Genomic DNA, 230,686 nt, shown 5'->3' with positions numbered 1-230,686 from the left:
GTTCTGCGTGCGCATCAGTTCCGCGAAGATAACGGCCCGCTTGCCCACCCAGTGCGGCCAGAAAGCTTTGTCGAGATCAACAACTTCTACACCGTGACTGTCTATGAAAAAGGCGCCGAGATTATCGGCATGCTCAAACGGCTAGTTGGTGATGAAGGGTACAAGAACGCCCTCGATCTTTACTTTGACCGTCACGATGGCGATGCCGCCACGATCGAAGATTGGCTACAGGTGTTTGAAGACGCAACAGGCCGCGACCTGAGTCAGTTTGCGAAGTGGTATTCGCAAGCCGGGACACCGCGTGTTTCTGTCACTGACAGCTATGCAGATGGCACGTATTCGTTGACGCTATCACAGCAAACGCCAGCCACACCGGACCAAGATAAAAAGACGCCGATGGTCATCCCTGTCGCCGTGGGCCTTTTGAACGATAACGGTGACGAAATCGTTCCGACACGCATCTTGGAACTGACCGAAGCAACGCAAACCTTCACTTTCGATGGATTGGCCAGCAAACCAGTTCCGTCGATCTTGCGCGGGTTTTCCGCCCCTGTCATCCTAGAACACGACCAAACCAACGCCGAACGCGCGTTCTTGTTGGCACATGATACAGACCCATTTAACCGATGGGACGCAGGCCGGACACTGGCCCAAGACGTTCTGCTTCAAATGGTTCGCGAAGACGCGACACCCGATACGGCCTACTTAGACGGGTTACTGGCGCTGCTGCGTGACGACAACCTTGATCCGGCCTTCCGTGCATTGGCACTGTCACTGCCAAGCCAAGACGACACAGCACAGGCGCTTGTCGATGCAGGAGAAACACCGGACCCAACGGCGATCTATCGCGCCCATGAGGCGCTGACGTTGCACATCGCACAACACCTGCAAGACACCCTGCCCCGCATCTATGCGGATATGACGGTCACTGGCCCTTACGCGCCCGACGCTGTTTCCGCCGGCAAACGGTCACTTGGAAACCGTATGCTTTCGCTCATGTCGAAACTGGACGGTGGCAAACAAGCCTCGCAACAATATGCAACTGCCGACAACATGACACAGCAACTCGCGGCGCTGGCATCATTGTTGAAAATCGGGAAAGGCGCGGATGAACTGGCGGCGTTTGAACAACGGTGGCATCATGATCGTCTGGTTATGGACAAGTGGTTTGGCCTGCAGGTCAGCTGCGCCGCGCCCGAAGATGCAGCGAAAGTCGCAGCCAAACTGACCGAGCACTCAGCATTCACCATGAAGAACCCCAACCGGTTCCGTGCTGTGTTTGGTGCGCTCAAAGGCAACACAGCGGGTTTCCATGATCCATCAGGCGCCTCTTATGATCTGCTGGCAGACTGGCTTATCAAGCTTGATGCGCTGAACCCACAAACAACAGCACGGATGAGCACATCATTTGACACATGGAAACGCTATGACGCGGATCGTCAGACCAAGATGAAGGCAGCCCTACAGCGGATCGACAAAACACCGAACCTGTCGCGTGACACCACCGAAATGGTGACGCGTATCTTGGGCTAGTAAATCAAGCTGTTAGCTGGCGTGGCAGTATTTTGCCACGCCCGAAAAAATATGTCGTGGAACCGTTACGCGGCGATTATAGTTTTTCCAAATGGAACATCGTATTGAACCGTTGATAGCAGAGCGCGCACCTTGGCTGTATCGCAGCCGACCGGGCACCCGGACCATCCGGAGCGGGCTACATACGATGCTGGGCTATAAAACCACCGTCGCGATCGCGAAATCATTCGAACATGCGCCTCCATCAGAAATCATGCGCACGATGGGTGAACGACTGGCGAAATCCGTAACGGTGAAGGGGCTTGGGCACATCCCGGCCCATGGCGCTGCCCTTGTCGTGGCGAACCACCCAACCGGCATCGCTGATGGAATCATATTGAACCACCTGCTGTCGCAAGCCCGCCCAGATGCCTATTTCTTTGCAAATAGCGACATCCTGCGGATCCTGCCGCAGATGTCATCCATGATCGCGCCCGTCGAATGGCGCATCGAAAAACGGTGCCATGCAAAGACACGCGAAACGATGGCCTATGTCCGACAAGCCACGAACGAGGGCCGGATGGGCGTTATCTTTCCATCGGGACGCCTTGCAAAGCGGCGCGGCTTGCGTTTGTTTGAACGGCCGTGGATGGCGTCCGCCGCAATGCTTGCGCGGAAATTCGATCTACCGGTGATCCCAATCAACATACAGGCCCGCAATTCCGCGCTTTTCTATCTGTTTGACGCGCTTCACCCGACATTACGGGACATCACACTGTTCCACGAAACCATGAATAAATCCAAACAGCCGTTCAGGGTAACCGTCGGCGAACCCATCTCTGCTGCGGCGCTGCCGAAGAACGCTGATGATGGAATTGCGATGTTGCGCAAGGCGACGCTTGCCCTTGGTGGCAAGGATGCACCCGCTGTAAATCTGGTCGAAGCATCGCGACCTTGGTTAAAGTGGCCTCAGGCGGACTGATCGCGCAGCTTGTTGTCTTGAAGCTGGCAGCGGGTTCTTTTAGACACCAGTCAAACTTGACCAAAGGATGCGCAGATGCTCGACCTGACTTATGATGCCCCGACCCCAAAGGTAATCGCGGGCGCCAAGCACGACTGGGAACTTGTAATCGGCCTAGAGGTGCACGCACAGGTCGCCACCAAGGCGAAACTGTTCTCGGGTGCATCCACCCAATTCGGTGCAGAGCCAAACAGCAATGTGGCTTTCGTTGATGCAGGCATGCCCGGCATGTTGCCAGTCATCAACGAAGCATGTGTTGCACAAGCCGTACGCACCGGCCTGGGGCTAAAGGCAGAAATCAACCTGATGTCTGCGTTTGATCGCAAAAACTATTTCTACCCTGACTTGCCGCAGGGCTATCAGATTTCACAGCTTTACCACCCGATTGTGGGCGAAGGCGAAGTGCTGGTCGAAATGGGCGACGGTACAGCACGCACCGTGCGCATCGAACGCATCCACCTTGAACAAGACGCCGGTAAATCCATCCACGACATGGATCCAAACATGTCCTTCGTGGACCTGAACCGTACAGGCGTTGCGCTGATGGAAATCGTCAGCCGCCCCGACATCCGCGGCCCAGAAGAAGCCGCTGCTTACGTACTTAAGCTTCGCCAAATCCTGCGCTATTTGGGCACCTGCGACGGCAACATGCAAAACGGCAACATGCGTGCCGACGTAAACGTGTCGATCTGCCGCCCCGGCGATTACGAAAAATATCAAGCGACTCAAGATTTCAGCCATCTTGGCACACGTTGCGAAATCAAAAACATGAACTCGACTCGGTTTATCCAAGCCGCGATTGATGTTGAGGCACGTCGCCAGATTGCGCTGCTGGAAGACGGCAAAGAAGTCGTGCAAGAAACGCGCCTTTATGATCCGGACAAGAACGAAACCCGTTCAATGCGGTCCAAGGAAGAAGCACATGATTATCGCTACTTCCCAGATCCAGATTTGCTTCCGCTTGAGATCGAACAGTCATGGGTCGATGATATCGCGGCATCCCTGCCGGAATTGCCCGACGCCAAGAAAGCGCGCTTTATCAGTGCGTTCGGCCTGTCCGATTACGACGCATCTGTTCTGACGGCCGAAGTTGCGAATGCTCAGTACTTTGAAAAAGTAGCCGAAGGTCGCGACGGCAAGTTGGCCGCGAACTGGGTCATCAACGAATTGTTTGGTCGGCTAAAGAAAGAAGACCATGGCATCGAAGACAGCCCTGTCTCTGCGACGCAGCTGGGCGAACTGATTGGCCTCATCAAATCCGGCGATATCTCTGGCAAAATCGCCAAAGAGGTCTTTGAGATTTGCTATACGACAGGTCGCGACCCAGCCGAGATTGTCGAAACTGAAGGCATGAAGCAGGTCACTGACACCGGCGCGATTGAGGCTGCAGTGGATGAAATCATCGCCGCCAACCCAGCACAGGTTGAAAAGGCGCAAGCCAACCCCAAATTGGCGGGCTGGTTCGTTGGTCAGGTGATGAAAGCGACTGGTGGCAAGGCAAACCCTGCTGTCGTCAACCAGTTGGTATCGGCTAAGCTCGGGCTATAAGGCAACTTATGGGTAACGGTGCGTCCTTGGAATCGCGCACCGTTATTGCTACATACGGTTGATGGAAATTAGGGGTGACGGAATGTCATACGAATATATGGTCGTGCCGGCACCTACGCGCGGTGTAAAAGCCAAAGGCGCAAAAACAGCCGAAGATCGTTTTGCGATCGCGCTGGAAACAGTGATGAACAAAATGGCTGGTGATGGTTGGGACTATCTGCGTGCGGATACCCTGCCTTCCGAGCAGCGCGAAGGTTTGATGGGCAAAACAACAGTTTATCAAAACATGTTGGTGTTCCGCCGCGAAAAACAGGCTCAGCGTCCTGCGGCACCTGCGCCAGCACCGGTTGTTGCGGCCCCGGCGCCCAAACCTGCACCAAAGGTTGAAGCGCCGAAAGTTGACGAGCCCGTAACCGCAAGCGAGCCAAAGGTAGAACCCAAAAAGGTCACACCTCCGGCAAAGCCTTCTCCGGATGTCGCTGCTGAGTAATCACTGGATATCAATCGCCAACGCATGAATGCGTCCGATGATATCTTTCCCCAAGGCGCTGTGAATGGCCCGATGCCGCGCTATGCGTGACATGTCATCCAATTGCGACGCCTTAATCACAATCCGCCAATGGCTTTCGCCTGACCCATCGTCACCAGCATGCCCACTATGCATGGCACTTTCGTTAATCACTTCGAGCATTGTTGGTGAAAGTGTAGCCAATGCTGTGCGAATTTCTGCCTCTATGGCCATTATTTTTCCTCTACCCTCTTCAATCTCACGCTGTGGGGTTTAAAGTCTGTTGTCCGAGTCGGAAAGGTGAGACGCACCATGAAAAAAGATGATCCCTTTGGTTTCGACATGTCAGTGTCGAGCTCTAAGAAAAAGAACCCCCGCGGACGACGCGGTTTGTCTGGCGCGTCCGAGACATCCCAGCGTGTTTGCCAACATGAAGGATGCGAAGAACCAGCCAAGTTCCGTGCGCCGAAATCGCCCGATATTCTGGACGATTATCTGTGGTTCTGCCAACAGCACGTCCGTGAATATAACCTCAAGTGGAACTTTTTTGAAACAACCACAGAGGCTGAACTAGCGGCACAAATGACCCAAGACCGCGTCTGGGAACGCCCCACAAAGCCGATGAAGCGGAGCGTCGAAGAACGCGCCTGGGCTCGTCTAGGGATCGAGGACCCGCATCAGGTGCTTGGCGCAAACGCGACACGCAATCCTGGCAAAGGTGCGAAGAAGGGCCGCAAACTGCCGCCAACCGAACGCCGCGCTGTCGATATTTTGGAAGCGGATGACAACTGGTCAAAACCGCAGATCCGTAAAGTATACAAATCGCTGATCAAGGTACTTCACCCCGATATGAACGGCGGGGACCGCAGCCAAGAAGAACAACTGTCCGAAGTTGTCTGGGCTTGGGAACAGATCAAAGTCAGTAAGCACTTTCGCGACAAGGACTAATCAAATAGAAAAGGGGCCAAATGGCCCCTTTTTTACGCGTCTCAATTCGCTCATCATTTTTATAAGTGTTTATGCTTTGGATATAGGTTGGCCTGTGACATCGGACTAAGCTGCCCGATCGCTGAATCATCAGCTGCAAGAGCCGCTTCGCGTAGCTCTGAGATACGGCGCATCAGCAACCCATGCGCTGCTAAAATCACCGCGAACCATGCGACTGCCAGCCAAGGCTTTAACCCAAAGGCTGCGACCACCATGATTGGTGCGAAAAATGTGCCATATACGGGAACGATCAAAGTGCCACCAATCAATGACGCGATCAACGCAGTCGCACAGCCGCCAAATAACGCCCGCGCAATCCCCAGACCACCCGACAGCCCCATCCAGCCTCGCGTAAGGTAAAGCGCAATCGCGCCACTTATCCCGCCAGCCATAATAATCCAAATTTCGTATCCAACTGGGTAAACGGACTGAAGCTGCCCACCTTTTACGCCAGCCATAACAAACATCATAATTCCAGCAGAGGTGGCGCTTACTCCGGCATAAGCAGTAGCAAGTGCTCTTTCCCCCTTTGTCAAATGCAGCATATGTAAAAACCGACTTAACATCTTAACTATCCCCAAACTCACATCGTCAATCACTAACTATGGGAACCATTGTCATTGGACTGTGCCTCTCGACACACTCACAACACCCCCAATTGACATTTTTGTGCCACATTCCGCCGTTTCAAACAAGAAAAATGGCAACTTACTGCTGATGTGTTATCGTCCCACATTAGCATTTTTTATCAATTAATTAGCGAAATTTAGAGACGTTAGATCCATGAAATGAAAACACGACAGTGTGACAATATGTCCAACACTGTCGCCAAAACACGAACCGATGGCCGCACAAATAGGCAAAACGCCCATATTTTGCCATGTTATTTACGCAGCACGGAATACCAGGCTGACACCATTTAGACAGTGCCGCTTTCCTGTCGGTTGCGGACCATCATCAAAGATATGGCCTAGATGGCTACCGCATCGACGGCAATGGCATTCAGTTCTAACTGAAAACAGCTTTCGATCTTCTTTTGTACCGATCGCGTTGGGCAGGCTTTCATAAAAGCTTGGCCAGCCTGTACCGCTGTCATACTTCGTTTCAGACGGATACAATGGCAAATCGCATCCGCGACAGACGTAAGTTCCGTCTGCGTAGTTTTTATCCAAGGGTGAAGAGCCAGAACGTTCCGTCGCTTCTTCTCGCATCACTTGATATTGAATATCTGTCAGCATGGCACGCCATTCACTATCAGAACGCGTTACCTCGAAGCTTTCCTGCGCAAACACACCACGCCCAGACGCAATAGCGGCAAGGGACAGAGCTATAAAATTTCGGCGTTGCATGATATTCTCCTATCAACTGTGGGTTATTGTAGCGCATCGCCATATTTCAGGCGATGCACCTTGTTGTGAGTAGCGGCATTACAAAGCACGGGGAAACCAACCACCTGCCGCCCTGCACAACCTCGTTAGCCCTGAACGGCGGGCAGCATCACAGTATCGATCACGTGGATAACACCGTTTGATTGCTTCACATCAGCCACAGTCACTGTAGCGACCTGCCCCTGTTCGTCTTCGAGCATGATTGTTCCGTTGTCGTATGTCGCTTGCAATGTGCAGCCACCCAATGTCGGCACGGGATGACGACCGCTGTCATCTTCGATCATACCAAGAATTGCATTGGACATCGCCTCTGCTCCGACCACGTGGCAGGTAAGAATTTGCGTCAAACGATCCGCGTTTTCTGGCTTTAGCAATTCTTCGACTGAACCCGCAGGCAATTTTGCAAATGCGTCATCTGTCGGTGCGAATACTGTGAATGGGCCTTCGCCAGACAGCGTTTCTGCAAGCTCTGCTTGAACAACAGCCGCGACCAAAGTTTTGTGGATCGGACTATTCACCGCATTTTCGACGATGTTTTTAGTTTCTAGCATCTCAGCGCCACCAACAGTGGGGTTCATCGCATGGCTTGCAGCAAATGCTGTACCCGCAGCGAATGTCAGAGCGATCGTTGTTGTGAAGCGCTTTCCAAATTTCATCATAGTTCTCTCCAAAGTTTCCGGGGCGTGTTTGCCGCGGTCGAGAGAAGCCACGCAGTGACGTTTCAAAGAGTTTCAGTATTTGTCAAAATAATTCAAATATCTGTTTTTATTTACACAAATGGCCGCCCTGAATTCACAGAGCGACCATTTTAGCCATAAGGCTAGAAAGGATCAGACGCTATTTAATGGTGCAACTGCCACAACATCGCCTGTTGGCGCACCCGTTGGCGAACCACCGGGTGGCTCGTCACTCAGCGCAAGAACACCGCCCGCGAATAATGCTGCTAGCTCAGTCGCAATTTTCACCTGACCACTTGGCGCATCGGGTAGTAAGCCCAGCGATACGGGCGCATCATCGCCTGCGATCAACCAAATCTCAAACACGCGACCTTCTGCAGGGCCACCCGCCAGACGGTCAACGGTAAGTGTATTCGTATCTGGATCAAAGACAGCATCCACTTGCAGGCCGATCTCATCTCCAACCAACCCAGCGATAAGATCGTTATGGCTAGGGTTCGGCGCAGGAAGAATAACGAATGCAACCGCTGCAGCCAAAGCAATCGCGCTCGCAGCGCCAGCAAGAAGCGATGTCAGACTCCAACGTTTCTGCTGAACACCAAACAGTCTATCCGCAATCTCTTGAAACGTATGTTCAGGTGGAGCCACCGGAGCGATATCATCAGTCAGCGTGACAAGATGTTCCTGCCACAACACAAGCTCTGCCCGCAAATTTATGTCGCGATTCATCTGCTCTTCAAAGGCACGCGCCTCTGAAGGGGTTAACAGGCCCAACGCATATTCGGCTGCAGCCGAAAGGGGGGCATCATCTGTGACGTCATCAGTCATTGTGACAGACAGTCCTTTAATTTGATCAGGCTACGGCGCAGCCAAGTACGGATCGTATTCAACGGCACCTGCATCAGGTCCGCCAAATCTTGATAAGTGTCGCCATCAAGATAGGCGCGTCGCACGGCTTTGGCCCGATCAGCGGGCAGTTCATCAAGACAGTCGTTGATCTGCGCCCGTTGCGAAGACGCAATCGCTTGCGCCTCAGGTCCAGCCGCTGGATCAGCAAGTTCAGCCACTTCGTCCAACCCCGTCTGCCCCTTTTTACGGGTTCGCAACCGATCAATAGCATGATTCCGTGCTATCGTGATCAGCCACGTCATCGGGCTTAGACCGTTTGACTGATAGCGGCCTGCGGCACGCCAAACCTTGATGTAAACCTCCTGCAATGCGTCGTCCGCTTCAGCGCGGTTATTCAACACACGCAAGGTGACGCCAAAAAGTTTCGCCGAGGTCGAATTATATAGCGACGCGAATGCATCACGATCCCCTAAAGCGATACGATTAATGTAATGTTCAATGTCTTCAAGCGTTGTCATGGTCACTCCTTGCTGCCCAAAACCTAAGCACAGAAAACGGCAAAGGCCAAATTGGTTTTGCAAACTTTGCTGCGCCCTCTGGTACTTGCCGTGGCACGCGATATGGTGCATCCGATAACGCAACATTAGACGACTAACGCAAAGGCGGCGCACATGGCTGACGGTACACTGGATATGAACGCAAAACCGACCGAAGATATTTCGGTCCGCGAAGTGTTTGGCATCGACAGTGATATGAAAATCAAGGGCTTTGCCGATCGCACAGATCGCGTTCCTGACATCGACAGCACATATAAGTTCGACCCAGATACGACTTTAGCGATCCTTGCGGGATTCGGTTACAATCGCCGCGTTATGATCCAAGGGTACCACGGGACAGGTAAATCTTCGCACATCGAACAAGTCGCGGCGCGACTGAACTGGCCAGCGGTGCGTGTAAACCTTGATAGTCACATTTCTCGTATCGACCTTATCGGGAAAGACGCGATTAAACTACGTGATGGCGTACAGGTTACCGAATTTCACGAAGGCATTCTGCCTTGGGCGCTTCGTAACCCTGTTGCAATCGTATTTGATGAATATGACGCTGGCCGCGCTGACGTTATGTTTGTCATTCAACGTGTTCTCGAAGCAGATGGTAAACTGACCCTGATGGATCAGAACGAGATCATCACCCCCAACAAATACTTCCGCCTGTTTGCAACGGCGAACACTGTTGGCCTGGGCGATACAACTGGACTGTACCACGGGACACAGCAAATTAACCAAGCCCAAATGGACCGTTGGTCACTTGTGGCGACGCTGAACTACCTGTCACACGATGCAGAAGCAGCTATCGTGGTGTCGAAATCACCGCATTTCAACACCGAAAAAGGCCGCAAAATGATCAGCCAGATGGTTACCGTCGCTGATCTGACCCGCACCGCGTTTATGAACGGTGACCTATCCACAGTGATGTCACCACGTACCGTATTGGCATGGGCAGAAAACACACGCATCTTCCAAGACGTCGGATACGCGTTCCGCCTGTCGTTCTTGAACAAATGCGATGAACTCGAACGTCAGACAGTTGCTGAATTCTATCAACGCTGCTTTGACGAAGAGCTGCCTGAAAGCGCGGCTAGCCTGAGCCTCGGGTAAGCAACACGACAGTATAAAAGGCGGGGAATTCCCCGCCTTTCTTGTATTTAACGCGCGGCTTTGGTGGCGTTCCCCCACCAAACCATATCATCGAACATATCGTTCGCGGCTGGCAAGATGTGGTCTTCGATTGTCTCAATCGGATCATCAGAACCCATTGGATGCACAGCCATAAAGTCCCCACCGCCGATGTGAACGGCACCGTGGACCGGCACCATGGCAAGCTCGACACCGATCTGACGTAAATGTTCGACAGCGCGCGCAGCACCTACACCGCCATAACCCAGATAACCCATCGGTTTACGGTTCCATTCGTTATACGCCTGATCCAGTGCATTTTTAAGCGCGCCAGTGATCGAGTGGTTATATTCGGCCACAACGAAAATATAGCCGTCAAACTCGGCCAGCTTTTCCTGCCAAGCGATAGCTTTGGGATCGCTGCTTGGCATCCATTTATTTGATGCCGCCTCGTTAAACAGGGGCAGATCATAATCACGCAGATCGACAAGCTCTGCGGTAAAATCATCACGTGCCTCGGCCTGCTTCATAAGCCAAGCAGCTGGTTTATCAGCAAAGCGAGTTTCACGGGTCGAACCGATGATTACAGCAATTTTAGGGAGGGTGGACATCGTCATCTCCTAGGTTTGATTTTGTTTCTACCCTCAACTTAAGGCTAAGCACGTCATCGACAATCCACACACGAGCGCAGCGTCTGTGCGCAAATGAAGACAATACCAACACTTCTTCCGCACAAACACCTATGCGAATAGACCATCGACAATACTCTTGGCCCGTTGATCGCTTACAGCGCCCAGATAGCATGAAATTATGGAAAATTTCGCGCAGCACCTTATCCGTATGGCTTTCTGTGTCATGATGACTATGCAGGCAGCCCACGCCGATTTACGTCTCAAAGACGAACAACTTCGCGTGTTCGCGACCTGCGCTGGAAGACTTTCTGCAACGATGGAATTTCAGTGGATGTTTGATGGAGAAGGCTCCGAAGCTACGAAAACCCAGCGCGACAACATGGTACAGTTAATCAATGCGATTATGCCAGCAGACCATGCACGTGAAGTTTTGAATTGGCGTATCGCGTCAAAGTCAGCCCATGCCGCCCTTCTGACCCGTGCGACATTCAACGATGACCCTGGCGATGCCGACTGGGCGCAACATCATGCAGCACGCCTAATCCGAGAGTGTACTGGACTTTTATTAAGCTAAACTTAAAGCTGTACTTGAAACGCCCCGAGAATGTCACAATCCCGTCGGTTTTCACCGTATTATTACGAAAAGTTTAAGAGTAGGAAATTAATATGAAGATGAAAATTGGGACCGAACTTCCAGATGGCTATGTTATTGGTCACGAAGATTTGGTCGAAGCCGCGACAACGCTTGTTGCACACACGCTACTTCCTTTATTTGCAGAAAACATGAGTGAAGACATCGCAAAGGCCAACGTCGAAGGAATCGTGACCGAGTTAGCCTATCTATTTGACGAAGGTTCGATCGAAGTCGGCGGTAAAACCTATCAACCACGCCTTGCTTTTGTTGACGAAGACGGCACCGTCATTCGCGGTGTTGCGCGCCTAAATAACATGCATGAAATGGTTGAAAATGTATTTGAAATCGCGCCAGAGGCTATGATTACATTTGAAGACGATCACCTCGAGGAAGAATAGCCTAGGTTTCCGCGTCTGCCCTCTGGTCATTGCGTGCATCGGGTTCTAGTTTGCAAAGCAACAAAGGACGTAGCCGATGAACAAACCTACCGATAACCCCGCCGACCCGTTCAAAAAGGCACTTGCCGAGGCGACCAAAGTTTTGGCCGACGATTCTGAATTGTCGGTCACTTATTCGGTGGATCCTGCAGGCCAGACAGCCGACAGCATACGCCTGCCCCAAGTGACGCGGCGCATGACCCGTGACGAGGTGCTTTTGGCGCGCGGCACGGCAGACGCTTTTGCACTCCGCCACAAGTTCCACGATCCAAAAGTATCCGCACGCTACATGCCCCAAGGGCAAATGGCGCGCGATCTGTATGACGCGATGGAAACCGCCCGGATCGAAGCCGTTGGCGCGCAACACATGCCCGGCACCGCTGGCAACATCGACGCCAAAATCGAAAACGAAGCAATGCGTAAGGGCTATGACCAGATCACGCAGGCTGCTGACGCACCTTTGTCGGTTGCCGCTGGCTACTTAATTCGCCACATGGCAACAGGCCGCGATCTACCTAAAGGTGCAGACAACGTCATGGAACTGTGGCGTGGCTTTATCGAGGACCACTGCGATGGCACGCTCGATAACCTTGAAAACACACTGAACGACCAACAAGCCTTTGCAAAGCTGGCCCGCCAGTTGATCAGTGACATGGGCTATGGCGATCAGCTTGGCGATGATCCTGACAGTCTTGATGACGATCAAGAAGACCAAGCCGAAGAAGGTAGCGACGAAGATCAGCAAGAACCGGATAGCACCGGCGACGATGATGACGAAGGCGAAGAAGCCGACGCAGCCCCCGAACAATCGCAAGACGAACAACAAGACGCCAGTCAGGCGCAGGTCAGCATGGATGATCAAGCTGATCAAGAGATGGGCGAAGAAGCCGAAATGCCCGAGGGCGAGGCCCCGCTTGACCCGCCTGCCCCGCAACCTGTTTCGGATGCTGATCCAGACTACACGGTATTCACGACCGAGTTCGACGAAGAAATCGGTGCCGAAGATTTGGCAGAAGCAGCCGAGCTTGAACGCCTTCGCGCATATCTGGACCAGCAGCTTGAACCGCTAAAAGGCGCGGTAAGCCGGTTGGCGAATAAACTGCAACGTCGTCTTCAGGCCCAGCAGAACCGGTCATGGGAATTTGACCGAGAAGAGGGCATTTTGGACGCAGGCCGTTTGGCACGTGTCGTTGCATCGCCGACAACCCCGCTCTCTTTCAAAGTCGAAAAAGACACCGAATTCCGCGATACCGTTGTGACGCTATTGCTCGACAACTCTGGTTCAATGCGCGGACGCCCCATCTCGATCGCTGCAATCTGTGCGGATGTTATGGCACGGACGCTCGAACGCTGCGACGTAAAGGTCGAGATTTTGGGCTTTACCACGAAAGCATGGAAAGGCGGCCAGTCCCGCGAGAAATGGTTAGGCGAAGGCCGTAGCGCAAAACCCGGTCGCCTGAACGATCTGCGCCACATCATCTATAAATCTGCTGACGCGCCTTGGCGCCGGACTCGCCCTAACCTTGGGCTGATGATGAAAGAAGGCTTGCTGAAGGAAAACATCGACGGAGAGGCGCTCGAATGGGCGCACCGCCGTGTGGTGAACCGCCCAGAGCAACGCAAAGTGTTGATGGTAATCTCAGACGGTGCGCCGGTTGACGATTCCACATTGTCAGTGAACCCTGCCAACTATCTGGAAAAACACCTGCGTGACGTGATCGCCATGGTCGAAAAGCGCAAAGCCGTAGAGTTGGTTGCTATTGGCATCGGACACGACGTGACGCGCTATTACGAACGCGCAGTGACGATCACTGATGTTGAACAATTGGCCGGTGCGATGACCGAACAGCTCGCCAGTTTATTTGACACAGATCCGCGCAAACGTGCACGTGTGTTGGGTATGCGTAAAGCGGGCTAGGCGCGATCAAATTTAGCTAAATTTGATCTACCGGCGTCGTGTATTTAGAAACCTTACTTTTAGGGCATCGATATGTTTCAAAATTTTGCGGCGCAAACGCACCCGGAACAAGGCCCACCCCGGCTTACTGATCTACGTGCGCAAATGAAAGCACAAGGTCTCGATGCCTTTATTGTCCCACGTGCCGATGCGCACCAAGGTGAATACGTGGCACCTCGCGATGCGCGGTTGGCTTGGCTGACAGGGTTCTCGGGGTCCGCAGGATTTTGCGCGGTACTGCCTGATATCGCCGGTGTGTTCGTTGATGGCCGATACCGCGTGCAAGTTCGCACCGAAGTTGACAGCGTGTTTACACCTGTGGATTGGCCTGAAACCTTGCTCGCTGACTGGATAGCGAAACACTTGCCACCTAGTGCGACGATCGGATTTGACCCGTGGCTTCATACGGCACAGGAAATCAACAATCTGACTAAAGACTTGCAAGACTATGTGCTTCGCCCCGTCGACAATTTGATTGATACAATATGGGAAGATCAACCAACGGCACCATCCGCGCCGTTCACCGCCCATGCGATTGAGCACGCAGGTGAGACACACACCGACAAACGCGTGCGCATTGCCAAAGGCCTGTCCGCGCAGTCTGCCATTATCACACTGCCTGATAGTATCGCATGGCTTTTGAACATACGTGGGACAGATATCGAACGAAATCCTGTTCCTCAGGCCTTTGCTATTCTTCATGCCACTGGACAGGTTGACCTGTTCGCAGGCCCCGGCAAGGCGGACAGCGTCGCCGAACACTTGGGCCATGATGTAATCATGCGCAATATCACGCATTTCTTGGAAGCGGTCGCACAGCTATCTGGACCTGTACAAATTGACGTTGGATCCTGCCCAAACATCGTTGCAGCCACGTTGGAAAACGCAAAGATCGCGACCGTAAAACGGCCAGATCCTTGTTTGTTACCAAAAGCCGTTAAGAATCCTACAGAAATTTCGGGCGCAAAAGCTGCGCATGCCCGCGACGCTGTTGCGATGGTCAAATTCTTGGCATGGTTAGACGACGAAGCACCAAAAGGTCAGCTAACCGAAATCGATGTGGTCAAAGCTCTCGAGGTATTTCGCGTTCAGACAAATGCCCTGCGTGACATCAGCTTTGAAACCATCAGCGGCGCGGGACCGCATGGCGCGATTGTGCATTATCGCGTCAACGAAAAGACCAACCGTGCAGTCAACAAGGGCGAATTGCTTTTGGTTGATAGCGGTGGCCAATATGTGGATGGTACAACCGACATCACACGCACCATCATTGTTGGCGATCCAACAGCCGAGCACCGAAATTTCTACACACGCGTACTGCAGGGCATGATCGCGGTCAGCCGCATTCGGTTTCCTAAAGGGGTCGCGGGTCAGCATTTGGACGCCTTGGCACGTGCACCACTGTGGCTGGCTGGTCAGGATTATGATCATGGTACAGGCCATGGTGTTGGTAGCTACCTTAGCGTCCACGAAGGACCGCAAGGCATCTCACGCCGGTCGGACATTGCACTCGAACCCGGTATGATCCTGTCAAACGAACCCGGTTACTACCGCGAAGGGGAATTTGGCATTCGGATTGAGAACCTGATCACGGTGGTCCCTGCCCCAAAATTGCCCGGCGCTGACAGGCGAGATATGTTGTCATTTGACACCTTGACCTTCGTCCCCCTAGATCGACGCTTGATTGATACTGACTTGCTGACAAAGGCAGAACGGGACTGGATTGATCGCTATCATGCGGATACAGTCACGCTTCTTGCGCCGCGTCTTGACGATGCGACCCGCGCTTGGCTGACTAATGCCTGCGCACCGCTTTGACATGAAACTGTCATACTGCGCCCATAACACGCTACGGCGGTAACATTTGTTGCGGCCTTCACCAAAAGGAATTCGCTCATGGCTGATCACATCAAAATTCGTCCGGCAACTGGCACTTGGGTTGTACGTGCAGGTGGTGCTGTCCTTGGCGAAAGTCAGAACGCGCTTGAACTGACAGAAGGTGACTATCCTGCAGTAATCTATTTCCCGCGTAGCGATATTGCGATGGCCTTTCTTGAACCGTCCGAGACAAAATCGTCGTGCCCATTCAAAGGCGAAGCAAGCTATTTTTCAATCGTTGCCAAAAGCGGCCCGATCGCAGATGCAGTATGGTCCTATACTGATCCAAACGCAGACGTCGCCGAAATCAAAGACCACCTCGCATTTTATACAAACAAGGTAGCCGTCGAACAGATTTAAGAATGTTCCTCGGCGGCTGTCTCTGACAACGCCCGGTTCATCGCCTTCAACGCATCCACCTGAAACAGCGCGCCCCATAATTGCGGTGGGCTGTCTTCGCCACCCAACGTCACCACCGGAATAAACGTGTGACTGGCCTGCTCGAACAGGGGCATGGCCTGTTCGAGTGTAGCATTCCCATCGACATACACACCATCGCGGATCAAATCCCAACAGATGTCTTCTGGCGCCGCGCGCGGTGTGTCCGCAGGCCGCATCACGCTCGAGACCTTGAAAGTCGCCAAGAGATAGGCCTGTGGGCCGGCCGCCAAATGCACATTGCGCCGTTCAAGTTGCGTAAGAAAAAACGACCGATCAACCAGACGCGATGACAGTGCCGTCGAAAGTGACACAGCGACCATGACCGCTAATCCGGTCTGCCAATCACCTGTTAGTTCGAACACGATCAAAGTTGTCGAAATCGGAGCCCCCAATACAGCTGCCGCGACCGCGCCCATACCGGCCAGCGCATACAATGTTCCTTCACCCGATACGGTGGGGAAAATCGCGGTTGCAATCAGACCAAATGCCAAACCTGTCAGCGCACCGACCATCAATGACGGAGAAAAAACGCCGCCGCCCATACGTCCCCCCATGGTGATCGCAACGGCGACCACCTTTAAGATACCAAACGTGATGGCTTCGTGTAAAACAAGGTTCCCCTGAAGCGCGGCAGACGTTGTTTCATAGCCGACGCCAATGATATGCGGCCACCAGATCGCGATAGCCCCAAGCAATCCGCCCGCAATGGCAGGACGCAAAAACCGCGGCAAACCGGTCTCGTTTTGAATATAGGTACCAAAGTCGTCCGCCCAAAAGATGGCTTTCATCAAGATGACAGCCACGAGGCCGCACACAAGACCAAGGATCAGAAATGCTGGTAGCTCGACGTAAAATGCCAATGCATTCTGCACCGGCAGGACAAATTCAGTGACATCGCCAAATGCCAGACGGTTAATGACAGTGCCGGCCACTGACGCGATAACAATCGGCGCAAATGCATGAACTGCAAAGTGGCGCAACACGACCTCAAGAGCAAATAACGCGCCAGCAATCGGCGCGTTAAAGCTGGCTGAAACTGCAGCAGCAACAGCACAACCAAGCAAGTCCCGGCCTGTGATCCCGTTCGCATTCAACCATCGACAGACGATAGTCGACAACACAGCAGCAAGGTGAACGACCGGCCCCTCACGGCCCGTTGATCCGCCGGATGAAAGGGTTAGCAACGATGCTACAGCCGAGGCGAGCCCGCGCCGCACTTCGACGCGACCTTCAGACAATGCCGCCCCTTCAATAACGTCACCAACAGACCGGACACGCCCGTCATCGGTAAACCTATCGAGAATGACACCAACGACCAGCCCGCCTGCCACTGGAATTGCAACGATCTGGTACCACTTTAGGCCCGCGATAAAACTATGAAGTCGGGTAATATCGTCTGTGCCATAAAGCGTCGACTGAATATATTCGATACCAAGCCTGAAAAACAACGCGGCCAACCCGGCGCCAATGCCAATGACAAGCGCGATAAACCAGAACTGTATCTGTGTTGGACCCCGTGTTTTTACAACACGAGCTGCATCATAGCAGGCCGACTTTGCATCATTGACACCTTGCCGCAGTAATATTTTAATCGGCTCGCCCATGCCGGTCAGTGCCCTACATCAATACTTCGCGCCACATGCGCTTGGAATTTGTGTATGCGATCCACAGCGGCAGTCCAAGGGGCGAACATAAGGCGGCGTGATCAAGTGTGATTTGCACAACTCGGAAACGATTCGCTATAGTTGAGCGAATCGCACGCACTTCGCGCATAGATTCGCATGTGTTTTCCCGTCATTCGTGCGGATCCATCGTGGTTTACGCTACGTCTTTTTTGGGTAACAGCAACCATATCAAAAAAATATTAGTTTCCACAAATCCCCTAAAAGTTGAACACCGGCCGGCCGTCAATTTTCGAAAATCATCAAAAGTTAAGAATTCCGGCAGAAACGACCATATTATGCGGGATTTGGTTATAATACCGCTTTAAAAGTCATCTTTGCCGACGTGAGCGCGCTTAATTTTTAGGCCACACAGCTCACCACATGATTGCAAGCGCACAACAAAGCAAATAGGTCAGCATGAGTGACATACTTTGGGACAGGTTGATCAACAACTTCCCGCTCTGGTAGATTTAGTTAAGGGGTTTTTTGCCCTTGTGTTTTAACGAGTAATTTTGAGATCGACGCGGTGTTTAGCTAAGTCATTTCAACGTTAAAGAAAGGGTCGTTTGCGGACCTTTCTCAGGACAAATTGTACAAGGCGTGTCGCGGAGGTGAGTGGCCGAGATACGCGCGTTATGAGTGGGTCGGGTACTACAGTTCTAGGGGTGGAGTATACGTGTTGTCGCGCTGCGATGGTGTACCCCACCCCTAATTCATTTTACGGTGTGATTAGCGCCTTGGCAGCCTCACGTGCCGCATCGGTGATCCGATCACCCGAAATCATTCGCGCAATTTCATCAATCCGTGCTTCGTTATCCAGCGGCACGACAGTCGATGTTGTCGCATCGTCGTTCTGCCGCTTTTCAACGCGCCAATGATGACCACCCAACGCCGCAACTTGCGGTGAATGGGTGACGACCAGAACCTGTCCACCAGCGGCAAGATCGGCCAGACGCCGCCCGACAGCATCAGCGGTTGCACCACCGACCCCACGATCAATTTCATCAAAGATCATCGTCAGGCCTGCGTCCGTCTCTGTCAGGCATACCTTTAGCGCCAATAAAAACCGGCTAAGTTCGCCGCCAGATGCGATCTTGTTCAGTGGTCCTGCTGGCGCTCCCGGATTTGTTGCCACGGTAAATGCAACGGTGTCAGCGCCTTCAGGGCCAGCATCTGATGGCGTGATATGTGTCACAAAGACCGCGCGCTCCATCTTAAGTGGCGCAAGTTCTGCAGCCATTGCTTTATCCAGTGACTTCGCAGCTTTGGTCCGCTTTTCTGTCAGCTGCGCCGCGGCAGCATCAAAGATCGCCTGCGCAGTTTGCAAATTACCGCTCAACGTTTTGAGATCACGCGCACCGTCGTCTAGAACGGCCAAACGGCCACGTAATCCGTCAGCAAAATCACGTAGATCATCGGCAAGAACACCGTGTTTACGTGCCAATCCGCGGATCGCAAATAGACGCTCCTCGATGTCTTCTAGCTCTGATGTATTAAACGACAGTGCATCAAGGCAACTTGCGATACCACTTTGCGCCTCATCCAAGGCAAGCATCACCCTTTCAATCGCGCCTAACGGATCATCAAGCTGCCCCTCGGCTTTATCGGCAACACCAACAAGCCAGCGTGACGCATCACTGACCAGCCCCTCTGCACCGTTCATTCCCAACGCCTCGCCCGCCTTGCCGATATCAGTGCGAATCTTTTCGGCCGCTTGCATTAGCCTGCGCTGCGTATCCAGCGTCGCCTCTTCGCCAGCCTCTGGTGATAAAGCGTCCAACTCAGCGACAGAATGGCGTAAATACTCTTCTTCGGCTTGGGCCTCGGCAATCCGTGCCTCCGCAGCGGTTAGCGCCTTACGCGATTCAGCCAACTGACGCCACGCGGAACGCACCTTATCAAGATTACCTTGCAACCCGGCATAGGTGTCCAGCATCTGCCGGTGCCCGCGCGGGTTCAACAAACCGCGGTCGTCATGCTGACCATGCAGCTCGACCAACGTTTCAGATAGATTACGCAGCACTTCGCCACTCACGCGGCGATCGTTGATCCATGCCGTCTTGCGGCCATCACGGGTATTCACGCGACGCAAGATTAATTCATCCTCGATCGCAATCCCAGCATCTTCAAGCACAGCAAAGCCAGGGTGCCCGGCGGGTAGATCAAACCAAGCCGTTACCTCGCCCTGATCCGCACCTTGGCGCACCAATTCCGCACGGCCACGCCAACCAAGCACAAAGCCCAATGAATCTAGTAAAATTGACTTACCAGCACCAGTTTCACCCGTAAGAACATTTAGACCCGGCTGAAAAGCAAGCTCAAGCCGATCAATGATCAGCATGTCGCGAATATCTAGACCGCGTAGCATCCTAGCCCCCGATCCATATTATGATTACAGCCATTCACCGCGCAGCACCTGCCGATAGATTGAAGCCAGCCAGTTATCCCCTGATACCTCGGCCGGAAGCCCCTGCCCGTTCAGCAACGCGTAACTCGATTCATACCATTCAGTCGAACGATAGTTGTGCCCCAAAATTGCGCCCGCGCTTTGTGCTTCGTCAACCAAGCCAATCGACAGGTAAGATTCGACAAGGCGGTGCAAGGCTTCAGGCGTGTGAACAGTGGTCTGAAAATCTTCGACAACGGTACGGAACCGGTTTGCAGCCGCCGCGTAATGTCCCCGCTTAAGATAGTAACGACCAATTTCCATTTCTTTCGCGGCAAGATGATCAAACGCCAGATCGAATTTAAGAATAGAACTGCGTGCGTAATCACTGTCAGGATAACGTTCGATCACGGCCCGCAAGGCCTGCAATGCTTGAAACGTTAAGCCTTGGTCACGGCCTACATCATCAATCTGATCATAATACGACAATGCCAACAGATAGGCGGCATAGGGTGCATCATCTTCGGCAGGGTAGAAATCTAGAAACCGCTGCGCAGATGCGCGACTGTTTTCATAGTCGCCGTCACGATGATATGAATATGCCTGCATGATCAGCGCACGCTGGGCAAATTCAGAATACGGGTAAAGACGCTCGATCTCGCCGAAAGTGAAAGCGGCGTCATCTGGATTGCCCCGTTCAACCTGCGCTTCACCGCGCTCAAAGATCTGCTGCGCGGTCATGCTATCCAGTGGTTCTTCGGCCAAACCGCCGCCGCAACCTGAAAGAACCACAAGCGCCATAACAGCACCGTACTTTCTTGTACGGCTTCGGATAATACCCAAGCTGGCTGACATGACTGCGACCTCATCAATGACTGTGAACGCTTTACGCGTACCATTTATTACGGATGGGTCTAGCATAGAAAAATGAAGGGCAAAATGCCTTTTGAACACGCTGTGATCAACTGTTCGCGGTTGGGTCAAGCAACAGCATGAAGATCAGCAACGCTGACCCCCACGCCCGGCAACCGTGCCGCGATTTTCGCATCGCAATTCACCCAACGCCAAGCCGAGGAATCATCAAACAAGGCGCGTAGCAAACGGTTTGTCATCGCATGACCAGACCGCGTACCCGTGTAGCGACCTAGAATAGGCGCGCCTGCAGTATACAAATCACCCAATGCATCAAGCATTTTGTGACGCACAGCCTCATCAGCATGGCGCAAACCACCGGGCGTCAACACTGTCGCGCCATCAACGACGACAGCGTTTTCCATCGTACCGCCAAGCGCCAGACCATTTGCACGCATTGCGTCAACATCAGCAGAACGGCAGAATGTGCGGCTATCACAAAGTTCGCGTACGAATGTACCATTGGCCATGTTCAGGGTCTTATGTTGCTTACCAATCGCAGCATCCGCGAAATCAATTGCAAAGTCGATCTGCAGTGATGTCGCTGGTGACAACTGTGCAAAGGCTTCGCCTTCGGACACCGATACATCTTTCAAAATCTCAATGGCACGCAGGGGCGCGGACAAGCGCGTCACTCCAACATTCACAATACCGCGCACGAATGTGGCTGCACTACCGTCTAAGATTGGCACTTCGGGACCGTCGATATCGACCAAAACGTTGTGCACACCACAACCAGACAAGGCCGCCATCAAATGTTCGATAGTGGAAACCGTCACACCGCCCGCGTTGGTCAGACGTGTATTCAACGGCGAAACAATGACGCTATCCCATTTCGCAGCCAATTGCGGTGTTCCGGTCAAATCGACACGACGAAACACAACCCCGGTATTCGCGGCAGCCGGATGCAATACAATCGTGACCGGCGCACCAGAGTGAAGGCCGATACCGTCAAAAGAGACGCGAGATTTAAGCGTAGTTTGCACGGCGTAACGCGCCTTTCAGGGTTAATTACTGGTATTACAGATAAAACGCAGTGGCCGTCGGCTCAACTCACTCTTTACAACGGTATGAAACATGCATGGGCGTTTTCATGTCCGCAATGCGGCAACTATCACAACCCACTGTAAGTTAAAGAAAAAAGGCCGCCCTTAGGCGACCTTTTGTGTCATTCTTACCTGACGTCACAATTCTGTGACGCGGATATTAGTTCGCCTGACGGCGCAAGAACGCAGGAATTTCGATGCGATCTTGGTCTTCATTCGCTTCTGGCTCTTGGTGCAATGGTGTCACCTGAGGCTGAGCCCGCGCAGGTTGCTGAGCAGCCGCCTCTGCCTGAGCACCCGTCATGCGGTTGATCAGCGAGTTGATCCCAAAACGCGGCTTTTCGGCATCTTCAACTGCTGGCGCAGCGGCTTGTGGCTGCTGTTCGTTTTGCTTCGGCGCGCGGCTCACAGCAGCTTGCAAACGCGCCAGAGCTTCAGGAGACGGCGTTCCCGGCGCGCGTGGCGCAACAAAACTATCAGCTTCGCTCAGTGTTGGTTCAGGACGCGGCGTGTAGGCGGGCGGCGGCAAATCGTGTGACGCGACTGGCTGTTGCTGCACAGGTTGCTGTGTTTGGACAGGCTGTGTGGCGACGGGTTGCGGCGCCGATTGCTGCACTGGCGCTGGCTGCGGAGCAGCCGCAGTTGGCATGTCCAAATCTTGGAACAATGTGCGTTCTTCTTGCTGTGGTGCAGCCGCCGCGACCTGAGCAGGCGCTTCTTGAACTGGCGCAGGCGCAGGTGCTTCAACCGCAAGAGGCTGCGCCAAAGGAGCGGCCATGCTGCGACGTGGTAGCGGCGTGTCTGCGTTGCTCATTGCAGCGTCGATACCTGTGGCAACCACGGAAACGCGCATCTTGCCTTCCATGCTTGTGTCCAGTGTCGAACCAACGATGATGTTTGCTTCTGGGTCGACTTTTTCGCGGATCTTGTTCGCAGCTTCGTCCAGTTCGAACAATGTCAGATCGTGCGAACCAGTGATGTTGATAAGAACACCCTTCGCGCCTTCGAGGCTGATTTCGTCCAGCAGTGGGTTCGCGATTGCTTTTTCCGCAGCTTGTACCGCGCGGTTTTCGCCTTCGGCTTCGCCAGTACCCATCATCGCCTTGCCCATTTCGTCCATTACGGCGCGAACGTCGGCAAAGTCGAGGTTAATAAGACCCGGACGAACCATAAGGTCAGTCACACCCTTCACACCTTGATACAGAACGTCGTCTGCAAGTGCGAAAGCTTCGGTAAATGTTGTGTTTTCATTCGCCAACCGGAACAGGTTCTGGTTTGGAATGATGATCAGCGTATCAACAACCTTTTGCAGGGCTTCGATGCCTGCATCCGCTTGCTTCATGCGTTTGCCGCCTTCGAACTGGAAAGGTTTGGTGACAACACCAACAGTCAGGACGCCCAGTTCACGGGCTGCTTGTGCGATGATCGGGGCTGCACCAGTACCGGTGCCGCCACCCATACCCGCCGTGATAAAGCACATGTGCGCCCCAGCAAGGTGATCAACGATTTGTTCAATGCTTTCTTCAGCAGCTGCAGCGCCAACAGTTGCCCGCGCACCAGCACCCAGACCTTCGGTCACTTTTAGACCCATCTGGATTTTTTGCTCTGAACGCGATTGCTGCAGTGCCTGCGCATCTGTGTTCGCTACGACGAACTCAACGCCTTCCAGCGCCTGTTCAATCATGTTGTTCACAGCGTTACCGCCAGCACCACCCACACCAAATACAGTGATGCGTGGCTTCAGTTCGTCATGCCCCGGGAGGGAGAGATTCAATGTCATTGCTCGATCCGCCTGTTTTTATGAGCCCGTCCCACCGGGCGCCTGACTGCTTATTAGGCTCATCTTAACCGGGTGATGCCGAAAGGTCACGGGAAAAACACAAAATAGCCACCAAATCTGGACATATTTTATCAAAGGCCCGCTTGATTTCGACCAATCGGCAAAATGTTGCGCATCACCAGTTGTCTTTAAACCATTTTACAGCACGTTTAAGCGATCTCGCCGGGTAGCGATCCGCCGGAATTTCAAAGTCCCACCATTCATCTTGGGGGTTCGCCGCGAACAACGACAGACCGACCGAGCTAGAAAACGCCGGACCAATCGCCGCCTGAGGAAGCCCCTGCACACGCAGCGGGCGACCAAGACGTACTTGCTGGCCAAGAATTTTACTGGCCAAACCATCAAGACCCGGAATTTGGCTGCCGCCACCGGTCAGAACAATCTGTTGGCTCGGCAGGTGTTCAAAACCAGCCGCATCCAAACGTGCGCGGACCTCTTCCAAGATTTCTTCGACACGTGGACGCATGATGCCGATCAATTCGGCACGGCTCACGGTGCGGCGATCATGTTCCCAATCGCCCGTATCGCCACCAGTTTCGATCATTTCACGATCATCCATGCCGGTCGCAACAACGCCACCGTAGAATGTCTTGATCCGTTCAGCCGTTGCTGTCGGAATTTGAAGACCCATTGAGATGTCAGAGGTCACATGGTCCCCGCCCATACGAACAGAGTCCGCATAGATCATGTGTTTTTTCATAAACACGGAAATACCAGTCGATCCGCCACCCAGATCAATACAAGCCGCGCCAAGCTCCTGTTCGTCCTCAACAAGAGACGACATACCGGACACGTAAGCAGACGATGCCAGCCCAGCCAGCTCAAGATCACAGCGCTTGATACAGTAGAACAAGTTTTGTAGCGCCGTTGAATCAACCGTCAGCATATGCATGTCAGTCGTCAACTTATGACCTATTTGACCACGCGGATCGGCAAGACCAGATCGGTGATCCAAAGCAAAGTTAACAGGCTGGGCGTGTAGAACTTCGCGATCCGCCCCGTAGTCAGGCACATCACAGTTGGCCATGACTTGGCTGATATCTTGTTCAGTCACCATGCCGCCCGACACATCCAATGCGCCATCCAACCCGTAAGAACGCGGGCGCGCACCTGAAAGCGACGCAATCACGTGATCGACACGGACCTTCGCCATCTTTTGCGCAGCTTGAACCACCGTACGGATCGCACGTTCGGTTTCTTGCATCGCTTCGATTTCGCCAAAGCGAACACCGCGTGAGCGCGTCGTTGCAGCACCAATGACACGGAATTGCGACTGGCCAGCCATTGAGCCGACACCATCAACATTGCGGAACTGCTCTGGTCCGTCGAAACGCAAAACAAGGCAGGCGATCTTGGATGTGCCTACATCCAGAATAGCCACAACACCGCGCTGCATCGCTGCTTTGCGCATTTGGCGCATTGCCCGCTGGTTGTCGTATACATCGCCCATCAGTTGTTCGCCCCGTTTGTAGAAACTGTTTCAGTTACGCGGCGCAACGCGGCGACCGCTTCTTCGTTCATTCGCAAAGTCGGACGGTTTGCATTGCGCATATCCACAACGGCCACGTCACGCTCCAACATGTCTTGGGCTGCATTCAACGCAATCACACGGTCCAGCGCAGCAACGGCGCCTTCACCTGGCAACAAAATGCGTTGATCGCGGTCCAGCACGATATCCCAGCGGCGCTCGCCCATACGAACAAGACCACGCACACGGGTGCTTAACGGCCCCGCCCCAGCATAAAGCGCCAGCGCCTCTTCGATGTGCTGTTCTGCGCCGTCTCCAGCGATCAAAGGCAGGTCAAGCCGCTCAGACCGGGACGTCACCACCCCTGACACAACCCCTGTTTCATCGATCAACCGCAACGTCGCACCATCACGCCAAAGCGCCGAAGGCACGCGCGGTGTTAACCGCACCTCAAGCGTGCCAGCTGCGCCGACACGTACGCTTGCGCTTTTCACCGGATCAAGCGCTTCGATGGTGCGGCGCGTGTGTTCAAGATCCAGATCGAAAGAAGAAACAGGATAGTCAGTCGGCAAGAGCGCAATCACAGCGGTCATCGTCGACTGATCAGCACCTGTAATAGTCATAGCCTTAACCATGAACTGCGGGCGCTCTTGAAAACGTTGCTTGGTATTTTCGATCTGCGCGACCAAAGCGGCACGGTTTTCCGCTTTCGAAAAATGTGATCCCGCGATCGCCGCGATTAAAAGAATAGGAACGCCAATACGCGTCGCCGCCCGAAAACCTGGTGTTAACAGCAACCGTTGATATCGATAGCCTAAACGCGAAGGTGCCGGATCATGCGGACCAGTCGCAGCGGGACGCCGAATCAGACTTCGCATAGCGCAGCCTCCAGCACCCAAACACCCGATGACGATTCCGCCGATGCATTCGCCTGACCAATATCGGTCACAATCACTTCACATGTTTTGCCCCGTAAAGCTGCTCTAGAATCCATAACAAACGATGATGCGCCTGCCCGCGCTGCCATCGGCCGATCCAAAACTTTAACAACTTCCGGGTTTGCCCTGCTCGACATACCCAACCGCCTCTTTTGCGGATCTTTGCGACCCGTCAATTATGTGATCCATTTGCGGATCAAGCCATTATTTGGCCTATTATTCTGCGTCGCTGTCGACCAACCGTTCGCCAACCCGCATAATTTCCCATTCTAGCGTAATACCTTGCGAATCGTAAACCTTTTTCCGCACCAGTTCTCCCAAATCTTCTAGATCGGCCGCAGTGGCCCCGCCCGCATTGGTCAAAAAGTTCGAGTGTTTCTCATTCATCACAGCCCCACCAAGGGTAGCGCCACGCATTCCAGCATTATCAATAACCTTCCACGCCTTTAAATCATGCACATCATCGGCACGTCCCGTAGACGAGAAACCAGCAGGATTACGAAATGTTGACCCCGCTGTGCGGTCTTTGGTCGGTTGCGTTTCATCTCGTTTTGCCAGTTGATCCGTCATGCGCTGGACCAGTGCGGCAGGATCAGCCTGCGGCGCATCAAAACAAGCGCTGACAACAATCGCACCTTTAGGAAGCCTACTTTGGCGATAGGCGAATTGCAGCTCATTCGCCGCAATTTCAACCAATTCTCCGGCTCGTGTAACCACCGTAACCGACACGAGAACATCGGCAACGTAATCCCCATAACACCCAGCGTTCATGCAAACAGCGCCGCCAATCGTTCCCGGAATAGTCCGCAGAAACGTAAGGTCACGCCCGGCATCCGCAGATTTACGCGCTACATGCGCGTCCAAGGCAGCGGCCCCAGCGACAACATATTCACCCAAAGGATCAATGGCGTTAAACCCGCGTCCTAGCCGGACAACCACGCCGCCAATACCGCCATCCCGCACAATAAGATTACTTCCCACTCCCATCGGGAAAACCGGCACATCGGCAGGCAATGCTGCTAAAAAGTCCCGCAGATCATCTACATCGGCGGGCTGAAACAACATATCAGCCGGGCCACCAACGCGCATCCAGGTCAATTCCGCCATCGAACGTTGTTTCGTTAATGTGCCGCGCACGTCAGGGAAATCGACCATCCAGTTCCTTTCATAGCCAGTCAAACTAGCAATCGTCAAATTTAGAGATCAACTGCCCTAGCCAAACTGACGACGCAACCATTTGTAGCAGTAATATATGGGCCAACGCACGACCGACGCGCCAGAGATCAAAACTAGGGCAGCGGCCAACCAATTGTAAGAAATCCATACCCAAACCACTAGCGGAACGCCCACAGCAATCAGGATGTACGCACGTGTCCAGTGGTTGTCCCGCGATGGCAGCAACTGCATAACAATCGCCAATAACCACCATAGACCAACCCCTGCCATCGCCATTACTTAGCCAGCCTTTCAGGCAAACGGTTCGCCCACGCACTAATGGTACCTGCGCCAAGGCAAACAACCATGTCGCCCGGCTTACTTTGCTCACGGACCAGACATTCAAGGTCATCCTCTGATACGACGCTGCGAGCATCACGATGCCCGTGCCGCACAAGACCAGCCACTAAATCATCCCGGCCTGCGCCGGGAATTGGATCTTCGCCAGCCGCAAACACATCAGAAATACCAACAACATCAGCGTCGTTAAAACACGCGCAAAATTCATCAAAGTGATGCGACAAACGGCTAAAGCGATGCGGCTGGTGAACCGCAATCACCCGCCCTTGCGTTGCTTGGCGCGCAGCCTTGAGCACGGCGGTGATCTCAACTGGGTGGTGCCCGTAGTCGTCAATGATGGTGACACCGTTCACTTCGCCAACGCGGGTAAAGCGGCGATTGACACCTTTGAACCCTTTCAGCGCAGCGCGAATTTCATCTTTCTTCATGCCCAAATGGCGGGCAACAGCCACAGCTGACAGCGCGTTTGACACGTTGTGATCACCGGGCATCGGTAGTTCGCATCCCTCAATGACGGAATCCTCGTCCTGCAACGCGATATCGAAATGCGCGACACCAGCTTTATAGGTCAGGTTAATCGCACGCACATCAGCTTGGGCGTTAAACCCAAACGTTGTGACCCGGCGATCAGAAATTTTACCAACAAGCGCCTGCACGTCAGGATCGTCCGTGCAGCAAACAGCCAGCCCGTAAAACGGGATATTCGACACGAAATCATAGAACCCTTTGTGCAAGGCTTCTTCGGTCCCCCAGTGCTCCATGTGCTCTGGGTCAATGTTTGTCACGATCGCGATGGTCGCGGGCAAACGGTTGAATGTGCCGTCGCTTTCATCAGCTTCGACCACCATCCATTCGCCCTGCCCCATGCGGGCATTCGAACCATAGGCGTGGATGATCCCACCGTTGATAACAGTCGGATCAATACCGCCTTCGTCCAACAGGGCAGCAACCATAGTGGTTGTAGTCGTTTTGCCGTGTGTCCCAGCCACAGCGATATTGGACTTCAACCGCATCAGTTCGGCCAACATCTCCGCACGGCGCACAACGGGCAAACCTTTGGCGCGGGCGGCGTCCAGTTCAGGGTTACCCGGCTTGATGGCGGAGGAGATCACGATGACCTCAGCGCCCTCAAGGTTCTCGGCACGCTGACCTTCAAAAACCGTAGCACCAAGCGATTTGAGCCGGTCGGTGATTTTAGATTCCTTAAGGTCTGATCCTTGTACGGTGTATCCGTGGTTAATCAACACCTCGGCAATGCCTGACATCCCAATGCCGCCAATCCCGACAAAGTGAATCGGGCCAACGTCCAAAGGCAGTTTTGTTGCAGCAGCGTTCATCGCTTGATTTCCATCTTATTTTTGGGCCGGTGTGGCCAGTTCTTCGACAAGTCCGACAAGACGCTCGGTCGCGTCTGGCACGCTGCAACGTACGGCAGCTTGGGACATTTTCATCATGCCTGTTTCATCTGACAGCAGCTTTTCAAGCATCGCAGTCAGCGGGGCGACTTCGAATTCGGTTTCAGTCATGATCACCGCAGCATCATTTTCCACCAATTGGCGTGCATTCGCAGTCTGCTCATCACGGATCGCGCTTGCTAGCGGAACCCAGATCGCTGGGCGGCCAATGATGCTTACGTCTGCAACAGTGGACGCACCAGAGCGTGAGATCACCAGCTGTGCTTCGGCCATGCGATCAGGAACATCCGCAAAGAATGTTTGCACCTCTGCATTAATCAGCTCTGCGTCGTAATAATTTGTCACGCGTTCAAGATCTTCTGCACGCGCCTGATGGCTAACGCGGACATTTCGGCGAATATGTTCTGGCAAAGCAGAAATCGCAGGCGGTGCAATATCCGACATAATGCGCGCACCCTGACTGCCCCCCAAAACGACAATCGACATCGGATAATCGCCCGGCGGAATATATGGCGCGGCCGCACGCTCAAGAACCGCCGACCGCACTGGGTTGCCTGTATGGACACCCTCAACCGCGCTCGGCAAAGCCGTCGGCCAAGTCCCACAAGCGACCTTGTCGACACGTTTAGCAAACAATTGGTTTACGCGCCCGAGAACCCCGTTTTGTTCATGAATCATGCGCGGAATACGCAAGGCCCATGCGGCAGTCATCGCAGGAATGGCCGGATAGCCACCGAAACCAACAACAACAGCAGGACGATCAAACAGCATCTTCCATTTGGCGGCAGCAATACCACCGATAATACGAAATGGAACCGCTAACTTCTGCAGGATACCACCACGCGCAAAAGTCGCGCTACCCACAACGCTTATTTCGACCGCGTCAGGGAACCCACTGGTATATCGCGCACCACGCGCATCTGTCGAAAGACGCACACGCCAGCCTTTGGCCAACATTGCCTCGGCCAAAGCCTGCGCAGGGAACATGTGTCCCCCTGTTCCGCCAGCGGCAATAATCAAAAGTGGTGTGGTCATCTATTGGCCCTACGTAGCAAAATATCTTCCATCTTGCCCTGCGGGCGCGAGCGCGTAAATGCAAGTAGCATTCCAACGGTAATGCCCCCCGCAATCAGCGACGATCCGCCGTATGATACGAACGGTAATGTCATCCCCTTAGCTGGCAGCAAACGCACAGCAACACCCATGTTGATCATCGCCTGCACACCAAACACGCAAGCAAGCCCTGTCCCGGCAAGGCGAATGAACGGGTCACGCTCCTTCATCAAACGCAGTAATGACCGCACGACGATTACGCTATAAAGTGCGATAATAACCAATACGCAGATCAGCCCATATTCTTCGGCGGCAACGGCGATAATAAAGTCGGTATGCGCATCAGGCAGCGACCACTTCACTTGGCCCTCACCCACACCAACGCCAAAAAACCCGCCCTCGCGGATGGCATTCGTCGCATAGCCAAGCTGTGTTGTCGGGTCCAAATCAGGCGACAAAAACCCATCAATGCGGCGCGCGAAGTGTTCGGAATTACTATAAGCAACGGTCCCACCCAAAACGACAAGACCGGCAAGCACCATGAGCAACATCATCGGCGCGCCAGCGACGAAATACATCACACCCCATGAAAACAGGATCAAACACGCCTGACCAAAATCAGGCTGCATCGCAAGGATCAGCACGATCGTCACGGTCATAATGAATGAATACGCCTTGCCCGGCGGGCCACCCAACTGCTGCGATGCGGACAGCATCCATGCGGCCATCACGATAAATCCTGGCTTCAAGAACTCTGACGGCTGAACAGATGCAAAGCCCAGCGAATACCAGCGGGTCGCACCTTTGCCGAAATCCGTACCGAATACAGGAAGCATAACGAGCGCAGCAAATGCCCCAAGAAATCCAAGAACCGCCAAACGGCGCACAAGAGTTGGAGACATCATCGATACGGTAAACATAACCAAAATGGCCATGCCGCCAAAAATGGCCTGCCGGGTCACATAGTGAAACGGCTCAAGCCCGTTTTTCGCCGCCAATGGCGGAGAAGAAGCCAAGCCCAACAACAGACCAATCCCGAATAGGATCAGAATGCTGGACAAAGTCCATTTGTCGATTGTCCGCCACCACCGGGGAAGAACCGGGTCACCGGATTGCACCGGGACCGCGCCATAGACCATCTCTGTCATGGATCACCACCTTACTGCCTCAACCGCCCGTTTTCCGGGTCTGACTGCAGCATAGCCAGCATTTGCAACTGATTCTACTGAAAATTCACACTGCCAAATACGCGACAGATATAAGATCAAATTTAGCTAAATTTGATCGCGCTTGCATGCGGCGTCGTTCCACGGCACATCAACCCAATGAATATTGATACTTTGATCATTGGCGCCGGCGCTGCTGGCATGATGTGTGCGGCGCATGCCGGGCCAAATACGCTTGTCGTGGATCACGCCAAAGCAGCAGGCGAGAAGATCCGGATCTCGGGTGGCGGACGCTGCAATTTCACCAACATGCACGCAAGCCCGGCCAATTTCATTAGCCAGAACAAACACTTTTGCAAATCTGCACTCAAACGCTATACGCAATGGGACTTCATCGCGCTGGTCGATCAGTATCGGATCGCATGGCACGAAAAGACGCTCGGGCAACTGTTCTGCGATGAAACTGCTAAAGACATTGTCGCAATGCTGCGTGCAGAGATGGATAAATCAGGTGCACAGCTTTGGCTGCAAACATCTGTCGACAACATTGGCCACGATGGCACCCATTTTCATGCACAGCTAACGCGCGACGGTCGCATCACGCAGATTCTCGCGAAGAATCTTGTCGTTGCCTCTGGCGGTAAATCCATTCCCAAAATGGGCGCAACGGGCCTTGCTTATCAAATCGCTGGACAGTTTGATGTGCCAGTTATTGAGACACGACCCGGGCTGGTTCCCTTCACCTTTGGCGAAGATCGCTTCAAACCGCTCGCAGGGGTCGCCCTGCCCGCTCGTGTCAGCGCAAATAACACGAGCTTTGACGAAGCAATCCTGTTCACGCACCGCGGCCTGTCGGGCCCCGCCGTACTACAAGCCTCGTCATATTGGCACGAGGGCGAGCAAATCACCGTCAACGTCGATCCCGCAGCGGGCCTCTTCAACACATTAAAATCCGCGCGCCAAACCCAAGGCCGCAAAGCCCTGACCACCGTCATGTCCCAATACCTGCCAGCGCGTTTGGTCGAAGTCCTTTCGGGCGACCTACAGCTAGCAGGAAACATCGCCGACCAAAGCGACGCACGACTACAAGAAATCGCAGATCAACTGTCACACTGGGAACTGACGCCATCCGGCACCGAAGGCTACCGCACCGCCGAAGTCACACTCGGCGGGATCGACACCGACGCGCTGTCGTCAAAAACGATGGGCGCAAAATCCGTCCCCGGCCTGTATTTCATCGGCGAAGCAGTCGACGTCACAGGCTGGCTTGGCGGGTACAATTTTCAATGGGCGTGGTCATCCGGCTGGGCGGCAGGGCAAGAGATCAAGTCAACCGCGAATGGGTAAATCAGTCTAGAAAAAAGAAGACGGAGTTTAGAAATGGTATATCATATTTCCGGAGGTGCGCCTGATCCTAAACTGGCGGGCATCCTGACCCAGGTGCTTATTCCAGTTGATGGTGACTTTGATAAAGTCGAATTGATCGACCCAAGCCAAGATGGCCGATGGGGCGTTAGTTTTCGCACGGGTGGGAGCGGTCGGCCTATCGACACGACGCATATGCCTACGCGCTTGCGACGCAAAGGTAATGAAGAGTTTCCATTTTATGAGGTGGCAAGGACCCAGGGCAAGGGATTACTTGTCACAGAGAAGTTTAAACAAATCGTAGAACGCTTCGAACCTGATGTGCATCAATTTCTTCCTGTTGACATAGAGCAGCGGGGCAAAGTGATCGCAAAGCGATATTTTTTCTATATTTGCAATCGCCTTGACACGTTGGCGAAGGATGCCTGTATTCCGCCTGTCGGCGAAGATGAACACTATATGCCAATCCGCGACGGCAATGATAAAAAGATATTCGACACACACAAAATTGGCAGTTGCCATGCGTGGCACGACAAATACACGCTCGGGAGCTTTATTTCAGATGAATTAGCTGCTGCGTTGGCCGAACAGAATTTTCTGGGTATGGGGTACCAGAAATTCGACCAAGTCTAGCTCTGCACCTGTATGATAGGAAAAGCCATTCATCCTACAATCGCGCGCATCATTAACCCCGCGACGAACCAACCAGATGCCCGACGCAAAGCCGACGTCGGGCCGACGCATCGCCGACTGCCAAAAGATGAATAAACACGAGCATTAACACATGATTCGTGATCAATGGCCAACCAGAGAGCCACGCACTCCAAGCAACATCACCAAACGTTGCGAGAGGTCGCGTTTCAGGTGAGCCTTAGGATGTCGCCTCTTGTACGCAGGCGATGAAATCCTCACCCCGTTTCTCAAAGCTATCATACTGATCAAACGATGCAGCGGCTGGGGCCAGCAACACGACATCACCCGACTGCGCTTCAGCAGCTGCACGGGATACTGCGACTGCCATAGTACCACATACCTCGGCCTCCGCTCCGCTTAACTGGCGTGCAAATTCTTCAGCTTCCCGACCAATCACATAGGCTTTGGCCACGTTTTGCAGATGCGGCAGCAGCGTATCCAAACCACCTTCTTTTTGCAGCCCGCCACAAATCCAACGGATCTTTGTGAACGCTTGCAATGCCTTAGCGGCGCTATCGACGTTGGTCGCCTTACTGTCATTCACATAGCGCACGCCGTTATGTTCGGTAACCAGTTGCGACCGATGCGGCAGGCCGGGGTAGCTATGCATCGCGGCCTCAATCCCCTTGGGGCCAAGCCCAAGGCTACGGCAAACCGCATAGGCGGCACAGGCGTTTTGGTGGTTATGCGCACCGGGCAATCCCGGAACATTGCGCAGATCTATCGACGCAACCTGACGTCCCTTGCGCATCTCAGACAAGAACCCCTTGCGGGCAGACACAGCCCAGCCGTCGGTCAGCTTGCGACCCGTTGATATCTGGATCACGCGATCATCCCCTGCCCCCTCAATTAGCTGATTGGCAAGATAGCGGCCTTCGACCTCATCAACACCAATGATCGCCCGATCAGGTCCACCCTCAGCGAACAGCCGGCGCTTAGCTGCGAAATATCCGCCAAGCCCTGCGTGGCGGTCCAAGTGGTCAGGAGAAAGATTAGTAAAGACAGCAATATCCGGCGTCAGCGCACGTGCCAGATCAGTTTGGTAGGAGGACAGTTCAAGAACGATAACCTCACCATCATGTGCCGGTTCAATATCCAAGACACCACGCCCAATATTCCCAGCCAATTGCGACGGGCGGCCATTCTCGATCAGAATATGATGGATAAGAGCCGAGGTTGTGGATTTCCCGTTTGATCCAGTGACCGCAACGACACGTGGCGCCACGTCAAAACTGTTCCAAGCATCAGTTGCGAAAGATTGGAAAAACAGCCCTATATCGTTGTCCACGGGCACCGTGGCATCCCAAGCCGCGGAAATGACTGGGTTGGGGTTCGGGTAAAGATGCGGAATCCCGGGGCTGACGATCAGTTTTGATATACCTTCAAATGCACCCTGCTTGGTCAGATCACGGATAATCAAACCATCCGCCTCTGCCGCCTCGCGCGCGGGTACACTATCGTCCCAAACAACAACCTCAGCACCACCTTCAATAAGCGCTGCAGCCGTAGCACGGCCCGAACGGCCAAGCCCCAAAACGGCGACTGTCTGACCTACATAGCCCTGAACTGGAATCATCTTTGCCTCACTGCGTATTTGCGCAGACATTGCCCCGATCAGCACCACAGGCGCAAGAGACCGTCTCGCAAGACTACCATCAACACTTCAAAGTTTAGAAAAGCCAAGACACATTCAAATGGTGCGGTCGGGGTGCCTTACCAGCTCCACGAAGCACCAATCAAGTAATTGTTTTCAAACAATTTTACAGAAAGAGATTACCCCTCAGTGTCCCATAACGGGTATGTTTTGTGTCCCATATTGATGATGTGAAGGCAAGCCTAATAAGGCGAGAGAACATTTAAGGAAAGCAACCGCTCAATCTTAAAAAAACCTTTATCAAACTTTCGGACGAACAGCATTTCTTCAACACGGCATCCGACATTATGTTGTTGGTTGTGGGGGCAAACCTAACCTCTTTGCGAACGACCGCACACCGTCATATCATTCAAAAAATACAAATGGTAAGGCCATACAATGCTAATCAGAGTTGGTGAGGCACGTACTGCGAATATCGATCTGGTATTGGCAGGACTATTGTCGTCGATTGCGGGGGCCCTGAATGCCGTTGGCTTCCTAATTGCTGGGTCGTTTACTGCGAACATGACGGGAAACATCTCTGCATTTGCTGATAACTTAGCGAATGGCGCAATCCTTGCCTCGTTTTCTTTTTTTGGTCTGGTGGTCGCCTTCGTCTGTGGCGCTAGTCTAGCCGCCGTCGCTGTACAAACAGGCGAACGAAAGCAGGTCCGCTCGATTTACGCTATGGTCATTATCGCGGAGGCGTTAATCCTTTTGCTGCTTGGTGTCGCGCTTGCGATGTATTCCTCTGATGCACATGAAACATATCTAGTCGTCGCCCTTAGCTTTGTTATGGGGTCACAAAACGCGGCCACTACGATGATATCAAAGGCTAAAGTGCGAACGACGCATGTATCAGGTATGGCAACAGACATCGGCATAGAACTTGCTGCGATGATTGGAGGCAAGACATTGCAGAAGGAGGCACTTCCAAAACTCAGCCTTCATAGCCTTACCCTCACCTGTTTCACATTGGGAGGAGTGTGTGGAGCTCTATTGCTTGGCGCTGTCGGTTATTGGGTATTTGTGATTACTGCCGCCCTACTCCTTCTGATTGGCTTACCGGAAGCATTTCGCGCACACCGCCCGGGGTGAAAAGCTGAAAATGGGCTCGCAGCTACTGTTTCCGGCCCTATCCATGCATTCGCCGCGTGCGTCGAAACTACCCTGCATATCTCACGGCCCTCTCGTCCTCTTCATCATCAATATGGGCCAGAGAAGATTTTCATTGTGCAATCCTTTCGGGTCAGCTTCAGTATGTAAATACAATCTAAGGTATTTACATGTTAAAGCACATTCCGCTCATTGCACTTACGCTAGCAGGTTGCTCGCCAGCCTTGATGCAGCCAAGCCAAGCCTCATCCACCTTCAGGGCATCATCCCAATCTGGATTGTGCAGCGCATATATATCGCCAAGCACACCGCCAGTTCAAAAACAAATGATTGAGGCAGAGCTGGTTATTAGGGGTGTCAGACAGTGCTACGGCACAAATTACGGGCGCTCGACCGCTGCTGGCTTAGGTCAATCCCTGTACACAAGACCATCATCCCCGCTACAAACAACAAACACTTCTCAGGACCTTGACTGCTCAAACTTTAGTAGTGGCGCAGAAGCCCAAAGATATTTTTTGTCTATCGGCGGTCCAATCTCCGACCCAAACGATCTTGACCGCGACGGTGATGGCCTCGCATGTGAGTATGGTCGTCAAATCAGACAAGCTGCCAACTACAGCGCCCCACGTGTTAGCACGTACAGGCCCCGATCAAGCTCTAGATGCTACACTGGGCCAAGAGGCGGCACATACACAATCACAAGTAGTGGGAACAAAAACTACGGGGGGTGCTAGGGTTAGGCGGCGCTTGCGACTTGTTCGAAAACAACTGATCACTGTAGCGAACATGCGCACCTAAGACATAGGTCAGCAATACTGCCCTATGTGAAAACACAGGTCACTGACGCCCCTCCCATGCACTCAACACCCCCTCAGCATGCACCGGGTCGGCCTTGATACGGAGAACCGCTTGCCGGGATAGTCCTGCTGCCTTGGCAATGGCAGACGTCCCTGCCCCTTGGGGTTGTTTTTACGCCAATGGTCGGGATTGTTCAGTTGCCATTTACGGGTTGCTTTCCGACGTTGCTCAAGCCGCACTTCAGCGCGACACCCCTCGCAATACTTGGCTACACCGTTTGTCGGCATGAACTCGGCATCACACCTCACGCAGGCCTTCGGTTTGAATGTTCTGGGGGTTTTCTTCTTTGTCGTCTGTTTTGTCATATGGTCATGATCTCTTTGTTGAAGGTTGAATAGGAGAAGACAGCACTCAAGCCTGCCCAAGAGGGCCTGACCAAAAGCGCAAAGGCGGGCGAATGCTGCCTACTGCTGTTCAATGTTGGAGGGAGATTGTGAGGTGGAAGCGGTCCATCCATTCACGTTCTTGCTGATAGAGGAGGTCTGCATCTTGGCGATACCGCGCGGACTCCTCAGCGGCCCTCTCAGCCTCTTCAGCATCAATCTGGGCTTGCACCTCAGCATCAGCCTCTCGGACCTGTAGCACCCCCTCCAGAGTCTCTAAGGTGATGCTGCGCAAGCCTCGGTCATACTCACGGCCTTTCGCTCGGAGGTGTTCGACACGGCGCTGGCAGCGCTTTGAACAGGCTGTGCTGTTGATCTGTTTAGGAATGAATTGGGTGCTGCACATCGGGCACCGTCGCGGGTCATGCATCGGTGAGCCTTATTTGCAGTTGAGTTGAACGTCTTCGACCCTCAACCCAACTATCTCCGCCCCACGACATCCGGTGCCTTCCAGCAAACGCCAAATAATACCCAGCATGGGCTCCCTGAGTTTGCTTTTCATACGCTGACGCATTGCCAAAATTACATCACGTGGTAGCGGGTCTCGCTTATCAAACTCATTCTCCGGCGCAGCATCCGGCTTTGCCAACTCAAGCCCATCAAAAGGGTTGTGTGCTTTCCCTTGAAGGTCATGCTCGCGTATTGCGATTGAGACCATAGCGCGAACCATGTCCAGTTCTCGCCTGACCGTTGCGGTTGATAGAGGGGAACCGTCCTTCTTCTTCGCAGCAAGCATATCATCCCTGAGTTTCCTTGCTTGCTCCCGCTTTAGGTCGACCAGAGCGATCTTATTAAGCGGCCCCAACGAACCTTCTATCCGCCGACAAACGCGCTCCAAACGGTTTAGTTGGTTGCGTCCTGTTGCCCCGCCCATACGCTCCTTACGGTACATTTCCTTGGCATCCAGCATTGTAACCGCTGGCTCATCCGCTTCCGGTTCGACCACAGCACGATAAAGAACAGGGTCAGCACCACGATGCCTAAGATCATCTGCGAGCACCTGACGCGCTTCATCCTCACTCCTCACCCCTGTTATACCTCGAACTAAAGCCTCAGCCTCGGCAACAGCTTCCCGCCAATGCTCTATTGGGGTGAGCTGACCTCCTTGGGACGCCTTCCGTTTGGCCTTGGCCACGATCGTTTCATATTCAGAAAGAAGTTTGGCATGCTCAGTAAACAGGTCGGCACCGTCACGGGCCTTCATCGCGACCTGCAAAACCGACTCCCCCAGCACCTCAGCAACGGCTTTAGGGTATCGTCTGCGGAACCGTTTGCGGCCCCCTGAAAGCGTGTCAACGTATTTGAGCTTCATCACAAAAACCATGCGAAGTGTCCCCAATGTGTCCCAATTTGTGTCTCAGGAGGGGCTCTAATGTCATGATATGCTTGAAAAACAACACCTTCAAGAGGTGGTTCTGGTGCGGTCGGGGGGACTCGAACCCCCACGAGTGTTACCTCACAGCGACCTCAACGCTGCGCGTCTACCAATTCCGCCACGACCGCAAGTCATTAGCTGCCGCGCTTCTAGTGCAGCGGTCTCGGCTTGCCAAGAGGCAAAACGCACTCAAAGCGCAACCAGTGCATCTTGGCGCGAACAGGGGTGACATTTCAAGCGCGCGCCGCCATATCAAAACCAACAGGAGACACCACACCATGGTTGAATGGATTATATCAGACGGGCTGACCGACTATGCTGAGGCGCTGAGCTTCATGGAAACCCGCGTTGATGCAATCTCGCGTGGTGAAGCCGAAGAATGCATTTGGCTGCTTGAACATCCCCCGCTTTATACGGCGGGTACATCTGCTAAATCTGTAGACCTTATCGACCCAGATCGTTTCCCTGTGTTCGAGGCCCGGCGCGGCGGCGAATACACCTATCATGGTCCGGGTCAGCGCGTTGCTTATGTGATGCTTGATGTTGCAAAACGTGGACGCGATGTCCGCCAATTTGTCAAAGACCTGGAGACCTGGGTGATTGCGACGCTTGATACGTTCAACATCAAAGGCGAAATTCGCGAAGGTCGGGTGGGTGTCTGGGTGCAGCGCCCAGAAAAGCCCCTGCAAGCAGATGGGAATCCCGCCGAAGACAAAATCGCGGCCCTTGGTATTCGCTTGCGCAAATGGGTATCGTTTCACGGGATGTCGATCAATGTCGATCCAGACCTAAGCCACTTTGAAGGGATCGTGCCCTGCGGGATCACGGATCATGGCGTGACCAGCCTTGTCGACCTTGGACTGCCGGTCACAATGAATGATCTGGACGTCGCACTACGCCAGACATTTGATCAAACAATGTAGGGTGGGTTTTAACCCACCGCCCCGCGAAACGCAGGGCGGTGCAGTTAATATTTAGACGCGAGCGCCTGATGCCTCGTCAAAACGATGTGTCATCGCTGGGTCTGCTTTGAATGACAGCGTTGTGCCGCTCTTGATCGCAGTCCGTTCCATCTTCGCGACAAAAGAGTTTCCTTCGCGCGTGGTCAAGTGAACCAGAACGTATTCGCCAAGGTTTTCAACTAGATCGACGGTACCTGAAAGCCATCCCTCGCCTTCCGTGGCGGGCAGCAGATGCTCTGGCCGGATGCCTAGAACTTGGCCTGCACCAACTTGTACGCCTACGCCAGCGTCCAGTTCGGCGGGCACAAAAAAGTTCATCTTTGGGCTACCAATGAACTGCGCAACGAACATGTTATCAGGATGATCGTACAGATCGGTTGGCGACCCAACTTGTTCAACACGGCCATCGCGTAGAACCACGATCTTATCGGCCAGCGTCATCGCTTCGACCTGATCGTGAGTCACATAGATCATGGTTGACCCAAGACGTTCATGCAGTTTTGAGATTTCAAACCGGGTCTGAACACGCAGGGCGGCATCAAGGTTCGACAATGGTTCGTCGAACAAGAATACCTTTGGATCGCGTACAATCGCACGGCCGATGGCCACACGCTGACGCTGACCACCCGAAAGGTTACGGGGGCTGCGGTCCAGATAATCAGTGATCTGCAAAACCTCAGCGGCAGCTTTCACGCGGCGATCAATTTCGTCTTCGGGTGTTTTGATCTGCTGAAGACCGAACGCCATGTTTTTATAAACGGTCATATGCGGATAAAGCGCATATGTCTGGAACACCATCGCGACTTCACGCTTAGATGGTGCAACCTCGTTCACGACGTTATCGTCGATTGCAACCGTACCGCTTGTTATATCTTCAAGGCCCGCAATCATCCGCAGCAGCGTAGATTTACCGCAACCTGACGGTCCAACGAATACGACGAATTCGCCGTCTTCGATATCAAGGTCGATCCCGTGCATTACCTGCACTGGACCATATGATTTGCGTACGTCGCGAATTGTCAAACTGGCCATGATTGCTCCATGTCTTTGATGGCCGCACGCAATGTGTCGGCGAATGCGGGGAAGGCTGTGGGAAGATCACCCCAAAGCTGCTGAGAAGTGATAAAATCATCCGTGCCAAGCATGGACTTCAAGGCGTCCCAGCTTGGTTCGAGATAATCAAAAGGAATGCGACCTGCTACAACGTGTTGCGAAAACACGTACCAGCTTGCGATGCTGCGAATGCCATGATGCGGCATGATACCTTGCTTTAGGCACCCTTCCAGCGTCGGACGAATGAAGATCGGGAACTTTGCCACACCGTCGGCACAGATACGAGCGACTGTGTCGGCAATGGCTTCGTTCTTAAACCGTGCCGCGATGTCATCAAGATACGCCTCTTTCGAAAAAGGTAGCTCAATCGTTAGCGCCGGAAGCACTTCTTGGGTCTCGTAATTCCAGAAATGGTCGAACAGTTCTGGAACACGCATCGCCTGATCAAAGGTTTCGATCCCATGCAACGCCCCAAGATAGGTCAGGCAGGTATGGCCACCATTCAGGACGCGGATCTTAGTTTCTTCATAAGGATCCACATTCGCCGTGACCGTAACATCGACCTTATCCAACGCAGGCATTGGCCCCGCAAAATTGTCCTGCAATACCCACTGAACGAATGCTTCAGCCGCAATGGGTTGTACAACGATTTCGCCGGTTGTCTCAGATAGTTCGGTCGTCAACGCAGGTGTCGAACGCGGCGTAATCCGGTCAACCATTGAGCAAGGGAACGTGACGTTTTCCGCGACCCAAGCGGCCAAATCACCCTGCCCGGTCAGCGCCAGATAAGCAGCAAAGTTTGCTTTCAGCATTTTGCCGTTTTGGCGGATGTTATCGCAGCAACAAACTGTAATCGGCTGACCACTCGCGGCCATCCGACGCAAAAGTGCGGCCTGCAGATAAGCATAGACTGTTGTCTGCGCCCCGCCTGAAACCTCGGCCTTGATGGTTGCATCGTTTGCGTCCAACGCGCCTTTCGGGTCAGTATAATAGCCGCTTTCGGTGACCGTGATGGTCACCATGTGCACGCTAGGCTGCTCGAGCAGCGCTTCAGCGCCTGACGCATCTTTTGACCAATCGGCAAAGCCGACGTGGCTACGTACCCGGCGCAGCGAAACCACACCTTCTGGCGTTGTTGATTTCAGCAGATAACCATTGTCCCATGTCGCGCATTGCGCAAATGTTTCAGCTTCTGGCGCACGCAGGTTTACGGCGGCAATGCCCCAAGCAAGATCGCCCGTTTCTTGCATATAGTCATCAATGTACTGGGCTTGGTGTGCGCGGTGGAATGCGCCAAACCCAAGATGCACAACACCAACCGCGCAATTCGCACGGTCGTAAGTCGTCTCAAAGATGTTGGCGATAGCGGATTGAGTCATCACGCGGTTTCCTTTGTAGGGATCAAATCTTTTCGGGCTTTGTCCCGATAGGCAGACGGCGTCATGCCCTTCATTTTTAGAAAGTGCCGGTTAAAGTTCGCAAGGTTTTGGAACCCAACTTGGTAGCAGATCGCAGCCACTTGTTCGTCGGTCGCATAAAGCATCCCGCAGGCCTGTCCGATCCGCACACCATTCACGAATTCAACAAACCGATGACCTGTGGTGGCTTGAAAATTCCGGCGGAACGTAGCCTCAGTCATGCCGGCCATTTTTGCAGCGCTTTCGACCGACATCTCATCCGAGAAATTCTGGACGATGTGGTCAACAACATCGCAAATCTTGATCTGTTGTTTGCTGCGTTTGGCATGGTCGATTTTCTGGATCGACATGGTTTCTGTGTCTGGGTGTTCTGCCAGAACCGTTAGAAAATCGAAAAACTCCAGAATGCGGTGCGGCCCTGTGCCATCGCGCAGCGACGCCATACGTGCCATTGCATCATCCAGCGGATAGCCACTGAATTTGATACCGCATTGGGATCGTTTAATCAGGTTTTGCGATGGTTCGAACTCTGGGAACGACTTCACTAGGCCTTCGATCTTTTCATGATCAAATTGGATGACCATATCGCGTTGCGCGACCGGATCGGTCCAGACTTCGTCTGTGATCCAGTTATGCGGCAGATGTGGCCCGATCAGGAACAAATCGCCCGGTGCAAAGTCACCGATGTAATCGCCAACATAGCTACGACCATTGGTTGCCACGATCAGATGCAATTCGCATTCTTTATGCGAATGCCAGCGGCATAACGGATCCGGCCAGCCGTGTTCTAGATAGCGCAGACTGTCTGGGCTACTTTCTAGAACCTCAAGCTCTGGTTGGATAATCGACATCGCGCTACCTCAGCACGTTGCCGCCATCGACGCCGATGGTCTGTGCGGTCATATAGGATGATTGGTCACACGCGAGGAAAACAGCAACGCGCGCAACATCGTCGGGTGACCCCATATAGCCTAGCGGAACGGCCTCTCCGACTTCGCGCTTTTTCTGTCCGGGCTCTTTGCCTTCGAATTTAGCGAATAAGCTATCAACGTGCTTCCACATCGGTGTGTCGATCACACCCGGGGATATCGCATTTACGCGGATCTTATGTGGCGCCAAAGCCAGCGCCGCAGATTGTGTATAGCTGATAACGGCTGCTTTGGTCGCACAATAATGCGCGACCAAGGCTTCGCCACGATGTCCTGCTTGGCTGGCTAGATTGATGATCGAACCGGGTTTACCCGCAGCCACCATCGCCTGCGCTGTTGCCTGCATAACGGCATAAAATGCACGCACGTTGACCCCGAACAGGCGATCGTATTGCGCAAGATCAGCGGTCAACACGTCGCCCATGTCAAAGATCGCCGCGTTGTTGAACAACACGTCCGGGGCAATGGATTTGATCCATTCTTGGGCAGCGGCCAACCCGTCATCAGACAGAAGATCAAACGGTTTGTATGTCGCGGGGCCGTCAAAGCTGTCGGCCACATCAGTTGCGTAGACCGTCGCGCCAAGCGCTGCAAAGTGGGCGACTGCGGCGGCACCAATGCCTCCGCAAGCGCCAGTCACCAAACAGACCTTACCAGTCAGATCGACAGGGGCAGCATTCAGTGCCATTACTTCACCGCCCCGAATGTCAGACCTTGCACCAGTTGCTTTTGCGCAAGCCAGCCAAAGACCACGATAGGTGCACAGGCAAGCGTCGAAACAGCTGACACTTTGGCCCAGAACAGACCTTCAGGTGCTTGGAATGATGCAACAAATGATGTCAGCGTCGTTGCGTCAGTTGTTGTCAAAACGATAGACCAGAATGCCTCATTCCAGCAAAGGATGATTGACAGCAACGCAGTTGACGCAATCCCACCCCATGCCAATGGCATCACAATCTGGCGGATTTCGTTATAGGTTGATGTGCCGTCCATGCGCGATGCCTCAAGGATTTCCTTGGGGATTTCGCGGAAGTAGTTGAACAGGATCAACATCACGATTGGCAGGTTCATCAGCGCATAGATAATGACCAGCAGACCTTTGGTGTCATACAGCCCGGTCTTTTGCGCCAAAAAGTAGATCGGCATCAGCACACCAACAGCAGGAAGCATCTTAGTCGACAGCATCCACATCAGAATATCTTTGGTCCAACGGCCAGTGTTGAACGCCATTGCATAAGCCGAAGGAATTGCGATTAGCAGGGCCAATAGCGTGCCGCCAAATGCGGTGATAACCGAGTTGATCGCAAACTTGCTGTAGTTCGTGCGCTCTTGGATTTCTGTATAGTTTTCCAATGTTGGCTCAAAGAACAGCTGTGGCGGGATCGCAATTGCCTGTGCCTCGGTCTTAAAGCTGGTGAGAACCATCCAAAAGATCGGGAAGAAAAAGATACAGGCGACGATCCATGCGAAAACGACAGCAATACGGTTCTTAAGGTGCTCGCGTTGTTTATCAGTCATGTTTACACCGTCAGCGTTTTGCCAACCGCACGGATCAAGAAGATCGCGACGATATTGGCGAGGATAATTGCAAAGACACCACCGGCAGAGGCCACGCCCACATCAAACGCTTGTTGGGATTGGATGTAGATCAGGTAGGTCAGGTTCGTAGATTGCACACCGGGTCCGCCACTTGTTGTGACAAAAATCTCGGCGAAAATCGCAAGGTGAAAGATCAGCTGGATCAGGATCACGATCGAGATCGGACGCGCCAGATGCGGCAGTGTCAGGTGACGGAACTGCGACCAAAAACCAGCGCCATCCAATGTGGCGGCTTCTTTTTGTTCTTGGTCTTGGGACTGCAGCGACGTCATGAAGATCAAAATCGCAAACGGGGTCCACTGCCAGCTGACCATCACAATGATCGACGCCAGCGGCATATCTTGCAGCCATTCAACTGGGGTCGCACCGATGACATTGGCAAAGAATGCAAACAGCCCGTTGTTGGGGTCCATCAACATGTTCTTCCAGATCAGCGCAGATACGGTGGGCATGATAAAGAATGGGGAAATCAGCATGACCCGCACGATGCCACGGCCCTTAAAAGGGCGGTCGATCAGGATAGAGATTGCTAGCCCCAAAATAACAGTAATCGCTAGAACGGACCCAACAAGGATCAACGTATTCAGCAGTGCCGGAAAGAAAGACGGGTCGGTCCAAAAGAACTCATAGTTCTGTAAGCCAATGAAACCCGTGCGCTCTGGGTAGAGCAGGTTATAGCGAATTGTCGAAAAATAGACTGTCATCGAAAGCGGTACGATCATCCATAGAAACAGGACAATGATACTTGGCGCTTGGAGCCATCTAACAAGGGTGGGGTTCATGACCGGATTTCCTGCTGATCGAAAAAAATTTGGGGCGGCAAAACAGCGCCGCCCCAAATCGGGAGGAATTTAGTAGTAGCCAGCCTTGCGCATTTCGCGGTCAGCAGCTTCTTGAGCAGCTTCAAGAGCTTCCTCTACGGTGATGTCACCAGCCAGTGCAGCAGTCATTTGCTGACCAACAGCCGTACCAATTGCTTGGAACTCTGGGATCGCAGCGAACTGTACGCCTGTGTAAGGTGATGGGTTCTGTGTAGAGTTCTCAGGGTCAGCTGACAGGATCGCCTTCAGCTCAGCTTCTGCGAATACAGCAGCGTCTGTGAAGTTCGAGTTGTCGTATGTTGACTGACGTGTACCTGTTGGAACAGCACCCCAACCGTTGGTTTCAGCAACCAGCTCGATGTACTCTTTTGAAGTCGCCCATTCGATGAACTTCTGTGCGTCTTCAGCTTGGTTTGTACCTGCTGGTACAGCCAATGCCCATGCCCACAGCCAGTTCGCACCGCGTGTTGTCACCGCTTGTGGCGACTGTGCGAATGCGATCACGTCAGCAACCTGAGACTGCTCAGGGTTGGACACGAAGGACGCTGCGATAGTCGCATCGATCCACATGCCGCATTTGCCTTCGTTGATCAGGGCAAGGATTTCGTTGAACGAGTTACCAGAAGAACCTGGAGGGCCGTAGTTGTTGAGCAGGTCAACGTAGAAGTTTACAGCGTGGTTCCATGCTGGGCTATCCAGTGCAGGTGTCCAATCTTCGTTGAACCACTGTGCGCCGAAAGAGTTCGCCATTGTGGACAAGAACGCCATGTTGTCGCCCCAGCCCGGCTTGCCGCGCAGACAGATGCCGTAAACGCCATTGTCTTTGTCAGTCATTGCCGCAGCAGCGTCTTGGATGTGACCCCAGCTTGGGTTGTCAGGCATTTCCATGCCAGCAGCGTCCAGCAGGTCTTTGCGGTACATGATCATCGAAGATTCGCCGTAGAACGGTGCCGCATAAAGCGTGCCGTCATGGCTTAGGCCGTTGCGCATCGCTGGCAGCAGATCGTCAACGTCATATGCGTCAGAGAATTCCAGCGCTTGCAGCCAGCCACGTTCGCCCCAGATCGGCGCTTCGTACATGCCGATTGTCATAACGTCGAACTGACCACCTTTTGTGGTGATGTCTGTTGTGACGCGGCTACGCAGTGTGCCTTCGTCCAAAGTAACCCAGTTAACGGTAACGCCGGGGTTAGCAGCTTCGAATGCAGGTGTGAGTTTCTGCATTTCAATCATGTGACCGTTGTTCACTGTCGCAATAGTAAGTTCGCCAGCAAAAGCCACAGAGGCACCGGCTACGCCCAGGGTTAGCCCCAGCGCAGTGTTACGAAGAGTATTCATATTTTCCTCCCAAAAAGTCGACGGGTTGCTTTGGCAACGCGTTCTCTAAGACTGACGGATGATTGCGATCTCATCCTATACGTTTTTAACAAGTTGATATACAAAACGTCGCCAAATACCGCAAAAATCGAAATTTTATGAACGTAAAGTATGACCTTCGCAGCTGCAGCATAATATTCGTACATTTCATCGCAGCCGCAGAATAGCACATTGCGACCGTTCAGGCGAATCTTAGGTGATAGAATTCATACATTTTAGTTGATTCAAAATACGCCAATTCAACCAAAGGTATAAACCCAACTACTGGCATTTAGTTGCGTGATGAGAGGACAACAGTATAGGACTTGTTGAGTGCCGAAACTGCGAGTGGATCATCAATGATGCCGAATCAAAACTTCAATATCGTCATCATCGGCCAGTCTGGCCGACTCGCATATGAAGCGATCCTATTCGCGGCATCTCTGCGACATTTCTCTCCTGATTTTCGGGGCAAGCTTTTCGTCGCCGAACCACAACCCGGCCCACGCTGGGATGATGACCCGCGTATGCCGAGCGATCTAAAAGATGCGCTCACGGCGCTTGGCGCTGAGATTTTGCCATTTTCCTCAGAACATTTTGGCACATCCTACCCTTACGGCAACAAAATCGAAGCGCTCAAAGCGATGCCAGACGGCGAACCATTCATCTTCTTCGACACCGACACGATCATCACAGGCGACATTAGCGCCCTACCCTTTGACTTTGATCGGCCTGCCGCCTCAATGAAGCGAGAAGGCACATGGCCCGTGGAAGAATTGTACTGGCCTGGATACACGGCCATTTGGAAATCACTGTATGACCGCTTTGGTTTGGATTTCGAAAGCAGCCTCGATACATCACAGCCAGATGAATATTGGGAACGGTATTTGTACTTCAACGCAGGCTGGTTCTATGGGCCCGACCCAGTCGCCTTTGGCGAACGCTTTACCGAATACGCAACATCAGTCCGGGACAATCCACCCACAGAGTTAGTCATCCAGCCCTTGGACCCATGGCTAGACCAAATTGTACTACCACTGGTGATCCACTCTTTCGGCGGTTCTCGTCCCGGCCCAGAACTTAATGGTCTCGACGGCGACATTACCTGTCACTACCGGGTACTTCCACTATTCTATGCCCGCGAAAACGATGCCGCGATCACAGCATTAGAAACTATCGCGGCCCCCAACAAGGTCAAAAAGCTGCTAAAACAATACGACCCGTTCAAACGCATGATCTACCAAGGACGCGGACACAAAGTGCGCGCGATGTTCGACCAAAACAACTTGCCTCGGTTTGAAAAATCACTACGCAACAAGATCAAATCCGCTGGATTTTGGATGCGCTAATAATTCTGCTTACAAAATCGAATTTACAATCAGGACATTGCGGAAGACATGACTATGTCACCATATCCCCCAACCATAGAAACACCATATTTCACACGGTATGATGATGTCCCGTTCGGCACAGCGCGCCACAACGGAGATACCGTCACGCTGCATTGTTCAATTTTCTCACCCAAAGCACCAAAAACTCCGCCGCCCCTTTTTGTTTGGTTTCACCAAGGTTCGTTCAAGTTTGGCGATCACAACCACAAACTGTTTCGCAAACTTGGTCGACGGCTAACAATGGCAGGCATCGCTATTGCGTCCGTCCAATACCGACTTTCGGGGGCAGCAGGCGATCTATCACAAACCGTGTTAGATAACATTGGTCGTATTAAATCTACGCAGGCGACACTCTTGCGTCCGGGGCTTTGTCAGGAAAGATCGCTCGCTGCGTTAGAAGACGGCGTTCGTTTTCTGCAATGGGCCGGCGATAATCAGACAACCTTTGGCTGGGGTGACAAACGTGTCGTCGGTGGCGCATCAGCCGGAGGCATCACCGCTTTCAACATCGCCTATCTCGCACGACACCTTGGTTTGCCAGAGCATGACATCCAAGGCGTGTTTTCAGCGACAGGTAGCTTTAATTACCCCGACTTTGTCGACCCCGGCCGTAACCTTCTTTCCCTTGCGGTTCACAACCCCACAGAAACGCGTGTACCTATTGATGGCGTTCAAATGATGGCTGGCAAGCTTGGAAATCGCTTCGAACTCTTGCGCTCTGACCGGCATATTCATGGGCACTGCGAACTTGCGCCCGGCGAAAGACCGGCCAAAACCTTTGGGCGCATTTCATCCTTCATTAAACGCGCAACCGAATGACCGGCCGAATTTAGGTTTCGAAAATGCCCCCTACGTCAGCAAAACCTTTAATTTCCATTGGATTACCAGAAGGGTCGCGAAAGAACATTGTCCATTGCTCCCCGGGTTCGCCTTTGAACCGCACGGATGGCGCGATGATGAAATCGGTTTGCCGTTCTTCAAGCCGTCCGGCCAAAGTATTCCATGCATCCAGAGGCAAAACGACACCGAAATGCGGCATTGGCACCATGTGATCACCGACCTTGCCTGTGGCGGCGTTTGGAAAAGGCTCACCCAAATGCAGGCTCAGCTGATGCCCGAAGAAATCAAAATCCACCCAAGTCTCAGTTGATCGCCCTTCAGTCGCACCTAGCGCGTTCCCATAGAAATCGCGCGCTATATCCAAATCGGTCACGTGAAAAGCAAAGTGAAAGGGAACAAGCATTGGTACGATCCTTCATCTGATATCTATTGAGCGAACCGATCAGTCCACCTACAGTTTTTCAATATGAATTTTCATAGGGAGAGAGACAATGACTGATGGTCCCAATTTAGGGTTCGACACGCTTCAAGTTCACGCGGGCGCCCGCCCCGACACCGCGACCGGAGCACGACAAGTTCCGATTTATCAGACCACTGCATATGTGTTCCGCGACGCAGAGCATGCAGCGGCTTTGTTTAACCTGCAGGAAGTGGGATATATTTATTCCCGCCTGACCAATCCGACAGTGGCCGCACTTCAGGAACGCATTGCCACATTAGAAGGCGGTGCTGGTGCCGTTTGTTGTTCATCGGGCCATGCAGCGCAAATTATGGCGCTGTTTCCGCTCATGCAGCCGGGGCGTAACATCGTGGCATCCAGCCGCCTTTATGGCGGCACGGTTACGCAGTTCAGCCAGACAATCAAACGTTTCGGATGGTCGGCGAAATTCGTTGACTTTGATGACCATGCCGCAGTGAAGGCTGCTATTGACGATGATACGCGTGCGGTGTTCTGCGAAACGATTGCGAACCCCGGCGGGCATATTTCTGATCTTGATGCAATTTCTGCGATTACCGATGACGCGGGTGTTCCGCTGATCGTCGACAACACATCAGCGACCCCATACCTGTGCCGCCCCATCGAACATGGCGCGACGTTGGTCGTGCATTCGACAACCAAATACCTAACTGGCAACGGGACCGTCACAGGTGGCTGTGTCGTGGACAGCGGGAAATTTGACTGGTCTGCCAATGACAAGTTCCCGTCCCTATCCGCACCCGAGCCAGCCTATCATGGCACAATATTCGCCGAGACGTTTGGCCCGCTCGCGTTTACCTTTCATGGGATCGCGGTTGGATTGCGCGACCTTGGCATGACTATGAACCCCCAAGCAGCCCATTATACGCTGATGGGGATTGAAACGCTTTCGCTTCGGATGGACCGCCATGTGCAAAACGCCCAAACCATCGCAAAATGGCTCGAGGCCGATCCGCGTGTCGATTACGTGACTTATGCAGGGCTTGCATCATCACCCTATGCTGGATTGGTCCCAAAGATTTGCCCCAAAGGTGCCGGCGCACTGTTCACTGTGGCCGTCAAAGGTGGGTATGACGCATGCGTCAAACTTGTTGATAGTCTGGAAATCTTTAGTCATGTGGCAAACCTTGGCGACACGCGCAGCCTGATTATTCACTCTGCCAGTACCACGCACCGACAACTGTCCCCTGAACAACAAGAAGCCGCAGGCGCTGGCCCTAACATCGTGCGCCTGTCCATCGGAATCGAGGACGCGAACGACCTGATCGCGGACCTAGATCAGGCGCTTTCGGCGGCGACAAGCTGACACATCACAAACCCGTCCGCGCCCTTGGCGTGGGCGGTTTTCTGCTATAGGCTTCTAATGCGGGGGCAAAACGCGTTTTGCCAGTAACACCAATATGCTAGATACGGCACATGACGACAAATTTTGCGCTATCTCTTTCTTTCGAAGGCATTGAACTTTTACATCGTGTTGCACGTGGCTGGAAACGTGTCGGCACAGCGGATGTCGAAGACGACAACCTTGATGCTATTCTTGCCGATTTACGTGCAAAAGCGACCAAACTGGACCCCAGTGAGATACGTACAAAACTTGTGATTCCGATGGATCAGATCAAATATCTGGCAATCGATAGCACTCAGACCAACCTTGATGACATCCATGCTGCACTTGATGGTGCCACCCCTTATGATCTGGACGATCTGGTTGTAGACTATGAACGCTCTGGCGGTCGAACGCATATCGCCGCCGTCGCCCGCGAAACTCTGCAAGAGGCAGAAAGTTTTGCCAGCGCCCATCAGTTCAACCCCGTTGCATTCGTCGCCGTTCCAGAGCCATTCACCTTTCAAAAAGAAGTCTTCTTTGGCGCGACATCTGTAGCGGCTGACATCCTAGGCCCAGAGTTTACGGTTGAACGTGACCAACTGCCGGTCATGAAAGTCGGCACCCGCGTTAAGTCCCGCTTGCTGATCATGGACCCGCTGCCCGACGCGATCGTGGAAGATAACCAAGGGTTTGATCTGGCCGCAGCGCTCGCCCCAATCATCGCCGAAGAAACACCGCCCATAGAAACAGCACCAGAGGAATCCGTTGAGGCCCCTGCGCTACCAACTGTCGAAACAACCATATGGATCGACAGGATCGTTCGCGAAGTCCATACCTCCAAGCCTACTGTCCACGCACCTGCTGAAATCATAGCTCCGCGTGCGCCAGTTGTTGCTGATAATCCAATACTTGCTGACATCAGCGGCCTAAATCTGATCATTGCGGAACATCATGCAAATGCAGTGAAAAAGCCAGTTTTAAGCGCCGCTGCGCCTAAATTGGCTACACCTCGCAAAGGTGCCGGACTGACTGCGACGAAAACACGGCCAACGCCTATCGCAGCAAATAGCACTAAAAAACCGATGTTCATCGCGGGCGGGCTTGCCGCAAGCGTTGCAGCCATCGCGCTATTCGCGTGGATGCAAATGGATGGTTCCGCCGAATTGACGCAAACGGTTGAAACCGGCGCCATCGAAATACCAGATATCGCCCCTGTGGTCGTCACGCCGTCAATTGAAAATACGACCACCGAAGAACCCGTCGAAACGGTCGTCGCGCAAATTCCACTGTCGGACATAGCCCCCACAGTGTCAGAGCTAAGCATTACTGAGATGCCGTCTTTTGCTACGGACGACAACGATGCGAGTATTCCCGTCCAGTTAAACGCGTTTACCGTGCCATCGGTGCCTGATCCTCTACTTGCCGGCACCGTTGACCTTCCCCCGACACTATTCACCACAACACCGCCGGTCCCGACCGAAACACCGCTTACTGCGTTGCCTGCGACATCTGGCCGGGTCCTAAGCCCTGCCGAAGCCCAAACTGCCTATGATGCGACTGGTGTTTGGCAACGTGCACCACGGCTTTTCGATACACCACGCGTCGAAGCGACGGCTGCTGTTGATCTGCCTGTCAGCCTGTCCGCGCCCGATCATCCTGCGCAACCATCCCTGCCCGCACGCGATGGCATGGAGCCCGACCTAAGCTTTATCGCCCCGGTGAACCCACCCGCCCCGGATGTTGTTTTTGCGATAGACGCCGACGGGCATATTATTCCGACCGCCGAAGGCACACTGACCCCCGAAGGCGCAATGGTCTACGCTGGCTTGCCGGATTTGACGCTACGTGAACGGCCTGAGTTATCAGAAGACGAACTGGAGCGTATGGCGCTTGTCTCTGGTATACCAGATGGCGTTGTTGTCATTCTTGGCCGGCCAGACATCGTGCCACCATTACGCCCCGCGAATGCAGTGCTCCCTGATGAACAAGAACCCGAAGTTGCACAAGCACCCACACCAGGTGGTGTTGGGTTAGATACGCTAACCTCCGAAACAGACAACTTGATCGTGTCGTCTTTGCCAAACGTAGTTCGGCCACAGCCTCGTCCAGATGGTTTGGTGACGCTGTCACCAACGCCGGACCCGAGCACACCTGATATTACGGCAATTCTGCAAGATGTTATCGCCGAAAGCGCGACGGACCCCTTTATCGGAATGACTGACCAAGCAGTCGCAACATCACGCCGCCCAGAAACACGCCCAAACAACTTTGATCGCGTTGTCGCGGCTGCACGTCAAAGACAGGCATCACAACCAACAGTCGCTGCTGCGGCACCGCCTCCGGCTGCGGCATCCGTCGCGCCGCAAAACTATGCCCCCGTCCCCGGCGGCGTCGCGCGCGCTGCAACACAAGACGGTGCCATTCGACTACGCGACCTGAACCTCATTGGTATTTATGGCAGGCCAAACTCGCCGCGCGCGCTCGTGAGGCTTGGTAATGGGCGTTATACACACGTCGAAATTGGTAGCAGCCTTGATGGTGGACAAGTTACCGCAATTGGCGACGGCATCCTGAATTACGTGAAACGTGGACGCACGGTCGTTCTTGAACTTCCGGGTAGTTAAGAAATCTACCAACCGACACAGTTAGCAATTTATCGCAGCACCAGCGCTTCGCGCGTTGCGCATTTCGCAGCGGGCCGCCATATCTGAATACATGGAAAACTTTCTTCTTCAGGCCACGATATATCTTGGGGCCGCGGTTATCGCGGTACCTTTTGCGGCGCGTCTCGGCCTTGGGTCAGTGTTGGGCTACTTGCTGGCTGGAATCGTCATTGGTCCGGTCACAGGGTTAGTCGGCACCGAAGCCCAAGATATTCAACATTTCGCGGAATTCGGCGTTGTTATGATGCTGTTTTTAATCGGGCTAGAGCTTGAACCGCGCGCCTTGTGGGATATGCGCAAACGGCTCATCGGGCTAGGCGGCATGCAAGTATTACTGACAATGCTTGCAATCATGGGGATCAGCATCGCCATGGGATATGACTGGACGATATCACTGGCTATCGGCATGATTTTCGCCCTGTCATCGACAGCAATCGTCCTGCAAACGCTAACTGAAAAAAAGCTTATGCAAACCGGCGGAGGACGATCCACGTTTTCGGTTTTATTGACCCAAGATATTTCAGTCATTCCAATGCTGGCACTTTTGCCGCTTCTTGCAACGCCCGTGTTACTGCGGCTTGCGCCCGATGGATCAGTACAACGTGTGGCCGATGATACGCATGGCACGCACGGCAGCATGAGTTTGGTAGATGGGTTGCCTGGCTGGGGCGTGACATTAGTTACGTTGGGCGCGGTCATCGCAATTATTCTCGTTGGCATATTCCTCATTCGCCCACTGTTTCGTTACATCCATCACGCACGTTTACGCGAAATGTACACGGCCTTTGCGTTGCTATTGGTCGTCTCAATCGCCGTACTCATGGGGATGGTTGGGCTGTCCCCTGCTTTGGGAACCTTCTTGGCTGGCGTGGTTCTTGCGAACTCTGAGTTTCGGCATGAACTTGAAAGCGACCTTGAACCCTTCAAAGGGCTTTTGCTTGGTTTGTTCTTTATTACTGTTGGCGCGGGGATCAACTTTGATCTGCTTTTTGCAGAACCGCTGTACATTCTCGCACTGACGCTTGGCGTGATGCTCACCAAAGGTGTGATCCTTTACGGGCTTGGGCGCGCATTCCAACTTAAGGGCAAGGATCAGTGGCTTTTCACGCTTGGGCTGGCGCAGGCAGGTGAATTTGGATTTGTATTGGTGTCATTTTCATCGCAACAAGGCGTGCTATCAGATGGGTTGGCGGGGCGGTTATTGTTGGTGATTGCTTTGTCTATGCTCATCACTCCGCTCCTGTTCATCCTTTATGAATTACTAAGCCGCCGGATGAGCGAACCCGACGACCCAGAACATGACGAAGTCGACGAAAAAGGCACTGTGATTATTGCTGGCATCGGGCGCTTTGGGCAAATCGTAAACCGCCTTGTTCAAAGCGCCGGGTTTTCAACTGTCGTGATTGATAGCAATCTGCAAACCGTACAAATGATGCGAAAGTTCGGGTTTCGCGGCTTCTTCGGAGATCCAACGCGGCCAGATCTACTTAGTGCCGCAGGCTTCGAAGAGGCCAAAGTGTTGGTTGTCGCAATCGACGACAAAGCTTCAGCAAATAAGCTGGTCGCCTATGCACGCAAAACCCGACCTGACCTACATATCGTTGCCCGTGCACGTGACCGGGTGCACGTCTATGAACTATACGCAGCTGGTGCCAATGACATTGTGCGCGAAATGTTCGACAGTTCTTTGCGTGCTGGTCGCTATGCTTTGGAAAACCTTGGCCTGTCAGAGTTCGAAGCCGCAGAGGCCGAGCAGACGTTCTATCAGCATGACCGCAAAGCAATGCGCGAACTAGCGAGCCTGTGGAAACCCGGCATCCCCGTTGCTGATCTTCCCGATTATGTTGAGCGCTCTCGCGCACTCAACAATGATCTAGAAACGGCGCTCGCGACGCGCCAGCAAGCGAACGAGAATAAGAAATCTTAGCCCGCGCTCACGCCTGCCTCGGCGAATGTAAGCATACCAGAATGGCAGGCGACTGCGCCTTTCAAGATGCCAATCGCGAGTGCCGCACCTGATCCTTCGCCAAGGCGCAAGCCAAGGCTTAGCAACGGTTCTTTTCCAAGGGCAGTCAGCAAACGCGCATGCGCAGCTTCCGCGCTTTGATGACCTGCAACAGCATGGTCCAAAGCACCATCAACGGCCTTGGCCAGGGTCGCAGCAGCAGCACAACAAATGAACCCGTCAAGGATCACTGGGATACGGCAGTGACGTGCGGCTGCAATCGCACCTGCCATCGCGGCAAGCTCGCGACCGCCCAAACAACGCAATGCCTCTAACGGATCGCTGGACGCATGAAGCGCGACCCCTTTCGCGACGACCTCGGCCTTGCGCGCAAGGCCCGCGTCATCGACGCCCGTTCCGCGCCCCGTCCAATCTGCAGCATCGCCACCCAGCACAGCCGCCGCAACCGCAGCAGCCGAAGTGGTATTACCAATCCCCATTTCGCCTGTGACCAACAGATCACTGGCAGGATCAACGGCTGCCCAGCCGATTTGCAAGGCGCTGACAACTTCGGCTTCGGTCATTGCTGGCGCTTGGGTGAAATCAGCCGTCGGCGTATCAAGTGACAAAGCGTGCACGTTCATCGTAGCGCCGAATGCTTTCGACAGTTGATTGATCGCCGCCCCACCATGTTCGAAATTTGCGACCATCTGCTCGGTCACTTCTGGCGGAAACGCAGACACACCTTGGGCACAAACACCGTGGTTACCCGCAAAAATCACCACCTGTGGCGCATTGATTTGTGGCTTTGGGTTTCCCCGCCAACCCGCATACCAAATAGCAAGATCCTCGAGCCGGCCCAAGGCACCGGGTGGTTTGGTTAGCTGGCTGTTGCGGTCCTGAGCCCCCTGAAAAGCGGTAGCATGAGACTCTGGCGCTTTCGCCAAGGTTTCGCGAAATTCGGAAAGTGTGGTGAAGGGCGCTTGCATCGTGACCTCGTTGCGTGAATCGTTGGTTATGTCTAACGATCAGACAGGTAATGAAAAGGCTACATGGGGCATCCTTTTGGACAATCGCGACGTCAAACTGATTGAAGCTATCGATCTTCCTGCAGCGATCGGGTTGTTGACCAGACTACCAATTCCCGTTCCACAAGAACGCGCAATGGAACGCGGTGCAGCAGCAGCTTGGGCTTATCCACTGGCTGGGCTTGTAATTGGGGTAATCTTGGCAGCGTCAGTCAGTGTCTTGTCATGGGTTGGCCTGCCTGTTGGCATTGTTGCTGCGCTTGTGCTGGCCATCGGTGCAATTGTCACAGGCGCTATGCACGAAGATGGGCTTGCCGATAGCGCAGACGGGCTTTGGGGCGGCTGGGACCGCGCGCGGCGGCTTGAGATCATGAAAGACAGCAGCATCGGAGTCTATGGTGTACTGGCCTTAGCGCTCTCGTTGTTGATCCGCTGGATGGGCATCAGTGCACTGATCGTGTTGGAAATCCACTGGACAGGCCTGATTGCTATTGCGGTACTCAGCCGTGGTGGAATGGTCGTTTTGATGGCCGCCATGACAAACGCGCGCGAAAGCGGGTTAAGCCAAAGTGTGGGCCGTCCATCGGCATCAACCGCATGGGTTGCCGTCGGGATATCGGCCGTCATTGCGATGCTATGTGGACAGATCAGCCTGATATTCCCCGCAGCAATCGCCGTTCTGATTTGCGGTTTGATTGCCCAGCGAAAAATTGGGGGGCAGACCGGCGACATTCTAGGGGCTACCCAGCAAATCACCGAGATTTTGTTGCTATTGGTTTTACTCAGCTAGGATCGCAGGCCATAGCGGCAGCAAAGGACGTGCGGCCTTCGTGTGTACCGATGTCGCGTGTCTGTGCACGGCCATCAACAAATGTCGTTGCAATCAGTCGTGTCCAATCGGCATTGGCGGTGATCATCTCGGGCCCCTGCCCACAGTCACGTATCCCGCCAGCAATGTTATCCTCACCTATCCGGTGATTTGTCAGCCCTGGCACATCAACAACATGGGACAGCGCGCCATCAGAGAAACGCCAAATACGTAGCGTTTTCGCTAAATGAGGACGGTCAATATAAGCGATCTCAATGGCACCATCGCCATCCAAGTCAGCTGCGCCGATCGGAGCAAGCCACCGATGCGTACGACCAATATAAGGCGTTTGGGCGATTTTGCCTTCCGGCCCATAGACAGCCAGCGCGGCACCCCGCGCCATGCCAGTTTCGATCACCACCATCTCTGGGGCGCCATCACTGTTTAAATCCCAAAGCCGTGGCTCAAAGTCTTCGAATACATGCGTTTCTGGCAACGTGATTTGGTAGGTCGTACCATCCGCGGTAAACCTCAACCCGCCCCATTCAACAGCATCGCCTAAGATACCGTGATCGTAGCGTGTCGTGGGTTCGACAAATTCCGCCGAAGCAATCGTCTGCGCCCCTGCCACCGCAGGCCACATAGCCAAAGCAAGTGCGCAAAGCCGCATCAGATTTGCTTTTCTGGCATCTGAACGCGCAGACCTTCGAGCGCGTCAGTGACTTTGATCTGGCAGGTCAGGCGGGATTTCACTGGATCTGGTTCGTAAGCGAAATCAAGCATGTCTTCTTCCATACCGTCTTTGGCAGGAAGCTTATCAACCCACGCATCGTCGATATAAACATGGCAGGTCGAACAGGCACATGCGCCGCCACAGTCAGCCTCGATCCCTGGGATACCGTTGTCGCGGGCGCCTTCCATGACGGTCAGCCCATTGGCAACATCCACGACGTGTTCTTTGCCACTGTGTTCGACATAGGTAATCTTGGCCATCTTGCTATGATCCTTCGTGCTTTCTCGTGTGTTTCAAGCATTAGTAAATCACCTGCAAACGCGGGGCCAGCGCTAATCACAAAGGTATTATCCAAAACGTTGCGCCACAGGTTGTGCGATTTTCCACACATCACGCCCATCGAAGCATCGCTACCGCAAAATTATTCTTAAAAAAACATTTAGTTATCCAAATTCAGAACAAACGCCTTGCCCCTTGGTCGGCGAAATAGTTTGTTTACTGGGTACGCTGACCCTGTCGGCGGTAACGATATCTTTGGGAGGAGACACCATGACATTTTTTAAGGCCGCTGTTACGGCAGGTTTTGTGCTGGCAGCCCCAGCTGCCCAAGCTGAAGAAGCCAGCTATATTCTGGCGACAGCCTCGACTGGCGGTACCTACTACCCTGTGGGCGTAGCACTTTCGACCCTTGTAAAGGTTAAGCTAGAGCCAAAAGAAAAGATCGGCATGTCCGCAATTAGCTCTGCGGGTTCGGGCGAAAACGTGCGTTTGATCCGCGAAGGCGAAGCACAGTTTGCGATCCTTCAGGGCCTATACGGTTACTACGCAGCATCCGGCACCGGCCCACTAGAGGAATCCGGCCCTCAAGAGCACCTGCGTTCGGTCACAATGCTTTGGCAAAACGTCGAACAATTCGTGATCTCATCTGACGCGGCAACGACCGGCACGATGGCCGATTTGGTTGCGCTCAAGGGTGAAGCAATGGCCTTTGGCAACCAGAACTCGGGCACAATCGGTTCAAACGCGGCGCTGCTTTCTGGTCTTGGTGTTGATATCAACACTGACTACGAACTGGTTTACGGCGGCTACGGCCCATCAGCCGAGGCCCTGCAAAACGGGCAGGTTAAGGGCATCGGCACACCTGCTGGCGTACCAACAGGTGCGATCAGCCAGTTGATGGCCGCAGCAGGTGACAACGTCACAATGCTATCCTTTACGGCTGAAGAACTGGCCGCTGCTGACGGTGGTCGTGAACTGTGGACACCATATGTGATCCCAGCGGGTACTTACCCGGGTCAAGAGGCAGACGTGAACACAATCGCGCAGCCAAACTTCCTTGCGACGCACGCTGATCTGCCAGAAGAAAACGTCTATCAGATCACCAAAGCGATCTACGAGAACCTGCCATTCCTGCAGGCGATCCACCCGGCAACCAAAGTGATGGCGATTGAATCTGCGATTGCAGGTCTGCCTGTGCCGCTGCACCCCGGTGCTGTGCGCTATTACCAAGAAGTTGGGGTTGATATCCCTGACCGCCTGATCGCGAACTAAGCCCATTTTGGCCCGCAGATTACTGCGGGCCTTTTTGCATCTAAGGAATTCTCATGTCCGATGAACGCCCCGCCGAAGGCTTGGCGCAGCGTGCCTTTGATGGCCTGCCCAACATTGCCCTATCTGTCTTATGTTTCTTGATCGCTGCCGGGCACATCTATGTCGCCTTCGATCCGATCATTTCCGAGACACAGCGCAATGCCTATCACTTTGCCGGCTTTGCCTTTTTGGCCGCAGTTTTGCATCCGGCGATATCTGGAGCAACGCGCAGTCGGGGCATGTTGGCGTTTGACCTGTGCTTTGGTGCTTTGATCGCGGCTTCAGCAATCTATCTGCCTTATGCAGAAGACGGCATCTACGACAGAGGCGTAAAGTTCATCGCACTTGATTGGGTCGCGGCTGGCCTATGTATTGTTGGCGCAATTGAACTGACCCGGCGGCTCACAGGTTGGGTCATCCCGATTTTGATCGTCCTTTCGCTCAGCTACATTGGTTTTTGGGGTAAATACATCGGCGGCGTCTTTTCATTCCCGGGCCTTTCATGGGAATCCATCGCGTTTCGGTCCATCTATGGCGATGATGCGATGTTCGGCACCATTGCCCGAATTTCCTCTACCTATGTATTTCTTTTCATCATCTTCGGCGCATTCTTACTGCGGTCTGGCGCTGGCGATTTCGTGATCAACCTCGCCCGTGCGGTCGCCGGTCGCATGGTCGGCGGTCCCGGCATTGTTGCGGTGATCGCGTCCGGATTGACCGGAACAATTTCTGGATCGGCGGTCGCTAACACCGCGTCCACCGGCGTGATCACGATCCCATTGATGAAGAAAGCAGGCTTTCCACCCAAATTCGCGGGTGGTGTAGAAGCAGCTGCATCCACCGGTGGCCAGCTTATGCCGCCGATCATGGGTGCTGGCGCATTTGTCATGGCGAGCTTCACCCAAATTCCATACGAAACAATCGTCGCAGTCGCTGCCCTGCCCGCCTTGCTCTACTTCCTGTCGGTCACCTTTTTTGTCCGGATCGAAGCGCGCCGTCTCGGCCTCAAGCCAATGGAAAGCGATGGAGAGACGCTTGGTTCTGCATTTGCCAAAGGTGGTGCGAGCTTCGTTATCCCCATCGGTGGATTGATCGGAATGCTGGTTGCCGGGTTTACCCCAGCCTATGCCGCGGTCTTTGGTATCCTTGCGGTGATCGGATCTAGCTGGCTGACCCAGAACCCAATGACCCCACGCGCTGTGATCGAGGCGATGATCATGGGCACCAAGGGCATGATCATGACGGCTGTACTGCTTTGTGCTGTGGGGCTTGTTGTGAACGTCATTGCTACAGCGGGCATCGGCAACACCTTTAGCTTGATGATCGCGAAATGGGCTGGCGGCAATCTATTGATCGCAATCGTCCTGATCGCAATCGCGAGTCTTGTTTTGGGCATGGGGCTGCCCGTGACAGCAGCCTACATCGTTCTCGCGACCCTATCGGCCCCTGCCCTAGCCGGCATGATTAGCGACCGCTTTGTGATCGAGGCTTTGGCCGCAGGTACCTTGGGCGACGCGGGCAACGCGATCTTGATGTTCGGCATCCCCGATCCGTCCGTTCTTGCCGGGCCGCTGACCAGCGCAGAGGCCGCAGAGATTATCAAATCCCTTCCACTTGAGGTGGCAGCCCCGTTGCGTGATCTCGTTGTGCCGCAAGAGGTCGCGATGGCGGCCCTGTTGTCCGCACATATGATCATCTTTTGGCTGTCACAAGACAGCAACGTGACACCGCCTGTTGCGCTTGCAGCGTTTACGGCTGCGGCTATCGCCAAGGCACCAGCCATGGCCACCGGATTCGCCAGCTGGAAGCTTGCCAAGGGGCTTTACATCGTACCACTGATGATCGCCTACACACCGTTCCTGTCTGGCGACTGGGCCGCGATGATCGTGATCTTTGCGTTTGGCGTTGTCGGCATCTATGCGATCGCTGCCGCGCTGCAAGGTTGCATGGAACAGCCCATTAACATGCCCCTTCGCGCAGTGCTGTTGATTGCTGGCGCGGCCTGCATTTGGCCTGCACCTGTCTGGGCCCACCTCATCGCTGCGGTGCTTGTCATTGGGATGCTCGTCTGGAACCGTCAGGGGATTACGCAAGAGGTCTAAGATATGGCACATCAAGGAAGCTGCATGTGCGGCGCGATTTCTTTCACGATCAACGCGGATGTATCAACGGGCAATGCCTGCCACTGCACAAGTTGTCGCAAACAATCTGGGCACTACTGGGCGTCTATCGACGTACCCCGCGATGCCCTGACCATTGAGGGCAATGACCACATCGTTTGGTACCAGTCATCTGAAAAAGTACGCCGCGGGTTTTGTGACACCTGCGGATCAACTCTTTTCTGGGACCCAGTGTTTCGCGATTGGACCTCAGTGGCGATGGGCGCCCTAGATCAGCCCACACAAATGAAGCTCTCGATGCATATCTATGTCAGCGAAAAAGGCGACTATTACGATATCGGTGATGGGTTGCCGCAGAACCAGACATAAATAAGGGCGGGCCGCACGAAGCAGCCCGCCCTTTTTGTAAGTATTGATCGAATTAGTCTTCGAGTGGAAGCGCCACAAAGCGTGGGTCACCGCCACGACGCACGAGCATCAATAGCGACTTGCGGCCACCATCTTTGGCTTCTTGGATACGACCTTCAAGGTCGGCAATTGTAGTCACCGCTTGCTGGCCTGCTTCGGTGATTACATCGCCTTCGATCAAACCCTTTGAGGCGGCTTCTGAGCTTGGGTTGATACCCGTAATCACAAGACCACTTTCAATATTCAAACCGTATTGTTCGACCAATTCTTCAGTGATTTCCGAAAGGGTCAGTCCCAAGATCTCAGCCGCTTCTGGTGCTTCTTCGACTTCTTCCGAGACAGGGAACGCGACAGCCTCTGACGTTTCACGACGGCCCAGAACGACTGTCAACTCTGCCATGTCGCCATTGCGAAGCACCTCGACGGGGACTTCTTTACCGACGGGCGAATTACCCACAATCCGAACAAGTTCGCGGGTGTCTTCGATTGCGATACCATCAAAGTTCACGATAACATCACCCGAAAGCATACCTGCATCTTCGGCCGGGCCCGCAGGAACATCAGTAACCAACGCACCACGCGCAAGATCAAGACCGTCAATCGCGTCGATCATATCAGGGGTCACGTCTTGGATGCGAACACCCAACCAACCACGGCGGGTTTCACCGAATTCTTTCAGTTGGTCCACAACGTTTTTCACAACAGCCGAAGACATCGCAAAACCGATCCCAATTGATCCACCATTCGGTGACAAGATCGCTGTGTTCACACCAACAACCTGACCGTCCATGTTAAACAATGGCCCACCAGAGTTACCACGGTTAATCGCAGCGTCTGTCTGAATGTAATCGTCATATGTTCCCTGAAGCGACCGGTTGCGCGCAGAAACAATACCAGCCGAGATCGAAAAACCTTGACCAAGAGGGTTACCCATGGCCAAGACCCAGTCGCCTACACGGGCACCAACATCGTTGCTATCGCCAAATTCTACATAGGGCAGGTTTTCAAGATCGACCTTCAATACTGCAATGTCAGTGTTCGGATCAGTACCGATCAATTCTGCTGGAACACCTGGTTCACCACCGGGGTAGAATTCGATTAGAATTTCATCCGCGCCTTCAATGACGTGGTTGTTGGTGACGATATAGCCATCTGCGGAAATGACAAAACCAGATCCCAATGCCGACGAGCGCTGTGCGCCTTGCCCTTGACCCGGGCCGCGTTCAAGGTCGTTGAAGAAATCCTCGAATGGTGATCCTTCGGGCAAAAGCCCTTGTGGACCAGTCCGCCCCGCGATCACCGTTGACGTCGTGATATTGACCACAGACGGGCTTACTTGATCGGCAAGGTCAGCAAAGGTCGCTGGACGCTCTTGCGCATACGCTATTGTAACCTGTGCAAAGACAAAGGCCACGGCCAGTGTCAGTGCCGCAAAACCCGCGATAAGCAAGCGGCGCGCCTGCCCCTGATCTTGCTGAATTGCGATTGCCTTAGATTCCACGGGCATTACTCCTTGTTTTGGTAAGTGGCGCTGAAATACCGCGCCCAGTGTTCGCATTGTTCTATGTAGGACAGGAAACATTCAACACAAACTATGTCACCAGCCTGTGATCTTTTAACATAAATCTGAAAGAAAAGGGCCAGCGTTTCCACCAGCCCTTTTGAATTTGATATATCCTACCACTTTACTCAGACGTGGCGTTGCCAGTATCCGACTTGAGATAGTTAAAGAACGCATTGTCTGGGGACAGGACCATTGTCGTATTCCCACCCTGCAATGCTGTTTGATACGCAGTCATTGACCGATAGAATTCAAAGAACTCTGGATCGGCACCAAATGCATCCGCAAAGATACGGTTGCGTTCAGCGTCAGCTTCACCGCGTGTAATCAGCGCTTCACGACGTGCATCAGAACGAAGCTCTACCGCAGTACGGTCTGCAGATGCTTGAATACGCTGCTGTGCTTCGCGGCCACGGGCACGCAAGTCAGCAGCTTCTTCGTCACGTTCTGCAATCATACGCGCAAACGTCGCTGTTTGGTTTTCCGCCGGCAAATCAGTCCGTTTCAGCCGCACATCAATGATCGTCAAACCAAGGTTATCCGCACGTGTGTTCGTCCGATCACGAATACGATTCATCAATGTGGCACGGTCAACGGATAGGATGTCATTCGATGTCACAGAACCCAGCACTTCGCGGATACTGTCATCAAGAATTTTATCAAGCGAGCTAGCCGCGCTTACCTGACCACCTGAACCAACCGCTTGACGGAATTTAGTCACATCTTCGATCCGGTAACGCGCAAATGCATCAACGATTAAGATACGTTGGTCTTGTGGTGTGACCCGGATCGGGTCTGGATCCCGTGACAAGATCAAATCGCTGTAAGGGACGACTTCATCAATCAGCGGCACCTTAAACGCCAAACCCGGATCTTCGTGGACAGCAACAACACGTCCGAACCGAAGCACTAGCTTCTTTTCACGCTCATCAACAATAAACATTGAAGACAACGCAACCAGTAGAATTACGACAAGTACCGGCAGAATAAATACGGAACGTTTCATTAGTTTGATCCTCCGGAGCGACGTAGCTCATTCAGCGGAAGATAAGGGACAACGCCCTGCCCGCCTTCGCTATTGTCATCAAGCAAGATCACATCGACGCCGCCGATGACTTGCTCCATGGTTTCCAGATAAATCCGCTTGCGGGTCACCTCGGGGGCAAGTTCGTACTGCGCAAGAACAGCGCTAAACCGTGAAGCCTCACCCAAGGCGTTGTTCACCACTTCGGCACGGTAACCTTCGGCTTGCTCAAGGATTTGTGCAGCTTCACCGCGTGCTTCCGCAACAACACGGTTTGCATAAGCATCCGCAACATTTTGCAAACGAGAACCTTCTTGTTCTGCATTTTGAACTTCGCGGAAGGCATCGAATGGCGAGGTTAGTGAAATTGTGCCTTCGGCATCGGTTACTTCGACACGAATATCGGGGGCTTCTGCTTTGTTCAAGTTAACCCGGACAATGTTCACGCCACTTTGGTATTCATCAAGCGTTTGCTGGATCAAAACCTCAAGCTGTTCACCAATTTGACCACGGTTCGTGTTCAAAATCGGCGTCAATTCAGACTGTGCAATAATCTCGCGCATAGCAGATTCAGCAACAGCACGAATAGTTGCCTCAGGATCTTCGAGCGTAAACTTATACTCAGCAGGGTTATCGATATTCCAAACAACTTGGAAATCAACATCAACAATGTTTTCATCACCCGTCAACATGAGACCGGCTTCTTGGCCGCTGGTAGATGTGCCAATTGCGATACGTTGTTCTTGAGTCACTTGGACCTTTTCATATTTCACCAATGGCCAAGGCGCAAAGTTCAATCCTGGCTCGCCAATTTGGGTGAATTTACCAAGGAACAGTTCGATCGAACGTTCTTCTGGCTTGACGGTATAGGTCGACGCCAGAAGCCAAAGCGCAACCGCCGCAAACGCACCAAGTCCTACCATGCCGCGTGTGATCTCGGGGCCCTCGCCACCGCCTTGCGTTGGTCGGTTGCCGCCATTGTCCGTGCGGCCGCCCATCAGAACGCGCAGTTGTTCGCGGCCTTTGTTCACCAGCTCGTCAATTTCGGGGATACCAGCACTGTCGTTACTTGGCTTGCGTCCGCCACCACGGTTGCGATCATCGTCTCCGCCCCCGCCATTGTTACCGCCGCCGCCCCAAGGGCCACCTGAATTTCCTGCCATGTTCTGTCTCAGCTTCCTTTATTCGTCACCCATCGCGTTGGGCTTTCATAATGCCATGTGTGCCCAAAGCCCGCAAAATCAAGCGGCCCGGACGGGTTCTTTCATCGTAACAAGCTCTTCTGCCATCGTTGGATGGACCGCTACTGTACGATCAAAATCTTCTTTCGTCGCCCCCATCTTTACGGCGATACCCGCAAGCTGGATCAATTCGCCTGCGTGATCTGACACAATGTGACAGCCAAGCACCTTACGGGTGTCCGCACAGACAATCAATTTCATCAACACGCGATCATCGCGACCAGCAAAGGAATGGTTCATCGGCTTGAATGATGAACAATATACCTCGATCGGGCCATTTTCGGCGGCCAGTTCTTCGGTCAATCCGATTGTGCCAAGTTCCGGCTGCGTAAACACCGCTGATGGAATCAACTCGTGATCAACTGCTGTCGGGTTGCCTTTAAACACAGTCTCAACAAACGCCATGCCTTCGCGGATTGCGACAGGCGTCAGTTGAATACGATCAGTGACATCGCCAATTGCGTAAATCGACGGCACTTTAGTCTGACTGTATTCATCGACGATAATTTCACCTTTACGGCCAAGCGTTACACCAACGTTTTCCAGCCCCATACCATCGGTATTTGGCGCACGCCCCGTAGCAAACATCACCTGATCATAGACCTGTTCATTGCCATTGGTGGCTTTCACCCAAATTCCATGACCAGCGGCCTTGCCCGGCATAGGCGCAGGTTTACCCCCATCCATGAGAGTACCACCGTCGATACCTTTCAGATCGTCTTCGGTCGCCGCGCGCATTTCGACAACATTTGTGCCCAGATGCAAGTCAACGCCTTTGGCGCGCATACCTTCCGCGACAAGCCCGCGCGCCTCGTCATCGAAACCACGCAGGATTTGTGCACCGCGGTAGAATTGGGTGACCTGAACGCCCAAGCCGTTCAAAATGCCTGCAAATTCAGAAGCGATATAACCGCCGCCAACGATTAAGATCGATTTGGGCATCGTTTCGAGATTAAAAATCTCGTTTGAGGTGATACCAAGCTCGGCGCCCGGCATGTCCGGCACGACAGGGCGACCACCTGTTGCAACCAAGATGTGCTTGGCGGTGATGTCCTGCCCCGTCGATAACGTCACGGTATGCGCGTCTTTGATCGTGGCACGGGCATCAAAGATTTCGACATCCGATCCGTTCAGCAACTTGCGATAAATACCTTCAAGACGCTCAAGTTCTGCGTCAAGCTTGCCGCGAAAGCGCGGCCAATTGAATGCACCGCTTTCGACATCCCAACCATAAGCCCGCGCATCGTCAAACATTTCAGAATAACCTGACGCAAAAACCATCAGTTTTTTAGGCACACAGCCGCGAATGACACAGGTTCCGCCCATGCGAAATTCTTCGGCCAATGCAACCTTGGCACCGTTCGCTGCGGCAACGCGACCAGCACGCACCCCACCAGAGCCACCACCAATGACAAAAAGGTCATAGTCAAACGTCATCTGTACGCTCCATCCATGTTAAGCAAATCAAAGACTTAATCGTCCAGATCCGCAAAAATATTGTCATCATCGCGCAGATCGAAACGCACGACTTCCTCTGTGTCATTGTCGACATCACGTACGTCAACACGCCCGTCACCATGGCCGACGATCACCACATCACAGATATCTATGAACAGTCCATTTTCAACCAAGCCCGGAATTTGATTGAGCGCGAGGCTAAGTTGATGTGGGTTTCCGATCCGCTTGAGATGCAAGTCAAAGATAAAGTTGCCCTCATCTGAGATGAACGGCTTATCCCCATTCATACGTTGCGTGACTTCACGCCCAAGCACATCCATCCCGATCAACATTTCTTCAATCAGTCGTTTTGTGATCTTCGCGCCAAAAGGGATAACTTCGACAGGCAACGGAAACGCCCCGAGCGTATCAACCTTTTTACTGGCGTCTGCGATCACAATCATGCGGTCGCTTGCTGTTGCAACAACCTTTTCTTGAAGATGTGCGCCACCGCCACCTTTGATCAGGGTCAATTTCGCGTCGTATTCGTCAGTGCCGTCGATCGTCACGTCAAGCCATTTGGCCTCATCTAACGTGATCACTTCGATACCAACTTTGCGGGCTAAGTTCGCAGTACGCGTCGATGTTGGCACGCCTTTGATTTTCAAACCGTCTTCACGGACCATTTCACCCAAACACTGTACCAACCAGGCAGCGGTCGAACCAGTCCCAAGGCCCACCTTCATTCCGGTTTCGACATATTCCGTTGCTTGTTTCGCAGCGAGAAACTTCGCCTTATCGATCGGTGACAATTCACTAGCCATGCACTTAATCCCCCAAAAGTCCTGTGAACTTATAGGCAAGATTTAAACAGGGCGCGAGACCCCAATTGCTGTTAATATTCTTGGACTTGCTACGTTTTTCGAAAGAAGGCGTCGTATTTGGGCAGCCCTCGACCGAAGCATCGGCTAAGCTTTGGACATGGAACAGATTTTACGCCTTCACTACGCACCAGATAATGCGTCACTTTGTATCCGCATCGCCCTTGAGGAATTCGGACTGCCCTTCGAACCCGTCCTCGTGGATCGAAGCACGTCAGCACAAAAGTCGAAACAGTATTTATCCATGAATCCCAATGGCTTAATTCCGGTTCTTGAAACGCCTCATGGACCGATGTTCGAAACCGCCGCAATTTTGCTTTGGCTCGCTGATAAAGAGCAAAAACTGATACCTACAACCGACAGCCCTGAGCGCGCGCATGCTATGCAGTGGTTATTCTGGCTATCAAACACCTTTCATGCGTCTTTACGTATGTTGTTTTACCCCAACCAATATTCCCCAAATGATGCAGAACCCCTGCGTACAGCGACCCGTGCCCGGCTGATTAAACAGCTTGATCTTCTCGAAGCGGCGCAAACCGCTGGTTGGCGCGATCAGGATGGACCAACGATTCACGCGTGCTATCTTGCGCCGATGCTGCGTTGGAGCGGTCTTTATGGCGGATCAACCGATTGGTTCGAACTGTCCCGATGGCCAAAGTTGCATGCATTTGCACAACGCGTTGAAAGTAGACCTGCCGTCATGCGCGCTGCCTTAGCCGAGGGGCTAGGATCAACACCTATCTCTTCTCCGTCGCCTTGCAATCCACCAGAAGGAACCGCGCTTTAATGTTTCTATCCGTGTTTGATATGTTCAAGGTCGGCGTTGGCCCGTCTTCTTCGCACACCATAGGACCGATGGTTGCGGCGGCACGGTTTCTAGACCATCTGCGTGCGCAGCCCTTTAAAGTGGTTGGTGTACGGGCTTCACTACACGGCAGTTTGGCATTTACCGGCATTGGCCACGCAACTGATAGGGCCGTGATCCTTGGGCTCGCCGGGTTTCGTTCTGATGACTATGACGCGGACAAAGCAGAGGCAGAACTGCTACGGATAAAAGCAGAAAAAAACGTGCAGCCAGAAGCGCTTGGCACACTGCGCTTCACTCCAAATGAAGACCTAATTTTCGACTACGGCCCAGCACTTCCCGGACACGCGAATGGGATGATTTTAGCCGGCACCGACGCTCAGGGCGATATACTTACCCAAGTGACTTACTATTCAATTGGCGGTGGTTTCGTGTTGACCGATGCGGAACTAAGCGCAGGCAAAGATACCGACAGTGGCCCGCCTGTCCCCTACCCATTTCATAGCGCTGACGAAATGATGCGTATGGCATCCACGTCGGGTAAATCCATTGCAGCGATGAAACGCGCGAACGAACAATCTCGGATGCAAAATGGAGATCTTGATCGTGGTCTTGCGCGCATTTGGGAGGTCATGAACAGCTGCATCGATCGCGGCCTGCAGACAGACGGCATATTGCCGGGAGGCCTAAACGTGCGCAGACGCGCCAAAGGTATTTATGACGCGCTGACGGCGGAACGCGGGATGAACCTGACCGCGCCGCACACGATCAATGACTATATGTCGACCTATGCAATGGCGGTAAACGAAGAAAACGCCGCTGGTGGTCAGGTTGTCACGGCGCCCACAAATGGTGCAGCCGGTGTTGTGCCCGCAACGATCCGTTATTGGTTAGATCACGTGCCCGGTGCGACCAGCAGCCGCGTTCCCGAATTCCTACTGACCGCCGCGGCGATTGGCGGGTTGATCAAATTCAACGCCTCCATTTCTGGTGCTGAATGTGGGTGTCAGGCCGAGGTCGGCAGCGCCGCTGCGATGGCAGCCGCAGGATTGGCCGCAGTGATGGGCGGGACCCCCGAACAGGTTGAAAACGCAGCCGAGATCGCGTTGGAACATCACCTTGGTATGACCTGTGATCCGGTCAAAGGTCTGGTGCAAGTCCCGTGTATTGAACGTAACGGATTAGGCGCGATAAAAGCAGTGTCCGCCGCGTCACTTGCTTTGCGTGGCGACGGTCAGCACCTTGTATCTCTTGATGTCGCGGTGGAAACCATGCGCCAAACTGGCGTTGATATGTCTGAAAAATACAAGGAAACCGCGCTTGGCGGTTTAGCGGTGAATGTCCCAAACTGCTGACCGCCCCGTACTTGGCATTATGCTGATGCTTGCATTTTGTGTGTTGGCCCCTTTGGGGGACAGCATCGGTAAACTACTGGGCGGTACGGTCTATTTGGGCACGTTGGTTTTCGTCCGTTTTGCGGTACAGGCCGCGATTTTGCTGCCACTGGCCTGGTATAGCGGTGAAGGGCTAAGATTGCCCAAGGGTGCGTTTGGCATCACCCTATTGCGCACAGTATTGCACATCACCGGGATCGGCCTGATGTTTACGGCCTTGCGTTACCTGCCCCTTGCCGACGCGATTGCGATTGCGTTTGTGATGCCTTTCATCATGTTGCTGCTTGGGTATTTCGTAATGGGCGAAGAGGTTGGCATCCATCGTTTAGCCGCTTGTGCGGTCGGGCTTGCAGGCACCTTGCTGGTTATTCAACCCAACTTTATCGCGGTCGGCCTACCTGCATTATTCCCGCTAGGAGTCGCAGTCATATTTGCGTTGTTCATGATGGTGACACGGCGGCTCGCAAAGGGGATCGACCCGATTAAGCTTCAGGCGGTTAGCGGACTGCAGGCCTGTGTTATGATTGTGCCGCTATTGGCGCTTTCATCGCAAGACACCACCGCGCTGACTGCGACCACCTGGGGCATGCTATTCTTTTTGGGCGTACTCGGAACGCTTGCACATTTATTCATGACGTGGAGCCTGCGGTTTGCTCCGGCATCAACACTCGCCCCTATGCAATATCTGGAAATTCCATTTGGAACTCTTATCGGCTGGATGATTTTTGCGGATTTACCTAACGGATTGGCAGCGTTGGGGATTTGCATCACTGTGGCGGCGGGGCTTTACATTATTATGCGCGAACGACGGCTTGCAAGGCTGACGACAAATGCGCCACCGGCAGTGTGACCAAAAGCGGACCCTCTGCCTGAACAACGACCTCACCTACAACTTCGTTTGATGAACTAATAAAACCAATCGGGTGCATATCTTGGTCCTCAAACGACCAGCGCAATCCTTTAACAGAAACCCGACAATCAGCAAGCGGCATCAATGACATACGCGTACCGACAGGCGCATCCACACGCGTTTCACCTTGGGGTATCACGAAACACAGATCTGTCTCATCGAGTAAAATAACTGCCCTGTCACGATAACGCGCAAGCACATTTAAAACAGCAAGCGTATGGTCCATACGCCCCCCCGTAAAACCCAATGCCAAAACCACTGGCGCATCGACACGGCTCAGCGTTTTTTCAAAGTCCGTCGTATCCTGTTCAGGAATGTGATGAACAAGATCACTAAATGTGGCACGGGCGGACTTGGAAATACTGTCCATGTCACCGACCACTGCAGCCGGAGTAATACCCGATGCAAGCAAATGATCGGCACCGCTGTCGGCGGCAATAAATCGCTCAACTAGCGGTAAAACATACGAAATTGTGTCAGCATGCACCCTTGCACCACCAACAATGCAGACCGTATGATTACTCGAAACAATCGCGTCATTAAGCAACACTTCAATTCCCATTCACAAACATTCCCCAAAACGGTCACAAAATGATCCCGAATGTAATCTCATCCTGTACGCGATTAAGAGCAATCGCCAATTCGAGCGGACTGCCACGAAAACCGAAGAAAGCGCATCATCTATGACCAAAAGCAACCAGATTTTAGATGTCTCCTATGGAACCTTCTCTTGCCGACTAGAAGGGTTCGAGGATTCGGTTGAAACGATGAAAACTGTCGTCTCTTATTTTCACGATCTCGCGGGCCACGATCGTTTTATGGATGTCGAACCCCAAGCGCCTGATATGGAAACTCTTGCCCTGCTCACAGCCGAACAAGCAGATACAGATGTTGAAATCGCAGGGGAAGGTCAAAACGTCAGCTTGCGTGTCGCATCTGACGACGAAGACGCGTTTGACGATGAAGACGAAGTCGTTGCTGAAAACATCGCGACTGAGGACGAAGACACAATAGATGACTTCGAAGACAATATTGAAGACGAAGAACCTATTCGGCTTACCGATGAAGATGACGCCAAAGACGCGTTTGATGATGAAGACTTCACCAATATAACCTACGAAGAAGACGAATTTGTAGAGGACTTGGAAGAAGAAACAGCGCAGCTTCAGTCCCGAGACGAAGACGTTACTGCTGATGAAGACGACGCCGAGGAAGAAGAGAGCATCGCAGCCAAGCTACAACGCATTCGTGCGGTCGTCGGACGCGGCCATGTTCAAGCACCGGTTGCCGAGACACCCGAGGATACCTCTGAGCTTGATGAAGAAGATGAAGACGAGGAGGAGGCTCCAGTAAACCCACTCGCACAGCGTCTTGCTGATCTTGCCAAACGCAATGCAGATCTTGCTGCCGCAGACGCCGCCGAGGAAGAAGCGCAAGCAGACGAAGTTGAAGATGATTTTGAGACCGCTGAATTCGAAGACGACGAAGAGGCATTTGAAGATGCTATCGATGAAGAAGATAGCACAGGACCATTGGTCCTGACAGCCGCGACAGATGATGAAGATGAGGCAGAAGACGAATTCGCTGACGAAGATCATTTCGACCTAAAGGCAGAAGTCGAAGACGTCGCCCGTGAAATCGAAGAACGTGACGCCCAGACGACCAAGCGAGAAGAACTTCCTGAGCCGCCAGAATCGTCAATGAGCCGGATCCTGTCACAAACTGACGAACGCCTAAACGAGCCGGAAGGCCGCCGGCATCGTGACGCTTTTGCGCAGCTTAAAGCAGCCGTAGCTGCGACCGAAGCCGCCCGCCAGCTGGGCGACGCTGGCCCGGCTGATGAAAAAAGTGACGCGTTTCGCGAAGACCTTGGTGCGCATGAAGCGGAAATAAAAAGCGAGGCGCGCGAACCTGCCCCGCTGCGACTGGTGCCATCCCAGCGTTCGACAGATGCGGATAAACCCGTGGATGCCGCGGCAGAGCGGTTGCGTAAAATCGCATCGAAGAAAGAAACATCCACCGCGACCAACTCAGGCGGTTTCGCAGCATTTGCTAAGAAACAAGGCGTTACAGAGCTGGGCGATCTTCTTGAGGCAGCGGCAGCGTATATCGCATTCGTGGAAGGCGATGATGATTTCTCACGCCCTCAGGTCATGAAAAAAGTCCAAAGCGCCACATCACAGGAAATCAGCCGCGAGGATGGGCTGCGTTCATTTGGCCGCCTACTGCGCCAAAGTAAAATCCACAAGCTGAACAATGGACGCTTCCAAGTATCTGAAAACACACGTTTTCGCCCTGATGGCACATCAGCATAAAACAAAAACATACTGATCGAAAGGCGAGGAGCAATCTTCGCCTTTTTTCGTTTCATACCTGCATTAATGCAAGCGCGCCGTCAGTATTTTGAAGCTGGCGGCACCAAAGCCAATCGCAAATATCACCTCAAACCATCTTCTTAGGCGAATATAGTAACGCACCGCGGTTTGTGAGGAAAATAAAAACGCATAACCGTGAAAGACGACAAAACTCTGCAGGCCAACAGCTATAATTCTGCAGGCCAACAGCTATAATCACGACCCCAAGGTCCGTCACAGATGCGTTCACAGGAATGCCCAGCGAATACAAAGAGCCGAAAAATAAAATTGCTTTGGGATTTGTCAGGTGAAGCAGTAGCCCCTTACGAAATAGCTTCAATGATGCGCCGCCAACGAGTTTTAGCTTTATGTCACTTTTTGAAAGCGCTGACCTTGCGGATTTATATGCGAGGAACAAGAGATAGGCTGCGCCAAAATATCGAACGATTTCGAACAGCCAAACATGTGCCGACATGATGGCACCCAGCCCCAACGCTGCCGATACTGACCACACCAACGACCCTGTCATAATCCCGGATGCGATCGACAAACCCGACTTTCGCCCGCCAGACATAGATGTACCCGCAATCGCTAAAGTCGCGGGGCCGGGGCTCGCGCTTGCGACCAGCGCCGCAATCAATATCAAAGTAAGGTTGATTTCGTTGACCATCGGAGTTCCCCTCAAACAAGGCTGCCTTCACAGCCTTGTTTGATCATCGCATGCGGTCAACTTAATTGTGTTCGTCTTCTTGATCCGGGTTGGCTTGGCCAATTCCCATGAACACCCATTTCAGCGGGAAAATCCAACCAACACCAAGCAAGACGTAGATCAGCAGTTCAATAGGCTTTGCAAAACCCGGCGCGATATTCATCATGGTGACGGCCAGCACGATATAGGCGGGCAGGCCGATCACCAGAATAAAGATCGCAAGGCGTTTACGGCCTTTGTACCCCATTGCCATCAGTCCGAGAATGGATCGGTGACAAGGATCGTATCTTCACGCTCGGGCGAGGTTGATACCAGTGCCACTGGGCATTCGATCAGCTCTTCGATGCGCCGAACATATTTGATCGCCTGCGCTGGCAGATCAGCCCAAGACCGTGCGCCTTCGGTAGATTCGGACCAGCCTTCGATTTCTTCATAGACCGGTGTGCAACGCGCCTGTTCGTCAGCTGCTGTCGGAAGGTAATCAAGCGATTTGCCGTCCAATTCATAGCCTACGCAGATTTTCAGCGTCTCAAAACCGTCCAAAACGTCCAGCTTTGTCAATGAAATGCCTGATACGCCAGAGGTCGCACAGGTTTGACGTACGAGACAAGCATCAAACCAACCACAACGGCGCTTCCGGCCTGTTGTCGTGCCAAATTCATGGCCACGTTCGCCAAGGCGCTGACCATCAGCGTCGTCTAGTTCTGTTGGGAACGGGCCTTCGCCAACGCGAGTTGTATATGCCTTTACGATGCCCAGTACGAAATCAATCGCACCCGGTCCAACACCGACACCTGTCGCAGCTTGGCCCGCAATGACGTTAGAAGACGTCACAAACGGGTATGTGCCAAAATCGATATCTAGCAGCGCGCCCTGCGCACCTTCAAACAAAATCCGCTTACCTGCTTTGCGCTTTTCGTTCAGGACTTTCCAAACGGGGGCAGCGTATTGCAGAATTTCAGCAGAAATTTCACGCAGTTGCGCAAGAACTTCATCACGCTTAATCGGCTCTAGACCCAATCCACGACGCAGCGCGTCATGGTGTACCAGCGCACGATCAAGCCGCAGTTCAAGCGTCGCGGCATCCGCCAGATCAGCAACGCGGATCACGCGGCGACCAACCTTATCTTCATAGCATGGGCCAATGCCACGGCCAGTTGTACCGATCTTAGCGACCGAGTTTTGGCTTTCGCGTGCGCGATCCAATTCACCGTGGAACGGCAGGATCAGCGGCGTGTTTTCCGCAATCATCAGTGTCTCAGGTGTGATCGACACACCCTGCGCACGGATGGTTTCGATTTCTTTGATCAGGTGCCATGGGTCTAAAACGACACCATTACCGATAACCGACAGTTTGCCACCACGGACAACACCTGATGGCAGCGCGTGTAGTTTATAAACTTCGCCATCGACAACCAGTGTATGGCCCGCATTATGCCCACCTTGGAACCGTGCAATAACGTCTGCACGTTCTGAAAGCCAATCAACGATTTTGCCTTTGCCTTCGTCGCCCCACTGAGCACCAACGACCACCACATTTGCCATAAGAGTATTGTCCTTTTTGAACTTCGTGCCTCCTATATCGTTGCATGACTGCTTGGGGAACCGCAAATTTACGCCCATTGGCTGGACAGGCACCGATCCGGACTGCATTGTCAGCCTCGAAATACAAAAAGAGGCACCTATGGGTTTCATAATACGCTGGATATTCGCATTCGGGCTACTTGCAGGCACCTATAATCCCACGCAGTGGAACTTTGTGCGTTGGAGCATGGCAAACTATGAAACCAGCCTATCCGTGACCGTTTTGTTCGGACTGATCCTATTTGTCGGCTATATTATATATCTGCGCGCAACACTGCGATCCATTGGCATATTTGGCATGATTCTTATCCTTGCCGTTGTCGCCACGCTGTTATGGGTCATGTACGATCAGGGGCTGATCAGTCTGGACAACCCAACCATCAATACGTGGATCGCAATTGTCGCACTTTCGATTGTTTTGGCCATCGGACTTAGTTGGTCAATTGTCCGCAGACGCCTTACTGGGCAGACAGATGTCGACGATCTAGACGAATAACTCGATTTTCAGGGGTTGCGGCATTGGCCCGCAGCTTTTAGATACCGCGTGTTCACGCACGCCCCGAAAGGCACCTCGATGGAAAATGTTGTCCTTGTCATCCACCTGATCCTGGCCCTAAGCCTGATTGGTTCCGTTCTTTTGCAACGGTCTGAGGGTGGCGGTCTTGGCATGGGCGGCGGCGGCGGCGGTGCAACTGGCGGGCGTCCAGCCCCCACAGCAATGAGCAAGTTTACTTGGATTCTTGCCGTTGCGTTCATTTGCACCTCGATCGCGCTGACATTGATTGCGGCAAGCAACTCTTCGAACTCTTCTGTTGTTGATCGTATCGTCATCCCAACCGAATCCTCTGACGGTGCTCCGCTTCCTGACCTTGGCGAAAGCTTGCTTCCGCCGTCTAGCGATGATGCACCTTTGGTGCCATCTGCCGACTAACCACTACTGATTGCCGAACGGTAACGTTCGGCAACACCATATTGCGTCAGCGGTTGCGCAACTCATCCGAATCCGGTATGAGTTAAATCCCGTGATGGTGCGAATTTCGGCGTTCGTTTTCCAACAATATCTGTAAGTTTTCACGGGGGATCCCTGCTCATGGCGCGTTTCATTTTCATTACAGGTGGCGTGGTTTCGTCACTTGGCAAGGGGCTCGCATCGGCAGCGCTGGGATCGCTGCTGCAGGCACGCGGATTTTCCGTGCGTTTGCGCAAACTTGACCCCTATCTCAACGTTGATCCGGGCACGATGTCCCCGTTTGAACACGGTGAGGTATTTGTCACCGACGACGGTGCCGAAACCGATCTGGACCTTGGCCACTACGAACGTTTCACGGGTGTCCCCGCCCGCAAAACAGATTCGGTTAGCTCTGGGCGCATCTATTCCAACGTTCTCGAAAAAGAACGTCGTGGCGATTACCTAGGCAAAACCATTCAGGTGGTCCCTCACGTCACCAACGAGATCAAAGATTTCATCAGCATTGGCGAAGACGAAGTCGACTTTATGCTTTGCGAAATCGGCGGCACAGTCGGTGACATCGAAGGACTACCCTTCTTTGAAGCGATCCGTCAGTTCAGCCACGACAAACCGCGCGGCCAGTGCATCTTTATGCACCTGACCCTTCTGCCCTACTTAGCGGCAAGTGGTGAGCTGAAAACAAAGCCGACACAGCACAGTGTAAAAGAACTTCAGTCCATCGGTATCGCGCCTGATGTTCTGGTTTGCCGTTCTGAACAGCCAATCCCAGAAAAAGAGCGCGAAAAGATCGCCCTTTTCTGTAACGTCCGCAAAGAATGCGTAGTTGCGGCGTATGACCTGAAATCGATCTATGAGGCACCGCTTGCCTATCATAAGCAGGGTCTTGATCAGGCTGTATTGGATGCGTTCGACATTTCACCGGCTCCATCTCCGAAACTGGACGTATGGCATGATGTGTATGACCGCATTCACAACCCCGAGGGCGAAGTCAAAGTTGCCATCGTTGGTAAGTACACCCAGCTAGAAGACGCGTATAAATCCATCGCCGAGGCCCTGACCCACGGTGGTATGGCGAACCGCGTGAAGGTCAAAATCGAATGGGTCGACGCAGAACTGTTCGACGACAAAGATGCGACCCCATATCTGGAAGGTTTCCACGCGATCCTTGTTCCTGGTGGATTTGGCGAACGCGGTACCGAAGGCAAAATCAAAGCGGCCCAATTCGCTCGTGAAAAGAAAATTCCATACCTCGGGATTTGCCTAGGCATGCAGATGGCCGTCATCGAGGCCGCGCGCAATGTCGCAGGCATGGAAAAAGCTGGTTCCGAAGAATTCGACCACGAAGCAGGCAAGAAACGTTTCGAACCTGTTGTCTATCACCTGAAAGAATGGGTCCAAGGCAACCATAAGGTCGCCCGCAAGGCCGATGACGACAAAGGCGGCACGATGCGTCTGGGTGCCTACAGCGCGACATTGACTGAAGGGTCTAAAGTTGCGGAAATCTACGGTAGTACCTCTATCGAAGAACGCCACCGCCACCGTTACGAAGTCGACACGAAATACCGTGACGCGTTGGAAAAAGTCGGTCTGAATTTCTCGGGCATGTCACCAGATGGCAAACTGCCTGAAATCGTCGAATGGAAGGACCACCCTTGGTTCATCGGCGTGCAGTTCCACCCAGAACTGAAATCCAAGCCATTTGCGCCGCATCCGCTGTTCGCTGACTTTGTCCGCGCCGCAGTCGAAACATCGCGTCTTGTTTGACCCCAATGAGCGGGCATTGCCCGCACATTATTCTGATCGAAAGAGCGCCTGATGCTATCGTATCAACATGGTTACCACGCCGGAAACATGGCAGACGTGCACAAGCACGCGCTGCTGGCGTGGTCGCTGGCGTATATGACCCGCAAAGATAAACCGCTTAGTTATCTGGAAACCCATGCCGGTCGCGGTCTGTATGACATGACGGACGAAGCAGCGGTCAAGACGGGCGAAGCTGCCAAAGGCATCGCAATTGCTGCAGACTGGTTCGCCTCTGATCACCCTTATGCGCAGGTCTTGGATCGCATTCGTGCAAAACACGGGGCTACCGCTTATCCCGGTTCGCCACTTGTTGCTGCGGAAAGCCTGCGCCCGATGGACAACATCCACCTATCCGAGCTTCACCCACAAGAATTTGCCGCACTTCAGGGCAATATGGCCCCATATGGCGGCATCTATCGTCAACGTGACGGTTGGGAAATGGCGATGTCGCTGTGCCCGCCAGAGCCGCGCCGCGGGCTGTTGCTGATTGACCCTTCGTTTGAAGTCAAATCAGATTACGACACTATCCCCGACACGATAGCCAAGCTTCACCGCAAATGGGGCGTTGGCGTTATCATGCTGTGGTATCCGATCCTAACCGATGCACCGCACAAGCCAATGATTGACGCTCTGCGCACAGCCATTCCTGATGGCGTTGTGTCAGAGGTATCATTCCCGCCCGCCCGTCCGGGCCACCGGATGGTGGGATCTGGGCTTTTCGTCGTGAACGCACCCTACGGTTTTGAACAAGAGTCCGCGCGCCTTGCAAAGCTGTTTCACAATAACCTGAAGCCTGTTTGACTTTGCAGGCCCCATTCACGGAACTATGTAACCAATATGTTTAGTGATTTCCTTCGGCGTTTGATCGCCCCCGCTCCTACTCCTCTTTCTGATCCTGATGCCCGTCTCGCGCTTGGTGCGTTGCTCGTGCGTCTTGCGCGCGCTGATGGTGATTATGCCGCAGAGGAGATCGCGCACATCGACCAAGCGCTTGTCGCGCGTTATGGGCTGTCAGATGAGGACGCGGTCGCGTTGCGCAAAGACTGCGAGGCACTTGAGGCCGAAGCCCCAGATACAGTGCGCTTTACGCGCGCTATCAAAGACGCTGTTGCGCATGATCACCGTATCGCGGTTGTCGAAGCAATGTGGTCCGTGGTCATGGCAGACGGGGTACGTGATGAAGAAGAAGACAGCAACATGCGCATGATATCATCCTTGTTGGGCGTTTCAGACCAAGACAGTAACGCCGCCCGTCTTCGGGTTACGCGGCGTTAAATGATCCCAAACCAGACAATGCATGCCCGCTCCCGGTTTCGTCGCATTCTCAACTTGCGAGGCATTGCCGCAAAGCGCCTATGATTTGCCGCTTCCGCCCAAGCCTTAGGCCTTTGCACCTGTAATCAGCGATTGACGCGATGCTCTCGTTGCAAAAGCTAAAAAAATAGGCCCTAATTACCAGCACAATCAATAAAAGCGATCAAACGTGTCAGACCAAGCCCCTGTAATCGAAATCCGAAATCTTCACAAAGCCTATGGTGATTTGGAGGTTCTGAAAGGCGTCGATATCACCGCACCCGCCGGACATGTTGTATCTTTGATCGGGTCGTCAGGCTCTGGAAAATCCACGCTTTTACGCTGTGCGAACCTATTAGAAGACAGCCAGCAAGGCGAAGTTTTGTTTTGTGGCGAACCTGTCGTTTGGAAAGGTGCGGGCGCAGGCCGTCGCCCCGGCGACCACGATCAACTGATCCGCATTCGGACGAATCTGTCGATGGTGTTTCAGCAGTTTAACCTGTGGGCCCATATGACGATTCTACAAAATGTCATGGAGGCACCGGTAACCGTGCTTAAACGTGACAAGGTCGAGGTCGAGGAAGCCGCACGCAAGTATCTTGCTAAGGTCGGCATCGGCGATAAATGTGACGCTTATCCTGCCCAACTGTCTGGCGGACAACAACAGCGTGCTGCAATCGCGCGTGCCCTATGCATGGAGCCAAAGGCCCTGTTGTTTGACGAACCGACAAGTGCGCTTGATCCTGAACTGGAACAAGAAGTGGTCAAAGTGATCAAAGATCTGGCAAACGAAGGCCGGACAATGCTGATTGTGACGCACGACATGCGGATGGCCGCTGACGTCAGCGACCATGTGGTGTTCTTGCACCAAGGTAAGATCGAAGAAGAGGGCGCACCAGACGTTCTATTCGGGCAACCAAAAACCGACCGACTTCGCGGGTTTCTATCCGCGACGGTTTCATAATCATCAATTGGGAGAAAACTGATGAAAAACCTGATCCTAAGCACTGCAGTGCTAGCCCTTACCGGCAGCATGGCGATGGCCGAAAGCCACTCTGTTGTCCGTCTGGGCACCGAGGGCGCCTACCCTCCATACAACTTCATCAACGACGCTGGCGAAGTTGACGGTTTTGAGCGTGAACTGGGCGACGAACTGTGCGCACGTGCCGAGCTGACTTGTGAGTGGGTCACCAACGAATGGGACAGCATCATTCCGAACCTCGTGTCCGGCAACTACGATGCGATCATCGCTGGCATGTCCATCACGGACGAGCGTAAAGAAGTCATCGACTTCTCAGAAAACTACACACAGCCTGATCCATCTGCATTCCTTGCAATGGGCGACGTTGACGTGACGACTGCCGTTGTTGCTGCACAAGCAAGCACAATTCAGGCTGCATATGTTGCTGGCATGGAAGGCGCGACCCTTCTTGAGTTCGCGACACCTGACGAAACTGTTGCTGCTGTCAAAAACGGCGAAGCAGACGCGGTTCTTGCTGACAAAGCATTCTTGCTGCCAATCGCAGAATCCGACGCTGAAGTGTCTATCATCGGTGAAGACGTTCTGATCGGTGGCGGTATCGGCCTTGGCGTGCGCCAAAGCGACACCGAACTGCGTGACAAATTCACTGCTGCTATTCAGTCTATGAAAGCTGACGGCACATTGAACGAACTGATCGTTAAGTGGCTGCCAGACTCCGCTACTTTCTAAGACACTTGAGGGGGCGTTATGCCCCCTCATCCCACCCGACTGGTGAACTTCATTTTTAGTTACTGTACAGACCCCGCCAGCCTTGAAGGTCTTCAATGGCTTAGCTGCTACCTGACCACAGGCAAGCACATGTCGATGTATTATGCATTCGGCACTGTCCTGCTTTTGTTGGCGATCACCGCGCCTGTTGCCTTGGCCTTTGGCTTTGGTGGCGCTTCTGCCGCCCGTAGCCACTTTGCCCCGCTTCGCTGGTTCGGCAAAGCCTATATCGCAATCGTCCGCGGCATCCCCGACATCGCGTTCTTCTTGTTCTTTGTGATTGCACTGGATCAAGGTTTCGAATTCATCCGACACAAAATCAAATGCCCCGATTGGCAAGAACCAGTCCGGCAAGGCAATGATTTTGTTATCTGTACCGCTGCCAAACTGCCTTTGGGCAACGCCCCGCAATGGGTGCATGAAAGCTATGGATTTGCTTTGGCTGTTCTAACATTTGCAATCGTCTTTGGTGCATTCGCTGCCAACGTTCTGTTTGGTGCGATGCGTGCAGTGCCCCATGGCCAGCTTGAAACAGCCGAAGCCTACGGCATGTCGCGCCGCCAGACGTTCTGGCGTATCCTTGTTCCGCAAATGTGGGTCTATGCCCTGCCCGGCCTGTCCAACCTGTGGATGGTCCTTATCAAAGCAACGCCACTACTGTTCCTGCTGGGTGTCGAAGACATCGTCTATTGGGCGCGTGAACTTGGTGGTTCAAAGCAACCCCAGTTCACGGACTACCCGCACCCCGACTGGCGGATGTGGTATTTCCTTGCGCTGTTGGTGTTCTACCTCGCGTTCACTAAAGTATCTGAAGTCGTTCTTGACCGCATCATGGCGCGTCTCACGCACGGCCAAGCGACCGCCGCAGGCGAAGCACAGCGAAAGGCGGCGGCATGAGCTGTTGGGAAACGATTATTGATTACGGTCTGCGCAGCCAAGGTATTGGCGAACGGCTATTGCCGCGCAACGATTTCACGCTGTGCCAGCAGTTCACGCTGATCGGCTCAGGGATGATCTGGAATGTGTATTTCGGGCTGATCGCACTCTGCACGGGATTCTTTATGGCGACGGCTGTCGCATTGGGAAAAGCCGCGCAATCAGCTTGGATACGTAAACCAGCCGAATGGTTCATCTTTGTCTTCCGTGGGTCACCGCTGTTCATTCAGTTCTTCTTTGCCTACTTCCTGTTCCTTAGCCTCAAGGCTCAGTATCCGGTGTTCAGCCCGCTGACCTCTGCATGGGCCGGGGCGTTGGTTGTATTGTTCTTGAACACTGCTGCCTATTCCGCAGAAATCTTTTACGGGGCGCTTCAATCCATCCCGAAGGGAGAGATCGAAGCCGCAGACGCATATGGCCTTTCAGGTTGGTCGCGTTTTCGTCGTGTTATCTGGCCAACAATGCTGCGTCTTGCATGGCCAGCATATACGAACGAAGCTATCTTTCTGTTCCATGCAACAACGCTTGTGTTCTTCTCTGGATTTCCAGCGCTTCAGCAACGCGGTGACGCGCTTTATTACGCAAACTACTTTGCCGATAAGACGTTCAACCCATTCATTCCCTACCCAATACTCGCTGGGTATTTTATTCTGCTGACTTTGGTTGTGATTGGTGTTTTTGGGCTGGTGAATACCCGACTTAATCGCCATCTTCCCCAAGAGCGGCGCAAGCGGCTGAAAATCAAACCGCAGGTCATTAGATGAGTTGGTTGGACGACAACCCCGACGTAAAAAACGTAAGATGTGGTGCGGCCGACCTAAACGGTCAGGCGCGTGGTAAACGCGTCCCGCGCCGTTTCGCGGCAAAGTTAGAACAAGAAGGCACGCGATTTCCGCTCTCAGTGCTGAACCTCGATATCTGGGGCGAAGACATTGACGACAGCCCACTGGTGTTCGAAAGTGGCGACGCAGACGGTGTTTTATTACCAACCGAGCGCGGCTATGTACCGATGCCTTGGCTCTCTTCGCCTTCCGCGATCCTACCACTTTGGGCGTTTCACGAAGACGGCACGGCATTTGCTGGCGACCCCCGTCATGCACTGGCACAGGTTGTTGCACGCTATAAGGCACTTGGCTTAACCCCCGTTGCCGCCACTGAAATGGAATTTTATCTGGTTGATGATTCTGGGCGTGGCATCCGCCAACCCAAATCGCCAAAATCAGGCAAACGTCGCGCTGGTGCTGAGGTTCTATCGCTTCGCGCGCTGGATGCTTTTGACCAGTTTTTCAACGACCTTTACGACGCTTGCGATGCAATGAATATCCCGGCCGAAGCTGCTATTTCAGAAGGTGGGCTTGGCCAGTTTGAAGTGAATCTTGAACACGTGCCTGACGCGCTAAAGGCAGCGGATGACGCATGGCTATTTAAGATGCTCGTACGCGGCTTAGCGCGCAATCATGGAATGGCCGCCAGTTTTATGGCCAAGCCCTATGAAGACTACGCAGGCAACGGATTGCACACCCATTTTTCGGTAATCAATGCTGACGGCAATAATGTGTTTGCCAATGACACACATGAAGGCACGCCCCTTTTACAACACGCCATTGCGGGCTGTCTAAAAGGCATCCCTGATCTAGCTCTTATCTTTGCGCCACATGGCAACAGCTATGAAAGACTGGTCCCCGGCAACCATGCGCCCACCGGAATATGTTGGGCATATGACAACCGCACTGCTTCGGTTCGTGTTCCCGGCGGTAGCTATAAGGCGCGTCGGATTGAACACCGCCTCGCAGGCGGTGATGTGAACCCATATCTGTTCTTAGCTGCAGTTCTTGGGTCCGCGCTTGTCGGGATAGAAGACAAACTGACGCCGCCGGCCCCAATCACGGGCAACGCATATGATCAAAAACTGCCCCAAGTTCCCGGAAGTTGGAGCGAAGCAATTGACTCGTTCGAACAAAGCACACTTGCTAGACGTATCTTCAATGGGCAGTTGGTCGACAACCTGATCCGCACGAAGCGCCAAGAAATGTACCACTTCAAAGAACTCAGCGCCGAAGAACAACTGGACCTTTATCTTGATACCGTTTGACCAAGATAAATTTCGCGAAATTTATCAACTAGAAGGATTTTAGCTAAAATCCTTCGCGCTTGCGGCAGCGCCCGCGCCGATGTAGTTTGGGACGAAACCCAAACTACGGTGACCTCATGAAAATCGGCATTTTGCAAACGGGCCACGCGCCGGATGAATTGCGACCTCAGGTTGGCGATTTTGCCGATCTATTTAAACGTCTGCTCGACGGCAATGACTTCGAGTTTCATACCTACAGCGTTGTGGACATGGAGTTCCCGGAAGCCATCACTGACTGTGACGGCTGGCTGATCACAGGGTCCAAACATGGCGCCTATGAGGATCACCCATTCATTCCACCGCTCGAACGTCTTATTCGCGAAATCTATGAAGCTGAAATTCCAATGGTTGGCATTTGTTTTGGGCATCAGATCATTGCGCAGGCATTGGGTGGCAAAGTGGCGAAATTCGATGGTGGCTGGGCTGTGGGCCGCCAAACTTACGATCTGAACGGTGAACAGATCGCGCTTAATGCGTGGCACCAAGATCAGGTTGTTAGCGCCCCCGCCGACGCCACCGTGATTGGCAGTAACGACTTTTGCACAAATGCCGCGTTACTATATGGCAAACGCGCCTTTACGGTTCAGCCACATCCGGAATTCGACACCGCAGTCATTGATGGCCTTGCGACTTATCGTGGTCCGGGCAACGTACCGGATCAGCAGCTTGCAGAGGTCCGAGATAATTTGAACAAACCGGTCGATAGCGACCGTCTTGCTGCGCAGATCGCGCAGTTTTTTAAAGAAAGACAACTGGCATGAGCTGGACCGACAAAATCCCAGAGGCCGCCCGTACATATCTAGAAAACAACCGTTTGGACGAGGTCGAATGCGTTATCGCTGACCTACCCGGTATCGCCCGCGGCAAGGCCGTTCCGGCAGGAAAATGGGAAAAGCAGGCGCATTTCCACCTTCCCAACTCAATCTTCTTTCAAACGATTACCGGCGATTGGGGCGAAGCATCAGGTCCGGACGGCTTCTTAGAACCCGACATGATTCTAAAGCCCGACATGTCCACTGCTACCGCCGCCCCTTGGGCTGAAGATGGCACGCTTCAAGTCATTCATGACGCGTTTGACCAAAAGGGAAAACCAGTTCCGTTTTCACCGCGCAACGTCTTGCGCCGTGTCGTCGATCTTTACAAAGCTGAAGGTTGGACACCAGTCGTCGCACCGGAAATGGAATTCTATCTAGTTGCCCGCAACATCGACCCAGCAAAACCGATTGAACCAATGATGGGCCGTACAGGTCGCCCTGCTGCCGGGCGACAGGCCTATTCAATGACTGCGGTAGATGACTATGGCCCGGTCATTGATGACATCTATGAATACGCTGAAATCCAAGGTTTTGAAATCGACGGTATCGCCCAAGAAGGCGGCGCTGGTCAGCTTGAGATCAACCTACGCCACGGGAACCCAATCAAACTGGCTGACGAGGTATTCTATTTCAAACGCCTGATCCGCGAAGCAGCGCTTAAGCATGATTGCTTTGCCACCTTCATGGCTAAACCGATCGAAGGCGAACCGGGCAGCGCGATGCATATCCACCACTCGGTCATCGATGCAGACGGCCGGAATATCTTTACCGGCCCACAGGGCGGCGAAACCGATGCGTTCTTCCACTTTATCGGTGGTCTGCAGGAATATATGCCCAGCGCAATCGCGTTGATCGCGCCCTATGTTAACAGCTACCGTCGCTATGTTCCGGACAGCGCCGCGCCTGTTAACCTTGAATGGGGGCGCGACAACCGGACGACAGGAATTCGTATCCCGATCAGCGATCCATCCGCGCGCCGGATCGAAAACCGCCTGCCCGGTATGGATTGCAACCCCTACCTTTGCATCGCAGCATCACTTGCTTGCGGGTATCTGGGCTTGAAGAACGAAATCCGTCCTGACAAGCGCTGGCGCGGTGAAGCATATGAATCAGAGGCTGAAATCTCTGGCTCGCTCAGTGAAGCGCTGGATCTTTTTGAGGAATGCAAAGACCTTCACAACGTCCTTGGCCCCGATTTTGCGCGGGTCTACTCCATCGTGAAACGGCTAGAGTACAAAGAGTTCCTTCAGGTCATCAGCCCATGGGAACGCGAACACCTGCTGCTGAACGTCTAAGCCTTAATAAACCGCAGCACCCCGGCGACAGTTGGCGCGTTAGGGTCATCGTTGGGATGCTGCACACCGTTGTTCACGATCACCTCGGCGAAATCAAACGGGCTGACCCCTTCGAGGCATGCGGCGTTCACGCCAAATTCATTCGGGTTTGAGCGCCGTTTGTGGTGTGTGTAAATCCCGCAGGTCGGGCAGAAATAATGTTCAGCAGATTTCGTGTTGAATTGATACAGCGTCAGCAGGTCCTTGCCTTTCGTAAAGCTCAGGCCATCCAACGCAGATGTCACCGCCACTGCCCCGCGCATTGAGCAATATGAACAGGTACAACGTCGCGCGCTTTCTAACCCGCCCTTTAGTGTGACTTTGAACTGGACCGCGCCGCAATGGCAGGCGCCGTTATAGGTATCGCTTGATGGCATTTCGTATCCCTTTCAGTTTCGATTGCGGGTTTTCATCAGCATGCATATCAATAACCCAATAACGCAAGCTTTGGACCCGCCCTATGAACCCGCTTTATCGCAACGACAAACCCGGAAAATTCCCAAACAGCTGGTATGTGGCCAGTACGGATTTACCAAGGGAACGCCCTTCACTGGATGGTGATCTATCGGTTGATGTCTGCATAATCGGTGCGGGGTTCACGGGGCTGTCCGCCGCACGCCATCTGGCTGCCAAGGGGCTTGATGTGGTTGTGCTTGATGCCCATCGTGCGGGCTTTGGCGCGTCGGGACGCAACGGCGGTCAGGTTGGTAGTGGCTACAACAGTGATCAAGGCACCTTGACTAAGAGGCTGGGCGCTGACGCTGCCACCGCGCTTTGGGCTTTAGCCGAAGAAGCCAAACAAGACGTCCGCGACCTGTGCAAAAGCGACATCCCAGAGGCCCGTTATCGTCCCGGTGTGGCACATGGGTTCTATAATGCGAAAGAGGCAGACAGCTATACAGCTGACGCCGCCTATCTCGCCGATAACTATGGCTATGATCAGATTGAGGTGCTTGGGCCTGACGCCATGCGCGACGTCGTCAAATCACCGTTATATCAAGGCGGCCTGTTAGATATGGGCGCAGGTCACATCCACCCGCTGCGCTATGTGCTTGGGCTTGCCCGACTGGCCGAGACCGCAGGCGCGCGTATCTTTGAACGAACCGAAGTCACTCAGATCGAGCATGGCGACCCCGCAACCCTGCACACTCCAAAAGGAACCCTCAAAGCCCGCCACGTGATTATCGCTGGCAACGGCTACCTGCCCAATATCGACCGCAAGACGTCAGCAAAGGTTATGCCGATCAACAGCTTCATCTGCGCGACAGAGCCTTTGGGAGACCGCGCCGCATCCGTATTGGCCCGCGATATCGCAGTAGCAGATAGCAAATTCGTCGTGAACTATTATCGCATGTCCGAAGATAATCGGTTCTTGTTTGGTGGGCGCGAAAGCTACTCCATTGGTTTTCCCAAGGACATCAACACCGCCCTCATCCAACGTATGACCAATCTCTTTCCCCAACTAACAGACGTGAAGGTCGATTACGTCTGGGGCGGCACATTGGGCATCACAATGACTCGCCTGCCCGCCGTTCAGCGCGTTGCGCCAAATATCCTTTCTGGTGCTGGTTTCTCTGGGCATGGCGTTGCGCTGTCGGGGCTTGCAGGCAAGGTCATGGCCGAAGCAATCGCCGGACAGGCAGGCCGCTTTGACACGCTGTCAGGGATGAAAGTCCCCAGCTTTCCGGGCGGACCCACGTTCCGCGCGCCGCTGCTGACATTGGCTATGACTTGGTACGCATTACGTGATCGATTGGGCGTCTGACTGTCATAGATTTGTAACGCGGGATATGTTAGGATTTACCGAAATATGATTTCGGAAAAGCTGAACACATGACCCAAGTTCCCAATGTTTACGACGCAGAGCCCATTCCAGAATCAGCCATGGCTGAGGTCACGCGTATTTTGCAGTCAGGCGATCTATTCCGCTATACATCGGATGACTCGCCCGTCGCGTTGCTTGAGGCCGAGTTTGCCGCAGCGCTAGGAAGTAAATACGCTCTGGCTGTTTCATCATGTTCTGCAGCACTTTTCCTGTCTCTCAAGACACTTGGACTACCCCGTGACGCAAGAGTGATGATCCCCGCGTTTACCTTTGGCGCCGTTCCGTCGGCTGTCGTGCATGCCGATTGTATTCCGGTCCTTTGTGAATGTGGTGACAACTACCGCATCGACATAGATGATTTTGCCGCCAAGCTGCCAACCGTGGACGCTATTATTATCAGCCACATGCGCGGTCATACCTCTGACATGGATGCAATTATGCAGCTTTGCGATGACGCAGGCATCCCTGTGATCGAAGATGCGGCACACTCGATTGGAACCACGTGGGGTGGACGCAAGATCGGGACGATTGGCAAGATCGGCTGCTTTAGCTTTCAATCGTATAAGCTGCTAAACGCGGGCGAAGGCGGCATTATGGTCACCGACGATGCAGACCTGATAGCACGCGCCGTCATCATGTCCGGTGCCTATGAACACAACTGGAAAAAACACCCTGTCTTGCTGAACAGCTTTGCGAAGTGGCAAAACAAGCTACCACTTTACAATCAACGCCTGAACAACTTGTCAGCTACTCTTATCCGCCCGCAATTAGATGAATTGCCACGTCGAGTCGCCGACGGACGCCGTAACCACGATCACGTCGCCGCGTTACTGAATGAATCAGCGTGGCTCACAGTACCGAACTGTTTGCCTTCCGAAGAACGGGCACCCGATTCAATTCAGTTTAATTTGGTTGATATGACTGACACTGACACAGCCCGCTTTGTAAAGACCGCAGCGGCAGCAGGTGTTAAAATCCAAGTCTTTGGCCAAAGCACGGACAATGCGCGGGCGTTTTGGAATTGGCAGTTTATCGGACCAATCCCTGACTTGCCCCAAACACGAGCGATGTTGATGAAAGCATGTGATGTGCGCCTACCAGCCCGGCTGACCTTGGACGAATGTGATGTGATTGCACAAGTCATCACCGATGTGGCAGACGAAACAATGTCCCCTGCCCGCGCCTACGGCTAAAGCAGGCGTAGCTGATCTTGTAGCCAAGGGTAGTTCTTTACTGCAGGCTGCACGATCATATCCGATAACAACGGCTTTAGCCGCGTGGCGATAGTTGTTGGCATATCGCCAAGTATATCCTGCCGTGCGGTCAACGATATTGTTCGTGACAATGGCGCAAATGGTAGCGGTAGAAGATCAACATCTTCACTAAATCTTTGCGCACGCAGGCACCCCAAAGGCGTCATAATCGTCCAGCCCGACCCGGCGGCCACCATTGCCATAATCGCGTGGTAGCTATCCAACTCGAACTTATGCGTTATTCGTAGGTTCTGCCGAGCAAGATGCGCAGCGATCACCCGGCCCATATGATGCCGCGTCGTGTATTGAATCAACTGCATTCGGCGAATCTGCTTGGCGACATCCCCGTCTTCGATTGCACCTTTGGGCACCGCAACAACAAAGGGCTCTTCCAACAGCGGGTGCACCTCCATTCCGGCGCTCGCCTGCCCCATATCACCAGCAACAATCACATCTAATGCACGGCTATCAAGAAGGTCGAATAGTCGGTGCGACGCCCCTGTTTCCAGCAAGAACTGGCAGTTCTTCAAATCGTCGCTCATCGCCGTCAACAGACCCGGGGTGACGTCTGCATCGAAATCTTCGATCATGCCCAAACGAAACCGGGTCAGACGACTGAAATCGGCCATAGCGAGTTCCGCCTTGGCCTGATCTGCCTCGTTCAGGATCGTATTGGCGCGACGCAGAAACATCTCTCCGGCAGGTGTAAGGGTTACAGGACGTTCACTGCGGTTTAGTAACGTCGCGCCGATCGCGCCTTCAAGGTTGGTCAATTGCTGGCTAACGGTCGCTGCAGAGCTACCCAATCGTCTTGCCGCCCCCGAAATCGACGCTTCCTCTGCCGTCGCGACAAAGACCTCTACGCCCCAAAGCGTAATTTTACCTGTTGTCGCCATCTGACCCTCTTGCGCGTTGCTACTAAGCTATGGGGAAATACGCGGCGCATCAATCAGGTCATTGTAAGGTCTTTCAGACAGGCATATCGTCCTTTCAGTACATCCATGAGGTTCAAAATGTCTGACGACACCCCCAACAGCTGGGAAGCCCGCGCGAGCGAGAATTCGTTTTACGGGTTCACTGATTTGCCCACAGTCAAAGAACGCGGCACCGTCGTGCTTACGCACGGCAAAGGGCCTTATGTTTACGACGTGCACAGGCGCGAATATCTTGATGCGAATTCTGGTCTTTGGAACATGGTCGCTGGTTTCGACCATCCCGGCCTCATTGCCGCTGCCAAGGAACAGTATGACCGTTTCCCAGGCTATCACTCGCTGTTTGGACGTATGTCCGACCAGACAGTGATGCTGTCTGAAAAACTAGTCGAAGTTTCACCATTTCCGCGCGGCAAAGTATTTTACACGAACTCAGGTTCCGAAGCGAACGACACAATGGTCAAAATGCTATGGTTTCTTGCGGGGGCCGAAGGCAAACCACAGCGCCGGAAAATCCTGACCCGCGTTAACGGCTATCATGGCGTGACGGCGGTATCCGCGTCGATGACAGGCAAGCCTTATAACAGCGTCTTTGGGTTGCCATTGGAAGGGTTCATCCACCTGTCCTGCCCACACTACTGGCGCTTTGGCCAAGAAGGTGAAACCGAGGCCCAATTTACGGCCCGTATGGCTGCGGAACTGGAAGAAACCATTCTGCGCGAAGGTCCAGATACGATCGCGGGCTTTTTCGCAGAACCCGTCATGGGTGCCGGTGGGGTAATCCCACCGTCCTCCGGGTATTTCCAAGCCGTCCAGCCAATCCTTAAAAAATACAATATTCCGCTGATCGCTGATGAAGTCATCACCGGGTTTGGCCGTACGGGGAACACTTGGGGCTGCCAGACATATGATTTTATTCCTGACGCGATCATCTCGTCCAAGAACCTAACAGCTGGGTTATTTCCGATGGGTGCTGTGATCCTCGGACCTGATCTGACGGATCGCTTGCAGGCGGCATCGGAAGCGATTGAAGAATTCCCGCATGGGTTTACTGCGTCCGGCCACCCCGTTGGCTGTGCTATCGCCCTGAAAGCGATCGACGTCGTGATGAACGAAGGTCTGGAAGAAAACGTTCGGACCCTGACCCCGCTGTTCGAAGAAGGCATGGCGCGGCTAGCCGAAAAGAAAAATATCGGTGAGTGGCGCGGCAAGGGGCTGATGGGCGCGCTTGAGGCAGTAGCCGATAAGGACACTAAGCGCCCGTTTGATGGGTCTCTATCCGTCAGCGAACGAATTGCTAACGCTTGTACCGACCAAGGTCTAATTTGCCGGCCTCTGGGGCAAGCTGTTGTGCTGTGCCCACCGTTCATTTTCACCTCTACACATATGGACGAGATGTTTAGCAAACTTGAAAAGGCGCTTGATGGCGTTTTTGCTGACGTCGCTTAAGTTATAGTTAACCATCGCCACACCATACTGTGGCGATGGAACTCATGCGATATCACAAGCGAGATAGACGTGACTGGCTTGCACAAATTTTTCAGTGTCGTGCAGCCACAATCGGCGGGGTGATCCGCCGTCAGGTTATTGATGTTGAGCGTGAAATCGGCACAGACGCGTTAATAGCGGAAGTAAAACGGCGCGGATTTCGAATGATCCGCACCCACCAATACTATGTCATCATCTGTAACGATGGACCGATTGAATTGATCTGCTAGCTGCGATCAAATTTCGAAAAATTTGATCTACCGGAAGGAATTTCTAGAAATTCCTTCGCCCTACTTCCCCATCTTTGCAAGTTTTTCCTGCAGCGCCGCAAGCTGATCCTTTATTTCACCCAAGTCATCGCTAGATTTTTCTGACGTGCTTGGTGTTGGCATTATGCCACCGGTCATCGCTTTAAAGAACGCAGCTTGCTGCGCCTGCATCGCCTCGAACCCAGGCATCGCAGTCATTGGGTTCGCCTTCCCCATATTGTCTAGTGCTTTAGATTGACCTTCGCGTAGCATTTCAAAGCTCGCTTGCAGGAACTCAGGTACAACTGACGCCGCTTGGCTCGTGTAGCTACGCACGAGGTCAGTTAATACATCAACGGGTAATACGCTTTCTCCGCGGCTTTCATGCTCGGCGATAATTTGAAGAAGGTATTGCCGCGTCAGATCATCCCCGGACTTCAAGTCAACGATTTGAACTTCGCGCCCTTCACGAATGAACAAAGCGATATCCTCAAGCGTCACGTAGTCGCTTGTTTCAGTATTGTACAAACGTCGGCTCGCGTAGCGCTTAATGAGAAGCGGTTTATTTGTGTCAGCCACAGCGATCCCTCCCAAGATATATTGCAGTGCAGAGAAGCCTATGCCGCGCCTGCGCAAAAAGAAAGCGTTTTAGATACCCTGACTTAACGGGAATGCGTTAGGCGCATAGCAAACCGCATATCAGCACAAAAAAACGGCCCGCAAATCGCGAGCCGTTTCGGGAAATCATACCATGAGGGAGGCATGGGTAGATTTCACCGTTATTACTTTGCAGATGCTGTCGCTTTTTTCGCAGCGGCAGTCACTTCTGTTGTCGCTTTCTTAGCAGCAGCAGTCATGTCTTCCGAAATGTCTTTGCCCGCAGCAAGAACCAATTCCATTGTCTGTGTCTGAACCTTTTTAGCGATTTCAGCAAAAGCAGACATATGCTCGGCAGCAGATTCAGCTGTTGCAGATGCGAAATCAGTCATCGCTTTCGCGTAATCAGCAGGCTCTGCTTTTGCTTTTGACATTTCTTCAAGCTTTGCGATCGTGTCTTGTGTCCATTTTGCGGACTGCTCTGCCGATTTGCCGGCGGCGTCCAACGCAACAGTAGACATTTTTTCTGCAAGCGCAGTTTGGGTTTTGAACTGCTCTTCCATCGCTTTTGTATCGACAGGGAAAGCGTCTGCCATATCTTTAAAGATCGCAGTGAAATCTTGTGTCTTAGTAGCCATTGGTATCAGCCTTTCGGGTGAAGCGTGATAATCACCACGCTGTGAAACTCTGACACCAATATGAATGCTGCAGCGCGGCATTGCAAGTTTTTTCTGCAGTGCGGCATGATTTATTTCGCACCCGCAAAATTAACAAACCTATTCCGCTACTTAGGAGACACATATATGCCCGGTGCAGGGGCTAAAATTGGATTTGAATCACTCCCAGGTTGTCTCGAATCGACATTTTTAACTGATTTACTAGATAACCACGAATCCCACCTTCCCCACCAAGACCCGTCATGCTTGTCTGCCGACGCCAACCAATCCGCCGCATCCAACCCCAATTCTGGGTTTGTATAGTGGCCATATTTCCGTTTTGACGGTGGATTAATGATACCTGCAATATGTCCGGACTGGGAAAGAATGAACGTCTTATCCTTTGACCCCATCCTTTGAACACCAGCGTAACTGCTTTTCCACGCGGCAATGTGATCAGTCTCGCAGGCGATTGCAAACAGTGGGACCGACACATCTTGTATCTTTACTTTCGTACCGCAAACCTCGAACCCTTCAGTTGCGAATTTGTCGTGCTGACATAACCCCCGCAAATACTCGACGGCCATTTTCGCGGGTAGATTTGTTCCATCCCCATTCCAATACAACAAATCAAATGCAGGTGGTGCTTGACCCATCATGTAGCTTTTGATGGCCGGACCGTAGATCAAATCATTCGATCGCAAGAATGAAAACGTACGCGACATATAGAATGAGTCCAATATCCCGCTTTCGGCCACCTCTTCCGCAATCCCATTTACAAAATCATCATCAAGGAACACGCCAACTTCGCCACGTTCCGAGAAATCGGTCAACGTCGTGAATAAGGTAGCGCTATTCACAGATGTATCCTTGCGCTGCTTCATAAGCGCGAGCGTCAGCGACAACGTGGTGCCAGCAATGCAATACCCTACCGCGTTTACTTTTTTCACATCGCAGATTTTTTTGACTTCGTTGATAGCAGTCAGAAAACCGTCTTCGATATAGTCTGTCATCGACGTGTCTTTGTAACTTGCGTCCGGATTAACCCATGACACCACAAAAACTGTGTGCCCTTGATCAACCGCCCATTTGATCAGGCTATTCTGCGGCTTAAGGTCGAGAATGTAGAATTTGTTGATCCACGGCGGAAAAATGATCAGCGGTATTTCATGAACTGTTTCGGTCGTGGGCGCATATTGGATAAGCTCAAACAGATGGTTCCGAAACACCACGGACCCCGGAGTGGTCGCAATGTTTTGCCCCAATTGGAACGCCGATTTATCCGCCAAAGTCACGACCAGATCACCATTGTTCGCTTCAAGATCAGCGATCATGTTTTCAAGCCCGGCAATCAAGCTTTCGCCCTCTGTCTCGGCGGCAAGCGCCAATGCTTCGGGGTTGGTCGCAAGAAAATTTGTTGGGCATGCCATGTCTAAAATCTGCTGACTAAAGTAGCGCAACCGCTTCTTTTCATCCGAATCAAGCGTGTCGATATCCTCGACCGCCTGCTGCACCGCAGCGGAATTCATTATATATTGCTGCTTGATATAGTTGAAATACGGGTTGGTTTCCCACAGCTCATGCGAAAATCGGCGGTCTGTTGGCGTTTCATCCGTTGCAGGCGAAAGTTTGCCTTGTACCAATAGGTGCTGCGCCTCGACGAAATGCTTTACGGACTTCCCCCAAAATTCGATCTGATGTTCGATCAGTTTCGCGGGATTCTGCATCATTTCGCCCATGTAAGCGCTTGCCGCCTTTAAATAGAGCTCTTGGCTTGGTCCTTGCAGAGCAGAGGGGATCTTACGTCCATGGCTCATTGCCTTAAGTAGACGTTGCGTCAGTTCCTCAATATGGACAAGATTGGCCTCTAAAGTTGTAACATTGTGATCAGACGCCGCGTTTGTTTCTAAATCGTTAGTTGTCATATTCACGTTCCCATGCCTATGCTGCAAGTGCAGCATGATCTGCGCGCCCCTAACCGGAGATGTTCTGATGAAGTATATGATGACCTACGACCTGATGGAAAGCGCGCGAAACACAAACCAATGGCTTGGGGCGACGGCACGTGCCTTTGCGTCATATCCAATGATGTCGGTTGGGGCGAACCCTGCGATGGATTGGCTTATGGCGTGGGGTGAAGTAACGGAACGTACTTTTGCGCGTATGATCGTAAAGCCCGATTGGAACATCCCCCCCGTCACCTGCGAAAAAGGCAAGGATCACCCCGTCGTCATTGAAACCGTCGTAGAACGCCCCTTTGGCGACTTGATCCACTTTACGATACCTGGCCGTAAGCCAAGCAAACGTCGGGTACTGATTACCGCGCCGATGTCGGGCCACTATGCTACCTTACTTCGCAAAACTGTGATCAGCCTACTGCCTGATTGTGACGTTTACATTACCGACTGGCACAACGCCCGCGACATCCCCGTCAGCGAAGGGAAGTTCGATGTCGAAGATTACACCTTATATCTGGTCGACTTCATGCGCGAACTCGGCTCTGATATCCACGTGATTGCCGTCTGTCAGCCTGTGCCTTTGGCGTTGGCTGCGACCGCCTATCTTGCCGAAGAAGACCCCAAAGCGCAGCCGCGTTCGCTGACCTTAATCGGCGGCCCCGTCGACCCAGAGGCGAACCACACCGAAGTCACCGACTTTGGGCGTTCTGTGACAATGGGCCAGTTGGAACAGACAATGATCCAGCGCGTCGGCTTTAAATACGCAGGCGTTGGTCGGATGGTATACCCCGGACTGCTTCAGCTTGCTTCATTTATCTCGATGAATGGTGAAACGCATGCCAACGCGTTTCGCGATCAGATCATCAAGACCGCCAAGGGCGAAGCACGCGAACATGATAAGCATAACGCCTTTTATGACGAATATCTTGCCGTCATGGATATGACCGCTGAATTCTATCTATCAACCGTTGAACGGGTGTTCAAAAACCGCGACATCGCCCGCAATGATTTCAGCGTTGCAGGCCGCAAGGTTGATATTGGCAAAATCACGACAGTCGCCGTGAAAATTGTAGAAGGCGAAAACGACGATATCTCAGCGCCCGGTCAGTGCCTTGCTGCGCTGGACCTGTTGACCAACCTGCCTGACAGCAAAAAAGCGTCGCATGTTGAACCCGGTGCAGGTCACTACGGTATCTTTGCGGGCGGAAGCTGGCGCAATAACATCCGCCCACTTGTGCTTGATTTCATCGACGCGAATTCTGACGAGCCGAAAAAGCAGAAAGCCGCGAACAAAAACGCCGCCGCTTAGCTTAGTTGCGCAACATCAGCGGCGCTTTCATCCATGTCCGAAGCGCTGCTGTCACCGCATCCGGCGTCTCAACCGTCGGGAGATACCCTGCATCTTCGATCACCTCGAGCGTCGCATAGGGAATAAGCTCTGCCATAAACTCATGGCGTTTTACTGGATAGTGGCCGTCATGACGCCCGCAAATCACAAGCGCAGGCTGTGTGATCTTGCGCAAAACAGGTTGCTGGTCTTTACGGCGCTGCATCGCCCGCGCCTGTTTGACATAGGATTCGGGTCCCAGCTGATTACCCATCATTGTAAGCAACCGCACGAGAGCAACTTTATCGATATTCGGAGACATCCATGTCGAATGAATTTCATGCTGTAGCACATCGGCCCAGCGCCCCGCCCGCGCCGCAATAATTTGTGGTTCCCGCGCAGAGGCCGCTTCGGGTGTGTCAGGCTGTGGGTTCGTGCTAATCAGCGCGATCCGCGTGACACGTTCCGGCGCCCGGCGCAGAACCTCCATCGCGACCATGCCGCCCATCCCCATGCCTGCCAGCGCAAACTTTGAAGGCGCCCATGACAGGATTTGTGAAGCGACTTCTTCCATCCGCTCGCCCTTGGTGGTCGGGGCAAACATCACAGCATGATCCGACCCTAGATCACTGATCTGTGGTTCGAAAATGCGTGCATCGCACAGCATTGGTGGGATCATCACCAGCGTTTCACATGGCATTTATGCTTAGACCTGTCTGCATACCTAACCTTTTAGGTTTTTCGTTCGCACAACTCTGACGTGGTATGCAGCCCCACGCAACCATTCGGCAGCGTTAAAGCGTCTTAAGCCAAGCCGAAATCCGCCGAGCAAGTGGTTCCGTCTGATTAGGACTAAAGACATCACCCGCCATAACGTGCCCATTCACATCGTCGCCCGGACCGGGAATTACGATATCTTCTGTTGTGGGACCACCCCAACGCGCGATGACTTCGCGCGTCAGTTTGGGATGTACGACAGTGTCAGCTTCGTTCATGACAAACATAGCAGGTGTTGTGATTTGTGACAGATCGGCATGGCGCACGGCACGCACAGCGTCAGCCATCGGGTATAGCGCCTCGGTTGGGTAAGATGTCGTCCAATACGCGCTGTGCCCATCGTTAATAGGCGCAAAGCTACGTGTTTTTCCAACCACGTAGCGCCCCCATTTTCGCACACCCGGCATATCCAGCAGGGTCTGTGCGATCCAGCTACGCAAACCATAGTTCGGAGAAATCAAAATAGCGGCTTTGGCCTCTACACCTTGGGCCAAGGCAAGCGTTGCCAAGGTACAGCCTGTAGAACACCCCATCAAAATGACCTCATCTCCGATGGTCTGGGCGATTTCAACAGCCTCGGCCACGTCTTGAGTCCATTCAGCAAATGTGGCGGTCGCCATCGCCGGCCCATCTTGGCCATGCCCAGATAGTCGTGTAAAAAAGATATTCGCGCCAATATTTTGGGCAACACGTTCTGGAAGCGGGCGCAATTCCGCAGGTGATGCGGAAAACCCGTGGATATTCAGAATAACGACCGTAGTTTTAGTGCTTGGTTCACCGGCCCACACGATGTGCTTTTCACAACCAGGTCGAAGATTTGGAACCTTCGCCTCTGCGGCAGCCAAATCCTGTTCAAGCGTTGTGATATCCATCAAAGCCACCATTTTACCCACGTTTCATAATACCATAGCCAAGGCTTCAGCCTCGGGCCAGCGATTACCCTGCGGCGTGCAGCACCTCGGTAACCGACTGTTCAATCAGCGTCAGACAGGTATCATCAGAGAACCGATGATCGGCGCCATCCAACAATGTCAGACGCATATCTGGCCCGGTCGCATGATCTAACAGTCGCAGCGCCACCGACATATCCACGTCAGCATCTGCAGTACCTTGCAAGAACCGCACTGGGAACGGCAGCGAAAGCGGATCACGCAGTACCAACCGGTTGCGCCCTTCTTCGATCAGGCGCTTTGTGATGATGTAAGGTTCGCCGTAATCGGACGGTAATGCCACCTGCCCTTGCGCCAATTCTGCCTTTTGCGCATCGGTAAAACTGCCCCACATGCTGTCTTCGGTAAAATCAGGGGCCGCTGCGATAGTAACCATCCCAGCAATGCGTTCTGGCATCGCGCGGGCGATCTGCAGTGATATCCAACCGCCCATCGACGATCCGACAAGAACGACCTTTCCGGCAATCAGGCCCAGCGCCGCACAGGCATCCTCAAACCAGTCACCAATCGCGCCATCAGTAAACGCGCCGTCGCTTTCGCCATGACCAGAATAGTCAAACCGTAGAAATGCTCGACCCTCTTTACGCGCCCAGTCTTCTAAATACACGGCCTTCGTGCCGCCCATGTCAGATTTGAAACCGCCAAGGAACACGACTGCGGGGCCAGTGCCATCCGTCAGATGGTATGCAATTTTACGCCCTTGTGGCGTGGTGAATGTCGGGGTGTCAGAGGTCTTTTTCATAAGGTGAAACCATCACAAGCGACGCTATCCTGCAAGCCCAATTAGGTTACCCCATTGTCACGTTACTATAAAGTAACATATAAGCGATTCTATGGACAAAATATTCAAAGCCCTGAACGACCCTGCCCGCCGTGCGCTGCTAGACAGCTTGCGCAAGCAAGACGGCCAAAGCCTAAGTGATCTTGAACAGGTGCTAAGTCTGAGCCGTTTTGGCGTAATGAAACACCTAAAGTCACTTGAAGATGCAGGGCTGATCGTCACGCGCAAACAAGGGCGGTTCAAATATCATTACCTGAATGCACTCCCCTTACAGGAACTGATGGATCGCTGGGTTGCACCATTTTTGCAGCCACAGGCCCGTGCTTTGACTGAATTAAAACAGAAACTTGAAAGAGATACGAAAATGGGAAAACCCGATTTCATGATGCAGACATTTATCCGCTGCACCCAAGATGCGCTTTGGTCTGCCCTGACCGAGGCTGACCAAATGGCGGCCTATCACTTTGCCTGTAACGTGGTGCAAGGAAATGCTGCTGTCGATCAACCGACCGCGTTTATCCTGCCGAATGGCGAGGCAATGTTGCGACAAGTGACGACAGCATTAGATCCCAAAACCCGCATTGCGATGACATTTGAACCGCTTTTCATGGGTCCCAATGCCCCGTCTAGCCACATGGTCTATCTGATCGAAGATCAGTGCGGGCAATGCAAACTGACCATTGAACATTACGATATCGCACCGGGCCAAGAAGGCTTTGCCGAAGGCTGGGCGCGATTAGCAGCCTCTCTCAAATCATACCTCGAAACTGGTGCGGCGCTTAAGGCAGCGATGTAACAAAGGAAACGATAATGACTGATAAACCGAAATTTATGATGCAAACCTATATTAACTGCACCCAAGACGCATTGTGGAACGCGTTGATAAATGCCGATGCTTTCCAGCACTATGACTTTCTTCAGCAAACCGCGACACGCGATAACGACAAAGTCACTTATATGATGCCCGACGGTACCGTCACGCTTTATGCCCGCGACCTAGAGGTGACGCCCAAGACCAAGCTTGTCACGACCTTTGAACCAACGTGGGAACCCGATGCCCCACCATCCAAGATTACCTATGAAATCGCGGTCGAAGGCGATTTTTGCTGCCTGACCGTATTGCATGAAAACCTGAACAATGATCCATCAGACGGCACCGCAGATGGCTGGGTACGCAGCATCGCAGGGCTGAAGACTTGGCTGGAAACCGGCAAACCTGCGCACTTTGGCGGCGCATATTTGATGGAAGGTATGTAGATGCAAACCCTTCCTACGGAAATAGGTATCCTTGCATGCCTTTCCATATTGGCCGCATTGCTATGGATACCCTACATTGTCGGCATCTCAAAAACGACAGCGCCAGAAGGCGCACCCGACCCATTTGACCGGCCATACGATTTATACTCGCTACCTGCATGGGTGCACCGCGCGCACCGGGCGCATCTGAATTTGCTAGAACAGCTTCTTCCTTTTGCGGTCTTGGTGTTGATCGTTGACCGTCTCGATGGGTTCAGCGCACTGACCTATTGGGCCGCTATCGCGTTTTTCTGGATCAGGATTATCCATGCCGTTGGGATGATCTCGGGGCGATTGAAAATGCCGCTACGCCCGTTGATCTTTAATATTGGCGTGCTTTGCGTTCTGATCATGGGATTTGCTGTCATTACAGCACCCTGAACCATTTCGGCTGTCAGGCATTGCTTGACAGCCGTTTTTATTGGCTCCATTTAGCAGCTCACACATAACCCGCAACCGGGCGTTCCGTGGGCGCCAAACTGACGAGGAGCCGAACATATGGCCCAAATCTCTCTTACTTTTCCTGATGGCAACAGCCGTTCTTATGACGCAGGTGTAACTGCCGCCGAAGTCGCTGCTGACATTTCGTCGTCACTGCGCAAAAAAGCGATCTCTGCGACTGTAAACGACCAACACTGGGATCTTCAGTGGCCGATAGATGCGGACAGCAGCATCGCGATCAACACAATGAAAGACGAAGAGCCCGCGCTAGAGCTGGTCCGCCACGATCTGGCGCACATCATGGCACGCGCGGTTCAAGAACTTTGGCCTGACGTACAGGTCACCATTGGGCCGGTAATCAAGGACGGTTGGTACTACGACTTTGACCGCAAAGAACCGTTTACCCCCGAAGACCTAGCCGTCATCGAAAAGAAGATGAAGGAAATCATCAACAAGCGTGATGAGGTCCGGACCGAGATTTGGGAACGTGAAAAGGCGATCGCCTATTACCAAGATCGCGGCGAACCTTATAAGGTTGAGCTGATCGAAAGCATCCCGGGTGATGAGCCCCTGCGCATGTATTGGCATGGCGACTGGCAAGATCTGTGCCGCGGACCACACCTACAGCACACCGGCCAAGTTCCGGCTGATGGCTTCAAACTGATGTCTATCGCAGGTGCATATTGGCGCGGTGACAGCGACCGCCCGATGCTGCAACGTATCTACGGCGCGGCATTCACAAACAAAGAGGGCCTAAAAGCCCACCTGCATATGCTGGAAGAAGCAGCCAAACGCGACCACCGCAAGCTGGGCCGCGAGATGAACCTGTTCCACATGCAAGAAGAAGCCCCGGGTCAGGTGTTCTGGCACCCCAACGGCTGGACTGTTTACACTGAACTGCAAGACTACATGCGCCGCCAGCAACGTAAGGGCGACTATGTAGAGGTAAACACCCCGCAAGTCGTTGATCGCAAGCTTTGGGAAGCCTCAGGCCACTGGGAAAAGTACCAAGAGAACATGTTCATCGTCGAAGTCGACGAAGAGCACGCACGTGAAAAAGCCGTGAACGCGCTGAAGCCAATGAACTGCCCGTGCCACGTGCAGATTTTCAATCAGGGTCTGAAATCCTATCGTGACCTGCCATTACGCATGGCGGAATTCGGGTCTTGTGCGCGCTATGAACCGTCAGGTGCGCTACATGGGATCATGCGTGTGCGTGGCTTTACCCAAGATGATGGGCATATTTTCTGTACCGATGATCAGATCGAAGCAGAAACTGCGCGCTTCATCGAATTCCTGTCGAAGATTTATGCTGACCTTGGGTTCCACGATTGGACCATCAAGCTATCCACCCGTCCTGAAAAGCGGATCGGTTCGGATGAAACATGGGATCACATGGAAAAGGCGCTTGGCGATGCCTGCCGTGCGGCTGGGTATGAGTACGAAGTGCTTGAAGGTGAAGGCGCGTTCTACGGTCCAAAGCTTGAGTTCACCCTAACTGACGCGATTGGCCGAAACTGGCAATGTGGTACGCTGCAAGTCGATGCCAACTTGCCCGAACGTCTGGACGCTAACTTTGTTGGTGAAGACGGTGCAAAGCATCGCCCCGTCATGCTGCACCGCGCGACACTTGGGTCGTTCGAACGCTTTATCGGTATCTTGATCGAAGAACATGCAGGCAAGCTGCCGTTCTGGCTGGCCCCGCGTCAGGTGGTTGTTGCGACCATCGTTTCTGACGCAGATGATTATGCCAACGAAGTCGTCGAAGCGCTGCGCGCCGTTGGCGTCCGCGCCGAGGCCGACACCCGAAATGAGAAGATCAACTACAAGGTTCGTGAACACTCTGTCGGTAAAGTTCCGGTCATTCTGGCGCTGGGGGCGCGCGAAGTGACAGAGAAAACTGTGACTGTCCGCCGCCTTGGCGAAAACAAAACATCTGTAACATCTCTTGCTGAGATCGTTGCAGAGTTGAGAAAAAGCGCCACACCACCCGATCTTTTGTAACATTCCAGCGCTGGAAGCTGTAACAAACCCGCCGCGCATTACGCCCGGCGGGTTCTTTTTTTGTCAAAATCTGCGGTGCGACAGGGCGTCGCGGCAGAATAACGGTGTTCACACGACCTCACGGAAACGCGATGCACGCGGCTGTGAATAGAAAACCAGCAATTGGACCGATTAACATTTAGGCATCGCCGCTGATAGGCGACGCAAAAATTTGATCCAATTGAAGGAAGCCTTCCATGTCCAACACAAAAAAATCACTTGTTCTTGCTACTGCTGTTGCGTCTGCTGTTGCTGGTCTAGCAACGACTGCACACGCTGCTGACGAAAAATGCTATGGCGTTTCACTTGCCGGCGAAAACGACTGTGCGGCTGGCCCAGGTACAAGCTGTGCGGGCACATCTTCTGTTGATTATCAGGGCAACGCTTGGTCACTGGTTCCAGAAGGCACATGCACAACTATGGAACTGCCAGCGATGGCTGACGGCACAGAGCGCATGGGTTCACTAGAAGCGCTAGAGCGCGACATCCCTGCATAAGCCCAAAATATGGTAAGGTGGGTTTGCGCCCACCTTACACCCGTCCTGACAGGAGCCTGCCATGTTTGATGTGTCCCGCGATGCCCCGTTACCCCCACTTCCCGGTGTTGGCTACAAGCCACAGCATTACGCTGACATAATCAAAAACCCTGACCCTATTGGCTGGCTCGAAATTCACGCTGAAAACTATATGGGTGGCGGCGGACGCCCCATCGCCCAGTTGCGCCACCTTGCCGAACGCTTTCCGATTTCGGTTCATGGTGTCGGCCTATCTATCGGCTCTGAGGGTGATCTTGATCCCGAACACCTTGCCCGGCTCAAGCATCTTGTTGATTGGCTGAACCCTGCCAGCTTTTCTGAGCACCTCGCGTGGTCTACCCACGACAGTCATTTCCTGAACGACCTGTTACCCCTGCCTTATACCGAAACAACGCTTGCGCAGGTGGCAAGCCACATTACCCAAGTCCAAGAAACACTTGGCCGTCAGATGCTATTAGAAAACCCATCCAGCTATCTGGCCTTTGCGGAATCCACGTTGTCCGAAACCGAATTCCTACGCGAGATCGTCGCGCGCACCGGCTGTGGCCTGCTGCTTGACGTGAACAACGTCTTCGTCAGCGCGACAAACCTGAAAACATCCCCCCAAGCCTATATCGACGCCTTCCCATTAGAGGCCGTCGGCGAATTGCACCTTGGCGGCCATGACGAGGACGAAGATGAAACTGGCGCGCCACTACTGATCGACAGTCACGGCAAGCCAATCGTCGATCCGGTTTGGGCGCTGCTGGATTACACGCTTGAACGGTCTGGCCCAAAGCCGCTGTTGATCGAATGGGATAACGACGTGCCCGATTGGGCCACCTTGGCAGAAGAAGCCACCCGCGCTGTAACTGCGCTGACAAAGGTCGCGGCATGAAAGTGAACCAAGCCGCGTTTCAGGCCGGGCTGTTTGATCCTGCAGCGCCTGCCCCGACTGGGCTGCAAAACCCCGACGGCGCACCCGCAACAAAACGTTTCGATGTCTATCGCAACAATGTCGCCGTCAGCCTGTCTGACGCGTTAGAGACCGCATTCCCCGTTATTCACAAATTAGTCGGCGATCAGTTCTTTCGTGCGATGGCTGGCGTCTATCTGCGCAAACACCCACCGAGCTCTCCGTTGATGATGTTCTACGGGGAAAAGATGCCGCAGTTCCTGCGCCGTTTTCCACCTGCACAAAGCCTGCCGTATCTACCTGACATCGCGAAGCTGGAACTGGCTATGCGCCGGGCATATCACGCCGCAGATACGAAAGCGGTCGACCCTCAGGCGCTCGCCGCGCTCGCACCCGATACGTTGCTTGCATCGCGCTTACGCCTTGCGCCTTCGATACAAGTGCTAACCTCTGACTATCCAATCCACGGTATATACCGTGCGAATACAACCAATGACGCGCCCAAACCCGTGATGCAGCCCGAGGCTGTTCTGATTACCCGGCCCGGCTTTGACCCGCAGATCAATCTTATCGACGGGAGCAGTGCGAACTGTATCAAAGCGTTGATGGATAACACACCACTGGGCGAAACACTGACCGACGACCGATTGGATCTGGGTGCGACGCTATCAATCTTACTAGGCCAATCCGCCATTACCGAAATTCACTGAAAGGCGCAGACATGCAACTCCCCCCATTCATTACCCGGAGCGTCGATCAGTTGAACCGTTTAGGTGATCAGGCCCTTCCCCTGCTTGCGCGATTTGTCTTTGCGGCTGTTCTGCTGATGTATTTCTGGAATTCAGGCCTGACCAAATTAGGTGACGGGATATTTGGCTTCTTATCGCCTTCGTCAGGCGCATACGTCCAAATTTTCCCCCGCGCGATGGAGGCGGCAGGCTATGATACGTCGCAGCTATCGTTTTTTCACTGGGCGGTTGTCACGGCAGGCACATTGGCCGAGTTCATCTTGCCCCTTCTCATCGTCATCGGTTTTTTGACGCGGCTTGCAGCACTGGGGATGATCGGGTTTGTCGTTGTGCAATCGCTGACGGACCTATTCGGTCACGGGGGGATCGCACATGAAGGAACTTTGGGTGCCTGGTTTGATCGCGTGCCAGATGGGCTTATCTTGGATCAACGCGCGTTTTGGGTGCTCTGTCTGGCAACACTTGTGTTCAAAGGGGCCGGCGCATTATCCGCCGACCGCTTGCTATTCAAAAATGCGCCTTAGGCTCATCCGGTTTGCCAGCTGCGATAGCCAACACGCCACCTAGCCCTGCAAATCCAATTGGGAACATGGTCGCCACGTTAAAACCAAAGGCCGCATAGATACATATCGCGGATAGGATCATTAGCCCACCACCCCAAAGGGCGCGCGCCTTGGCCATCGCGCCACCGGCGATAGCCAGCAACGGTGCCATGAAGCTCGCGAAGCGGATAAAGCTAGGGTTATCGAAAAAGCCTAACAGCTCGCCCACTTGCGAATGGCGTTCGGTCAATTCGGCATAGCCATAGCCAAACAGGCCAACGAAAATACCCATGATGCCTGCAATCAGACCAAGGGTGAGTGCGGCATTGCGCATCTGTGTCTCCTTACTGCTCGGACGTCACATAAACACCCGTTGGCTATTCGCCAAGGTGTACGGCCTGTGCGTCAGCCTTCCAACCGATCGTCCATTGACCATCGGCCTCGATCACGGGGCGCTTCATCAATGTTGGATGCGCCGCCAATAACGCAGCAGGATCACCGGCCTTTTCCTCATCAGACAAACCACGCCATGTTGTCGAAGCGCGGTTGATCGCTTTGTCACCAAACTGGGCAATAATCTGGGCGCGATCCGCGTCTGATACGCCATCAGCGCGGACATCGATCACCTCTGGGCTATGCCCTGCTGCCTGTAGTGCTTTTAATGCTTTGCGACACGTATCGCATGATTTTAGACCGAAAAAACGCATAACGCCTCCTGATTGAGCAATTCGCAACCTTTCGCCAATCAGACGAAGTGTCACTTGCATTTTGCATAGAACACCTAACTCTAGAGAGACAAGGCTTGGGTGCGCTCACTCAAGTAAAGACGACGAAACGGAGGAATACTCATGCCAAGCGGCACTGTAAAATGGTTCAACACGACCAAAGGGTTTGGATTTATTGCACCAGATGAAGGCGGATCGGACGTGTTCGTCCATATTTCAGCCGTCGAACAAGCAGGCCTGACAGGGCTCGCCGACAACGAAAAGGTTACCTTCGATTTGATCGAAGGACGGGACGGCCGCAAGATGGCCGGGAACTTAGCGCAGGGTTAACCGCGTTAAGCTGCAATCTTTAGCTTGGCCCGCTCGATGTGGGCCTGGCCGTTTGCCAGACGGTCGCACGTGCGGGTCAAGCGGTCCACCAAATCCATGCGGATTGGCGAAAATGTGTCGCGTGGTGCAGTGTCGGTATTTGGTTGGGTATTCATATGTTCACTCATCACTAGACCTGGCTCTCTGTTGGTTGGCTGGGACGTATTTACAAAACCATACATATCGCAAAACAGCCCATATCTTATGGGGAAAAGCGGATAGGTTGCATCAAGTGACGCTAGGTCATGCGGCCTTGAGGTATGTAAAAGAGACCCATTCACAACCAGAAGAATCGCTCAACCTATACTTTGGGTAAGGGTGGTGAAAATACCGTCGTTGACCAACAGAATCAGTCAGAAACTTTATTTTCATGGTGAATCCGACCTAAATTCAGCACAACAACAGACAGAGATCGGCATATCTTTGCCGATCTGCAACCTTAGAGCCACGCCGCCTGGGCGTCGTTCCCCCAACCTAACGTCCACTGCGTTCCATCTGTGATGATGGGGCGGGCCATAAGCGCAGGTTGGGCCTCTAGCTGCGCATCTGCTTCGCTCTCGCGGAGCCACGCATTCAGGTTGCGGTAAGCCTGCGATTTACGGTCGATGATATTGTCGCCGAATTCCGTAATGAGCGGTGCCCACTCTGCTTCGGACAATGGATTGGCCCGGACATCACGAAAATCCACATCCCGCCCCGCAGCTTCAAGCGCCTTGATCGCGGCTTTGCAGTCGGAACAGGTGGGAAGGCCATAAAGGATCATGTGCTTGGGTCCGGTTTAGTTACAGGGCGACCTTAGCCGCGCAAGTAGTCATGCACAACATTAGCGGCGAAGCCTGCAGTCAATTTGGCGCGCTATCATTAGGGGAGCGTTCGGACCTCGGGGTGGGTGCGAAGCGCCCTCCCCATGGGGGAGGTCCGGGCGCTGCCCGGCGATGCCGGGCGGTACGATCACTCGTACTTCTGTACAGTTAGCTTTAACTGATCACCAAAATCTAGAATATCATCAAGATCTGCGATCGCGTTTTTTTTCTTCGCTCTCACCATGGAATAACCCAACATACTTTTGGGATCTGTTAAAATGCAGTCTAGCAATTGGTTTTCTGTTGTTATCGTCGAGCAAAACAGCGCAGTAAGATTTCGCATCGCGAATTACGATCCTAGTGGTGTCGACAGTTCCCCGCAAAATTGACTTAACTAGAAGATAGCCTTCGATTTCTTCTTCGGTCGTAACTATCTCTGAATCACCTGAAACTGATACATCTTCATTTTCAACGTCACTTTCGGGTTCCTCTAGCGCAGTGTTCAATCGAGCGCGAAGACGTTCGCGTATAATTTCTCTGAAAGCTGCTTTCGTTGCAGTAGTCAGCATTTCCTTCACTGAGGGGCTGAGTCTGCCTTCATATACCTCACTCCCAATCAGCTTTATCAATTCGTCACTTGGTTCGCTCATTTGCTGCGACAAAACTGGCTTAATCGCAGCAACGTACTTTAGACGCTCAGCTTGTGCTAAAATGTTATCAACATCGAACGCTGCTTTAGAAAACTTTGAAAGTTCATCCAGTGAGCTTTCATTGTAGTCCAGAATATCAAAGACAAAAAATGGTCGAGTGTCCAACCGGTTTGGTTGCTTTAGATCAGTATAAAATTGATATTTGTGACCGTTGGTTAAGACTGCAAAGCGAGCGTTAGTAACCGTAAAGTAGCGATAAAGCTGTGCGAGATGCTTATCTGTCAAAACCGTACTAAGACTTTTGCACTCTATTAGTATCGAGACTTCACCTTCACGAAGAATAGAATAGTCGACCTTTTCGCCCTTCTTACCAATTGTGTCGGCAGTGAATTCGGGAACGACTTCAGCAGGATTAAATACATCATAGCCAAGGGCTTGCAGAAAAGGCAGTACAACAGACGTTTTTACCGCCTCTTCCGTTTCGATAGTCGCTCCGTGATTATGAATTCGATTGGCTAATTGAGAAATAGCTTCGATTGAAACGCTCATGTCGGCTTCCTATTACTTTAGGTCGACCAACTAACGTGAAATCAACCATTCAAAATACTTTCAAACTCCCGCCATTCACCTTTGCTCATACCAGAGGTTTCCTGCGTGACTTTTTCACCCTTAAGCACACGGCGCACGCAGTCAATCGCCTTACCGGATAGGTTGGCTCCGCCCATGCGGTAGTCTTCGAATGCGGAATAGGCGGCGGGCACCCAGTCGGCGACGACGTTGCAGATCGCGTCGGCATAGACTCGGATTTCGTATTGTGCGTGTGCATCGGCACGGAGGCGCAGGAAGTGGAACAGGTTGTGCAGGTCGACCTTCCAGTACCACTGCGTATAGATGTTCGCTGGCAGGTTCATCCGCGCCAATTCACGGGCCAGCCCCTGCTGCCCTTCTTGGTCGATCATTTCTGCATAGTGGTCATAGCAACGCGCCGCGTCACCCTTGAGGTATTCCAGCACGCGTGCGGCTTCTTCGCCGGTGAGCGCTTCGCCCCTGCCCTGATTGTTGATCACAGATTGCGCGGCCAGCTTATCGGGTTCTGGGATATAGAATTCGCGATCTAGGATCGAATAACGCGCGGAGTATTCGTTAACGTTTGCCGTCCGGTGACGGATCCACTGACGCGCAACAAAGACGGGCAGTTTGACGTGCAGTTTGATTTCGCACATTTCAAACGGCGTCGAATGCCAGTGGCGCATCAGATAGCGGATCAGCCCTTCGTCGTTTTGCACGGATTTCGTGCCCTTACCGTAAGACACCCGTGCCGCCTGACAGATCGCCGCATCGTCGCCCATATAGTCGATTACCCGGATAAACCCGTGATCCAGCACGTCATGCGCTTTGTACAGGTGGTTCTCCATGCCTTCGGCCACGGCCCGCAAGGTCGGTTTCGCGTTTGCACGTAGTTCGTCGATTTCGGCCTGTTGTTCGGCGGTGATGGGCATATTTTTCTCCGGCTGCTAGATTCGCTTTGCGGTCACTATAGAGTGTCTGCCAGCCGCAGGCACCCAAGATGTTGCTGGTTGTGCCGATCTACCTATGGCAGTGTGCCCCAAAATCGACTTTTCGGAGACATCGCCGATGCAAGCGCGCGTTATAGCCTTCATTACATGCCTGATGGCGCAATCCGCTTTGGCGCAATCCACGGTCGACATTCCGATAGACCAAGCCCGTGCTATCGCTGCTCGCGCGGTGCGCTCTGGTGATGTTCAGCTTGCGCAAGAAATTGCCCGTCAATTGTTGTCCCAAGATCCGAATGATCGCACGGCGTTGCTTATTATTGCAGCCACCGCTTCGCAGTCCGAAAATCCTACCGAGGGTCGTACCGCTGGCGCCCGTGCCTGGCGATTGTCCCAGACAGACACCCAGAAATACGAAGCCGCACGGCTGACCGCGCTGGCCGCTGCCAAAGAAGAACGGTTTACACTTTCAACGTTTTGGCTGCGCCGGGCGTTAACCGTTGCCCCAAACGACGCAGAATATGCCCAGACCATCGCAGATGCCCGCATAATTAAACGGCGCAACCCGTGGTCGACGCATTTTGGGTTTTCTGTGGTTCCGTCAGACAACGTCAATGGTGGCGCTGAAGGCACGACCCTCACCGCGCCAGGAAACCCAACCGGTACGCTGTCAGACGACGCCCGCGCGCTTTCAGGAATACGCGCATCTTTCAGCCTTCGCACCCAATACCGCCTTCATGAAAATAAGAACAGTCGATCAACCGTTGGCCTTCAGTATAGCGGCGCACGCGTTCGGCTGACCGAGGACATCGACATCCCCGACGACGCGTTCGACACCAATTCAACGGAATTTAGCCTGCGCTATGATCGCGCCCTACCGCATGGAAACCTCGGTATAAATACGTCGGCGGGTGTCTCAGATTACCGCGAAGCCACAGCCGGCGACCAAGACGTCGAATTTCAAAAATACGACATCGGCCGCTTTGGGCTTAGCTATCAAACACCACTTGCAGATCGATCAAAGGTCGCGTTTGTCGCGCGAACAGAGCAGCTTAGTTATCTTGAGGAAACAATCGGTGACGTCCAGCGCAACACGCTAAGTATGTCTTATGTCCACGCGCTAAGCAGCGGTGATAGTTGGCACGTGTCAATTAGTGCGACTGATAGCGTGGGCGACAGTGTGAATTATACTTCGAACGCGATGACTGTTCAGGGGGGATACAACTGGAAAGACCCAATTGGCCCCGTAACCCTATCTGTTGGCGCTGGATATACGCGCACCGATTATCCGGATTACCGCCTTCTATATCCGGTAACTGGTGGGCGCAGCGATGATACGCTGTTTTATAACATCAAGGTTGGCTTTCCTGACGCAACTTACGCTGGCTTCACCCCCGGCCTCAGCCTGAACCGCAGCCTGTCGGACAGTAACGTCAGCCGATACACCCGCGACACCATCTCAGTTGGGATCACGCTGAACTCAGCATTTTAGAGTCAAAATAATATTTGAAGGGATGGTGCTGCGAGGGAGAATTGAACTCCCGACCTCGTCATTACCAATGACGCGCTCTACCACTGAGCTACCACAGCATCCGTGAGCCGGGGAATTAGACGCAAATGCGCGATGGTGCAAGCCCTGACTGGACGCTTTTTGCACATATTGCTAACAGGGCTGTCATGAGCGACAAACAAACCAAGAGTAGTAAGGGCAAGACTGCCACAAGCCGCGAAGATCGGCTAAAGGCGGCGCTCAAGGCAAATATGGCCAAGCGTAAGGCGCAGGCACGTGCTCGCGCTGCGGGTAGCGATAAAAAAGAGAAAGAGTAGGCAGGCATGGATTCGATTGTTGTCAAAGGCGGCAAACCCCTCAACGGAAAAATCCAGATTGCGGGTGCAAAGAACGCGGCGCTGACACTGATGCCTGCAACCTTGCTGTCAGAGGAACCGCTGACGCTGACAAACGCGCCACGCCTGTCGGACATTAAGACAATGACAGCACTATTGCAGTCTTTGGGTGTCGAAGTCACATCCATGCAAGGTGGCAAAGTGCAGGTTCTGTCATCGCATGACATGACATCGACGACTGCCGATTATGAAATCGTGCGCAAGATGCGCGCCTCGAACCTTGTTCTTGGTCCCCTGCTGGCCCGTCATCATCAGGCTGTTGTGTCCCTGCCCGGCGGCTGTGCGATTGGTGCACGCCCAATGGACATTCACGTCACCGCCCTTGAAGCGATGGGCGCAGAGATTGAATTGAAAGACGGCTATCTGCATGCAGTGGCCAAAGGTGGCCTGAAAGGTGCGCGCGTTCCGCTTCGCTTTGCATCCGTTGGCGCGACTGAAAACGTATTGATGGCCGCGACATTGGCCAAAGGCACCACGGTCATTGAAAACGCAGCCCGTGAACCTGAAATCGTTGACCTTGCGCATTGTTTGCGTCGCATGGGCGCCCAGATCGAAGGCGAAGGCACGAGCACGATCACCATCCAAGGTGTCGACAGCCTTGGCGCAGCGACCCACCCTGTGGTCACTGACCGGATCGAGCTTGGCACATATATGCTGGCCCCTGTCTTTGCAGGTGGTGAGGTGGAATGCCTTGGTGGCCGGATGGATTTGGTCACATCCTTCGTTGAAAAACTGGACGCCGCTGGTGTTGAGGTGACGGAAACCCCCGATGGCCTAAAGGTAAAACGCCGTGGCGACCGTGCGAATGCCGTTGATGTCACGACCGAAGTATTCCCCGGCTTCCCAACTGACCTTCAGGCGCAGATGATGGCGATGCTGTGTACAGCCGAAGGGACTTCTGTTCTTGAAGAGAAAATCTTTGAAAACCGCTTTATGCACGCCCCAGAACTGATCCGCATGGGCGCAAACATCGAAGTACACGGCGGCACCGCAACCGTGCATGGTGTTGAGCGCCTCAAAGGTGCACGCGTTATGGCGACCGATTTGCGCGCCTCTGTTTCACTGATTCTGGCGGGCCTTGCCTCCGAAGGCGAAACTGTCGTCAGTCGCGTCTATCACCTTGATCGCGGCTATGAGCACGTCGAAGAAAAGCTGGGCGCGATTGGCGCACAAATTGAACGGGTATCTGAATAATGACCGAAGACGCACGTTTCGAAGATGGCAAAGAGGCCCCGCTGCGCCTCAAAGCACTGGATGCCGACGACCTGACAGTGATCGCAGCACTGGTCCAAGACGCCGTATTCCCAGCGTCTGAAATGCGCTGGGATCGCAAGGCGCGTCGCTTTGCCTTGCTGCTGAACCGTTACCGCTGGGAGGACGCTGAAAATTCAGTGCGTCACGGCCACGAACGGGTCCAAGCTGTTCTCGCTTTCGAAGACGTGATGCGCGTCCAAAGCCAAGGGGTAGACAAATCCGATCCTGAGATGGTGTTTTCACTGCTGTCCATCAGCTTTACCCCCGGTGAAGATGGTGCAGGTCGCGTTGAGCTAACACTGGCGGGCGATGGCGCCATCGCGTTCGAGGTCGAAGCGCTTGAGGTTATCTTGCGCGATGTGACCCGCCCCTACGTCGCCCCATCAGGCAAGGCTCCAACCCATCCAGAGTGATAGAATGGCGCATTGATGCGCGTCGCGAGGGCGGCTATGTCCTGCGCTGAAGGAGTGCCCTATGCCACAGTTTCTAAACACATCTGATGCCGATTTCGAAAGCCGCTTTATCGCCCTATTGGGTGCAAAGCGCGAAGACAGCCCAGATGTCGATCATATCGTGGCAGATATCATCGCTGACGTGCGTGCGCGTGGCGATGCGGCGGTGTTGGAACTGACGGCCAAATTTGACCGCCTAGAACTTTCGCCTGAAACTATGCGGTTTTCAGCGGCCGAGATCGAAGCAGAATGCGCAAAGGTCAGTGACGCAGATCGCGAAGCGTTGGAATTGGCCGCAGAACGGATTCGCGCGTACCACGCCCGGCAAATGCCCGCAGACGATATGTGGACAGACGGCACGGGCGCGACCTTGGGTTGGCGCTGGACCCCCGTGTCAGCTGCAGGGCTATATGTGCCGGGCGGTTTGGCATCTTACCCGTCATCTGTCTTGATGAACGCGATCCCGGCAAAAGTTGCAGGCGTCGGCCGTTTGGCTATCGTCGTGCCAACACCGGACGGTGTAACCAACCCCCTAGTTCTGATGGCTGCAAAGATCGCTGGCGTTGACGAAATCTATCGCATTGGCGGAGCGCAGGCCGTGGCTGCATTGGCCTATGGCACCGATACAATCGCGCCTGTTGATAAAATCACGGGGCCCGGCAACGCATTTGTTGCAGCCGCCAAGCGCCGGGTCTTTGGTAAGGTCGGCATCGACATGATCGCTGGCCCTTCGGAAATCTTGGTGATCGCTGATAAAGACAACGATCCCGACTGGATCGCGCTCGACCTACTAAGCCAAGCAGAGCACGACGAAAGCGCACAATCGCTGTTGATTGCAGACGACGCTGATTTCGGTCAGGCCGTGGTAGCTGCAGTTGAAAAGCGGCTAGAAACGCTGGAACGTCGCGAAATTGCGGGTGCCAGCTGGCGTGATTTTGGTGCGGTCATTACTGTGGCGAACATGGACGAAGCCGTCGCCCTGTCTGATCGCATCGCGCCCGAACACCTAGAGCTATGTACAGCAGATGCTGAAAAATTGGCCGATCAGGTGACGCACGCTGGCGCGATCTTTATCGGGGGTTGGACACCCGAAGCGATTGGTGACTACATTGGGGGACCGAACCACGTTCTGCCCACGGCACGTTCTGCTCGTTTCTCAAGTGGATTATCCGTCATGGATTTCATCAAACGCACGACCCTATCACGCATGACCCCAGAAGCGTTGGCCGCAATTGGCCCAGCCGCCGAACGGCTCGCCAAATCCGAAAGCCTAGAGGCGCACGGGCTATCTGTTCGCGCGCGTTTGGATCGTCTGAATGCAGGTGAACCATGAGCAAAATCAGCCACATCACAATAGACGACAGCGGCCTGCCCGCGCCCACGCCCGAGATCGAACAAGAGCGCAAAGTCGCGATGTTTGATCTGCTTGAAGATAACAGCTTTGACCTGCCCGCCCGCGAAGGCCGCGAAGTGCCGCCGGGGCCGTATCGGCTTGGCCTGTCTATTCGCGAACGCCGCCTCGTGTTTGACATCCAAACTGACGACGAAAGCCCAGCAGGTGAATTCCACCTTTCGCTTGGTCCGTTTCGCCAAGTCGTCAAAGATTATTTTCAAATCTGCGAAAGCTATTTCGACGCCGTCAAAACACTGCCCCCCAGCCAGATCGAAACCATCGATATGGCGCGGCGCGGCATTCACAACGAAGGTGCCCGCGTCCTGCAAGAGCGCCTAGAAGGCAAAGCCGACGTCGACACCGACACCGCGCGCCGCCTATTCACCCTTATTTGCGTTCTTCATTTTGGTGGCTGAATTGGTGGACGGCGACAAATTCGAGCCTCTACCGCAGTCTGTACTGTTTTGCTGCGACTATAATTCCGTGCGGTCCCCCATGGCCGAAGGAATCATGAAAAGCCTTTATGGCAAAGACTGTTACATCCAATCAGTCGGCGTAAAGAATGACCTTGAAATCGACGGTTTCGCCGTCGCCGTCTGCGCCGAAATCGGGGTCGAACTATCGCGCCACCGGTCCCGCACATTCGACGAAATGGAAGAATGGGGCGACGATCTGTCTTCGTTTGACCTTGTCCTCGCGCTTTCCCCCGCAAGCCAACGCCGGGCGCTTGATTTGACCCAGTTTTATCACATCGAAGTCGAATACTGGCCGATCCTTGACCCAACGGGCATTGGCGATGACCGTGAGGCACGACTTGAAATGTACCGTCAGGCACGCGACCAAATCAAAGGCCGACTGATCAAACGCTGGGGTCCGGGCAAGGTCAAAGCCGCTTCTAGCGCTTAAATTGATCTAAATTTAACATCAAAACCGTCACATTCGTGGCGTCGCGCTGATTAGGCCTTGAAAATTGATGGTTTCGGGCGCATTTAGGCGCCGTCCGCCAAGTTCGGCGGAGGTGAAACACAGGAGATCACATGGCCAAGGAAGAACTGCTCGAATTCCCAGGTGTCGTGAAAGAACTTCTGCCAAACGCGACGTTTCGGGTCGAGCTGGAAAACGGCCATGAGATCATCGCGCATACGGCAGGTAAGATGCGCAAAAACCGCATCCGGGTTCTGGCTGGCGACAAAGTCCAAGTCGAGATGACACCCTACGATCTGACTAAAGGTCGGATCAACTATCGCTTTAAATAAGGCGAAACGCATGTTTCGCCCACTGCGGGTCGGCGTTTTGCCTTTGGGCAAAACGCGGCCGCCGCTTAGCAACAGCGAAACGGCAACCCAATGACGACGCTCCCCCCTCTTCAAGACCTTCAGCTTGTGCTTGGATCCGGTTCGCCACGGCGGCTCGAACTGTTAGCGCAGCTAGGCGTAACGCCCATCGCGATTCGCCCACCCGATATTGACGAAGACCCTCACAAAGCTGAACTGCCGCGCGATTACGTAAACCGGATCGCTGCTGAAAAGGTTGCTGCGGTTGTTGCGGGCGAAGGCGAGGTCGTGCTTTGCGCAGATACCACCGTCGCATTGGGCCGGCGTATCATGGGGAAACCCGGCGATACGGGCGAAGCCGCGGCATTTCTTTACGCGCTCTCTGGCCGTCGGCACAAGGTCATCACATCGGTCGCCGTCAAACGCGGCGATCAGATTTGGCAAAAAGACGTCCAAAGCACCGTCGCGATGAAGCAGCTATCAGATGCCGAAGTGAACGCCTATCTAGCAAGCGGCGACTGGCAAGGCAAAGCAGGCGGATACGCCATCCAAGGCCCAGCAGGCGCATTCATCCCCTGGATCAACGGATCCTACACAGGGATCGTCGGCCTACCGTTAACAGAGACCGCCGGACTTTTGACCGCTGCAGGTTTCCCACTTTATAAAGGTGACACATGAAGGGGCGCTCAATCATTCTTGACCACATTGGCGATATCGAAGTCGCCGCATATCTGGTCGATGGCAAGCTCGACGATCTGCTGATCGACGACGTTGACGCCCCACGCCCCGGCGCAATTTACCGTGGCATCTGCGACCGCCCTATCAAGGGCCAAGGCGGGATGATGTTGCGCCTACCTGACGGCGAAACCGCATTTTTACGCGCGGGCAAAGGCCTGCGTCCCGGCCAACCACTGCTGATCCAAGTGACCGGATACAGTGAAGGCGGCAAAGCAATTCCAGTGACTGACCGCGTACTTTTCAAAAGCCGCTACGCGATTGTCACTCCGGGCAAGCCCGGCCTGAACATCTCGCGTCAAATCACAGACGAAGACACACGCGACAACCTATTGGCCATCGCGCATGAAGTCTTTGACAGCGAACATGGCTTAATCCTGCGGTCATCATGCGAAGCCGCGGATGAGGCTGAAATTGCCGAAGACATCGTTGCGATGCTATCGCTTGCAGACGCTGTCCTAGGTGACGCGGAAGGCACCACCCCCGAGGCACTGACCGAAGGCGATGGACCGCACACAATCGCATGGCGCGAATGGTCCAGCGTAGCAAACGTCGTGACCGACGCAGGTAGCTTCGAAACACACGGCGTACTCGATCAGCTCGCAGCACTAGAAGGCCCGATGGTGCCATTGGGCGAAGGCACGATGTACGTCGAGCCAACGCGCGCCCTTGTCGCAGTTGACGTCAACACCGGCAATGACACATCGCCAGCCGCTGCGCTTAAGGCAAACCTTGCCGCCGCCCGCGCCCTGCCCCGTGCACTACGACTGCGCGGACTTGCCGGACAAGTCAGCGTAGATTTCGTTTCGATGTCCAAGGCGCACCGCAAACAGCTTGAGCAATCGCTACGCGCCGCTTTCAAGAACGACCCAATCGAAACCTCGCTCGTCGGCTGGACCCCGATGGGGCTGTTTGAACTACAGCGAAAACGCGAACGCGCGCCGTTCCCCAAACAACTCTTTGCGAACCTCTAATGGCCTGTCCGATCTGCAAAAAACCAACAGAGACAGCGTTTAGACCCTTTTGTTCTAAGCGCTGTGCAGACATCGATCTGGCCAAATGGTTTAGCGGCAGTTACGCGATTCCAGCCGCCGATCCCGAGGATACAGAAGAGTTGGAAAACGAACTTCGCGCCGCCGAGGAAAAGAAACCGCACTAACTGTGCATTTAACCCAACTTCCCTCTGGACACCCCCCGCCACCGCGTCTAAAACGCCGCTACCCAAGGGGATGCAGCAAGCATAACCAACCCGTGCCCGGGTAGCTCAGGGGTAGAGCAGTGGATTGAAAATCCTCGTGTCGGTGGTTCGATTCCGCCCCTGGGCACCACTTAACTTACTGAAAAAGTTTAATAAATACCGTCTTGAGTATGCTGGTTGTGCTTGTCGCATTTGACTTGGGTGTCATATGGGTGCCACCAGCCTGAGCCATAGTGGATTCTGGTTAGGCTTGGGGCAGAAATACAAGTTGAAATCCCATCGCGAATACTCGCGAAAAAACCTGTTTAGCCCTACAGTGATATTGTTGCCATGGACGACATGATTGCGCCATTTCTCACCGTCAGGGTCCGTAGTCGCGAGAAAGAAGCAGCTATCACAAGGCGATCCTTTCCAGAGACTTTCCAGAAAACCCACCATGCTTTGGTGGATGATGCAGTCGTCGTCATAATCCTTGAATGCGTAGGGATGCCCTTTACGAGGGCGAGCGGTATGGTTCACGCGATTTCGCATGTTGTTTCCTTTCGAAATGTACGGGGAGGACGGGGCGCTAAGGGCCGATTTTGATACGCCTACGCGCACCGTTCGGTCGGACCAACGTGTAGAACACCTTGGCACCTGTGGTCGACACACGCACATGCAAGCCGTTTACTTTCTGGTCGCTCACCTCGTACCTTTTGGTGGTCGCCCGTGGCATCGCGTCGAGCGATTTGGTTGTCAGCATCTGTTTCATACAGACATCGTAAGACACCCAGAATCCGCGTGTCAGGGTACAACTTGAAGGGGAGCGAAAGGTAGTGCTATCAGATGGGTACTTTTGGCGAAGACGCCGGGCATAGAAATCTTGAGTCGCCGATGAAGATTTCGAAGAAGGTTGGGTTAGGCCGTGAAATACGACGCAATTACGATTGATACTCAAGTAGTTTATTCCAACGATCTTGAATTTGATACCGGATTGGTGGGTCAACTCGACCAATTCAAAGATGGCCTAGTGCAGTTTCTGTTGTCAAAAATCACGGTGCGAGAAATCCACAAGCCGCTAACAGAAAAAGCAAAAGCAACACAGGATGCGCTGATCAAGGCAATCAGAGCGGGTCGGTCGAATAGCCAACTCTCTGATCAGCAGTGCGCCGAGTTGGAAGCTATTCGAGATGGTATGCTGAAGCCCTCCGAACACGCGAAAAACCAGCTGGCTGAATTTACCACGAATGCCGGAGCCGAGGTTGTTTCTGCGGACACAGTCGCTGTTAGGTCACTGTTGGACCGATACTTCAAGAATGATGCTCCATTTGCCAGTAAAGGCAAAAAGAATGAGTTCCCGGATGCCATCGCACTTCTGACTTTGGAACGCTGGGCGATTGAAAAACAAAAACGGATTCTTGCGGTCAGCAATGACGGAGACTGGAAATCATTCGCGGAACAGAGCGAGTACATCGATGTCGTAGATGATCTTGGGAAAGCTCTTGAGATATTGAATGATTTGGCTGAGGAAACAGTTCCTCTTGCCAAGGATGTTTTGGGTTTGGTTCGCGCAGGTGATCCTGATTTTACGCAATACCTCACGTCACGTTTAGAATATGCGGTGGAGTCGGAATGTCCCTACCTAGAATTTGATGGGCCAATGCCAGGCGAGGATGAGGGCGCGAGTCTATCCCTTGTCGATTTTGAGATTCCTGGGTTGGAAGACGAAAGCACTAATATCGACATTGTCCGCGTTGGCACGCAGGGATTTGCTTTCAGGGTGCCAGTCAGCATCACTGCCAACGTTTATGGTGAAATTAGCTTCTCTATCAGAGATTCTATCGACAAAGACTATATTTCGATGGGTTCGACCTCCGTTGAGCAAGAAACTGAGTTTGACGCTTTCCTTTTGCTTGAGATCAGTCATTTTCAAGACGACGAAGACGAAAAATCTGTGGTATATGAACTCGAAAATGTAGAGCTCTTAGATGCCCCGAGTTCTGTTGACGTCGGTTACATTGATCATTCTCTTGCTGAGCCCGACTATGACTTCGAAATGGAATACATGCTTGAAGAGCAAGAACCGCACTGAACCTTTGGGAGGTCGGTTTGTTTTCTACTTCGCACTGAGCGGTTAAATGCGGAATGCACCGTGCATGATCTCAACCCCCAATAATTGAAGGGCGCCATAGTGAGGAGGTGCGAAATGATCCCATCCATTTGCTGGAATAGATGGAGTTAATCTAGACTGCTCAATTCGCTGTAGAGCCACAGAATGGGTCAATTTTTCTTTTTTGCAATCTTCGCCTTACCTTTGCAGCGAGGGAAACTGACACATCCAAGAAACGAGCCATATCTCCCTTTTCTTTCGACCAGCCACCCGTCTTCACAACTTGGACAGCTCGGGTATTCAGCGCCGCAAGAACACTTGCTCATACCTGTGGTTTTGTTCCGATCTGGCAGGCCAATGCCGCAGGAAGCACATGCATTCAATGAATGTCCGCAGAGTGTGGCATGTTCGCACCTGTACCATGTCCGACCATCTTTGGTAGGAACAGGAATCAGATGCCCACCACATTCGCCGCATGTGTGGTTGAATTCTACTTGCTCGTCTGCGCCGGTTGTCCCGTATTCAGGATCATCCAACAACTCGGAAACGAAGGCTGATTGTTTTGAAGCTGAACCCATTAGAGTCACGGATTTTCGGGCGCGTGTCAGCGCGACGTACATAACCCGGCGTTCTTCGGCATTCTCAAATGGCTCGGCCTCCGGCGAAACAAGGCTTAGGAGTGGGTCGTCAACAATTTCTGACGGAAAGCCTGTACGGCCACGAAACATGTTCAGGATCACCACGTGATCTGCCTCTAGCCCTTTCGATGCATGGATCGTGCGAAACGAGATGTCCAAATCCGAGAACTTGCGACGCAGTTGCGCGAGATTGGATGGGGCTAAGTGTCGATAACGGCCAAGCAACAAAACCGAGACTGGCTGCATTCGTTGGGCCGTCCCTTGCAACGAGTGAAGCACTTGCTCCAGCTTGTTTTTCTCATCGGCTTTGATTGTCGAGACAACTTTCAACGCAGGCATATCTGACGTGCCAGCTGGTATCACTGTCTTGTTCAACTGGGCCGGGTTTTGCAGCACAAATCTCTTTGCAGCATGTGCAATCTGATCGACTGAACGGAAAGTCCTTCCCAAATCTACAGTGCGGTGAACACCAGATTGCCCATCAAATACTCCCCCAAACTCGTCGCCGAAATTTCGCATGAGATTGATGTCGGACCCGGCAAATCGGTAGATCGATTGCCAATCATCGCCAACTGCGAAAATGCGTGCATCACTGTGTTGTGCCTTTAGTGCTTTGACCAAGCGCCCTCGACTGCGGGAGATGTCCTGAAATTCATCTACCAAGATGTGTCTGAAAGGGCTGCGATATTCTTTCGTCTCGGCATACTTGGTTGCCCGCAGGATCATGTCTTCAAAATCAATCCGTCCGTTTAGCTGTGTTTGATATTCTGAATAAACAGGCTCAAAAATCGACAAAAAGGTTGAAGCCCGTTTGCCAAGTTTCAAGGTACGCCCTTTCTCGGCGCATTCGTTGAGTTGGTATCCACCTCCTTTGTAATGTTTCAAGAAGGTTCCAAGCAGCTGCACAAAGCTGTCGGCTTGGTTTAACTCGACCACCCTGTCAAAGAGTGTTTCAGGGGATCTTGGATTGACGGTCTCAAAGGGCGCAATTTTTTCGGCAAGGGCATCCAGCAGCGAACCGTCTTCTCGTTCATAACTGAACGTCTCGATCAAAGTCGTTTCGTGTTCGGCGTGGACACCACGCTTCCAGTCCATGCCAGCGAGATATTCTTCGCGATCTACGAATGGCGCAGTTGACAGCCGATAGGTTCCGTCTGCCGATTTCGTACGTCGAACACCAAAGTGCTCAATGTAGATGCCGCTTTTTGTTAAGCGGAAATCTGGACAGTAGTCACGGAAGCCACCTTCGGAAACCTTATGCTCGTAGTCGGGTTCGTACTCGTATTCGATGCCGTTCTCATACAGCCAGTTGGCAATCATCAACTCTTCAAAGCTCTTAACCTGCTCCCCTTGAAGGGTGCGAAGATCAAGCTTTTCAATGTAAGTGTAGTAGCTGTGCTTTTTCTTGAAATCCCACTCGCTTTTCTCATCAAGACGGGTGTGGGAAAACCAACCAACAATGGACTTGGACACCTCAGAAGCCGTCTTGACCAAGGCCCTGAGAATATCTCGGATCAAGGCAAGATACGCTTTGTCGTCGGTGGCATGTGCGGCCAGCGCTGGCTTGCTTCCCTCAACTGTCCCTATGATGTCATAGGCCAACGAATGAAACGTTCTGGCCTCCAACGGCTCACCGCACTTTGCCTCTATCCGTTCACTCATCTCTTTGGCGGCAGCACTTGCAAACGCCAACAGCAGAAGTTCCTCTGGTCTGCGTGCACCAGACTTTAACAAGTAACCAGCTTTGGCCGTTATGACGCTGGTTTTCCCTGAGCCCGCGCCAGCCAAAACCAGTGTTGCATCTTCATCCGAAACGATTGATTTCCGTTGTTCTAGTGTTAGCGGGTTGCTTTCAAATGTCTCGAAAAACTCGGCCCACTGAACCAATTGTCGTTCCTCGAAAGCTGAAATTGCCTGCTGCCGTAAGTGCCGAGCGTTTCGTACAAATCCCTGTATTTTATCGATTTGACCCCGATGTGCATCCTCTAGGGCCTCTTGTGGTAGCTTGGAAAGAAGACGCTGATCGAGACCGCGAGCACGCTCTAGTATTGGAGACACCACGCACGCTGCCGGGTAGGTCGCTGGGTTAGAAAGCTCTCCAATTTGCAGCACCAATGCATCAATGAGTGCACGACTTTGTTCAAGATCGGCCTGAATGGCCGCTTCCCAGTCCTCACGAATAGCGTTCGAAAAATTGACCGCGTCTTTGGGCCGGGCGCCTTTGAGAAAGTGTGCAGGTTGGTCATCCAATCGAAGCGTCAGAGACGCACCCCAAAAACCATTCTCAACTGTTGGAGCGGATGCTAGTTCTCTCAGCGTGCCGTAGACCAAAGGCTTGGCTTGTACGACAATCTCGTTCCCATCGTACTGCATGTACTTGGCATGTTTGCCAAAGGGATTGAGGAAGAGCCCTGCCAGTGGTTTTTGTTGTAAGCGGCTCAATATGCTGGAACTTTCAAATCGGTAGGATGGGCGAACTAGGGTCTAGGATATCAACCAACCTACTTGCCGGAAACCCGAAATGGGGAACTCAAAAACAAGCTTGATGGAGCGTTGTGGACGGCAGGTGTGGCCACTGGGTGCCTGATGGGTGCCGAGAGTGGTGAGCTTGACTGAAACGGACTGGTTTGCCCTACAATTGATTGGAGACCACAGGGTATTGAAGCGAAACACTTTTTGCGTCGGTTCGAAGCTAAATGCGAGAGTTTGATTGGACGCCTAGGAAAATTGAAAATCCTCGTGTCGGTGGTTCGATTCCGCCCCTGGGCACCATTCTTTCTTTTTGGTATTTAATATCAAATAGTTAGGTTACGTTTTTGTCCCACCAGATATTACCCCCGCTGAAAGTGGGACACTTTTGTCCAGCGTTTGTTCTGGTGAAAGACGGCGAAGCGCGCTTTCCGCCCTCCGAAACACGGGGTAGGACTTTGGCTATCGCAGCCTAAACCCTTCCTCTTCGAGGATGCGGTCGATAAGCCCCCCTCTTGAACCAATCGTCCCGACAGTAGTTCGCACAAAAAAACTGCACCGAGAAAGCCCTCGATGCAGTCTAGATTTACAGCCCGGCATACGATGTGCCGCTGTGATAATTGCTTAAAGTGAGAGTGTTTGCTCTACCTTTTTAACCTGAACACGTGCCATGCCAAGGTTTGCAGATTTTTTGTCCAAAGCAACGTACAAGAAGACTGTCGGGGACTGCTCAAGAGGGCGGATCAGGTGGAACTGTTTGCCCAATGTGATCAGAATGTCATCGATTCTGTCGTCAAGGCCCAGCATTTCGATAGCTGAAAGTTTAGCTTTAACGACTTCTGTGTTCGCAGCGCCAGCAGCTTCAAGGTCAAGCTTGCCGCCACCTTCTGATGCCATCATCAGACCAGTTTCACTATCAACCAGACATGCGCCGATAAAACCACCGATTCCTGAAAGACCTGAGATATCTGTAGACATAATTTTTTCCTTACTAGTTACAGTTTGTTGGGGGATATTCCCGCCTATTTTGGGAGGTTCCGAGCTCTCCTCGGTTCCCAATTCGTTGCCTGAGACGACCGGCGTCTCAGCTTTAACTGACCCTGTCCAACCGACACCAAGATCCTTCAGAAAAGTCTTTAATTTCATGTCGGACCTGAGTGATTGCGGTGGATAGGTTTGTGTCGTTTAAAATGCTCACTGATAACAAGTTGTTAATCGTACCAGCGTGCGACTCGGATGAGTGTTCATCGCGCCCAAAGGTGTCTTTTAAATGATCGATTAGGGCGAAAAATTGGTCATTTGTGGTTACATTTGCAGCCCTAGACAAAACTTCTGCCAATTCTTGGACTTGGACCTTAACATCGGCCTGTTTGGGCGCGTCAACGGGCGCTTCAGTTTCAATTCGATCGTTTTCAACCGCAACTTCTTGCACCAAATCGCCTTCGCGCTCTGCACGCTCAGCACGAAATTGAATAGCATCCGCGACGCGGCTCGAAATTGCAGCGGTAAGATCAGCAGCACCGCTTGTCGTCCAGCTATCGTCCGCGTCACTACGGGCCAATTTTGCAGAGATCGGCAAAATACTGTGAAACGATTTACCGGCCTCGCGCTTGCAACGCGACATCACACGTTGCACATCCTTGTCGTTGCCCACTTGATCAACACGAGTCACCGCCAACAGACTTTGACGTTGCACATAGGATGGAATGTTCTTCCAAGCCGCTTTTTCAGTTTGGCGCCATGCTTGGTTTGCAGCGGTACACCAAACAACAAAATCAACATGCGGACCGATAAGCTGCACAATATCGACCGCAAGGTTCGGATCAGAAATACCAGGGGTATCGACAATATCTGCATCGCGTAGAATCTCAGCTGGCAGGGTAAATCGAATAGCCAAATGCGCGTGCAAGGTTCCAAAATCAAGACCATCTTCGGACAGTTCTGTCAGCTTACCGTTGTTTTCTAAGACTTCTAACTTGCGGGTTTCGCCGTAAGTGATCCAAACGGTTGGCAGGTGTGTTGCTGTCACTTTTGTCGGCAAAAGTGGTTGCCCCAAAAGCATGTTCAGTAAAGACGACTTGCCCGCACTGTATTCGCCCATCAGCGAAAATCCCGGCTTTTGGGATGACCACACGGACAAAACTGCTTTGGCCTTATCTGAGATCTTACCGGTCATGTTTAGATAGCCGTCACTGAAAGATGGCTGATATCGCAATCATGCCGTGTTACATGGTGCAGAGCGTCCCGGATCTCATCCAAAGCTGCGATGCGTTGCGTAACTTCTCTCTCAAGTCCAAATGACTGGCGCATTTGTGCAACTTCTGGCGCATCAGCTGGCAACACTAGGTTCCGCAGCGTTTTGATGTGTTCGTCCATAAATCCTTGCAACTGAACGCGGGTTTGCGTTGCGAATTCTTGGATGTAGTCCTGCTGAAGATCATGGATGGTTGCAGCCATTTCTTCTGTCGCAAGCTTTTCAAAGTTTGCAACGTATGTGGCTTTTTTCCGCTGCTTTGAAAACATACGCCCCAGCCAACCCGTGCTTAGGTCGATCGTCATTGTTTTCATCAAGAAAACAGGTGTTTTCGGACGGCTAAATGTCGGTCCGACGACCGGGAATAACCCAGATTCGGTTCCTAAAACATCTGCATAAAGCCCGGCAATACTATCAGCGGTTTCCTGCATGATTTCACGTAGCTGCGCTGTACATTTGTTTGAAAAATTGTTGTAGGCGCTTATCAAATCGCGACGCAGCGTTTCGGTTTCTGGCGACCACTGCTTCAACCCTTCGCCCTTATCAACCAACTTTTCAAGGTCCCGTTTACCATTCAGAATAAACGAGCGGTAAACATCAGACATCGCATAAGTTGTCATCTTCAACGAGCTTTTCGTAAGCGCATCGTAGTCATCATTTAGCTTGCTAATGATCTGCGCGATACGTGCGGACAGATCTGATGCAGACATTGTTGCACCGGCCGTATTTTGACTGCCAACCGCATCGCGCAACAACAAAGTCGATTGGTTCACCAGATCAAGGCATTCATCACGCAATTTCTCGATGAAGGGCCAGCTCACGTCATGGGCGGACTTTGCGTCGATGACTTTCATCAGCTGTGAAATACCCGACAGATCGGATTCTACCGCGCTTTTACCATTCGGAAGTCGGGTCACATTCCCACTACTTGCACGCGAATCTTTCAAACTCTGATAAGCGGCACGGCTTTGCTCTGACAATGCATCGTAGTCACCAGAAATATCGGCTTGTCCCCATTTCGCGCTGCCAAAAACAATTGGAATGTCTTGCGGCAGTTTTTGCGTTTTCAAAGTTCTGCGGATGTAACTATCAATTTCATTGATCTGACGATGCGGATCTTCAAGCTCATCAATCCGATTGACGAACAGAATAATCTGTTCGTGCTGCAAGCCCATGATGATGTTGATCAAGCCAATATCCACAGTGCTCAGCGCTTGATGGGCGCTTAGACATATGACGCAGATGTCAGTCTCAGCAAGGTTATTAAGGGTAACCGCCTCACGGACAAGGAACGGGTCATTTACGCCGGGGGTATCCCGTATCACAACCGGGAGCGGAAACTGCGGGTTGTCAAAATACAGATCAGCAGATTTCGTCAGATCAGCAAAACGACCATTGCTGCCGTTCCCGGTTTCATCGTCATCGCCCAGACAAACATAACGCTTAACAAGCCCGTGATCGAATTCTCCAAAGCTATGGGTGTTTCCCAATAGCAATTTGAAATTCACGCCCAACCGCTGCTTTGCACGCCCCTGCAGTTCGCGTACCTGATCACGCATTTCTTCAGCTTCGTCTTCGAAATTGGTACGTGCTGCAAGCTCGCCCAAGCGACCACCCATGGTGGTCATCTCACTCCACTCCTCCTTATCAAAAAATTGGAACACCGCGCTTTTGCCAGCCGGCTGCGCGGTATTCATATGAAGCGAGGTAATAACAGACGTCCAAGGATTGACATCGGACGGTAATAGACCCGGCTGTCCGATCATCGCATTTGCCAAGGCTGTCTTACCAGCCTTCACCTGCCCGACCAAAGAAATCCGGGTTTCAAATTTCGAAAGCCGTTTCTGAATTTCCAAAGTACGGTCAAGCGCACCCGGCACGACCATCTTTTCCATTTTATCACTAACACGCACCAACTGTTCGATAGCACGCTTAGCGTCTTTTGATTTTGTTAGTTCGAACTTATCTAAAGCTCGGCGGTGGCTTTGCACCGTAGCAGGAGTAACCATGAATATATCCAACACAGATAACAATCTTTAACAACAACAGGCCACTTGACCTTAACGTCACAAGACCATCCGATTGCGTCTGTTTTATGACTTAAAACTGTTATAGCTAGGGGGAAAATAAAGATCTGCTTCACCTTTAAGTGATGTTGACGCCTCTATTTCCTTCCCAAATTCGACCGAAGAATGACTTTACTGGACGAATCTCTCACCTCAATTGCAAGATTTATTTCGCCCTTTTTGATGTTTTGTGCGGCATGGCGCAAACTTAGTACCCCATATGCATCACTCATCGCACCAACCTCCACCCGATCGCTCTCCTCACCCTGATCCCCAAGGCCAAGAAGATCCTGCAGCGCATACTGCAAATTAGATGCTTCGCTATCCGTCTCTCCCACAGAATAGGCGACCTGCTCGCCTGCAGAGACAGCGCCTTTAACAAGTTCAGAAATCTCCACAGGGGTCTTTGCACCCGCCAAAATATCGAATTTTCCGCGGTGGGCCTGAATTGATATTTCCTTATCCCCGATGCGTAGGCGAATAACGCGGGCAATTTCACATCGCTCAATCCGCTCGCATATGTTCAAAAGCGTTTGCAGCCCCAGATCGTCAAATTGTGGACGTTCGGATGACTGTTCTAGCTCGACCACGTCAAGGCCGCGTGTCTTTGGCAGAAACAGCCCGATGTTCAAAGACTGATCGCCCTCGCAAACTAACCCGCCCTGCAGGGTCGCAACCGACGTGCGGTCTGAAGTCCGTACGATCACAGTACACGCATCCGGTAGATAACACGCGGCGCGCAACAGCTCCACGCTTTGCTCTGCACGTTGACCGATCAAGGCCACGTCAGCAGCGCCAGATACGCTTTCTGGGAAAACCCCTTTTTGGGTAAAGCTGTAAAGCGCCAAGAAGCCGCGACTTTTTAAAATTGGCCAGTCTTCGATATTCATCAGCGCGGTTACCTTACCATTCGATACTAAACTACTATGGCGCGAGCCACAGAATCAGAAGAAAAACAATCCTGACCCAACTGCGCGCCTAATTACGCCGCTTGCTTCATATCTTGCAAGCAATGATGTCAAATCGGTAATCTTTGCGACAGCGACCGCCGATGACATCGTTATTAGCCCCAACCTAAGCAACATTCGACGCCCATGTCACTCTTGTTTTAGCTATATATAGGGCAAACTATGGCGCATGTGATCGCAGTCGCGCGCCATGCTCCAGTTACTTAATCCAGCGCCTGCAACCGCTTTAGCAATGATGACGTATCCCAACGTCCACCACCCAGCTTTTGCACGTCTTTATAAAACTGATCGACAAGTGCAGTCACTGGTAGGCTCGCACCGTTTTCATCAGCCGTGTCTAGGCAGATACCCAAATCCTTGCGCATCCAATCCACAGCAAAACCATGTTCAAAGTGATCATCCAACATCATTTCATAGCGGTTCGACATCTGCCAGCTACCTGCCGCACCTTGGCTGATCACCTCAACAACGGCTCGGCCATCCAAGCCAGCCTTTTGGGCGAAATGCAGCGCCTCTGACAGACCTTGTACCAAGCCTGCGATAGCGATTTGATTGCACATCTTGGTCATCTGCCCTGCCCCGCTATCGCCAATGCGGCGACAAATACGGGCGTAGGCGCTGATGACCGCCTCGGCCGTGTCATAGCTATCTTGGGCACCACCACACATCACGGACAGCACCCCGTTCTCGGCACCCGCCTGACCGCCCGAAACAGGCGCGTCAATAAACGCAATACCTTGTTCGGCCGCAGCGTCATGAAGTTCGCGCGTCACAGCAGCAGAGACCGTCGTGTGATCCACAAAAATGGCTCCGGGAGCCATGCCCGCAAACGCACCATCGTCACCCAAGCAGACGGACCGCAGATCATCGTCATTACCAACGCAAGACATGACCATACTTGCACCTTGAGCGGCCTCGCGCGGGGTGGTTGCCAGATGCCCGCTATGCGCGGACACCCATTTTTCAGCTTTCGCAGTCGTACGATTGTACACCGTCACATCATGACCTGCAGATTGCAGATGACCTGCAATGGGAAACCCCATAACGCCAAGACCTAAAAATGCGAGTTTCGCCATGATGATCACGTCCTTTACATGTGGGCGCGTTTGGCGTTACTCGACGATCTCCCATTTGACCGTAAAGTCACCCAACGCTTTTTCGATATCTTGATCCTTCACATCGCCCGTTTTTGCAATACGTGCGACAAGCCCGCGTTTTTTATCTTCAGCCACTTCGCGCACTTCGGCGCCAACCTTTTCCAAGACCTCATTATAAACCCGGGTGATCGCACGTTTGCGCAGATCAGGCTTAAAGATCTTGCCAACCGCAGTTTTGGGCAGCTCGTCTAGTATCTCCAGATACTTAGGGAAAGCAGCGCGTTCATGAATGTGCTCGTTGGCGAACGCGATCAGTTCTTCTGATGAAATCGCCGCACCATCAACCAATTCGACATAAGCGCAAGGAATTTCACCTGCGTGGGCATCGGGTTGGCCGATCGCACCAGCAAAGGCAACGGCCTCATGACCAGCAAGCGCTTCTTCGATTTCTGCGGGGTCGATGTTGTGACCGCCACGGATAATCAAATCCTTTGCGCGACCTGTAATCCAAAGGTACCCATCAGGATCGATCCGACCCAAGTCGCCAGTGCGCAGATACTGTGTTTCTGACTTATCGCCCCCATAATAAAGGTCCGCATTTTTATCTGCTTCGGTATAAGTCTTACCGTCAGACACGCCGGGGTTGGAAACACAGATTTCGCCGATCTCATCAGTGCCCACTTCGGAGCCCGTTGCGACAGACATGATTTTGATGTCAGTATACGGAAATGGTATCCCGATAGAGCCAACACGTTTCTCACCTTCAGGTGGGTTAATCGCGACAAGGCAGGTCGCCTCGGTCAAACCGTAGCCTTCGCAAATCGTAACACCCGCAGCGGCCTCAAACCGTTTGTAAAGTTCAAGCGGCAGCGGCGCAGAGCCACAAAACGCCAAACGTAGTGATGAAATATCGGCATCCACCTTACGCTGCATCAGCGCAGACATGGCCGTAGGTACCGTAATCATAAAGGTGACTTTGTGCTTTTCGATCAGCTTCCAGAAGTTATCGAAAACACCCTCGCCGCGATAGCCTTGCGGCGTGGGGAACACGACCTCTGCACCTGATCCAAGCGACGCACCGAGCGAAACAATCGTTGCAAAAACATGGAACAGCGGAAGCGGGCAAATCTGCACGTCTTGTTCGGTGAACAACAAACGATCACCCAGCCACGCATTATACACGATACCAGAATAACTGTGCTGTACGACCTTTGGCATCCCAGTGGTACCACCGGTATGGAAATACGCGGCAACACGGTCTGTAGTGCTATCGGCGAACGCTAATTGCTTAGGCTGCTTCGCTACCTCAGAATTGAAATCCAAAACACGCGCGTCGTGGTTGGTTGGGTTCTTAGGACGGATCAGCGGAACGATGAATTTTTTCAGGCCCGTCAGATACCGAAGCAGATCAACCTCAAGAACGGTTTTCACGTTTGGGGCAAATCGTACGGCCTCAGCCGCCTTTTGCGCGACATCGGTCTTGGGAAATGCCTTGAGCGTCACCAAAACCTTTGCGTTGGTTTCACGCAAGATGGCCGAGATTTGCTCGGCCTCAAGCAGCGGGTTAATCGGGTTCACAATCCCGGCCACCTGCCCGCCAAGATAAGTCAGAATCGTTTCGGTCGCATTCGGCAGCAAAAACGCAACAACGTCATTTTCGCCAACACCCAATGAACGAAACAAGTTCGCCGTTTGCGCGGTCTTCTCGCGCAATGTGTCCCAAGACAGGGTCTCACACTTTGCGTCTGGGTCCGACATCAGGCTAAAGCTAACCGCATTGCGCGCGCCGTGCTTTGCAGCCGTCTGACTTAGCATTTCATAGGTTGTTGTGGGCAGCTTACGCTGATCCCATGGCTTTTCGTTCTCGATCGCATTCCGATCAGCGACAGTCGCATACGCCATGCCGTTTCTCCTCCCCTGGTATTTCGCCGCCTGTTAACGGGCGGTCATTGTCTTGCGGGACAGCGTGGGCATATACGCAAATTTTCGCAAGTCTGACGCTGCGAAATTTTCGCACTATTCTGCGGCAACACCGTCGGTAAATTGCAATTTTGCCAAACGCGCGTACAGACCACCCTGCGCCACAAGACTATCGTGGGTCCCTTGAGCGACGATCCTACCCTCTTCGAACACAACAATACGGTCCGCTTTTTTGACCGTTGCCAAACGGTGGGCGACAATCAGCGTCGTGCGCGTTTTCGCCAGCTCATCAACGGCACTTTGAACGGCATGTTCGCTTTCTGCATCAAGCGCGCTTGTGGCCTCGTCGAGCAATAAAATCGGCGCATCACGTAAAATCGCCCGCGCAATGGCGATACGCTGCTTTTGCCCACCTGACAGCATCACGCCCCGTTCACCAACATAGCTTTCATAGCCGTCAGGCAACGCCATCAAGAAATCATGTGCGGCCGCGGCTTTGGCGGCTTCTTCAACCTCAGCATCTGTCGCAGCTGGACGGCCAAAGCGGATGTTTTCACGCGCCGTGTCGGCAAAAATCACCGGGTCTTGTGGCACCAACGCGATATGCTTGCGAAATTCGGAACGCTCCAGTTCGCGTAGATCCTGTCCGTCCATTCGAACGGAACCAACCTGCGGATCATAAAATCGCTGCACCATGTGGATCATCGTGCTTTTACCAGCCCCAGAAGGCCCAACAAGCGCAACGGTTTCACCCGGTTTAATGTCTAAGTTAATACCGTGAAGCGCTGGAATATCCGACCGCGAAGGGTAGCTAAAGTGAAGATTGTCAAACGTCAGGCCACCCTTCACCGGCGCAACGACAGCTTCGGGTTCATCTGGGTCCTGGACAGTATCTTGAATTGTTAGCAATTCAACTAACCGTTCGGTTGCACCAGCTGCACGTTGCAGCTCGCCCCAGACTTCGGACAGGGCAGCGACCGCGCCGCCTACCATGATTGTGTAAATCATAAACTGAACCAAACCGCCTTCGGTCGTTTCGCCTGTGCGGACATCTTGCGACCCCATATTCAGGAACATCACGATGGCAGAAAACACCATAAAGATAACCAGCGCAGTTAAAAATGCGCGGGTTAAAATACGGCGACGCGCAGACCTATAACTTTGTTCAGTCACCTCATCGAACTTCGCGCGACTACGATCTTCGTGGGTAAAGGCCTGCACCGTTTGGGCCGATAGCAATTGTTCAGATGCGCCACCGCTTGATTCGGCGATGAGGTCTTGATTTTCCTTCGAAAGGCTCCGGACACGGCGACCCAAGATCATCATAGGAAACAGCACGACAGGGATCGGCCAAAGAACCATTACGCTCATCTTGACCGAAGTCAAAAGCATCAACACGACGCCACCAAGGAAAATCAAAACATTGCGCAACGCGATAGATGCCGAACTGCCAACGACAGAAAGGATCAAAGTGGTGTCCGTGGTAATGCGGCTTAACACCTCGCCGGTCATCACGCGTTCATAAAATGCAGGGCTCATCCCGATCATGCGGCCAAAGACCGCTTTGCGAATGTCCGCAACAATGCGTTCACCCAGCCGGGTCACAAGAAAATAACGCACCGCCGTGCCCAAAGCGAGCAACCCCGCGAAAATAAGCATCGTCGTAAAGTGCTGCGACAACATCTCTCCGTTATCTGCACTAAAGTTATCGACGATCAACCGTGCAGCAATTGGTAAAATTAGCGAAATGGTAGCCGTAAAGATCAACGCAAGCCCAGCGCCAATAATGTTAAGCTTATAAGGCTGTAGAAACGGCCAGAGCGCCTTGAGCGCGCTAATTCGTTTTCCTGGTGCGCGTTCTTCAACGACTTTGGGGGATCGGGCCATTACAGTCTCATCTATATTGCTTGCCAAAAGACATAAAACCGCCTGCCCTGTTTAACAAGGCGGCCATTCGTATAACCGTAGTACAATTCTAAATGGAAATTTTGGAGCGGGCGACGGGAATCGAACCCGTGTCATCAGCTTGGAAGGCTGAGGTCTTACCATTACACAACGCCCGCGCGCTGTAGGGATGAATTATTGCACTGCGACCAAAGGGTCAAGCGACCACTTCCCTTTACCTACACAAATATCCGCTGGTGAGGCATCAAATTTCTAGAAATTTGATTTACGCCCACAAAAAAGCGCGCCGCGGATAACCGCAGCGCGCCTTGTTCGACTTTTTCTTGACTTACTTCAGCGCGATACGACCATCTGTATATGGTGCATATGGCGCATTCGCCGCCAGATACTCTGCAGTCACATCTGCAAGGTCTGGGCCAAAGTCATAGGCATCGGATGCATCTTTAAACATCGCGTAACCATCGCCACCGTTACGAACGTAGTTGTTGGAGACCAGACCATATGTCGCAGCCAAATCAATAGCTTCACCTGCAACCATCACGTCTGACACACGGCTTCCGGCCTCTGCGGCAGCATCAACAGTGAAAGTGATACCAGCAACCTGCGGGAAACGACCTGCGCCCTCTTCGATTTGGCTCACACCATTTTCGAGTGCGGCAACAACAGTCTCCCCGCTCACATAGAATGTAGACAGTGTGTTCTGGAATGGCAGCACAGTCAGGACTTCACCCATAGTGACGTCGCCTTCGTCGATGCTGGCACGGATACCACCAGAGTTCGCAATCGCGATTTGGATGCCCTGATCTGCAACACGATCAAGCATCGCGTCTGCAATCAGGTTACCACCTGAACATTCCATCGCACGGCAAACGTCGCGGTTGCCTTCGATCGCAGAAGCCGCAACAGCCACAACCTTGTTACGGATTTCCTCGAGCGGCTGTGCCAGTTCAGAGATGCGCGCAACAGTTTCTGCATCTTCGGCAACTTGGCCGTCGATTAGCAATGGCGCACCCGATGCTTCGGTCAGAACACCAGCGTCATCAAAGGTAACGTTCAACTCACCCAAGAATTTACCGTAGGCATAGGCCTGCACGATTGCCGTGTCGCCAACCATTGTTGGATAAGAACCAGCAGCGCCGTCCATATCACCCAGCAATGTGTTCGAGTGACCACCAACGATCACGTCAACGCCAGTCGTGTTTGCAGCAACCTGCTGGTCAACAACATAGCCAGAGTGCGACAGAACGATGATCTTATTCACGCCTGCTTCGGTCAGTTTATCCACTTCGCCCTGAACCGCTTCAGAAGGGTCAGTAAAGATGATGTTGTCGCCGGGGCTTGCGAGTTCATGTGTGTCATGTGGCGTAAGACCGATAAGACCGATTTTTTCGCCGCCCTGCTCAATCACTGTGGATTTCATCAGGACGTCAGCCAGCAAAGGCTCGCCTGATACATCAGCGTTGGACATCAGCACAGGGAATTCAACCGAATCCATGAACCCACGCAGAACTTCTGGGCCATCGTCGAATTCGTGGTTACCCACTGTCATCGCATCATAGCCAAGCTTGTTCATGAATTCCGCAGCCATCGCACCTTTATAGTAGGTGTAGAACAATGTGCCTTGGAATTGGTCACCGCCATCCACAAGGATGCTGTTGTTGCTGCGCGCGCGCGCATCAGCAATTGCAGTTACCAAACGCGCAGTACCGCCAAAGCATTCGCCAGCAGCGTTGTCTTCGGAAGAACAACCGCTGTCATATTTGCTGATTGGTTCAAACCGCGCGTGAAAGTCGTTTGTGTGCAGGATCGTCAGCGAATAGTCGGCCGCAGCGGCCCCCGCAGACAGTGCCAGTGCACAGGTGGATGTCAAAATACGTGAAATCATTGTTTCAGTCCCCAAGTTGGAATGGCCGTAGCTTGGCAACGGCCTAGTTCAGAGTCAAATGGCTTCGCCAATACAGCCCGACTGCCCCTACGTTAAGTTCCAGCATATCCGGGCTGCGATCCGGTGCTTGACCAATTTGTGTGCAACCTCCATGACAACGCCATGCTGATATACAAAATTTTCCGCGCCCACGAATGGGCAGACCTGCAAGCCAAAGGCGAAACCCAAGGTGCGCCGATTGATGTGGCTGATGGATATGTTCACTTTTCGACCGCCGAAACTGTCGCCGAGACTGCCGCAAAATACTTTGCTGGTGCCGAGGGGCTTGTTTTGCTGGCGCTTGAGGCTGACACACTTGACCCGCTCAAATGGGAACCTGCCCGCGAAGGCGTGCTGTTCCCCCATCTCTACCGCAATCTACGCATGTCAGATGTGTTGTGGGACGCGCCACTACCGCTGATCGATGGAATCCACCAATTCCCGGAACTATCATGAAGCTGTTAGAACAAATCGGCCTTGCTGCCCTACGCCGTATTGATTCTGAAACCGCCCATGGTCTTGCACTCGAGGCTTTGAACACAGGGCTTGGCCCGCGCGGCGGCCCGTTCACATCTGACCGGCTGCGCACGCAATTGGCAGGCCTTGATCTGCCTAACCCTGTTGGCCTTGCTGCCGGCTTTGACAAAAACGCGACTGCGTTGAATGCGCTGGCCCGCACCGGCTTTGGTTTTTTAGAGGTAGGCGCCGCAACCCCCCGCCCACAGCCAGGCAATCCAAAGCCAAGGCTGTTCCGCCTGACCGAGGACCAAGCCGCCATCAACCGCTTTGGGTTTAACAACGACGGGATGGAGGCCATCGGCACCCGCCTTGCCCAACGCCCCAAGGACCGCGTTCTTGGCCTGAACCTTGGCGCGAACAAAGACAGCACCGACCGCGCAGCCGATTTTGCGACAGTGCTGACGCATTGCGGCCCGCACGTCGATTTCGCAACGGTCAACGTATCGTCGCCAAACACCGAAAAGCTGCGTGATCTGCAAGGCAAAGCAGCACTTGCTGCGCTTCTTGCTGGGGTTATGGACGCGCGCAATGCGCTTGAGACAAAAATCCCCGTGTTTCTAAAGATCGCACCAGACCTGACTGCCGACGAATTGGCCGAAGTGGCCGAGGTCGCAAATGCGTCAGGCATCTCGGCAATCGTGGCGACAAACACCACGCTTGATCGCATTGGTCTACGCGGACCACATGCCGCCGAAAAAGGTGGATTGTCAGGGCAACCCCTGTTCGAAAAATCCACACGGACATTGGCGCAGCTATCCGGTATGACCGACCTGCCTATCATCGGGGTTGGCGGTGTCGGCAGCGCCGAACAGGCCTACCAAAAAATCCGTGCAGGCGCTTCGGTCGTTCAACTATACACCGCCTTGGTTTACGGCGGCGTCTCACTAGTCGATGAAATCACGCGCGGGCTCGATGCTTTACTAGAACGCGACGGTTTCGCGAATGTCAGTGATGCGGTTGGATCAGGCAGAGGCGACTGGCTCTGAAGCCGCCTCTAACCCCGGATATTTCCATCCCAGTGTGATGCCACGCACGACAAAGCTAAGCAGTAACCCCAACCACAAACCGTGGTTTCCATAGGCCTGCATCAAAGGAATCACCGCCGCGAAATAGATGATCGTCGAGATGATCATCATGTTGCGCATGTCCTTGGTTCGGGTTGCACCGATGAATATCCCATCCATCATCCATGGCAGCACCCCAACGATTGGCGCGGCAACCATATAGGGCAAATAGATAGCTGCCGCCTCTTGGACCGGTACGTTCTTTGCCATGATCGCGATGATCGTTGTTCCGAAAACTGCAAAACAGATGGCCAGCACGATACAAATTACACCGCCCCAGAAGGTGGTCATCACTGCACTTCGGCGCAGCGCAGCGCGTGAACGGGCACCCATCGCATTCCCGACCAATGCCTCGGCCGCGACAGCGAAACCATCCATCGCATAGCCGGTGACGCTTAGGAATTGCAGCAGGATATGGTTTGCCGCCAATTGGACCTCTCCAAACTTCGCGCCAAAGAACAAGAAACTGACAAAGATCGCCTGCAGCAAAACAGAACGGATCATAATGTCCGAATTCACCGCAGCCATGTTGATCAGCCGCGCCCGGTCCAACACCCGCGCCCAGTCGCGCCAATCACGGACAGCAAACGCTGCACGGCACAGCCATAGACCCAGTACCACACCGGCCCATTCAGCAATGAACGTCGCCCATGCGACCCCTTGAACGCCCCATTCGAACCCAAGGACAAACAGCAAATCCAACGCAATGTTGGTCCCATTCATCAACAACTGGATCGCGAAGACGGCGCCAGTACGCTCCTGCCCGATTAGCCACCCTGTGATTCCATAAAGCGCGATCATCGCTGGAGCGGACCAAACGCGAATTGCCATATACTGACGCGCGAGGTTTTCGACCTCTGGCGTGGCTGGCGATACGCGGAACGCACCTGCAAACAACAGCCCTTGCAATAAGATAATCGCGACGCCCGCACTAAGGCCGATGATCAGTGAGCGGGTCAAAAGCGCCGCGACCTCGGCCTCGTTCTTTGCGCCAGTCGCTTGCGCCGTCAGGCCCGAAGTCCCCATACGCAGGAAACCAAAAATCCAATAAATCGCAGTCAGGATGATCGCGCCGATACCGACGGCACCAATTGGTGCCGCCTCGCCCATCTGGCCCACAACGCCTGTATCAACTACGCCAAGGATCGGAACCGTGGCATTAGATAACACAACCGGCAGCGCGATGGTCAGGACCCGACGATGCGTCAGCCGCGCGATATCAGCCATTCCGTTGTGGCATCAGGAAATGCCCAGTGGCCTGCGCAAATAAACGGGTCCGGTTGTCTTGCCATGCCTCAACGTGAACAGACGCATAGCGACGCCCCGACCGGTTCACACGCGCACGTGCATAGGCATCACGTGGAAGCCCGGGCCGCAAATAATCGACGGTGAAATCAATCGTCTTTGGCAATACAATACGTGGGGTTACATCGGTCAGCTTACCGGCTTCCATATCTGCCCACGTCGTTGACCATGTCAGTTCCATGATCGCAGTGACTTCTAGAAACGCAGCAGTTACCCCGCCATGCAATGCAGGCAGCATCGGGTTCCCGATCAGTTTATCATCATAAGGTAACACACCGGTAAGTTCGTCACCACGACGGTCAATTTGAATGCCCAAAAACTGAATATACGGCACACCTTCGACCAAACGTTGCAGCGCGGAATCACGGCGTTGCTTAACAACCTGAACGGGTTCAGGACGTTTCATTCTGGGGCCCTCTCGATCGTAAAGGCACCCGTGGCTGTCGCAACGGGGCGATCAAAGTCACCATCAAATGCAGTCGCCCGAATAAATGCCACAGATCGGGTCACGTGATAACACTCGGCGCGGGTTGTAAGCCTATCACCTGGCTTTGCAGACCGCATATAATCAATACGCAGATCTAGTGTCGCGGTCGCGATTGGCGCTGTAGGATGCACCATGACGGCTGCGCCACTGCATGTATCCATCAAAGCCGACACTGCTCCGCCATGAATAACGCCCGTCTCCGGATCACCCACAAGGCGATCATCATAAGGCATGGTAATCTCGGCTGTGCCGTCACCGATTTCGGTCAACAACATCCCCAATGTCTGTGCATGTGGGATCGCCTCGATGAACTGGCGGGCAATCTTATTGCGGTTCACTGACGTCTGATCTGTCATTATCTATCCTTGCAGCAAATTGGCTGGGTCAGGGGATTGTGACGTGCCACGCCATATCTGCAAGTCCCGATCACAAACTTACCTTACAGACCTAGTTGCCCGAGCGCCAAACAGCGGTTACGTTAAAGCAAGGGAGAACGCGATGACTGATAAACGCCTTTCATTCAAAGAGATGTGTGCAGAATTCGATGTGACGCCACGGACGTTACGTTACTACGAATACATCGAACTGCTAACGCCAGAAAAAGAAGGGCGCTCGCGGTTTTATGGCGCAAAAGAACTTGCGCGCATGACATTGATCTTGCGTGGACGGCGATTTGGATTCTCTTTGGAAGACATCAGACAATGGCTGATGATCTATGAACATGAAGGCACCGAAGCGCAAATGCGCGAATGGATTTCATTGGCAGATCGACAAATGATCGAACTCGCAGAGCAGAAAAAACAGCTCGAAGAAACGATGACAGAACTCAGCGCACTGCGTGAAGAAACCGCAAAGACTTTGGGCTGATTCAACCTTAAGTGGGAATTTCGCACATTCCCTCCCTCTTATAAAATTTCTCATACCCTAGCGTCATCTTTCTTTACCTTTCGTCAGCTTTGAAATGACGCGACGTTCCGTTTACGTTAACGTCACCTTTGCTTGTAAGCTACGTCTTATATCCGCAAGTGCCGGTCAGATTGATTTGCACCAAGGAACGAGTAATGACGACTGAAATGATGAACATCCGCGAAATGTGCGACGCTTTTGACGTGACACCACGTACGCTTCGCTTTTACGAATCAAAAGAGCTGCTGTTTCCTGTCCGCGAAGGACAAAAACGGCTTTTCTCAAAACGTGATCGTGCGCGGCTCAAGCTGATCTTGCGCGGCAAACGTTTTGGTTTCAGCCTCGAAGAAATCCGGCAGCTGCTGGACCTATATCACATGGACGACGGCCAAGAGGCGCAATTGTCCAAGACTTACGAAACAGCAGAACGTCACTTGGCTGACATGGAAGCTCAGAAAGCTGAGCTCGAGGAAGCTATTGGCGAACTGAAACAACAAATGGCGTGGGGCGCGGCGAAGCTTGCCGAACTCGGCCAACGGAAAAACGACGCGGCTTAAACCACCGCGTCAAATACAGGACTTTAGGGAGAGACACGACAATGCCAATTTACAACGCACCGACAAAAGACCTGCAGTTCGTTCTGCATGATCTACTGAAAGTCAGTGAACAAGACATCGAAGGCTATGATGATCTTGACCGGGAATTCACCGGTGCCGTCCTCGAAGAAGCCGGCAAAGTCGCAACCGAAGTCCTGCACCCGCTCAACGTTGTTGGTGACAAAGAAGGCTGCGTTCTTGAGAACGGAGTTGTGCGCACACCAAAAGGCTTCAAAGCTGCGTTTGAGCAAATGAAAGAAGGCGGCTGGACTGCAATGGATTGCGATCCAGAGTATGGCGGTCAGGGCCTGCCCTACGTGATGAACAGCGCGGCACAAGAACCATTTGTGTCTGCAAACATGGCGTTCAATATGTATCAGGGCCTGACACACGGTGCCTACTCCGCGATCCACGCGCACGGTACTGACGAACAAAAACAGAAATACCTGCCAAAGATGGTCACATGCGAATGGACCGGCACCATGAACCTGACCGAACCACATTGTGGTACGGATCTGGGCCTGATGCGCACCAAGGCAGCCCCACAAGCTGATGGCAGCTATAAAATCTCTGGCCAAAAGATCTTTATCTCGGCTGGCGATCACGACATGGCGGATAACATCATCCACCTTGTACTGGCCAAAATCGAAGGCGGCCCAGAAGGCATCAAAGGTGTTTCCCTATTCATCGTGCCAAAATTCATGGTGAACGAGGATGGTTCGCTTGGTGATCGCAATGGCGTGTCTGTCGGCTCTATCGAAGAAAAGATGGGCATCCACGGGAACTCGACCTGCGTCATGAACTATGACGAAGCAACTGGTTACCTGTTAGGCACAGAACACAAAGGCATGCGTGCAATGTTCACAATGATGAACGAAGCCCGCATCGGCGTTGGCCTGCAAGGCTATGCCCAAGCTGAAAGCGCGTACCAGAACGCCGTTGCCTATGCGAACGACCGCCTGCAAGGACGCGCCGTAACTGGCGCAGAAAACCCAGATGGCCCAGCCGATCCACTGATCGTGCACCCAGATATTCGCCGCAACCTGATGGATCAGAAATCATTCGTCGAAGGTGCGCGTGCATTCACACTTTGGGGTGCAAACCTGATCGACCGTGCACACCGCAATGGCGACAAAGAAGCCGACGGTCTGATTTCACTGATGACACCCGTCATCAAGGGTTTCCAAACTGACAAAGGCTTTGAATACGCAGTTGCCGCACAGCAGGTTTACGGCGGTCACGGCTACATCGAAGAATGGGGCATGTCCCAGTATGCGCGCGACGCACGTATCGCGATGATCTATGAGGGCGCAAACGGCGTTCAGGCGCTTGACCTTGTTGGTCGCAAACTGGCCCAAGACGGCGGCAAGCACGTCATGGCGTTCTTTGAGATGATCAAAACCTTCATCAAAGAAAACGAAGGTAACGAAGCGCTGAAAGCTGACTTCCTTGAGCCTCTCAAAGCGGCGTCAAAAGACCTGCAAGCTGCTGGCATGTACTTTATGCAAAACGGCATGAAGAACCCGAACCACGCGCTGGCTGGATCCTATGACTTTATGCACATGATGGGTCACGTTTGCTTTGGTCTGATGTGGGCGAAAATGGCTAAGGCCGCGATGGAAGCACTCGAAGGTGGCGCATCCGACAAAGCTTTCTACGAGACCAAAATCGCAACGGGCAAATACTACATGGCGCGTCAACTTCCGGCGACAGGCGTGCACCTCGCACGTATTAACACAGGTGCCGATACTGTGATGGCGCTGGACGCTGCTAACTTCTAAGCTCTGACTGACCGCTCTTGCCGGGTTTCCCGGCAAGAGCATTCGCTATCCATGCTCATGCGGCTAGCGAAAACAGGCCCTTAGGGGCGTACAGGGGGAAGATATGACAATGAAATTGCACTGTTTCGGTGAAAGCGGTCATTCGTACAAAGTCGCCATGGCGCTTTCGATGATGGATATCGAATGGGAACCCGTGTTCATCGACTTTTTCAAAGGTGAATCGCGCAGCCCCGAATACCGTGAACTGAACATCATGGGCGAAGCCCCAGTGTTGCAGGACGGTGATCTTACGTTAACGCAATCTGGTGTGATCCTTGATTACCTCAGCTCCAAAACTGGTAAGATGGGTGGCAGATCGGCCGATGCACGCCGCGAAGTGCTGCGTTGGATGTTCTTTGATAACCATAAACTATCCAGCATCGCTGGCATGCTCCGGTTCCAAATGAATTTCCTACCAGAAGACAAACGCAACGCAGACGTAATTGCATTTCTATCGGCCCGGCTCGCTTCAGCGCTGAAAACACTGGACGATCAATTGACCAACCATGCGTGGCTGGCAGGCGATGACATCACCGTCGCTGACCTGTGCTGCGCCGGGTACCTGTATTACCCCGAACCATTCTCATTCGACCGCAAAGATTACCCGAATATCGACCGTTGGCTTGATGCAATCGCATCCCAGCCTGGTTGGAAACCACCTTATGAACTAATGCCCGGCAGCCCCGCTGACCGTGCCTGAACGGAGGAAACTATGACCGAAGCCTATATCTATGACACCGTGCGCACTCCGCGCGGCAAGGGCCGCAAAGACGGCAGCCTGCACGAGGTGAACTCTGCACGCTTGTCCGCTGGCGTTCTGAATGCGCTCAAAGAGCGCAACAACCTTGAAGGTCACGCCGTGGAGGACGTGATCTGGGGGAACGTCACCCAAGTTGGCGAACAGGGCGGTTGCCTTGCGCGTACTGCGGTTTTGGCTTCAGACCTTGACCAGTCGATCCCCGGTCTTGCGATCAACCGTTTCTGTGCATCTGGCATGGAAGCCGTGAACCTTGCCGCAAACCAAGTCAAAGGCGGCGCAGGTTCCGCATATATCGCTGGTGGTGTGGAAATGATGGGCCGCGTGCCAATGGGTTCTGACGGCGCTGCAATCGCTGTCGATCCATCAATCGCGATGGACACTTATTTCGTCCCCCAAGGTATCTCTGCTGATATCATCGCGACCGAATACGGGTTCACCCGTGAAATGGCAGACCAGCTTGCCATGGAAAGCCAAAAGCGTGCAGCGGCCGCTTGGGCAGACAACCGTTTTGCCAAATCCATCGTGCCAGTAACTGACGTAAACGGCCTGACCATTCTGGACCGCGACGAATACATGCGCCCCGGGACAGACATGCAGTCGCTTGGTGGCCTGAACCCAGCCTTCCAAGCCATGGGTGAAACCATGCCCGGCTTTGATAAAGTCGCGCTGATGAAATACCCGCACCTCGAGCGGATCAACCACATCCACCACGCTGGTAACTCCTCTGGTATCGTGGACGGCGCTGCTGGCGTTCTGATCGGTTCCAAGGAATACGGCGAAGCAATGGGGATCAAACCTCGCGCTGTGATCCGTGCCACTGCGAAAATCGGTACCGATCCAACCATCATGCTGACTGGCCCTGTGCCCGTGACGGAAAAAATCATGAAAGACAGCGGCATGTCGATTTCCGACATCGACCTGTTCGAAGTGAACGAAGCATTCGCATCCGTTGTTCTGCGCTTCATGCAGGCGTTCAACGTGGACGACAGCAAGGTCAACGTGAACGGTGGTTCAATCGCTATGGGGCACCCACTGGGTGCCACAGGCGCGATCATCATCGGCACCCTGCTGGACGAACTTGAACGCACGGGCAAAGGCACTGGTCTTGCCACGCTTTGCATCGCATCCGGCATGGGTGCAGCCACAATTATTGAACGCGTGTAAGGGGCCACTGTTATGACTGACTTTACAATGAACAAAGGCGCTGACGGCGTCGCAATCATCACTTGGGACGTTCAAGGCAAATCCATGAACGTCATGTCCATGGAGGCTTGGCCCGTTCTTGACGGCCTTATTGACGACGCGCTGGCCGACGACGCGGTCAAAGGCATCGTGATTACATCCGGCAAAGACACATTTGCTGGCGGCATGGACCTGAACATCATCGCAAAGATGAAAGAAAGCGCTGGCGACAACCCTGCCAAGGGTCTGTTTGACGGCCTAATGGGCATGCACGCCGTCCTGCGCAAAATCGAGCGCGCCGGTATGGACCCAAAAACCAACAAAGGCGGCAAACCTATCGCAGCCGCCCTGCCCGGCACTGCGCTTGGCATTGGTCTAGAAATCCCTCTGGCCTGTCACCGCATCTTTGCGGCTGATAACGCCAAAGCCAAAATCGGCCTACCAGAAATCATGGTTGGCATCTTCCCCGGCGCTGGCGGCACAACACGTCTGTCACGAAAGCTGGGCGCAATGGGTGCATCGCCCCTTCTTCTCGAAGGCAAGCTAAACGACCCTAAGAAAGCCAAAGCAGCTGGCGTGATCGACGAAGTTGTTCCTGCTGACGAACTGCTGGACGCAGCCAAAGCATGGGTTCTATCAGAGCCTAAGATCGTGAAACCATGGGATGAAAAGGGCTATAAAATGCCCGGCGGCGCGCCGTACCACCCTGCTGGCTTCATGACCTTTGTTGGCGCATCCGCAATGGTCAACGGCAAGACCCAGGGCGCATTCCCTGCGGCCAAGGCTCTGCTGTCAGCCGTCTACGAAGGCGCATTGGTCCCATTCGACACAGCGCTTAAGATCGAGGCACGTTGGTTCACCAACATCCTGATGAACCCATCTTCATCTGCCATGATCCGCAGTTTGTTCATCAACAAAGAAGCGCTTGAAAAAGGTGCGAACCGCCCTGACGTCGCAGACCAAAAGGTCAAAAAGGTCGGCATCATCGGCGCTGGCATGATGGGCGCAGGCATTGCGCTTGTTTCTGCATTGGCTGGCATTCAGGTTGTCCTGATCGACAGCACACAAGAGGCTGCTGACAAAGGCAAATCCTACACCACGTCCTACATGGACAAAGGGATTTCCCGCAAAAAGGCGACCGAAGAGAAAAAAGAAGCCGTGCTTGGCCTGATCAACGCGACAACGGACTACGCCGCACTGAGTGGCTGTGATCTGATCGTTGAAGCGGTGTTCGAAGACGTGGGCGTCAAAGCCGAGGTCACGAAAAAGGTACAAGCTGTCGTCGGACCTGACTGCATCTTTGCGACCAACACATCGACCCTGCCAATCACTGAACTTGCTAAGGCATCGAACGACGCTGAAAAGTTCATCGGCATCCACTTCTTTAGCCCTGTAGACAAGATGCTTCTGGTCGAGATCATCAAAGGCAAAGAAACCGGCTCCGTGGCTGTGGCCAAGGCGCTCGATTTCGTGCGCCAGATCCGCAAGACACCAATCGTCGTCAACGACGAACGGTTCTTCTATGCGAACCGCTGCATCATTCCTTACATCAACGAAGGTATTCGGATGGTGAAGGAAGGCGTCGAACCTGCGCTGATCGAAAACGCAGCGAAACTGCTGGGCATGCCGCTTGGTCCGCTTCAGCTGGTTGACGAAACTTCGGTTGATCTGGGCGTGAAGATCGCCAAGGCGACAAAGGCCGCTATGGGCGACGAATACCCAGATGGCGAAGTCGACGAAGTCCTGTTCTGGATGTTTGACCAAAAACGTCTGGGCCGCAAGTCCAACAGCGGGTTCTACAGCTACGACGACAAAGGCAAACGTACCGGTCTTTGGGAAGGTCTAGCCGCGCAGTACCCTGTTGCAGATGACCAGCCTGAACTGACCACAGTGCAGCACCGTTTGATGTTCGCACAGGTGCTTGAGGCTGTTCGCGCGCTTGAAGAAGGTGTGCTGGAAGACATCCGCGAAGGTGACGTTGGCGCGATCCTTGGCTGGGGCTTTGCGCCTTGGTCAGGTGGCCCGTTCAGCTGGCTGGACATCATCGGCACACCATATGCCGCAGAACGCTGTGACCAGCTGACCGAAGAGTTCGGTCCGCGGTTCACAACCCCTGCCCTGCTGCGTGAAATGGCGGACAAGAACCAAGAGTTCTACAAGCGCTTCGCTGCTGCTGAAAAAGCTGCTTAAGACAAACGGCGCATCCTGTTTTTTCAGGGTGCGCCAACCCAGTTGGGTTTTGCCCGCCTACTGGTGATTACCGACATGACAATACGTCCGCCCCGCGATATTGTTTCTAAAAAAGGCAGTTCGGGCAATGACAGCACTTGATAAATATGAGCGGCTGGAATGCGACGGCTTGTGGCGCGCTGACAGCGATGCGCAGCGGCGCGACGTCGTCATTTCCTTTGGCAACGCGACACTGGTGATCGCGGATGGCGCAGGGCGTCCGCTAACCCACTGGTCGCTACCTGCAATCCTACGCACAAACCCCGGCGAAACGCCCGCAATCTATGCCCCCGGCGATGACGCCGACGAAACCATCGAAATCTCAGACGACCTGATGATCGACGCCATTGGTGAAATCCAAAAAGCGCTCGACAAGGCGCGACCAAAACCCGGCAAACTACGTCACCTGACGACAGCTGGCATCACCGCCACAGCACTGGCGTTGGCCGTTTTCTGGCTACCCGGTGCATTGACGCGCCAGACGCTTTCAGTCGTGCCAATTTCAAAACGCATAGAAATCGGCGCAACGATGCTGGGCCACATGCAAGCAACGACTGGCGCACCATGCCGCGAACCGCGCGCCAACGAAGCGGCCGTAAAACTCGCCCAGCGTCTGTTCGGGGTAGAAACACGCACCAAAATCGTGGTTGTTCCGCATCTGAACCAAGGTGCAGTCTCTATTCCGGGGCGGCTAATATTGCTGGATTACGGGTTGTTGCAACAGGCGGACGATCCGGCAGCACCTGCTGGATTTATCGTGGCTAGCCGCGCAGGAACCGGCGAAAATGACCCACTGGAAACTGTACTGCACAGCGCGGGGCTTGGCGTGACGTTCAAGCTGCTAACAACGGGCGAAATCCCGTCCGAAGTACTGCAAGAAAACGCGCAAGAAATCACAGCAGGAACAGGCTCAACACCGAACCGAGCCAAACTGCGCGCTGCGTTCAGCGCGGCACAAATCCCGCATGCGCCTTATCTTGCGTTGCTAGATGAAATGACTGGGAATATGCCCGACTTAGGCGTGGACCCGGTTGAGGGTGAAACACTGCCCGCCATTTTGACGGACAGTGAATGGGTAAGTTTGCAGAACATCTGCAACATCTAAACGTTTATTTGGTGCCGAACATCCGGTCGCCAGCGTCGCCAAGCCCGGGCACGATATAGCCTTTTTCGTTCAGCTTTTCGTCAATCGCCGCAGTTACAATCGGCACATCGGGGTGTGCTTCTTTCATGCGGGCGATGCCTTCGGGTGATGCAAGCAGACACAAGAAACGGATGTTCTTGGCACCCGCCTTTTTCAGCAGGTCAATTGCAGCGACTGACGAATTACCGGTGGCCAGCATTGGGTCGACCGCAATAACCAAACGGTCTTCTAGCTCGGTTGGGACTTTGAAATAATACTGAACCGGCTCAAGCGTTTCTTCATCGCGGTAAAGCCCGACAAAACCAACGCGTGCAGATGGGATCAATTCCAGAACACCATCCAGTAAACCGTTGCCCGCGCGCAAGATCGACACAAGCGCCAGCTTCTTGCCGTCAATAACGGGCGCATCCATTGTCTGCAGCGGCGTTTCAATCTGCCTGGTCGTCATCGGCAGACCGCGCGTGACCTCGTACGCCAATAGCTGGCTAATCTCGCGCAATAGCTGCCGGAAAACGGCGGTCGATGTATCCTTCTGGCGCATCAGCGTCAGTTTGTGTTGCACCAATGGGTGGGTGACGTGGGTGACATGATCAGTCATTTTTAGGCTCCAATCGTTTTGCCACACGGGCGCGGGTTTCTTCGTCGCAAAAGGCGGCGTTCAAGGCGGTCTCATTCAGAGCCCTGAAATCGTCTTCGCCCCAGCCAAATGTCTTGGCTAGCATTTCGTATTCAGCAGTCATTGTCGTGTGAAAGAACGGCGGATCATCCGTAGATACCGTCACTGGCACACCAGCGTCGCGCAGTTTCGCAATTGGGTGCGCGCCCCAGCTGGTGACCGCTTTCAGCACAACGTTTGAACCTGGGCAAACCTCTAGCACGACCCCCTTATCAGCGATTTCTTCCATCAGGTTCGCATCATCAATCGCGCCAATACCGTGGCCGATGCGTTCGACCTTCAGGTCGCGAATAGTCTCGGCAACCATAGAAGGTCCGCCCCACTCGCCAGCGTGTGCCGTCAACTGCAAACCCGCCTCGCGCGCCATATCAAAACTATAGGCATAGTCACCCGGACGCCCGGCCATTTCGCCGCCAGCCATGCCAAACCCAGTGATGAAATCACCCTTGGTTTCGGCGGCACAACGGGCTGCGACCTTACACTGATCAGGGCCAAAGTGCCGGATCCCCGTTACGATACCACGCAAGGTAATACCCATCGTACGTTCGGCCTCATCCGCGGCGTCCTGCATCGCAGCCAGATAATCGCGCCATGCGGAAACATCGCCGCCACCGCAGAAATCAGGTGACACGAATGTCTCCATATAGACGACGCCATGCGCGGCAGTTTCTTCCAGCACAGCCATGGTCAGGCGGCGGAAATCCTCGGGCGATTGCAGCGGCTCACACGCGGCCTCGTACACCTTTAGGAAATGATCGAAGTCGCGAAATGCGTAGCTGCCGTCAGCGTTAAAGATACCACTGATGTCGATATTCTTTTCGCGGGCCAGCCCAGCGATAAACGCAGGCGGCGCCGATCCTTCAAGGTGCGTATGCAGTTCGACCTTTGGGATGTCTTTGAAATTCATAGGAAACTGCGCCCCTCTCCGTTATATTTTACGCCCAAGTGCGCTGCGATGCTCGCTGCAACGTCAGTGAACGCCAATTGGCCAAGTTCCCGCGCACCGATCCCATGGACCAGCACTGGAACCCGCTCGCGGGTGTGGTCAGTCCCGGACCAAGTCGGGTCATTGCCATGATCCGCCGTGACGATCAACAGATCATCGGAGCGCAACCGGGGTAAGATGCGCCCAAGTTCAGCGTCAAACCATTCAAGATGCCCGGCATAACCTTTGGGATCACGGCGATGGCCAAATTCACTGTCAAATTCGACAAGGTTCGCAAAGACCAAAGCACCATCGTCGGCCTCGTCCACCAAATCGCTGATATGCCCCATCAACGCGTCGTCGCGCCCTTTACGCAGGTCATCGATGCCGCGCATCGAAAAAATGTCGCCAATCTTGCCGACCGCATACACCTTGCGACCTGCATCATGGACGTAGTCGCAGATCGTCGGAGATGGCGGCGCAATCGCGAAATCTTTGCGGTTGCCAGTGCGTTTGAAATCGCCCGGCTCACCCACGAACGGGCGTGCAATCACACGACCTACTTTCATTTCGTGCAGCACTGGCGCGATATCAGCGCACAGTTTTAGCAGGCGATCCAATCCAAAATGTTCTTCATGTGCCGCAATCTGCAGAACCGAATCCGCCGAAGTATAACAAATCGGCCATCCGGTTTTCAGATGCGCTTCGCCCTCTTCCTCGATAATAGTGGTGCCAGACGAATGGCGGTTCCCCAAAATGCCGTCGGTACCTGCCGCCGCGCAAATTTGCGCAACAACCTCATCTGGAAACGCTGGCTGCGCATCAGGGAACACGTGCCAATCCCACGGGACAGGCACACCTGCCAGTTCCCAATGACCTGAGGGCGTATCCTTGCCCTGTGAAACTTCGGTCGCAGCCCCCCAGCCACCGGTTGGGGCGGTGCCCATGCCCGGAGCGTCCTCTCCTGACGCCAGCTTAACGGCGGCACCCAGCCCCAGCGCATCCATCACCGGAACCTGTAGGCCTGCGGTTTGGGCAATATGCGCCACTGTGTTCGCACCCGTATCGGGCAAGTCACCATTAAAGAACTGATCCGCATCTGGCGCACCGCCGATACCGACGCTGTCGATGACAATCAAAAATGCGCGCGCCATCATGTGATCCTTCCAATAATCAATGGGCCGGGTTTTGCTGCGTCACCGATGCGCACGGCGGCCTGCACGGCAGCCACAGCCTCTGCTGCGTCGCCATCAGTCGCAGCATGCACCATGCAAAGCGGTTCACCCGCAGCAACGGCATCCCCTAGCGCAATCATATCGGTAAAGCCAACAGACGGGTTGATTTTGTCCGTCTCAACGTGACGTCCGCCACCCAAGGCAACCACGGCAAACCCCAACGCCTCACCATCAATGGCAGCAATATGCCCCGCTGTGGGGGCCGGAACCGGTTTCACCACCGGCGCTTTGGGCAGGTGGGTGTGCCAGTCATCAGCCATGTCAGGCGGGCCACCCAAAGCGGCAACCATCTGACCAAATTTCTCCATCGCGGCACCCGAACTGATCGCGCGGGTTACCTGCTCCTCGGCATCGTCAACACCGCGCATCGCCAATAGCCGCACACATAGCGCAACAGTCAATTCATGAAGCCGGGGCGCCGCAGCGGCGTTGCCTGATAGAACCTCCATACAGACAGCCACCTCAACCGCATTGCCTAATGCGGGTGCCAGAGGCGCATTCATATCGGTGATCATCGCCTCAGTTTTGCAGCCTGCGCCATTACTGGCATCAACCAATGCACGCGCCAATGCCTCCGCATCTTGCGGCGTTTTCATAAACGCGCCAGAGCCGCATTTCACATCAAGGATCAGCCCCTCGAGCCCCGCCGCCAGCTTTTTCGCTAGAATTGAGGCCGTGATCAAATCCACGCTTTCAACCGTCGCTGTCACATCGCGGATCGCATAAAGGCGCTTGTCGGCAGGGGCAATTTGGCCAGTAGCACTGACGATGGCACAGCCGATATCGCGGGTAATCTGATGCAACCGGCGTTCAGTCACATCAACAGACAGACCGGGGATCGCCTCAAGCTTATCCAACGTGCCACCCGTATGCCCCAACCCACGACCAGAGATCATCGGCACATATACACCACAGGCGGCCAAAGTCGGCGCAAGGATCAAAGATACGCAGTCCCCCACGCCACCAGTCGAATGCTTATCCAACACAGGCCCAGGCAAATCCCAATGCAAAACGTCACCACTGTCACGCATACCTTTGGTCAGCGAAACGCGGCCTTCGTCAGACAGGCCATTCAAGCAAACAGCCATCGCAAAGGCACCGGCTTGCGCGTCGCTGACTTCGCCAGTCGCCAGACCTTTGGCAAACCATGCCAATTCTTCTGCACTAGGTGTGTGATGGCGGCGCACCGCAGCTATGATCGCACGGGCATCCATCTTAGACGCGGCTCATGTAATCTGCGTCAAAACTGCCCGGCAGCAAATCAGCAACGGTTGTATGCGCCGTCACGCCATCCACGGTCGTCAGGGTCACAACTACATCACCATCCGCGAACTCCGCGATTTTTTGACGGCAACCGCCACAGCAACTGATGGGTTTCGGGCTGTCAGCAATCACCGCGATCTCAGCGATACGTGTATCGCCTGCGGCAATCATCGCGGCAATCGCACCGGCCTCGGCGCATGTGCCTTCGGGATAGGCGACATTTTCTACGTTGCAGCCAGCATAGATGGCACCTGACGTCGCCTTAATAGCAGCACCTACTTTGAACTTTGAATAAGGGGCATAGGCGTTTTCACGCACAGCACGCGCTGTTTCGATAAGGGTCATCATTCTCTCCGTATTGGTTCACACAGAGTGATCTTTGACGCTTGCGGATGCAAGACCAGACAATGCGTAAACGAAACCAACAGGCGGCAATTTGACTGTCATTGCGTCGAATGATTTGCCAAATGCCCCTAAACTGTGATTAACGACAGCCAACAACTTCCGTTGCGGCATGAGAATGGTTTAACGTTAAACCATATTTGGAGGAACCGATGACAGACGACGCAAAAGACAGCACGCGGCAGGCAGCGCTGGACTATCACCAGTTCCCAAAACCCGGGAAACTTGAAATTCGCGCGACCAAGCCTTTGGCGAACGGTCGCGATCTGTCACGTGCTTACTCGCCCGGCGTCGCCGAAGCTTGTCTTGAGATCAAAGCAAACCCAGACACCGCCCGCGACTACACAACACGTGGTAACCTTGTTGGCGTTGTGACCAATGGCACTGCGGTTCTAGGCCTTGGAAACATTGGCGGATTGGCCTCAAAACCTGTCATGGAAGGCAAAGCGGTCCTATTCAAAAAGTTCGCCAATATCGATTGCTTTGATATTGAACTAAATGAACCCGATCCTGAAAAATTGGCCGATATCGTCTGCGCGCTCGAACCCACCTTCGGTGCGATTAACTTAGAAGACATCAAAGCGCCCGACTGCTTCATTGTCGAGAAAATCTGCCGTGAACGGATGAACATCCCCGTGTTCCACGACGATCAGCACGGTACCGCCATCGTTGTTGGTGCTGCCGCAACCAACGCGCTGCGCGTCGCGGGCAAGAAATTCGAAGACATCAAAATCGTCAGCACAGGCGGCGGCGCGGCTGGCATCGCATGTCTGAACATGCTGCTGAAACTTGGCGTAAAGCGTGAAAACGTGTGGCTGTGTGATATCGAAGGTCTTGTTTACAACGGCCGAGAAAAGGACATGACGCCGCAAAAAGCCGAATACGCCCAAGGCACAACAAAAGCCACATTGAACGATGTAATCGCTGGTGCTGACATGTTCCTTGGCCTGTCTGGCCCCGGTGTTTTGAAACCCGAAATGGTCGTGCAGATGACGGATGCGCCAATCATCTTTGCGCTGGCAAACCCCACGCCAGAAATCAGCCCCGATGACGCCCGCGCAGTGAAACCTGACGCGATCATCGCGACCGGCCGCAGCGATTTCCCGAACCAAGTCAACAACGTGCTGTGCTTCCCGTTCATCTTCCGCGGTGCGCTGGACGTTGGCGCGACCGACATCAACGACGAGATGAAGATCGCCTGCATCGAAGGTATCGCCGCCCTCGCCCGCGCAACGACAAGTGCCGAGGCAGCAGCAGCTTACACAGGTGAAAAGCTGACATTCGGTGCCGACTACCTGATCCCGAAACCCTTTGATCCACGCCTTATGGGTGTCGTCGCCAGCTCTGTCGCTAAGGCGGCAATGGAAACAGGCATCGCAACCCGCCCCATCGCGGATATGACCGCATATAAGGCAAACTTGGACGGATCCGTCTTTAAATCCGCGATGATCATGCGCCCCGTCTTTGACGCGGCACGCACTGTGACACGCAGCATTGTCTTTGCCGAAGGCGAAGACGAACGCGTGCTGCGCGCATCCCAAGCAATCATGGAAGAAACGACAGACACGCCAATCCTAATCGGTCGCCCCGACGTGATCGCCCAGCGTTGCGAACGTGCGGGCCTGAAAATCCGCCCCGGCGTTGATTTCAGCATCGTTAACCCAGAAAACGATCCGCGTTACCGCGATTACTGGGAAACCTACCACAACCTAATGGCCCGCAAAGGCGTGACGCCTGATCTGGCCAAGGCGATCATGCGGACAAACACCACAGCGATTGGCGCCGTCATGGTCCACCGCGGAGAGGCCGACAGCCTGATCTGTGGCACCTTTGGTCAATTCCGCTGGCACTTGAAATACGTGACCGAGATCCTCGGAAACCAGACCCTTCATCCGGTTGGTGCCCTGTCCCTGATGATCCTTGAAGATGGGCCATTGTTCGTGGCCGACACCCAAGTGCACTCGGAACCGACACCAGAACAAATCGCCGAAACCGTCATCGGGGCAGCCCGCCACGTGCGCCGCTTTGGGGTCGAACCCAAGATCGCGCTCTGTTCACACAGCCAATTCGGCAACCTCGATTGCGACACAGGCGTACGGATGCGTGCCGCAATGGCGATTCTCGACAGCCAACCGCGCGACTTTGCCTACGAGGGCGAAATGCACATCGATGCCGCGCTAGACGTCGAACTGCGCAACCGTGTCTTCCCAGACGCCCACCTTCCGGGCGCTGCAAACGTATTGATCTTTGCTAACACCGACGCCGCATCAGGCGTGCGCAACATCCTGAAAATGAAAGGCGGCGGGCTAGAGGTCGGACCGATCCTCATGGGCATGGGCAACCGCTGTCATATTGTTACACCATCCATCACGCCACGTGGATTGCTGAACATGTCGGCGCTCGCAGGAACACCGGTGGCACACTATGGCTGATGATCTGACACCTGTCATACTTTGCTTTAAATGGGGTAGCGGATACCCCTGCAAGTACACAAACATCCTGTATCGGGCTTTGACCGACATGATGAAAACGCCGTTTCGGTTCGTGTGTATGACCGATGACGCAGAGGGGCTGGCCGAAGGGATCGAAGTGGTGGAGTTTCCACCATTCGCCATGGAAAAATCAAAATGGCACCGGGGAATGTGGCCCAAGCTCTGCGCGTTTGCACCGGGTCTATTCACGCCGGGTACGCCAGTCATCATGATGGACGTGGACGTCGTGATCTTGCGTGACCTTACACCTCTATTTGACCACCTCACGACGGTCGGTGGGCTACATATTATCAAAGAAATCCCCGACACCTTGCCACGTACCTTTCCCAAACTATTCGGAAAGGAACTCAAATCGAATTCGTCGGTCGTAGGGTTCGTTGCGGAGACGCAGGACCACCTTTACCTAGAAAGCCACGACAAAAGTTTTGACGAACTGCGTCAGTTTAGAAATGATCAGGACTACATCCACGATCATGCCGCTGACAGGCACAGCTGGCCAATCGGTTGGATGCTGAGCTTCAAAAAAAGCCTCGCCTATCATTTCCCGGTCAATCTGGTGCGACCAATTAGCCGCCCCCAAGGCTACGTTGTCATTTTCCACGGCAAACCCGATCCTGACGAAATGACCAAAGGTCCGTTTAAACGCTGGGGAAGCCCCGAAAAATTCGGTTACTTTCCCGTGCGTTGGATCAAAGAATACTGGTTCAAGTACCTTCGAGATACTGATCATTAATAGCTATTCAGATGGTCTGAAAACTTTTTGACAACTTCCGCCGTAGCCCCTGCCGCCATGCTTGCAGGGGCGTCGCGTGCTGCGTAACACTTTCTCTCAGGTTGTTTTGGGAGGAACACATGGGATACGCGGACGTTTATGCAGCTTGGAAAGCTGACCCAGAGGCTTTCTGGATGGAACAAGCCCAAGCGATTGACTGGGTAACACCCCCTACTCGCGCCCTGAATGCCGATAACGCACCGCTGTATGAATGGTTCACCGACGCAAAGGTAAATACCTGCTACAACGCCGTCGACCGTCATGTGGAAAATGGCCGAGGCGAGCAGACCGCGATCATCTACGACAGCCCAATCACGCATACAAAGCGCGAGATTTCCTACGTCGAACTGCGTAACCGCGTTGCCAGTCTAGCCGGCGCCTTGCGCGCGAAGGGCGTCGAAAAAGGTGATCGCGTCATCATCTACATGCCGATGATCCCCGAAGCGCTCGAGGCGATGCTCGCTTGCGCCCGGCTGGGGGCAATTCATTCAGTCGTCTTCGGAGGGTTCGCGGCAAACGAACTGGCCGTACGGATCGACGATGCAAAACCCAAAGCCATCATCGCCGCCTCTTGCGGGATGGAGCCGGGACGTGTCGTGCATTACAAACCGCTACTGGACGGTGCCATTGAACTGGCCGACCATAAACCCGACTTCACAGTGATTTTTCAGCGCGAACAAGAGGTCGCCGAACTGATCCCCGGCCGCGACTATAACTGGCACGGCTTCCAATACGGTGTCGCCCCTGCTGAATGCGTTCCAGTGGCGGGCAATCACCCTGCCTACATCCTCTATACCTCTGGCACCACAGGCGCACCTAAAGGCGTTGTACGGCCGACAGCGGGCCATCTGGTCGCGCTCAACTGGACGATGAAGAACATCTACAACGTCGACCCTGGCGATGTCTTCTGGGCAGCGTCAGACGTGGGCTGGGTCGTGGGGCACAGCTATATCTGCTACGGGCCACTGATCCACGGCAACACAACGATTGTCTTCGAAGGCAAGCCCATCGGTACGCCCGATGCAGGTACATTCTGGCGGGTCATCGAGGAACATAACGTCAAATCATTCTTTACTGCACCCACAGCATTACGTGCCGTGAAACGCGAAGACCCAACCGGCGAATTCTTAAAGGATTACGACCTATCAGGCCTCAATGCGATCTATCTGGCAGGGGAACGTGCCGACCCAGACACGATCAAATGGACACAAGAAAAGACGGGCAAACCAGTCTATGACCACTGGTGGCAAACCGAAACCGGCTACACAATTGCAGGCAACCCAGCCGGGATCGAAGCAATGCCCGTCAAAATCGGATCACCCACCGTCGCGATGCCCGGCTATGATGTGCAAATCCTGGACGAGTCTGGCCACCCGGTCGCATCCGGTGAACTTGGCGCGATTGCGGTCAAACTGCCCCTGCCACCCGGCACGCTCCCCACGCTTTGGAATGCCGAAGACCGGTTCAAAAAATCCTACCTCGACGCCTTCCCCGGCTATTATGAAACCGGCGATGCCGGGATGATCGACGACGATGGATATCTCTACATCATGGCACGCACAGATGACGTGATTAACGTCGCCGGTCACCGGCTATCCACCGGGGCCATGGAAGAAGTCCTTGCCGCGCACCCAGACGTTGGGGAATGCGCTGTGGTCGGGGTGACGGATGAACTCAAAGGCCAACTGCCGCTTGGTTTCATCTGCCTCAACAAAGGCTGCGATCGACCGCACGACGAAATCATCAAAGAGGTCGTAAAATCCGTCCGCGACACCATCGGCCCCGTCGCGGCGTTTAAACTGGCCACGGTCGTAGACCGGCTCCCCAAGACGCGCTCGGGGAAAATCCTGCGCGGCACAATGGTCAAAATCGCCGACAACGCAGACTTCAAAATGCCAGCCACCATCGACGACCCGGCAATCTTGGAGGAAATCAGAGAAGCGTTAAAGCCGTTGGGCTATGCCAACGCATAAAACGCATCAGGTTAACTGCGTCGTTCTTTAAAATATGCCTGCACAGGCTTTACCAGCTCCTTCGCCTAAAGTGATGCAATCCGCACGCTTCGGGCGACGGCGCAATGCATGATGTGAGTTTATGGTTGTCAACTATGCGCGCGTTTGCCAAAAGTCATAAAAATTCACTGGATCGCAGCACAGCGCTGTACGATGTCGGTAGTAATCTATGTTTTATAAGTGCGATTTTATGCGCGTCTAAAGGCGATGCGGGATGAATAACGATCAAAAACAAAAAGATGTGTTCGCCGAACGTCTAAGTCGGATCGAAGAACGTAACAATGCAAGGCTTTCAGACCCGCCCCCCAAAACGCCACCCAAGCCACGTTATGGCGAAGATCAGCCACAAAGTTACGCGCTGCGAAACTTCTTTATTTGGTCAACGATTATCGCAGTGTGCGGCGGTGGTCTGTTCTATGGGTATAAGCAAATCCAACCAGGCGAAACTGTTTCGCTTGCGCACTTAGTGGAAGCAACAAAAACATATTTTAGCGGCTCAACGGGGATGGTCGACATGACAACGGGACGTGCCTCTCGTCGTACAGACGCCCCGCCACCTATGCGAGAGTTAACAGATTCGGGATGGACACTGCGTTCTCCAGCAGTAGCTACGCCCGATCAGTCTGAGGTAACGGTCGACCAAATCGCAATCGGATTTATAGAAACAACACGAGACACCATTCCTGGCGATCTAATTCCTTTTGATACCAACACCGAATGCACATTTCGCCGGCCTCAATCCTCCGAAGTCATCCAAAACGTTCGGATAGGTAGCAGCACAGCTGAGACTTCTGTTCATATGTTCAGCAAAGAGCAAATTGCCAGCGCACTTTCGGATCATATCGAGGGTTTGTTGACCCAAGTGTCCGGCCACTACAAGGTTGGCAAAATGGCCAGTGGACGCATGAAACCGGTTGATGTCTTTGTGACAGACGACACCGCCCCTGTTTACCTGATACTACAATCCAGCTCTAGCGATATCATTTGGAATGTACATCTTTCCGAAGGTGCTGAAATCGCTCATATCGCGATGATAGGGAACAATTCGGCGTTGGTGTCACCGCCTGGAAACCCAAGCTTCGAAGCGATAAGGGTAAGCGACTTTGTGCAAAACAACGAATTTGGATCCAATGATGAAGTTCGTCCTTGTATGGTTGCTCCGTGGCGCCAACCTCAAGAACATTGGCTTGGATATCAGAAGGCCCAAAAAGACAACGACCTTTATGAAAACCAAATGTATTCCTACAATACCGGTTACCGCGCTTACAACGCTTGGTTCACATCTACATTCGGGGCCGATGCAAGCACAAACTTGACGACCGCGTCCAAAGCAGCTCATGTGATCGCCGGACCGGTGGCTAGTTCTCCCATTCAGTTCACCCCGTTCACGGGCCAAGCCATCTATCACACGCCAAGCGACTTTGTCGTAGTCAGTGACGAAGCGCGTCAAGAGTCACATGATACCCTGCTTATGCAAGCTATAGGTGGCGACATCGCATTACTTAACCCCGATCCAATGGAGGTATCTGGTCAATGAGGGGCTTCAGCATTCTAGCAAGTGTAATTGGTCTTGCTATCGCCGCAGTCTGGTACATCCCAGCGATGTATTGGGGTTATCAAATCACCAATGAATCCCAAAAAATGGTCGCGGGCGAAGAATCAAACTTTGCAAACTTGTTGCGCGGCCCGGCCCCTCTTCGTTGGCTAAGGGATCGGGCTGAACTAAAAAACACCTATTCCGAAGATGAACTAAATGGTGAACGTACCGTCTCCTATTCGGTGTCTCTTCCATTCTCAGAGATCATGAAACCCGGCGAAGAAATGCCTGACGAAGCCTACTATGATCTTTATGCCATAGCCCGTGCTCCACAGTTTTTGTCCGAATATTGTGTCGAAATCTTGGGGAATTTCGCCAAATCCTGCGATGTGGGAAGGGTCAGAGGCGAAGTGAACCGTGAAGGTGTCGCTACTATGCAGGGCGAACTCAATTACATTCCGGCCTACGACTACGGTGATCCCTCAACGGTAGAAAATGGTGACCTTGTTCGTGCACGGGTTACGATTTTGGATCGATATGAAAGCGAACGTCCAAACTCTCCTGAAACCCGTGCCGAAGTCTTGGCTGCGGCAATCACGCTGTGTGAAGCGGTCAAACAAACTTTCGGCAACTGCATGATAACAGACATCAACCTAAGGCCCCACACGAACTACCGAGATGAAGCCGAAATGCTGTCTGCCACCGCATCGATCACCATTCTCGCGGACAAGACGCAGTATCGCTCAGACTCTGTACAGGCAGAGGTAAACCGCGTCGCAGAACGCGTTTTGTAAGTCGATTTGCATTCTTTCCAAAGGATGAAAATAAAGACGAAGCTCTCGCCCGACAAGTTTATCGCATACCAAACCATTAGCGAGCTTATCGGGTGGGACTTCGAGAAAACCCGCCACGCACCTGACTACAAAGTCCATATGGTACTACGCCAAATTGACTAGGGGCTATTATCGCCAATAAACCGTCCCCGATCTGCACTGCGACGCTATCCGTAAATGCAAGTTTAGTAGTGCTTTCACCTGATGATCTACTTCCAATTCTTGGCAAACCATCCATTCGTGCGACTGCCACCTCATGGGCTCAGGATCACCCCAAGCCAATACTAAAACAGCAGTCTAGCGGGTAATACTCACACTCATCGCTCTAATTGTACTGCTCCCATGACGACGCACAGGAAACATATCTCGAAGACTGACAACGCGTCTTTATGACGCTATCAACACACCATGAAATCAACCGACCTAGCTTTAACCCAAACCCATATTCGTTTTATGAATCGCCGATTTCCGTGCACCATTGGGCGCGGTGGTTTGACGGCTGACAAGGTCGAGGGCGATGGCGCGACCCCGCGTGGTTCCCATCGGATCGTCGAGATGTTGTATCGGGCGGATCGCATGGTGCAGCCAGTGTCTTGGGCACGCCCTATCGGGCCTGCTGATTTGTGGTCGGATGATGTGAATGACCACGCCTACAACAGTCAGGTGCGCGCGCCACATGCGTTTAGCCACGAACGCCTGCGCAGGTCAGATCCGATGTATGATCTTATCTTGATTACCGATTGGAACTATCAAAAGGCTACACCGGGCAAGGGATCGGCGATCTTTATCCATCAATGGCGCGGGCCCGGGCGGCCAACCGCAGGCTGCATCGCATTCAGGCGCGATCATTTGCGTTGGATCGCACAGCGCATCACGCCACAATCACGGCTTGTTATCGCATAACGTCTGGACCTTGTGTCATGATCAGTGCCAAACGGATCTCAAATAACACGAAAGACCAAAGCGCAATGACACCCGAAGATATCGAAAAACTCCCCTATCGCCCCTGTGTAGGGATCATGCTTGCGAACACACGTGGGCATATTTTTGTGGGACAACGGATCGACCGCGATACGGATGCTTGGCAGATGCCGCAGGGGGGCGTCGACAAGGGTGAAAAAACCTATGACGCGGCATTGCGCGAACTAGAAGAAGAAACAGGCGTAACCACCAACCTTGTAAGCTTAGATGCAGAAAGCGAAGGCCTCATTCCTTATGATTTACCGCATGATCTGGTGCCAAATATCTGGAAAGGGCGCTACCGTGGGCAAGAACAAAAATGGTATCTCTTCCGCTTCCACGGCACTGATGACCAGATCAACATTGTGACCGAGCATCCAGAATTTTCGTCTTGGAAATGGATTCCTTCGAATGAATTAGTCGACGCGATTGTACCGTTCAAACGTGCCGTCTACGCGCAGGTACTCGAAGAATTCAAAGATAAACTATGAAAATCTGATTTTTAAGCAGCGCACGCCAAGGAACCCAGGACCGCAAACGTCATTATTTGAGCAGGCACCGTTTTTGCCTTTGATAGATGGAGATACCTATGAAACCGATCTTTCTAGCCGCCGCTTGCGCGATGATCGCAGGGCAAGCACAAGCCCTAAGCTGTATGCGCCCTGATCCGATTTCGACATTTAACCAAGTGGCCGCCTCATCGGATAATTACTATGTGCTGTACGGTACGTTGACCTTTGATGAATCCGCCTTGCCGCCTGTGCTAAGCAATAAAAGAAACGAAGCCCCTGCCCCGATCTCAGCCCGTTTCAATGGCAAAGGGCTGACCTACGACGGTTTTACATCCGACTATATCAGCCCCGCATTTTTGCAGGTGGACTGTGTCGCAAATTACTGCGGCTCAGCACAAAGCGGCATCGAAGCATTGTATTTCGCCCGTGCAGAAAACAGCCCCGTGGTCATGACCGCAGGCGCATGTGGCGGGATGATTTTCCCGGAACCATCACAGGCCGTGCTTGATCAGCTCACGACCTGTATGCAAGGCGGTACATGCTCAGCGCAATCGCTCCAATAGACTAAATGACGGGTGCCCGTCTTGGGGCAGGCCACGTGACGCTTGATAGGCCTTGATCGCAGCGCGTGTATTCGGGCCAATCTGCCCGTCTACACCGCCCGTCGAAAACCCTGCATTGGTCAGACGCTGCTGCAATTCAGTCCGCTCTGCACGGCGCAAACGGCGCTCACCTACCGGCCACTGCGCGCGTAGGGGGTCCATACCGCGAATGCGGTCACCCAGATGCCCAACACCGATAATATACGCCTCGGCGTTGTTATAGCGCGAGATCACATCGAAATTTCGGAAAACAAGGAACGCAGGTCCACCAGCCCCGGTCGGCGTGATGAGTGACGCATCGCCATAGTTGGGAACCGCCCGCCCGTTCACATCGCCAACACCAGCCTGCGCCCATGCCGCAGGACTACGGGTCACACTGCGACCTGTTTGGCTAAAGTCAAACCCGCTTGGCAGTAACACTTCAACACCCCAAGGCTGCCCTTTTTGCCAACCGAACCGTCGGAAATACGCAGCCGTAGATGCCAACGCATCGCTTGGGTCATCCGCCCAAATATCGCGGCGTCCGTCGCCAGTGAAATCAACGGCATAGGCCTCATAGGATGTCGGAATGAATTGGGTGTGCCCCATCGCACCAGCCCATGATCCGGTCATATTCTGCGGAGCAACATCGCCGTTTTGCAAGATCTTCAACGCAGCAATCAATTGGCTTTCAAAGAACCGTCCGCGACGCCCGTCATAGGCAAGGGTCGCAAGGGTGGAAATCAACGGCGTGCTGCCACGCCTTTGGCCATAGTTGCTTTCCATTCCCCACACGGCCAGCACCACATGTGGTTCAACGTTATAGGTCGCTTCGATCAGCGATAATAGCCGACCGTGCTGCTGCAACATTGCCCGACCATTGCGGACGCGATCATCCGACGCCGCGGTGGACATGTAATCCGCTAATGGCTTTACAAATTCTGACTGGTTTCGGTCGCGATCAATACTGTCTTGCAGATATTGCGCACCCTGAAATGCCGCATTGAACGTCCGATCCGAAACCCCAGCCGCATTAGCCCTAGACCGGAAATTCGCGATCCAATTTCCAAATCCACGTGCATCAGCCAATACTGGATTTGTCGTTCCTAGCGCGGCCAAACTCGCCGCGATGAAGTGCCTGCGTTTCATCTTACTCAACCTCACTATTTTAGGCACAACTTAATGCAGTCACACCATGTTCGACAATCAACTTAATGCTATCTGTCAGCTATAGTCAGTTACATGCTTGTTGCGGCTGTGCATCGCTGCTCCTGAAGGCTACGCTAACGCTATGAAACCCATCACCGATCCTAAAGTTCAAGCCGCCTATGATGCGTTCCCGGCTGATGCCCGCGCATCAGCAATAATCCTGCGGGATCTTATTTTTCAGGTCGCCAAGGATATTCCAAAGGTTGGAACGCTGACAGAAACGTTGAAATGGGGTCAACCATCATATCTAACCGCCACCAGTAAATCAGGCACAACCCTGCGGATCGGGGCAACCAAAACCGGCGGATGCGCGATTTATGCCCACTGCGCAACCAACGTGATCAGCACCTACGCAGATACATTTCCGGACCTCGACCAAATCGAAGGCAACCGCGCAGTACATTTCAAACACAGCCAAGACATCGTGCCAGATCGGATCAAGCTCTTGATCCGGCACGCGCTAACCTATCATCTTTAATGCCGCGTGCGCTTGACCTTGCGGGCCGTTTTAGCAGCTTTTTTACGTGCAGACCCAACTTTGCGGCGTGCAGGTTTCCCGCGACCACGAACAGGACCGCGCGGCATTGTCCGGTCGTCGATTGATAGCAATTCAACAATCAATCCACCGGTAACTGGCGCAGCTTCCGTGAGTTTTACCGTAACCCGTTGCCCAAGCGAGATCATAAGCCCAGTATCGGACCCCATCAGCGTTTGGCTTTCTGCATCAAAATGGAAATACTCACGCCCCAAGGTCCGAATAGGCACCATGCCGTCCGCACCGGTTTCATCCAGCTTCACGAAAACACCAAACTTGGCGATCCCGCTAATACGGCCTGTCATTTCAGCACCAATGCGATCAGACAAGAACGCCGCAAGGTAACGATCTGTCGTGTCGCGCTCGGCTGTCATTGACCGACGTTCCGTGTCCGAGATCAGCTTGGCGGTGTCGGGCAGGTGTTCGACATCCCAAGGGCTTAGCCCGTCGTCACCCCAACCGTGTGACGCAATCAGCGCGCGGTGCACAATCAAATCTGAATAGCGACGGATCGGCGATGTGAAATGGGCATAGGCCCGCAATGCCAGCCCAAAATGCCCGAAATTTTCTGGGTTATAGTAGGCTTGGGTCATCGACCGCAGCGTCGCGATATTCACCAGCTCTGCGTTTTCAGTATCCTTTGCTTGGCTCAGCAATCGGTTCAAGTGGGCTGTTTTCAATACCTGTCCCTTGGCCAAAACCAAGCCAGACGCATGCGCAACCTCGCGCAGCGCATCCAGTTTATCTGCGTTCGGTTCTTCGTGAACGCGGAACAACAGCGGCGACTTTTTAGTAACCAACGCTTCGGCAGCGGCGACATTGGCCAAGACCATGAATTCTTCGATTAAGCGGTGTGCGTCCAACCGTTCTTTGAAGTTCACTGAACTGACCTTGCCATTATCATCCAGAACGATCTGACGCTCAGGTAGATCAAGCTCAAGCGGCTGGCGCTGTTCGCGGGCCTTTGTCAGGGCATCATAAGCAGCATAAAGCGGGCGAATAATGGCATCCAGCAATGGCGCGACCTTGTCGTTCACACGACCATCCATTGCGTCTTGGACTTCTTCGTAATTCAACGACGCAACAGATTTCATCAAGCCACGGTGGAATTCATGGCCGATCATGTTGCCAGCGGCATCAATCCGCATCGCGACGGCCAAACAGGCGCGCTCAACACCTTCGTGCAGCGAACACAGATCACCCGACAACCGATCCGGCAGCATTGGTACCACCCGGTCAGGGAAATATGTCGAATTCCCGCGCTTGCGCGCCTCGATATCTAATTCAGACCCCGGTGTGACGTAATGTGCAACGTCTGCAATCGCGACCCAGATGACAAAGCCATCGGCATTCTTTGGGTCAGGGTCAGACTCAACAAAACAAGCATCATCGTGATCGCGGGCATCCCATGGGTCAATCGTGACCAAAGGCATATCGCGCAGGTCCTTACGACCCTTTAGGCCCGCGGGGCTGGCTGCGTCAGCCTCGGCTACCACTGCATCCGGGAAATGATCAGGAATACCATGTTGATGGATCGCAATCAGTGACACGGCGCGCGGTTCTGTTGGATCGCCAAGAACGGCAACGATACGCGCCTTGGGCAGGCCCATGCGGCCCTTGGGTCCAGCTTGTTCTGCTTCGACCAATTCGCCATCTTTGGCACCGCCCGTCGCGCCTGCAGCAACGGTCCACTGCTTGTCTGCGCCCTTATCAATCGGAAGCACGCGACCACCTTCAGATTCAGCACGAAACACGCCCAATATCCGCATCGGGTTTGTCCCGATACGCCGGATCATGCGGGCGGTATGGCTATGGTGCTCTGTTTTATCGACAGTCAAACGACCCAATATCCGATCGCCCTTCCCAAGGGCCGGATCACTAGACCGCAACATCATCAAGATCACAGGCTCTGCGCCTTCGCCCTTCCATTCAAGCGGGCGGGCAAACAGGTCACCATCAGCATCAGGTCCGGTGATTTCCAACACAGACACAGGTGGCAAATCTTCTGCATCGCGGTAACTGCTACGACGTTTCGTCAGCTTACCTTCTTCCTCAAGTTCCTTGAGCAAACGTTTTAAATCAATACGGGCTGCACCCTTAATGCCAAAGGCTTTCGCAATATCGCGCTTCGCAGCTTTGGTTGGGTTCTGGGCGATCCATTCAAGGATCTCGGACTTTGAGGGGATACGTGTCATGCGCCAGCCCTAGCACGGAAAAATAAGGGCGTCACGGGGATTGAATACCGCGTACAAAGACACAAGCGGCAAAGAGCCGCTGTAACCGTATTTTGTTTCAGTCGCTTACGATGGCCCGGTTTCTATACTACTCTGGAAGCTGAAAATAATTAGGGCGTGCAATTCAGTAATGATTGAAAAATTTGTCAGAGTTCTCGTTCCTGCGGTCGCACTGATCATTGGTATGCTTGTGGTCTACGCTATCGCTATCGCACTGAAGGTCGACACAGTCAGCATGGCGTTTTTGTTTGGGTTTCCTGCCGTCTCAGGCGTCGTGATTATGCATTTCAAACCGAGAGACACCTTTAAAAGCTTCACCAACAGCGTGGGTTGGCTTGTTGGAATTGTTTTCTTTTCCGTGGCAGGATCATTTATCACAGGACAAGAAGGCCTTTTGTGCATCGCAGTAGCTATCGTTCCAATACTGCTAGGCGCCTTAGCGGGCGGCTTTATCTACCTTCTGCTCTTGCGCTGGAAAGACGACAGCAAAGGTGCGTTGAAGGCCGTCACAATACCGATTGTTGCACTGGCCATACTCGGGATGCCGCACAAGGAAGCACAAATTTACACCATCACGAACGAGATCATAATTGATGCGCCAGCAGCAACCGTCTTCAATATGATCAAAACGATCCCAGACATATCGCCCGATGAAATACCAACGCGCGCCTCGCATCTTTTGGGAGTGCCAAAACCCACAGCAGCAATCTGGGAAGAAACAACCAGCGGCGCTGTGCGCCATTCGTTTTGGGGGAATGACGTCCACTTTCGCGAAGTTATCACCAACATCGAAGATAATCGTCTAATCGCTTGGGACTTTGCATTCCCCAAAGGTTGGGTCGCCGATGGCATCGAAGACCCACATGTCAAAGTCGGCGGTCGCTATTTTAACGTGGTTTCTGGAGAATATGTTCTAACCGAAATCAACGGACAAACGCGTCTCTCGCTTACAACGCGCACTTACGATAATTCGGGTTTAGGCGCCTACGCAGAATTCTGGCATCACTTCTTCTTTGAAGACTTTCACGAAGTCATTCTGCACCTCGTAAAAACCCGTACCGAAGCACCAATTTGAAGGGGTAACCAGCTGCTAATAACCGCAGGTCGGGTGCCGTACGCTCTTAAGAAACCTATCTACGACAGGATTGCGCAACGTCCCGATGAACACCCAAGCCTAGCGCGAAGTTTGGACGATGTTTTTGGGAGCATCGATCGCAAAGAAGAAAAGTCTTTTTATCCGTTCTAGAACTGCCGCCATCCAATAAATTTGTCGCGTATTTGGTGGAAAATTTATAACTAAAAGCACTGCCCGACTAGCTCAGCGCGGCCATGCCATCCTAAAACGCGCGCACCATATCCTTATGCGGTATCCCTGCGTCGTCGTAGAACGGCCCTTCAGCGACAAAGCCTAGCTTTTCGTAGAAACCTATCGCGTGGTCTTGGGCGCTTAATTTGGCGCGGTTGATGCTTGGGATAGTGCGCAGGTGATCGATAGCTGCTAAAACCAGTTTCGCGCCAAGTCCTGTTCCACGTTGGGCCTTCAACACACATATCCGGCCGATTTTCCCCGTATCACCAACAATCAACAAACGGGCGGTACCAACGGCCCGGCCATCGACGGTAGCAAGCAGATGGATAGCACTGTCATCCAGATCATCCATTTCCTCGGCCTCAGAGATACCCTGTTCATCCATAAACACAGCACGGCGCAGCGCGATGCAGGGTGCGTAATCCGTAACGACACTGATCATGCGAAATAATCCGTCAGGATGCGTTTATAGATCGCCTTGAGCTGACTAATCTGCGCGACCAACACGCGTTCATCGACCTGATGCATAGTCTTACCAACAAGCCCAAATTCGACAACCGGGCAATGATTTTTCACGAAACGCGCATCCGAAGTGCCCCCGGATGTAGATAGCTCTGGTGTACGTCCAGTCTCGGCCTTGACGGCATTTCCAATCAAGTCAGATAAATCGCCCGGCGGCGTGACAAAGCTTTCGCCAGACACTTTGACCTTAGTATCAATATCAACGCCAAAGGTGCCTTTGATCTGCGCGACTTCCTCAGCAAACCAATCAATAATCGACTGACTGCTGTGCGCGTCGTTGAAACGGACATTCACTGCGGCGGTACATGACGCGGGGATCACGTTGGTTGCCGGGTTGCCCGTGTCAATCGTAACCACAGCCAATGTCGACGGGTCGAAATGATCCGTCCCTTCGTCCAACACATGCGACGATAACCGGTCCACCAAACGCGCCATCGCCGGCAACGGGTTGTTGGCGCGGTGCGGATAGGCCGAATGCCCCTGCTCACCATTCACAGTAAACCAAGCCGTCAACGACCCGCGTCGCCCGATCTTCATGGTTTCACCCATCTCGCTTGGACAGGTCGGCTCGCCCACAAGGCAAACAGACATTACTTCATTGTTCGCGGCCATCCAGTCAAGCAAAGCAGTTGTACCGTCCAGCGCATCCGCCTCTTCATCGCCAGTGATCGCGAGCACAACAGCGCCGTCAGGCGGGGTATCTTGCACAAAATCAATGGCAGCCGCCGCAAATGCTGCAACACCCGATTTCATATCAGTCGCGCCACGACCGTACATGTACCCGTCTTTGATTTCCGCGCCGAACGGGTCAACCGTCCAATCATCCTGGTTACCAATCGGCACAACATCCGTGTGACCATTAAACCCAAACGTCCGGTTCGCACCCTGACGCCCCCAACGGGCATAAAGATTAGCAATACCACCGCGATCAACACGTGTGCAGGTAAACCCACCCTCGGTTAGTAGCTTTTCCAACAACACAAGCGCCCCCCCCTCAACCGGGGTCACCGAAGGGCAACGAATTAGATCGGCGGTCAAAGCAACGGGATCGATAGGCATAAACAGGTCTCCTTTGCGCTATGGCTAGCCGTTGCCGCCAAAGGATGCAATTTTGAATTGGGCACAAACGCACGAATAGAAATAATCAAAAAAACCCGCCGCAGTTTCCTGCGACGGGGTGGTTTCGTAACGCCTAAGCGGTGACTTATTCGTCGCCGCCTTTAAGAGCCGCACCAAGGATATCACCCAAGGATGCGCCAGAGTCAGAAGAACCGAACTGTTCAACTGCTTCTTTTTCTTCAGCGATTTCGCGTGCTTTGATCGACAGACCCAGCTTGCGTGTCTTGGAATCGATGTTGGTGACGCGAACGTCGACCTTGTCGCCTACGCCGAAACGCTCTGGACGCTGCTCTGCACGGTCACGGGACAGGTCAGAACGACGGATGAAGGATTTCGCGCCTTCATAGTCAACTTCGATGCCGCCATCTTCGATCTTAGTCACTTCAACAGTGATGATCGAACCGCGCTTCACGCCGCCAACAGCTTCTGCGAACGGATCACCGTCCAGTGCTTTGATGGACAGAGAAATACGCTCTTTCTCAACGTCAACTTCAGCAACCTTTGCTTTCACAACGTCACCTTTGCGGAAATCGCCGATGACGTCTTCGCCGCGGCCTTCCCATGTCAGGTCAGACAGGTGAACCATGCCGTCGATGTCGCCTTCAAGGCCAATGAACAGACCGAATTCGGTGATGTTCTTGACTTCGCCTTCGACTTCAGTGCCCTCAGGGTGTGTCTCAGCAAAGACTTCCCATGGGTTGCGCTGTGTCTGCTTCAGGCCAAGTGAAACGCGACGCTTAGCAGAGTCGATTTCCAGAACCATGACTTCAACTTCTTGCGAAGTAGACACGATTTTGCCTGGGTGTACGTTTTTCTTTGTCCAAGACATTTCAGAAACGTGCACAAGACCTTCAACACCAGCTTCCAGCTCAACGAATGCGCCGTAATCAGTGATGTTTGTCACGCGACCCTGATGAACAGAACCAAGGCTGAATTTCGCTTCAACAGCATCCCATGGATCGTCCTGCAGCTGCTTCATGCCAAGGCTGATACGGTGGGTTTCTTTGTTGATCTTGATGACCTGCACCTTGATCGTCTCACCAATTGTGAGGATCTCGGATGGGTGGTTCACACGGCGCCATGCCATGTCAGTCACGTGCAGCAGACCGTCAACACCGCCAAGGTCAACGAACGCACCGTATTCGGTGATGTTCTTGACGACGCCGTCAACTTCTTGGCCTTCAGTCAGGTTGCCGATAACTTCGGCGCGCTGCTCAGCACGAGACTCTTCAAGGATAGCACGACGAGAAACAACGATGTTGCCACGACGACGGTCCATTTTCAGGATCTGGAACGGCTGCTTAAGACCCATCAATGGGCCCGCATCGCGTACAGGGCGTACATCAACCTGAGAACCCGGCAAGAACGCAACCGCGCCGCCCAGATCTACAGTGAAACCACCTTTAACGCGGCCAAAGATTGCGCCATCGACGCGCTCTTCGTCAGCATATGCTTTTTCCAGACGATCCCAAGCTTCCTCACGGCGCGCCATCTCACGAGAGATAACAGCTTCGCCTTTGGCGTTCTCAACTTGGCGCAGGAACACTTCTACAGTGTCACCAACAGCCAGTTCAGCGTCTTCACCTGGGTTTGCGAATTCTTTAAGATCAACGCGGCCTTCCATTTTGTAGCCTACGTCGATGATAGCTTGGCCAGCCTCGATTGAGATGACTTTGCCTTTGACAACCGAACCTTCAGCCGGTGTGTCCATTTCGAAGCTTTCGTTCAAGAGTGCTTCAAACTCTTCCATTGTATTAGCCATGTGGCGTCGTTTTCCTAACGTTTTGGTTTTATACGGGCCGAGCGGTTGTCTCCGCCGGTCTTTGGATTTCAGTTGGTCTAGGCATCATAACGGACATAAAACAACAGGGCCGGTTAATCCCCGACCCCGCTCAAGTCTCACGCCCGCACCTGTTCCGATGCTTCGACAGGGCGGCGTATAGGCCCGTTTGCCCAAGTTTGCAAGGGATTTTGACTCATTCCTCTCTATCAATCACAAACCCCGCCCGGACCTCGGGGTGGGTACGAAGCGCCCTCCCCATGAGGGAGGGTGAAGCCCGTCTTGGAAATGGTCCAGTGGACCATTTCAGGGGCGAACGGGCGGAGCCCCGGACCGGGGCGCTGCCTTTGCATTCGCAAAGGCATATGGTGCAGTCCATTCCAACGGCAGCTGTGAGCCCACTTTGACCGATGCAGCGTTATGCATGGATGTCCGCTAACAAAGGACAGCCTAAAACCTTCAACAACCACTTGGGTTTTGAACAGGTTTTTTGGCAGCGTCAAAACGGGCCGATTTTACATGTGCCAAAAAGGAGCGTTTGTTGAAGCGTATTCTCAGCAGAGGGTAGATCATCAATGCTCTATCAAGTATCCAACAGAAATGTATGTGAGGGTAGTTCATTGAAAAACGTTCTTTTAGTTGTTGGATTGGTGATTGTTAGTTTTGTTGCCTATAGCTTTTACAGCACTTCTGTCACTCAAAGTGCTGACGGCACTATACCAGATGTAGACCCTACTGATTATTTCATCTCGGTTCAGGCAACGCCAGTTAGCGATTACGTTGTGTCGTTAGTTGTGACAACAAACATACCTCTCCCTGTGGAAGTCATGGCGGGTGTTTCAGCAAAGGGTCAAGCGCCAACAGACACATTCATTGGCGTGTCCAAGCGTATAGAATTAACTTCACCTGAGCAGACTATCGAACTTGATGGGAGGTCTGAAAGTCTGCCGTCTGGCGAGTACACAGCAGACGTCACATTCTATCCTCGTTGGGGGGCGGAAAATGGGACGGAACAAGCCAAAACCATCGAGCAGGAAATTATTGGTGCTGTTGATGTCACCCTAAGCGGATCAGGCGAAAGCAGAGATCAAGCTGATCAACGTAATGTTGCACAAAAATGGGTTATGGAGAACGTTTCTGTTGGCACAGTTTGGAACGAAAGCCAGTTTGTTCAAAGGATGGGGCAGTTTGAGAAATCTGCTTCTACGTTGAACCTCCATGATGCTTTCTTCTTCCCCGAAACAGATATGACCATCATCGTTAGCCGCGTGAACAATACAATTGCTACATGGCGTTTGGGCGAAGCAACCCAATAGGGGGTTATTTTGAACCTTCCCAAAACGACCGTTTGTTGAACGATCCAAGAAAGCGGACCTTGACGCACGTGCAACCAACGTCGGTTTTGTCCAGCACAGCCGACATTCACAAAATCCTAACAATCCTTAACGCACACCCCATTAACCAGCCTACCCCACCTCAAAACCACACAACCAGCCATACGCTGTGCATACGCAAAACATACGCGATGCAGACCGGGTATTTCTCATATTTTTAAGGTAAAAATGCGCGTTAACCCGCCCGCACGTTGCGCGGGCGTGGCTCAGCACCGTACGGTGTTAACCTAAGCGCGCCTGCACGATCTCAATCGCGCGTGCCACGGCCTGATCAATCGTCATGTCAGATGTATCAATCAGCACTGCATCATCTGCGGGGATTAGGGGGGCTGTTTCGCGGCTGCGGTCGCGTGCGTCGCGTTCCTTCACATCCGCCAGCACTTGATCAAGCGTGATGTCCATCCCTTTGCCCGTCAGCTCTTTGAACCGCCGTTCGGCGCGGCATTCCGCGCTCGCCGTGACAAACAGTTTCGCGCCCGCATCGGGACAAATCACCGTCCCAATATCGCGGCCATCCAACACAGCACCGCCATCACGACCCGCAAATTTCTGTTGAAAATCAACAAGCGCGCTACGAACTTCGGTAATCACTGCAATCTCGCTCGCCGCTTGCGCAACTGCCGGAGTACGCAAGCTATCGTCCTCTAAATCAACAGGATCAAGCGCACGGGCCGCCGCAATCGGCTCAGCCCCGGCCAGCACTTTGGCACCCACAGCCCGGTACAGCAAACCAGTATCCAGATGCGCAAAACCAAAATGCGCAGCAACCGCCTTGCTGATCGTACCCTTACCTGCCGCAGCGGGACCGTCTATGGCGACGGTAAACATCATGCGTTGTCGCGCACAAGCTGCGCACCAAGGTTCCCCATCAGTGTCTCAAAAATCGGGAAAGACGTCGCGATAGGCGATCCATCATCTACGGTCATTGGCTTTTGCGTCGCCATCCCCATCACCATGAACGACATAGCAATCCGGTGGTCCAACACGCTGGCCACGGTCACACCGCCCGGCACATTGCCATGGCCCAGCCCGGTGACTTTCCACCAGTCGTCACCTTCATCCACTTGGACGCCAGCAGCCCGTAGCCCCTTGGCCATCGCATCAATCCGGTCGCTTTCTTTGACCCGCAGTTCTTTGACACCCTGCATATCGGTCACACCCTCCGCAAAGGCTGCAACGACGGACAACACAGGGTATTCGTCGATCATACTTGCCGCTCGCGCCGGCGGCACAGCGATCCCTTTGAGGTTCGGAGAGAACTTCGCACGCAAGTCAGCAACAGGCTCGCCACCTTCTTCGCGCATATTCTCGTAAGTCAGATCAGCGCCCATTTCCTTTAGGGTGGTGAACAGGCCCGCTCGAGTTGGGTTCAGCCCGATATTGGGAACCAGAACATCCGAACCCGGTGTAATAATCGCAGCACAAACAGGGAATGCCGCCGAGGATGGATCACGCGGCACAACGATCGTCTGCGCCTTCAATTCCGGCTGGCCATCCAAGGTAATCACGCGACCTTCATCTGTTTCCTCAACAGTCAAAGTCGCACCAAAGCCCTGCAGCATACGTTCAGTATGATCGCGGGTGGCTTCTTTTTCGATGACCACAGTCTGACCGGGTGCATTCAAGCCAGCCAACAGAACGGCCGATTTCACCTGCGCCGAAGGCACAGGTACCACATAGCGCACAGGCACCGGATCAGCAGCGCCCACCAGCGTCATGGGCAAACGACCGCCCTGACGACCGACAGCCTGCGTTCCAAACAATGCGAGCGGATCAGTGACGCGGCCCATAGGGCGGCTGTTCAACGACGCGTCACCAGTGAAGGTTGCGGTGATAGGTGATGTCGCCATCGCCCCCATTATCAACCGCACGCCAGTGCCAGAGTTCCCGCAGTCGATCACATTCTCAGGCTCAGCAAAACCACCAACGCCGACGCCTTGCACAGACCATTCACCACCACCGTGATCGGTCACAGTTGCACCAAATGCGCGCATCGCTTTTGCGGTGTCCAACACGTCTTCGCCTTCTAACAGGCCAGTCACACGCGTTTCACCAACCGATAACGCCCCCAGAATAAGCGAGCGGTGCGAAATAGATTTGTCGCCGGGCACATTGGCCTCGCCCATCAATGGGCAGCAAGGGCGTGACGTCATTGGAATAGGGGTGCCGTGACCTGACATGAGACTTTCCTTTAATAATCAAATGCGTCTTAACGCAGGGCTAGCAAAGGGTCTACTCTATCTCTCGCTTTGTACGAAATACTCCCGCCGGAGGCGCCAACGTCACACCCGCCGAAAGGTCAGATAATGCGGCGTACGGCCTTCGCGGAGCGCTTTTTGCTCGTAACGCGTCGAAATCCAATCGGACCACGGGTCGCGCCAATCTGTCGGACCTTCCGCGAGCCATTCAAAGCCTGCAGGCGGCACCTGCTCTAGTGTTTGACGCACATAATCGGTGATATCCGTCGCGACGCGCAGCTCTGCACCCGGCTTCATCACACGATGCAGCGGCAAAAGATGTTCAGGTGTCACGAAACGACGGCGATGATGGCGCTTTTTCGGCCAAGGGTCAGGGTAGTTCAGGAACACTTTGCTCAGGCTGTGGTCAGGCAAAACATCAAACAGATCACGCACATCGCCCGGATGAACGCGCAAGTTATCAACATCTGCCTTGCGAATTTTACCAAGCAGCATCGCAACACCGTTGATAAACGGCTCGCAACCGATCAGCCCAATGTCAGGATAGACTTCCGCCATGTGAACAAGATGCTCACCACCGCCAAAGCCGATTTCCAGCCAGACATCCTTCCCCGGAAACACGTCGTTCAGGTCAAGTGGATTACGATCCGGGTTTTCCTCCCAGCTAATTGCGCCGGGCGACAGTGGCAAAAGATCGTTTTCCAGATAGTCCTGCTGACTAGTCCGGATCGTCTTGCCACGGAAGCGACCATAGAAATTGCGCCAAGGAGCGCCCGAGGGATGTCTATCATTTTTCATGGCGCTGCCTTACCAAGCCTGTGGCCACAGCGCAATTACCTCAATCGTGCAGAGCCCCCATGAAAAAAGGGCGCCACTGTGGCGCCCTCATCAAACAGTCTGATTGTCTGCTTTATACTGCGGCTTTTAGAGCCTCGACCAAGTCAGTGCGTTCCCAGCTAAAGCCGCCGTCCGCATCTGGTTCACGACCAAAGTGACCGTAGGCCGCTGTCCGTTCATAGATAGGTTTGTTCAGACCAAGGTGGCTGCGAATGCCGCGTGGTGTCAAATCCATGACCTGCGCGATTGCGCGTTCGATCTGTTCGGGGCTGACCTCACCAGTGCCGTGCGTGTCCGCATAGATCGACAGCGGTTTGGCCACTCCGATCGCATAGCTCAGCTGAATGGTACAACGGTTCGCCATACCAGAAGCGACAACGTTTTTCGCAAGATAGCGTGCTGCATATGCGGCCGAGCGATCGACCTTGGTCGGGTCTTTACCAGAAAACGCACCGCCACCATGCGGGGCAGCGCCACCGTATGTATCCACGATAATTTTACGCCCAGTCAGGCCAGCATCCCCATCAGGACCACCAATGACGAATTTGCCCGTTGGGTTAACCCACCATTCAGTTTTTGGTGTGATAAACCCGGAAGGCAGAACTTCGCGAATGTACGGCTCTACGATTGCGCGGATGTCGTCGCTCGTCTGATCTTCATCACGGTGCTGTGTTGAAAGCACAATCGATGTGACTTCAACCGGCTTACCGTCTTCGTAGCGGACAGAAACTTGGCTTTTCGCATCCGGGCGGAGTGTTGGCTCCTCGCCAGATTTACGCACCTCTGCTAAACGACGCAACATTGCGTGTGCATATTGGATCGGTGCAGGCATCAGTGCTTCGGTTTCGGTTGTGGCATAGCCGAACATGATACCTTGGTCGCCGGCACCTTCATCTTTGTCGGCTGCAGCATCGACACCTTGTGCGATATGCGCGGACTGTTCATGCAACAAGTTCGTGATCTTACAAGTCGCGTGGTGGAACTTGTCCTGCTCGTATCCAATGTCTTTGATACAAGCGCGGGCGATGTCTTCGACACGGCCCATATAGTCTTTTAGTTTGGACTGATCAGACAGCCCAACTTCCCCGCCGATAACCACATGATTGGTCGTCGCAAAAGTTTCGCACGCAACGCGCGCTTCGGGTTCTTCGGACAGAAATGCATCAAGGATTGCATCTGAAATCCGGTCGCACACCTTATCCGGGTGCCCCTCGGAAACAGATTCCGAAGTGAATGTGTAGTTTTGTCGTGCCATTGGGAAGTGCTCCAGTAAATTAACCCGCCACGTCAGGAAGCCGTTGTGACAGAACTACGGTTGGGTCTATGCCTCGGTTTTGTGCGCGTCAATCACTATCGCGCCGAGACAGCGCATAGAGCCCCAACGTTAATAAAGCGTTTACTACGATCAGCAACCAATCACCCCAGCGCGCATAAAGCGTAATAGGCAGCGCCGAAGGTAGAGACAGATCAATCACCCCATCCATGTTCAATGGCAACGCCCCAACGATACGCCCATACGGGTCTATCATCGCACTTACGCCTGTATTGGCCACGCGAACCATCGGTAGCCCCTGTTCAATCGCGCGCAACCGCGCTTGTGCAAGGTGCTGGAAAGGGCCAGCAGCCTGCCCAAACCATGCATCATTGGTGATTAGCAGCAAAAACCGAGGGCGGCTCGTCATGCCATCAAGTTCCTCGGCAAATATGCCTTCATAGCAAATCAGCGGGATCGCCTCTCCGATGCCTGGAATACTGACCCGCGCCTCGGCCACGCCGGACGCAAATCCTGCCCCGTCCGTTGTCGCAAGCCCATGAATACCGAACCGGCCCAAAAGATCGCCACCCGGAATATATTCACCAAACGGCACAAGATGACGTTTATCGTATATCTGCTGTAGAACACCCCCCTGCCCCATAACGACCAAGCTATTGAAATACTGCTGCGCCTCGTCACGACGCTGGATCCCGAATACTAACGGTGCCCCCCTTGCTGCCTCATCAAGCAGGCTGAGGTCTGATTGCACGTAATTCAGCAGATATGGCACCGCTGTTTCTGGCCATACGATCAAGTCAGGCACATCGCCCTGCCCGGTCATTTCGACCATGCGGTTCACAAATGTCTCGCGAAATTCAGGATCCCACTTTTGATGCTGAGGCGCATTCGGCTGTACCAGACGCACGGTCGGCGCGGCGTCATCAAGAAGTGCGGCGGAAGGAACACAAAACCACCCCAAACCAACCAGCGCAGCCAACACCGCAACGCCGACAAAACGAGCGCGACCGAATAGCGCAAAAACAGCCCATGCCACGATGACTGTTACCAAGGTTAATAAATGCGGGCCGCCATATGCGGCCAATTGCGCAAGCGAAGTCGGCACCCAGATATGCCCGAGTAATGCCCAAGGAAAACCAGTTAATATCAGTGAACGTGTCAATTCAGCCCATACAAGCCCCGCCCCCAATGCGAGCGGGGAACGCGGTGCGAAACGGTAAGACACAGACGCAAAACACGCCCAAAACGCGGCTGCGCCCGCTGCCATCAATGCGATTGCAAAGGGCGCCATCCATCCGTGACGTGCAACATCAACCAAGAACGGCTCTATGATCCAACGCAATGAAAATGCAAAATACCCTACCCCAAACGCCCAGCTTTGAAAGGCGGCTTGTCGGGCGGATACAGTGGCAGAATGAAACGCCATCACTAGGGCCAGCGCGAATACAGTAGCGAACCACATATCCTGCGGTGCTTGACCAAGCCCGGCAATAGCGCCAGTCAGCATCAGAATGCAAAAGCGTGTCCATCGCGATAGGCCAGCGAAGGCCGCAGTCATCTTAGGCGTCCTGAGCGCTTGGTAACCGAACGCGCAAACGCTTAATCCGGCGCGGGTCTGCATCGACGACTTCGAATTCCGGCCCATCCGGGTGCACGATCACTTCGCCCCTTGCGGGTAAATCACCCGAAAGCATGGTCACCAAACCACCAAGCGTATCGATTTCTTCCTCGTCAATTTCATCATGGTCGGTAAGTTTCATACCGATTTCGGCCTCAAATTCTTCCAGCTCCGTGCGCGCTTGCGCCATATAGACACCGGGCTTTTCCATGAACCAGCTTTGGGCCTCTTCGATATCGTGTTCGTCTTCGATTTCACCGACGACCTGTTCGATCAAGTCTTCGATGGTCAGCAAACCATCTGTCCCGCCATATTCGTCAATGACCAGCGCCATATGTATTCGCTCTGCTTGCATTTTTTGCAACAAGACCCCCAAGGGCATTGAAGGCGGCACATACATCAAAGGACGCAACATATCGCGTAAATTCATATCAGGCGCGTCACCGTTAAAACCGTGACGCAGTGCAAAGTCCTTGAGGTTCACCAACCCAAGCGGGGTATCCAGCGTGCCATCATAGACAGGCAATCTGGTCAGACCACAATCGCGAAACACCTGTAGTAAGTCATCCTTGGAAATAGAGACTGGCACGGCAACAATATCGGTCGTCGGCACAGCAACATCTTCAACCCGCTTACGGCGCAGGTTCAACATTCCCAACACATAACGTGTTGGCTGGCTATCCTCCGATGGTGCATCTTCGTGCACCTCTGGGATCCCTTGGGGACGGAATACATTGCTGACCCGGGCCCAAAAACCCGGCATTATAACATCTTGATCCATATGCGCGCTTTGCGCAGCAATAGATGGACCGTCGTTCTTGTCGCCCATTTCTTCCTTACCTATGCGGGCAACATCGCCCTATCGTTCCCTATATGGGTCAGAAATACCCAGCTTGCCAAGTATTTGTGTCTCTAACCCTTCCATAAGGGCAGCATCTTTATCACGTTCGTGATCAAAGCCCAGCAGGTGTAGCGTCCCATGCACCATTAAATGCATCGTATGATCTTCGATCAGCTTCTCCGCCTCGGCAGCCTCGCGGGCACATGTTTCAAAGGCGATCGCGATATCACCAAGCTCTGAATCCATCGGGAGTTTAGGCGCATCAGGCATGTCGCCGTCCACCTCACTCGCGCGTTCATCAGAAGGCCAGCTTAACACATTCGTCGGCGAAGGTTTGCCACGAAAATCGGAATTCAACGACGAGATCCGCGCATCATCACAGGCCAAGACACTGATTTCAAACTGTTCGGGGTCAAGCCCAAGGTGCAAAAGCGTCATATCCGCACCGCGCTGCGCCACAATTTCAATATTTAACCAACGAATGTCTTCAACTACGCAATCAACTGTCACTTTATATCATCTTTTTCATAAGCTTCGATAATTGCAGCGACCAATGGATGACGCACAACATCTTTTGAGGTGAAATAGTTAAAACTTACTTTCGGAATACTTTTCAACAAACGCTCCGCATCCCAAAGGCCAGAATTCACGCCGCGCGGCAGATCGATCTGTGTACGGTCACCGGTAATAACCATCCGTGACCCTTCGCCAAGCCGGGTAAGGAACATTTTCATCTGCATGGTTGTAGCGTTTTGGGCTTCATCCAACACCACGAACGCATTTGATAAGGTTCGCCCACGCATAAAGGCCAAAGGCGCGATTTCGATGACCTTTTCTTCCATCATCTTAGCGGCCTGTTTCCCCGGCAAGAAGTCATTCAACGCATCATAAAGCGGCTGCATGTAAGGATCGACTTTATCCTTCATGTCACCGGGCAAATATCCCAATTTCTCTCCTGCTTCAACAGCAGGGCGGGACAGAATGATTTTGTCCACATGTCCAGATATGAGCATATTCACACCAACGGCGACTGCTAAATATGTCTTACCAGTCCCCGCAGGGCCGATACCAAAGGCCAATTCTTTGTCGAACAGCGATTTCACATAGGCCTTTTGAGCATCGGTGCGCGGCTCTATCAATTTTTTGCGGGTCTTAATTTCCACCCGCGCGCTTTCACCTTTAAAAAGCTCGGTTTGCTCGGAGGGACCAGCAGGACCACGGACAGATTCCGGGCCCATACGCAGTTCTCTATCGATATCGCCAGCATCAAGACTTCGCCCTGCCTCAAGCCGACCATAAAGCGATTTCAAAACCTCTTCAGCGGTCTTGCGCGACGCATCATCGCCCAAGACAGACAGCTGATTACCACGGCGTACAATCTGCACACCCAAACTGTTCTCAATTGTCGTCAAGTTGCGGTCGTATTCGCCGCAAAGGTCAATCAGCAAGAAATTGTCAGGAAATTCCAAATCGATTTCAGTGACAGTGTCAGCGGGTGGGGTCAGCGCACCTGTGGCCAAACGGCTCTCCTTTGAGTCTTTATAAGACCATCGTGGCAAGGGAATGCTGCAGGCGCAAGAAGAGTCCGCAGATTGTCACGGAAATGATAAGAAAATGATTGCTGATGGCGATTGTTTCGACCTGGCTTTAGGCGATTAGCTGACCTTTTAGCGAGTTCGCACTATCATCAACAATCTTCACGCGGCGTACGGTGCCCAGCACATCGGCTGGCGCTTCCGCGTAAACGGCATGAAGATATTCCGATTTGCCGATCATCTGTCCTGCTTCGCGGCCCGCCTTTTCAAACAGAACCTTCACTTCGCGGCCAATCATTGATGCTTGGGTCGCCTGTTGTTGTTCACGTAAAAGCCCTTGAAGGCGCTGCAAACGGTCATTCATGACATCTTCTGGCAATTGCGGTTTTTCCGCCGCTGGCGTGCCTGGGCGTGTCGAATATTTAAACGAATACGCCTGCCCGTAATGCACGTCACGAACCAACTGCATCGTATCTTCGAAATCTTCTTCTGTTTCGCCAGGAAAGCCGACGATGAAATCACCAGATAACAATAGATCGGGCCGCGCGGCGCGAATGCGTTCGATCAAGCGCACATACCCTTCGGCAGTGTGCTTGCGGTTCATCGCTTTAAGAATGCGGTTCGATCCTGACTGCACCGGTAAGTGCAAGTATGGCATAAGCTTTTCGCAAGTCCCGTGGGCATCAATGAGCGCGTCATCCATGTCGTTGGGATGACTTGTGGTAAAGCGGATGCGTTCCAGCCCATCCACCTTATCCAGCTCCCAAATCAAGCCAGCCAAGCCGCCGTCATGACCGTGATAGGCGTTAACGTTTTGACCAAGCAAGGTGATCTCGCGCACGCCTGCTTCGACCAATTCTTGCGCTTCACGAATGATGCGGTCAGCCGGGCGCGATACTTCGGAACCACGCGTATAAGGCACCACGCAGAACGCGCAGAACTTGTCGCAGCCTTCTTGTACAGTCAAAAATGCTGTGGGCGCACGTTTGCCTTTACTGCGGCCCTTGAGGGTCGCGAACTTATCATCCTCTGGAAAATCGGTATCCAACGCCTTTGCACCAGTTTGCACAGCATCGTCCATCGCCGGTAGGCGGTGATAACTTTGCGGACCAACCACCAAATCGACCATTGGCGCGCGACGCATAATTTCCTCGCCCTCGGCCTGTGCAACACAGCCGGCAACGCCAATTTTCAGATCCGGCTTTTCAACCTTAAATGCCTTCATGCGACCAAGCTCAGAGTAAACTTTCTCGGCCGCCTTTTCGCGAATGTGGCATGTATTAAGCAGAATCATATCTGCATCATCGGGCGTCTTGGTTTCGACATACCCCTTGCCGCCCAGCGCTTCGGCCATGCGTTCGCTGTCATAGACGTTCATCTGACAACCGTAAGTCTTGATATATAGCTTTTTAGGCTCTGACATGGTGCGCTCTTGGCTTTGGTGGGTTCATGGCCTTCTAACGGCTTGTCGGTTTGCTTGCAATGCAAGGCATTTTAGCACAGTTTGCAGCCACCAAAACTGGATACCACCTTATGCACTATGTCGACCTACCAGCACTGATATCTGATGGAAAAACCGTACTTTCTAAGGGGCCGATTGCTCTTATTTTGGTCGAAGATGACGTTGAAATTGAAAGCACGGTTAGCCACCATGCCAAGCTTGGCTTTGGTCAGATCGTACTTTTTTGTCCTGCCGATTTTCACTTACCCGACACATTAGATACGAACGTACATCGGGTGAATTTCGATGTTACACAAGACGGCTCTCTCCCCTCCATTGTCAACGCAGTGACAAAGGCAGCGATAGGGCAGTGGATATATTATTGCTATAATTCCGAATACCTCATGTTTCCGTTCAGCGAAACACGAAGCGTGGGAGAAATGTTAACATTTATGGCCGAAGAACGCCGCGATTGCGTCCAGTCATACACCATTGACCTATACGCCCGTGATCTTAGCCAGACACCGAATGCAGTTGACCGCGCAGACGCGTATTTTGATAAAACCGGATACTTTGCGCTGGCCCGCAAAGACAATGACGGGGAAAGCCTAGACCGGCAGCTGAATATCCATGGTGGCCTACGCTGGCGATTTGAAGAACATATCGCGCCGGCACGCCAACGGCTTGATCGATTGTCACTTTTTCGCGCTGTACCGGGTTTAAAAATGCGTGCTGACGGTGGCTTCTCCGTACCAGAGCACAATACGATTTCATGCCCTTGGCACAACAACGTTACCGCCGCGACAGTATCCTTTCGCACCGCAAAGGCATTACGTCGAAACCCTGGCAGCAGACACGAAATCGATACTTTTTATTGGGCGAATTCAGAAAAATTCAGCTGGACGTCGCAGCAGCTTTTGGATTTGGGACTAATTGAACCGGGGCAATGGTTTTAGCATGCGGTGGATCGAGATCCACCCTACGTCGTTTCAACGTTGAGTATGGCCAATCTAATGGCTTGCGGACCAAGCGGGCTGTCACCGGGGCCGTGATGATCAGGTGCATGTGCAAATCATAATCGGCTTGATCGCGGATAACATGTTCCCAAAAGCGTCGCTGCCAAACCCCCTTTTCACCCGGTCGCATTCTTGTTGGCGACTGAACCACCGGCGCACTGACATGGCGTGAAAATGTTGACTTTATGAGTCGCCACCGTTTCGAATACTCATCATCACCCGGTGGCAGGGTCCAGATCATATGCATCTTAGCGGGTAGGATCACTGCGGCGTCAATGGTGAACGGCCAGCGCTTTACGCACAAACCGGTCGCCGTTCGTAGCAGATCAATTTGATCAACTAGCAGCGATGACTGTTTATCTAACAGTTCAACAGTAAAGAAATACGTGCCTCCGGGCACAAAGCGTCGGCGATAATTTGACATAGCCGTCAGGTTGCACAGTAACAGTTAACAGCCCGTAAACCGTAGGGTGGATCTTGATCCACCGCACCTAAAAACTCACCCTTTCCTGATGTTTGCCATCCCTTCGCCCCGCGAGCCTGACCAACGCAATATCCGCCTTGCCCTTAACCAACCACGACAGCCCAAATGCCCAAATCCCAACGGCCTCAAACCAAAACACCAAATTGTAACTAAGAACGGCCTGCTGAGGTCCACCGCTACCAAATACTTTGACAGCCGAAGCAATCGAGATTCCAATCAACGCACAAACGATGACCCAGCCACATCCCAAATAAACACGGCGACGGTGAGGCTTGGCTGACCTCGCAAACTTCGCCAAACAAAACACCGCGAGGCAAGTGAAAAACACCAGCGCCGACGCATAGTGAAACATCGGACTAATCCCAATACCAACAATCTTTTGGGTCATCGTCGCGATCTGGTCCGTTGGGCTTTCATTCGGAAATAGCGCCACACCAAAAGCGGATATCCCAGCTATGGTACCGAGCCAGTCATCATCAATCAAATCGCCGGGTTTTCGACTGTATCCACGATAGCAAATCAGGAAAACACCGATAGAACAAAGCGTACCAACAAAAATGTCGCGATAGGTCGTGTGGTAGAAATCGCTGATCGATGGCTCAAGCCGGTGGAAATCAAACAACCCACCGAACAAAAGAACCATAGGTAAGGCCACCCCCAACACCCCCAGCGCGGTTCGGACCCGGTGATATGATAAAACCATTTCTGTTCTTTGGGCGTCTGGCATGCTGCGGTGCCTTATGACTTAAATACAATCCGCATATCATGTATTAATGCAGAAAATGCTGCAATATCAGGGTTTCACAACCAGCCAGAGTGTTGCTTACTTGCGGCGCAGCCGGATAACGACATCGACTGACGCAATCTCTGCGCCTTCAGGTGCATGAGGCACACGCGCGATTTCCAACTGGTCGGCAGGAGCATCTGTTAGATGCGCTGTATCCTCCCAATAGAAATGCGGATGGTCGGTCATGTTGGTATCGAAATAGCTTTTCGCACCATCAACGGTAATTTCGCGCATCAGCCCGACGTCACAAAACGCGCGCAGCGTGTTGTATACGGTTGCAAGGGATACTTTTTCACCAGCCGTCGATGCAGCATCGAACAGGCTTTCGGCAGTGACATGCCGGTCCTGACCGTCCCCTACCAACAGACTTGCCAACGTCATGCGCTGACGCGTCGGACGCAATCCCGCCCCTGAGAGCCAATCTGTACTACGCTGTGTTACGATATCTGTCATGGTTGCCTGTCTGCTGCCTCTGTCTTTATATGGCAACAAACCGTCAATTATCAAATGAAATTACCAACAACTTGGCCAGACTTGCTCTTATAAACACCAAGGTGGTAAAGGTCGTGCGATGTAGCAGACAAGAATGAGACCACGCAAATGGCCGACTACCCAACAAGTTTTGACAAAGACGACCTGCTGAAATGCGCCCGCGGAGAGCTATTTGGCCCCGGAAATGCGCAGCTTCCTGCCCCACCGATGCTGATGATGGATCGCATTACCGAAGTATCCGGTGACGGCGGTGCGCACGGCAAAGGGCATATTGTCGCAGAATTCGATATCACCCCTGATCTGTGGTTTTTTGACTGCCACTTCCCCGGCAACCCAATCATGCCCGGCTGTCTGGGTCTTGATGGCCTGTGGCAGCTGACCGGCTTTAACCTCGGCTGGCGCGGCTGGCAGGGGCGCGGATACGCATTGGGCGTTGGCGAAGTCAAACTGACCGGCATGGTCCGCCCTGACCGCAAAATGCTGACCTACAAAATCGACTTCACCAAAGCGATCCAGACCCGCCGCCTGACAATGGGCGTCGCCGACGGCATCGTCGAAGCCGACGGCGAAGTGATCTATCAAGTCAAAGACATGAAAGTCGCGCTGAGCGAGAGTTAAGGTTTGGGCCTAACGCTGGTTTGATTGATCGGCGTTAGGCTATTCTTTGTAATATCTAAATATCTGCAATGTGGGACAAAGCAGTCTTTTGTCTTTTCGGGATAAATGGCAGCTCTCAGCCCAAAGCAGACTTAGGAGTCGGATCGCAAATTTGATAAGACTCTATCCATGCTGGTTACGGATACATTGTCCAAAGTTGGCATCATATGCGCAAGAGAAATACCCTCACGGTACAAAAGAGTTCTCAATTCTGATACATGCTCTCGCCGAAGCACGGCTTTCCGGAGAATAGGTTCGGCAATCCATACACCTTCTTTTGAACGATCCGGAAAGGCCTCACTTATCTGCTCTTTCTTGAAGCAATTTAGATGTTCATCAAGTGCTGGATAACTTCCCTGTTCCTCCCATATTTCCTCAGGTCTTGCACAGTAACTGAAGAGCCCTGACTGAGCAGCAAGGAATTCGTTTCCGGAAGGGGTGGGTCGAACTATCGTTAGGCCAAGACACACCGAACTCATAAGCTGTAGGTCTTCGAATGCGCCTGCATCTAACGCCCAAACCGCGATATCCTCTTGCACGGTGCTATCCGAGCTCGCGAAAAACAAGGAAGCAAGGGGATCTTCCGACCAGTCAAGGAAGAAAGTAGGTACCCTATGATGTTGAGCTAAGGCAGTGATTTCGTAGTTGCGACAACCTAGTCTACCGGCCGATCTATAAGCATTTTCTTCTGGTTCAAATCCCAATGGATCCATTGCACGTTCCAAGGGCTGCCTAGCCTCTACCCTCTTAGCAAACGCACTGACGATATCGGCGATGGGATAACGCGCTCCTTTGCCAAGCGTCATTTCCGATCGAAAATTGACTTCAAATGCTACTTTCTCAAACCGGTGAACGCACAAGGTCTCGGCTGTTCTTCTAACTATCATCTGCTGTTGTGCGAGAGACAATTCGGGCCACTCATATGCTTTTTGAGCTTCCTCAGCACACAAGTCTACAATTGCTTTGAAAGTTTCCGGAAGTTGATGGTACTGTCTTGCCGCAACAGGAATTAATGGCCAAGCAGCATTCGACTGGCCCCTAAATACCCATATACAGTCCTCATTTGCACTCGAGGTTTCCCACCAGTGCTGACTGGACTTTCGAAAATATTCCAGAAAACTCTTAGCTGTAAAATCGTCGGACACCGTTGGTCCGGTAACAATCTCAAAAATGCTCATGACTACATTGTGTCTCACGGGGCATAGTACCAGCAATAAGAACCGGACTTTGCAAAGTACGTATCTGCGCATAGCAGACATCTAGGCGTATCGCAGCATCAAGTAATTTGGGCTCATTCCTGCCATCCGCCCAAAAGCTATCAATCCCTATCAAACTTGTCACCGACAACTCCCCAAACCATACCTGCTTGCCCCCGCCCCCACTGCTGCCGTACAAAGCGGTAGCAGTATACAGGGAGAGCGCTCATGCGTCGCGTCGTCGTCACAGGTTTGGGAATTGTATCCCCGATTGGGAATAACGCCGAAGAGGTCAAAGCCTCTCTTATGGCTGGGAAATCCGGGATCGAGGCATCGCCCGAGATGGCCGAGCATGGTTTCCGCAGCCAGATTGCTGGCACCGTCAAAATCGACATCAAAGAACACGTTGATAAGCGCGCATTGCGCTTCATGGGGCCGGGTGCGGCCTATGCCTATATCGCGATGGGGCAAGCTATTGCCGATGCGGGTCTGGATGAAGACACTGTGTCGAACGTGCGTACGGGTCTGGTTGCTGGTTCTGGCGGACCGTCAACATCAGCAATGTTCGCAGCACATAACGTGGTAACAGAAACTGGTGCGACAAAACGCATTGGGCCGTTTGCTGTCCCAAAATGCATGTCCTCGACGATCTCGGCGAACCTGTCGACACAGTACAAGATCAAGGGCATCAACTATTCCATCACTTCCGCATGTTCGACCAGCCTGCACTGTATCGGCAACGCAGCCGAACAGATTATGATGGGCAAGCAGGACGTGATGTTTGCTGGTGGCAGCGAAGAATTGGATTGGACGTTGTCCTGCCTATTCGACGCGATGGGCGCGATGTCGTCAAAATATAACGATACCCCTGAAAAAGCCTCCCGCGCGTTTGACGCAAACCGCGATGGTTTTGTGATCGCAGGCGGCGGTGCGATGCTGGTGCTCGAAAGCCTTGAGCACGCCCAAGCACGCGGCGCGAAAATCTACGCCGAAGTCACTGGCTATGCCGCGACATCCGACGGCCACGACATGGTTGCCCCATCGGGCGAAGGCGGCGAACGCGCAATGCGCTTGGCACTGGAGACCCTGCCAGAGGGCCGCAAGGTCAGCTACATTAACGCGCATGGCACATCGACACCCGTGGGTGATGTTGGCGAAATCGAAGCTGTCCGCCGCGTATTCGGCGAAGGCAGCACACCGCCAGTGTCGTCCACCAAATCAATGACGGGCCACAGCCAAGGCGCAACAGGCGCATCAGAGGCCGTCTATTGCCTGTTGATGCTTCAGGATGATTTTATCGCACCATCAATTAACGTCGAAACGCTCGACCCGGCGCTGGCCCCTGCTGAAATCGCGACATCGCTTGTCGAAAACGCCGGGCTAGACACCGTGATGACAAACTCATTTGGGTTTGGCGGAACGAACGGTTCAATGCTGCTATCAAAATTCAAAGGCTAAACGCATGACAATTTCTTTGCAGGGCAAACGCGGCCTGATTATGGGCGTCGCGAACGAACGGTCAATTGCTTGGGGTATCGCCAAAGCGATGTCAGAGGCAGGCGCAGAACTCGCGTTCACCTACCAAGGCGAAGCATTCGGCAAACGGCTAGAGCCGCTAGCTGCTTCGGTTGGTTCTGACATCCTTGTTGATGTGGACGTCACGGACGACGCCAGCATGGATACCGCATTTGCCTTGCTCAAAGAAAAATGGGGTAAGCTGGATTTTGTCGTTCACGCGATTGCCTATTCAGACAAGAATGAATTGGCCGGGCGGTTCACAGACACAAGCCGCGCGAACTTCCAAAACTCGCTGACGATTTCGTGTTATTCGTTCATCGATGTTGCAAAACGCGCAGCAGAGTTGATGCCCGATGGCGGAACGCTTTTGACGCTGACCTATCAAGGTGCGAACCGTGTGACGCCGTTCTACAATGTCATGGGCGTGGCCAAAGCAGCGCTCGAAAGCGCAACGCGTTACTTGGCCAATGACCTTGGCCCACAACGCATCCGCGTCAATGCGATCAGCCCCGGCCCGATGAAAACACTGGCCGGTGCTGCGATTGCAGGCGCACGCCGGACATTCAAACACACCGAGCAAAATGCGCCAATGCGTGAAAACGCAACGCTTGAGGCCGTAGGCGGCACTGCTGTCTATTTGGCGTCAGAAGCCGGGGCATTCACTTCCGGAGAGATCATCCGCGTTGATGGCGGCTTCCACGTGCTAGGAATGCCGCAGCCAGATAACTTGGTCATGCCGGTCGCTGATAAAACCAAGTAAGGCGCGCATTTTGTTGCCAGCCCTCACAAGCAATAAAAAAGCCCGCTCACCTGATATTGGTGAGCGGGCTTTTTGACTAACTCAACGAGGCTTAAGCCGCGTCAATGCCAACCATTTCGATTGCGAAGATTAAGTCTTTACCTGCAAGTGGGTGGTTGGCGTCCAGCGTGACTTCGGCGTCTGTCACTTCTGCAACGGTCACATGCACCATTTGGCCTTGGGGCGTTTGCATCTGTAGTTGAGTGCCAATTTCAAGCGGGATGTTATCAGGTATTTCACCGCGCGGCACGGATTGACGCGCCTCTGAATTCGTTTCGCCATATGCGTCCGCACATGCAATTTCGACCGTTTTTTTATCGCCAACAACCATGCCCGGAATTGCGACATCAAGACCGGGAATGATCTGTCCAGATCCAACAACAAATTCCAACGGGTCACGTCCGTCCGAACTATCAAAGGTCTCACCTGATTTCAGTGTACCTGTGTAGTGGATGCGAACTGTATCGCCTGATTTTGCTTGGCTCATTGAACATTCTTTCGTTAGTTATTTAAGATTTTCACAAGCTACCTGCCCACCCCACGAGTTGCAAACCGCTTTCCCCTTTCCGTTGTGTAAGACCCGTGCCACGATGCAAAAAGCGGAGGATAGCATGACCATAACGACCTGTGTTTTTGACGCCTACGGCACGTTGTTTGATGTGACCGCGGCGGCCCAAGCGGCAGCTGCCGAACCGAACCATACTGACTTGGCCAATGTTTGGCCTGCAATTGCCCGTGATTGGCGTGCGAAACAACTAGAGTACAGCTGGCTACGTGCAGTGGCAGGGCGACACTGCGATTTTTGGCAGCTTACCCAAGACGGATTAGATTGGGCATTAGAAGCGAACCACGTCACAAACCCTGGCACCCGCGCGCGTTTGTTGGAACTGTATTGGGAATTGCCAGCCTACCCCGAAGCCCCTACGATCTTAGAAACGCTTAAGTCACGCGGCATAAACACCGCGATCCTATCGAACGGTAGCCCTGCAATGTTAAACGCTGCCGTGACATCTGCAAAAATTGGTCGTTTTTTGGACGACACACTATCTGTCGAGGACGTTGGTGTTTTCAAACCATCTGATCGGGTCTACGATATGGTTGGCGCCCGATTTGGGTGCGTAAAAGATTCAGTTTTATTTGTGTCCTCAAATGGTTGGGATGCGGCTGGTGCAGCTGGCTATGGGTTTCAAACGGCGTGGGTCAACCGCGCTGGTGCACCTGTAGATCGGCTATATGCGGCACCGCATCATGTTGTTTCAGACCTGACTGCAATACCGGAGCTCATCTGATGCCATACTACACTTCGAAAGACGGATTGACCCTACATTACACAGACGAAGGCGCGGGATTGCCGGTGATCGCGCTTGCGGGGTTAACCCGTAACGGCGCAGATTTTGACCATATTGCACCCCGCTGGCCCACACGTTTGATCCGCCCTGATTATCGCGGGCGCGGTCAATCTGCTTGGGCTGATCCCGCCACTTATACCATAGAACATGAGGCAACGGATGTCCTGACGCTGATGGATCATCTTGGAATCGAGAAAGCTGCGGTGCTTGGGACTTCGCGCGGTGGGTTCATTGGTATGACCCTTGCTGCGACGTCCAAAGACCGACTGCTTGGTGTCGCGTTGAATGATATTGGCCCAGAACTCCAATCAGAGGGCCTGACATCAATCATGGATTATGTCGGACGAAATCCGGTTCAAAAGACATATGCGCAGGCAGCGGATGCCCGTGCACGCATGTGGACTCAGTTTGAGGGCGTGCCCATGTCGCGCTGGTTGGCCGAGGTACAAGGTCACTATCAAGAGACGCCGCAAGGCTTGGTTATTAGGTATGACCCAAAATTACGTGACGCGATCCTTGCCGCGGGGGCCGAACCCCTGCCCGACCTTTGGCCTTTATTCGACGCCACCGCAGACCTGCCGTTGGCATTGATACGTGGTGCCAATTCGGACCTGCTTGCCCCTGCAACAGCAGACGAAATGGCACGCCGCCGCCCAGATATGATCCGCACAGATGTTCCCGGTCGCGGGCATGTTCCATTCTTGGACGAGCCTCAATCACTCACTGCGCTACTCGCTTGGCTGGAGAAAATGAAATGAATATTGACATGATCCGTGCAGCGGCAAAACGGTTGGAAGGGCACGCGCGGCGGACACCAATTCTGACTTCGCCATTTCTGGACGAGATCGCCGGCAGGCGGGTCTTCGTGAAGGCCGAGTGCCTGCAACACACGGGTTCGTTCAAGTTTCGCGGTGGGTGGTCAGCAGTGTCTGCGCTTTCGGACAATGAATTGAAATCAGGTGTGATCGCGTTTTCTAGCGGCAACCACGCGCAAGGCATCGCACTCGCTGCCCGCGAACATGGTGCGCCCGCAGTGATCATAATGCCTTCAAACGCCCCAGCGATTAAAATCGCCAACACCCGCGCATTGGGTGCCGAGGTCGTGCTGTATGATCGCGCGACCGAGGACCGTGACGCGCTTGGTGCAAAGTTGGCCGCCGAACGCGGCCTGACACTGATTAAGCCATTTGACGAACCGCTTGTGATCGCGGGCCAAGGCACCTGTGGTCTTGAGATCGCGCAAGAGCTTGGCGATCTAAACGCCGACGTGATGGTCTGTTGTGGCGGCGGCGGTTTGACTTCTGGTATCGCGCTTGCGCTGGCCGCTGATGCGCCCGGTCTGTGCGTCCGTCCGGCAGAGCCCGAGGGTTTCGACGATGTCACCCGGTCGCTTGCCAGTGGCACGATTGAACGCAATGCCCAGCTAGACGGGTCGATCTGCGATGCCATCATCACCCCTCAACCGGGCAATATCACCTTTCCGATCATGCAGGCCCATTGCGGTCCCGGCGTGGTCGTCACCGAAGACGAATGTCTGCGTGCGATGGGCGTTGCCTTTGATCGGCTTAAGATCGTTATCGAACCGGGTGGGGCCGTGGCCCTTGCTGCAGCACTTTATCATCCAGACGAATTTACCAGTGACGCGGTTGTCGCGGTTGCCACAGGTGGTAACGTAGACCCCGCCATCTTTAAACGCGCATTGGATACGCTTGCATGACCCGCTTTACGATCGCCAGTTTCAACGTCAAAAACCTGATCGAACCCGAACAGGAATACTATCGTTTCGAAGAATACACTCCAGAAGAATACGCTTGGAAACGCGCTTGGCTGGCCGACCAACTGCTGACGATGAACGCTGATATCGTCGGCTTTCAAGAAATCTTTAGCGAAAATTCACTACGCGATGTTGTGATCGAAACCGATGAGCTGGGACTGGCCGCGAATGCCGCGAACATCCCCGATCGCTCTAAACGCTACGCCCGCAAAGCGATTTTCCGCAAGCTGGCCTATGAGCCCTATACGGAATCCGCGCTCGCTTATGCCCCTAACAGCTTTGACGGGGGGCCGGGCGAACGTCGGCCCGGCGTTGCGATCCTGTCGCGGTTTGGCTTTGTCGGTTTACCAGAGGTGATCCAAGACCTGCCCGAACCGCTTGATATTCCATTTAGCGATATCGACGGAACAGATGGCGGCAGCTATCAAATCAAACGGCTCAGCCGACCGATCCTAAAGGTCCGTATTCCAATCGGCGATTCCGTGGTTACGGTGTTCAACTGCCACCTTAAATCCAAGCTGGGCGAATTGCCCCGCCCTGCTGGTGCGCCCTTCCCGCCTGCCGCTGATCTGGTGAACTATGATCCTGCAACCCGCGCTATGGGTTCATTGCGCGCAGCGCTACGTCGTATGGCCGAGGCTTGGGTCCTACGCAAAGCGATCCTTGATGAACTAGAGGCTGGGCACCCTGTCATGGTTCTGGGTGACTTTAACGATAGCGAAACCGCCGTATCGTCCGAGATCATCACTGGTGAGGCCCCGTTTAAGAACTACGCTTGGATGCGCCGCCACGATGCCAAGACAAAGCGTGACCGCTATTCCGACGAAGATAACGAGATCATCCAAGAGAAGATCAGCAAGGTGCGTCTGTTCTCGGCGGAAAAGCTTTTCGTGCGCAAATCGCTACGTGACATGGTTTACACTTCGGCCTTTGGCGGTGTGTTTGAAAGCATCGACCAAATCCTGATGTCCCGTCATTTCCATCCGGAATATCCCGGCAAGATCGGCGAAATGGAATACTTCAGCGCGCTGAATGACCACTTGACGGATGGGTCCCATCCAGAGGCGCCTTATAACAAACTTGCGTCCGACCACGGTCAGATCATGGCGCATATGGTGCTTGGCGATCCTGATGCCTGAAACGACGCAAGTCGTTCGGGACGACGTTAAGCTACATGTGGTCAGCGATGGCCCCGCTACTGGTCCGGCCATTGTCTTTGCCAATTCGTTGGGAACCGACCTGCGCCTTTGGGATGCCATTGTGCCGCTGTTGCCCGCAGAATGCAGGGTCATCCGCTATGACATGCGCGGACACGGGCAATCTGAGGTGCCGGATGCCCCTTACACCATGGGCCAGCTGGTCAGCGATGCCGCGGCCGTTTGTGACGCTCTAAATGTCCGCGACGCATTATTTGTTGGGCTATCGGTGGGTGGCATGGTTGCCCAAGGGCTTGCGGTGAAGCGCCCTGATATGATCCGCGCGCTTGTCCTATCCAACACAGCAGCCAAGATCGGCAACAAAAAGCTATGGCAAGATCGTATCGACGCCATCCGCAAACACGGCTTGGATGCAATGGCCGATGAGGTGATGAAGCGCTGGTTTTCGCGGGCCTTCAACGCATCGCCTGCCGTGAAACAGTGGCGCGACATGCTGACCGCCACCCCGGTTGAAGGTTACACTGGCATTTGCGCCGCTATCGCCGGCACTGATTTCTACACGCCAACAAGCGGGCTACGCATCCCCACGCTTGGCATCGCAGGATCAGAGGATGGCGCCACACCGCCCGATTTGGTGCGTGAAACGATCGACCTGATCCCCGGATCCCAATTTGCACTGATGCGCCGCGTTGGGCACCTTCCTTGCGCCGAAGACCCAGAAGGCTATGCTAACCTTTTGAATCAGTTCATTAAGGACACCGGCCATGCCTGAATTTTTGTTGATCCATGGATCATGTCACGGGGCATGGTGTTGGGATGATGTGATCCCTCATCTCATTGCTGCAGGTCACAAAGCGCGGGCGATTGATTTGCCGTCTCACGGCGCTGACATGACGCCTGCGGGCGATGTGACGCTTGACCTATATGCGAAAGCCATTGTCGATGCGATTGATACGCCGGTCGTTTTGGTCGGGCACTCGATGGCGGGTTACCCGATTACGGCTGCAGCGAACCTCGCACCCGACAAGATCAGCAAGCTGATCTATCTGTGCGCCTATGTTCCGATGGATTGTAAGTCGCTTGCTGACATGCGGCGTATGGCACCCAGCCAGCCACTGCTTGATGCGATTATCGTCGACGAAGACCGGGTAACGTTTTCCGTCGATCCAACGCAAGCTGTCGCAAAGTTCTACCACGACGTAGAACCAGAACGTGCTGAATGGGCGGTTAGCAAACTTGGCCCACAACCGATTTTGCCGCAGGAAACCCCGCTATCATCGGCACATAACCTTCCGCGCCACTACATTCGCTGCACCGATGACCGGACAATCCCACCTGCTTTTCAGGTCACTATGACAGAGGATTGGCCGCAGGGCACAGTCACCGAAATGGCAACATCGCATTCACCATTTCTATCCAGCCCCAAAGCACTCGCCGAGCAGCTGATCGCCGCAGCGGGTTAGTCGCAAACAAAGCTTGCAAACGGACCTGTTCCGCCTAATCCTATCCGGCATGCAAAACCGTCTGCCGCTTACGTTCATTCTGATTACCGTGGTGATCGACAGCATGGGTATCGGGCTGATCCTGCCCGTCATGCCCGACCTGATCCAAGAGGTCGAAGGCCACGATCTGGGAATGGCCGCTGTTTGGGGTGGTATCCTCACCACGATCTTTGCCGCGATGCAGTTCCTGTTCAGCCCGACCGTAGGCAACATTTCGGACCGTTTTGGGCGACGCCCTGTTTTGCTGTGGTCACTGGTCTTCATGTCGCTTGATTACGTGCTTATGGCGGTTGCTGGCACGATCTGGCTGCTTGTCATTGGGCGCATCATCGGTGGCATCACGGCCGCCACGCAATCAACCGCAGCGGCCTATGTCGCAGATATCTCTACGCCTGCCGAAAAGGCCGTCAATTTTGGCCGCATTGGCGCAGCCTTTGGAATTGGCTTTGTGTTTGGGCCTATGCTTGGCGGGGTTCTGGCCGAATTCGGAACGCGCGCGCCATTTTGGGCCGCTGCCGTTCTTGCTGGTGCAAATGCTATCTTTGGCTATTTTGTACTACCCGAGACCGTAACCGACCGCATTCGGCGCAAGTTCGAATGGCGTCGCGCCAATCCACTGGGCGCTTTCAAGAACATTGGACGGCTGCCCGGGCTCAAGCGGCTAATGCTGATCCACTTTGTCTATACGATTGCGTTTTTCGTCTATCCCGGCGTCTGGGCCTATTTCGGAGTCGCACGATTTGGCTGGGGTCCGGGCATGATCGGGCTGTCGCTGGGTATCTTTGGGATCGGCATTGCGATTGTTCAGGGCTTTTTGATGAAACCGCTGCTGGATCGGATCGGTGAACGACGTGCCGTCATCCTTGGACTTGGGATTGATACGCTTGCGTTTGGTATCTTGGGGTTCATCACGAACGGATGGGTCGCATTGGCACTCATCCCGCTGACCGCGCTGGGGTCAATCGCTGGACCAGCCCTACACGGGATCATGGCGCGCACAGCATCCGATGACCAACAAGGCGAGCTACAAGGCCTAATTGCGTCGATTGCCGCGGTCGCGACGATCATTGCACCGCTGATCGTGACGCAGACATTCTATTATTTCACCAGCGACCGGTCGCCGTTCTATATGCCCGGCGCACCCTTCTTGGTGTCGGCGCTACTTACCATCGGATGCATTATGGTCTTCGTCCAAACGCCGCGCCCGCAGAAAAGCCGGGCATCGTAACCACCAGTCGGGGTTTTCTTGGCGCCTTAACGCTGCTATTATGAACCCCGTTCAATAGGGGGTAGGCATGGCTGGTAAAGTAGCAGAGCGCCGCGCGGCATTGCGCGACAATCTAATCATCATCGCAGAAAAGCGGATCGCGTCAGATGGCCTAAGCGCGTTGCGGGCACGTGATCTTGCTTCTGACGCAGGCTGTGCCTTGGGCGCCATCTATAACGTCTTTGGTGATCTGACCGATATTGTGCTGGCTGTGAATGCGCGGACCTTCCATCGATTGGGCGCCGATGTGGCGGCGGCGCTTGCTGATGCGCCCCAAGACCCCATCGAACAGCTTGTGGTAATGGCGCAGGCCTATCACCAGTTTGCAGCAGCGAATTTGCATAGCTGGCGTGCCCTGTTCGATGTCGAACGCGCCCCCGGTGAAGCCGCCCCCGATTGGTACCTTCACGAAATGGGCCAGCTATTCGCCTATATCTCTGATCCGCTGGCCGTCGTTTTCCCGAATCGAGATCCGCAAGAACTGGCTCTTTTGACGCGTGCATTGTTTTCATCCGTCCATGGTATTGTTCTTTTGGGACTAGATGGCGCAAGCGCGGGTGTACCATCCGACGATATTGATAAGATGATTGCCCTTATTTTAAGGCAATTCACAAGCAATCCCTAAAAATGTGAACATTGTTCAATTTTATTCTTGATTCAAAAATACAACCTCGCTATCAATAATTCATGAACAGCGTTCACGCGCTGAATGAAAGGAAGAAAGCGATGTTCAAGACACTAGCGACGTTAATCAACGGACAGAACGCACGTGCCGAAGATCGGGTACGTGATGCCTTTGCGATCGAACTGATCGACCAGAAAATTCGTGAATCCGAAAGCAGCCTGCGCGCAGCGAAATCAACGCTTGCCAGCTTGATCCAGCGCCAACGCGCCGAAGAAAAACAACACGGCGCACTAGAGTCACGCATTGCTGACCTTACGAAGCGCGCAAAAGAGGCGCTCGATAGTGACCGCGAAGATATGGCCGCAGAAGCAGCCCGCGCTATCGCCACGATGGAAAATGAATTGACCGTACGTACGGAAACGCTGAACCGCCTTGAACAAAAGGTAATCCGGCTGCGGTCATCCATTGAAAGCGGCCACCGCCGCATCATCGACCTCAAGCAAGGTGCTATCCAAGCCCGTGCCGTGCGCCGTGAACAGACGATCCAGATGCAGATGGTCAAAACAGGCGCCAGCCACGGTAGCGTCGAAGAGGCCGAAGAATTGATACAACGCGTGTTAGGTGGCGATGATCCATTTGAACGCAGTGAAATTCTGGCTGACATCAACCGTGACCTTGATGGCGACAATATCACCGACCGCATGTCCGACGCAGGATTTGGTTCTGCGACGCGATCAACGGCTGACGATGTTCTGGCGCGACTGAAGTCCGCTAAAAAATAACCCAAATTAAAATACAAGAATTGAAGGAATAGAAAAATGGCTCGTATGAAATCTGATAACTCGCTGATTATGTTTGTGAATGGTGCCGGTGTTGCCGTCGCATATGGGATGCTTGGTATTTCACTTTGGCTATCCACCGAAGTCCCCCTATCCACCAAAGGTTTTTGGGCAATGTCGGTGATGATGCTGACGCTCGCTTTGGTCAACTTTGTCAAATACCGCTTTGACGAAAAAATGTCCGAAGACCGCGTACAGCGTATCGAAGACGCCAAGAACGAAAAGCTTCTGTCCGATTACGTCGGCGAAAGCATCTAAGACAGCCAACGCCCTGCCCGCAGTCGACTGTAGGCAGGGTATTTTCCTTTGCAAAATCGCTGACATCCGCCAAGGTTGGTTCCATGAAATTTCTACGTCACTTCGCAGCCCGCATCGTGGGCCACGCCATCCGGATCTTTGCACGCGCGATCACAGCAGTGCGTGCTGATTGGCAAGGGATTGAACCGGTCCCGCGCCAGCGCGTCTATTTTGCAAACCACACAAGCAACGGCGACATGCCCATGATCTGGGCCTCACTGCCCCCCGCATTGCGCCGCGAGGTCCGCCCAGTCGCCGCTGCTGACTACTGGTTGAAAAACAAGCTGCGCGCCTTTGTCGGCCCCGAAGTTTTCAACTGCGTGTTGGTCGACCGCCGCCCCGAAGTAAAAGACAAACCAATGGACAAGATTATCGCGGCACTGGACGAAGGATCATCGCTGATCATCTTTCCGGAAGGCAACCGCAACATGACAGACGACCCGCTGCTGCCGTTCAAAGCAGGATTGTATAATATGGGCGTCGCCCGGCCAGATGTTGACCTTGTGCCGACTTGGGTCGCGAACCTAAACACGATCATGCCCAAAGGCGAGGTCATCCCCCTGCCCTTGATCTGCACCGTTACCTTTGGCGCGCCAATTCACGTGGAAGACGGCGAAACCAAAGACGCATTTCTAGAGCGCGCCGCAAATGCGTTGTCATCGCTCGCCCCCGAGGTGCAGTCATGAGCAACACAACCGTTGATATTCTGCTGCTTGCCTTTGGTAGCTTTGGCATCCTGATCGCACTGACGTTTTTAGGTGAGGTCCTACGCGCCCGCCAAGAACCCGGCACGCAAAACCCAGTACTCGAAACCTACATGACTCGCATCCAAAGCTGGTGGGGCATGGTCGCCTTTGTCGGAACAGCGCTGCTGGTCGGTAAACTGGGTGTCATGGTGCTGTTCGCCTTTTGCTCTTTCGCAGCCCTTCGCGAATTCTTGACCCTCACGACCAAAGCTCAGGCCGATCACATCTCGCTCGCGCTCGCGTTCTTTGTCGTACTGCCACTGCAATACGTCTTTGTCGGGATGGGATGGACAGGCATGTATACGGTGTTCATCCCTGTATACGCGTTCTTACTACTACCAATCGTGTCGGCCCTACGCGGAAATTCCGAGAAATTCCTGATCCGTGTTGCAGAAACCCAGTGGGGCCTGATGATCGCCGTCTTTTGCGTCAGCCACGTGCCTGCGCTGATCAACCTCGAAGTCACCGCGAACAGTGATCGCGCAGTCCTGATGATCGCGTTTTTAGTCATGGTCGTACAGTTTGGCGACCTGCTCGAATACTTCTTTGGACGCCGTATCGGACGCCGCAAAATCGCACCTGGCCTATCCCCCAAGACATGGGAAGGCGTCACCTGTGGCGTCTTGGCTGCAATGCTGACTGGCGCACTGCTAAGCTGGATCACCCCATTCGGTTTGTTCGGCGCCGTGGCGCTTGCCGGTGCCGCGTCATTGGTGGGGATGCTGGGCAGCTTGGTCTTTGCAGCGATAAAACGTGATCGCGGCGTGAAAGACTGGTCGCACCTTATCCCCGGCCAAGGCGGATTTGTAGATCAGTTGGACAGCGTGATTTTCGCCGCGCCGATCTTTTACCACCTTGTCCGGTTCTTTTACGGATGATTGAAAAACTGGGGTAACTTCGACAGGTTTTTTGCGATTAGCGTGCCAACACCACCGACCCGATGGCGGCGGATCGCGCGATAGTCCTCACGGCTTTTACGCATCATCTGAGAAAGCGATCGATTGCTTGCGCCCCCTACCTGCATGCGCACCATGACCTGCGGAATGTAGGCCAACCGGATATTACCCCGGACCAGATACCGCAGCATAGCATCGTAATCGCCAGATATTCGAAAGCTGGTGTCGTACACGCCCAGTCGCTCAAACACCTCGCGCCGTAGATAAAGCGTGGGGTGTGGCGGCATCCATCCCCATTTCAGGCGGCTGCGCGCATACGATCCAGCTTTCCAATGACGAACAATCGGCGCGGGGTCACCCTGCCCGATATATTGTAGATCACCATAAACGCCGTCGATCTCTGGATCACGCATCGCGCGGGCCACCTGTTCGAGGGTATCGGCACTCGCCAACTGGTCATCCGCATGCAGTAAGCCAATCACATCGCCCGTTGCACGCGAAATCCCTGTGTTTATCGCATCGTAGATCCCGGCATCTTTTGCAGACACGACCGCCATGTTCGTGTGGTCATGATCCCGCAGAAATTCGAGCGTCCCGTCAGTTGACCCACCATCTTGGACGATATGTTCGACATTTCCATAGGTCTGCTCTCGTAGGCTCTTGATCGCGCGTGGAAGGGTATCGGCCCCATTCATCACAGCGGTGACAACGGATATCTTCATGGGCTGGGTTCTTCTTGCAATTCGATCCCCAACACAGCCTTTATTGCCTCATCAGGTGTGCCGCCGGTTTCATCCATATACCGCCGGACCTCAGCCAATTTTGCGTCAACAAGGTAGCGGTACCAAAACCCTTGCAGCACATGGAATGACCGGGCCGGCGGCCCATCCAAAAACCCAAGGCGCAAGACATAACGGTAAAAGAAATAAGCACCTGCGCGAAAGCCACCGGGAAGGTGGGCGTAGATATTGTCTTTGATCCAACGCTTTGCGCCACCGTTGGCCAACGGGGCCGCCCCCGAATGCTCGCGGTTTAGGATGTCGATCACTTCTCGGCTAGCATAAGCATTATGTTTATTGATCCACCAATCGAGCGGCTTACGATTGTCATCTACGATCACCCACTTCAGGTCGGCAGTCACCCCGTTGACGACAATATGTTCATCCATCCATCGATCTTCGGCTCGCCCAGCGCCGTTTCGGAACAGGCGAAGAATACGGATCGGAAACACACCGCCATAGCGGACATCCTGACCCAAGAACCGCATGCTGCGTCGCAGATATAGCCCTTCGACTTCGGGCAAACCGGCAGCGATTTCATCTGCCAATGCTGGCGTCACAAATTCATCCGCATCAAGCCTCAGCACCCAACCGCCCTGCCCCTTGACCTGATCGAGTGCCCAGTTGAATTGCTGCGCGTGGGTCGTCCACGGGTGAAACAAAACCTCTGCCCCCGCATCACGCGCACGCGCGACAGTATCGTCCGTTGATCCACTATCGACCACCAGCACTCGTGTCGCGATGCCACGCACCGACGCGACGGCGCGTTCGATATGGAGCGCCTCATCCTTGCAAAGAATTATGACGGTCAGGTCAGTCATGTTTTGCCTGCACCACCATCGGATTACCGACACCGACCTTCCCTTCCGGTAGGTCCTTCATAGCAACCGCGCGCGCTCCTAAAATCGCGCCCTTTCCAATACGCACACCCGGCCCGACAAACGCATCGGCGCAAACCCAAGCGTCTTGGCCAATGCAAATTGACGGGGTCATCAGCGGGCGTGCCAGATCACGTGTATCGTGGCTACCCGCACATAGATGCGCATATTGCGACACCGTTGCACGTGCTCCGATCTGGATTTCGCCCAACGCATAAAGGATCGCATGGTCACCAACTGCGGCCTGATCCCCTATGCACAAATTCCAAGGCATCGTGATCCGAACACTTGGGTAGATATGCACACCCCGCCCAATCTGCGCCCCAAATAGACGCAGCAGCCAGACGCGTAACGCCCAACAAGGTCGAGGAATGCATCGGAAAATCAGCGAACACAGCGCCCACGCGACACGCCTTGCTTGGGTACGGCGGTCATATTTGCGCTCACGCCGATTGGCGCTTACGTCAACACGCGAGGTCAAGATGATGCCTCATGCTTCACCGCGAGGCTGGCATAGAGTTGCGCAAAGCGTTGCGTCATAACTTCGGACGAGAAATCCCGTGCCATCCATTTGCGCCCCTTCGCACCCATCGCAGGCAGATCGCATTTCATCAGCGCCTGTATTTCATCGGCGAGATCAGCGCGGTGCAGGTCTATGCACCGCCCACATCCTTTTGCATCAAGCGCCTGCCAAGGTGTGCCAGTTGTCGTCAAAACAGGTACGCCATGGGCCAATGCCTCGGCCACTGAGATCCCAAAGTTCTCTGAATGACTTGGCAGGACGAACAGGTCTGCGTTCGCAAAAGCCTTGGCCTTTGCAGCCGTATCAGCATGGCCATGCATCTGAATACGCGGCGTGCAGCGGGACTTCACTTGCGCCACATCTTCCGGCGCGCCAGTTCCAAAAATATCAAGCGTGACATGATCTGGAAGCTGCGCCATCGCATCAAGCAGCTGCTCAATTCCCTTTTTGGGATGAATGCGCCCCAAATAGATCAGGCGAATATTGTCGCTCGGTACTTTTGGCAGCAACGGCGGAATTTCAACGGAATTCGGGATCAGCGCTGTTTCAATACCCTTAAGCCGGGTCACACTCAGGTCGGCTTCGGCTTGACTAGTCACGTGCAGCACCACGCGATCAGATCGCAGCAATTGCGCAGCACGTTCAAACTGCCCCTTTGTCCCCCGACGTGGCGCGTCACCCCATTCAGCTGTCGCCTGCAACGCCCCGCGCGGCGACCAGACAACAGGTTTACGCTTTAGCCGCGCAAGGGCCATCGTCGGCAACGTCGGAAAACTATAGGTGCCAGTCAGATGCACAACATCAGCCCAATCGATTGCCTTTGGAAGCTGTGCCAGCAGCCCAGGCGAAATGCTATGTCCCGCGATCCGTCGTGCATAATGGACCGGATATGGTAGCGCGGCAAGCGCAACGAGATCACCGCGTTTGGGGCTTGCCGCGTCGGTGGTTAAGACCCGAACGGACATTTGGGGCAAGGCATTGATCCCGTCGCAAATGGCTTTGGTCGACCAAATCGGACCACCCCAATATGTCGCCGGAAAGAATGACGGCGTGACGTGTAGGATATTCATGCCACCTCCTGCGCCACCGGAAGGCGCTGCCTAATCGGCCGCGCCGGATTTCCGGCAACCACGGCACAGGCAGGCACATCGCGGGTCACAATCGAGCCCGCGCCAATGACGGCCCCGCGCCCGATATTTTGGCACTGTGGTAAGATCACCGCACGCATTCCGATCCATACATCAGCTTCGATCGTTTTAGGTAGCGCCATTGCAGTGGAATGCGGATCCAAGCCATGATCATGCGTGTAAACCACGGCATCCTCAGAGAGAGTCACTCCATCACCAATCCGCAACCCGCCCGTAATATCCAAATGGACATCCCGGTTGATTTGAACTTGGTCCCCGATGTTCAGCTGAGCATTGCGGCGTTCAGACGACACATCACAGCCCCGCCAAAAATAGCAATCTCGACCAACGGTTACGACATTCGGGTCGGCAAACCGTACACCCAATTGAAAGCGGCTACCTTTACCGACGCCTTTCAAAGTCGCGCGGTGCATCAATGTTGCGGCAGCCATGCCAACACGGCGATAGAGCGCCGCGATAGCCCGACAAGCCCAATAGGTGACGGCAATTAGGTTACGTCGCATGGTGCGTCCTCAAACCCATTGGCATGTGAACCGCAAAACGGGTCACAAACAGCGTCAACATCAGCGTCAAAATTATGAATTGCACGGCTGCGCCGACGACAAAGGCACTAAAAGATGACTGTAGTGTCGCCTGCACAAACGGATAAAACAGGATCGGATAGAACAAAAATGACCCATATCGCAGCACGTTCATGGGGTTCAGCAAAACCACTTCGATCTTGCGATATGTCCAGCCTAGAACGAAACCAACGCCAACCCCGCCCCATCCAAAGTTGATAAACGCCTCGCCAGGACCGGTCACATTAAACGCGCCGCCCGTATAAATTTGCATAATGTCGCGCTTAAAAAACACGCCTAAATCAATCGCAGGCTTTTCGGTCCAAATCGCACGCGGAACCCAACCAAAGCTCCACCATGTATAGCTTTCACCAAGTAGCAATTGACCGATCCCAACCCGGTCAGCGACCATAATGGCCGCGTTAACATCTAGGAAATATGTGGACCCAACAATCTGAGCCAGCAACGATGCATCTGCAGTCCTGAGCTGCGTCATATAGGCTGAAACGACGACCAACCCAGCAATGGCCACGCCACCGACAAACAACGCTTTGCCAGCGATCCGCCCTCCAAGGATCAGATAGGTCGCAAGGGCGAAAACCAACAATTCGACCAACTCAAATCGATCACCTGACACCAATGCGATCAAGACTAACAACCCACCAAGTGCGCCAGCCGCTGCTAGCACGCGCCCTGATCGCAATGTGATTCCGTTGGACAGCAACAACACAAAGGCGAATTTAGGAACGGCAAAGAACGTCTTGATCCCCGCCAATGTCGCACCGACACCATCGGCATTAACGTTGATTTGCTTGGCACTGTTCAGCCCTGCGATAAACGATGCATCAAATGCCCCGACACCACGCGCCCGCAAAATCAACGCAAATGTCAAAAGGGCAAATCCAAATGCCGAAACAAACAGCCAACCGCGCCGCGCGATTTGCGCAGCCACAATCCACGCTTCAAACTGTGCGCGCTGAACCGGGCGGAACGCAATCACATAGCCAACGCACGTCAACAGAATGAACAGGCTAAGATATATCGCCCCGTTCAATACGGCCCACGGTTTCGGATCAAATTGCTGATAAAACGCGAAATCCGGGGCAAAGCTATAAACAACAATTTTTAGCAAAAAGCCAAAACCGCAAAAATAGCTTAGCAAATGCATCGGAGAAACAAGACGCACCGCACCACATCGTTGCCCAATCGCAAACGGCAAAGCAGTACACATCACCGCGAGCAATATGACTAAGACGGTTTCCATTGCGCCTCCGGTCGACTGCGCAAGGACCACGCCGACGTGTCGATATGCCTTTGCTGACGAACAATGGCCCATAAGGCCAAGCTGCCTAGGCTAGTGGCCAGCAGATATGCACCCGCATTTGAGACGGGGCCAACGACAAACGCAGCGCAACCACTATAGACAAGAATGCTAAAGCCACGTGTAAGCGCTGCAAATTTGGCAAGCCCGCATAGCGTCGCCACCGTTAGCCCGGAAGCAAAAACAACCTGAATAAATGCACAACACAGCAAAATGAAAAACACAAATTGCCCGTCGGGTGCGACCCAAGCCAAAGAACATAATCCGCATAAAAACAAGATCAACCCAGCGAAAAATGCGATCTGGCTTCCACCCCGGCTTGCACGTTGGAGCATGATCGTATCACCCGCCCCATAAGACTTTGATACGTCATTTGCGCTAACCCATGTTGCAACGCTAACCGGTAAGGCAACCAGATTAGCGACACGCCGCAGCACTGCATATAGCCCGATCTGCGTAGGCGATAACAGTGCGCCTCCAACGATAATATCAATTTGGGCAAGCCCTACGCCTAATACGGATGTGCCCCAAAGCGATACCGACGGCACTGGGCTGGCATGATGCCGTCCAATGATGTTTAGACGATCTGCGGACCGAAACGCCCAGATCGATAGCGGCAACGCGATGCACCCTATGCAGAAAGCCGCTAAAACAAGTATCTGCCCATCGCGCATGAACATAGCAGCTATCGCTAACGCAATTTGCGGACCGCAATCCCTTAGGGCCATTGATAGGTTCACACTGCCCAGCGCACGCATTGCGCTTGCTAAGCAGCTTGCGAAGTTAATCCAAAACGCGCACAGCAGTATCGAGAACCACGGCAAAGTCGGCCATATTGCGATGGCAACGGTGCCTGACAGAACCGCCAATGCGGCGGGCACGATAATCACCTGAAGCATTACCGCTTTTACGGACATACCGTCGCCATCGGTTAACGCGCGCAACATTAACAGTGGTGCGCCCACTGATATGATCGGTGCGGCGACCAACGCCGCCCCCCAGATCAAAGCGAGTTCACCAAATGCAGCGAGCCCAAGCACCGTTGCCAGCCCAATCATCACCGCGAAATTAATTCCAACGATGGCACCGCGCAACACCATCGGACCCAAGGCCTGCATGGTAATTATTTTACTGATTTGTGTAGTGACCATGAAACTGCGGACCATCCTTTTTCATGTTCCCACTATGGGCGTCACCCTAAGCATTCGTTCATTGAGATTAATTTTTGGTTAACCCTGATGTGCCCATATATCTGCGGATCAATTACGCCGAAGGCACAATAATAATGACTAAACGACATGCAGATGTGCCGCGTGAACTTTTGGATATGCACATTCACAGCATACACCCCATCCGACCATTCGATGTTACAGCGCTGTTTCGTGGGCTATGGCGCGGAAAATGGATGATTGCGCTGGGCACAATCAGCGCCCTGATTTTGGCAAGCTACTACGCATTTGCGATCGCGCAGCCGCAATATGCGGCGACCACAACAATACAAATCGAACCATCACATAATAATGTCTCAGAGCAAGCGTCATTTGGCGTTGATCCTGCACGACTAAACACACAAGCCGCAATCTTGCGGTCAGAACATATCCTGAGGCAGGTAGTGATAGACTTGGATTTGTTAGACGATCCCGAATTCAACCGGTACCTGACACCTATCGCGCCTTGGTCGATAGCAGGCATTCGCAATCGCACGCGTGCGTTTCTAAGCGGTATATCAGATGTTCCACCTGACAATCAGGCCATTTTGGCGAAGACAATCGAAAACTTAGCCAAATTACTAACTTCCAATCCCAAACGCGGAACCTACATCCTGGAAATTACGGCGACCACCAGCAGCGTGTCAAAATCCCGCCTGATCGCCGATGCCGTGGCAGATGCATATCTATTTAGCCAGATCGCCGCCAACACGTCGGAAACCGACGCCGTTATCGTTAGATTGGCCGACCGCGTCGCGGAACTTCGAGAAAAGTTGCAGACACAAGAATCCGCGATCAATGCTCTGGTGACGGATGGACAAATGCGAGACAATACGGTGCTTGATACACTTAGCAGGCAAGCGACGGAAACGGATAAACAGATAACCGAAGCAAGGCGTAACCTTGCACTGCACCCTGAAAACGCAGACCAAATGTCAGTGCAGATCCAAGCTCTTGAAACCTACCGCGACCAAATTGGCGCGCAAATCTCAACCCAATCAGAAGGGTTCGTGACGCTGCAACAGATAAGCCGCGAAACAGAAATTACACGTGTTCTCTACACAACCCTACTGGCGCAACTGCAAGACACCCAAATGCGTCGCGGACTAAATAGTCCAAGCGGGCGCATTTTATCACCAGCCGGAAACGGACAGCACGTCGCACCGCGCAAAATGCTCATCCTTGCTATCGCAGCGATGCTCGGCACTGCTATTGGGATCGCAATTGTGCTGTTCAGACAACAGCGGTTCGTCAACGTGGATACCATAGAAAACGTCATCCCCGCGCCAGTCATCACACAATTCCCCCGTACAAAACCCCAGCAATTGCCTGAGGAATTTGAAGAATGCAAAAGTAGCTTGTTGCTTGATGCTGCCAATCAGCTTCGTACAGCCGTGTTAATCAGCAACCAACACGGCGACAACAAAGTTATTTTAACAACCTCCTGTCGTCACGACGAAGACCAAACAACTGTTACAATAGCGCTCGCAACAGCTCTTGCTCGGTTACAGAAATCTGTTTTGATTATTAACGCGGTTTCGCAACTTCGCACGCCCCCTGCGTCGGTCGCACTTTTTGACGTAGTTTCGGGCGCTACTAACCTATCTAGCGCGGTCATATCGCACCCTGTGCTGGCTATTGATACCATCGACTCACTAGGTCCGCAGGCAGCCTTGGCAGATCTGTTCAGCAGTGACGCGTTTAAACCGTTCATAAGCAACGCGCGGGCAAACTATGACTATATCATTGTGAATGCTCCACCTGTTATTCTCAAAGCAAACACACGCATCTTGGCGCAGTTCGCAGACATCGTTTTACTCAACCTACGCCAAAACAGGACCCTGACGCGCGATGCAGTTGCGGCCCACGACACGCTGATCGCGAGCCACAGCAACGTTGTGGAAATTGTGCTATCCTAGGATATGGCTGCAGTGCCCAACACACTGCAACCACGGTTTATTTGACGCTCAGTACATGCCGGTTAAAAAACCCTAACGTGTCACCTGTCGAAAACTGAAACGCACCTGTCGACGCATAGGCTTTGGCCATCCAATCATTCGCGCCGCTTGCGGATGACGCATTTATATTGGGCCGCAAGATCGTGTCGAATTGATCAAACACGACGGTTGAAACGGGCAACGTCCCCGCTTCATGCCCATAGGTCATGACATTACCGCTAAACTGTCCTGTCAAACCAACACGCGAAGCCCCTTCGCAAACGATGTTGGCAGGGTTAACGCCGTTATGGTCGTCCAAAACCACAGACGGGTGTCCAGCAGCTTCGACTGTAGTAAAGACGTCCGACTTTGTTTCCCCGTCCCAACGCACCAACGGTACCATGCCAGCATATATCCAAGCAAAGTCCGCAGTTGCCCCGGTGCCAATCAACGTAACATCGTGACGAATTTCACCCGGATCAATGGTGCGCTTCAGTTGGCACTCTCCGATGTCGCCGCCTTCTGATCGGTGCCAAGTGGTGTTTTCCGTGACCGAAATTTGACGACCAACGGACAGGCTACTCATGTTTTGCCCAGGCACCCATTCAACCCCATCCAGATTTATAGACCGCGAGATTAAGCTCTCATTCCCGTGGGTTTGCCCACCAAGATCGGTTGTGTTGTCATCCACGGCAAACTCCGCCGCGTATTCGCGCTCGGACGCATAATCAATCGCGACGAATGCCGGGTATGTTGGCCGATTGTCAGCACGCCAATCCATTGCGCCGTCTGACGCAATACCGCCCAGATGTGTTGGCCCGGTGGTGCCGCTACTCGCTGTCGCTCGGGCGGTATAGAAAACACCACCATGCTGCACTTCGTCACCCATTGCATAATCGGTCTGTGGTGCCCACGGCGGCGGTAGAATGCGGTCGTCATCCAATGACCCACTAATAGCGACAGCCTCGATCATGATTGCGTTGCCACCGGGCGTGGCAGTGCCGCCATTGGTAACAGAAATATCATGACGCCCCGTTAGTCCACTTGCCACTTTCACCGCTTGGCGCCGGGTCAAGTCAGACGATGCATAGGTCGAAAAAGCTTTAAAACCTAGGGTTTCCGGGTCGTCGATTTCATTGACCAATGACTGACTACCATCAATATCAACGCGACAATATCCACCATTGGTGCGCCCCGTATAATAAATCCACAAGTCATAAGCCTGTTCGCGAACAACCGTAACATCCGCCCTTGCAGCAGCCGAAGATGTACTAATCGCACGGTTCCCGGTGTAGCTCGCTTGCAAACCAGACCCCGACGACTGCAACTGTGACCAGGCCCCCGATAACTGCAAATCAGCCACAGTATAGATGTTACGTAGTTCCATCATTAACGTTTCGCGCCAAGAAAATCGCGTTCCCGGGTCATTCGCATCCAGACGCAAACAGGCCGCAAAATGCGGCGCAACTTCGGTCCAGACAGACAACGACCCCGACGGCCCATCGGCAAGGGCAACACGCTGCCCACCACCGGGTGCAAAAAATGCAGCCAATGGCTGCGGGCGCCCGGCGCGCGTGTAGCCGGGCGAAATCTCTAGACCGATCATGCGTTAGTACCACGCAACCAGTTGGGCGGTCGTACCAGTGACCAACACACGTAACGGGCGGATACTTAGCACAGAACCGGCAGTCAGATCATAGCTAACCGCCACGCCATCTTTGTCCTGCAATACAGCTGCTCCACCAACATTGACGAAAATCGCCCGCGGGCGCACCGGCAAATCAACGGTATCATCAGGGACGATTTCGAAATGGGATACAGCGGGTGAAGTCAGATTGACGTAATCAGAATCGAATGGGTCAGACATGGGAATGCTCCAGTTAAAAAGACACTCCATCCCTAGTGACGCTTGCTTAGGAATTAATTGGGCCAGCGTACGCAGACCAACGCAACAGCGGCTTAGGCCCCGCGCCGGGCCAACACAACAATCAACGTCCGCCAGGCAATCCGCATATCAAAGCGAAAGCTCGCATTCGCAATGTAGTACAAATCCGCCGCCACTTTGCGATGCACTGCACCAATGCTGTCGATATAGCCCAGCTCAGTCTGTGCATACCCACTGATCCCCGGCAGTACACGGTGGCGCGCGGCATAGCCGGGAATATCGCGCAGATACACGCGGGCATGGTCATAGCAATCAGGACGCGGGCCAATTAGGCTCATCTCTCCTCGAAGGACATTGATGATCTGTGGCAGCTCATCAACTCTGGTTTTTCGCAGTAAACGACCAAGCCTTGTAACACGGTCCACATCAAGCGGATCAAATGCGCCACGCACCACAGGAGCCGGACGCATCGTACGGAATTTGATCACGTCAAACGGAAGACAATCCTGCCCCATACGCCGTTGCACAAATATCAATGGCCCTGCGTTCACGAATGGGTTCAATACGACCAGCACCGCCGCAAAGACCATAAGAGGGACCAACAAAAGTAAGGCAACACATTTGTCGAAAAGCAACTTCTGCCACGGCTGTGACAACGATTGCTTTGTGCTAATGTAACCCTGAAAAACCGTATCGTTATGAAAATCGAACATTCTCGTTACCGTCACCAATAATGGCCACGCGGACCGTTACGTCATTGGTTAATGAATCTGAGAGAGCAAGGTTAACGATAGCTTAATATTTCGAACAAAAAATGTTTAGTTTTAAAGAGGTAGCGTTTTTTAGGACTATTTTCATTAACGAACACACCCCATGCGCGATTAATCAAATCGGCCTCATCCTAAGGCGATGACGTTAGGGCAGCGTAAACTGCGCCAGCACGGCATCATGGTCCGACAATGGCCGCCCCGTTGGATCGAGACTTGGCAGTATTTGGGCGTTGGCACCCGTAACGCCACGGCTGCAAAACCAGTCCAATTTCATTGTGCGATCAGGATGCGGGGTGATCAGACTTGGACGCGTCGTAAACCCCGGCGCATTCGCATCCCAACTGTATCCTCGCTCTCGCGCGGTATCGAAAAGCGTCTCATCTTCCCAGCTAAAGTCCGGCGGCATGTGGTTGCCCGTGTTCAGATCGCCACCGATGACAACCGGCATGCCCGGTGCAAAATCGTCGATCGCGTCAAGTAATCGCATCATCTGCATATTCCGATGTGGGGCATCAGCATTGCTTTCTAAATGGGTTGATACAAAACAAACCTCTGTTCCATCCACCTTAATCACTGCGGCAATGGCCATACGCCCACCGACCCGTGGCTGCCCGGGATCGCCTGCGTTTTGATCTGGTACAAACCAATGCCCATGATCATCTAGTCGGATCAATTCTAAACGTTCAAACGGGGCACGCGATAAAATCGCATTCCCGTGCCAACCCTCGGTGTTATAGTCATCAGTGCAAAAGCTGCGCTCTGTTGCACCACCTAGATCGAGCTCGTGGAATTCGACACCGTAAGCATAGGCCATCCCCAAATGGCTCGCCATGTCAGCCATGGTATTGCGTTGACCAGTGCGCGCCATGCCTTTGTCGGCCTCGGACACCAACACCACGTCGGGCGCGAATGGACGCAGATGATCGGCGCTCGCTTTGGGAAACAAGCAACGTTCAAGGTTCCACGCAGCAACCGTCACAGGCCCCTCCAACGTATCAGCCGCATGGCCTCCTGTTTCGATCAACGACATCGCAGGGATCTGATGCATTAGCGCGCGATGTGCCTCTGGCGTCGGTAGTGCGCTTAAGATTTGATCGCGCTGTGTCTCAGTCACCAAGGGCAGCTTCGCGACAGTCTTAGTCATAAGCGTTTCCCTGTCTCCGCATCGAACAAATGCAAAGCATTCGCTGGGAACTCCAGCATCAGTTCTTCGGCCAAAGCCGTGTCATCATTTGGCGCATTCACCACGAAATCTTGCCCCGCAACCGTGCCATGCAAAAGACGGCTCGCACCCAGTTCTTCGATCAGGGTTAGCTTAAACGGAATAGTCCCCATCTGCGAAACCGCGACTTCTTCGGGCCGAATACCCAGCAATACGGAACCGTCCGCACAAGGCATTGGCACAGCGCTTTCGCCAATATGAACCTTGCCACCATCCGCCTTGCCATTCAGCAAGTTCATCGGAGGCGCACCCATAAACGATGCAACAAACGTAGAAGCCGGCTTGCGGTATATTTCCGAAGGGGTGCCGATTTGCTCAATCCCGCCAGCATTCAACACAAAAATCCGGTCCGCCATTGTCATCGCTTCAACCTGATCATGGGTCACATACATAGCGGTGACATTCAGGCGTCGCTGCAGATTACGGATTTCCACACGCATCTGATGGCGCAGCTTTGCATCAAGGTTCGACAGTGGCTCATCAAACAAGAATAGCGCAGGATCACGCACAATCGCACGGCCCATTGCAACACGCTGACGCTGACCACCAGACAGCTGGCTCGGACGACGATCAAGCAATGGCGTCAGGCTCAGCATCTCGGCGGCTTCGGTTACTTTTGCAGCGATCTCATCCTTAGATGCACCACGGTTTTTCAAACCATAGGCCATATTCTTAGCCACGGTCATATGCGGGTAAAGCGCGTAGTTCTGGAACACCATCGCGATGTCACGTTCCGCCGGATCGAGATCATTCACCACACGGTCACCAATGCGCAGGTCCCCGGTCGTGATATCCTCTAGTCCTGCGACCATACGCAGCAATGTTGATTTGCCGCAGCCCGATGGGCCAACCAGCACAATCAATTCGCCATCTGCAATGTCAAAGCTGGCAGGACGCACCGCCTGCGCCCCATTAGGATAAGTTTTCGAAATATCGGTAACGCTTACGGTTGCCATCTTGGTCTTCCTATTTCTCGGATTCAACGAGGCCCTTAACGAACCAGCTTTGGAAAAAGATCACGATCACGACGGGCGGCAACATTGCGATGATGGCAAGCGCCCAAGCCTGACCGTATTCGGGGATTTGGTTACCTTCGTAGATCGACTGCGTGATCTGCTTGATGCCACGCACCAGTGTGAACAGGCCCTCGTCGGTGGTGATCAGGGTCGGCCACAAGTATTGGTTCCATCCGTACACAAACATGATGATGAAAATCGCAGCGATCATGGTGCGCGACAGCGGAACCAGAATATCGATAAAGAACTTGCCGGGCCCTGCCCCATCAATGCGTGCGGCCTCGACTAATTCTTCGGGGACGGACAAAAAGAACTGCCTGAAAAAGAACGTGCCAGTCGCGGATGCCAACAGCGGCACGATCAACCCACCATAGGTATTAGCCATGCCTAGCCCCGTGACCACCTCGTAAGACGGTAAAATGCGCACCTCAAGCGGGAGAAGGATTGTCGTAAAGATCACCCAAAACGCAAAGGTCGCAAAGCGCAGGCGGAAGTAAACGATCGCATAGGCAGCCGCCATCGACAGGACGATCTTGCCAACCGCGAATCCGATCCCGAGGATCAGCGAATTCATGAGCATTGTAGTGCCATCAATCTGTTCGCTAAAGCCGCCTTTTTCAAACATGGCGGCATAGAAATTATGGCCCATCTGATCGCCAAACCCGAACTGCAGCCCTTCGCGGGACAGCGTGATGTTGTCATGGCTGGTCGTGGTAAAGGCCAGATAAACCGGGAAAAGCATCAGCAAACCACCCAAGATCAAGATCGCGTGGTCTACGATGTCGTTCAGGCGAATGGGCTTTTTGTTACGCGTTATCTTCGTCATATGTCTGCTCTCAGGTATAATGGATGCGGCGTTCAAGCATGCGGAACTGCATAACGGTCAGCAGCAGAACAAGGACCATCAAGACAACCGATTGCGCAGACGACCCACCCAAATCATTGCCCCGGAACCCATCGGTATAGACCTTGTAAACAAGCGTAATTGGGTTCGATGCAGGGTTACCTTTGACCATGATGTCGATGACCCCAAAGGTATCGAACAGCGCATAGGTAATGTTAATGATCAGCAAAAAGAACGCGGTCGGCGCCAACAAAGGAAAGGTAATATCCCAAAACCTGCGGGTACCCGATTTGTTGTCAATCAGCGCGGCCTCGCGCACGGCGACAGGGATGGACTGCAAACCAGACAACAGGAAGATAAAGTTGACCGGTATCTGCTTCCAAACCGACACAACAATCATCGCAAACGCGGTATCGTTGTAGTTCAAACCGATTTGCAGATTGTAGCCAAAGAACGCGAACAGGTCAGTGATTGGTCCGATGTTTTGATCAAACAGCAAACCACCCAAAAACCCGGCCACCGGCGGAGCAACAGCATAAACCCACATCAGCAATGTGCGGTATGTCTTCGCGCCACGGATAACCTTGTCGGCCTTCACAGCCAGCAACAACGCAATGCCCAGCGATAGGAATGTCACGACGACAGTAAAGAACAGCGTGAACCCCGCGACCTTGCCGTACTCGGATGATTTGGCAAGCCGGGTATAGTTGTCAGCCCCCACGTAGTTGGACCCAAACCCAAAAGGATCCTGCAAGAAAAACGACGAATAGATCGCCTCCCATGCGGGCCAATAGAAAAACACAGCGATGATAATCAACTGGGGCATCAATAGTGCCACAGGCATCAATGGCTGCGAGAACGCCGCGCGCTTCATGTCGTGTTCCTGATATTCATAAATGCAAAGAGCGGCCGCATCTCTGCGACCGCCAGTGTGGATAAGGGAAGGTTACCCTTGGGTCTGCGCAAAGCGTGACAGCAGTTCGTCAGCTTCGGTTTTGATCGCAGTGAACGCATCATCCAGCAATGTCTCGCCTGTCAGGTAACGCGTGTATTCACGGTTCATCACGTCACGGATCTGCACATAGAACCCCATGCGATACCCGCGTGTCCACTCACCTGCTGGCAATGAAAGCTGTTGAATGCCAACTTCGGCTGCCGGGAAACGGTCATAGTGACCATCCGCCTTAGCGACTTCATATGCAGCTTCAGTAATCGGCACATAGCCCGTTTCCTGATGCCACATATACTGCACCTCAGGCGACGTCAGATAACGAAAGAACTCAGCCGTTGCTTTGTTTTCGTCTTCAGGCTGACCAGACATCGCGAACAGGGCCGCACCACCGATAAAGGTCTGCTTTGGTTCTGTTGTGATGGCTTCCCAATACGGCAGATAAGTCGCGGAGAAGTCGAACTCTGCAGTTTGCTGCAAACCGCCAAATGACCCCGACGAACCAAGCCAGATCGCAACCTTGCCCTGCTCAAACGGTGTCGCATTGTCATCCCAACCCGCGCCGTAAAAACCGGCATAGCCATTGTCGATCCAGCTTTTGAACGCTTCAAAGTGGTCGCGAATTTCCGGGGCATCCATGTTGATCACAACATCAGCCGAGTCGTACCCGTTGTTGCCAGTGGCAAACTGCAGGTTATGACGCGAAAAGAAGTTCTCGGTGAAAACCCAAGGCATGTGTGACTGTGACAACGGAATGTATCCGGCCTCAACCAGCGCAGGTGCAGTCACGTCCTGGAATTCTTCCCAAGTCACAGGCGGCGTGACGCCAGCCGCTTCCAATGCCTCAACATTGTAATACATAATCGGAGAAGATGAGTTGAACGGCATGCCGATCATCTTGCCATCGCTATCCGCATAGAAATAACGCACACCAGAGATGTAATCTTCGATATCAAAAGAAACACCGTTCTCTGTCAGCAAATCCTGCACCGGAACAGTTGCACCTTTCGCGCCGATCACTGTCGCAGCGCCCGCGTCAAACACCTGAAGAACGTTGGGCTGTTCGCCCGCACGGAACGCCGCAATACCAGCTGTCAGCGTTTCTTCGTAGCTACCCTTAAAAACGGGCGTGATCACGTAATCGCTCTGGCTGGCGTTAAAGTCAGTCGCGATCTTGTTAACAGTTTCACCAAGGCTCCCGCCCATAGCGTGCCACCATTCGATTTCAGTCTGCGCAGAAACAGGACCAGCCAAAGCGGCGATCATCGCACCTGCAAAAATAACGGATGTCGTTTTCATAATATGCTTCCCTAATTTCAAAGGGCGCATATGGCCCCTTGTCAGCAGGGGTCGGGCTAAGCGGAATAATTGTCAGTTTTGCAACGCATATATGAACTATTTGTAAATCCACACACCGAACTCTGTGGGGCAAGGTGTAGAGCTCAACGCTCGACTGCGTTCCACGCTGAAAGGAGCGCTCAACTAAAAGGCCGTAGGTCCAATAGTGCTCGCGCGTGAACCGCGCTTAGCATGTCAACCAAAAACCCGCTTCGCGGGATTTTTACTCCGATTCACAAAAGAATTAATGCGTCCACACACCACGACGGTTCGTCGCAAAGTTTTCGCCGTAACCGCCCGCACGGATGTTCAGCTTACGCGGTTTTGGCTCTTGAACAACGAATTCGATGCCATGCTCGTTCGCGTAGTCGACAGCGGATTCTTTAGTATCGAACGTCAGCTTTACTTGGGCCTGTGTATCAACGGATGACGTCCAGCCCATCAACGGATCAACCTCACGGGCTGTTTCTGCGACATATTCCAAAACCCAGTGGTTTGTTTTGGCTGTGCCTGACGACATTGCTGTTTTTGCGGGTTTGTAGATTCGTGCGCGCATCATGAACTCCATAATTAGGCGTGTTATCGACAAAACAGGCGCTCAGCGCAAGCATACTGACACGTAATGTCAGCAAGAAGGGTTGCAGCGGAACAAAAAGGGATCACATATAGGTTAACCCAAGGAACGTCGCATGCCCTACGCCCAGACCGATAAGTCAGAACCAGAAGCCTTTTTGACCAACCCTGCCCCGGATGTAAAAACCCGCGAGAAATTGGAGGGTGGGAAGAAATTCGTCCTGCATACGGAATTCGAACCGGCAGGCGACCAACCCACCGCGATCAAAGAACTGTCAGAGGGGATATTGGCCGGTGAACGCGACCAAGTGCTGCTTGGTGCGACGGGTACTGGTAAGACTTTTACCATGGCCAAAATGATCGAGGAAACGCAGCGCCCTGCGATTATCCTTGCGCCGAACAAAACCTTGGCCGCCCAGCTATATGGCGAATTCAAAGGGTTCTTCCCTGAAAACGCTGTCGAATACTTCGTGTCCTATTACGACTACTACCAACCCGAAGCTTACGTCGCCCGGTCGGACACCTATATCGAGAAAGAATCCCAGATCAACGAGCAGATCGACCGGATGCGGCACGCCGCTACCCGTGCGCTGCTTGAACGGGACGACGTGATTATCGTGGCCTCTGTGTCCTGCATCTACGGTATCGGCTCGGTCGAAACTTACGGTGCGATGACCCAAGACATCCACGTCGGCAAGATGTACGACCAACGCCAGATCATCGCTGATCTGATTGCCCAGCAATACCGGCGCAACGACGCCGCCTTCCAGCGCGGCACCTTCCGGGTGCGGGGCGATAGCCTCGAAATCTGGCCAGCCCACCTTGATGACCGCGCGTGGAAGCTGTCGTTCTTTGGCGAAGAACTGGAAAGCATCACCGAATTCGACCCGCTCACCGGATCCAAAACTGGCACATTCGATCAGGTCCGCGTCTACGCGAACAGCCACTACGTCACGCCCAAACCGACAATGAACCAAGCCATCATCGGTATCAAAAAAGAACTACGCACGCAGCTTGATAAGATGGTCGCCAACGGCAAACTGCTCGAGGCACAGCGCCTTGAACAGCGCACCAATTTCGACCTTGAGATGCTCGAGGCGACAGGCGTCTGCAACGGCATCGAAAACTATTCACGTTATCTAACAGGGCGCGCACCCGGCGAACCACCGCCCACGCTGTTTGAATTCATCCCCGATAACGCCATCGTCTTTGCCGATGAATCCCACGTGTCTGTCCCGCAAATCGGCGGCATGTACAAAGGTGACTTTAGACGCAAATCCGTGCTGGCCGAACACGGCTTCCGGCTGCCGTCTTGCATGGATAACCGCCCGCTAAAATTCGAAGAATGGGACGCCATGCGCCCGCAATCTGTGTTCGTATCGGCCACCCCAGCCGCGTGGGAACTGGAACAAACCGGCGGCGTGTTCACCGAACAAATCATTCGACCCACCGGGCTGATCGACCCTGAAATCGAAATCCGGCCCGTTGAAATGCAGGTGGATGACCTACTGGACGAAGTCCGCAAAGTCTCGGCCGATGGTTACCGTACGCTGGTCACGACCCTGACCAAACGCATGGCCGAAGACCTGACCGAATACATGCATGAACAGGGGATCAAGGTGCGCTACATGCACTCTGACATCGACACGATTGAGCGGATCGAAATCCTGCGCGACCTCCGGCTTGGCGCGTTCGACGTGCTCATCGGGATCAACCTGTTGCGAGAGGGGCTCGATATCCCCGAATGCGGGCTGGTCGCGATCCTTGACGCCGACAAAGAAGGCTTCCTGCGCTCTGAAACCTCGCTCGTCCAAACCATCGGCCGCGCCGCGCGTAACGCCGAAGGGCGCGTGATCATGTACGCCGACAAAATCACCGGCTCCATGGACCGCGCGATGAAGGAAACCGAACGCCGCCGCGCCAAACAAATGGCCTATAACGTCGAACACGGGATCACGCCGACCACCGTGAAAAAGAACGTCGAAGACATCCTCGCGGGTCTCTACAAAGGCGACGTCGACATGAACCGGGTCACCGCCACAGTCGACAAACCACTGCACGGTGCCAACCTAGAGGCCGTCCTCGACGGGCTACGCGCCGACATGCGCAAAGCCGCCGAGAACCTCGAATTCGAAGAAGCCGCCCGCCTACGCGACGAAGTCAAACGGCTCGAAACCGTCGACCTCGTGGTCAGCGACGACCCACTGGCACGACAACAAGCCGTCAACAAAGCCGTCGACGACGCGAAAAAAGCAACCGGGCGCAGCACCGGAGGACGACCGGGGCAACGCGGAGGCAAGGCCGGGTATGGGGGGAAACGAAAATAGACCGTAACCTTACTAATTCTGCAGATGCGTTTGAAAAGCACTTTGATGACTTCGTTTCCAAGGTTCTGGGTGGTGACAGAGTTGAAAAGGCATTCCCGAAGATACTGCAAAACGGACAAAAGAACGCTGACTATATAGTTCAAGACTCCAAGGTTCTGATTGAACTCAAGACCCTCGTAAAAAATCATGGTGACCGTGAATCTGTGCTTCGCATTGTCGACGACGCGATCTCCAAATGTAAATTATCCAAATCGCTTAGATCCGATTGGCTTAGCGGAAGGTCTAGATTACCGCGAAATGTCACTAAAATTGTTAACCGCAAGGTTCAAAATTCGCTCAAAAACGTAGTACGCTCAGCTAACACTCAACTAAGATCTACAGATCGCTTTTTAGGTTCTGGGTTCTCTAAGATCTTAATCGTATCCAACCTTCAAGAGCTCCTCTTTGGTCCAATTGAGCTGCTGCAAGTCCTCGCTAGCCTTGCCTTAGATCGTAGCACTCCGGCTGTAGACGCGATCTTGCTGGTTACTCCGGGAGTTAGCTATGTCGCCAACAACTCTCACCCGGAGTGCTATATCGCTCCGGTTTATGCGAAAGGAAAAGAGCACCTCGGGGATTTCATCGAACCATTAGTTGCTCATTGGATCGAATTTGAGGCAACGTTGTTAGGCATGACAGCAGAAGTCGAAATTGTTGATGAGTTCGATGAAAAGAGCCTCATGTCACGGCCTAAAAAATAGCTAACATATTCACGGAGTAACGAGCGCAACGTTAAACGATTTGAATTCGTTACGGCCAAATGGACCAATCCTTTGCCCTGCAAAGGGCACGCGTCCGACCCGCCCCCACGGGCGGGCGCGTTCCGCACCAGCCCTCGTGCCGGACGCGTCGCTGATATCTGGCGCGGGACCAGATAGCCCCCTTCCCTTTCACGCGTCCAAACCTATGCTACCCCCATCATGACCAAAGACCCCATTAATCCCACCACACCCGAATCCATTGCGCTCACCAATGACATCCTGACCGCCACGCGGTTTGGGGCCTTGGCGGTCGTTGATCTCGATGGCGCACCCTATGTGACGCGGGTTGGTTTGATCTGGGATGGGGATGGTTTCCTAACCTTGGTCTCGCGACTATCGACCCACACCACCGCACTATTGGCTGCACCCCAATGCGCCGTTCTCGTCGGCGAACCCGGCGACAAAGGTGACCCGCTGACGCACCCGCGCCTAACCGTGCAATGCACCGCCGCGCAGGTCGACAAACCCGCGCATAAACCCACATGGCTTGCCCAAATCCCAAAGGCAAAGCTCTACTACGATTTCCCAGATTTCATCATGTTCCGGCTAACGCCAACCGCCTTCCACCTGAACGGCGGTTTTGGCAAAGCGTTCCGTCTAACCAGTGCCGATTTGGCCAAAAACTAACGTGCGGCCGCCGTACATACGCTGTGTGTACGCGATGTGCACAGGCGGTGCCCCTATCCCCGGCCCAATCCCAGCAGGATAACACTGCCTTCTTGCCAGCGTCCCTTAACCAAGAATCCTTTGTCACCAATTTTTGGGAACTCTTGTTTCCAGTCTAAAAAGCGGTCGTTCGTCACAACGCGCAGCCCTTCGTCAGCCGCGTGTTTTAGCAAGATCGGATCGGCAGGTGTACCACTAGGCGCAAGCGTCACATCGCCTTTGGGCAGCCCCAATTGCACCGCCATATCCCGTGCGCCCAAATGCTGATCAGCCAGCTTATAACCAACGTTCGCATCGAAATAGACGATGGGTTCATAACCACGGTTATGTAGTGCATCCATCACACGTTTCAGCACCAATATGGACGGGTCCCCGCCCCAGTGCATGACGTTGGAACCATCAACAATTATTGGCTTTCCGGCCCGTTCACGCGGTTTTTCAGCTGGTCGCTTGCCGCGCTTTAGCCAACGGCGAAGCTTTAGGGCATAGCCAAGCGCAAGCAGGCCAAAGGCCCCAAAAATCGCTTTACCTAAGGCATCAATCACACGCGGTTTTTCACCGCCTTCGGGCAACAAAACAGCGCAGACCACCAACGCGATCAACGTGCAAATCAGTAGCCCCCGAAGTATGCGCATGCCTAGCTCTCATGTTTGTGCTGGGTGGATATCACGCAGAATTTCCACAACCACAAGGCAACATCAGGACGTTTTTATGACCCTTCTAATCCCTTCAAGATCGGGCAGTCAGGTCGGTTATCGCCCGCGCAATCCTTAACCAATTCCGACAACGTATCCCGCATCGCAATTAACCCAGCGATCTTATCCTCAATCTCCACCAAATGCTGTTTCGCAATACGACGAACATCACCGCTCGCCCGCGCCTGATCTTCCCATAATGCCAATAAGTTACGGCAATCCTCAATCGAAAAACCAAGCGCCCGCGCCCTGCCTAAGAACGCCAATTTATGCGCGTCACTGTCCTGAAAATCACGGTATCCATTTGGCCTACGCGCTGGTGTCACCAGGCCGATTTCTTCGTAATACCGGATGGTCTTTGCAGGCAGCCCGGTACGGGTTTCGACCTCAGAGATATTCATCTTATGCTCCTTTCACCCAGCGCAAGCGGAGCGCGTTTGTTACGACCAGCACGCTCGACAGCGCCATTGCCCCGGCCGCTAACCCCGGCGACAAAAGCACACCCCAAATGGGGTAAAGCACTCCAGCCGCGACCGGAACCAGCAGCACGTTATAACCAAACGCCCAAACGAGGTTTTCTTTGATATTGGCCATGGTCGCCCGGCTAATGACGATTCCATTCAGTACCCCAGCCGGATCGCCAGACATGAGAACAACATCCGCACTTTCGACGGCCACATCCGTTCCCGTACCAATCGCGATACCGACCTCGGCGGTCGCCAGCGCAGGCGCGTCATTGATGCCGTCACCGACAAAGGCAACCTTGCTGCCGTTTTCCTGCAACTGGCGGATCACGTCGCCCTTACCTTCGGGCAGGACCTCAGCAAAAACGTCAGTGACCTCCAATTCGGCACCAATCGCTTTTGCTGTCCGCTCTGCGTCGCCAGTGATCATCACAACGCGGATACCCCGCGCATTCAGCCCCGCAACTGTTGCTTTGGCAGAGGGCCGCACGGTGTCCGCGACTCCAATCACACCCGCAGGCGCACCATCAATCGCGACCATAATCGGGGTCTTGCCAGCGCTAGCAAGCTCTTGGGCGGCTTGTTCAAGTGGTGACGGATCGATGCCTTCGCGCGTTAACAGACGGGCAGCACCGACCAGGACAACCCGGCCTTCAACCACCGCTCGCAGGCCATGTCCCGGAATGGACGCAAAGTCAGTCACGGCAGGCAGCGGGCGCGACGCCCCGGCGACAATTGCTTGGGCCAAGGGGTGTTCGGAAAGGGATTCGACCGCGGCAACGGTTTGCAAAAACTCGGCTTTATCACCCGTTACTGGCTGAATATCCGTGAGCACAGGCTTGCCCATGGTTAGCGTCCCTGTCTTATCAAAGGCAACGACACCAACTCCCTGCAACGCCTGAAGCGCGTCACCTTGGCGGAACAAAACGCCAAGGTCAGCCGCCCTACCCGTGCCCACCATAATCGACGTTGGTGTGGCCAAACCCATTGCGCAGGGACAAGCGATAATCAGAACCGACACACCTGCAACCAATGCGTAAGACAAGACAGGCGAAGGGCCAAAGATCAGCCAAACGATAACGGTCAACACAGCAATGGCCATAATCCCCGGAACGAACCACTGTGTGATTTTGTTGACGAGGTCTTGTACTGGTAGCCGCGCGCTTTGGGCATCTTCGACCATCGCGATGATCTGCGACAGCATGGTTTCAGCGCCCACAGCGGTCGCCCGAATTTGAAGCGCGCCATTCCCGTTTACAGTGCCCCCAACGACAGTGTCGCCTTTGGATTTCTCCACCGGAATAGGTTCGCCAGTGACCATGCTTTCGTCCACAAAAGACGTACCGCTTTGCACAACACCGTCAGTCGCCACACGTTCGCCGGGGCGCAACACGATGGTGTCATCCCGAACGATTTCGTCGACGGGTACATCGACCTCTTCGGCATTGCGTAGCAGTCGGGCGGTACTGGGGCGCAGATTGATTAGCCGCTTGATCGCATTACCCGTCTGGCCCTTTGCCCGTGCCTCTAACCAACGGCCAAGCAGGATCAAGGTTACAATCACGGCCGCCGCTTCAAAATAGACTGACCGCGCCGTTGCAGGCAAAAGCGCCGGGGCGAAAAGCGCGACTGTCGAATAAACCCAGGCAGCACCCGCCCCCATTACAACAAGCGAATTCATATCCGGCGAAAGCCGCCGTAACGCTGGAATTCCCTTGGCAAAGAACACACGGCCCGGTCCCATTAGAACAACAGTCGCGAGGATGAACTGGATAGCCCAACTCGTTTGCGTACCAATTGTACGGGCGATGAAATGATGAAATGCCGGGAACATATGCCCGCCCATTTCAAGAACGAACACCGGAATCGTCAGCGCTGCAGCGATCAGGAAGTTGCGAAAAACCTGTGTCGCTTCTTTGCCTTGGCGGTCGTCAGTACGCGATGCACCCTCAAGGACCTTGGCCTCGTAACCAGCGTTACTGACAGCCTGCTGCAAAGTCGCAGCATCGGTCAATGTCGTGACGGTCGCGGTGCCATTCGCCAAATTGACCGACGCCGTGATGACACCGGGCGTTTCCAGCAAAGCACGCTCGACCCGGCCCACACATGACGCACATGTCATACCGATTATTTCAAACCGAAGCTTGCTTGGCAAAGCTGGATAGCCAGCGGCCCGCAACGCGCTCACCATTGCGCGACCAGCATCGGCACCGTTCAAATCCACAGTTGCCGATGCATTCGCCAAGTTGACGCGCGCTTGCGTTACGCCAGATACGGCCGAAATCGCCTTTTCGGCGCGGCCAACGCAGCTTGCGCAGCTCATCCCGTCGACGCCAAATCTAAGTTCTGCAGTATGTCCCATGACATGCCCCGTGATTAATCAGACCCCTTACATAGGGGTTCCAGTCACGGGAAGGTCAAGAACCTAGATTGAAAACTTCGTCAGGAAAATACTTTGCTAGCCGAATGTCGGCAGTGCGGGCATGTCCTTCCATGCCTTCGATACGCGAAATGCGGGCGGTTGCTTCGGCGACTGATCTTGTCGCGTCACGCGTTGCGCGCTGCCAAGTCACTGTTTTCATGAATTTACCGACAGATAGGCCACCCGTATAGCGCGCCGCGCCTGATGTTGGCAGAACATGATTCGGTCCTGCCGCTTTGTCCCCGAAGGCGACCGTCGTTTCTTCGCCTAAAAACAGCGATCCATAGGTCGTGAGCCGATCAAGCCACCAGTCAAGATCATCGCATTGCACAGTCAGATGCTCAGGCGCGATAGTATCAGACGTATGCGCCATCTCTTCACGGTCAGCACAAAGGATCACCTCGGCATAATCGTTCCATGCGGCGGCGGCATTGGCTGCGTTCATATCAGGCAAGGTCGCGATCAGGGCCGGAACACGTGCTATCACGTCGTCGGCCAGCGCCCGGTCATCAGTTACCAGCCAAACGGGCGAATTCGGTCCATGCTCTGCCTGTCCAACAAGATCAGCGGCAACAATGGCCGGGTCAGCACCAGCATCAGCGAGCACGAGTGAATCGGTTGGCCCCGCGACCATATCAATGCCGACTTCGCCGAACAGAATCCGCTTTGCCTCGGCCACATATTGATTGCCCGGACCAACAAGAATATCCACGCGTGGCAAGCCGAACAGCCCCTTGGCCATAGCTGCAACAGCCTGTACGCCGCCCATGTTCAAGATGGTATCAGCCCCACACAAATCCATCGCATACAGGATCGCGGGCGGAATACCGTCAGGGCCAGATGGCGGAGAACACGCGGTAATATGTTTAACCCCGGCAGCCTTCGCCGTGGTGATTGTCATCATGGCGCTGGCGATATGCGCGTAGCGACCGCCGGGTACGTAACACCCAGCGGCACCGACAGGGATTTGACGTTGGCCTGCTAACAAACCCGGTAGAATTTCGACCTCGGTATCCACGATCGTGTCGCGCTGCGCCTGTGCAAATCGCAAAATATTGGCGTGGGCAAATTGAATATCCGCCTTCGTTTGCTCTGAAACCTGGTCTATCGCGTAATCAAGCGCGGTTCGCGAGACGATTGTCTCGCCCTTCCAATGATCAAACCGCTGCGCCATGGCGATTGCGGCAGCTTCACCGCTCTGCGCGATTTCAGCAAGCAATGCCTGTACGGCAGGTGCCACATCATTTTGATCCGTCTGGGCGGTACGGACCGCGCGTTTAAGGTATTCAACCATTTCAAAACCTATTGTGGCACAGGTTTGATTTGGCGCTAAAAATTTTAAAAGGCAAAGGGTTAGCGACCCTTTGCCTTTCTTGTTTTACTTCATCAAAAGCATTCTTCGGAAAGGCTTAACCTTTGCCCTTCCATGGTACCAAGACGCGCTCGATCCAGCGCATCAGCATGTCGATGCTAAAGCCAATTATCCCGATCAAGATGATACCCATTAGAACAATGTCCGTGCTTTGAAATTTAGACGCGACCATAATCATCATGCCCGCGCCATTTTCGGCGGCGACCAGTTCGGCGGCAACAACAGTCCCCCAACATACGCCCATTGCGACACGCGCACCTGTAAAGATTTCAGGCAATGAATTCGGGATGATAACATAACGCATGATCTGCCATTTCGAAGCACCTAGGGAATAGGCCGCATGCACCTTGGATATCCGAACCCCTGACACGCCGGAACGGGCAGCAATCGCCATGATCCACAGCGCAGCTAGGAACAGCAGGATGATTTTTCCGACCTCGCCAATGCCCGCCCATATGATCACGAGCGGGATCAACGCAAGCGGCGGCACTGGGCGCATGAATTCGACAATTGGATCAAACCAACCACGGAACCAGTTCGACAATCCCATCGCATAGCCCAAGGGGATCCCGACAATCGCACCAAGTAGGAAACCAACGACGACACGAAACAAAGAATACCCCAAATGTTCCATCAATGTTGAGTTTCGAAACCCATCAGTCGCGATTTCGGTCATGCGTTTCCAGACAGCTTCTGGCGCGGGCAACCATATGGGCTCCATTTGTATACCTGTCGCGGGGATAATGTTCAGCGTCCCCTTCGCTGACATCGCGACAGTGCCAAAATCAACCTTAACCGACCCTTCCGGGGTAATTGGCTGGCCGTTGACCGCCGTAATAAAGGTATCTTCGTCGCGTCCCATTTCATCATTGCGATCAACCCGTAGCAGCGCGCTGCGATAGCTAGCAATTGCAATGGAATCGTCTTTGGCGATGCCGTCTCCCGGGCTAACCTCGGGTGCTTCGGTTTCAATCGTTGCAGGGTGCACGATGACCGACACCGTCGCATCATCGGTCTGCCCGTCGGGCGTTGTGATAGTATAGGTAAACGAACCATTCCCGGTAAATGCGCCGGGCGCATGCATGAAGCCCGGCAATAACTTTGACCCAGTAAACGCGCCCCACAGCACAAAGATCAGCACCACTGACACAACAGAAGCGACTGTGTTTGATGTCACTGCGCTTTCGTCACCAAAGGTCACTGTTTTGAGCGAGCTATAGTCATGTTTCGGCGTCAAAAGCCGTTTGATACCACTCCAGATTGCCATCATCACCAAGATCAGAACGACATAGCCGATAATGTATGGTGCCGCTTTGAACAGGGTAGAAAGAACGGCCCAAAGTTCTGAACCTAAGTCTGAAAGCAGCTCCATTACGCGTTCTCCGTCCGGCCCATGATTTCTTCTTCCATGTCCCAAATCATCGCGAGGATTTCTTCGCGGGTTTCATTGAACCGTGGATCCTTTTTGACCTCTCTGAGGTCTTGATTTACGCCCATTTCAGCGAAAGGCAGGTTGTATTCACGGTGGATACGACCCGGACGCGGGGCCATCACGATCAGTCGCTCACCCAGTAGCAGTGCTTCCTCGACGGAATGGGTGATCAAGATGATCGTCTTGCCGGTCTCTTTCCACAGTTTCAGAACAAGGCCCTGCATCTTTTCGCGGGTCAAGGCATCAAGCGCGCCAAGCGGTTCATCCATCAGAATGACGTCCGGCTCATTAGCCAGACAACGGGCAAGTGCCACGCGCTGCTGCATCCCGCCAGACAATTCGTAGACAGCCTTTTCTTTGAAATCCTGTAGCCCAACCACATCCAACAGGTGATCAACGATCTGTGCCTTCTCGGCTTTTGCCATGCCCTTCATCGACGGGCCAAAGCCAACGTTTTCGCGTACGCTCATCCATTCAAACAGCGCCCCTTGTTGAAAGACCATGCCTCGCTCTGCGCCTGGCCCGGTGACTTTCTTGCCGTTTAAGACGATCTTCCCGTCAGTCGGTGCAAGAAACCCCGCGACAATGTTCAACAGGGTCGTTTTTCCGCAACCCGATGGGCCAAGCACCGACAATAATTCGCCGGCTTTTAGATCAATCGAGACATCTTTTAACGCCTGCACTGATGACCCATTCGGCAGATCAAACCGCATTGAGAGTTTGTCTATCTGAAGTCCTGACATATCCCGCTCCTATAATTTTCTAGAAAATTATTTGCACGTCGCATCATGCATAAGAATTTTCTAGAAAATTCTTGCCCCGGCGCGGGTAAACTGACCGCGCCGGGAACAAAGGATTTACATGTCGTTCAGTGTCGCCAGTGGCCCAGTGTTCACATTGCCAGCATAGCTATCTAGCGCGCTGTCAATTGATCCTGATTCAACGAACACATCGGCGACGCCCTTCATGAACGCTGGTGCGGCGGCACCTAGCCAAGCGTCAGACAATTGTTCGGCGACCGATGGAAACACAAATGTCGCCATCGTTTCAGCCGTCGCGTCTTCGTCCATACCGGCGTCATTGGCGATCACGGGCAGCATTGCCTCGACACCAGAACCGTCGTTCCATGCAGCGTTTGCCTCGGCAGTGACGGCAAGGAATTTAGCAACCAGTTCTGGATTCTCAGCGACAAAACTTGCGGGTGCAGATGTGACATCGAACACAAGAATGCCAAGCTCCTCTTTCTCCGCGCCGGTCAACAGGACGTTCCCATATTCCTTCATGCGGCGCAGCGAACCGCCCCAGCCACAAGCCATATCAACTGAACCCTGTGCGATTGCAGCGGCACCATCCGGCGGCGCCATATCGACGATATCAAGCGAGGCAAGATCGACGCCGAAGTGTTCCATCTGACGCAGGAAGCCATAGTGCGCTGCCGTACCCAGCGGCACAGCTACTTTCTTGCCTGCCAGTTCGTCAGCGCTGTCTTTGTCGATCTCAAGCCCGGACGCAACGACGCAGTTGTCGTTCTCGGCATAAGACACCGCTACGTCCAGAATTTGCAGGTCTTGCCCGGCGGATGCGGCAACCACGAATGGTGGCACGCCTTGGCTGACTGAAATCTGGACGTCGCCAGATGCCATCGCTGCCGACATCGCGGTACCCGCGTCAAAGCTGACCCAATTCACCTTCATACCAAGCGCTTCGTCATAGGTGCCATTCACCTTAGCGTATTGGAACGGCATCGGCCATTCGAGGAAATAGCCAACGGTAATTTCCCCGTGTCCTTCTGCGACTGCAGATGTGGCGCCGGTCATCATCGCCATGCCAGCGGCGGCACCCATGAATACTGTTTTGAGTTTCATTTTCGTCTCCCGTGTTGGGTCTTAGCAAATAAGACCATGAGTTGGGCAGGTTTACCCTGCCTCGACCATTATTAGCTGACCATGTTTCACCCTAGGTTCATAGCCCCAAGAAAGATCAGCGGCATGTTCGCCCCAAGGCTTTCATATGCCCCTGCAGGGCCGCGCCTTGTGCGGCATACGACAAGTTATCCAAAGCCAAAGAAATTCGGCCCGCTGCGTCAATCATAACAAACAGCCCTTATTTTCAAGGGGCTATATCGCCAAACACACCTATATGAAATTTTATTCATTTTATTCAATGCACTATAATCAATCACCTTGCCAAAGAACAAGGCCACCTTGCGTTTTCTGGCTATATGCATATGCGGAAACTGGCCCTACTGACATTGCAAATTCTATAGGCAAAGTGCAAAGGACAGAGGCAGTCGCGAATTAGATTCGCGCTGTCCGTTTTTCGTTACATAGATGGAGCCTCCGACATGGACACCACCAATTTCTTTAATGATCCCGGCCATGTGATCGAGGCAGACCGCGCGCACATCTGGCATCACCTAAGCCAGCATAAGACTTATGAAACCGCTGACCCGCGCATCATGGTCGAAGGCAAAGGCCTACGCGTTTGGGATATCAAAGGCAAAGAACATCTAGATGCCGTGTCCGGTGGCGTTTGGACCGTTAATGTCGGCTATGGCCGCGAACGCATCGGTACCGCGATTGCCGAGGCCGTGACCAAGATGTGTTTCTTCGGCGGAACTGCCGGAACCATCCCAGGTGCACAATTTGCAGAGATGCTGGTCGACAAGATGCCCGGTCTTGATCGTGTTTACTATGCTAACTCTGGTTCCGAAGCGAACGAGAAAGCCTTTAAAATGGTTCGCCAGATCAGCCACAAGCATCATGGCGGCAAGAAATACAAAATTCTGTACCGCGACCGCGACTATCACGGCACAACGCTAGGTGCGCTGTCTGCGGGCGGACAGGACGAACGCAATGCACAGTACGGCCCATTTGCGCCCGGATTCGTGCGCGTACCGCATTGCCTTGAATACCGCGCTGAAAACGGCCTGACAGGCGAAGCATACGGCCATGCCGCCGCCCAAGCGATCGAAGATGTGATCCTACGCGAAGGTCCAGACACTGTTGGTGCGCTGTGCCTAGAACCCATTACAGCGGGCGGTGGTATTATTGTTCCACCCAAAGGATACTGGGAGCGCGTGCAAGAGATTTGCGAAAAATACGATATCCTTTTGCACATCGATGAAGTCGTCTGCGGCATGGGGCGTACCGGGACTTGGTTCGGTTATCAGCAATTTGGGATCAAGCCAGATATTGTCACGATGGCCAAAGGCGTTGCGTCTGGATATGCCGCAATTTCATGCTGTGTCACAACGAATGCTGTCTTTGAGCAGTTCAAAGACGACACTGATAAACTGAGCTACTTCCGTGATATTTCGACTTTTGGCGGCTGTACAGGTGGCCCTGCTGCTGCGATCGAAAACATGAATATTCTTGTCGAAGAAGACTTACTTACGAACTCAACCGCTATGGGCGAACATCTGATGGGTAACCTTGCGGGCCTGATGGATGAACACAAATGGATCGGCGACATTCGCGGCATGGGACTGTTCGCAGGTGCGGAACTGGTCACAGACCGTGACACCAAAGAACCCGTTGATGAAAAATACATCGCGGCTATCGTTGCGGATTGCATGAACCAAGGCGTGATTGTCGGTGGCACAAACAGATCTGTACCTGGCTATAACAACACAATTTTGTTTGCCCCATCTTTGGTCGCAACAAAAGACGATATGAACCAAGTCACAGAGGCGGTCGGGAACGCGATCAAACGCGTGCTTGGCTAACACCGCAGAACTTTGCAGGTGCCGCATTGGCGCTTGCCTTGGCCCTTTGTTAAGTCCAAAATTGAGACAACTTAGGGCCAATTTATGTCAATCGCTGTCGATAC

225 protein-coding genes, 4 tRNA genes and 1 riboswitch (2 of these 230 only partly in view) are annotated in these 230,686 nt (G+C 53.4%); of the genes, 110 read left to right on the top strand and 119 right to left on the bottom strand.

Annotation, left to right across the window (positions count from 1 at the left end):
* The 4 genes from pepN to CLV80_RS08320 all read left to right on the top strand — a co-directional run.
* Window positions 1–1,533, top strand: the 3' portion of a protein-coding gene (pepN, locus tag CLV80_RS08335) for an aminopeptidase N (RefSeq protein ID WP_106356840.1). The gene continues 1,020 nt to the left of window position 1, outside the view; 1,533 of the gene's 2,553 nt are visible here — the last part of the coding sequence; the start codon falls outside the window, past its left edge; the stop codon is at window positions 1,531–1,533.
* Between the two features lie 91 nt (window positions 1,534–1,624).
* Window positions 1,625–2,494: a 1-acyl-sn-glycerol-3-phosphate acyltransferase gene (locus CLV80_RS08330; protein WP_106356838.1), complete on the top strand. Its 870-nt coding sequence runs from the start codon at window positions 1,625–1,627 to the stop codon at window positions 2,492–2,494.
* A gap of 75 nt (window positions 2,495–2,569) precedes the next feature.
* On the top strand, window positions 2,570–4,081 hold the full coding sequence (gatB, locus tag CLV80_RS08325) for an Asp-tRNA(Asn)/Glu-tRNA(Gln) amidotransferase subunit GatB (RefSeq protein ID WP_106356836.1): 1,512 nt from the start codon (window positions 2,570–2,572) through the stop codon (window positions 4,079–4,081).
* 82 nt (window positions 4,082–4,163) lie between these two features.
* Window positions 4,164–4,571: a DUF4177 domain-containing protein gene (locus CLV80_RS08320; RefSeq protein ID WP_106356833.1), complete on the top strand. Its 408-nt coding sequence runs from the start codon at window positions 4,164–4,166 to the stop codon at window positions 4,569–4,571.
* Here the strand turns inward: CLV80_RS08320 and CLV80_RS08315 are convergent, their stop codons facing one another.
* Window positions 4,572–4,823: a BolA family protein gene (locus CLV80_RS08315; RefSeq protein WP_106356831.1), complete on the bottom strand. Its 252-nt coding sequence runs from the start codon at window positions 4,821–4,823 to the stop codon at window positions 4,572–4,574.
* A gap of 78 nt (window positions 4,824–4,901) precedes the next feature.
* On the opposite strand from CLV80_RS08315, the gene CLV80_RS08310 reads away from it, so the two are divergent.
* Window positions 4,902–5,537 carry a DnaJ domain-containing protein gene (locus CLV80_RS08310; protein WP_106356828.1) on the top strand — a complete coding sequence of 212 codons (636 nt, stop codon included), beginning with the start codon at window positions 4,902–4,904 and terminating at the stop codon, window positions 5,535–5,537.
* 59 nt (window positions 5,538–5,596) lie between these two features.
* On the opposite strand, the gene CLV80_RS08305 is transcribed toward CLV80_RS08310, so the two are convergent.
* From CLV80_RS08305 to CLV80_RS08285, 5 genes are all read right to left on the bottom strand, one after another.
* Window positions 5,597–6,121, bottom strand: coding sequence for a hypothetical protein (locus CLV80_RS08305; RefSeq protein WP_133169766.1), 525 nt, complete (start codon window positions 6,119–6,121; stop codon window positions 5,597–5,599).
* A gap of 342 nt (window positions 6,122–6,463) precedes the next feature.
* Window positions 6,464–6,925, bottom strand: coding sequence for a peptide-methionine (R)-S-oxide reductase MsrB (gene msrB, locus CLV80_RS08300; RefSeq protein ID WP_106356824.1), 462 nt, complete (start codon window positions 6,923–6,925; stop codon window positions 6,464–6,466).
* A gap of 125 nt (window positions 6,926–7,050) precedes the next feature.
* Window positions 7,051–7,620, bottom strand: a complete 570-nt coding sequence (locus CLV80_RS08295; RefSeq protein ID WP_106356968.1) for a fasciclin domain-containing protein — start codon at window positions 7,618–7,620, stop codon at window positions 7,051–7,053.
* Window positions 7,621–7,794: 174 nt separating this feature from the next.
* Window positions 7,795–8,469 carry an anti-sigma factor gene (locus tag CLV80_RS08290; RefSeq protein WP_106356822.1) on the bottom strand — a complete coding sequence of 225 codons (675 nt, stop codon included), beginning with the start codon at window positions 8,467–8,469 and terminating at the stop codon, window positions 7,795–7,797.
* Complete coding sequence (locus tag CLV80_RS08285) at window positions 8,466–9,008, bottom strand: sigma-70 family RNA polymerase sigma factor (RefSeq protein WP_106356819.1); 543 nt, start codon at window positions 9,006–9,008, stop codon at window positions 8,466–8,468. The genes CLV80_RS08290 and CLV80_RS08285 overlap by 4 nt, the downstream gene beginning before the upstream one ends.
* A gap of 153 nt (window positions 9,009–9,161) precedes the next feature.
* Between CLV80_RS08285 and cobS (CLV80_RS08280) the strand changes: the two genes are divergently transcribed.
* A complete protein-coding gene (gene cobS, locus CLV80_RS08280) occupies window positions 9,162–10,148 on the top strand; it encodes a cobaltochelatase subunit CobS (protein ID WP_106356817.1) in 987 nt (328 codons plus the stop codon).
* A gap of 47 nt (window positions 10,149–10,195) precedes the next feature.
* Here the strand turns inward: cobS (CLV80_RS08280) and CLV80_RS08275 are convergent, their stop codons facing one another.
* Window positions 10,196–10,777 carry an NADPH-dependent FMN reductase gene (locus CLV80_RS08275; RefSeq protein WP_106356815.1) on the bottom strand — a complete coding sequence of 194 codons (582 nt, stop codon included), beginning with the start codon at window positions 10,775–10,777 and terminating at the stop codon, window positions 10,196–10,198.
* A 199-nt stretch (window positions 10,778–10,976) separates the two neighbouring features.
* Here CLV80_RS08275 and CLV80_RS08270 point away from each other — a divergent pair, with 199 nt between their 5' ends.
* From CLV80_RS08270 to CLV80_RS08250, 5 genes are all read left to right on the top strand, one after another.
* Window positions 10,977–11,372, top strand: coding sequence for a hypothetical protein (locus CLV80_RS08270; protein WP_106356813.1), 396 nt, complete (start codon window positions 10,977–10,979; stop codon window positions 11,370–11,372).
* Between the two features lie 92 nt (window positions 11,373–11,464).
* Window positions 11,465–11,830 carry a hypothetical protein gene (locus tag CLV80_RS08265; RefSeq protein ID WP_106356811.1) on the top strand — a complete coding sequence of 122 codons (366 nt, stop codon included), beginning with the start codon at window positions 11,465–11,467 and terminating at the stop codon, window positions 11,828–11,830.
* A 76-nt stretch (window positions 11,831–11,906) separates the two neighbouring features.
* Complete coding sequence (gene cobT, locus CLV80_RS08260; protein ID WP_106356810.1) at window positions 11,907–13,787, top strand: cobaltochelatase subunit CobT; 1,881 nt, start codon at window positions 11,907–11,909, stop codon at window positions 13,785–13,787.
* A gap of 72 nt (window positions 13,788–13,859) precedes the next feature.
* Window positions 13,860–15,644: an aminopeptidase P family protein gene (locus CLV80_RS08255; RefSeq protein WP_106356808.1), complete on the top strand. Its 1,785-nt coding sequence runs from the start codon at window positions 13,860–13,862 to the stop codon at window positions 15,642–15,644.
* 78 nt (window positions 15,645–15,722) lie between these two features.
* Window positions 15,723–16,064 (top strand): DUF427 domain-containing protein, encoded by a 342-nt coding sequence (locus tag CLV80_RS08250; protein ID WP_106356806.1) that lies wholly within the window; start codon window positions 15,723–15,725, stop codon window positions 16,062–16,064.
* On the opposite strand, the gene CLV80_RS08245 is transcribed toward CLV80_RS08250, so the two are convergent.
* From CLV80_RS08245 to ftsW, 13 genes are all read right to left on the bottom strand, one after another.
* Window positions 16,061–17,749: a chloride channel protein gene (locus CLV80_RS08245; RefSeq protein WP_106356804.1), complete on the bottom strand. Its 1,689-nt coding sequence runs from the start codon at window positions 17,747–17,749 to the stop codon at window positions 16,061–16,063. The two genes, CLV80_RS08250 and CLV80_RS08245, sit on opposite strands and share 4 nt — an antisense overlap.
* Before the next feature lie 778 nt (window positions 17,750–18,527).
* Complete coding sequence (gene recN / locus CLV80_RS08240; protein ID WP_106356802.1) at window positions 18,528–20,177, bottom strand: DNA repair protein RecN; 1,650 nt, start codon at window positions 20,175–20,177, stop codon at window positions 18,528–18,530.
* A 24-nt stretch (window positions 20,178–20,201) separates the two neighbouring features.
* Window positions 20,202–20,996: an outer membrane protein assembly factor BamD gene (locus CLV80_RS08235; protein ID WP_375342192.1), complete on the bottom strand. Its 795-nt coding sequence runs from the start codon at window positions 20,994–20,996 to the stop codon at window positions 20,202–20,204.
* A gap of 179 nt (window positions 20,997–21,175) precedes the next feature.
* The gene (lpxC, locus tag CLV80_RS08230; RefSeq protein ID WP_106356800.1) at window positions 21,176–22,093 is read right to left on the bottom strand and encodes a UDP-3-O-acyl-N-acetylglucosamine deacetylase; all 918 of its coding nucleotides are present in this window, start codon (window positions 22,091–22,093) and stop codon (window positions 21,176–21,178) included.
* 220 nt (window positions 22,094–22,313) lie between these two features.
* Window positions 22,314–23,933 (bottom strand): cell division protein FtsZ, encoded by a 1,620-nt coding sequence (gene ftsZ / locus CLV80_RS08225; protein ID WP_106356798.1) that lies wholly within the window; start codon window positions 23,931–23,933, stop codon window positions 22,314–22,316.
* A 175-nt stretch (window positions 23,934–24,108) separates the two neighbouring features.
* Complete coding sequence (gene ftsA, locus CLV80_RS08220) at window positions 24,109–25,443, bottom strand: cell division protein FtsA (RefSeq protein ID WP_106356796.1); 1,335 nt, start codon at window positions 25,441–25,443, stop codon at window positions 24,109–24,111.
* Window positions 25,443–26,339 carry a cell division protein FtsQ/DivIB gene (locus CLV80_RS08215; protein ID WP_106356794.1) on the bottom strand — a complete coding sequence of 299 codons (897 nt, stop codon included), beginning with the start codon at window positions 26,337–26,339 and terminating at the stop codon, window positions 25,443–25,445. The genes ftsA and CLV80_RS08215 overlap by 1 nt, the downstream gene beginning before the upstream one ends.
* A complete protein-coding gene (locus tag CLV80_RS18300; RefSeq protein ID WP_133169764.1) occupies window positions 26,327–26,536 on the bottom strand; it encodes a hypothetical protein in 210 nt (69 codons plus the stop codon). Before CLV80_RS18300 ends, CLV80_RS08215 begins: the two co-directional genes overlap by 13 nt.
* A 79-nt stretch (window positions 26,537–26,615) precedes the next feature.
* Window positions 26,616–27,554, bottom strand: coding sequence for a UDP-N-acetylmuramate dehydrogenase (gene murB / locus CLV80_RS08210; protein ID WP_106356791.1), 939 nt, complete (start codon window positions 27,552–27,554; stop codon window positions 26,616–26,618).
* Window positions 27,555–27,611: 57 nt separating this feature from the next.
* A complete protein-coding gene (locus CLV80_RS08205) occupies window positions 27,612–27,851 on the bottom strand; it encodes a DUF2484 family protein (protein ID WP_106356789.1) in 240 nt (79 codons plus the stop codon).
* Window positions 27,851–29,251 (bottom strand): UDP-N-acetylmuramate--L-alanine ligase, encoded by a 1,401-nt coding sequence (murC, locus tag CLV80_RS08200; protein WP_106356787.1) that lies wholly within the window; start codon window positions 29,249–29,251, stop codon window positions 27,851–27,853. The genes CLV80_RS08205 and murC overlap by 1 nt, the downstream gene beginning before the upstream one ends.
* A 15-nt stretch (window positions 29,252–29,266) precedes the next feature.
* Window positions 29,267–30,364, bottom strand: coding sequence for a UDP-N-acetylglucosamine--N-acetylmuramyl-(pentapeptide) pyrophosphoryl-undecaprenol N-acetylglucosamine transferase (locus tag CLV80_RS08195; protein WP_106356785.1), 1,098 nt, complete (start codon window positions 30,362–30,364; stop codon window positions 29,267–29,269).
* Window positions 30,361–31,530: a putative lipid II flippase FtsW gene (gene ftsW, locus CLV80_RS08190; protein WP_106356783.1), complete on the bottom strand. Its 1,170-nt coding sequence runs from the start codon at window positions 31,528–31,530 to the stop codon at window positions 30,361–30,363. Before ftsW ends, CLV80_RS08195 begins: the two co-directional genes overlap by 4 nt.
* A 177-nt stretch (window positions 31,531–31,707) precedes the next feature.
* Between ftsW and CLV80_RS08185 the strand changes: the two genes are divergently transcribed.
* Window positions 31,708–32,895 (top strand): BaiN/RdsA family NAD(P)/FAD-dependent oxidoreductase, encoded by a 1,188-nt coding sequence (locus tag CLV80_RS08185; protein ID WP_106356781.1) that lies wholly within the window; start codon window positions 31,708–31,710, stop codon window positions 32,893–32,895.
* A gap of 33 nt (window positions 32,896–32,928) precedes the next feature.
* Window positions 32,929–33,546 carry an imm11 family protein gene (locus CLV80_RS08180; RefSeq protein ID WP_106356779.1) on the top strand — a complete coding sequence of 206 codons (618 nt, stop codon included), beginning with the start codon at window positions 32,929–32,931 and terminating at the stop codon, window positions 33,544–33,546.
* A 238-nt stretch (window positions 33,547–33,784) separates the two neighbouring features.
* Here CLV80_RS08180 and murD read toward each other — a convergent pair whose 3' ends face one another.
* The gene (gene murD, locus CLV80_RS08175; protein WP_106356963.1) at window positions 33,785–35,182 is read right to left on the bottom strand and encodes a UDP-N-acetylmuramoyl-L-alanine--D-glutamate ligase; all 1,398 of its coding nucleotides are present in this window, start codon (window positions 35,180–35,182) and stop codon (window positions 33,785–33,787) included.
* A gap of 456 nt (window positions 35,183–35,638) precedes the next feature.
* Between murD and CLV80_RS08170 the strand changes: the two genes are divergently transcribed.
* Entirely contained in the window at window positions 35,639–36,337 is a 699-nt protein-coding gene (locus CLV80_RS08170; protein WP_106356777.1) for a YoaK family protein, read from the top strand.
* Between the two features lie 188 nt (window positions 36,338–36,525).
* On the top strand, window positions 36,526–37,089 hold the full coding sequence (locus tag CLV80_RS18810; RefSeq protein WP_106356775.1) for an excalibur calcium-binding domain-containing protein: 564 nt from the start codon (window positions 36,526–36,528) through the stop codon (window positions 37,087–37,089).
* A gap of 886 nt (window positions 37,090–37,975) precedes the next feature.
* Here CLV80_RS18810 and CLV80_RS08155 read toward each other — a convergent pair.
* Entirely contained in the window at window positions 37,976–38,920 is a 945-nt protein-coding gene (locus CLV80_RS08155; RefSeq protein ID WP_106356770.1) for a site-specific integrase, read from the bottom strand.
* Between the two features lie 92 nt (window positions 38,921–39,012).
* Window positions 39,013–39,099, bottom strand: a tRNA-Leu gene (locus tag CLV80_RS08150).
* A 123-nt stretch (window positions 39,100–39,222) separates the two neighbouring features.
* On the opposite strand from CLV80_RS08150, the gene lipB reads away from it, so the two are divergent.
* Window positions 39,223–39,894 (top strand): lipoyl(octanoyl) transferase LipB, encoded by a 672-nt coding sequence (gene lipB / locus CLV80_RS08145; protein ID WP_279338296.1) that lies wholly within the window; start codon window positions 39,223–39,225, stop codon window positions 39,892–39,894.
* Between the two features lie 51 nt (window positions 39,895–39,945).
* On the opposite strand, the gene CLV80_RS08140 is transcribed toward lipB, so the two are convergent.
* The 7 genes from CLV80_RS08140 to CLV80_RS08110 all read right to left on the bottom strand — a co-directional run bounded on the left by CLV80_RS08140 (window position 39,946) and on the right by CLV80_RS08110 (window position 47,091).
* Entirely contained in the window at window positions 39,946–40,965 is a 1,020-nt protein-coding gene (locus tag CLV80_RS08140; RefSeq protein ID WP_106356766.1) for an ABC transporter ATP-binding protein, read from the bottom strand.
* Window positions 40,953–42,365, bottom strand: coding sequence for a mannitol dehydrogenase family protein (locus tag CLV80_RS08135; RefSeq protein ID WP_106356763.1), 1,413 nt, complete (start codon window positions 42,363–42,365; stop codon window positions 40,953–40,955). Before CLV80_RS08135 ends, CLV80_RS08140 begins: the two co-directional genes overlap by 13 nt.
* Window positions 42,365–43,255, bottom strand: coding sequence for a helix-turn-helix domain-containing protein (locus CLV80_RS08130; RefSeq protein WP_106356760.1), 891 nt, complete (start codon window positions 43,253–43,255; stop codon window positions 42,365–42,367). The genes CLV80_RS08135 and CLV80_RS08130 overlap by 1 nt, the downstream gene beginning before the upstream one ends.
* A 4-nt stretch (window positions 43,256–43,259) precedes the next feature.
* Entirely contained in the window at window positions 43,260–44,021 is a 762-nt protein-coding gene (locus tag CLV80_RS08125; protein WP_106356758.1) for an SDR family oxidoreductase, read from the bottom strand.
* Window positions 44,021–44,851 carry a carbohydrate ABC transporter permease gene (locus tag CLV80_RS08120; protein WP_106356756.1) on the bottom strand — a complete coding sequence of 277 codons (831 nt, stop codon included), beginning with the start codon at window positions 44,849–44,851 and terminating at the stop codon, window positions 44,021–44,023. Before CLV80_RS08120 ends, CLV80_RS08125 begins: the two co-directional genes overlap by 1 nt.
* 2 nt (window positions 44,852–44,853) lie before the next feature.
* Window positions 44,854–45,714, bottom strand: coding sequence for a carbohydrate ABC transporter permease (locus tag CLV80_RS08115; RefSeq protein ID WP_106356754.1), 861 nt, complete (start codon window positions 45,712–45,714; stop codon window positions 44,854–44,856).
* Window positions 45,715–45,783: 69 nt separating this feature from the next.
* Entirely contained in the window at window positions 45,784–47,091 is a 1,308-nt protein-coding gene (locus CLV80_RS08110; RefSeq protein ID WP_106356752.1) for an ABC transporter substrate-binding protein, read from the bottom strand.
* Window positions 47,092–47,471: 380 nt separating this feature from the next.
* Between CLV80_RS08110 and CLV80_RS08105 the strand changes: the two genes are divergently transcribed.
* Together CLV80_RS08105 and CLV80_RS08100 are read left to right on the top strand one after the other, a co-directional pair.
* Window positions 47,472–48,458: a GT-B fold glycosyltransferase domain-containing protein gene (locus CLV80_RS08105; protein WP_106356960.1), complete on the top strand. Its 987-nt coding sequence runs from the start codon at window positions 47,472–47,474 to the stop codon at window positions 48,456–48,458.
* Between the two features lie 54 nt (window positions 48,459–48,512).
* Complete coding sequence (locus CLV80_RS08100; protein WP_106356750.1) at window positions 48,513–49,319, top strand: alpha/beta hydrolase; 807 nt, start codon at window positions 48,513–48,515, stop codon at window positions 49,317–49,319.
* Window positions 49,320–49,329: 10 nt separating this feature from the next.
* Here the strand turns inward: CLV80_RS08100 and CLV80_RS08095 are convergent, their stop codons facing one another.
* A complete protein-coding gene (locus CLV80_RS08095; protein WP_106356748.1) occupies window positions 49,330–49,743 on the bottom strand; it encodes a VOC family protein in 414 nt (137 codons plus the stop codon).
* 88 nt (window positions 49,744–49,831) lie between these two features.
* Between CLV80_RS08095 and CLV80_RS08090 the strand changes: the two genes are divergently transcribed.
* From CLV80_RS08090 to CLV80_RS08080, 3 genes are all read left to right on the top strand, one after another.
* Complete coding sequence (locus tag CLV80_RS08090; protein ID WP_106356746.1) at window positions 49,832–51,124, top strand: O-acetylhomoserine aminocarboxypropyltransferase/cysteine synthase family protein; 1,293 nt, start codon at window positions 49,832–49,834, stop codon at window positions 51,122–51,124.
* 110 nt (window positions 51,125–51,234) lie between these two features.
* Window positions 51,235–53,769, top strand: a complete 2,535-nt coding sequence (locus CLV80_RS08085) for a hypothetical protein (RefSeq protein ID WP_106356743.1) — start codon at window positions 51,235–51,237, stop codon at window positions 53,767–53,769.
* Window positions 53,770–53,860: 91 nt separating this feature from the next.
* A complete protein-coding gene (locus CLV80_RS08080; RefSeq protein WP_106356741.1) occupies window positions 53,861–55,735 on the top strand; it encodes a monovalent cation:proton antiporter-2 (CPA2) family protein in 1,875 nt (624 codons plus the stop codon).
* On the opposite strand, the gene cobT (CLV80_RS08075) is transcribed toward CLV80_RS08080, so the two are convergent.
* On the bottom strand, window positions 55,732–56,742 hold the full coding sequence (cobT, locus tag CLV80_RS08075) for a nicotinate-nucleotide--dimethylbenzimidazole phosphoribosyltransferase (RefSeq protein ID WP_106356739.1): 1,011 nt from the start codon (window positions 56,740–56,742) through the stop codon (window positions 55,732–55,734). The genes CLV80_RS08080 and cobT (CLV80_RS08075) overlap by 4 nt on opposite strands.
* A gap of 28 nt (window positions 56,743–56,770) precedes the next feature.
* Here cobT (CLV80_RS08075) and cobS (CLV80_RS08070) point away from each other — a divergent pair, with 28 nt between their 5' ends.
* Window positions 56,771–57,571 (top strand): adenosylcobinamide-GDP ribazoletransferase, encoded by an 801-nt coding sequence (gene cobS / locus CLV80_RS08070; RefSeq protein ID WP_106356957.1) that lies wholly within the window; start codon window positions 56,771–56,773, stop codon window positions 57,569–57,571.
* Here the strand turns inward: cobS (CLV80_RS08070) and CLV80_RS08065 are convergent.
* Together CLV80_RS08065 and CLV80_RS08060 are read right to left on the bottom strand one after the other, a co-directional pair.
* Window positions 57,564–58,259 (bottom strand): FG-GAP repeat domain-containing protein, encoded by a 696-nt coding sequence (locus CLV80_RS08065; RefSeq protein ID WP_165793348.1) that lies wholly within the window; start codon window positions 58,257–58,259, stop codon window positions 57,564–57,566. The two genes, cobS (CLV80_RS08070) and CLV80_RS08065, sit on opposite strands and share 8 nt — an antisense overlap.
* Window positions 58,259–58,582, bottom strand: a complete 324-nt coding sequence (locus CLV80_RS08060) for a 2Fe-2S iron-sulfur cluster-binding protein (RefSeq protein ID WP_106356736.1) — start codon at window positions 58,580–58,582, stop codon at window positions 58,259–58,261. The genes CLV80_RS08065 and CLV80_RS08060 overlap by 1 nt, the downstream gene beginning before the upstream one ends.
* 289 nt (window positions 58,583–58,871) lie before the next feature.
* Here CLV80_RS08060 and CLV80_RS08055 point away from each other — a divergent pair, with 289 nt between their 5' ends.
* Genes CLV80_RS08055 through CLV80_RS08045 form a run of 3 tightly spaced genes read left to right on the top strand, consistent with a single transcriptional unit; the run spans window position 58,872 to window position 62,401 of the window.
* Window positions 58,872–59,873 carry a TAXI family TRAP transporter solute-binding subunit gene (locus CLV80_RS08055; RefSeq protein WP_106356734.1) on the top strand — a complete coding sequence of 334 codons (1,002 nt, stop codon included), beginning with the start codon at window positions 58,872–58,874 and terminating at the stop codon, window positions 59,871–59,873.
* 53 nt (window positions 59,874–59,926) lie between these two features.
* Window positions 59,927–62,014 carry a TRAP transporter permease gene (locus CLV80_RS08050; protein ID WP_106356731.1) on the top strand — a complete coding sequence of 696 codons (2,088 nt, stop codon included), beginning with the start codon at window positions 59,927–59,929 and terminating at the stop codon, window positions 62,012–62,014.
* A 3-nt stretch (window positions 62,015–62,017) separates the two neighbouring features.
* Window positions 62,018–62,401 carry a GFA family protein gene (locus tag CLV80_RS08045; RefSeq protein ID WP_106356729.1) on the top strand — a complete coding sequence of 128 codons (384 nt, stop codon included), beginning with the start codon at window positions 62,018–62,020 and terminating at the stop codon, window positions 62,399–62,401.
* Between the two features lie 52 nt (window positions 62,402–62,453).
* Here CLV80_RS08045 and CLV80_RS08040 read toward each other — a convergent pair whose 3' ends face one another.
* From CLV80_RS08040 to rpiA, 5 genes are all read right to left on the bottom strand, one after another.
* On the bottom strand, window positions 62,454–63,947 hold the full coding sequence (locus CLV80_RS08040; protein WP_106356727.1) for a Do family serine endopeptidase: 1,494 nt from the start codon (window positions 63,945–63,947) through the stop codon (window positions 62,454–62,456).
* A gap of 178 nt (window positions 63,948–64,125) precedes the next feature.
* Window positions 64,126–65,007 carry a protease modulator HflC gene (gene hflC, locus CLV80_RS08035; protein ID WP_106356725.1) on the bottom strand — a complete coding sequence of 294 codons (882 nt, stop codon included), beginning with the start codon at window positions 65,005–65,007 and terminating at the stop codon, window positions 64,126–64,128.
* Window positions 65,007–66,188 carry an FtsH protease activity modulator HflK gene (hflK, locus tag CLV80_RS08030; RefSeq protein ID WP_106356722.1) on the bottom strand — a complete coding sequence of 394 codons (1,182 nt, stop codon included), beginning with the start codon at window positions 66,186–66,188 and terminating at the stop codon, window positions 65,007–65,009. Before hflK ends, hflC begins: the two co-directional genes overlap by 1 nt.
* A gap of 78 nt (window positions 66,189–66,266) precedes the next feature.
* Window positions 66,267–67,703: an FAD-dependent oxidoreductase gene (locus tag CLV80_RS08025; RefSeq protein ID WP_106356720.1), complete on the bottom strand. Its 1,437-nt coding sequence runs from the start codon at window positions 67,701–67,703 to the stop codon at window positions 66,267–66,269.
* A gap of 35 nt (window positions 67,704–67,738) precedes the next feature.
* Entirely contained in the window at window positions 67,739–68,527 is a 789-nt protein-coding gene (gene rpiA / locus CLV80_RS08020) for a ribose-5-phosphate isomerase RpiA (RefSeq protein ID WP_106356717.1), read from the bottom strand.
* Window positions 68,528–68,684: 157 nt separating this feature from the next.
* On the opposite strand from rpiA, the gene CLV80_RS08015 reads away from it, so the two are divergent.
* From CLV80_RS08015 to CLV80_RS08005, 3 genes are read left to right on the top strand one after another with little or no spacing between them, the layout of a single operon-like run.
* The gene (locus tag CLV80_RS08015) at window positions 68,685–69,371 is read left to right on the top strand and encodes a glutathione S-transferase family protein (RefSeq protein WP_106356715.1); all 687 of its coding nucleotides are present in this window, start codon (window positions 68,685–68,687) and stop codon (window positions 69,369–69,371) included.
* Window positions 69,371–70,744, top strand: a complete 1,374-nt coding sequence (locus CLV80_RS08010; RefSeq protein WP_106356713.1) for an L-serine ammonia-lyase — start codon at window positions 69,371–69,373, stop codon at window positions 70,742–70,744. The genes CLV80_RS08015 and CLV80_RS08010 overlap by 1 nt, the downstream gene beginning before the upstream one ends.
* Complete coding sequence (locus tag CLV80_RS08005; RefSeq protein WP_106356711.1) at window positions 70,728–71,633, top strand: DMT family transporter; 906 nt, start codon at window positions 70,728–70,730, stop codon at window positions 71,631–71,633. Before CLV80_RS08010 ends, CLV80_RS08005 begins: the two co-directional genes overlap by 17 nt.
* On the opposite strand, the gene CLV80_RS08000 is transcribed toward CLV80_RS08005, so the two are convergent.
* On the bottom strand, window positions 71,578–72,255 hold the full coding sequence (locus CLV80_RS08000; protein ID WP_106356709.1) for a thiamine diphosphokinase: 678 nt from the start codon (window positions 72,253–72,255) through the stop codon (window positions 71,578–71,580). The genes CLV80_RS08005 and CLV80_RS08000 overlap by 56 nt on opposite strands.
* A 205-nt stretch (window positions 72,256–72,460) precedes the next feature.
* Here CLV80_RS08000 and CLV80_RS07995 point away from each other — a divergent pair, with 205 nt between their 5' ends.
* A complete protein-coding gene (locus tag CLV80_RS07995; protein WP_243394469.1) occupies window positions 72,461–74,008 on the top strand; it encodes a hypothetical protein in 1,548 nt (515 codons plus the stop codon).
* A gap of 127 nt (window positions 74,009–74,135) precedes the next feature.
* On the opposite strand, the gene CLV80_RS07990 is transcribed toward CLV80_RS07995, so the two are convergent.
* The 3 genes from CLV80_RS07990 to CLV80_RS07980 all read right to left on the bottom strand — a co-directional run bounded on the left by CLV80_RS07990 (window position 74,136) and on the right by CLV80_RS07980 (window position 76,301).
* Entirely contained in the window at window positions 74,136–74,717 is a 582-nt protein-coding gene (locus CLV80_RS07990) for a LysE family translocator (protein ID WP_311135523.1), read from the bottom strand.
* A 61-nt stretch (window positions 74,718–74,778) separates the two neighbouring features.
* Window positions 74,779–75,003, bottom strand: coding sequence for a DUF2842 domain-containing protein (locus tag CLV80_RS07985; RefSeq protein ID WP_106356952.1), 225 nt, complete (start codon window positions 75,001–75,003; stop codon window positions 74,779–74,781).
* A gap of 5 nt (window positions 75,004–75,008) precedes the next feature.
* Complete coding sequence (locus CLV80_RS07980; protein WP_106356705.1) at window positions 75,009–76,301, bottom strand: adenylosuccinate synthase; 1,293 nt, start codon at window positions 76,299–76,301, stop codon at window positions 75,009–75,011.
* Between the two features lie 139 nt (window positions 76,302–76,440).
* Here CLV80_RS07980 and CLV80_RS07975 point away from each other — a divergent pair, with 139 nt between their 5' ends.
* The 12 genes from CLV80_RS07975 (at window position 76,441) to CLV80_RS07920 (ending at window position 87,333) form a co-directional block, all read left to right on the top strand.
* Window positions 76,441–76,836, top strand: coding sequence for a DUF6524 family protein (locus tag CLV80_RS07975; protein WP_106356950.1), 396 nt, complete (start codon window positions 76,441–76,443; stop codon window positions 76,834–76,836).
* Window positions 76,837–76,914: 78 nt separating this feature from the next.
* A complete protein-coding gene (gene secG, locus CLV80_RS07970; RefSeq protein WP_106356703.1) occupies window positions 76,915–77,271 on the top strand; it encodes a preprotein translocase subunit SecG in 357 nt (118 codons plus the stop codon).
* A gap of 159 nt (window positions 77,272–77,430) precedes the next feature.
* Entirely contained in the window at window positions 77,431–79,074 is a 1,644-nt protein-coding gene (gene pyrG, locus CLV80_RS07965; protein WP_106356701.1) for a CTP synthase, read from the top strand.
* Between the two features lie 51 nt (window positions 79,075–79,125).
* Window positions 79,126–79,914, top strand: a complete 789-nt coding sequence (locus CLV80_RS07960) for a 23S rRNA (adenine(2030)-N(6))-methyltransferase RlmJ (protein WP_106356699.1) — start codon at window positions 79,126–79,128, stop codon at window positions 79,912–79,914.
* A 36-nt stretch (window positions 79,915–79,950) separates the two neighbouring features.
* Complete coding sequence (locus CLV80_RS07955; protein ID WP_106356696.1) at window positions 79,951–80,388, top strand: tellurite resistance TerB family protein; 438 nt, start codon at window positions 79,951–79,953, stop codon at window positions 80,386–80,388.
* A gap of 208 nt (window positions 80,389–80,596) precedes the next feature.
* Entirely contained in the window at window positions 80,597–81,370 is a 774-nt protein-coding gene (locus tag CLV80_RS07950) for an ABC transporter ATP-binding protein (RefSeq protein ID WP_106356694.1), read from the top strand.
* 21 nt (window positions 81,371–81,391) lie between these two features.
* Window positions 81,392–82,117 (top strand): transporter substrate-binding domain-containing protein, encoded by a 726-nt coding sequence (locus tag CLV80_RS07945; protein ID WP_106356692.1) that lies wholly within the window; start codon window positions 81,392–81,394, stop codon window positions 82,115–82,117.
* Between the two features lie 51 nt (window positions 82,118–82,168).
* Window positions 82,169–83,053 carry an ABC transporter permease gene (locus CLV80_RS07940; protein WP_106356948.1) on the top strand — a complete coding sequence of 295 codons (885 nt, stop codon included), beginning with the start codon at window positions 82,169–82,171 and terminating at the stop codon, window positions 83,051–83,053.
* Window positions 83,050–83,856 carry an ABC transporter permease gene (locus CLV80_RS07935; protein WP_106356690.1) on the top strand — a complete coding sequence of 269 codons (807 nt, stop codon included), beginning with the start codon at window positions 83,050–83,052 and terminating at the stop codon, window positions 83,854–83,856. The genes CLV80_RS07940 and CLV80_RS07935 overlap by 4 nt, the downstream gene beginning before the upstream one ends.
* Window positions 83,853–85,184 (top strand): glutamine synthetase family protein, encoded by a 1,332-nt coding sequence (locus CLV80_RS07930; RefSeq protein ID WP_106356688.1) that lies wholly within the window; start codon window positions 83,853–83,855, stop codon window positions 85,182–85,184. Before CLV80_RS07935 ends, CLV80_RS07930 begins: the two co-directional genes overlap by 4 nt.
* A gap of 116 nt (window positions 85,185–85,300) precedes the next feature.
* The gene (locus CLV80_RS07925) at window positions 85,301–85,984 is read left to right on the top strand and encodes a type 1 glutamine amidotransferase (protein WP_106356685.1); all 684 of its coding nucleotides are present in this window, start codon (window positions 85,301–85,303) and stop codon (window positions 85,982–85,984) included.
* Window positions 85,981–87,333 (top strand): glutamine synthetase family protein, encoded by a 1,353-nt coding sequence (locus tag CLV80_RS07920; RefSeq protein ID WP_106356682.1) that lies wholly within the window; start codon window positions 85,981–85,983, stop codon window positions 87,331–87,333. The genes CLV80_RS07925 and CLV80_RS07920 overlap by 4 nt, the downstream gene beginning before the upstream one ends.
* Here the strand turns inward: CLV80_RS07920 and CLV80_RS07915 are convergent.
* Window positions 87,330–87,749, bottom strand: coding sequence for a GFA family protein (locus CLV80_RS07915; protein ID WP_106356680.1), 420 nt, complete (start codon window positions 87,747–87,749; stop codon window positions 87,330–87,332). The genes CLV80_RS07920 and CLV80_RS07915 overlap by 4 nt on opposite strands.
* A gap of 83 nt (window positions 87,750–87,832) precedes the next feature.
* Between CLV80_RS07915 and CLV80_RS07910 the strand changes: the two genes are divergently transcribed.
* Both CLV80_RS07910 and CLV80_RS07905 read left to right on the top strand, forming a co-directional pair.
* Window positions 87,833–89,137 (top strand): NAD(P)/FAD-dependent oxidoreductase, encoded by a 1,305-nt coding sequence (locus CLV80_RS07910; protein ID WP_106356678.1) that lies wholly within the window; start codon window positions 87,833–87,835, stop codon window positions 89,135–89,137.
* 68 nt (window positions 89,138–89,205) lie between these two features.
* Window positions 89,206–90,390: a DegT/DnrJ/EryC1/StrS family aminotransferase gene (locus CLV80_RS07905; protein ID WP_106356676.1), complete on the top strand. Its 1,185-nt coding sequence runs from the start codon at window positions 89,206–89,208 to the stop codon at window positions 90,388–90,390.
* Here the strand turns inward: CLV80_RS07905 and CLV80_RS07900 are convergent.
* Window positions 90,387–91,346, bottom strand: a complete 960-nt coding sequence (locus CLV80_RS07900; RefSeq protein ID WP_106356673.1) for a LysR family transcriptional regulator — start codon at window positions 91,344–91,346, stop codon at window positions 90,387–90,389. The genes CLV80_RS07905 and CLV80_RS07900 overlap by 4 nt on opposite strands.
* 117 nt (window positions 91,347–91,463) lie before the next feature.
* Here CLV80_RS07900 and CLV80_RS07895 point away from each other — a divergent pair, with 117 nt between their 5' ends.
* Together CLV80_RS07895 and CLV80_RS07890 are read left to right on the top strand one after the other, a co-directional pair.
* Window positions 91,464–92,831, top strand: coding sequence for an aminotransferase (locus CLV80_RS07895; protein WP_106356671.1), 1,368 nt, complete (start codon window positions 91,464–91,466; stop codon window positions 92,829–92,831).
* A gap of 44 nt (window positions 92,832–92,875) precedes the next feature.
* Window positions 92,876–93,100, top strand: a complete 225-nt coding sequence (locus CLV80_RS07890; RefSeq protein ID WP_106356668.1) for an N-(5'-phosphoribosyl)anthranilate isomerase — start codon at window positions 92,876–92,878, stop codon at window positions 93,098–93,100.
* Between the two features lie 60 nt (window positions 93,101–93,160).
* Here the strand turns inward: CLV80_RS07890 and phaR are convergent, their stop codons facing one another.
* From phaR to CLV80_RS07875, 3 genes are all read right to left on the bottom strand, one after another.
* Window positions 93,161–93,697, bottom strand: coding sequence for a polyhydroxyalkanoate synthesis repressor PhaR (phaR, locus tag CLV80_RS07885; protein WP_106356665.1), 537 nt, complete (start codon window positions 93,695–93,697; stop codon window positions 93,161–93,163).
* A gap of 203 nt (window positions 93,698–93,900) precedes the next feature.
* Entirely contained in the window at window positions 93,901–94,353 is a 453-nt protein-coding gene (locus CLV80_RS07880; protein ID WP_106356662.1) for a Phasin, read from the bottom strand.
* Between the two features lie 146 nt (window positions 94,354–94,499).
* Window positions 94,500–96,296: a PHA/PHB synthase family protein gene (locus CLV80_RS07875; protein WP_106356660.1), complete on the bottom strand. Its 1,797-nt coding sequence runs from the start codon at window positions 96,294–96,296 to the stop codon at window positions 94,500–94,502.
* Window positions 96,297–96,363: 67 nt separating this feature from the next.
* On the opposite strand from CLV80_RS07875, the gene phaZ reads away from it, so the two are divergent.
* A complete protein-coding gene (phaZ, locus tag CLV80_RS07870) occupies window positions 96,364–97,638 on the top strand; it encodes a polyhydroxyalkanoate depolymerase (RefSeq protein ID WP_106356946.1) in 1,275 nt (424 codons plus the stop codon).
* Between the two features lies 1 nt (window position 97,639).
* Here phaZ and CLV80_RS07865 read toward each other — a convergent pair whose 3' ends face one another.
* The 3 genes from CLV80_RS07865 to CLV80_RS07855 all read right to left on the bottom strand — a co-directional run bounded on the left by CLV80_RS07865 (window position 97,640) and on the right by CLV80_RS07855 (window position 100,125).
* A complete protein-coding gene (locus CLV80_RS07865; protein WP_106356658.1) occupies window positions 97,640–98,356 on the bottom strand; it encodes an alpha/beta fold hydrolase in 717 nt (238 codons plus the stop codon).
* A 94-nt stretch (window positions 98,357–98,450) separates the two neighbouring features.
* Window positions 98,451–99,305, bottom strand: a complete 855-nt coding sequence (locus CLV80_RS07860; protein WP_165793347.1) for an alpha/beta hydrolase — start codon at window positions 99,303–99,305, stop codon at window positions 98,451–98,453.
* A 64-nt stretch (window positions 99,306–99,369) separates the two neighbouring features.
* A complete protein-coding gene (locus tag CLV80_RS07855) occupies window positions 99,370–100,125 on the bottom strand; it encodes an alpha/beta hydrolase (protein ID WP_106356654.1) in 756 nt (251 codons plus the stop codon).
* Window positions 100,126–100,216: 91 nt separating this feature from the next.
* Between CLV80_RS07855 and CLV80_RS07850 the strand changes: the two genes are divergently transcribed.
* The 8 genes from CLV80_RS07850 to CLV80_RS07815 all read left to right on the top strand — a co-directional run bounded on the left by CLV80_RS07850 (window position 100,217) and on the right by CLV80_RS07815 (window position 106,648).
* On the top strand, window positions 100,217–100,960 hold the full coding sequence (locus tag CLV80_RS07850) for an ArsR/SmtB family transcription factor (protein WP_106356652.1): 744 nt from the start codon (window positions 100,217–100,219) through the stop codon (window positions 100,958–100,960).
* 14 nt (window positions 100,961–100,974) lie between these two features.
* The gene (locus CLV80_RS07845) at window positions 100,975–101,421 is read left to right on the top strand and encodes an SRPBCC domain-containing protein (RefSeq protein ID WP_106356650.1); all 447 of its coding nucleotides are present in this window, start codon (window positions 100,975–100,977) and stop codon (window positions 101,419–101,421) included.
* Window positions 101,422–101,841, top strand: a complete 420-nt coding sequence (locus tag CLV80_RS07840) for an MAPEG family protein (protein ID WP_106356648.1) — start codon at window positions 101,422–101,424, stop codon at window positions 101,839–101,841.
* Window positions 101,842–101,958: 117 nt separating this feature from the next.
* Window positions 101,959–103,905: a threonine--tRNA ligase gene (thrS, locus tag CLV80_RS07835; RefSeq protein ID WP_106356646.1), complete on the top strand. Its 1,947-nt coding sequence runs from the start codon at window positions 101,959–101,961 to the stop codon at window positions 103,903–103,905.
* A gap of 236 nt (window positions 103,906–104,141) precedes the next feature.
* Window positions 104,142–104,441: a BufA1 family periplasmic bufferin-type metallophore gene (locus tag CLV80_RS07830; RefSeq protein WP_106356644.1), complete on the top strand. Its 300-nt coding sequence runs from the start codon at window positions 104,142–104,144 to the stop codon at window positions 104,439–104,441.
* Between the two features lie 61 nt (window positions 104,442–104,502).
* Window positions 104,503–105,357: an MNIO family bufferin maturase gene (bufB, locus tag CLV80_RS07825; RefSeq protein ID WP_106356642.1), complete on the top strand. Its 855-nt coding sequence runs from the start codon at window positions 104,503–104,505 to the stop codon at window positions 105,355–105,357.
* Window positions 105,354–106,085, top strand: a complete 732-nt coding sequence (locus CLV80_RS07820; protein ID WP_106356640.1) for an HvfC/BufC N-terminal domain-containing protein — start codon at window positions 105,354–105,356, stop codon at window positions 106,083–106,085. Before bufB ends, CLV80_RS07820 begins: the two co-directional genes overlap by 4 nt.
* A gap of 11 nt (window positions 106,086–106,096) precedes the next feature.
* Window positions 106,097–106,648 (top strand): DoxX family protein, encoded by a 552-nt coding sequence (locus CLV80_RS07815; protein ID WP_106356638.1) that lies wholly within the window; start codon window positions 106,097–106,099, stop codon window positions 106,646–106,648.
* Here the strand turns inward: CLV80_RS07815 and CLV80_RS07810 are convergent.
* Together CLV80_RS07810 and CLV80_RS07805 are read right to left on the bottom strand one after the other, a co-directional pair.
* Window positions 106,632–107,000, bottom strand: a complete 369-nt coding sequence (locus CLV80_RS07810) for a hypothetical protein (protein ID WP_106356636.1) — start codon at window positions 106,998–107,000, stop codon at window positions 106,632–106,634. The genes CLV80_RS07815 and CLV80_RS07810 overlap by 17 nt on opposite strands.
* A 43-nt stretch (window positions 107,001–107,043) precedes the next feature.
* Window positions 107,044–107,373 (bottom strand): arsenate reductase family protein, encoded by a 330-nt coding sequence (locus CLV80_RS07805; RefSeq protein WP_106356634.1) that lies wholly within the window; start codon window positions 107,371–107,373, stop codon window positions 107,044–107,046.
* Between the two features lie 141 nt (window positions 107,374–107,514).
* Between CLV80_RS07805 and CLV80_RS07800 the strand changes: the two genes are divergently transcribed.
* Complete coding sequence (locus tag CLV80_RS07800) at window positions 107,515–107,721, top strand: cold-shock protein (RefSeq protein WP_106356632.1); 207 nt, start codon at window positions 107,515–107,517, stop codon at window positions 107,719–107,721.
* Window positions 107,722–107,726: 5 nt separating this feature from the next.
* Here CLV80_RS07800 and CLV80_RS18450 read toward each other — a convergent pair whose 3' ends face one another.
* The 4 genes from CLV80_RS18450 to thyX all read right to left on the bottom strand — a co-directional run bounded on the left by CLV80_RS18450 (window position 107,727) and on the right by thyX (window position 110,712).
* Window positions 107,727–107,876 carry a hypothetical protein gene (locus tag CLV80_RS18450; protein ID WP_162617542.1) on the bottom strand — a complete coding sequence of 50 codons (150 nt, stop codon included), beginning with the start codon at window positions 107,874–107,876 and terminating at the stop codon, window positions 107,727–107,729.
* 323 nt (window positions 107,877–108,199) lie between these two features.
* The gene (locus tag CLV80_RS07795) at window positions 108,200–108,523 is read right to left on the bottom strand and encodes an arsenate reductase family protein (RefSeq protein WP_106356630.1); all 324 of its coding nucleotides are present in this window, start codon (window positions 108,521–108,523) and stop codon (window positions 108,200–108,202) included.
* 243 nt (window positions 108,524–108,766) lie between these two features.
* Entirely contained in the window at window positions 108,767–109,762 is a 996-nt protein-coding gene (locus CLV80_RS07790) for a type I restriction endonuclease (protein ID WP_243394468.1), read from the bottom strand.
* Between the two features lie 41 nt (window positions 109,763–109,803).
* Window positions 109,804–110,712, bottom strand: coding sequence for an FAD-dependent thymidylate synthase (gene thyX, locus CLV80_RS07785; RefSeq protein WP_106356628.1), 909 nt, complete (start codon window positions 110,710–110,712; stop codon window positions 109,804–109,806).
* Window positions 110,713–110,848: 136 nt separating this feature from the next.
* On the opposite strand from thyX, the gene CLV80_RS07780 reads away from it, so the two are divergent.
* Window positions 110,849–112,219, top strand: coding sequence for a surface lipoprotein assembly modifier (locus CLV80_RS07780; RefSeq protein WP_106356626.1), 1,371 nt, complete (start codon window positions 110,849–110,851; stop codon window positions 112,217–112,219).
* A 23-nt stretch (window positions 112,220–112,242) separates the two neighbouring features.
* On the opposite strand, the gene CLV80_RS07775 is transcribed toward CLV80_RS07780, so the two are convergent.
* Window positions 112,243–112,317 (bottom strand) — tRNA-Thr (locus tag CLV80_RS07775).
* A gap of 87 nt (window positions 112,318–112,404) precedes the next feature.
* Between CLV80_RS07775 and CLV80_RS18445 the strand changes: the two genes are divergently transcribed.
* The 11 genes from CLV80_RS18445 (at window position 112,405) to CLV80_RS07720 (ending at window position 119,068) form a co-directional block, all read left to right on the top strand.
* Window positions 112,405–112,554, top strand: coding sequence for a hypothetical protein (locus CLV80_RS18445; protein ID WP_165793346.1), 150 nt, complete (start codon window positions 112,405–112,407; stop codon window positions 112,552–112,554).
* A 6-nt stretch (window positions 112,555–112,560) separates the two neighbouring features.
* Window positions 112,561–113,826, top strand: coding sequence for a UDP-N-acetylglucosamine 1-carboxyvinyltransferase (gene murA, locus CLV80_RS07765; RefSeq protein WP_106356621.1), 1,266 nt, complete (start codon window positions 112,561–112,563; stop codon window positions 113,824–113,826).
* Window positions 113,826–114,299 carry a DUF2948 family protein gene (locus tag CLV80_RS07760; RefSeq protein WP_106356619.1) on the top strand — a complete coding sequence of 158 codons (474 nt, stop codon included), beginning with the start codon at window positions 113,826–113,828 and terminating at the stop codon, window positions 114,297–114,299. The genes murA and CLV80_RS07760 overlap by 1 nt, the downstream gene beginning before the upstream one ends.
* A 61-nt stretch (window positions 114,300–114,360) precedes the next feature.
* Window positions 114,361–115,671, top strand: coding sequence for a histidinol dehydrogenase (gene hisD, locus CLV80_RS07755; protein ID WP_106356616.1), 1,311 nt, complete (start codon window positions 114,361–114,363; stop codon window positions 115,669–115,671).
* Complete coding sequence (locus tag CLV80_RS07750) at window positions 115,668–116,147, top strand: UPF0262 family protein (RefSeq protein ID WP_106356614.1); 480 nt, start codon at window positions 115,668–115,670, stop codon at window positions 116,145–116,147. The genes hisD (CLV80_RS07755) and CLV80_RS07750 overlap by 4 nt, the downstream gene beginning before the upstream one ends.
* A gap of 1 nt (window position 116,148) precedes the next feature.
* A complete protein-coding gene (locus CLV80_RS07745; protein ID WP_106356611.1) occupies window positions 116,149–116,637 on the top strand; it encodes an arsenate-mycothiol transferase ArsC in 489 nt (162 codons plus the stop codon).
* Window positions 116,638–116,768: 131 nt separating this feature from the next.
* A complete protein-coding gene (infA, locus tag CLV80_RS07740; RefSeq protein ID WP_007205486.1) occupies window positions 116,769–116,987 on the top strand; it encodes a translation initiation factor IF-1 in 219 nt (72 codons plus the stop codon).
* A gap of 90 nt (window positions 116,988–117,077) precedes the next feature.
* Window positions 117,078–117,683 carry a Maf family protein gene (locus CLV80_RS07735; protein WP_106356609.1) on the top strand — a complete coding sequence of 202 codons (606 nt, stop codon included), beginning with the start codon at window positions 117,078–117,080 and terminating at the stop codon, window positions 117,681–117,683.
* Window positions 117,680–118,714, top strand: coding sequence for a ribonuclease E/G (locus CLV80_RS07730; protein WP_106356608.1), 1,035 nt, complete (start codon window positions 117,680–117,682; stop codon window positions 118,712–118,714). Before CLV80_RS07735 ends, CLV80_RS07730 begins: the two co-directional genes overlap by 4 nt.
* On the top strand, window positions 118,714–118,899 hold the full coding sequence (locus CLV80_RS07725) for a DNA gyrase inhibitor YacG (protein WP_106356607.1): 186 nt from the start codon (window positions 118,714–118,716) through the stop codon (window positions 118,897–118,899). Before CLV80_RS07730 ends, CLV80_RS07725 begins: the two co-directional genes overlap by 1 nt.
* Window positions 118,900–118,993: 94 nt before the next feature.
* Window positions 118,994–119,068 (top strand) — tRNA-Phe (locus CLV80_RS07720).
* 438 nt (window positions 119,069–119,506) lie between these two features.
* Here the strand turns inward: CLV80_RS07720 and CLV80_RS07710 are convergent.
* On the bottom strand, window positions 119,507–119,689 hold the full coding sequence (locus tag CLV80_RS07710) for a DUF4102 domain-containing protein (RefSeq protein ID WP_207766538.1): 183 nt from the start codon (window positions 119,687–119,689) through the stop codon (window positions 119,507–119,509).
* A gap of 153 nt (window positions 119,690–119,842) precedes the next feature.
* Between CLV80_RS07710 and CLV80_RS07705 the strand changes: the two genes are divergently transcribed.
* Window positions 119,843–121,009, top strand: a complete 1,167-nt coding sequence (locus tag CLV80_RS07705; RefSeq protein ID WP_106356602.1) for a PIN domain-containing protein — start codon at window positions 119,843–119,845, stop codon at window positions 121,007–121,009.
* A gap of 188 nt (window positions 121,010–121,197) precedes the next feature.
* Here CLV80_RS07705 and CLV80_RS07700 read toward each other — a convergent pair whose 3' ends face one another.
* From CLV80_RS07700 to CLV80_RS07655, 10 genes are all read right to left on the bottom strand, one after another.
* Window positions 121,198–124,038 carry a UvrD-helicase domain-containing protein gene (locus tag CLV80_RS07700; RefSeq protein ID WP_106356599.1) on the bottom strand — a complete coding sequence of 947 codons (2,841 nt, stop codon included), beginning with the start codon at window positions 124,036–124,038 and terminating at the stop codon, window positions 121,198–121,200.
* Window positions 124,039–124,758: 720 nt separating this feature from the next.
* Entirely contained in the window at window positions 124,759–125,112 is a 354-nt protein-coding gene (locus CLV80_RS07695) for a hypothetical protein (RefSeq protein WP_106356597.1), read from the bottom strand.
* 112 nt (window positions 125,113–125,224) lie between these two features.
* Window positions 125,225–126,310 (bottom strand): dynamin family protein, encoded by a 1,086-nt coding sequence (locus tag CLV80_RS07690; RefSeq protein WP_106356594.1) that lies wholly within the window; start codon window positions 126,308–126,310, stop codon window positions 125,225–125,227.
* A gap of 2 nt (window positions 126,311–126,312) precedes the next feature.
* Complete coding sequence (locus CLV80_RS07685; protein WP_106356592.1) at window positions 126,313–128,397, bottom strand: dynamin family protein; 2,085 nt, start codon at window positions 128,395–128,397, stop codon at window positions 126,313–126,315.
* A 155-nt stretch (window positions 128,398–128,552) separates the two neighbouring features.
* Window positions 128,553–129,344 carry a hypothetical protein gene (locus tag CLV80_RS07680; RefSeq protein ID WP_106356590.1) on the bottom strand — a complete coding sequence of 264 codons (792 nt, stop codon included), beginning with the start codon at window positions 129,342–129,344 and terminating at the stop codon, window positions 128,553–128,555.
* Window positions 129,345–129,625: 281 nt separating this feature from the next.
* Window positions 129,626–130,498 carry an NAD(P)-dependent oxidoreductase gene (locus CLV80_RS07675; protein WP_106356588.1) on the bottom strand — a complete coding sequence of 291 codons (873 nt, stop codon included), beginning with the start codon at window positions 130,496–130,498 and terminating at the stop codon, window positions 129,626–129,628.
* Window positions 130,499–130,534: 36 nt separating this feature from the next.
* Complete coding sequence (locus CLV80_RS07670; RefSeq protein WP_106356586.1) at window positions 130,535–132,421, bottom strand: acyl-CoA synthetase; 1,887 nt, start codon at window positions 132,419–132,421, stop codon at window positions 130,535–130,537.
* Window positions 132,422–132,535: 114 nt separating this feature from the next.
* Window positions 132,536–134,326, bottom strand: coding sequence for an ABC transporter transmembrane domain-containing protein (locus tag CLV80_RS07665; protein WP_106356584.1), 1,791 nt, complete (start codon window positions 134,324–134,326; stop codon window positions 132,536–132,538).
* A gap of 102 nt (window positions 134,327–134,428) precedes the next feature.
* A tRNA-Gly gene (locus CLV80_RS07660) sits at window positions 134,429–134,502 on the bottom strand.
* Between the two features lie 170 nt (window positions 134,503–134,672).
* Entirely contained in the window at window positions 134,673–136,229 is a 1,557-nt protein-coding gene (locus CLV80_RS07655) for a bifunctional metallophosphatase/5'-nucleotidase (protein WP_106356582.1), read from the bottom strand.
* Between the two features lie 162 nt (window positions 136,230–136,391).
* On the opposite strand from CLV80_RS07655, the gene CLV80_RS07650 reads away from it, so the two are divergent.
* Together CLV80_RS07650 and CLV80_RS07645 are read left to right on the top strand one after the other, a co-directional pair.
* A complete protein-coding gene (locus CLV80_RS07650) occupies window positions 136,392–136,724 on the top strand; it encodes a DUF952 domain-containing protein (RefSeq protein WP_106356580.1) in 333 nt (110 codons plus the stop codon).
* Window positions 136,721–137,773 (top strand): quinone-dependent dihydroorotate dehydrogenase, encoded by a 1,053-nt coding sequence (locus CLV80_RS07645; RefSeq protein WP_106356578.1) that lies wholly within the window; start codon window positions 136,721–136,723, stop codon window positions 137,771–137,773. The genes CLV80_RS07650 and CLV80_RS07645 overlap by 4 nt, the downstream gene beginning before the upstream one ends.
* Here the strand turns inward: CLV80_RS07645 and CLV80_RS07640 are convergent.
* The 3 genes from CLV80_RS07640 to CLV80_RS07630 are packed head-to-tail and all read right to left on the bottom strand — an operon-like array spanning window position 137,750 to window position 139,999.
* Window positions 137,750–139,078 carry an MATE family efflux transporter gene (locus CLV80_RS07640; protein WP_106356576.1) on the bottom strand — a complete coding sequence of 443 codons (1,329 nt, stop codon included), beginning with the start codon at window positions 139,076–139,078 and terminating at the stop codon, window positions 137,750–137,752. The two genes, CLV80_RS07645 and CLV80_RS07640, sit on opposite strands and share 24 nt — an antisense overlap.
* Window positions 139,071–139,562 carry a PaaI family thioesterase gene (locus tag CLV80_RS07635; protein ID WP_106356573.1) on the bottom strand — a complete coding sequence of 164 codons (492 nt, stop codon included), beginning with the start codon at window positions 139,560–139,562 and terminating at the stop codon, window positions 139,071–139,073. The genes CLV80_RS07640 and CLV80_RS07635 overlap by 8 nt, the downstream gene beginning before the upstream one ends.
* A complete protein-coding gene (locus tag CLV80_RS07630; protein ID WP_106356570.1) occupies window positions 139,559–139,999 on the bottom strand; it encodes a PaaI family thioesterase in 441 nt (146 codons plus the stop codon). The genes CLV80_RS07635 and CLV80_RS07630 overlap by 4 nt, the downstream gene beginning before the upstream one ends.
* A 142-nt stretch (window positions 140,000–140,141) precedes the next feature.
* Between CLV80_RS07630 and CLV80_RS07625 the strand changes: the two genes are divergently transcribed.
* The 7 genes from CLV80_RS07625 to CLV80_RS07595 all read left to right on the top strand — a co-directional run bounded on the left by CLV80_RS07625 (window position 140,142) and on the right by CLV80_RS07595 (window position 148,241).
* On the top strand, window positions 140,142–140,510 hold the full coding sequence (locus tag CLV80_RS07625; RefSeq protein WP_106356568.1) for a MerR family transcriptional regulator: 369 nt from the start codon (window positions 140,142–140,144) through the stop codon (window positions 140,508–140,510).
* Window positions 140,511–140,704: 194 nt separating this feature from the next.
* Window positions 140,705–141,106 (top strand): MerR family transcriptional regulator, encoded by a 402-nt coding sequence (locus CLV80_RS07620; RefSeq protein ID WP_106356566.1) that lies wholly within the window; start codon window positions 140,705–140,707, stop codon window positions 141,104–141,106.
* Window positions 141,107–141,147: 41 nt separating this feature from the next.
* A complete protein-coding gene (locus CLV80_RS07615) occupies window positions 141,148–142,926 on the top strand; it encodes an acyl-CoA dehydrogenase C-terminal domain-containing protein (RefSeq protein ID WP_106356564.1) in 1,779 nt (592 codons plus the stop codon).
* Window positions 142,927–143,029: 103 nt separating this feature from the next.
* A complete protein-coding gene (locus CLV80_RS07610; RefSeq protein ID WP_106356562.1) occupies window positions 143,030–143,665 on the top strand; it encodes a glutathione S-transferase family protein in 636 nt (211 codons plus the stop codon).
* Between the two features lie 12 nt (window positions 143,666–143,677).
* Window positions 143,678–144,889 carry an acetyl-CoA C-acetyltransferase gene (locus CLV80_RS07605; RefSeq protein WP_106356560.1) on the top strand — a complete coding sequence of 404 codons (1,212 nt, stop codon included), beginning with the start codon at window positions 143,678–143,680 and terminating at the stop codon, window positions 144,887–144,889.
* Between the two features lie 12 nt (window positions 144,890–144,901).
* Window positions 144,902–147,097, top strand: coding sequence for a 3-hydroxyacyl-CoA dehydrogenase NAD-binding domain-containing protein (locus CLV80_RS07600; protein WP_106356558.1), 2,196 nt, complete (start codon window positions 144,902–144,904; stop codon window positions 147,095–147,097).
* 127 nt (window positions 147,098–147,224) lie between these two features.
* Window positions 147,225–148,241, top strand: a complete 1,017-nt coding sequence (locus tag CLV80_RS07595) for a hypothetical protein (protein WP_106356556.1) — start codon at window positions 147,225–147,227, stop codon at window positions 148,239–148,241.
* A gap of 4 nt (window positions 148,242–148,245) precedes the next feature.
* On the opposite strand, the gene upp is transcribed toward CLV80_RS07595, so the two are convergent.
* From upp to CLV80_RS07570, 5 genes are read right to left on the bottom strand one after another with little or no spacing between them, the layout of a single operon-like run.
* A complete protein-coding gene (upp, locus tag CLV80_RS07590; protein WP_106356554.1) occupies window positions 148,246–148,878 on the bottom strand; it encodes a uracil phosphoribosyltransferase in 633 nt (210 codons plus the stop codon).
* Complete coding sequence (locus CLV80_RS07585) at window positions 148,871–149,863, bottom strand: adenosine deaminase (protein ID WP_106356552.1); 993 nt, start codon at window positions 149,861–149,863, stop codon at window positions 148,871–148,873. The genes upp and CLV80_RS07585 overlap by 8 nt, the downstream gene beginning before the upstream one ends.
* Window positions 149,860–151,035, bottom strand: coding sequence for a phosphopentomutase (locus CLV80_RS07580; protein ID WP_106356944.1), 1,176 nt, complete (start codon window positions 151,033–151,035; stop codon window positions 149,860–149,862). Before CLV80_RS07580 ends, CLV80_RS07585 begins: the two co-directional genes overlap by 4 nt.
* Window positions 151,035–152,330: a thymidine phosphorylase gene (locus CLV80_RS07575; protein WP_106356550.1), complete on the bottom strand. Its 1,296-nt coding sequence runs from the start codon at window positions 152,328–152,330 to the stop codon at window positions 151,035–151,037. Before CLV80_RS07575 ends, CLV80_RS07580 begins: the two co-directional genes overlap by 1 nt.
* Before the next feature lies 1 nt (window position 152,331).
* Window positions 152,332–152,724, bottom strand: coding sequence for a cytidine deaminase (locus CLV80_RS07570; RefSeq protein ID WP_106356548.1), 393 nt, complete (start codon window positions 152,722–152,724; stop codon window positions 152,332–152,334).
* Between the two features lie 209 nt (window positions 152,725–152,933).
* Here CLV80_RS07570 and CLV80_RS07565 point away from each other — a divergent pair, with 209 nt between their 5' ends.
* The 8 genes from CLV80_RS07565 to CLV80_RS07530 all read left to right on the top strand — a co-directional run bounded on the left by CLV80_RS07565 (window position 152,934) and on the right by CLV80_RS07530 (window position 162,462).
* Window positions 152,934–155,213: an NADP-dependent malic enzyme gene (locus tag CLV80_RS07565; protein WP_106356546.1), complete on the top strand. Its 2,280-nt coding sequence runs from the start codon at window positions 152,934–152,936 to the stop codon at window positions 155,211–155,213.
* On the top strand, window positions 155,206–156,006 hold the full coding sequence (locus CLV80_RS07560; protein WP_106356544.1) for a hypothetical protein: 801 nt from the start codon (window positions 155,206–155,208) through the stop codon (window positions 156,004–156,006). Before CLV80_RS07565 ends, CLV80_RS07560 begins: the two co-directional genes overlap by 8 nt.
* 119 nt (window positions 156,007–156,125) lie before the next feature.
* Window positions 156,126–158,018, top strand: coding sequence for a propionate-CoA ligase PrpE (prpE, locus tag CLV80_RS07555; protein WP_106356542.1), 1,893 nt, complete (start codon window positions 156,126–156,128; stop codon window positions 158,016–158,018).
* A 253-nt stretch (window positions 158,019–158,271) separates the two neighbouring features.
* Window positions 158,272–159,594: a hypothetical protein gene (locus CLV80_RS07550; RefSeq protein ID WP_106356540.1), complete on the top strand. Its 1,323-nt coding sequence runs from the start codon at window positions 158,272–158,274 to the stop codon at window positions 159,592–159,594.
* Window positions 159,591–160,388: a hypothetical protein gene (locus tag CLV80_RS07545; protein WP_106356538.1), complete on the top strand. Its 798-nt coding sequence runs from the start codon at window positions 159,591–159,593 to the stop codon at window positions 160,386–160,388. The genes CLV80_RS07550 and CLV80_RS07545 overlap by 4 nt, the downstream gene beginning before the upstream one ends.
* Window positions 160,389–160,835: 447 nt before the next feature.
* On the top strand, window positions 160,836–161,330 hold the full coding sequence (locus tag CLV80_RS07540; protein WP_106356536.1) for a L,D-transpeptidase family protein: 495 nt from the start codon (window positions 160,836–160,838) through the stop codon (window positions 161,328–161,330).
* 65 nt (window positions 161,331–161,395) lie between these two features.
* Window positions 161,396–161,878 carry an RNA pyrophosphohydrolase gene (locus CLV80_RS07535; protein WP_106356942.1) on the top strand — a complete coding sequence of 161 codons (483 nt, stop codon included), beginning with the start codon at window positions 161,396–161,398 and terminating at the stop codon, window positions 161,876–161,878.
* A gap of 98 nt (window positions 161,879–161,976) precedes the next feature.
* Window positions 161,977–162,462, top strand: coding sequence for a hypothetical protein (locus tag CLV80_RS07530; protein ID WP_106356534.1), 486 nt, complete (start codon window positions 161,977–161,979; stop codon window positions 162,460–162,462).
* On the opposite strand, the gene CLV80_RS07525 is transcribed toward CLV80_RS07530, so the two are convergent.
* A complete protein-coding gene (locus tag CLV80_RS07525; RefSeq protein ID WP_106356532.1) occupies window positions 162,442–163,629 on the bottom strand; it encodes a lytic murein transglycosylase in 1,188 nt (395 codons plus the stop codon). The genes CLV80_RS07530 and CLV80_RS07525 overlap by 21 nt on opposite strands.
* 142 nt (window positions 163,630–163,771) lie before the next feature.
* Between CLV80_RS07525 and CLV80_RS07520 the strand changes: the two genes are divergently transcribed.
* On the top strand, window positions 163,772–164,167 hold the full coding sequence (locus CLV80_RS07520) for a DUF1801 domain-containing protein (RefSeq protein ID WP_106356530.1): 396 nt from the start codon (window positions 163,772–163,774) through the stop codon (window positions 164,165–164,167).
* Here CLV80_RS07520 and rnr read toward each other — a convergent pair.
* Complete coding sequence (rnr, locus tag CLV80_RS07515) at window positions 164,164–166,419, bottom strand: ribonuclease R (protein WP_106356528.1); 2,256 nt, start codon at window positions 166,417–166,419, stop codon at window positions 164,164–164,166. The genes CLV80_RS07520 and rnr overlap by 4 nt on opposite strands.
* A gap of 169 nt (window positions 166,420–166,588) precedes the next feature.
* On the opposite strand from rnr, the gene CLV80_RS07510 reads away from it, so the two are divergent.
* On the top strand, window positions 166,589–167,533 hold the full coding sequence (locus CLV80_RS07510) for a polyketide cyclase/dehydrase (RefSeq protein ID WP_106356526.1): 945 nt from the start codon (window positions 166,589–166,591) through the stop codon (window positions 167,531–167,533).
* Between the two features lie 262 nt (window positions 167,534–167,795).
* On the opposite strand, the gene CLV80_RS07505 is transcribed toward CLV80_RS07510, so the two are convergent.
* The 3 genes from CLV80_RS07505 to rpsA all read right to left on the bottom strand — a co-directional run bounded on the left by CLV80_RS07505 (window position 167,796) and on the right by rpsA (window position 171,170).
* On the bottom strand, window positions 167,796–168,209 hold the full coding sequence (locus CLV80_RS07505; RefSeq protein WP_106356525.1) for a GNAT family N-acetyltransferase: 414 nt from the start codon (window positions 168,207–168,209) through the stop codon (window positions 167,796–167,798).
* Window positions 168,206–169,348 (bottom strand): succinyl-diaminopimelate desuccinylase, encoded by a 1,143-nt coding sequence (dapE, locus tag CLV80_RS07500; protein WP_106356523.1) that lies wholly within the window; start codon window positions 169,346–169,348, stop codon window positions 168,206–168,208. Before dapE ends, CLV80_RS07505 begins: the two co-directional genes overlap by 4 nt.
* A gap of 145 nt (window positions 169,349–169,493) precedes the next feature.
* A complete protein-coding gene (rpsA, locus tag CLV80_RS07495; RefSeq protein WP_275425367.1) occupies window positions 169,494–171,170 on the bottom strand; it encodes a 30S ribosomal protein S1 in 1,677 nt (558 codons plus the stop codon).
* Window positions 171,171–171,808: 638 nt separating this feature from the next.
* On the opposite strand from rpsA, the gene CLV80_RS07490 reads away from it, so the two are divergent.
* Window positions 171,809–172,504 carry a hypothetical protein gene (locus tag CLV80_RS07490; protein ID WP_106356519.1) on the top strand — a complete coding sequence of 232 codons (696 nt, stop codon included), beginning with the start codon at window positions 171,809–171,811 and terminating at the stop codon, window positions 172,502–172,504.
* 300 nt (window positions 172,505–172,804) lie between these two features.
* Here the strand turns inward: CLV80_RS07490 and cmk are convergent, their stop codons facing one another.
* The 9 genes from cmk to miaB all read right to left on the bottom strand — a co-directional run bounded on the left by cmk (window position 172,805) and on the right by miaB (window position 182,307).
* Window positions 172,805–173,413, bottom strand: a complete 609-nt coding sequence (cmk, locus tag CLV80_RS07485) for a (d)CMP kinase (RefSeq protein ID WP_106356517.1) — start codon at window positions 173,411–173,413, stop codon at window positions 172,805–172,807.
* Window positions 173,410–174,762: a 3-phosphoshikimate 1-carboxyvinyltransferase gene (gene aroA / locus CLV80_RS07480; protein ID WP_106356514.1), complete on the bottom strand. Its 1,353-nt coding sequence runs from the start codon at window positions 174,760–174,762 to the stop codon at window positions 173,410–173,412. The genes cmk and aroA overlap by 4 nt, the downstream gene beginning before the upstream one ends.
* Window positions 174,763–174,864: 102 nt before the next feature.
* The gene (gene trmB / locus CLV80_RS07475) at window positions 174,865–175,578 is read right to left on the bottom strand and encodes a tRNA (guanosine(46)-N7)-methyltransferase TrmB (protein ID WP_106356512.1); all 714 of its coding nucleotides are present in this window, start codon (window positions 175,576–175,578) and stop codon (window positions 174,865–174,867) included.
* A gap of 112 nt (window positions 175,579–175,690) precedes the next feature.
* Entirely contained in the window at window positions 175,691–176,872 is a 1,182-nt protein-coding gene (gene metK, locus CLV80_RS07470; RefSeq protein WP_106356510.1) for a methionine adenosyltransferase, read from the bottom strand.
* A gap of 7 nt (window positions 176,873–176,879) precedes the next feature.
* Window positions 176,880–176,927: riboswitch (SAM-SAH riboswitch) on the bottom strand.
* Between the two features lie 33 nt (window positions 176,928–176,960).
* Complete coding sequence (lnt, locus tag CLV80_RS07465; RefSeq protein ID WP_106356508.1) at window positions 176,961–178,448, bottom strand: apolipoprotein N-acyltransferase; 1,488 nt, start codon at window positions 178,446–178,448, stop codon at window positions 176,961–176,963.
* A 1-nt stretch (window position 178,449) separates the two neighbouring features.
* Entirely contained in the window at window positions 178,450–179,337 is an 888-nt protein-coding gene (locus tag CLV80_RS07460) for a transporter associated domain-containing protein (protein ID WP_106356506.1), read from the bottom strand.
* Between the two features lie 30 nt (window positions 179,338–179,367).
* Window positions 179,368–179,859 (bottom strand): rRNA maturation RNase YbeY, encoded by a 492-nt coding sequence (gene ybeY, locus CLV80_RS07455; RefSeq protein WP_106356504.1) that lies wholly within the window; start codon window positions 179,857–179,859, stop codon window positions 179,368–179,370.
* Entirely contained in the window at window positions 179,856–180,869 is a 1,014-nt protein-coding gene (locus CLV80_RS07450) for a PhoH family protein (protein ID WP_106356502.1), read from the bottom strand. The genes ybeY and CLV80_RS07450 overlap by 4 nt, the downstream gene beginning before the upstream one ends.
* A 127-nt stretch (window positions 180,870–180,996) precedes the next feature.
* Window positions 180,997–182,307, bottom strand: a complete 1,311-nt coding sequence (gene miaB, locus CLV80_RS07445) for a tRNA (N6-isopentenyl adenosine(37)-C2)-methylthiotransferase MiaB (RefSeq protein WP_106356500.1) — start codon at window positions 182,305–182,307, stop codon at window positions 180,997–180,999.
* Window positions 182,308–182,417: 110 nt separating this feature from the next.
* Between miaB and CLV80_RS07440 the strand changes: the two genes are divergently transcribed.
* Entirely contained in the window at window positions 182,418–183,281 is an 864-nt protein-coding gene (locus tag CLV80_RS07440; protein WP_106356940.1) for a hypothetical protein, read from the top strand.
* Here the strand turns inward: CLV80_RS07440 and CLV80_RS18855 are convergent.
* The 3 genes from CLV80_RS18855 to irr all read right to left on the bottom strand — a co-directional run bounded on the left by CLV80_RS18855 (window position 183,220) and on the right by irr (window position 185,065).
* On the bottom strand, window positions 183,220–183,765 hold the full coding sequence (locus CLV80_RS18855) for an REP-associated tyrosine transposase (RefSeq protein WP_106356498.1): 546 nt from the start codon (window positions 183,763–183,765) through the stop codon (window positions 183,220–183,222). The genes CLV80_RS07440 and CLV80_RS18855 overlap by 62 nt on opposite strands.
* Window positions 183,766–183,832: 67 nt before the next feature.
* Entirely contained in the window at window positions 183,833–184,552 is a 720-nt protein-coding gene (locus CLV80_RS07430) for a hypothetical protein (RefSeq protein WP_106356497.1), read from the bottom strand.
* A 96-nt stretch (window positions 184,553–184,648) separates the two neighbouring features.
* Window positions 184,649–185,065: a Fur family transcriptional regulator Irr gene (gene irr / locus CLV80_RS07425; RefSeq protein ID WP_106356494.1), complete on the bottom strand. Its 417-nt coding sequence runs from the start codon at window positions 185,063–185,065 to the stop codon at window positions 184,649–184,651.
* Between the two features lie 147 nt (window positions 185,066–185,212).
* Between irr and fabA the strand changes: the two genes are divergently transcribed.
* Complete coding sequence (gene fabA, locus CLV80_RS07420) at window positions 185,213–185,722, top strand: bifunctional 3-hydroxydecanoyl-ACP dehydratase/trans-2-decenoyl-ACP isomerase (RefSeq protein WP_093923168.1); 510 nt, start codon at window positions 185,213–185,215, stop codon at window positions 185,720–185,722.
* 131 nt (window positions 185,723–185,853) lie between these two features.
* Here the strand turns inward: fabA and CLV80_RS07415 are convergent, their stop codons facing one another.
* Window positions 185,854–186,939: an FRG domain-containing protein gene (locus CLV80_RS07415; RefSeq protein ID WP_165793344.1), complete on the bottom strand. Its 1,086-nt coding sequence runs from the start codon at window positions 186,937–186,939 to the stop codon at window positions 185,854–185,856.
* A gap of 246 nt (window positions 186,940–187,185) precedes the next feature.
* Between CLV80_RS07415 and fabB the strand changes: the two genes are divergently transcribed.
* Together fabB and CLV80_RS07405 are read left to right on the top strand one after the other, a co-directional pair.
* Window positions 187,186–188,415, top strand: coding sequence for a beta-ketoacyl-ACP synthase I (gene fabB / locus CLV80_RS07410; RefSeq protein WP_106356490.1), 1,230 nt, complete (start codon window positions 187,186–187,188; stop codon window positions 188,413–188,415).
* Between the two features lie 4 nt (window positions 188,416–188,419).
* A complete protein-coding gene (locus CLV80_RS07405) occupies window positions 188,420–189,235 on the top strand; it encodes an enoyl-ACP reductase FabI (protein WP_106356488.1) in 816 nt (271 codons plus the stop codon).
* Between the two features lie 91 nt (window positions 189,236–189,326).
* On the opposite strand, the gene CLV80_RS07400 is transcribed toward CLV80_RS07405, so the two are convergent.
* Window positions 189,327–189,761: an FKBP-type peptidyl-prolyl cis-trans isomerase gene (locus CLV80_RS07400; RefSeq protein ID WP_106356486.1), complete on the bottom strand. Its 435-nt coding sequence runs from the start codon at window positions 189,759–189,761 to the stop codon at window positions 189,327–189,329.
* A 124-nt stretch (window positions 189,762–189,885) separates the two neighbouring features.
* Between CLV80_RS07400 and CLV80_RS07395 the strand changes: the two genes are divergently transcribed.
* The 12 genes from CLV80_RS07395 (at window position 189,886) to CLV80_RS07340 (ending at window position 199,708) form a co-directional block, all read left to right on the top strand.
* Window positions 189,886–190,563 (top strand): haloacid dehalogenase type II, encoded by a 678-nt coding sequence (locus tag CLV80_RS07395; protein WP_106356484.1) that lies wholly within the window; start codon window positions 189,886–189,888, stop codon window positions 190,561–190,563.
* Window positions 190,563–191,381, top strand: a complete 819-nt coding sequence (locus tag CLV80_RS07390) for an alpha/beta fold hydrolase (protein WP_106356482.1) — start codon at window positions 190,563–190,565, stop codon at window positions 191,379–191,381. The genes CLV80_RS07395 and CLV80_RS07390 overlap by 1 nt, the downstream gene beginning before the upstream one ends.
* On the top strand, window positions 191,378–192,340 hold the full coding sequence (locus CLV80_RS07385) for a threonine ammonia-lyase (RefSeq protein ID WP_106356480.1): 963 nt from the start codon (window positions 191,378–191,380) through the stop codon (window positions 192,338–192,340). The genes CLV80_RS07390 and CLV80_RS07385 overlap by 4 nt, the downstream gene beginning before the upstream one ends.
* Window positions 192,337–193,536, top strand: coding sequence for an endonuclease/exonuclease/phosphatase family protein (locus CLV80_RS07380; protein WP_106356478.1), 1,200 nt, complete (start codon window positions 192,337–192,339; stop codon window positions 193,534–193,536). The genes CLV80_RS07385 and CLV80_RS07380 overlap by 4 nt, the downstream gene beginning before the upstream one ends.
* Entirely contained in the window at window positions 193,529–194,326 is a 798-nt protein-coding gene (gene pcaD, locus CLV80_RS07375; protein ID WP_106356475.1) for a 3-oxoadipate enol-lactonase, read from the top strand. The genes CLV80_RS07380 and pcaD overlap by 8 nt, the downstream gene beginning before the upstream one ends.
* Window positions 194,319–195,017, top strand: coding sequence for an alpha/beta fold hydrolase (locus CLV80_RS07370; RefSeq protein WP_106356473.1), 699 nt, complete (start codon window positions 194,319–194,321; stop codon window positions 195,015–195,017). The genes pcaD and CLV80_RS07370 overlap by 8 nt, the downstream gene beginning before the upstream one ends.
* Window positions 195,018–195,066: 49 nt before the next feature.
* Entirely contained in the window at window positions 195,067–196,284 is a 1,218-nt protein-coding gene (locus CLV80_RS07365; RefSeq protein ID WP_106356470.1) for a TCR/Tet family MFS transporter, read from the top strand.
* 67 nt (window positions 196,285–196,351) lie between these two features.
* Window positions 196,352–196,948: a TetR/AcrR family transcriptional regulator gene (locus tag CLV80_RS07360; RefSeq protein ID WP_106356468.1), complete on the top strand. Its 597-nt coding sequence runs from the start codon at window positions 196,352–196,354 to the stop codon at window positions 196,946–196,948.
* A gap of 101 nt (window positions 196,949–197,049) precedes the next feature.
* Window positions 197,050–197,730: a PspA/IM30 family protein gene (locus tag CLV80_RS07355; RefSeq protein WP_106356465.1), complete on the top strand. Its 681-nt coding sequence runs from the start codon at window positions 197,050–197,052 to the stop codon at window positions 197,728–197,730.
* A gap of 36 nt (window positions 197,731–197,766) precedes the next feature.
* On the top strand, window positions 197,767–198,045 hold the full coding sequence (locus CLV80_RS07350) for a YiaA/YiaB family inner membrane protein (protein ID WP_106356462.1): 279 nt from the start codon (window positions 197,767–197,769) through the stop codon (window positions 198,043–198,045).
* Window positions 198,046–198,128: 83 nt separating this feature from the next.
* Window positions 198,129–198,770: a lysophospholipid acyltransferase family protein gene (locus CLV80_RS07345; RefSeq protein WP_106356460.1), complete on the top strand. Its 642-nt coding sequence runs from the start codon at window positions 198,129–198,131 to the stop codon at window positions 198,768–198,770.
* Entirely contained in the window at window positions 198,767–199,708 is a 942-nt protein-coding gene (locus CLV80_RS07340; protein WP_106356457.1) for a phosphatidate cytidylyltransferase, read from the top strand. The genes CLV80_RS07345 and CLV80_RS07340 overlap by 4 nt, the downstream gene beginning before the upstream one ends.
* Here the strand turns inward: CLV80_RS07340 and CLV80_RS07335 are convergent.
* The 7 genes from CLV80_RS07335 to CLV80_RS07305 are packed head-to-tail and all read right to left on the bottom strand — an operon-like array spanning window position 199,699 to window position 206,086.
* Window positions 199,699–200,448 (bottom strand): glycosyltransferase family 2 protein, encoded by a 750-nt coding sequence (locus tag CLV80_RS07335; protein ID WP_106356454.1) that lies wholly within the window; start codon window positions 200,446–200,448, stop codon window positions 199,699–199,701. The two genes, CLV80_RS07340 and CLV80_RS07335, sit on opposite strands and share 10 nt — an antisense overlap.
* On the bottom strand, window positions 200,445–201,326 hold the full coding sequence (locus tag CLV80_RS07330) for a glycosyltransferase family 2 protein (RefSeq protein ID WP_106356452.1): 882 nt from the start codon (window positions 201,324–201,326) through the stop codon (window positions 200,445–200,447). Before CLV80_RS07330 ends, CLV80_RS07335 begins: the two co-directional genes overlap by 4 nt.
* Complete coding sequence (locus CLV80_RS07325) at window positions 201,319–201,864, bottom strand: LbetaH domain-containing protein (RefSeq protein WP_106356450.1); 546 nt, start codon at window positions 201,862–201,864, stop codon at window positions 201,319–201,321. The genes CLV80_RS07330 and CLV80_RS07325 overlap by 8 nt, the downstream gene beginning before the upstream one ends.
* Window positions 201,861–202,976 carry a glycosyltransferase gene (locus tag CLV80_RS07320; RefSeq protein WP_106356448.1) on the bottom strand — a complete coding sequence of 372 codons (1,116 nt, stop codon included), beginning with the start codon at window positions 202,974–202,976 and terminating at the stop codon, window positions 201,861–201,863. The genes CLV80_RS07325 and CLV80_RS07320 overlap by 4 nt, the downstream gene beginning before the upstream one ends.
* Window positions 202,973–203,557: an acyltransferase gene (locus tag CLV80_RS07315; RefSeq protein ID WP_106356446.1), complete on the bottom strand. Its 585-nt coding sequence runs from the start codon at window positions 203,555–203,557 to the stop codon at window positions 202,973–202,975. Before CLV80_RS07315 ends, CLV80_RS07320 begins: the two co-directional genes overlap by 4 nt.
* Window positions 203,547–204,878, bottom strand: coding sequence for an oligosaccharide repeat unit polymerase (locus CLV80_RS07310; protein ID WP_106356444.1), 1,332 nt, complete (start codon window positions 204,876–204,878; stop codon window positions 203,547–203,549). Before CLV80_RS07310 ends, CLV80_RS07315 begins: the two co-directional genes overlap by 11 nt.
* Complete coding sequence (locus CLV80_RS07305) at window positions 204,863–206,086, bottom strand: lipopolysaccharide biosynthesis protein (protein ID WP_106356442.1); 1,224 nt, start codon at window positions 206,084–206,086, stop codon at window positions 204,863–204,865. The genes CLV80_RS07310 and CLV80_RS07305 overlap by 16 nt, the downstream gene beginning before the upstream one ends.
* Before the next feature lie 134 nt (window positions 206,087–206,220).
* Between CLV80_RS07305 and CLV80_RS07300 the strand changes: the two genes are divergently transcribed.
* On the top strand, window positions 206,221–208,062 hold the full coding sequence (locus tag CLV80_RS07300) for a GumC family protein (protein ID WP_106356439.1): 1,842 nt from the start codon (window positions 206,221–206,223) through the stop codon (window positions 208,060–208,062).
* 37 nt (window positions 208,063–208,099) lie between these two features.
* Here CLV80_RS07300 and CLV80_RS07295 read toward each other — a convergent pair whose 3' ends face one another.
* The 9 genes from CLV80_RS07295 to CLV80_RS07255 form a co-directional block, all read right to left on the bottom strand.
* Window positions 208,100–209,686, bottom strand: a complete 1,587-nt coding sequence (locus CLV80_RS07295) for a hypothetical protein (protein ID WP_106356437.1) — start codon at window positions 209,684–209,686, stop codon at window positions 208,100–208,102.
* A 3-nt stretch (window positions 209,687–209,689) separates the two neighbouring features.
* Window positions 209,690–209,947, bottom strand: a complete 258-nt coding sequence (locus tag CLV80_RS07290; protein ID WP_106356435.1) for a spike base protein, RCAP_Rcc01079 family — start codon at window positions 209,945–209,947, stop codon at window positions 209,690–209,692.
* Window positions 209,948–210,039: 92 nt separating this feature from the next.
* Window positions 210,040–210,678, bottom strand: a complete 639-nt coding sequence (locus CLV80_RS07285) for a sugar transferase (protein WP_106356433.1) — start codon at window positions 210,676–210,678, stop codon at window positions 210,040–210,042.
* Between the two features lie 202 nt (window positions 210,679–210,880).
* Window positions 210,881–211,879 carry an endonuclease/exonuclease/phosphatase family protein gene (locus tag CLV80_RS07280; RefSeq protein ID WP_106356431.1) on the bottom strand — a complete coding sequence of 333 codons (999 nt, stop codon included), beginning with the start codon at window positions 211,877–211,879 and terminating at the stop codon, window positions 210,881–210,883.
* On the bottom strand, window positions 211,876–212,913 hold the full coding sequence (gene ugpC / locus CLV80_RS07275; protein WP_106356429.1) for a sn-glycerol-3-phosphate ABC transporter ATP-binding protein UgpC: 1,038 nt from the start codon (window positions 212,911–212,913) through the stop codon (window positions 211,876–211,878). Before ugpC ends, CLV80_RS07280 begins: the two co-directional genes overlap by 4 nt.
* A gap of 10 nt (window positions 212,914–212,923) precedes the next feature.
* Window positions 212,924–213,799 (bottom strand): sn-glycerol-3-phosphate ABC transporter permease UgpE, encoded by an 876-nt coding sequence (gene ugpE, locus CLV80_RS07270; protein WP_106356427.1) that lies wholly within the window; start codon window positions 213,797–213,799, stop codon window positions 212,924–212,926.
* Window positions 213,800–213,809: 10 nt separating this feature from the next.
* Window positions 213,810–214,691: an ABC transporter permease subunit gene (locus CLV80_RS07265; protein ID WP_106356425.1), complete on the bottom strand. Its 882-nt coding sequence runs from the start codon at window positions 214,689–214,691 to the stop codon at window positions 213,810–213,812.
* A 72-nt stretch (window positions 214,692–214,763) separates the two neighbouring features.
* Window positions 214,764–216,032 (bottom strand): extracellular solute-binding protein, encoded by a 1,269-nt coding sequence (locus CLV80_RS07260; protein WP_243394472.1) that lies wholly within the window; start codon window positions 216,030–216,032, stop codon window positions 214,764–214,766.
* 316 nt (window positions 216,033–216,348) lie between these two features.
* Window positions 216,349–216,660, bottom strand: coding sequence for an ETC complex I subunit (locus tag CLV80_RS07255; RefSeq protein WP_106356421.1), 312 nt, complete (start codon window positions 216,658–216,660; stop codon window positions 216,349–216,351).
* 133 nt (window positions 216,661–216,793) lie between these two features.
* On the opposite strand from CLV80_RS07255, the gene uvrB reads away from it, so the two are divergent.
* From uvrB to CLV80_RS07240, 3 genes are all read left to right on the top strand, one after another.
* Window positions 216,794–219,004, top strand: coding sequence for an excinuclease ABC subunit UvrB (gene uvrB, locus CLV80_RS07250; protein ID WP_106356419.1), 2,211 nt, complete (start codon window positions 216,794–216,796; stop codon window positions 219,002–219,004).
* Window positions 219,005–219,522: 518 nt separating this feature from the next.
* Complete coding sequence (locus tag CLV80_RS18565; protein WP_207766537.1) at window positions 219,523–219,744, top strand: hypothetical protein; 222 nt, start codon at window positions 219,523–219,525, stop codon at window positions 219,742–219,744.
* Between the two features lie 219 nt (window positions 219,745–219,963).
* On the top strand, window positions 219,964–220,431 hold the full coding sequence (locus CLV80_RS07240; RefSeq protein ID WP_106356415.1) for a HugZ family pyridoxamine 5'-phosphate oxidase: 468 nt from the start codon (window positions 219,964–219,966) through the stop codon (window positions 220,429–220,431).
* A 53-nt stretch (window positions 220,432–220,484) separates the two neighbouring features.
* On the opposite strand, the gene CLV80_RS07235 is transcribed toward CLV80_RS07240, so the two are convergent.
* The 7 genes from CLV80_RS07235 to CLV80_RS07205 form a co-directional block, all read right to left on the bottom strand.
* Window positions 220,485–221,105, bottom strand: coding sequence for an NYN domain-containing protein (locus tag CLV80_RS07235; RefSeq protein WP_106356413.1), 621 nt, complete (start codon window positions 221,103–221,105; stop codon window positions 220,485–220,487).
* 74 nt (window positions 221,106–221,179) lie between these two features.
* Window positions 221,180–221,566, bottom strand: coding sequence for a Cu(I)-responsive transcriptional regulator (gene cueR / locus CLV80_RS07230; RefSeq protein WP_106356411.1), 387 nt, complete (start codon window positions 221,564–221,566; stop codon window positions 221,180–221,182).
* A gap of 1 nt (window position 221,567) precedes the next feature.
* The gene (locus CLV80_RS07225) at window positions 221,568–223,991 is read right to left on the bottom strand and encodes a heavy metal translocating P-type ATPase (RefSeq protein WP_106356409.1); all 2,424 of its coding nucleotides are present in this window, start codon (window positions 223,989–223,991) and stop codon (window positions 221,568–221,570) included.
* 55 nt (window positions 223,992–224,046) lie between these two features.
* Window positions 224,047–225,345 (bottom strand): histidinol dehydrogenase, encoded by a 1,299-nt coding sequence (gene hisD, locus CLV80_RS07220; RefSeq protein ID WP_106356407.1) that lies wholly within the window; start codon window positions 225,343–225,345, stop codon window positions 224,047–224,049.
* Between the two features lie 115 nt (window positions 225,346–225,460).
* Window positions 225,461–226,693, bottom strand: a complete 1,233-nt coding sequence (locus CLV80_RS07215) for an ABC transporter permease (RefSeq protein ID WP_106356938.1) — start codon at window positions 226,691–226,693, stop codon at window positions 225,461–225,463.
* Between the two features lie 101 nt (window positions 226,694–226,794).
* On the bottom strand, window positions 226,795–227,598 hold the full coding sequence (locus CLV80_RS07210) for a taurine ABC transporter ATP-binding protein (RefSeq protein ID WP_106356405.1): 804 nt from the start codon (window positions 227,596–227,598) through the stop codon (window positions 226,795–226,797).
* Window positions 227,599–227,712: 114 nt separating this feature from the next.
* Window positions 227,713–228,720, bottom strand: a complete 1,008-nt coding sequence (locus CLV80_RS07205) for a taurine ABC transporter substrate-binding protein (protein ID WP_106356403.1) — start codon at window positions 228,718–228,720, stop codon at window positions 227,713–227,715.
* A 479-nt stretch (window positions 228,721–229,199) separates the two neighbouring features.
* On the opposite strand from CLV80_RS07205, the gene CLV80_RS07200 reads away from it, so the two are divergent.
* Window positions 229,200–230,582 (top strand): aminotransferase family protein, encoded by a 1,383-nt coding sequence (locus CLV80_RS07200; protein ID WP_106356400.1) that lies wholly within the window; start codon window positions 229,200–229,202, stop codon window positions 230,580–230,582.
* Between the two features lie 84 nt (window positions 230,583–230,666).
* Window positions 230,667–230,686 carry the beginning of a MocR-like pyridoxine biosynthesis transcription factor PdxR gene (pdxR, locus tag CLV80_RS07195; RefSeq protein ID WP_106356398.1) on the top strand. It continues 1,441 nt past the right edge of the window, so the window shows 20 of its 1,461 coding nt (coding positions 1–20); it begins with the start codon at window positions 230,667–230,669; its stop codon lies off the right edge, out of view.

This window comes from Yoonia maritima (assembly GCF_003003285.1).
GTDB classification, from domain to species: domain Bacteria; phylum Pseudomonadota; class Alphaproteobacteria; order Rhodobacterales; family Rhodobacteraceae; genus Yoonia; species Yoonia maritima.
This window is presented reverse-complemented; position numbering and strand designations above follow the sequence as displayed.

Coding starts and splice junctions, on each gene's coding strand:
- CLV80_RS07255 (WP_106356421.1), bottom strand. CDS start 216,660: ATGCGCGCACGAATCTACAAACCCGCAAAAACAGCAATGTCGTCAGGC.
- secG (WP_106356703.1), top strand. CDS start 76,915: ATGGAAAATGTTGTCCTTGTCATCCACCTGATCCTGGCCCTAAGCCTG.
- CLV80_RS07780 (WP_106356626.1), top strand. CDS start 110,849: ATGCAAGCGCGCGTTATAGCCTTCATTACATGCCTGATGGCGCAATCC.
- prpE (WP_106356542.1), top strand. CDS start 156,126: ATGGGATACGCGGACGTTTATGCAGCTTGGAAAGCTGACCCAGAGGCT.
- CLV80_RS07820 (WP_106356640.1), top strand. CDS start 105,354: ATGAAAGTGAACCAAGCCGCGTTTCAGGCCGGGCTGTTTGATCCTGCA.
- CLV80_RS07620 (WP_106356566.1), top strand. CDS start 140,705: ATGACGACTGAAATGATGAACATCCGCGAAATGTGCGACGCTTTTGAC.
- fabB (WP_106356490.1), top strand. CDS start 187,186: ATGCGTCGCGTCGTCGTCACAGGTTTGGGAATTGTATCCCCGATTGGG.
- CLV80_RS08105 (WP_106356960.1), top strand. CDS start 47,472: ATGCCGAATCAAAACTTCAATATCGTCATCATCGGCCAGTCTGGCCGA.
- rnr (WP_106356528.1), bottom strand. CDS start 166,419: ATGACACGTATCCCCTCAAAGTCCGAGATCCTTGAATGGATCGCCCAG.
- CLV80_RS07280 (WP_106356431.1), bottom strand. CDS start 211,879: ATGACTAAGACTGTCGCGAAGCTGCCCTTGGTGACTGAGACACAGCGC.
- dapE (WP_106356523.1), bottom strand. CDS start 169,348: ATGCCTATCGATCCCGTTGCTTTGACCGCCGATCTAATTCGTTGCCCT.
- CLV80_RS07535 (WP_106356942.1), top strand. CDS start 161,396: ATGACACCCGAAGATATCGAAAAACTCCCCTATCGCCCCTGTGTAGGG.
- CLV80_RS07815 (WP_106356638.1), top strand. CDS start 106,097: ATGCAACTCCCCCCATTCATTACCCGGAGCGTCGATCAGTTGAACCGT.
- CLV80_RS07545 (WP_106356538.1), top strand. CDS start 159,591: ATGAGGGGCTTCAGCATTCTAGCAAGTGTAATTGGTCTTGCTATCGCC.
- CLV80_RS08040 (WP_106356727.1), bottom strand. CDS start 63,947: ATGCCCGTGGAATCTAAGGCAATCGCAATTCAGCAAGATCAGGGGCAG.
- CLV80_RS07915 (WP_106356680.1), bottom strand. CDS start 87,749: ATGCCATCAAGCGATACCTATAACGGCGCCTGCCATTGCGGCGCGGTC.
- CLV80_RS08315 (WP_106356831.1), bottom strand. CDS start 4,823: ATGGCCATAGAGGCAGAAATTCGCACAGCATTGGCTACACTTTCACCA.
- CLV80_RS08115 (WP_106356754.1), bottom strand. CDS start 45,714: ATGAACCCCACCCTTGTTAGATGGCTCCAAGCGCCAAGTATCATTGTC.
- CLV80_RS08215 (WP_106356794.1), bottom strand. CDS start 26,339: ATGCGAAGTCTGATTCGGCGTCCCGCTGCGACTGGTCCGCATGATCCG.
- CLV80_RS07225 (WP_106356409.1), bottom strand. CDS start 223,991: ATGGGACATACTGCAGAACTTAGATTTGGCGTCGACGGGATGAGCTGC.
- CLV80_RS07505 (WP_106356525.1), bottom strand. CDS start 168,209: ATGATCAGTGTCGTTACGGATTACGCACCCTGCATCGCGCTGCGCCGT.
- CLV80_RS08050 (WP_106356731.1), top strand. CDS start 59,927: ATGTCCGATGAACGCCCCGCCGAAGGCTTGGCGCAGCGTGCCTTTGAT.
- cobT (WP_106356739.1), bottom strand. CDS start 56,742: ATGCAAGCGCCCTTCACCACACTTTCCGAATTTCGCGAAACCTTGGCG.
- CLV80_RS08120 (WP_106356756.1), bottom strand. CDS start 44,851: ATGACTGATAAACAACGCGAGCACCTTAAGAACCGTATTGCTGTCGTT.
- CLV80_RS07355 (WP_106356465.1), top strand. CDS start 197,050: ATGTTCAAGACACTAGCGACGTTAATCAACGGACAGAACGCACGTGCC.
- CLV80_RS07240 (WP_106356415.1), top strand. CDS start 219,964: ATGACCAAAGACCCCATTAATCCCACCACACCCGAATCCATTGCGCTC.
- CLV80_RS07405 (WP_106356488.1), top strand. CDS start 188,420: ATGACAATTTCTTTGCAGGGCAAACGCGGCCTGATTATGGGCGTCGCG.
- CLV80_RS07315 (WP_106356446.1), bottom strand. CDS start 203,557: ATGCGACGTAACCTAATTGCCGTCACCTATTGGGCTTGTCGGGCTATC.
- pcaD (WP_106356475.1), top strand. CDS start 193,529: ATGCCTGAAACGACGCAAGTCGTTCGGGACGACGTTAAGCTACATGTG.
- CLV80_RS07560 (WP_106356544.1), top strand. CDS start 155,206: ATGGCTGATGATCTGACACCTGTCATACTTTGCTTTAAATGGGGTAGC.
- hflK (WP_106356722.1), bottom strand. CDS start 66,188: ATGGCAGGAAATTCAGGTGGCCCTTGGGGCGGCGGCGGTAACAATGGC.
- CLV80_RS07925 (WP_106356685.1), top strand. CDS start 85,301: ATGAAAATCGGCATTTTGCAAACGGGCCACGCGCCGGATGAATTGCGA.
- CLV80_RS07690 (WP_106356594.1), bottom strand. CDS start 126,310: ATGACCGGTAAGATCTCAGATAAGGCCAAAGCAGTTTTGTCCGTGTGG.
- rpiA (WP_106356717.1), bottom strand. CDS start 68,527: ATGGCTAGTGAATTGTCACCGATCGATAAGGCGAAGTTTCTCGCTGCG.
- CLV80_RS08265 (WP_106356811.1), top strand. CDS start 11,465: ATGAAGATGAAAATTGGGACCGAACTTCCAGATGGCTATGTTATTGGT.
- ugpC (WP_106356429.1), bottom strand. CDS start 212,913: ATGGCAACCGTAAGCGTTACCGATATTTCGAAAACTTATCCTAATGGG.
- CLV80_RS07300 (WP_106356439.1), top strand. CDS start 206,221: ATGACTAAACGACATGCAGATGTGCCGCGTGAACTTTTGGATATGCAC.
- fabA (WP_093923168.1), top strand. CDS start 185,213: ATGGCCGACTACCCAACAAGTTTTGACAAAGACGACCTGCTGAAATGC.
- CLV80_RS07920 (WP_106356682.1), top strand. CDS start 85,981: ATGAGCTGGACCGACAAAATCCCAGAGGCCGCCCGTACATATCTAGAA.
- CLV80_RS07295 (WP_106356437.1), bottom strand. CDS start 209,686: ATGATCGGTCTAGAGATTTCGCCCGGCTACACGCGCGCCGGGCGCCCG.
- CLV80_RS07585 (WP_106356552.1), bottom strand. CDS start 149,863: ATGAATTTCAAAGACATCCCAAAGGTCGAACTGCATACGCACCTTGAA.
- cobT (WP_106356810.1), top strand. CDS start 11,907: ATGAACAAACCTACCGATAACCCCGCCGACCCGTTCAAAAAGGCACTT.
- CLV80_RS07855 (WP_106356654.1), bottom strand. CDS start 100,125: ATGAAAAAGACCTCTGACACCCCGACATTCACCACGCCACAAGGGCGT.
- CLV80_RS07790 (WP_243394468.1), bottom strand. CDS start 109,762: ATGAGCGTTTCAATCGAAGCTATTTCTCAATTAGCCAATCGAATTCAT.
- gatB (WP_106356836.1), top strand. CDS start 2,570: ATGCTCGACCTGACTTATGATGCCCCGACCCCAAAGGTAATCGCGGGC.
- CLV80_RS07565 (WP_106356546.1), top strand. CDS start 152,934: ATGACAGACGACGCAAAAGACAGCACGCGGCAGGCAGCGCTGGACTAT.
- CLV80_RS07400 (WP_106356486.1), bottom strand. CDS start 189,761: ATGAGCCAAGCAAAATCAGGCGATACAGTTCGCATCCACTACACAGGT.
- infA (WP_007205486.1), top strand. CDS start 116,769: ATGGCCAAGGAAGAACTGCTCGAATTCCCAGGTGTCGTGAAAGAACTT.
- CLV80_RS07525 (WP_106356532.1), bottom strand. CDS start 163,629: ATGAAACGCAGGCACTTCATCGCGGCGAGTTTGGCCGCGCTAGGAACG.
- CLV80_RS07395 (WP_106356484.1), top strand. CDS start 189,886: ATGACCATAACGACCTGTGTTTTTGACGCCTACGGCACGTTGTTTGAT.
- rpsA (WP_275425367.1), bottom strand. CDS start 171,170: ATGGCTAATACAATGGAAGAGTTTGAAGCACTCTTGAACGAAAGCTTC.
- CLV80_RS07900 (WP_106356673.1), bottom strand. CDS start 91,346: ATGGCGACAACAGGTAAAATTACGCTTTGGGGCGTAGAGGTCTTTGTC.
- murD (WP_106356963.1), bottom strand. CDS start 35,182: ATGATTCCAGTTCAGGGCTATGTAGGTCAGACAGTCGCCGTTTTGGGG.
- CLV80_RS08170 (WP_106356777.1), top strand. CDS start 35,639: ATGCTAATCAGAGTTGGTGAGGCACGTACTGCGAATATCGATCTGGTA.
- CLV80_RS08320 (WP_106356833.1), top strand. CDS start 4,164: ATGTCATACGAATATATGGTCGTGCCGGCACCTACGCGCGGTGTAAAA.
- cobS (WP_106356817.1), top strand. CDS start 9,162: ATGGCTGACGGTACACTGGATATGAACGCAAAACCGACCGAAGATATT.
- CLV80_RS08270 (WP_106356813.1), top strand. CDS start 10,977: ATGGAAAATTTCGCGCAGCACCTTATCCGTATGGCTTTCTGTGTCATG.
- CLV80_RS07725 (WP_106356607.1), top strand. CDS start 118,714: ATGGCCTGTCCGATCTGCAAAAAACCAACAGAGACAGCGTTTAGACCC.
- CLV80_RS07260 (WP_243394472.1), bottom strand. CDS start 216,032: ATGATCGCCGCTTTGGCTGGTCCTGTTTCTGCGCAGACTGAAATCGAA.
- CLV80_RS07685 (WP_106356592.1), bottom strand. CDS start 128,397: ATGGTTACTCCTGCTACGGTGCAAAGCCACCGCCGAGCTTTAGATAAG.
- CLV80_RS08055 (WP_106356734.1), top strand. CDS start 58,872: ATGACATTTTTTAAGGCCGCTGTTACGGCAGGTTTTGTGCTGGCAGCC.
- CLV80_RS07795 (WP_106356630.1), bottom strand. CDS start 108,523: ATGATCCTTTATGGCCTTCCCACCTGTTCCGACTGCAAAGCCGCGATC.
- CLV80_RS07760 (WP_106356619.1), top strand. CDS start 113,826: ATGACCGAAGACGCACGTTTCGAAGATGGCAAAGAGGCCCCGCTGCGC.
- CLV80_RS07335 (WP_106356454.1), bottom strand. CDS start 200,448: ATGAAGATATCCGTTGTCACCGCTGTGATGAATGGGGCCGATACCCTT.
- cueR (WP_106356411.1), bottom strand. CDS start 221,566: ATGAATATCTCTGAGGTCGAAACCCGTACCGGGCTGCCTGCAAAGACC.
- CLV80_RS07235 (WP_106356413.1), bottom strand. CDS start 221,105: ATGCGCATACTTCGGGGGCTACTGATTTGCACGTTGATCGCGTTGGTG.
- CLV80_RS08130 (WP_106356760.1), bottom strand. CDS start 43,255: ATGTCGATTATCCAACCAGAGCTTGAGGTTCTAGAAAGTAGCCCAGAC.
- CLV80_RS07530 (WP_106356534.1), top strand. CDS start 161,977: ATGAAACCGATCTTTCTAGCCGCCGCTTGCGCGATGATCGCAGGGCAA.
- CLV80_RS07990 (WP_311135523.1), bottom strand. CDS start 74,717: ATGGTCAACGAAATCAACCTTACTTTGATATTGATTGCGGCGCTGGTC.
- CLV80_RS08125 (WP_106356758.1), bottom strand. CDS start 44,021: ATGGCACTGAATGCTGCCCCTGTCGATCTGACTGGTAAGGTCTGTTTG.
- cobS (WP_106356957.1), top strand. CDS start 56,771: ATGTCTAACGATCAGACAGGTAATGAAAAGGCTACATGGGGCATCCTT.
- CLV80_RS07880 (WP_106356662.1), bottom strand. CDS start 94,353: ATGGCTACTAAGACACAAGATTTCACTGCGATCTTTAAAGATATGGCA.
- metK (WP_106356510.1), bottom strand. CDS start 176,872: ATGGCACGACAAAACTACACATTCACTTCGGAATCTGTTTCCGAGGGG.
- thyX (WP_106356628.1), bottom strand. CDS start 110,712: ATGCCCATCACCGCCGAACAACAGGCCGAAATCGACGAACTACGTGCA.
- CLV80_RS07905 (WP_106356676.1), top strand. CDS start 89,206: ATGACCCAAGTTCCCAATGTTTACGACGCAGAGCCCATTCCAGAATCA.
- CLV80_RS07655 (WP_106356582.1), bottom strand. CDS start 136,229: ATGATTTCACGTATTTTGACATCCACCTGTGCACTGGCACTGTCTGCG.
- CLV80_RS07860 (WP_165793347.1), bottom strand. CDS start 99,305: ATGGATATCACAACGCTTGAACAGGATTTGGCTGCCGCAGAGGCGAAG.
- CLV80_RS08290 (WP_106356822.1), bottom strand. CDS start 8,469: ATGACTGATGACGTCACAGATGATGCCCCCCTTTCGGCTGCAGCCGAA.
- CLV80_RS07875 (WP_106356660.1), bottom strand. CDS start 96,296: ATGACAACTAACGATTTAGAAACAAACGCGGCGTCTGATCACAATGTT.
- CLV80_RS07865 (WP_106356658.1), bottom strand. CDS start 98,356: ATGCCATGTGAAACGCTGGTGATGATCCCACCAATGCTGTGCGATGCA.
- ugpE (WP_106356427.1), bottom strand. CDS start 213,799: ATGACGAAGATAACGCGTAACAAAAAGCCCATTCGCCTGAACGACATC.
- CLV80_RS08110 (WP_106356752.1), bottom strand. CDS start 47,091: ATGAATACTCTTCGTAACACTGCGCTGGGGCTAACCCTGGGCGTAGCC.
- CLV80_RS07460 (WP_106356506.1), bottom strand. CDS start 179,337: ATGGGCGACAAGAACGACGGTCCATCTATTGCTGCGCAAAGCGCGCAT.
- CLV80_RS07305 (WP_106356442.1), bottom strand. CDS start 206,086: ATGGTCACTACACAAATCAGTAAAATAATTACCATGCAGGCCTTGGGT.
- ftsW (WP_106356783.1), bottom strand. CDS start 31,530: ATGACAGAGATGGTCTATGGCGCGGTCCCGGTGCAATCCGGTGACCCG.
- CLV80_RS07550 (WP_106356540.1), top strand. CDS start 158,272: ATGAATAACGATCAAAAACAAAAAGATGTGTTCGCCGAACGTCTAAGT.
- CLV80_RS08285 (WP_106356819.1), bottom strand. CDS start 9,008: ATGACAACGCTTGAAGACATTGAACATTACATTAATCGTATCGCTTTA.
- CLV80_RS07700 (WP_106356599.1), bottom strand. CDS start 124,038: ATGCAGTACGATGGGAACGAGATTGTCGTACAAGCCAAGCCTTTGGTC.
- CLV80_RS07380 (WP_106356478.1), top strand. CDS start 192,337: ATGACCCGCTTTACGATCGCCAGTTTCAACGTCAAAAACCTGATCGAA.
- CLV80_RS07630 (WP_106356570.1), bottom strand. CDS start 139,999: ATGACAGATCAGACGTCAGTGAACCGCAATAAGATTGCCCGCCAGTTC.
- CLV80_RS07800 (WP_106356632.1), top strand. CDS start 107,515: ATGCCAAGCGGCACTGTAAAATGGTTCAACACGACCAAAGGGTTTGGA.
- CLV80_RS07605 (WP_106356560.1), top strand. CDS start 143,678: ATGACCGAAGCCTATATCTATGACACCGTGCGCACTCCGCGCGGCAAG.
- CLV80_RS07840 (WP_106356648.1), top strand. CDS start 101,422: ATGCAAACCCTTCCTACGGAAATAGGTATCCTTGCATGCCTTTCCATA.
- CLV80_RS07625 (WP_106356568.1), top strand. CDS start 140,142: ATGACTGATAAACGCCTTTCATTCAAAGAGATGTGTGCAGAATTCGAT.
- CLV80_RS08195 (WP_106356785.1), bottom strand. CDS start 30,364: ATGACCACACCACTTTTGATTATTGCCGCTGGCGGAACAGGGGGACAC.
- CLV80_RS07575 (WP_106356550.1), bottom strand. CDS start 152,330: ATGGATGCCCGTGCGATCATAGCTGCGGTGCGCCGCCATCACACACCT.
- CLV80_RS07895 (WP_106356671.1), top strand. CDS start 91,464: ATGTCTGACGACACCCCCAACAGCTGGGAAGCCCGCGCGAGCGAGAAT.
- CLV80_RS07520 (WP_106356530.1), top strand. CDS start 163,772: ATGAAACCCATCACCGATCCTAAAGTTCAAGCCGCCTATGATGCGTTC.
- CLV80_RS07695 (WP_106356597.1), bottom strand. CDS start 125,112: ATGTCTACAGATATCTCAGGTCTTTCAGGAATCGGTGGTTTTATCGGC.
- miaB (WP_106356500.1), bottom strand. CDS start 182,307: ATGTCAGAGCCTAAAAAGCTATATATCAAGACTTACGGTTGTCAGATG.
- CLV80_RS07210 (WP_106356405.1), bottom strand. CDS start 227,598: ATGTCAGGACTTCAGATAGACAAACTCTCAATGCGGTTTGATCTGCCG.
- CLV80_RS08250 (WP_106356806.1), top strand. CDS start 15,723: ATGGCTGATCACATCAAAATTCGTCCGGCAACTGGCACTTGGGTTGTA.
- CLV80_RS07370 (WP_106356473.1), top strand. CDS start 194,319: ATGCCTGAATTTTTGTTGATCCATGGATCATGTCACGGGGCATGGTGT.
- CLV80_RS07595 (WP_106356556.1), top strand. CDS start 147,225: ATGACAGCACTTGATAAATATGAGCGGCTGGAATGCGACGGCTTGTGG.
- CLV80_RS08310 (WP_106356828.1), top strand. CDS start 4,902: ATGAAAAAAGATGATCCCTTTGGTTTCGACATGTCAGTGTCGAGCTCT.
- CLV80_RS08255 (WP_106356808.1), top strand. CDS start 13,860: ATGTTTCAAAATTTTGCGGCGCAAACGCACCCGGAACAAGGCCCACCC.
- CLV80_RS07205 (WP_106356403.1), bottom strand. CDS start 228,720: ATGAAACTCAAAACAGTATTCATGGGTGCCGCCGCTGGCATGGCGATG.
- CLV80_RS08000 (WP_106356709.1), bottom strand. CDS start 72,255: ATGGGAATTGAAGTGTTGCTTAATGACGCGATTGTTTCGAGTAATCAT.
- CLV80_RS07995 (WP_243394469.1), top strand. CDS start 72,461: ATGAAAACTGTCGTCTCTTATTTTCACGATCTCGCGGGCCACGATCGT.
- CLV80_RS07645 (WP_106356578.1), top strand. CDS start 136,721: ATGAAGCTGTTAGAACAAATCGGCCTTGCTGCCCTACGCCGTATTGAT.
- CLV80_RS08010 (WP_106356713.1), top strand. CDS start 69,371: ATGTTTCTATCCGTGTTTGATATGTTCAAGGTCGGCGTTGGCCCGTCT.
- trmB (WP_106356512.1), bottom strand. CDS start 175,578: ATGAAAAATGATAGACATCCCTCGGGCGCTCCTTGGCGCAATTTCTAT.
- CLV80_RS07360 (WP_106356468.1), top strand. CDS start 196,352: ATGGCTGGTAAAGTAGCAGAGCGCCGCGCGGCATTGCGCGACAATCTA.
- CLV80_RS07640 (WP_106356576.1), bottom strand. CDS start 139,078: ATGGCTGATATCGCGCGGCTGACGCATCGTCGGGTCCTGACCATCGCG.
- CLV80_RS08180 (WP_106356779.1), top strand. CDS start 32,929: ATGGTATATCATATTTCCGGAGGTGCGCCTGATCCTAAACTGGCGGGC.
- CLV80_RS18445 (WP_165793346.1), top strand. CDS start 112,405: ATGAGCGACAAACAAACCAAGAGTAGTAAGGGCAAGACTGCCACAAGC.
- CLV80_RS08140 (WP_106356766.1), bottom strand. CDS start 40,965: ATGGCCAGTTTGACAATTCGCGACGTACGCAAATCATATGGTCCAGTG.
- CLV80_RS07670 (WP_106356586.1), bottom strand. CDS start 132,421: ATGGCGTATGCGACTGTCGCTGATCGGAATGCGATCGAGAACGAAAAG.
- thrS (WP_106356646.1), top strand. CDS start 101,959: ATGGCCCAAATCTCTCTTACTTTTCCTGATGGCAACAGCCGTTCTTAT.
- CLV80_RS07810 (WP_106356636.1), bottom strand. CDS start 107,000: ATGCGCAATGCCGCACTCACCCTTGGTCTGATTGCAGGCATCATGGGT.
- pyrG (WP_106356701.1), top strand. CDS start 77,431: ATGGCGCGTTTCATTTTCATTACAGGTGGCGTGGTTTCGTCACTTGGC.
- cmk (WP_106356517.1), bottom strand. CDS start 173,413: ATGATGTTTACCGTCGCCATAGACGGTCCCGCTGCGGCAGGTAAGGGT.
- irr (WP_106356494.1), bottom strand. CDS start 185,065: ATGACAGATATCGTAACACAGCGTAGTACAGATTGGCTCTCAGGGGCG.
- CLV80_RS07680 (WP_106356590.1), bottom strand. CDS start 129,344: ATGAATATCGAAGACTGGCCAATTTTAAAAAGTCGCGGCTTCTTGGCG.
- CLV80_RS08085 (WP_106356743.1), top strand. CDS start 51,235: ATGACGACAAATTTTGCGCTATCTCTTTCTTTCGAAGGCATTGAACTT.
- hisD (WP_106356407.1), bottom strand. CDS start 225,345: ATGGTTGAATACCTTAAACGCGCGGTCCGTACCGCCCAGACGGATCAA.
- CLV80_RS07845 (WP_106356650.1), top strand. CDS start 100,975: ATGACTGATAAACCGAAATTTATGATGCAAACCTATATTAACTGCACC.
- murA (WP_106356621.1), top strand. CDS start 112,561: ATGGATTCGATTGTTGTCAAAGGCGGCAAACCCCTCAACGGAAAAATC.
- CLV80_RS08100 (WP_106356750.1), top strand. CDS start 48,513: ATGTCACCATATCCCCCAACCATAGAAACACCATATTTCACACGGTAT.
- CLV80_RS07215 (WP_106356938.1), bottom strand. CDS start 226,693: ATGATGGCAATCTGGAGTGGTATCAAACGGCTTTTGACGCCGAAACAT.
- murC (WP_106356787.1), bottom strand. CDS start 29,251: ATGAACGCTGCTGCAACAAAACTGCCTTTGGACGTTGGCCCGATTCAC.
- CLV80_RS08275 (WP_106356815.1), bottom strand. CDS start 10,777: ATGTCCACCCTCCCTAAAATTGCTGTAATCATCGGTTCGACCCGTGAA.
- lnt (WP_106356508.1), bottom strand. CDS start 178,448: ATGACTGCGGCCTTCGCTGGCCTATCGCGATGGACACGCTTTTGCATT.
- CLV80_RS07830 (WP_106356644.1), top strand. CDS start 104,142: ATGTCCAACACAAAAAAATCACTTGTTCTTGCTACTGCTGTTGCGTCT.
- CLV80_RS07945 (WP_106356692.1), top strand. CDS start 81,392: ATGAAAAACCTGATCCTAAGCACTGCAGTGCTAGCCCTTACCGGCAGC.
- CLV80_RS08305 (WP_133169766.1), bottom strand. CDS start 6,121: ATGCTGCATTTGACAAAGGGGGAAAGAGCACTTGCTACTGCTTATGCC.
- CLV80_RS07320 (WP_106356448.1), bottom strand. CDS start 202,976: ATGAATATCCTACACGTCACGCCGTCATTCTTTCCGGCGACATATTGG.
- CLV80_RS08080 (WP_106356741.1), top strand. CDS start 53,861: ATGGAAAACTTTCTTCTTCAGGCCACGATATATCTTGGGGCCGCGGTT.
- upp (WP_106356554.1), bottom strand. CDS start 148,878: ATGACTGATCATGTCACCCACGTCACCCACCCATTGGTGCAACACAAA.
- CLV80_RS07910 (WP_106356678.1), top strand. CDS start 87,833: ATGAACCCGCTTTATCGCAACGACAAACCCGGAAAATTCCCAAACAGC.
- CLV80_RS08045 (WP_106356729.1), top strand. CDS start 62,018: ATGGCACATCAAGGAAGCTGCATGTGCGGCGCGATTTCTTTCACGATC.
- CLV80_RS08095 (WP_106356748.1), bottom strand. CDS start 49,743: ATGCTTGTTCCCTTTCACTTTGCTTTTCACGTGACCGATTTGGATATA.
- CLV80_RS08135 (WP_106356763.1), bottom strand. CDS start 42,365: ATGACTCAATCCGCTATCGCCAACATCTTTGAGACGACTTACGACCGT.
- hisD (WP_106356616.1), top strand. CDS start 114,361: ATGCCACAGTTTCTAAACACATCTGATGCCGATTTCGAAAGCCGCTTT.
- CLV80_RS18810 (WP_106356775.1), top strand. CDS start 36,526: ATGTTAAAGCACATTCCGCTCATTGCACTTACGCTAGCAGGTTGCTCG.
- CLV80_RS07805 (WP_106356634.1), bottom strand. CDS start 107,373: ATGCGTTTTTTCGGTCTAAAATCATGCGATACGTGTCGCAAAGCATTA.
- CLV80_RS18855 (WP_106356498.1), bottom strand. CDS start 183,765: ATGTCAAATTATCGCCGACGCTTTGTGCCCGGAGGCACGTATTTCTTT.
- CLV80_RS07540 (WP_106356536.1), top strand. CDS start 160,836: ATGAAATCAACCGACCTAGCTTTAACCCAAACCCATATTCGTTTTATG.
- CLV80_RS08330 (WP_106356838.1), top strand. CDS start 1,625: ATGGAACATCGTATTGAACCGTTGATAGCAGAGCGCGCACCTTGGCTG.
- msrB (WP_106356824.1), bottom strand. CDS start 6,925: ATGCAACGCCGAAATTTTATAGCTCTGTCCCTTGCCGCTATTGCGTCT.
- CLV80_RS07350 (WP_106356462.1), top strand. CDS start 197,767: ATGGCTCGTATGAAATCTGATAACTCGCTGATTATGTTTGTGAATGGT.
- CLV80_RS07730 (WP_106356608.1), top strand. CDS start 117,680: ATGAAGGGGCGCTCAATCATTCTTGACCACATTGGCGATATCGAAGTC.
- CLV80_RS08060 (WP_106356736.1), bottom strand. CDS start 58,582: ATGGCCAAGATTACCTATGTCGAACACAGTGGCAAAGAACACGTCGTG.
- CLV80_RS07310 (WP_106356444.1), bottom strand. CDS start 204,878: ATGGAAACCGTCTTAGTCATATTGCTCGCGGTGATGTGTACTGCTTTG.
- CLV80_RS08025 (WP_106356720.1), bottom strand. CDS start 67,703: ATGACGTTTGACTATGACCTTTTTGTCATTGGTGGTGGCTCTGGTGGG.
- CLV80_RS07390 (WP_106356482.1), top strand. CDS start 190,563: ATGCCATACTACACTTCGAAAGACGGATTGACCCTACATTACACAGAC.
- CLV80_RS07265 (WP_106356425.1), bottom strand. CDS start 214,691: ATGAAGCGCGCGGCGTTCTCGCAGCCATTGATGCCTGTGGCACTATTG.
- CLV80_RS08205 (WP_106356789.1), bottom strand. CDS start 27,851: ATGGCGATGGCAGGGGTTGGTCTATGGTGGTTATTGGCGATTGTTATG.
- CLV80_RS07675 (WP_106356588.1), bottom strand. CDS start 130,498: ATGGCGAAACTCGCATTTTTAGGTCTTGGCGTTATGGGGTTTCCCATT.
- CLV80_RS07365 (WP_106356470.1), top strand. CDS start 195,067: ATGCAAAACCGTCTGCCGCTTACGTTCATTCTGATTACCGTGGTGATC.
- CLV80_RS07430 (WP_106356497.1), bottom strand. CDS start 184,552: ATGCCAGACGCCCAAAGAACAGAAATGGTTTTATCATATCACCGGGTC.
- phaZ (WP_106356946.1), top strand. CDS start 96,364: ATGAAGTATATGATGACCTACGACCTGATGGAAAGCGCGCGAAACACA.
- CLV80_RS07935 (WP_106356690.1), top strand. CDS start 83,050: ATGAGCTGTTGGGAAACGATTATTGATTACGGTCTGCGCAGCCAAGGT.
- CLV80_RS07665 (WP_106356584.1), bottom strand. CDS start 134,326: ATGGCCCGATCCCCCAAAGTCGTTGAAGAACGCGCACCAGGAAAACGA.
- CLV80_RS07975 (WP_106356950.1), top strand. CDS start 76,441: ATGGGTTTCATAATACGCTGGATATTCGCATTCGGGCTACTTGCAGGC.
- CLV80_RS07600 (WP_106356558.1), top strand. CDS start 144,902: ATGACTGACTTTACAATGAACAAAGGCGCTGACGGCGTCGCAATCATC.
- CLV80_RS07440 (WP_106356940.1), top strand. CDS start 182,418: ATGCACTATGTCGACCTACCAGCACTGATATCTGATGGAAAAACCGTA.
- CLV80_RS07980 (WP_106356705.1), bottom strand. CDS start 76,301: ATGGCAAATGTGGTGGTCGTTGGTGCTCAGTGGGGCGACGAAGGCAAA.
- CLV80_RS07330 (WP_106356452.1), bottom strand. CDS start 201,326: ATGACTGACCTGACCGTCATAATTCTTTGCAAGGATGAGGCGCTCCAT.
- CLV80_RS07415 (WP_165793344.1), bottom strand. CDS start 186,939: ATGAGCATTTTTGAGATTGTTACCGGACCAACGGTGTCCGACGATTTT.
- murB (WP_106356791.1), bottom strand. CDS start 27,554: ATGGTCGATTTCCCTGACGTGCGCGGCACATTAACGAAACAACGTTCG.
- CLV80_RS07345 (WP_106356460.1), top strand. CDS start 198,129: ATGAAATTTCTACGTCACTTCGCAGCCCGCATCGTGGGCCACGCCATC.
- CLV80_RS08295 (WP_106356968.1), bottom strand. CDS start 7,620: ATGAAATTTGGAAAGCGCTTCACAACAACGATCGCTCTGACATTCGCT.
- CLV80_RS07570 (WP_106356548.1), bottom strand. CDS start 152,724: ATGACCCTTATCGAAACAGCGCGTGCTGTGCGTGAAAACGCCTATGCC.
- CLV80_RS07710 (WP_207766538.1), bottom strand. CDS start 119,689: ATGAAACAGATGCTGACAACCAAATCGCTCGACGCGATGCCACGGGCG.
- CLV80_RS07960 (WP_106356699.1), top strand. CDS start 79,126: ATGCTATCGTATCAACATGGTTACCACGCCGGAAACATGGCAGACGTG.
- aroA (WP_106356514.1), bottom strand. CDS start 174,762: ATGTCAGGTCACGGCACCCCTATTCCAATGACGTCACGCCCTTGCTGC.
- CLV80_RS08015 (WP_106356715.1), top strand. CDS start 68,685: ATGGAACAGATTTTACGCCTTCACTACGCACCAGATAATGCGTCACTT.
- CLV80_RS07510 (WP_106356526.1), top strand. CDS start 166,589: ATGATTGAAAAATTTGTCAGAGTTCTCGTTCCTGCGGTCGCACTGATC.
- CLV80_RS07340 (WP_106356457.1), top strand. CDS start 198,767: ATGAGCAACACAACCGTTGATATTCTGCTGCTTGCCTTTGGTAGCTTT.
- ftsA (WP_106356796.1), bottom strand. CDS start 25,443: ATGGGCGATGTATACGACAACCAGCGGGCAATGCGCCAAATGCGCAAA.
- uvrB (WP_106356419.1), top strand. CDS start 216,794: ATGCCCTACGCCCAGACCGATAAGTCAGAACCAGAAGCCTTTTTGACC.
- CLV80_RS18450 (WP_162617542.1), bottom strand. CDS start 107,876: ATGAATACCCAACCAAATACCGACACTGCACCACGCGACACATTTTCG.
- CLV80_RS08235 (WP_375342192.1), bottom strand. CDS start 20,996: ATGGCGCTTGTGGTTCTTTCAGGTTGCGGCGGCGGTTTGGCCGAAGAA.
- CLV80_RS07955 (WP_106356696.1), top strand. CDS start 79,951: ATGTTTAGTGATTTCCTTCGGCGTTTGATCGCCCCCGCTCCTACTCCT.
- CLV80_RS07930 (WP_106356688.1), top strand. CDS start 83,853: ATGAGTTGGTTGGACGACAACCCCGACGTAAAAAACGTAAGATGTGGT.
- CLV80_RS07200 (WP_106356400.1), top strand. CDS start 229,200: ATGGACACCACCAATTTCTTTAATGATCCCGGCCATGTGATCGAGGCA.
- CLV80_RS07750 (WP_106356614.1), top strand. CDS start 115,668: ATGAGCAAAATCAGCCACATCACAATAGACGACAGCGGCCTGCCCGCG.
- CLV80_RS18300 (WP_133169764.1), bottom strand. CDS start 26,536: ATGTCGAGCAGGGCAAACCCGGAAGTTGTTAAAGTTTTGGATCGGCCG.
- CLV80_RS07615 (WP_106356564.1), top strand. CDS start 141,148: ATGCCAATTTACAACGCACCGACAAAAGACCTGCAGTTCGTTCTGCAT.
- CLV80_RS07890 (WP_106356668.1), top strand. CDS start 92,876: ATGCGATATCACAAGCGAGATAGACGTGACTGGCTTGCACAAATTTTT.
- CLV80_RS07650 (WP_106356580.1), top strand. CDS start 136,392: ATGCTGATATACAAAATTTTCCGCGCCCACGAATGGGCAGACCTGCAA.
- CLV80_RS08185 (WP_106356781.1), top strand. CDS start 31,708: ATGAATATTGATACTTTGATCATTGGCGCCGGCGCTGCTGGCATGATG.
- hflC (WP_106356725.1), bottom strand. CDS start 65,007: ATGAAACGTTCCGTATTTATTCTGCCGGTACTTGTCGTAATTCTACTG.
- ftsZ (WP_106356798.1), bottom strand. CDS start 23,933: ATGACATTGAATCTCTCCCTCCCGGGGCATGACGAACTGAAGCCACGC.
- CLV80_RS08155 (WP_106356770.1), bottom strand. CDS start 38,920: ATGGTTTTTGTGATGAAGCTCAAATACGTTGACACGCTTTCAGGGGGC.
- CLV80_RS07385 (WP_106356480.1), top strand. CDS start 191,378: ATGAATATTGACATGATCCGTGCAGCGGCAAAACGGTTGGAAGGGCAC.
- recN (WP_106356802.1), bottom strand. CDS start 20,177: ATGCTACGCGGTCTAGATATTCGCGACATGCTGATCATTGATCGGCTT.
- CLV80_RS07850 (WP_106356652.1), top strand. CDS start 100,217: ATGGACAAAATATTCAAAGCCCTGAACGACCCTGCCCGCCGTGCGCTG.
- CLV80_RS07635 (WP_106356573.1), bottom strand. CDS start 139,562: ATGAAACGTCCTGAACCCGTTCAGGTTGTTAAGCAACGCCGTGATTCC.
- CLV80_RS07285 (WP_106356433.1), bottom strand. CDS start 210,678: ATGTTCGATTTTCATAACGATACGGTTTTTCAGGGTTACATTAGCACA.
- CLV80_RS07735 (WP_106356609.1), top strand. CDS start 117,078: ATGACGACGCTCCCCCCTCTTCAAGACCTTCAGCTTGTGCTTGGATCC.
- CLV80_RS08245 (WP_106356804.1), bottom strand. CDS start 17,749: ATGGGCGAGCCGATTAAAATATTACTGCGGCAAGGTGTCAATGATGCA.
- CLV80_RS07580 (WP_106356944.1), bottom strand. CDS start 151,035: ATGGCGCGCGCATTTTTGATTGTCATCGACAGCGTCGGTATCGGCGGT.
- CLV80_RS08090 (WP_106356746.1), top strand. CDS start 49,832: ATGACTGATGGTCCCAATTTAGGGTTCGACACGCTTCAAGTTCACGCG.
- bufB (WP_106356642.1), top strand. CDS start 104,503: ATGTTTGATGTGTCCCGCGATGCCCCGTTACCCCCACTTCCCGGTGTT.
- CLV80_RS08005 (WP_106356711.1), top strand. CDS start 70,728: ATGTCCCAAACTGCTGACCGCCCCGTACTTGGCATTATGCTGATGCTT.
- CLV80_RS08065 (WP_165793348.1), bottom strand. CDS start 58,259: ATGCGGCTTTGCGCACTTGCTTTGGCTATGTGGCCTGCGGTGGCAGGG.
- CLV80_RS07985 (WP_106356952.1), bottom strand. CDS start 75,003: ATGGGGTACAAAGGCCGTAAACGCCTTGCGATCTTTATTCTGGTGATC.
- CLV80_RS07290 (WP_106356435.1), bottom strand. CDS start 209,947: ATGTCTGACCCATTCGATTCTGATTACGTCAATCTGACTTCACCCGCT.
- CLV80_RS07610 (WP_106356562.1), top strand. CDS start 143,030: ATGACAATGAAATTGCACTGTTTCGGTGAAAGCGGTCATTCGTACAAA.